Origin of the sequence: Streptomyces sp. NPDC020898 (genome assembly GCF_044333925.1) — a bacterium.
In the GTDB taxonomy this organism is placed as follows: Bacteria; Actinomycetota; Actinomycetes; order Streptomycetales; family Streptomycetaceae; genus Streptomyces.
In genome coordinates, this window is sequence record NZ_JBIRRV010000005.1 from 927 (window position 1) to 231,612 (window position 230,686).

At 70.9% G+C, this 230,686-nt stretch carries 198 protein-coding genes, 1 tRNA gene and 2 pseudogenes (1 of these 201 running past the window's edge); 114 read left to right on the top strand and 87 right to left on the bottom strand.

All coding sequences use genetic code 11. The features are described from left to right. Both ACH4TV_RS17365 and ACH4TV_RS17370 read left to right on the top strand, forming a co-directional pair. Positions 1-967 (top strand): hypothetical protein (locus ACH4TV_RS17365; RefSeq protein WP_398398861.1); only part of this gene is annotated, 967 nt, incomplete at its 5' end. Further along, positions 967-1,725, top strand: coding sequence for a hypothetical protein (locus tag ACH4TV_RS17370; protein WP_398398863.1), 759 nt, complete (start codon positions 967-969; stop codon positions 1,723-1,725). The genes ACH4TV_RS17365 and ACH4TV_RS17370, both read left to right, overlap by 1 nt. Positions 1,726-1,800: 75 nt before the next feature. On the opposite strand, the gene ACH4TV_RS17375 is transcribed toward ACH4TV_RS17370, so the two are convergent. Beyond that, complete coding sequence (locus ACH4TV_RS17375; RefSeq protein ID WP_398398864.1) at positions 1,801-3,099, bottom strand: DUF1015 domain-containing protein; 1,299 nt, start codon at positions 3,097-3,099, stop codon at positions 1,801-1,803. 73 nt (positions 3,100-3,172) lie between these two features. Between ACH4TV_RS17375 and ACH4TV_RS17380 the strand changes: the two genes are divergently transcribed. From ACH4TV_RS17380 to ACH4TV_RS17395, 4 genes are all read left to right on the top strand, one after another. Then, positions 3,173-4,207: an HAD hydrolase-like protein gene (locus ACH4TV_RS17380; RefSeq protein WP_398398866.1), complete on the top strand. Its 1,035-nt coding sequence runs from the start codon at positions 3,173-3,175 to the stop codon at positions 4,205-4,207. Between the two features lie 71 nt (positions 4,208-4,278). Next, complete coding sequence (locus ACH4TV_RS17385; RefSeq protein ID WP_398398868.1) at positions 4,279-5,322, top strand: FecCD family ABC transporter permease; 1,044 nt, start codon at positions 4,279-4,281, stop codon at positions 5,320-5,322. Further along, the gene (locus ACH4TV_RS17390) at positions 5,319-6,401 is read left to right on the top strand and encodes a FecCD family ABC transporter permease (protein ID WP_398398870.1); all 1,083 of its coding nucleotides are present in this window, start codon (positions 5,319-5,321) and stop codon (positions 6,399-6,401) included. The genes ACH4TV_RS17385 and ACH4TV_RS17390 overlap by 4 nt, the downstream gene beginning before the upstream one ends. Continuing rightward, the gene (locus ACH4TV_RS17395; RefSeq protein ID WP_398398872.1) at positions 6,398-7,297 is read left to right on the top strand and encodes an ABC transporter ATP-binding protein; all 900 of its coding nucleotides are present in this window, start codon (positions 6,398-6,400) and stop codon (positions 7,295-7,297) included. The genes ACH4TV_RS17390 and ACH4TV_RS17395 overlap by 4 nt, the downstream gene beginning before the upstream one ends. Here ACH4TV_RS17395 and ACH4TV_RS17400 read toward each other — a convergent pair. Continuing rightward, positions 7,281-7,628, bottom strand: coding sequence for an SCP2 sterol-binding domain-containing protein (locus tag ACH4TV_RS17400; RefSeq protein ID WP_398398874.1), 348 nt, complete (start codon positions 7,626-7,628; stop codon positions 7,281-7,283). The two genes, ACH4TV_RS17395 and ACH4TV_RS17400, sit on opposite strands and share 17 nt — an antisense overlap. 42 nt (positions 7,629-7,670) lie before the next feature. On the opposite strand from ACH4TV_RS17400, the gene ACH4TV_RS17405 reads away from it, so the two are divergent. From ACH4TV_RS17405 to ACH4TV_RS17425, 5 genes are all read left to right on the top strand, one after another. Continuing rightward, the gene (locus ACH4TV_RS17405; RefSeq protein WP_398398876.1) at positions 7,671-7,994 is read left to right on the top strand and encodes a hypothetical protein; all 324 of its coding nucleotides are present in this window, start codon (positions 7,671-7,673) and stop codon (positions 7,992-7,994) included. A 7-nt stretch (positions 7,995-8,001) separates the two neighbouring features. Beyond that, entirely contained in the window at positions 8,002-8,817 is an 816-nt protein-coding gene (locus ACH4TV_RS17410; protein ID WP_398398878.1) for a TlyA family RNA methyltransferase, read from the top strand. Then, on the top strand, positions 8,814-9,719 hold the full coding sequence (locus ACH4TV_RS17415) for an NAD kinase (RefSeq protein ID WP_398398880.1): 906 nt from the start codon (positions 8,814-8,816) through the stop codon (positions 9,717-9,719). The genes ACH4TV_RS17410 and ACH4TV_RS17415 overlap by 4 nt, the downstream gene beginning before the upstream one ends. A 219-nt stretch (positions 9,720-9,938) precedes the next feature. After that, entirely contained in the window at positions 9,939-11,681 is a 1,743-nt protein-coding gene (recN, locus tag ACH4TV_RS17420; RefSeq protein WP_398398882.1) for a DNA repair protein RecN, read from the top strand. Between the two features lie 212 nt (positions 11,682-11,893). Continuing rightward, positions 11,894-13,024 carry a glycosyltransferase family 4 protein gene (locus tag ACH4TV_RS17425; RefSeq protein WP_398398884.1) on the top strand — a complete coding sequence of 377 codons (1,131 nt, stop codon included), beginning with the start codon at positions 11,894-11,896 and terminating at the stop codon, positions 13,022-13,024. Positions 13,025-13,048: 24 nt separating this feature from the next. Here ACH4TV_RS17425 and ACH4TV_RS17430 read toward each other — a convergent pair whose 3' ends face one another. The 3 genes from ACH4TV_RS17430 to ACH4TV_RS17440 form a co-directional block, all read right to left on the bottom strand. Further along, the gene (locus ACH4TV_RS17430) at positions 13,049-14,692 is read right to left on the bottom strand and encodes a PucR family transcriptional regulator (RefSeq protein WP_398398886.1); all 1,644 of its coding nucleotides are present in this window, start codon (positions 14,690-14,692) and stop codon (positions 13,049-13,051) included. Between the two features lie 66 nt (positions 14,693-14,758). Next, on the bottom strand, positions 14,759-16,141 hold the full coding sequence (locus ACH4TV_RS17435; RefSeq protein WP_398398887.1) for an FAD-binding oxidoreductase: 1,383 nt from the start codon (positions 16,139-16,141) through the stop codon (positions 14,759-14,761). A gap of 69 nt (positions 16,142-16,210) precedes the next feature. Continuing rightward, the gene (locus tag ACH4TV_RS17440; protein WP_398399745.1) at positions 16,211-18,013 is read right to left on the bottom strand and encodes a glycoside hydrolase family 15 protein; all 1,803 of its coding nucleotides are present in this window, start codon (positions 18,011-18,013) and stop codon (positions 16,211-16,213) included. 524 nt (positions 18,014-18,537) lie between these two features. On the opposite strand from ACH4TV_RS17440, the gene ACH4TV_RS17445 reads away from it, so the two are divergent. From ACH4TV_RS17445 to ACH4TV_RS17500, 12 genes are all read left to right on the top strand, one after another. Next, a complete protein-coding gene (locus ACH4TV_RS17445) occupies positions 18,538-20,220 on the top strand; it encodes a CTP synthase (protein WP_398398889.1) in 1,683 nt (560 codons plus the stop codon). Between the two features lie 92 nt (positions 20,221-20,312). Then, positions 20,313-20,942 (top strand): NUDIX domain-containing protein, encoded by a 630-nt coding sequence (locus ACH4TV_RS17450; RefSeq protein WP_398398891.1) that lies wholly within the window; start codon positions 20,313-20,315, stop codon positions 20,940-20,942. Between the two features lie 170 nt (positions 20,943-21,112). Beyond that, the gene (locus ACH4TV_RS17455) at positions 21,113-23,209 is read left to right on the top strand and encodes a tetratricopeptide repeat protein (RefSeq protein WP_398398893.1); all 2,097 of its coding nucleotides are present in this window, start codon (positions 21,113-21,115) and stop codon (positions 23,207-23,209) included. 143 nt (positions 23,210-23,352) lie between these two features. After that, a complete protein-coding gene (ald, locus tag ACH4TV_RS17460) occupies positions 23,353-24,468 on the top strand; it encodes an alanine dehydrogenase (RefSeq protein ID WP_398399747.1) in 1,116 nt (371 codons plus the stop codon). A 447-nt stretch (positions 24,469-24,915) separates the two neighbouring features. Further along, on the top strand, positions 24,916-26,052 hold the full coding sequence (locus ACH4TV_RS17465) for a ParA family protein (RefSeq protein ID WP_398398894.1): 1,137 nt from the start codon (positions 24,916-24,918) through the stop codon (positions 26,050-26,052). Beyond that, positions 26,037-26,633 carry a hypothetical protein gene (locus tag ACH4TV_RS17470; protein WP_398398896.1) on the top strand — a complete coding sequence of 199 codons (597 nt, stop codon included), beginning with the start codon at positions 26,037-26,039 and terminating at the stop codon, positions 26,631-26,633. Before ACH4TV_RS17465 ends, ACH4TV_RS17470 begins: the two co-directional genes overlap by 16 nt. Positions 26,634-26,651: 18 nt before the next feature. After that, the gene (locus ACH4TV_RS17475; RefSeq protein WP_398398897.1) at positions 26,652-27,680 is read left to right on the top strand and encodes a segregation and condensation protein A; all 1,029 of its coding nucleotides are present in this window, start codon (positions 26,652-26,654) and stop codon (positions 27,678-27,680) included. Further along, positions 27,677-28,348, top strand: coding sequence for an SMC-Scp complex subunit ScpB (gene scpB, locus ACH4TV_RS17480; RefSeq protein ID WP_398398899.1), 672 nt, complete (start codon positions 27,677-27,679; stop codon positions 28,346-28,348). The genes ACH4TV_RS17475 and scpB overlap by 4 nt, the downstream gene beginning before the upstream one ends. Next, entirely contained in the window at positions 28,348-29,691 is a 1,344-nt protein-coding gene (locus ACH4TV_RS17485; RefSeq protein WP_398398901.1) for a pseudouridine synthase, read from the top strand. The genes scpB and ACH4TV_RS17485 overlap by 1 nt, the downstream gene beginning before the upstream one ends. Positions 29,692-30,008: 317 nt before the next feature. Next, complete coding sequence (locus tag ACH4TV_RS17490; protein ID WP_398398903.1) at positions 30,009-30,830, top strand: NUDIX hydrolase; 822 nt, start codon at positions 30,009-30,011, stop codon at positions 30,828-30,830. Continuing rightward, on the top strand, positions 30,827-31,849 hold the full coding sequence (locus ACH4TV_RS17495) for an ADP-ribosylglycohydrolase family protein (protein WP_398398905.1): 1,023 nt from the start codon (positions 30,827-30,829) through the stop codon (positions 31,847-31,849). Before ACH4TV_RS17490 ends, ACH4TV_RS17495 begins: the two co-directional genes overlap by 4 nt. Before the next feature lie 3 nt (positions 31,850-31,852). Further along, entirely contained in the window at positions 31,853-32,623 is a 771-nt protein-coding gene (locus ACH4TV_RS17500) for a DNA polymerase beta superfamily protein (protein WP_398398907.1), read from the top strand. Here the strand turns inward: ACH4TV_RS17500 and ACH4TV_RS17505 are convergent. From ACH4TV_RS17505 to ACH4TV_RS17520, 4 genes are all read right to left on the bottom strand, one after another. Then, positions 32,549-33,304: a DNA polymerase beta superfamily protein gene (locus tag ACH4TV_RS17505; RefSeq protein ID WP_398398909.1), complete on the bottom strand. Its 756-nt coding sequence runs from the start codon at positions 33,302-33,304 to the stop codon at positions 32,549-32,551. The two genes, ACH4TV_RS17500 and ACH4TV_RS17505, sit on opposite strands and share 75 nt — an antisense overlap. A gap of 22 nt (positions 33,305-33,326) precedes the next feature. Beyond that, the gene (locus ACH4TV_RS17510) at positions 33,327-33,734 is read right to left on the bottom strand and encodes a Rieske (2Fe-2S) protein (protein WP_398398911.1); all 408 of its coding nucleotides are present in this window, start codon (positions 33,732-33,734) and stop codon (positions 33,327-33,329) included. Then, positions 33,731-34,315 (bottom strand): DUF6529 family protein, encoded by a 585-nt coding sequence (locus tag ACH4TV_RS17515; protein ID WP_398398912.1) that lies wholly within the window; start codon positions 34,313-34,315, stop codon positions 33,731-33,733. The genes ACH4TV_RS17510 and ACH4TV_RS17515 overlap by 4 nt, the downstream gene beginning before the upstream one ends. Positions 34,316-34,386: 71 nt before the next feature. Next, entirely contained in the window at positions 34,387-35,064 is a 678-nt protein-coding gene (locus ACH4TV_RS17520; RefSeq protein ID WP_398398914.1) for a hypothetical protein, read from the bottom strand. A gap of 335 nt (positions 35,065-35,399) precedes the next feature. On the opposite strand from ACH4TV_RS17520, the gene aroH reads away from it, so the two are divergent. The 5 genes from aroH (at position 35,400) to der (ending at position 39,923) form a co-directional block, all read left to right on the top strand. After that, positions 35,400-35,762, top strand: coding sequence for a chorismate mutase (gene aroH / locus ACH4TV_RS17525; protein WP_189151717.1), 363 nt, complete (start codon positions 35,400-35,402; stop codon positions 35,760-35,762). Further along, complete coding sequence (locus ACH4TV_RS17530; protein ID WP_398398916.1) at positions 35,759-36,844, top strand: prephenate dehydrogenase; 1,086 nt, start codon at positions 35,759-35,761, stop codon at positions 36,842-36,844. Before aroH ends, ACH4TV_RS17530 begins: the two co-directional genes overlap by 4 nt. 154 nt (positions 36,845-36,998) lie before the next feature. Next, positions 36,999-37,676, top strand: a complete 678-nt coding sequence (cmk, locus tag ACH4TV_RS17535; protein WP_398398918.1) for a (d)CMP kinase — start codon at positions 36,999-37,001, stop codon at positions 37,674-37,676. After that, the gene (locus ACH4TV_RS17540) at positions 37,634-38,359 is read left to right on the top strand and encodes a lysophospholipid acyltransferase family protein (protein WP_398398920.1); all 726 of its coding nucleotides are present in this window, start codon (positions 37,634-37,636) and stop codon (positions 38,357-38,359) included. The genes cmk and ACH4TV_RS17540 overlap by 43 nt, the downstream gene beginning before the upstream one ends. A gap of 91 nt (positions 38,360-38,450) precedes the next feature. Beyond that, positions 38,451-39,923 (top strand): ribosome biogenesis GTPase Der, encoded by a 1,473-nt coding sequence (der, locus tag ACH4TV_RS17545; RefSeq protein WP_398398922.1) that lies wholly within the window; start codon positions 38,451-38,453, stop codon positions 39,921-39,923. A 62-nt stretch (positions 39,924-39,985) separates the two neighbouring features. On the opposite strand, the gene ACH4TV_RS17550 is transcribed toward der, so the two are convergent. Further along, complete coding sequence (locus ACH4TV_RS17550; protein WP_398398924.1) at positions 39,986-40,477, bottom strand: hypothetical protein; 492 nt, start codon at positions 40,475-40,477, stop codon at positions 39,986-39,988. A 155-nt stretch (positions 40,478-40,632) separates the two neighbouring features. After that, positions 40,633-41,406, bottom strand: a complete 774-nt coding sequence (locus ACH4TV_RS17555) for a hypothetical protein (protein WP_398398925.1) — start codon at positions 41,404-41,406, stop codon at positions 40,633-40,635. A gap of 509 nt (positions 41,407-41,915) precedes the next feature. On the opposite strand from ACH4TV_RS17555, the gene ACH4TV_RS17560 reads away from it, so the two are divergent. Then, complete coding sequence (locus ACH4TV_RS17560; protein ID WP_398398927.1) at positions 41,916-42,608, top strand: transglycosylase family protein; 693 nt, start codon at positions 41,916-41,918, stop codon at positions 42,606-42,608. Positions 42,609-42,696: 88 nt separating this feature from the next. On the opposite strand, the gene ACH4TV_RS17565 is transcribed toward ACH4TV_RS17560, so the two are convergent. From ACH4TV_RS17565 to ACH4TV_RS17575, 3 genes are read right to left on the bottom strand one after another with little or no spacing between them, the layout of a single operon-like run. After that, positions 42,697-43,356 carry an ATP-binding cassette domain-containing protein gene (locus ACH4TV_RS17565; protein ID WP_398398929.1) on the bottom strand — a complete coding sequence of 220 codons (660 nt, stop codon included), beginning with the start codon at positions 43,354-43,356 and terminating at the stop codon, positions 42,697-42,699. Continuing rightward, a complete protein-coding gene (locus ACH4TV_RS17570; RefSeq protein WP_398398931.1) occupies positions 43,353-46,001 on the bottom strand; it encodes an ATP-binding cassette domain-containing protein in 2,649 nt (882 codons plus the stop codon). Before ACH4TV_RS17570 ends, ACH4TV_RS17565 begins: the two co-directional genes overlap by 4 nt. A 3-nt stretch (positions 46,002-46,004) precedes the next feature. Then, on the bottom strand, positions 46,005-46,484 hold the full coding sequence (locus ACH4TV_RS17575) for a hypothetical protein (RefSeq protein WP_398398933.1): 480 nt from the start codon (positions 46,482-46,484) through the stop codon (positions 46,005-46,007). 134 nt (positions 46,485-46,618) lie between these two features. Between ACH4TV_RS17575 and ACH4TV_RS17580 the strand changes: the two genes are divergently transcribed. From ACH4TV_RS17580 to ACH4TV_RS17595, 4 genes and pseudogenes are all read left to right on the top strand, one after another. Next, on the top strand, positions 46,619-47,188 hold the full coding sequence (locus tag ACH4TV_RS17580; RefSeq protein WP_398398934.1) for a hypothetical protein: 570 nt from the start codon (positions 46,619-46,621) through the stop codon (positions 47,186-47,188). Then, a complete protein-coding gene (locus tag ACH4TV_RS17585) occupies positions 47,163-48,467 on the top strand; it encodes an ABC transporter substrate-binding protein (protein WP_398398936.1) in 1,305 nt (434 codons plus the stop codon). The genes ACH4TV_RS17580 and ACH4TV_RS17585 overlap by 26 nt, the downstream gene beginning before the upstream one ends. A 46-nt stretch (positions 48,468-48,513) precedes the next feature. Further along, positions 48,514-49,635 (top strand): annotated as a pseudogene (locus tag ACH4TV_RS17590) (helix-turn-helix transcriptional regulator). A gap of 380 nt (positions 49,636-50,015) precedes the next feature. Beyond that, positions 50,016-50,228 (top strand): I78 family peptidase inhibitor, encoded by a 213-nt coding sequence (locus ACH4TV_RS17595; protein ID WP_398398938.1) that lies wholly within the window; start codon positions 50,016-50,018, stop codon positions 50,226-50,228. Positions 50,229-50,334: 106 nt separating this feature from the next. Here ACH4TV_RS17595 and ACH4TV_RS17600 read toward each other — a convergent pair whose 3' ends face one another. Together ACH4TV_RS17600 and ACH4TV_RS17605 are read right to left on the bottom strand one after the other, a co-directional pair. Beyond that, complete coding sequence (locus ACH4TV_RS17600) at positions 50,335-51,384, bottom strand: phosphatase PAP2 family protein (protein ID WP_398398940.1); 1,050 nt, start codon at positions 51,382-51,384, stop codon at positions 50,335-50,337. Between the two features lie 216 nt (positions 51,385-51,600). Further along, a complete protein-coding gene (locus ACH4TV_RS17605) occupies positions 51,601-52,884 on the bottom strand; it encodes a glycosyltransferase family 39 protein (RefSeq protein WP_398398942.1) in 1,284 nt (427 codons plus the stop codon). Positions 52,885-53,149: 265 nt separating this feature from the next. On the opposite strand from ACH4TV_RS17605, the gene ACH4TV_RS17610 reads away from it, so the two are divergent. Together ACH4TV_RS17610 and ACH4TV_RS17615 are read left to right on the top strand one after the other, a co-directional pair. Beyond that, positions 53,150-54,754 (top strand): MFS transporter, encoded by a 1,605-nt coding sequence (locus ACH4TV_RS17610; protein ID WP_398398944.1) that lies wholly within the window; start codon positions 53,150-53,152, stop codon positions 54,752-54,754. A gap of 195 nt (positions 54,755-54,949) precedes the next feature. Then, positions 54,950-56,146, top strand: coding sequence for an acyl-CoA dehydrogenase family protein (locus tag ACH4TV_RS17615; RefSeq protein ID WP_398398946.1), 1,197 nt, complete (start codon positions 54,950-54,952; stop codon positions 56,144-56,146). Between the two features lie 38 nt (positions 56,147-56,184). Here the strand turns inward: ACH4TV_RS17615 and ACH4TV_RS17620 are convergent, their stop codons facing one another. Beyond that, a complete protein-coding gene (locus tag ACH4TV_RS17620; protein WP_398398948.1) occupies positions 56,185-56,625 on the bottom strand; it encodes a cell division protein SepF in 441 nt (146 codons plus the stop codon). 308 nt (positions 56,626-56,933) lie between these two features. Then, positions 56,934-57,890 carry an ABC transporter substrate-binding protein gene (locus ACH4TV_RS17625; protein ID WP_398399749.1) on the bottom strand — a complete coding sequence of 319 codons (957 nt, stop codon included), beginning with the start codon at positions 57,888-57,890 and terminating at the stop codon, positions 56,934-56,936. Between the two features lie 556 nt (positions 57,891-58,446). Between ACH4TV_RS17625 and ACH4TV_RS17630 the strand changes: the two genes are divergently transcribed. From ACH4TV_RS17630 to ACH4TV_RS17670, 9 genes are all read left to right on the top strand, one after another. Further along, positions 58,447-59,319, top strand: a complete 873-nt coding sequence (locus ACH4TV_RS17630) for an amino acid ABC transporter permease (RefSeq protein ID WP_398398950.1) — start codon at positions 58,447-58,449, stop codon at positions 59,317-59,319. Then, entirely contained in the window at positions 59,316-61,154 is a 1,839-nt protein-coding gene (locus tag ACH4TV_RS17635) for an FAD/NAD(P)-binding protein (RefSeq protein ID WP_398398952.1), read from the top strand. Before ACH4TV_RS17630 ends, ACH4TV_RS17635 begins: the two co-directional genes overlap by 4 nt. Before the next feature lie 93 nt (positions 61,155-61,247). Next, positions 61,248-62,357: an LLM class flavin-dependent oxidoreductase gene (locus tag ACH4TV_RS17640; protein WP_398398954.1), complete on the top strand. Its 1,110-nt coding sequence runs from the start codon at positions 61,248-61,250 to the stop codon at positions 62,355-62,357. 134 nt (positions 62,358-62,491) lie between these two features. Then, positions 62,492-63,283, top strand: coding sequence for a DUF1684 domain-containing protein (locus ACH4TV_RS17645; RefSeq protein WP_398399751.1), 792 nt, complete (start codon positions 62,492-62,494; stop codon positions 63,281-63,283). A gap of 232 nt (positions 63,284-63,515) precedes the next feature. Next, entirely contained in the window at positions 63,516-64,424 is a 909-nt protein-coding gene (locus ACH4TV_RS17650) for a S1 family peptidase (RefSeq protein ID WP_398398955.1), read from the top strand. 209 nt (positions 64,425-64,633) lie between these two features. Beyond that, a complete protein-coding gene (locus ACH4TV_RS17655) occupies positions 64,634-65,647 on the top strand; it encodes a slipin family protein (RefSeq protein WP_398398957.1) in 1,014 nt (337 codons plus the stop codon). A 246-nt stretch (positions 65,648-65,893) separates the two neighbouring features. Then, a complete protein-coding gene (locus ACH4TV_RS17660) occupies positions 65,894-66,973 on the top strand; it encodes a S1 family peptidase (protein ID WP_398398959.1) in 1,080 nt (359 codons plus the stop codon). Between the two features lie 245 nt (positions 66,974-67,218). Then, positions 67,219-70,797, top strand: a complete 3,579-nt coding sequence (locus ACH4TV_RS17665) for a DNA polymerase III subunit alpha (RefSeq protein WP_398398961.1) — start codon at positions 67,219-67,221, stop codon at positions 70,795-70,797. Continuing rightward, entirely contained in the window at positions 70,794-71,774 is a 981-nt protein-coding gene (locus tag ACH4TV_RS17670) for a DNA polymerase thumb domain-containing protein (RefSeq protein WP_398398963.1), read from the top strand. Before ACH4TV_RS17665 ends, ACH4TV_RS17670 begins: the two co-directional genes overlap by 4 nt. Before the next feature lie 12 nt (positions 71,775-71,786). On the opposite strand, the gene ACH4TV_RS17675 is transcribed toward ACH4TV_RS17670, so the two are convergent. Further along, a complete protein-coding gene (locus tag ACH4TV_RS17675) occupies positions 71,787-72,749 on the bottom strand; it encodes a helix-turn-helix transcriptional regulator (protein ID WP_398398965.1) in 963 nt (320 codons plus the stop codon). Positions 72,750-72,963: 214 nt separating this feature from the next. Between ACH4TV_RS17675 and ACH4TV_RS17680 the strand changes: the two genes are divergently transcribed. From ACH4TV_RS17680 to ACH4TV_RS17695, 4 genes are all read left to right on the top strand, one after another. Beyond that, on the top strand, positions 72,964-73,542 hold the full coding sequence (locus tag ACH4TV_RS17680) for an ester cyclase (RefSeq protein ID WP_398398967.1): 579 nt from the start codon (positions 72,964-72,966) through the stop codon (positions 73,540-73,542). 201 nt (positions 73,543-73,743) lie between these two features. Then, positions 73,744-74,589, top strand: a complete 846-nt coding sequence (locus tag ACH4TV_RS17685) for an SDR family NAD(P)-dependent oxidoreductase (protein ID WP_398398969.1) — start codon at positions 73,744-73,746, stop codon at positions 74,587-74,589. Positions 74,590-74,638: 49 nt separating this feature from the next. Further along, positions 74,639-75,619: an aldo/keto reductase gene (locus tag ACH4TV_RS17690; protein WP_398398971.1), complete on the top strand. Its 981-nt coding sequence runs from the start codon at positions 74,639-74,641 to the stop codon at positions 75,617-75,619. A gap of 127 nt (positions 75,620-75,746) precedes the next feature. Continuing rightward, positions 75,747-76,289 (top strand): NAD(P)H-dependent oxidoreductase, encoded by a 543-nt coding sequence (locus ACH4TV_RS17695; protein WP_398398972.1) that lies wholly within the window; start codon positions 75,747-75,749, stop codon positions 76,287-76,289. A 48-nt stretch (positions 76,290-76,337) separates the two neighbouring features. Here ACH4TV_RS17695 and ACH4TV_RS17700 read toward each other — a convergent pair whose 3' ends face one another. After that, a complete protein-coding gene (locus ACH4TV_RS17700) occupies positions 76,338-76,940 on the bottom strand; it encodes a WHG domain-containing protein (RefSeq protein ID WP_398399753.1) in 603 nt (200 codons plus the stop codon). 89 nt (positions 76,941-77,029) lie between these two features. Between ACH4TV_RS17700 and ACH4TV_RS17705 the strand changes: the two genes are divergently transcribed. After that, positions 77,030-77,953: an oxidoreductase gene (locus ACH4TV_RS17705; RefSeq protein ID WP_398398974.1), complete on the top strand. Its 924-nt coding sequence runs from the start codon at positions 77,030-77,032 to the stop codon at positions 77,951-77,953. Between the two features lie 24 nt (positions 77,954-77,977). Beyond that, on the top strand, positions 77,978-78,682 hold the full coding sequence (locus tag ACH4TV_RS17710; protein WP_398398976.1) for an isocitrate/isopropylmalate dehydrogenase family protein: 705 nt from the start codon (positions 77,978-77,980) through the stop codon (positions 78,680-78,682). A 191-nt stretch (positions 78,683-78,873) separates the two neighbouring features. On the opposite strand, the gene ACH4TV_RS17715 is transcribed toward ACH4TV_RS17710, so the two are convergent. Then, positions 78,874-79,953: an endonuclease/exonuclease/phosphatase family protein gene (locus ACH4TV_RS17715; RefSeq protein WP_398398978.1), complete on the bottom strand. Its 1,080-nt coding sequence runs from the start codon at positions 79,951-79,953 to the stop codon at positions 78,874-78,876. 23 nt (positions 79,954-79,976) lie between these two features. Beyond that, positions 79,977-80,657, bottom strand: coding sequence for a M15 family metallopeptidase (locus ACH4TV_RS17720; protein ID WP_398398980.1), 681 nt, complete (start codon positions 80,655-80,657; stop codon positions 79,977-79,979). An 86-nt stretch (positions 80,658-80,743) separates the two neighbouring features. Between ACH4TV_RS17720 and ACH4TV_RS17725 the strand changes: the two genes are divergently transcribed. Both ACH4TV_RS17725 and ACH4TV_RS17730 read left to right on the top strand, forming a co-directional pair. Then, complete coding sequence (locus ACH4TV_RS17725) at positions 80,744-81,463, top strand: response regulator transcription factor (protein WP_398398982.1); 720 nt, start codon at positions 80,744-80,746, stop codon at positions 81,461-81,463. Then, positions 81,456-82,589, top strand: a complete 1,134-nt coding sequence (locus ACH4TV_RS17730) for a sensor histidine kinase (protein WP_398398983.1) — start codon at positions 81,456-81,458, stop codon at positions 82,587-82,589. Before ACH4TV_RS17725 ends, ACH4TV_RS17730 begins: the two co-directional genes overlap by 8 nt. Before the next feature lie 84 nt (positions 82,590-82,673). On the opposite strand, the gene ACH4TV_RS17735 is transcribed toward ACH4TV_RS17730, so the two are convergent. Then, positions 82,674-83,513, bottom strand: a complete 840-nt coding sequence (locus ACH4TV_RS17735) for a helix-turn-helix transcriptional regulator (RefSeq protein ID WP_398399755.1) — start codon at positions 83,511-83,513, stop codon at positions 82,674-82,676. A 146-nt stretch (positions 83,514-83,659) separates the two neighbouring features. On the opposite strand from ACH4TV_RS17735, the gene ACH4TV_RS17740 reads away from it, so the two are divergent. Beyond that, positions 83,660-84,403, top strand: coding sequence for an SDR family oxidoreductase (locus ACH4TV_RS17740; RefSeq protein ID WP_398398985.1), 744 nt, complete (start codon positions 83,660-83,662; stop codon positions 84,401-84,403). A gap of 36 nt (positions 84,404-84,439) precedes the next feature. Here the strand turns inward: ACH4TV_RS17740 and ACH4TV_RS17745 are convergent, their stop codons facing one another. Beyond that, positions 84,440-85,102, bottom strand: coding sequence for a TetR/AcrR family transcriptional regulator (locus ACH4TV_RS17745; protein ID WP_398398987.1), 663 nt, complete (start codon positions 85,100-85,102; stop codon positions 84,440-84,442). 78 nt (positions 85,103-85,180) lie between these two features. Here ACH4TV_RS17745 and ACH4TV_RS17750 point away from each other — a divergent pair, with 78 nt between their 5' ends. Further along, positions 85,181-86,737: an FAD-binding oxidoreductase gene (locus tag ACH4TV_RS17750; protein ID WP_398398989.1), complete on the top strand. Its 1,557-nt coding sequence runs from the start codon at positions 85,181-85,183 to the stop codon at positions 86,735-86,737. 133 nt (positions 86,738-86,870) lie between these two features. Here ACH4TV_RS17750 and ACH4TV_RS17755 read toward each other — a convergent pair whose 3' ends face one another. The 11 genes from ACH4TV_RS17755 to ACH4TV_RS17805 form a co-directional block, all read right to left on the bottom strand. Then, positions 86,871-88,004 carry a hypothetical protein gene (locus ACH4TV_RS17755; protein WP_398398991.1) on the bottom strand — a complete coding sequence of 378 codons (1,134 nt, stop codon included), beginning with the start codon at positions 88,002-88,004 and terminating at the stop codon, positions 86,871-86,873. Then, on the bottom strand, positions 88,004-89,005 hold the full coding sequence (locus ACH4TV_RS17760) for a hypothetical protein (RefSeq protein ID WP_398398993.1): 1,002 nt from the start codon (positions 89,003-89,005) through the stop codon (positions 88,004-88,006). The genes ACH4TV_RS17755 and ACH4TV_RS17760 overlap by 1 nt, the downstream gene beginning before the upstream one ends. Positions 89,006-89,033: 28 nt before the next feature. Continuing rightward, the gene (locus tag ACH4TV_RS17765) at positions 89,034-90,125 is read right to left on the bottom strand and encodes a hypothetical protein (protein WP_398398995.1); all 1,092 of its coding nucleotides are present in this window, start codon (positions 90,123-90,125) and stop codon (positions 89,034-89,036) included. 72 nt (positions 90,126-90,197) lie between these two features. After that, positions 90,198-91,058: a phage distal tail protein gene (locus ACH4TV_RS17770; RefSeq protein ID WP_398398997.1), complete on the bottom strand. Its 861-nt coding sequence runs from the start codon at positions 91,056-91,058 to the stop codon at positions 90,198-90,200. Then, on the bottom strand, positions 91,055-92,257 hold the full coding sequence (locus ACH4TV_RS17775) for a hypothetical protein (protein WP_398398999.1): 1,203 nt from the start codon (positions 92,255-92,257) through the stop codon (positions 91,055-91,057). The genes ACH4TV_RS17770 and ACH4TV_RS17775 overlap by 4 nt, the downstream gene beginning before the upstream one ends. Continuing rightward, positions 92,254-93,084: a hypothetical protein gene (locus tag ACH4TV_RS17780; protein WP_398399001.1), complete on the bottom strand. Its 831-nt coding sequence runs from the start codon at positions 93,082-93,084 to the stop codon at positions 92,254-92,256. Before ACH4TV_RS17780 ends, ACH4TV_RS17775 begins: the two co-directional genes overlap by 4 nt. 13 nt (positions 93,085-93,097) lie before the next feature. Continuing rightward, the gene (locus ACH4TV_RS17785) at positions 93,098-93,319 is read right to left on the bottom strand and encodes a hypothetical protein (RefSeq protein ID WP_398399003.1); all 222 of its coding nucleotides are present in this window, start codon (positions 93,317-93,319) and stop codon (positions 93,098-93,100) included. 212 nt (positions 93,320-93,531) lie between these two features. Further along, positions 93,532-93,822, bottom strand: a complete 291-nt coding sequence (locus tag ACH4TV_RS17790) for a hypothetical protein (protein ID WP_398399005.1) — start codon at positions 93,820-93,822, stop codon at positions 93,532-93,534. A 65-nt stretch (positions 93,823-93,887) separates the two neighbouring features. Further along, positions 93,888-94,463: a phage tail protein gene (locus ACH4TV_RS17795; RefSeq protein WP_398399007.1), complete on the bottom strand. Its 576-nt coding sequence runs from the start codon at positions 94,461-94,463 to the stop codon at positions 93,888-93,890. Between the two features lie 130 nt (positions 94,464-94,593). After that, entirely contained in the window at positions 94,594-95,001 is a 408-nt protein-coding gene (locus tag ACH4TV_RS17800) for a hypothetical protein (RefSeq protein ID WP_398399009.1), read from the bottom strand. Next, positions 94,998-95,159: a hypothetical protein gene (locus ACH4TV_RS17805; protein WP_398399011.1), complete on the bottom strand. Its 162-nt coding sequence runs from the start codon at positions 95,157-95,159 to the stop codon at positions 94,998-95,000. The genes ACH4TV_RS17800 and ACH4TV_RS17805 overlap by 4 nt, the downstream gene beginning before the upstream one ends. Positions 95,160-95,676: 517 nt before the next feature. Here ACH4TV_RS17805 and ACH4TV_RS17810 point away from each other — a divergent pair. Continuing rightward, positions 95,677-96,564 (top strand): esterase/lipase family protein, encoded by an 888-nt coding sequence (locus ACH4TV_RS17810; RefSeq protein ID WP_398399013.1) that lies wholly within the window; start codon positions 95,677-95,679, stop codon positions 96,562-96,564. 115 nt (positions 96,565-96,679) lie between these two features. Here ACH4TV_RS17810 and ACH4TV_RS17815 read toward each other — a convergent pair whose 3' ends face one another. After that, positions 96,680-96,814, bottom strand: coding sequence for a hypothetical protein (locus tag ACH4TV_RS17815; RefSeq protein WP_398399014.1), 135 nt, complete (start codon positions 96,812-96,814; stop codon positions 96,680-96,682). A gap of 137 nt (positions 96,815-96,951) precedes the next feature. On the opposite strand from ACH4TV_RS17815, the gene ACH4TV_RS17820 reads away from it, so the two are divergent. Continuing rightward, positions 96,952-97,581, top strand: a complete 630-nt coding sequence (locus ACH4TV_RS17820) for a class I SAM-dependent methyltransferase (protein ID WP_398399016.1) — start codon at positions 96,952-96,954, stop codon at positions 97,579-97,581. A 33-nt stretch (positions 97,582-97,614) separates the two neighbouring features. On the opposite strand, the gene ACH4TV_RS17825 is transcribed toward ACH4TV_RS17820, so the two are convergent. Both ACH4TV_RS17825 and ACH4TV_RS17830 read right to left on the bottom strand, forming a co-directional pair. Continuing rightward, a complete protein-coding gene (locus ACH4TV_RS17825; RefSeq protein ID WP_398399018.1) occupies positions 97,615-98,115 on the bottom strand; it encodes a DUF402 domain-containing protein in 501 nt (166 codons plus the stop codon). A gap of 10 nt (positions 98,116-98,125) precedes the next feature. Continuing rightward, the gene (locus ACH4TV_RS17830; RefSeq protein WP_398399020.1) at positions 98,126-99,064 is read right to left on the bottom strand and encodes a GNAT family N-acetyltransferase; all 939 of its coding nucleotides are present in this window, start codon (positions 99,062-99,064) and stop codon (positions 98,126-98,128) included. 71 nt (positions 99,065-99,135) lie between these two features. Here ACH4TV_RS17830 and ACH4TV_RS17835 point away from each other — a divergent pair, with 71 nt between their 5' ends. Then, complete coding sequence (locus ACH4TV_RS17835; RefSeq protein ID WP_398399022.1) at positions 99,136-99,504, top strand: GntR family transcriptional regulator; 369 nt, start codon at positions 99,136-99,138, stop codon at positions 99,502-99,504. An 87-nt stretch (positions 99,505-99,591) separates the two neighbouring features. Here the strand turns inward: ACH4TV_RS17835 and ACH4TV_RS17840 are convergent, their stop codons facing one another. Beyond that, positions 99,592-100,686 carry a DUF5925 domain-containing protein gene (locus tag ACH4TV_RS17840; protein WP_398399024.1) on the bottom strand — a complete coding sequence of 365 codons (1,095 nt, stop codon included), beginning with the start codon at positions 100,684-100,686 and terminating at the stop codon, positions 99,592-99,594. Positions 100,687-100,783: 97 nt separating this feature from the next. Here ACH4TV_RS17840 and ACH4TV_RS17845 point away from each other — a divergent pair, with 97 nt between their 5' ends. Further along, the gene (locus tag ACH4TV_RS17845) at positions 100,784-102,211 is read left to right on the top strand and encodes a xylan 1,4-beta-xylosidase (protein WP_398399025.1); all 1,428 of its coding nucleotides are present in this window, start codon (positions 100,784-100,786) and stop codon (positions 102,209-102,211) included. Between the two features lie 161 nt (positions 102,212-102,372). After that, entirely contained in the window at positions 102,373-104,562 is a 2,190-nt protein-coding gene (helR, locus tag ACH4TV_RS17850) for an RNA polymerase recycling motor ATPase HelR (protein WP_398399027.1), read from the top strand. A gap of 69 nt (positions 104,563-104,631) precedes the next feature. Here the strand turns inward: helR and ACH4TV_RS17855 are convergent, their stop codons facing one another. From ACH4TV_RS17855 to ACH4TV_RS17885, 7 genes are all read right to left on the bottom strand, one after another. Continuing rightward, positions 104,632-108,435 (bottom strand): lipopolysaccharide biosynthesis protein, encoded by a 3,804-nt coding sequence (locus ACH4TV_RS17855; RefSeq protein WP_398399029.1) that lies wholly within the window; start codon positions 108,433-108,435, stop codon positions 104,632-104,634. Beyond that, a complete protein-coding gene (locus ACH4TV_RS17860; RefSeq protein WP_398399031.1) occupies positions 108,428-109,228 on the bottom strand; it encodes a polysaccharide deacetylase family protein in 801 nt (266 codons plus the stop codon). Before ACH4TV_RS17860 ends, ACH4TV_RS17855 begins: the two co-directional genes overlap by 8 nt. After that, a complete protein-coding gene (locus tag ACH4TV_RS17865) occupies positions 109,225-110,250 on the bottom strand; it encodes a glycosyltransferase family 2 protein (protein WP_398399033.1) in 1,026 nt (341 codons plus the stop codon). Before ACH4TV_RS17865 ends, ACH4TV_RS17860 begins: the two co-directional genes overlap by 4 nt. Next, the gene (locus ACH4TV_RS17870) at positions 110,247-111,089 is read right to left on the bottom strand and encodes a glycosyltransferase family 2 protein (RefSeq protein ID WP_398399035.1); all 843 of its coding nucleotides are present in this window, start codon (positions 111,087-111,089) and stop codon (positions 110,247-110,249) included. Before ACH4TV_RS17870 ends, ACH4TV_RS17865 begins: the two co-directional genes overlap by 4 nt. A 418-nt stretch (positions 111,090-111,507) precedes the next feature. Further along, a complete protein-coding gene (locus ACH4TV_RS17875; protein WP_398399037.1) occupies positions 111,508-112,611 on the bottom strand; it encodes a GNAT family N-acetyltransferase in 1,104 nt (367 codons plus the stop codon). Positions 112,612-112,648: 37 nt separating this feature from the next. Then, a complete protein-coding gene (locus tag ACH4TV_RS17880) occupies positions 112,649-113,086 on the bottom strand; it encodes a hypothetical protein (protein WP_398399039.1) in 438 nt (145 codons plus the stop codon). A gap of 213 nt (positions 113,087-113,299) precedes the next feature. Continuing rightward, positions 113,300-114,511, bottom strand: coding sequence for a S8 family peptidase (locus ACH4TV_RS17885; RefSeq protein ID WP_398399041.1), 1,212 nt, complete (start codon positions 114,509-114,511; stop codon positions 113,300-113,302). 312 nt (positions 114,512-114,823) lie between these two features. Here ACH4TV_RS17885 and ACH4TV_RS17890 point away from each other — a divergent pair, with 312 nt between their 5' ends. Continuing rightward, complete coding sequence (locus tag ACH4TV_RS17890; RefSeq protein ID WP_398399043.1) at positions 114,824-115,630, top strand: SGNH/GDSL hydrolase family protein; 807 nt, start codon at positions 114,824-114,826, stop codon at positions 115,628-115,630. A gap of 15 nt (positions 115,631-115,645) precedes the next feature. On the opposite strand, the gene ACH4TV_RS17895 is transcribed toward ACH4TV_RS17890, so the two are convergent. From ACH4TV_RS17895 to ACH4TV_RS17910, 4 genes are all read right to left on the bottom strand, one after another. After that, entirely contained in the window at positions 115,646-117,292 is a 1,647-nt protein-coding gene (locus ACH4TV_RS17895) for a serine/threonine-protein kinase (protein ID WP_398399045.1), read from the bottom strand. Positions 117,293-117,382: 90 nt separating this feature from the next. Next, entirely contained in the window at positions 117,383-119,122 is a 1,740-nt protein-coding gene (locus tag ACH4TV_RS17900; RefSeq protein ID WP_398399046.1) for a sulfite exporter TauE/SafE family protein, read from the bottom strand. Beyond that, complete coding sequence (locus ACH4TV_RS17905) at positions 119,119-120,657, bottom strand: tetratricopeptide repeat protein (protein WP_398399048.1); 1,539 nt, start codon at positions 120,655-120,657, stop codon at positions 119,119-119,121. The genes ACH4TV_RS17900 and ACH4TV_RS17905 overlap by 4 nt, the downstream gene beginning before the upstream one ends. 110 nt (positions 120,658-120,767) lie before the next feature. After that, on the bottom strand, positions 120,768-122,306 hold the full coding sequence (locus ACH4TV_RS17910; RefSeq protein ID WP_398399050.1) for a DUF4331 domain-containing protein: 1,539 nt from the start codon (positions 122,304-122,306) through the stop codon (positions 120,768-120,770). Between the two features lie 229 nt (positions 122,307-122,535). Between ACH4TV_RS17910 and ACH4TV_RS17915 the strand changes: the two genes are divergently transcribed. The 3 genes from ACH4TV_RS17915 to ACH4TV_RS17925 all read left to right on the top strand — a co-directional run bounded on the left by ACH4TV_RS17915 (position 122,536) and on the right by ACH4TV_RS17925 (position 124,322). Continuing rightward, positions 122,536-123,078, top strand: coding sequence for a sigma-70 family RNA polymerase sigma factor (locus ACH4TV_RS17915; protein ID WP_398399052.1), 543 nt, complete (start codon positions 122,536-122,538; stop codon positions 123,076-123,078). Further along, complete coding sequence (locus ACH4TV_RS17920; RefSeq protein WP_398399054.1) at positions 123,075-123,926, top strand: anti-sigma factor domain-containing protein; 852 nt, start codon at positions 123,075-123,077, stop codon at positions 123,924-123,926. Before ACH4TV_RS17915 ends, ACH4TV_RS17920 begins: the two co-directional genes overlap by 4 nt. A 126-nt stretch (positions 123,927-124,052) precedes the next feature. Then, entirely contained in the window at positions 124,053-124,322 is a 270-nt protein-coding gene (locus ACH4TV_RS17925; RefSeq protein ID WP_389357649.1) for a hypothetical protein, read from the top strand. A 51-nt stretch (positions 124,323-124,373) separates the two neighbouring features. Here ACH4TV_RS17925 and ACH4TV_RS17930 read toward each other — a convergent pair whose 3' ends face one another. The 3 genes from ACH4TV_RS17930 to ACH4TV_RS17940 form a co-directional block, all read right to left on the bottom strand. Next, a complete protein-coding gene (locus tag ACH4TV_RS17930; protein WP_398399056.1) occupies positions 124,374-125,564 on the bottom strand; it encodes a CaiB/BaiF CoA transferase family protein in 1,191 nt (396 codons plus the stop codon). Positions 125,565-125,806: 242 nt separating this feature from the next. Further along, on the bottom strand, positions 125,807-126,559 hold the full coding sequence (locus ACH4TV_RS17935) for an ABC transporter permease (protein WP_398399757.1): 753 nt from the start codon (positions 126,557-126,559) through the stop codon (positions 125,807-125,809). A gap of 44 nt (positions 126,560-126,603) precedes the next feature. Further along, positions 126,604-127,548: an ATP-binding cassette domain-containing protein gene (locus tag ACH4TV_RS17940; RefSeq protein ID WP_398399058.1), complete on the bottom strand. Its 945-nt coding sequence runs from the start codon at positions 127,546-127,548 to the stop codon at positions 126,604-126,606. 64 nt (positions 127,549-127,612) lie between these two features. Here ACH4TV_RS17940 and ACH4TV_RS17945 point away from each other — a divergent pair, with 64 nt between their 5' ends. Then, entirely contained in the window at positions 127,613-128,326 is a 714-nt protein-coding gene (locus ACH4TV_RS17945) for a TetR/AcrR family transcriptional regulator (protein WP_398399060.1), read from the top strand. A gap of 67 nt (positions 128,327-128,393) precedes the next feature. Here the strand turns inward: ACH4TV_RS17945 and ACH4TV_RS17950 are convergent, their stop codons facing one another. From ACH4TV_RS17950 to hmgA, 3 genes are read right to left on the bottom strand one after another with little or no spacing between them, the layout of a single operon-like run. Then, on the bottom strand, positions 128,394-129,572 hold the full coding sequence (locus ACH4TV_RS17950; protein WP_398399062.1) for a type ISP restriction/modification enzyme: 1,179 nt from the start codon (positions 129,570-129,572) through the stop codon (positions 128,394-128,396). 28 nt (positions 129,573-129,600) lie between these two features. Beyond that, a complete protein-coding gene (locus tag ACH4TV_RS17955; RefSeq protein WP_398399064.1) occupies positions 129,601-130,350 on the bottom strand; it encodes a GntR family transcriptional regulator in 750 nt (249 codons plus the stop codon). A gap of 27 nt (positions 130,351-130,377) precedes the next feature. Next, positions 130,378-131,694 (bottom strand): homogentisate 1,2-dioxygenase, encoded by a 1,317-nt coding sequence (hmgA, locus tag ACH4TV_RS17960; RefSeq protein WP_398399066.1) that lies wholly within the window; start codon positions 131,692-131,694, stop codon positions 130,378-130,380. A 175-nt stretch (positions 131,695-131,869) separates the two neighbouring features. On the opposite strand from hmgA, the gene ACH4TV_RS17965 reads away from it, so the two are divergent. From ACH4TV_RS17965 to ACH4TV_RS17990, 6 genes are all read left to right on the top strand, one after another. Further along, positions 131,870-132,487: a TetR family transcriptional regulator gene (locus tag ACH4TV_RS17965; RefSeq protein WP_398399068.1), complete on the top strand. Its 618-nt coding sequence runs from the start codon at positions 131,870-131,872 to the stop codon at positions 132,485-132,487. A gap of 156 nt (positions 132,488-132,643) precedes the next feature. After that, positions 132,644-134,911, top strand: a complete 2,268-nt coding sequence (locus ACH4TV_RS17970) for a molybdopterin oxidoreductase family protein (protein WP_398399070.1) — start codon at positions 132,644-132,646, stop codon at positions 134,909-134,911. A 122-nt stretch (positions 134,912-135,033) separates the two neighbouring features. Further along, positions 135,034-136,479: a CitMHS family transporter gene (locus tag ACH4TV_RS17975; protein WP_398399072.1), complete on the top strand. Its 1,446-nt coding sequence runs from the start codon at positions 135,034-135,036 to the stop codon at positions 136,477-136,479. 72 nt (positions 136,480-136,551) lie between these two features. After that, positions 136,552-137,799 carry an MFS transporter gene (locus ACH4TV_RS17980; RefSeq protein WP_398399074.1) on the top strand — a complete coding sequence of 416 codons (1,248 nt, stop codon included), beginning with the start codon at positions 136,552-136,554 and terminating at the stop codon, positions 137,797-137,799. Between the two features lie 114 nt (positions 137,800-137,913). Further along, the gene (locus ACH4TV_RS17985) at positions 137,914-138,570 is read left to right on the top strand and encodes a hypothetical protein (protein ID WP_398399076.1); all 657 of its coding nucleotides are present in this window, start codon (positions 137,914-137,916) and stop codon (positions 138,568-138,570) included. Beyond that, positions 138,557-139,507 (top strand): class F sortase, encoded by a 951-nt coding sequence (locus tag ACH4TV_RS17990; protein ID WP_398399078.1) that lies wholly within the window; start codon positions 138,557-138,559, stop codon positions 139,505-139,507. The genes ACH4TV_RS17985 and ACH4TV_RS17990 overlap by 14 nt, the downstream gene beginning before the upstream one ends. A gap of 18 nt (positions 139,508-139,525) precedes the next feature. On the opposite strand, the gene ACH4TV_RS17995 is transcribed toward ACH4TV_RS17990, so the two are convergent. Continuing rightward, complete coding sequence (locus tag ACH4TV_RS17995; RefSeq protein WP_398399080.1) at positions 139,526-140,257, bottom strand: ArsR/SmtB family transcription factor; 732 nt, start codon at positions 140,255-140,257, stop codon at positions 139,526-139,528. Between the two features lie 61 nt (positions 140,258-140,318). Next, on the bottom strand, positions 140,319-140,990 hold the full coding sequence (locus ACH4TV_RS18000; RefSeq protein WP_398399082.1) for a TetR/AcrR family transcriptional regulator: 672 nt from the start codon (positions 140,988-140,990) through the stop codon (positions 140,319-140,321). 77 nt (positions 140,991-141,067) lie between these two features. Here ACH4TV_RS18000 and ACH4TV_RS18005 point away from each other — a divergent pair, with 77 nt between their 5' ends. From ACH4TV_RS18005 to ACH4TV_RS18015, 3 genes are all read left to right on the top strand, one after another. After that, positions 141,068-142,219, top strand: a complete 1,152-nt coding sequence (locus ACH4TV_RS18005; RefSeq protein WP_398399084.1) for an acyl-CoA dehydrogenase family protein — start codon at positions 141,068-141,070, stop codon at positions 142,217-142,219. 81 nt (positions 142,220-142,300) lie between these two features. Next, entirely contained in the window at positions 142,301-142,588 is a 288-nt protein-coding gene (locus ACH4TV_RS18010) for a YiaA/YiaB family inner membrane protein (protein WP_398399086.1), read from the top strand. A gap of 91 nt (positions 142,589-142,679) precedes the next feature. Next, positions 142,680-143,345: a TetR/AcrR family transcriptional regulator gene (locus ACH4TV_RS18015; RefSeq protein ID WP_398399088.1), complete on the top strand. Its 666-nt coding sequence runs from the start codon at positions 142,680-142,682 to the stop codon at positions 143,343-143,345. 16 nt (positions 143,346-143,361) lie between these two features. Here ACH4TV_RS18015 and ACH4TV_RS18020 read toward each other — a convergent pair whose 3' ends face one another. The 3 genes from ACH4TV_RS18020 to ACH4TV_RS18030 all read right to left on the bottom strand — a co-directional run bounded on the left by ACH4TV_RS18020 (position 143,362) and on the right by ACH4TV_RS18030 (position 148,027). Beyond that, positions 143,362-146,376 (bottom strand): amidohydrolase family protein, encoded by a 3,015-nt coding sequence (locus ACH4TV_RS18020; RefSeq protein ID WP_398399090.1) that lies wholly within the window; start codon positions 146,374-146,376, stop codon positions 143,362-143,364. An 825-nt stretch (positions 146,377-147,201) separates the two neighbouring features. Continuing rightward, positions 147,202-147,504 (bottom strand): hypothetical protein, encoded by a 303-nt coding sequence (locus ACH4TV_RS18025; RefSeq protein WP_398399092.1) that lies wholly within the window; start codon positions 147,502-147,504, stop codon positions 147,202-147,204. Between the two features lie 61 nt (positions 147,505-147,565). Next, positions 147,566-148,027, bottom strand: coding sequence for a MaoC family dehydratase (locus tag ACH4TV_RS18030; RefSeq protein ID WP_398399094.1), 462 nt, complete (start codon positions 148,025-148,027; stop codon positions 147,566-147,568). 150 nt (positions 148,028-148,177) lie between these two features. Here ACH4TV_RS18030 and soxR point away from each other — a divergent pair, with 150 nt between their 5' ends. After that, a complete protein-coding gene (gene soxR, locus ACH4TV_RS18035; RefSeq protein ID WP_398399096.1) occupies positions 148,178-148,693 on the top strand; it encodes a redox-sensitive transcriptional activator SoxR in 516 nt (171 codons plus the stop codon). On the opposite strand, the gene ACH4TV_RS18040 is transcribed toward soxR, so the two are convergent. The 3 genes from ACH4TV_RS18040 to ACH4TV_RS18050 form a co-directional block, all read right to left on the bottom strand. Continuing rightward, complete coding sequence (locus tag ACH4TV_RS18040) at positions 148,647-149,714, bottom strand: RNA ligase (ATP) (RefSeq protein ID WP_398399098.1); 1,068 nt, start codon at positions 149,712-149,714, stop codon at positions 148,647-148,649. The two genes, soxR and ACH4TV_RS18040, sit on opposite strands and share 47 nt — an antisense overlap. A gap of 87 nt (positions 149,715-149,801) precedes the next feature. Further along, the gene (locus ACH4TV_RS18045) at positions 149,802-150,596 is read right to left on the bottom strand and encodes a 3-keto-5-aminohexanoate cleavage protein (RefSeq protein WP_398399100.1); all 795 of its coding nucleotides are present in this window, start codon (positions 150,594-150,596) and stop codon (positions 149,802-149,804) included. An 88-nt stretch (positions 150,597-150,684) separates the two neighbouring features. After that, a complete protein-coding gene (locus ACH4TV_RS18050; RefSeq protein WP_398399102.1) occupies positions 150,685-151,290 on the bottom strand; it encodes a hypothetical protein in 606 nt (201 codons plus the stop codon). A 414-nt stretch (positions 151,291-151,704) separates the two neighbouring features. On the opposite strand from ACH4TV_RS18050, the gene ACH4TV_RS18055 reads away from it, so the two are divergent. Further along, positions 151,705-154,527, top strand: coding sequence for a penicillin acylase family protein (locus ACH4TV_RS18055; protein WP_398399104.1), 2,823 nt, complete (start codon positions 151,705-151,707; stop codon positions 154,525-154,527). Between the two features lie 33 nt (positions 154,528-154,560). Here the strand turns inward: ACH4TV_RS18055 and ACH4TV_RS18060 are convergent, their stop codons facing one another. Then, on the bottom strand, positions 154,561-155,880 hold the full coding sequence (locus ACH4TV_RS18060) for a serine-threonine protein kinase (protein WP_398399106.1): 1,320 nt from the start codon (positions 155,878-155,880) through the stop codon (positions 154,561-154,563). Positions 155,881-155,970: 90 nt separating this feature from the next. Beyond that, positions 155,971-157,212, bottom strand: a complete 1,242-nt coding sequence (locus ACH4TV_RS18065) for an exo-beta-N-acetylmuramidase NamZ domain-containing protein (protein ID WP_398399108.1) — start codon at positions 157,210-157,212, stop codon at positions 155,971-155,973. A 198-nt stretch (positions 157,213-157,410) separates the two neighbouring features. Here ACH4TV_RS18065 and ACH4TV_RS18070 point away from each other — a divergent pair, with 198 nt between their 5' ends. The 3 genes from ACH4TV_RS18070 to ACH4TV_RS18080 are packed head-to-tail and all read left to right on the top strand — an operon-like array spanning position 157,411 to position 160,502. After that, positions 157,411-158,175 carry an SDR family oxidoreductase gene (locus ACH4TV_RS18070; protein WP_398399758.1) on the top strand — a complete coding sequence of 255 codons (765 nt, stop codon included), beginning with the start codon at positions 157,411-157,413 and terminating at the stop codon, positions 158,173-158,175. Beyond that, the gene (locus ACH4TV_RS18075) at positions 158,172-159,857 is read left to right on the top strand and encodes a class I adenylate-forming enzyme family protein (protein ID WP_398399110.1); all 1,686 of its coding nucleotides are present in this window, start codon (positions 158,172-158,174) and stop codon (positions 159,855-159,857) included. The genes ACH4TV_RS18070 and ACH4TV_RS18075 overlap by 4 nt, the downstream gene beginning before the upstream one ends. A gap of 51 nt (positions 159,858-159,908) precedes the next feature. Further along, positions 159,909-160,502, top strand: a complete 594-nt coding sequence (locus ACH4TV_RS18080; RefSeq protein WP_398399112.1) for a TetR/AcrR family transcriptional regulator — start codon at positions 159,909-159,911, stop codon at positions 160,500-160,502. A 219-nt stretch (positions 160,503-160,721) separates the two neighbouring features. On the opposite strand, the gene ACH4TV_RS18085 is transcribed toward ACH4TV_RS18080, so the two are convergent. The 7 genes from ACH4TV_RS18085 to ACH4TV_RS18115 form a co-directional block, all read right to left on the bottom strand. After that, complete coding sequence (locus tag ACH4TV_RS18085; RefSeq protein ID WP_398399114.1) at positions 160,722-161,936, bottom strand: acyl-CoA dehydrogenase family protein; 1,215 nt, start codon at positions 161,934-161,936, stop codon at positions 160,722-160,724. A gap of 6 nt (positions 161,937-161,942) precedes the next feature. Further along, on the bottom strand, positions 161,943-163,022 hold the full coding sequence (locus ACH4TV_RS18090; RefSeq protein WP_398399759.1) for a phosphotransferase family protein: 1,080 nt from the start codon (positions 163,020-163,022) through the stop codon (positions 161,943-161,945). Positions 163,023-163,183: 161 nt separating this feature from the next. After that, entirely contained in the window at positions 163,184-163,486 is a 303-nt protein-coding gene (locus ACH4TV_RS18095) for a hypothetical protein (protein ID WP_398399116.1), read from the bottom strand. A gap of 200 nt (positions 163,487-163,686) precedes the next feature. Continuing rightward, positions 163,687-164,040, bottom strand: a complete 354-nt coding sequence (locus ACH4TV_RS18100) for a DUF202 domain-containing protein (RefSeq protein ID WP_398399118.1) — start codon at positions 164,038-164,040, stop codon at positions 163,687-163,689. After that, positions 164,037-164,429, bottom strand: coding sequence for a YidH family protein (locus tag ACH4TV_RS18105; protein ID WP_398399120.1), 393 nt, complete (start codon positions 164,427-164,429; stop codon positions 164,037-164,039). Before ACH4TV_RS18105 ends, ACH4TV_RS18100 begins: the two co-directional genes overlap by 4 nt. A 26-nt stretch (positions 164,430-164,455) precedes the next feature. Then, on the bottom strand, positions 164,456-165,052 hold the full coding sequence (locus ACH4TV_RS18110; protein ID WP_398399122.1) for an NUDIX hydrolase: 597 nt from the start codon (positions 165,050-165,052) through the stop codon (positions 164,456-164,458). Beyond that, a complete protein-coding gene (locus tag ACH4TV_RS18115; protein WP_398399124.1) occupies positions 165,009-165,929 on the bottom strand; it encodes a DMT family transporter in 921 nt (306 codons plus the stop codon). The genes ACH4TV_RS18110 and ACH4TV_RS18115 overlap by 44 nt, the downstream gene beginning before the upstream one ends. A 370-nt stretch (positions 165,930-166,299) precedes the next feature. Here ACH4TV_RS18115 and ACH4TV_RS18120 point away from each other — a divergent pair, with 370 nt between their 5' ends. The 5 genes from ACH4TV_RS18120 to ACH4TV_RS18140 all read left to right on the top strand — a co-directional run bounded on the left by ACH4TV_RS18120 (position 166,300) and on the right by ACH4TV_RS18140 (position 171,629). Then, a complete protein-coding gene (locus ACH4TV_RS18120) occupies positions 166,300-167,250 on the top strand; it encodes a hypothetical protein (protein ID WP_398399126.1) in 951 nt (316 codons plus the stop codon). A gap of 48 nt (positions 167,251-167,298) precedes the next feature. Continuing rightward, positions 167,299-168,867, top strand: coding sequence for an APC family permease (locus ACH4TV_RS18125; protein WP_398399128.1), 1,569 nt, complete (start codon positions 167,299-167,301; stop codon positions 168,865-168,867). Between the two features lie 111 nt (positions 168,868-168,978). Next, positions 168,979-169,749 carry a molybdopterin-dependent oxidoreductase gene (locus tag ACH4TV_RS18130; protein WP_398399130.1) on the top strand — a complete coding sequence of 257 codons (771 nt, stop codon included), beginning with the start codon at positions 168,979-168,981 and terminating at the stop codon, positions 169,747-169,749. Further along, positions 169,733-170,359: a cytochrome b/b6 domain-containing protein gene (locus ACH4TV_RS18135; protein WP_398399132.1), complete on the top strand. Its 627-nt coding sequence runs from the start codon at positions 169,733-169,735 to the stop codon at positions 170,357-170,359. The genes ACH4TV_RS18130 and ACH4TV_RS18135 overlap by 17 nt, the downstream gene beginning before the upstream one ends. A gap of 811 nt (positions 170,360-171,170) precedes the next feature. Beyond that, positions 171,171-171,629 (top strand): hypothetical protein, encoded by a 459-nt coding sequence (locus ACH4TV_RS18140; RefSeq protein WP_398399134.1) that lies wholly within the window; start codon positions 171,171-171,173, stop codon positions 171,627-171,629. A gap of 414 nt (positions 171,630-172,043) precedes the next feature. Here ACH4TV_RS18140 and ACH4TV_RS18145 read toward each other — a convergent pair whose 3' ends face one another. The 4 genes from ACH4TV_RS18145 to ACH4TV_RS18160 all read right to left on the bottom strand — a co-directional run bounded on the left by ACH4TV_RS18145 (position 172,044) and on the right by ACH4TV_RS18160 (position 175,928). Then, positions 172,044-173,072 carry an L-idonate 5-dehydrogenase gene (locus ACH4TV_RS18145; protein WP_398399136.1) on the bottom strand — a complete coding sequence of 343 codons (1,029 nt, stop codon included), beginning with the start codon at positions 173,070-173,072 and terminating at the stop codon, positions 172,044-172,046. 49 nt (positions 173,073-173,121) lie between these two features. Further along, positions 173,122-173,880 carry an SDR family oxidoreductase gene (locus ACH4TV_RS18150; protein ID WP_398399138.1) on the bottom strand — a complete coding sequence of 253 codons (759 nt, stop codon included), beginning with the start codon at positions 173,878-173,880 and terminating at the stop codon, positions 173,122-173,124. A gap of 10 nt (positions 173,881-173,890) precedes the next feature. Further along, the gene (locus ACH4TV_RS18155) at positions 173,891-175,288 is read right to left on the bottom strand and encodes a gluconate:H+ symporter (protein ID WP_398399140.1); all 1,398 of its coding nucleotides are present in this window, start codon (positions 175,286-175,288) and stop codon (positions 173,891-173,893) included. 82 nt (positions 175,289-175,370) lie between these two features. Then, positions 175,371-175,928 carry a gluconokinase gene (locus ACH4TV_RS18160; protein ID WP_398399760.1) on the bottom strand — a complete coding sequence of 186 codons (558 nt, stop codon included), beginning with the start codon at positions 175,926-175,928 and terminating at the stop codon, positions 175,371-175,373. Between the two features lie 129 nt (positions 175,929-176,057). On the opposite strand from ACH4TV_RS18160, the gene ACH4TV_RS18165 reads away from it, so the two are divergent. Next, positions 176,058-176,759, top strand: a complete 702-nt coding sequence (locus tag ACH4TV_RS18165) for a FadR/GntR family transcriptional regulator (protein WP_398399142.1) — start codon at positions 176,058-176,060, stop codon at positions 176,757-176,759. 23 nt (positions 176,760-176,782) lie between these two features. Here the strand turns inward: ACH4TV_RS18165 and ACH4TV_RS18170 are convergent, their stop codons facing one another. Beyond that, positions 176,783-177,211 (bottom strand): YchJ family protein, encoded by a 429-nt coding sequence (locus tag ACH4TV_RS18170; RefSeq protein WP_398399143.1) that lies wholly within the window; start codon positions 177,209-177,211, stop codon positions 176,783-176,785. A 373-nt stretch (positions 177,212-177,584) separates the two neighbouring features. Here ACH4TV_RS18170 and ACH4TV_RS18175 point away from each other — a divergent pair, with 373 nt between their 5' ends. The 20 genes and pseudogenes from ACH4TV_RS18175 (at position 177,585) to ACH4TV_RS18270 (ending at position 208,236) form a co-directional block, all read left to right on the top strand. Then, positions 177,585-179,450 (top strand): phage tail sheath family protein, encoded by a 1,866-nt coding sequence (locus ACH4TV_RS18175; RefSeq protein ID WP_398399145.1) that lies wholly within the window; start codon positions 177,585-177,587, stop codon positions 179,448-179,450. Positions 179,451-179,502: 52 nt separating this feature from the next. Further along, the gene (locus ACH4TV_RS18180) at positions 179,503-180,027 is read left to right on the top strand and encodes a phage tail protein (RefSeq protein ID WP_398399147.1); all 525 of its coding nucleotides are present in this window, start codon (positions 179,503-179,505) and stop codon (positions 180,025-180,027) included. 839 nt (positions 180,028-180,866) lie between these two features. Beyond that, positions 180,867-181,313: pseudogene (locus ACH4TV_RS18185) on the top strand (hypothetical protein); the annotation flags it as partial. Continuing rightward, on the top strand, positions 181,306-182,058 hold the full coding sequence (locus ACH4TV_RS18190) for a hypothetical protein (RefSeq protein WP_398399149.1): 753 nt from the start codon (positions 181,306-181,308) through the stop codon (positions 182,056-182,058). The pseudogene ACH4TV_RS18185 and the gene ACH4TV_RS18190, both read left to right, overlap by 8 nt. 73 nt (positions 182,059-182,131) lie before the next feature. Beyond that, a complete protein-coding gene (locus ACH4TV_RS18195) occupies positions 182,132-183,040 on the top strand; it encodes a DUF4255 domain-containing protein (RefSeq protein ID WP_398399150.1) in 909 nt (302 codons plus the stop codon). A gap of 44 nt (positions 183,041-183,084) precedes the next feature. Beyond that, positions 183,085-185,070, top strand: coding sequence for an ATP-binding protein (locus tag ACH4TV_RS18200; protein ID WP_398399152.1), 1,986 nt, complete (start codon positions 183,085-183,087; stop codon positions 185,068-185,070). Continuing rightward, positions 185,061-185,372 carry a hypothetical protein gene (locus tag ACH4TV_RS18205; RefSeq protein WP_398399154.1) on the top strand — a complete coding sequence of 104 codons (312 nt, stop codon included), beginning with the start codon at positions 185,061-185,063 and terminating at the stop codon, positions 185,370-185,372. Before ACH4TV_RS18200 ends, ACH4TV_RS18205 begins: the two co-directional genes overlap by 10 nt. Then, on the top strand, positions 185,369-191,737 hold the full coding sequence (locus ACH4TV_RS18210; protein ID WP_398399156.1) for a DUF4157 domain-containing protein: 6,369 nt from the start codon (positions 185,369-185,371) through the stop codon (positions 191,735-191,737). The genes ACH4TV_RS18205 and ACH4TV_RS18210 overlap by 4 nt, the downstream gene beginning before the upstream one ends. Next, entirely contained in the window at positions 191,734-192,957 is a 1,224-nt protein-coding gene (locus ACH4TV_RS18215) for a hypothetical protein (protein ID WP_398399158.1), read from the top strand. The genes ACH4TV_RS18210 and ACH4TV_RS18215 overlap by 4 nt, the downstream gene beginning before the upstream one ends. A gap of 19 nt (positions 192,958-192,976) precedes the next feature. Continuing rightward, entirely contained in the window at positions 192,977-193,672 is a 696-nt protein-coding gene (locus tag ACH4TV_RS18220) for a hypothetical protein (protein ID WP_398399160.1), read from the top strand. Positions 193,673-193,682: 10 nt separating this feature from the next. Continuing rightward, the gene (locus tag ACH4TV_RS18225; RefSeq protein WP_398399162.1) at positions 193,683-194,045 is read left to right on the top strand and encodes a hypothetical protein; all 363 of its coding nucleotides are present in this window, start codon (positions 193,683-193,685) and stop codon (positions 194,043-194,045) included. Next, positions 194,038-195,177: a hypothetical protein gene (locus ACH4TV_RS18230; protein ID WP_398399164.1), complete on the top strand. Its 1,140-nt coding sequence runs from the start codon at positions 194,038-194,040 to the stop codon at positions 195,175-195,177. Before ACH4TV_RS18225 ends, ACH4TV_RS18230 begins: the two co-directional genes overlap by 8 nt. A gap of 71 nt (positions 195,178-195,248) precedes the next feature. Then, a complete protein-coding gene (locus ACH4TV_RS18235; protein WP_398399166.1) occupies positions 195,249-195,785 on the top strand; it encodes a phage baseplate assembly protein V in 537 nt (178 codons plus the stop codon). Positions 195,786-195,805: 20 nt separating this feature from the next. Beyond that, positions 195,806-196,144, top strand: a complete 339-nt coding sequence (locus ACH4TV_RS18240; protein ID WP_398399168.1) for a hypothetical protein — start codon at positions 195,806-195,808, stop codon at positions 196,142-196,144. After that, positions 196,141-196,551: a GPW/gp25 family protein gene (locus ACH4TV_RS18245; RefSeq protein WP_398399170.1), complete on the top strand. Its 411-nt coding sequence runs from the start codon at positions 196,141-196,143 to the stop codon at positions 196,549-196,551. The genes ACH4TV_RS18240 and ACH4TV_RS18245 overlap by 4 nt, the downstream gene beginning before the upstream one ends. Further along, entirely contained in the window at positions 196,548-199,724 is a 3,177-nt protein-coding gene (locus ACH4TV_RS18250) for a putative baseplate assembly protein (RefSeq protein ID WP_398399171.1), read from the top strand. Before ACH4TV_RS18245 ends, ACH4TV_RS18250 begins: the two co-directional genes overlap by 4 nt. Continuing rightward, on the top strand, positions 199,721-203,530 hold the full coding sequence (locus ACH4TV_RS18255) for a putative baseplate assembly protein (RefSeq protein WP_398399173.1): 3,810 nt from the start codon (positions 199,721-199,723) through the stop codon (positions 203,528-203,530). The genes ACH4TV_RS18250 and ACH4TV_RS18255 overlap by 4 nt, the downstream gene beginning before the upstream one ends. Beyond that, positions 203,530-205,707: a hypothetical protein gene (locus ACH4TV_RS18260; protein ID WP_398399175.1), complete on the top strand. Its 2,178-nt coding sequence runs from the start codon at positions 203,530-203,532 to the stop codon at positions 205,705-205,707. The genes ACH4TV_RS18255 and ACH4TV_RS18260 overlap by 1 nt, the downstream gene beginning before the upstream one ends. A gap of 85 nt (positions 205,708-205,792) precedes the next feature. Then, on the top strand, positions 205,793-207,352 hold the full coding sequence (locus ACH4TV_RS18265; protein WP_398399177.1) for a DUF6519 domain-containing protein: 1,560 nt from the start codon (positions 205,793-205,795) through the stop codon (positions 207,350-207,352). Next, entirely contained in the window at positions 207,352-208,236 is an 885-nt protein-coding gene (locus ACH4TV_RS18270) for a peptidoglycan-binding protein (protein WP_398399179.1), read from the top strand. Before ACH4TV_RS18265 ends, ACH4TV_RS18270 begins: the two co-directional genes overlap by 1 nt. Before the next feature lie 62 nt (positions 208,237-208,298). Here the strand turns inward: ACH4TV_RS18270 and ACH4TV_RS18275 are convergent, their stop codons facing one another. The 3 genes from ACH4TV_RS18275 to ACH4TV_RS18285 form a co-directional block, all read right to left on the bottom strand. Further along, on the bottom strand, positions 208,299-209,690 hold the full coding sequence (locus ACH4TV_RS18275) for a M1 family metallopeptidase (protein ID WP_398399181.1): 1,392 nt from the start codon (positions 209,688-209,690) through the stop codon (positions 208,299-208,301). Between the two features lie 92 nt (positions 209,691-209,782). Continuing rightward, positions 209,783-213,658 carry a Pls/PosA family non-ribosomal peptide synthetase gene (locus tag ACH4TV_RS18280; RefSeq protein WP_398399183.1) on the bottom strand — a complete coding sequence of 1,292 codons (3,876 nt, stop codon included), beginning with the start codon at positions 213,656-213,658 and terminating at the stop codon, positions 209,783-209,785. A gap of 284 nt (positions 213,659-213,942) precedes the next feature. Then, positions 213,943-214,027: transfer RNA gene (locus tag ACH4TV_RS18285), tRNA-Leu, on the bottom strand. A 147-nt stretch (positions 214,028-214,174) separates the two neighbouring features. On the opposite strand from ACH4TV_RS18285, the gene ACH4TV_RS18290 reads away from it, so the two are divergent. The 3 genes from ACH4TV_RS18290 (at position 214,175) to ACH4TV_RS18300 (ending at position 217,191) form a co-directional block, all read left to right on the top strand. Next, positions 214,175-215,551, top strand: coding sequence for a M20/M25/M40 family metallo-hydrolase (locus ACH4TV_RS18290; RefSeq protein ID WP_398399185.1), 1,377 nt, complete (start codon positions 214,175-214,177; stop codon positions 215,549-215,551). Between the two features lie 211 nt (positions 215,552-215,762). Beyond that, on the top strand, positions 215,763-215,996 hold the full coding sequence (gene chpH, locus ACH4TV_RS18295) for a chaplin ChpH (protein ID WP_398399187.1): 234 nt from the start codon (positions 215,763-215,765) through the stop codon (positions 215,994-215,996). Between the two features lie 136 nt (positions 215,997-216,132). Next, positions 216,133-217,191: a chaplin family protein gene (locus ACH4TV_RS18300; RefSeq protein WP_398399189.1), complete on the top strand. Its 1,059-nt coding sequence runs from the start codon at positions 216,133-216,135 to the stop codon at positions 217,189-217,191. Positions 217,192-217,260: 69 nt separating this feature from the next. On the opposite strand, the gene ACH4TV_RS18305 is transcribed toward ACH4TV_RS18300, so the two are convergent. After that, the gene (locus ACH4TV_RS18305) at positions 217,261-217,449 is read right to left on the bottom strand and encodes a DUF5703 family protein (protein ID WP_018549191.1); all 189 of its coding nucleotides are present in this window, start codon (positions 217,447-217,449) and stop codon (positions 217,261-217,263) included. 47 nt (positions 217,450-217,496) lie between these two features. Between ACH4TV_RS18305 and ACH4TV_RS18310 the strand changes: the two genes are divergently transcribed. Next, positions 217,497-218,225 carry a hypothetical protein gene (locus tag ACH4TV_RS18310; protein WP_398399191.1) on the top strand — a complete coding sequence of 243 codons (729 nt, stop codon included), beginning with the start codon at positions 217,497-217,499 and terminating at the stop codon, positions 218,223-218,225. 79 nt (positions 218,226-218,304) lie between these two features. Here ACH4TV_RS18310 and ACH4TV_RS18315 read toward each other — a convergent pair whose 3' ends face one another. Both ACH4TV_RS18315 and ACH4TV_RS18320 read right to left on the bottom strand, forming a co-directional pair. Further along, positions 218,305-220,557, bottom strand: coding sequence for a helix-hairpin-helix domain-containing protein (locus ACH4TV_RS18315; protein ID WP_398399193.1), 2,253 nt, complete (start codon positions 220,555-220,557; stop codon positions 218,305-218,307). Then, on the bottom strand, positions 220,554-221,537 hold the full coding sequence (locus ACH4TV_RS18320) for an aldo/keto reductase (RefSeq protein WP_398399195.1): 984 nt from the start codon (positions 221,535-221,537) through the stop codon (positions 220,554-220,556). Before ACH4TV_RS18320 ends, ACH4TV_RS18315 begins: the two co-directional genes overlap by 4 nt. A 369-nt stretch (positions 221,538-221,906) precedes the next feature. Between ACH4TV_RS18320 and ACH4TV_RS18325 the strand changes: the two genes are divergently transcribed. Continuing rightward, complete coding sequence (locus tag ACH4TV_RS18325) at positions 221,907-222,962, top strand: LLM class F420-dependent oxidoreductase (RefSeq protein ID WP_398399197.1); 1,056 nt, start codon at positions 221,907-221,909, stop codon at positions 222,960-222,962. Positions 222,963-223,216: 254 nt separating this feature from the next. Then, positions 223,217-224,005 (top strand): ferritin-like domain-containing protein, encoded by a 789-nt coding sequence (locus ACH4TV_RS18330; protein WP_398399199.1) that lies wholly within the window; start codon positions 223,217-223,219, stop codon positions 224,003-224,005. Between the two features lie 52 nt (positions 224,006-224,057). Here the strand turns inward: ACH4TV_RS18330 and ACH4TV_RS18335 are convergent, their stop codons facing one another. Continuing rightward, a complete protein-coding gene (locus tag ACH4TV_RS18335) occupies positions 224,058-225,062 on the bottom strand; it encodes a magnesium and cobalt transport protein CorA (RefSeq protein ID WP_398399201.1) in 1,005 nt (334 codons plus the stop codon). Between the two features lie 77 nt (positions 225,063-225,139). On the opposite strand from ACH4TV_RS18335, the gene ACH4TV_RS18340 reads away from it, so the two are divergent. From ACH4TV_RS18340 to mshC, 4 genes are all read left to right on the top strand, one after another. Further along, the gene (locus tag ACH4TV_RS18340; protein ID WP_398399202.1) at positions 225,140-225,826 is read left to right on the top strand and encodes a histidine phosphatase family protein; all 687 of its coding nucleotides are present in this window, start codon (positions 225,140-225,142) and stop codon (positions 225,824-225,826) included. A 111-nt stretch (positions 225,827-225,937) separates the two neighbouring features. Continuing rightward, positions 225,938-226,528: a DUF3090 domain-containing protein gene (locus ACH4TV_RS18345; RefSeq protein WP_398399203.1), complete on the top strand. Its 591-nt coding sequence runs from the start codon at positions 225,938-225,940 to the stop codon at positions 226,526-226,528. Continuing rightward, complete coding sequence (locus ACH4TV_RS18350; protein ID WP_398399204.1) at positions 226,492-227,328, top strand: SCO1664 family protein; 837 nt, start codon at positions 226,492-226,494, stop codon at positions 227,326-227,328. The genes ACH4TV_RS18345 and ACH4TV_RS18350 overlap by 37 nt, the downstream gene beginning before the upstream one ends. 127 nt (positions 227,329-227,455) lie before the next feature. Further along, positions 227,456-228,685, top strand: a complete 1,230-nt coding sequence (mshC, locus tag ACH4TV_RS18355) for a cysteine--1-D-myo-inosityl 2-amino-2-deoxy-alpha-D-glucopyranoside ligase (protein ID WP_398399205.1) — start codon at positions 227,456-227,458, stop codon at positions 228,683-228,685. A 105-nt stretch (positions 228,686-228,790) separates the two neighbouring features. On the opposite strand, the gene ACH4TV_RS18360 is transcribed toward mshC, so the two are convergent. Together ACH4TV_RS18360 and ACH4TV_RS18365 are read right to left on the bottom strand one after the other, a co-directional pair. After that, positions 228,791-229,438 carry a hypothetical protein gene (locus tag ACH4TV_RS18360; protein WP_398399206.1) on the bottom strand — a complete coding sequence of 216 codons (648 nt, stop codon included), beginning with the start codon at positions 229,436-229,438 and terminating at the stop codon, positions 228,791-228,793. A gap of 35 nt (positions 229,439-229,473) precedes the next feature. After that, positions 229,474-230,686: the 3' portion of a S8 family peptidase gene (locus tag ACH4TV_RS18365; RefSeq protein WP_398399207.1), read on the bottom strand. Its footprint extends 566 nt past the window's final position; the window shows 1,213 of its 1,779 coding nt (coding positions 567-1,779); its start codon lies beyond the right edge, outside the window — the gene reads right to left on this strand; the stop codon is at positions 229,474-229,476.

Below are 230,686 nucleotides of genomic sequence, written 5' to 3' on the forward strand. Positions count from 1 at the left end.
GACGACCGTGGTGGTCGTCCTGCGGGTGGTGGGTTTGTCCGTCGGGACGACCGTCAGGATGACCGGGGTGGTCGCCCCGCCGGTGGTGGGTTCCGGCGTGATGACGACCGTGGTGGCCGTCCCGCCGGTGGTGGCGGGTTCCGTGGTCGGAGCGACGACCGCGGTGGCCGTCCCACCAGTGGCGGAGGTGGTGGCTTCCGCGGGCGCGACGATCAGTCGGCAGCCCCCCGTCGTGACGATCGGCGCGATGACCGGCGCGATGACCGCCGGGACGGCGAGCGTTCCGGCTTCCGTCGGGATGATGATCGTGGTGGGTTCCGTGGGCGGAGTGACGACCGTGGTGGTCGTCCTGCGGGTGGTGGGTTTGTCCGTCGGGACGACCGTCAGGATGACCGGGGTGGTCGCCCCGCCGGTGGTGGGTTCCGTCGCGACGACAACCGTGGCGGTGGTGACCGCGGTGACCGTGGTGGGTTCCGGCGTGATGACGACCGTGGTGGCCGTCCCGCCGGTGGTGGCGGGTTCCGTGGCCGGAGCGACGACCGCGGTGGCCGTCCCACCAGTGGCGGCTTTCGTCGGGATGACGACCGTCGTGAAGGCGACCGGGGCGGCTTCCGTCGGGACGACAGCCGGGGCCGGGACGACAACCGTGGTGAGCGCGGCGGCTTTGTCCGTCGTGACGACGATCGTGGTGGGTTCCGTGGGTCGCCTGCCCGAAGCGACGACCGTGGTGGCCGTCCCGCCGGCGGTGGCTTCCGGGGGCGTGACGACCGTGGAGGTCGGCCCGCCGGCGGTGGCGGCGGCGGTTTCCGTGGGCGTGACGACCGACGTGGCGATGACCGGCGGGACGACCGGCGCGGTGGTGGGTTCCGTGAGGAGAGGGACCGCGACCGGGAGCCGATCAAGCGGCTGCCGATCCCCGAGGACGTCACGGGCAACGAGATCGACAAGGACGTACGCCAGGAGCTGATGAGCCTGCCCAAGGGGCTCGCGGAAGAGGTCGCCAAGAACCTGGTGATGGTCGCGCGGCTCATCGACGAGGACCCCGAGGGCGCGTACGGCTACTCGAAGGTGGCCCTGCGGCTGGCGTCGCGAGTCGCCGCCGTACGGGAGGCGTCCGGGTTCGCCGCGTACGCGACCCAGAAGTACAGCGAGGCGCTGGCCGAGTTCCGTGCGGCTCGGCGGATGACGGGGAACGTCGAGCTGTGGCCCGTCATGGCCGACTGCGAGCGTGGGCTCGGGCGGCCCGAGAAGGCGCTGGAGATGGCCGGGGCGCCCGAGGTGCACAAGCTGGACAAGGCCGGGCAGGTCGAGATGCGGCTCGTCGCGGCCGGTGCACGGCGTGACATGGATCAGCTCGACGCGGCCATCGTGACCCTCCAGAGTCCCGAACTGGCCTCCAACGCCGTACAGCCGTGGACCGCGCGACTGCGGTACGCGTACGCCGACGCGCTACTGGCCGCCGGACGTGAGGACGAGGCACGGGAGTGGTTCGCCAAGGCTGTCGAGTCCGACAAGGACGGCAGCACGAACGCCTCGGACCGGCTCGCCGAGTTGGACGGCGTGGAGTTCGTCGATGCCTTTGACGAGAGCGAGGGCGTCGACGAGGACGAGGACGGGGACGACCTTGATGACACGGATGTCGAGTCCGTGGAATCGAGTGAAACCGTCGTTTCTGCCGACGTCGACGACGATTCCGCGGACGACATCGAAGGCGACGAGCGCTGACCTTCGGTAAGCGGTAGCGAAAGGGCGGGATCCCGGTCAGGGGTCCCGCCTTTTTGGGTTTCTGGGGGTGGTGCGTCAGGGGGTGAGGGTGCGCAGGACCAGGCCCGAGGCCGGTTTGGGGCCGAAGGACGTCGACTTGCGGGGCATCGTGACGCCCTGGCGGGCCAGGTCTCGTACGACCTCCTCGCGGACCGGGTGCATCAGGACGGCCGTACCGCCGTCCTGTTCGGCCTTTTCCACGGTCGCCGCGGTGTCGTGGATGTACGCGATGTGGGCCGGCGAGTCCTCGGGGATGTGCCAGATGTGGTCGAGGAGCGTGGCGTGCAGGACCGTCGCGTCCAGGGTGCGCCAGGCCTGCGGGCGGTCGGCCGGGATCGTCCGGGTCAGGAGGGCCTGGTCCGGGCGGTCCACGAGGTGGAACGTGCCGTCGCCGGCCAGGAGGAAGGCGTTGCCCGCGGTGGCCGCCTCCGCGAGGGCGGTGAGCGCTTCGGGGAGGGATGTCGGCAGGTGACGTACGCGGAAGCGGCCTTCCAGGGCCGTCAGGGCCTCGGCGACCGGGAGACCGTGCAGGAGGCGGTGGATCGCGCGGACGCGCAGGGGGTAGCGGGCGGTGTCCACGAGGAGTACCAGACCGTGGTCCCAGGGGCTGGGGGACGGGTGCTCCGCGCGTAGACGCAGATACGTCGCCCAGCGGTGGTGGCCGTCGGCGATGAGGGCCTGGTGCTGGGCCAGGTCCGACTGGATCCCGGCCAGTTCGGCGGGGTCGGTGATCGCCCAGAGGCGGTGGCTGAAGCCGTCCTCCGTGGTCGTCGAGAGGAGCGGAGGGCGGCCGGCCGCGCGTTCGACCACCGCGCTCGTCCCGGATGCGGAGGCGGGTTCGTCGCCCCTGTACGTCAGGAGCAGGGGTTCGAGGTTCGCGGAGGTGGCGCGCATCAGGGCCGCGCGGTCCGCGACGACGTGCGGCATGACGTCCTCGTGCGGCAGGACCACGCCCTCCGACGGCTCGGACAGGCGCAGGGCGCCTATGACTCCGCGTTGGAGATGGCCGGTCGTGTCGCGCTGTTCGTAGACGTACAAGGCCGGCTCGGGGTCGGCGGACAGGATCCCCTGGGACACCCAGTCGTCGAGGGTGTCCGCGGCCTGTTCGTTGCGGATGGAGGGGGTCGCCGCCTGGGGGAGGATCAGCCGGACGATGTTGTGCGGGTCGGCCGATTCGAGGTGGATCAGGCCGTCCGGGCGCACGATGACGTCGTACGGCGGGGAGGTCACGGCGGCCAGGCCACCGACCCGGTCGGGGTCGTAGCGCAGGCCCCGGAACGGGGTCAGTTGAAGGCCCATGCGAGCCGGTACGTCCGCGGGACCTGCAGTGTTCATTGGTGCATCGTAGGGCTGTCAGTGGCATGGGGGATGATCGGGGGAAAGCCGGTCGAACGAGGAGCGATGCACAATGAGCCAGACCGTCAGGACGCGGCCCGAGGGCAGTGCGCGGGCCCTCAGCGAGGCGTACGACACGGCGCTGCTCGATCTCGACGGGGTGGTGTACGCGGGGGGCAACGCGATCGGGCACGCTGTCGAGTCGCTCAAGGTCGCGCGGGACGGCGGGATGCGGCTCGCGTATGTCACGAACAACGCGTTGCGTACGCCGGACACCGTGGCCGAGCACCTCACCGAGCTGGGCATAGCGACCGAGGGCTCGGACGTCATCACCTCGGCGCAGGCCGTGGCGAGGCTGATCGCCGACCAGGTGCCGGCGGGGGCGCGTGTGCTGGTGATCGGGGGTGAAGGGCTGCGGGTCGCGCTGCGTGAACGCGGGCTTGAGCCTGTCGACTCGGCCGAGGACGAACCCGTGGCGGTCGTCCAGGGGTACGGCGGGCCCGAGTTGCCCTGGGGACGGTTCGCGGAGGCGTGCTACGCCATCGCGCGCGGGGTGCCCTGGTTCGCGTCGAACACCGACCTGACGATCCCCGGCGCGCGCGGGATCGCGCCGGGCAACGGGGCCGCGGTGGAGGTCGTGCGCATCGCGACGGGCGCCGAGCCCCAGGTGGCGGGCAAGCCGTTGCCGCCGATGCACCGGGAGACGGTGCTGCGGACCGGCGCCGAGCGTCCCTTGGTCGTCGGGGACCGGCTGGACACGGACATCGAGGGCGCGTTCAACGGGGACGTCGACTCGCTGCTGGTGCTGACCGGGGTGACGGACGGCGCGCAGCTGCTGGCCGCGCCGCCGCAGCACCGGCCCACCTATGTCGACGCAGACCTGAGGGGGCTGCTGACCGGCCAGCCGGAGGTGACGGAGGCGCACGCGGGCAGTGGTTTCCGGTGCGGGGGGTGGACGGCGACCGCGGGGGATGAACGGCTGGAACTGGAGGGCGACGGGGAGGTGCTCGACGGGCTTCGCGCGCTGTGCGCGGCGGCCTGGACGGCGGCGGGCGACGGGGTGTGCGCGTTGGACGGCGGGAAGGCGCTGGCGCGGCTGGGGCTGTGAGGGGGCTGGGCCGGGGGCGCTCTCGTGGACACACAGCGAGGCGATTCGAGAGGGTAGGCTAACCTAACCTCGTGTTTGTCGACAGTCCTCCTGAGCAGCGTGCGGAGACCGCCTCCGCGCCCCCGAAGCGTCAGGCGATACGGGCCGTTGGACTCCTCGTCTCCCTGGGGATCCTGCTTCTCGTCGCCCTCGCGAGTATCGCGATCGGCGCGAAAGAGCTGTCGCTGGAGCAGGTCTGGCACGGGCTGTTCGAGGACTCGGGGACCTACGGCGACGTCGTCGTGGGCGAGCGCGTCTCACGCACCCTCCTCGGGCTGCTCGCCGGGGCCGCGCTCGGGCTGTCCGGCGCCGTTCTCCAGGCGCTGACCCGCAATCCGCTGGCCGATCCTGGGCTGCTCGGCATCAACGCGGGCGCGTCGGCCGCCGTCGTCACCGCCATCACCTTCTTCGGCGTCACCTCGCTGAGCGGCTATGTGTGGTTCGCCTTCCTCGGGGCCGCCGCCGTCGGAGCGCTGGTCTGGTTCCTGGGCGGCAGCCGGGGTGCCACGCCCGTGCGCCTCGCGCTCGCGGGCACCGCGATCAGCGCCGCGCTCTACGGCTATCTCCAGGCCGTGATGATCACGGACGACGCGGCGCTCAGCAGGATGCGCTTCTGGACGGTCGGTTCGCTGGCCTCGGCCACCGACGACACCATCACGCAGGTCCTGCCGTTCATCGTGGCCGGCACGGTCCTCGCGCTGCTGCTCGCCCGGCCGCTCAACGCCATGGCGATGGGCGACGACACCGCCCGCGCCCTCGGCGCCGACCTGAACCGGACCCGCGCGCTGTCCATGGCCGCCGCGACCGTGCTGTGCGGTGCCGCGACCGCCGCCTGCGGCCCGATCGTCTTCGTCGGGCTGATGGTCCCGCACGTCGTACGGTCCTTCACCGGGCCCGACCTGCGCTGGATCCTGCCGTACGCGACCGTCCTGTCGCCGGTGCTGCTGCTCGGCGCCGATGTCATCGGGCGGATGGTCGCCCGGCCCGCCGAACTCCAGGTCGGCATCGTCACCGCGGTCATCGGCGGCCCGGTCTTCATCTTTCTCGTACGACGGCGGAGGACGGCGCAGCTGTGAAGAGCAACCTTGTCCGGTCCGTGCGGTCCGTCCAGCGAGATGGTGGCCCCAACCGTGTGCTGCGGGCGCCGGGCGGGCTCTCCTTCCGGCTGGACGTGCGCGCGCTGGTCGTGGTCGGGGCGCTGCTGCTGACCGTGCTCACCGCGAGCGTGGCGCTGATCGGTACCGGTGACTTCCCGATCCCCGCGGGAGACGTCCTGAAGACGCTGCTGGGCGACGGCAACGCGGGCCAGGAGTTCATCGTCAACGAGCTGAGGCTGCCGAGGGTCCTGGTCGGGCTGCTGGTCGGGGCCTCGCTCGGGCTCGGCGGTGCGCTGTTCCAGGCCATCTCCCGTAATCCGCTGGGCAGTCCGGACGTACTGGGGCTGAGCCAGGGCTCCACGGCCGGTGCGCTGGTCATGATCGTGCTGTTCTCCGGGAGCGCGGGCGCGGTCACCGTCGGGGCGCTTGTCGGAGGGCTGGTGACCGGGATCGCCATCTATCTGCTCGCCTGGAAACAGGGTGTGCACGGGTACCGGCTGGTGCTCGTCGGCATCGGTGTCTCCGCTGTCGTCACGGCGGTCAACGGGTACCTGATCACCAAGGCCGACCTCGTCGACGCGGCCCGTGCGGTCGTGTGGATGACCGGTTCCCTCAACGGGCGTGGCTGGGACCAGGTCTGGCCGCTGCTGTGGCTGTGCGCGGTCCTCGTACCCGTGGTGGTCGCGAACGGGCGGGCGCTGCGGATGACGGAGATGGGCGACGACGTGTCGTACGCCCTCGGGGTGCGCGTCGAGCGTGTACGGCTGGTGCTGATGCTGGCCGCCGTGCTGCTCACTGCGGCTGCCACGGCCGCCGCCGGGCCCGTCGGCTTCGTCGCGCTGACCGCGCCGCAGCTCGCCCGGCGGCTGACCCGCTCGCCGGGGCCGAACCTGGTGGCGTCCATGTGCATGGGTGCCACCCTGCTGATCGTGGCGGACTGGGCCTCGCAGCGGCTCTTCGGCGCCGATCAGCTGCCCGTGGGGGTGGTGACCGGGGTGCTCGGCGGGGTGTATCTGCTGTGGCTGCTGGTCACCGAACGGAAGGCGGGCCGGATATGAGCAGGCCGGACACGAGCGGCCCGGAAGACGGGCCGGCCGTGATCGACTCAGTGAACGAGACCGTCAAGAAGGGCACCGACACCGTGAACCGCCTGTCCGCAGAGAGCGTGACCCTCGCCTACGACCAGCGTGTGATCGCCGAGCAGCTGTCGGTGGAGATACCCGACAACTCCTTCACGGTCATCGTCGGCCCGAACGCCTGCGGCAAGTCCACGCTGCTGCGGGCCCTGTCGCGGATGCTGAAGCCGAGCGAGGGCCGGGTGCTGCTCGACGGGCAGGTCATCCAGTCGATGCCCGCGAAGAAGGTCGCGCGGACCCTCGGCCTGCTGCCCCAGTCGTCGATCGCGCCCGACGGGATCACCGTCGCCGACCTGGTGGGCCGGGGCCGCTACCCGCACCAGGGCATCCTGCGCCAGTGGTCCCACGACGACGAGCGGATCGTCCGGGAGTCCATGGAGTCGACCGGCGTCGCCGAACTCGCCGATCGCTATGTCGACGAACTCTCCGGCGGCCAGCGGCAGCGCGTGTGGATCGCGATGGCGCTCGCCCAGCAGACCCCGCTGCTGCTGCTCGACGAGCCGACCACCTATCTCGACATCCAGCACCAGATCGACGTCCTCGACCTGTGCGCCGAGCTGCACGAGGAGCAGGGGCGGACCCTGGTCGCCGTACTGCACGACCTCAATCACGCGGCCCGGTACGCCACCCACCTCATCGCACTGCGTGAGGGTGCCGTCATCGCCGAGGGCGCACCGCGGGACATCGTCACGGCCGGGCTGGTCGAGGAGGTGTTCGGGCTGCGCTGCCAGGTCATCGACGATCCGGAGACGGGGACGCCCTTGGTGGTGCCGGCCGCGCGCAAGGCCCGTACCAGGGTGACTACAGAAGCTTCCTGAGGCGGAACAGGTCTCTCAGGCCCGCCTCCAGCTTCACCCGGCCCGAACCCCAGGCCTTCGCGAAGTTCAGTTCGCCGGCGACCATCGCCACCAGGTCGTCGCCGGTCATGGCGAGCCGGATCTCGGCCTTCTCGCGGGGCGGGCCCTGGAGGGTGTCCTGGACCTCGATACGGCCGCCCTGGAGGCGTCCCACGAAGGTGACGTCCAGATCGGTGATACGGCAGCTCAGCGAGCGGTCCAGGGCCGCCGCCTCGCGTACGTCCCCGTTCGCGCCCGCCATGTTGTCGGAGAGCTTCTCGAGTGCGCTGCGGCACTCCTCTGTCGTGGCCATCGCGATCGACGGTACCTCAGCGGTTCGAGGTAGCGTCGGGGCATGAACGAGTCAGTACCCCTGGCCGAGGGCGACCTGGAACCCGGACCCGGACTCGAACCGGAATCCGAGGCCGACCCCGCAGCTCCGGCCCCGCTGAACGTCCACCGTGCCCCCACCGGCAACGCCGACGTCGACGCGCTGCTCGACCGGCTCGGTGACGCCGACCACCTCGCCACGGACGGACATGTCGAGGTGTACGAGGATGTGCACCGAGGGCTGCGCGACACGCTCACCGCGCTCGACGCCCGCCCGGGAACTCCGGCGCCCCCGTCGACGTACAGCAGTAGCAGCACCATCAGCAGTAGCGACAGCAATAGGAGCTGAACCGAACGTGGCAGGAGTGGCACGCCGCCGTCTTGATGCCGAGCTGGTGCGGCGGAAGCTCGCGCGCTCGCGGGAACACGCGAGCCAGCTGATCGCCGCCGGGCGGGTCACCGTCGGCAAGGCCGTCGCGACCAAGTCCGCCACCCAGGTGGAGACGGCCGCCGCGATCGTCGTCGTGGCCGACGACAGTGATCCCGAGTACGTCTCCCGGGGCGGCCACAAGCTCGCGGGCGCCCTGGAGGTCTTCGTACCGCAGGGGCTCAAGGTCGGCGGTCGGCGGGCGCTGGACGCGGGCGCGTCCACCGGCGGATTCACCGACGTACTGCTGCGCGCCGGCGCCGCGCACGTCGTCGCCGTCGACGTGGGGTACGGACAACTTGCGTGGTCTCTCCAGAGCGATGAACGCGTCACCGTCAAGGACCGTACGAACGTACGCGAGTTGACGCTCGAAGCGATCGATGGGGAACCAGTGGATCTTGTCGTGGGGGATCTGTCCTTCATCCCGCTCGGCCTCGTGCTGCCCGCCCTTGTGCGGTGTGCGGCGCCCGATGCCGACCTGGTGATGATGGTCAAGCCACAGTTCGAGGTGGGGAAGGAACGGCTGGGGAGCGGAGGAGTCGTACGCAGTCCCGAGCTGCGTGCCGAGGCGGTGCGCGGAGTCGCCGCCCGCGCCGGGGGGTCGGGGCTCGGGGTGCAGGGTGTGACCGCCAGCCCGCTGCCCGGGCCGTCGGGGAATGTCGAGTACTTTCTGTGGCTGCGGGCCGGCGCACCTGAACTCAACCCGGCCGATGTCGACCGTGCAGTGGCGGAGGGGCCCCGTTGACTCAGAGCCGAGCTCGTACTGTTTTCCTGCTCGCCCACACCGGGCGGCCGGCCGCGATCAGAAGCGCCGAACTCGTGGTCCAGGGGCTGCTGCGCTCCGGACTCGGGGTGCGGGTGCTCGCGGCGGAGGCGGCCGAGGTGCCGCTGCCGCCGGAGGTTGAGCTGGTCGACGAGGCCACTCCGCAGTGTCTCGACGGGTGCGAACTGCTGATCGTGCTGGGCGGCGACGGCACGCTGCTGCGCGGCGCCGAGTTCGCCCGGGCCTCCGGGGTGCCGATGCTCGGCGTCAACCTCGGTAGCGTCGGCTTCCTCGCCGAGGCCGAGCGCGACGACCTCGACAAGGTTGTCGACCGGGTGGTGACGAAGGCGTACGAGGTCGAGGAACGGATGACCATCGACGTCGTCGTGCACCAGAACGGGAACATCGTGCACACCGACTGGGCGCTGAACGAGGCGGCCGTGCAGAAGGTGTCCGCGGAGAAGCTGCTTGAGGTTGTGCTGGAGATCGACGGGCGGCCTGTCACCGGGTTCGGGTGTGACGGGATCTGTCTGTCGACGCCCACCGGGTCGACCGCGTATGCGTTCTCCGCCGGTGGGCCTGTGGTGTGGCCCGAGGTGGAGGCGCTGCTGATGGTGCCGATCAGTGCGCACGCGTTGTTCGCGAAGCCGTTGGTCACTTCGCCGGATTCCGTGCTCGCGGTGGAGGTTCTGCCGCACATCCCGCCGGGTGTTCTGTGGTGTGACGGGCGGCGGACTGTGGAGTTGCCTCCGGGGGCGCGGGTGGAGGTTCGGCGGGGGGCTGTGCCGGTTCGGTTGGCTCGGCTGCACCATGCGTCGTTCACTGATCGGCTGGTGGCCAAGTTCGCGTTGCCTGTTTCTGGGTGGCGGGGGGCGCCTCACTGACGCCGGGGTGTGGGGGGTGGATCGGTCTCGTTGGCGGGTGCGGGTGCGCTGTGGTTGTTCGCGCCCACGCGGCGGAGCCGCACATCAGATACAGCCCCGCGCCCCTATCGGGGGCGCTGCCACTCCCCTGGGTGATATGTGAAGGCCGATTGTCATTCGTTACCTGCGCGTTCTCTCATTCGAGGTGGGGGGCGTCGCACATGGGTCGGCTGACCTCGTATGGTCGTGTTCGTGTTGGAGGAGATGCGGATACGGTCGCTCGGAGTCATCGACGATGCGGTTGTCGAGTTGTCGCCCGGCTTCACCGCCGTGACCGGTGAGACCGGTGCGGGCAAGACCATGGTCGTGACCAGCCTGGGGCTGCTGCTCGGTGGGCGGGCGGATCCGGCGTTGGTGCGGATCGGGGCCAAGAACGCGGTCGTGGAGGGGCGGATCACCGTGCCCCCGGGCGGGTCGGCCGTCCTGCGGGCCGAGGAGGCCGGCGCCGAGCTCGACGACGGGGCGCTGCTCATCAGCCGTACCGTTTCCGCGGAGGGGCGTTCGAGGGCGCATCTGGGCGGGCGTTCCGTGCCCGTGGGTGTGCTGGCCGAGCTGGCCGACGAACTGGTGGCCGTGCACGGCCAGACCGACCAGCAGGGGCTGCTCAAGCTGTCCCGGCAGCGGGCTGCGCTCGACCGGTACGCGGGGGACGCGGTCGCCGCGCCGCTCACCAAGTACGGAGAGGCGTACCGGCGGCTGCGGGCTGTCTCCACCGAGCTGGACGAGATCACCACGCGCGCGCGTGAACGGGCCCAGGAAGCCGACATGCTGCGGTACGGGCTCGATGAGATCGCCGCTGTGGAACCGCGGGCCGGAGAGGATGCCGAGCTCGCCGAGGAGGCGGAGCGACTCGGGCATGCCGAGGCGCTGGCCTCGGCCGCGACTGTTGCGCATGCCGCGCTCGCCGGTAATCCCGAGGATCCCGAGGGCATCGACGCCGCCACGCTCGTCGCGGGCGCCCATCGGGCCCTGGAGGCCGTACGGTCGCACGACTCGGCCCTGGCCGCGCTCGCCGACCGGATCGGCGAGGTCGGCATCCTGCTCGGGGACGTCGCCGGGGAGCTGGCGGGGTACGCCGACGATCTGGACGCCGATCCGTTGCGGCTGGCCGCCGTGGAGGAACGGCGGGCCTCGCTCACCGGGCTGACGCGGAAGTACGGCTCCGATGTGGCCGGCGTGCTCACCTGGGCCGAGGAAAGCGCCGCGCGGCTCCTCGAACTCGACGGCGACGACGAGCGCATCGGTGAGCTGACCGCCGAGCGGGACGCGCTGAGGGGCGAACTCGGGGGAATGGCACAGGCGTTGACGGACGCGCGGACGGAGGCCGCCGAGCGGTTCGCCGCCGCGGTGACCGCCGAGCTGGCCTCGCTGGCCATGCCCCACGCGCGCGTGTCGTTCGAGATCCGGCAGACGGAGGACCCGGAGGGGGTTGAGGTCGGCGGGCGTACGGTCGCGTACGGGCCGTCCGGTGCCGACGAGGTCGAACTGCTGCTCGCCCCGCATCCGGGGGCGCCCGCCCGGCCGATCGCCAAGGGGGCGTCCGGGGGTGAGCTGTCCCGCGTGATGCTGGCCGTGGAGGTCGTGTTCGCGGGGACCGACCCCGTACCCACCTATCTGTTCGACGAGGTCGACGCCGGTGTCGGCGGCAAGGCGGCCGTGGAGATCGGGCGCCGGCTGGCCAAGCTGGCGAAGAGTGCACAGGTCGTCGTCGTGACGCACCTGCCGCAGGTCGCCGCGTTCGCCGACCGGCAGCTGCTGGTGGAGAAGACCAACGACGGATCGGTCACCCGATCGGGCGTGAAGGTGCTGGAGGGGGAGGACCGGGTCCGGGAGCTGTCGCGGATGCTGGCCGGGCAGGAGGACTCGGAGACGGCGCGGGCGCACGCGGAGGAACTGCTGGCGACGGCCCGGGCCGACCGGTGACGCCCGGTCGGTTCACTCACCCGTGTGGGTGACCCGCCGCACCCCTCCGTGGTCCGGAACACCCGTACGTACTGGCATCCTTGAAGCAGCACGGAATGCCCCGTACATGGAGGAAGCAGCGCGGTACACCCCCTCCGCCCGATCCTTCTGTACGTTTCGTCCGTGCCCTTTCTTCGTGACCGCCCGACGCCGAACCAGGAGCCCCCGGCCACGTGAGCCCCGTGATCAGCCACTCGCCGCACGGCCAGTCGCCGCTGTGCACCGTGCAGGTGCTCGGCGGTGGCAACGCCGCCAGCAGCGCACATGTGCGTTCGCTGGCCGAGGGGCTCGTCGCACGGGGCGTGCGCGTCATCGTGTGCGCCCCCTCCGACGCCGATGAGGCCTACGACTTCACCGGCGCCGGTGCCGAACACGTGCCCATCCCGCGCAGCAGCGACCCCGGCTCGGTGGCGGCGCTGCGCGCGGCCTGTTCGAACGCCGACCTCGTACACGCGCACGGGCTGCACGCCTCCTTCCGGGCCGCCCTCGCGCTCAGCGGGCGCCGCACTCCGCTCGTCGTCACCTGGCACAACCGGGCGCACGCCGAAGGGCCGCGCGCCCATCTGCTGAGGGTGCTGGAGCGGCGGGCCGTGAAGGCCGCCGCCGTCGTCCTCGGGACCTCCTCCGACCTCGTGGACCGGGCCCGACGGCGCGGGGCCAGGGACGCCCGGCTGTCCGCCGTAGCCCTGGCCGCTCCGCTCGGGGCCAAGGGACGGGACGAGGCCGACCGGTGCAAGACGCGCGCCGAACTCGGGGCCACGGGCCGCCCGTTGCTCATGGCCGTCGGCTCCCTCGACCGGCACCGGGGGTACGACGTCCTGCTGGACGCCGTACCCGCGTGGCGCGGTCTGGATCCCGCGCCGCTGCTCGTGATCGCGGGGGAGGGGCCGCTGCGGGCCCAGTTGCAGGGCCGGATCGAGAACGAGGGGCTGCCGGTCCGGCTCATCGGGCGGCGCGACGACGTGAGCGAACTGCTCCCCGCCGCCGATCTCGCACTTCTGCCCAGCCGTTGGGAGTCGCGCTCCGTTCTCGCCCAAGAGGCCCTCCACGCGCGTGTGCCGCTCGTCGCGACGGCCGTGGGCGGCATTCCGGAACTGGTCGGGGACGCGGCCGAACTCGTTCCGTACGGTGACGCGGCGGCGCTCGGTGCGGCCGTCGTACGGCTCCTCGGGGATCCGGAACAGCGGGAGGCCCTCCGGGAGCGGGGCGTGAGGCAGATCGCCACCTGGCCCACCGAGGACGAGACCGTCGCCCAAGTGCTGAGCGTCTACGACGAGTTCACTCAGCCCCGGCTGCTGTCCTGACGTACTGAGACGCGTCCCCGGGGTTCAGGTCACGTGCCTGCGGGCCCGCAGCGCCAGGCTCAACGCCAGTACCGTCTGCGGGTCGTCGAGGTCCGTGCCCAGCAACTCCCCGATCCTCGCCAGGCGGTTGTAGAGGGTCTGGCGGTTGAGATGGAGTTCGCGGGCCGTCTCCGCCTTGCGGCCCGCGTGCGCCAAGTACGTCTCCAGCGTGGGCAGAAGAGGCGGTTTGGAGCGGGCGTCATGGGTGCGCAGCGGGCCGATCGCGCGGTCCACGAAGGCCGCCAGGTCCGGTTGGTCGCGCAGCCGCCACAGGAGCAGGTCGATGTCCAGGCGGCGGGCGTCGTACCAGGGGTGGTCCGGCAGGCCCTGGGCCGCCGTCGCCGTCTCCGCCGCGTGCCGCAGGCCCGCCGAGGCCGCCGCCCAGCCGCCCGCGACCCCGACCACGACGACCGGCGGCTGGGCGCCCGGGCGCTGCATCCCGGCGCGTTCCACACCCGCGCGCAGCGCCGCCGCGACCCGGTCGGCGACCGCCGCGCGCTCCGACTCCGAGCGCAGGCCCAGAAGCAGCGGTACGCGGCCCTCGACGGGCCGTACGCCCAGCAGCACCGGCACCCCCACCGAGGCCAGCTCCTCGGCGACCGCGCGGGCCAGTACCGCCCACCCGCCGCCGGAGGGCAGCGCGTCACCGAGCCGCATCACCACCGGCAGCAGCGGGCCGGTGCCGGGCTTGAAGCCGAGCACGCGGGCCTGCGCGGGCGCGGCCTCCGCGTCGATACGGCCCTCGGCGAGGTCGGTGAGGAAATCGCCGCGGCCACGCGCCGCCAGCTCCTCCTCCTGGCGGGCCTGCATCAGCACGACGGCCAGGATGCCCGCGGCCCGTTCGGCGGCGATGCGGTGCACCGGGGTCAGCGGTTCGAGGACGGGCAGCAGGACCAGCCGCGCGCGGACCGAGCCGGTGCCGTGGCCGCCCCCGGGGACGTCCACGAGAGCGGAACCGGCGGGCGGCGGCACGTCCTTGTGCTGGGTGCGCAGGCCCTCCCACACCTGGAGCGGGTCGGCGCCCTCGGGGCCCGCTCCGGCGGCGTACAGCAGCTGGCCGTCCGCCGTCTCCAGGAACACCGGGTTGCCGCTGAAGTCGGCCAGGATGCCCAGGACCTGCGGGATGCCGCCGCCGCTCAGCAGGGCCTCCGTACAGCGCCGGTGGACCTCCTCGGCCCGCTGGAGCAGCGCGTAGTGGCCGTTGACGATCTCGGTGTGGATCTCCTCGGTGACGGCCACGAACGGCACCTCGCGGTGCAGTTGGACCAGCGGGAGACCGGTCGAGCGGGCCGTTTCCACCAGGGCCGCGGGCAGCCGGGTGAAGCGGGGGCCCAGTTCCACGACGAGCGCCGCGATGCCCCGCTCGGCCAGGGTGCGGACGAACGCGCGCTGCTCGGCCGGGCGGGTGCCGAGCCCGTATCCGGTCGTCAGGAGCAGCTCGCCGCCCTTGAGCAGCGAGGCGATGTGCGGGACCTCGCCCGCGTGCACCCACCGCACGGTCCGCTGGAGCCGGTCGGCGCCCGCCATGATCTCCGGCAGCCCGCTGCGCAACCCGGGCAGCTCAAGGGCCCGCTGCACGGTGATCCCGGCGCCCCGGTTCTCGAAACGGCTGTCCGTACGGCTGTCCATGCGGCGGACGCTACCCGCACCTACGTACGGACGACGACCTGCGGACCGGCGCCATCAGCGACTCGTCTACGCCGGAACGATGTTGTGGTTGAAGCGGAATACGTTGTCCGGGTCGTACTGGCGTTTCACCGACGCCAGCCGGCGCGTGTTCTCGGCACCCAGGCCCGCGATCACGCGCTCCGCGCCCTCGTCGCCGATGAAGTTGAGGTAGACCGCCCCGGTGCTCCACGGCCGGACGTCGGTGCGGACGTTCCGGACCCACCGGACGCAGCGCTCGTCGTCCGCCGGGTCCTCCCAGATGCCGAAGGGGTGCACGACCCAGGGGGCGTCCCGGTAGGGGACCGGGTACTGGGACGGGCCGTCGGCGACGGCGCCGCCCAGCGGGAACAGCACGTGCTGGGTGCCGGTCGGTACCGGCATGGAGTTCCCGGCGGCGGCGAACACGGCCACGAAGTCGTCGGGGGCGCCGGTCAGGTACTCCGCCGACCAGTAGTTCCGCAGGCCGGGCGGATCGTCGATCATGCACTGGAAGTCGGCGTACGGGATCGCGGTGACGACCTCCGCCTCGTGCGGCAGCGCCAGGAGCGGTTCGGCGAGCTTGCGCATGTCCTGCTCCGGGCCCGCGTACGCCAGCAGGGCGCCGCACAGCAACTCCCCGACCAGGTGCGGCGGGACGAACTCCTCGGGCGGGCCGGTGAGATAGAGGATCCCGCCGCTCGCCTCGACGGGGCCCGCCTCGATCACGTCGCGGTAGGTGCGGGTCGCTTCGCGGCCGAACTCCGGCAGGTACAGGACCAGGGCCATGGAGAACGCGGGCAGCTCGTGCAGCTTCAGGATGAGCGAGGTGGCGACGCCGAAGTTTCCGCCGCCGCCGTGCAGGGCCCAGAACAGTTCGGGGTTCTGCTCGTTGCTCGTGTGCACCGCGGTGCCGTCGGCGGTGATCAGGTCGACGCCGATGAGGTTGTCGACGGCGAGGCCGCAGGAGCGTTCCAGCCAGCCGCTGCCGCCGCCCAGTACGAAGCCGCCGACCCCGGTGGTGGAGGCCCGCCCGCCGGTGGTCGCCAGCCCGTGCGGCTGGGTCGCCCGGTCCAGATGCGTCATCAGGGCCCCGCCCTGGACCCGTACCGACTGCGCCGCCCGGTAGACGGTCACCTCGTGCATCCGGCGCAGGTCGATCACCAGGCCCCCGTCGTTCAGGGCCATGCCCGCCACGCTGTGGCCGCCGCCGCGCACCGCGATCTTGAGGTCCAGGTCACGGGCGAAGCGCACGGAACGGGCCACATCGGCGTCGTCCGCGCACTGCGCGATCACCGCCGGACGCCGGTCGATCATGGCGTTGAAGACGGTCCGGGAGTCGTCGTACCCCGGGTCCCCCGGGGCGAACACATCGCCGGTCAGATCGTCGCGCAACGCGGAAAGGGCCGCGCCCGCCTTCGAGGAGGAAGCCATGGCCGCCACCTTCCGAAAAGGGGCATTTATGTGCTTCCAGCCTAGGTGGACGCGACCCGTGGGGCGCGGTCAGCCGCCGTACGCCCCCGAAGCCGTCAGGCGCAGGGCCGTGTCGATCAGTGGGACATGGCTGAATGCCTGGGGGAAGTTGCCCACCTGGCGCTTGAGGTGCGGGTCCCATTCCTCGGCCAGCAGGCCCAGGTCGTTGCGCAGGGCGAGGAGCTTCTCGAAGAGCTTGCGGGCCTCGTCGACCCGGCCGATCATCGCGAGGTCGTCCGCCATCCAGAACGAGCAGGCCAGGAACGCGCCCTCGTCACCCGGCAGACCGTCGAGGCCCTCGTCGCCGCCCGAGGTCGGGTAGCGCAGGATGAAGCCGTCCGAAGTGGACAGTTCGCGCTGGATGGCCTCGATCGTGCCGATCACACGCTTGTCGTCGGGGGGCAGGAAGCCCATCTGCGGGATCAGCAGCAGGGAGGCGTCCAGCTCCTTCGAGCCGTACGACTGTGTGAAGGTGTTGCGCTCTTTGTCGTAACCCTTCTCACACACATCCCGGTGGATGTCGTCGCGCAGCTCGCGCCACTTCTCCAGCGGGCCGTCCGCGTCGCCGGACTCGATGAGCTTGATCGTGCGGTCCACCGCGACCCAGGCCATGACCTTCGAGTGCACGAAGTGCCGGCGCGGACCGCGCACCTCCCAGATGCCCTCGTCCGGCTCGTCCCAGTGCTTCTCCAGGTAGCGGATCAGCTTCAGCTGGAGCAGGGAGGCGTAGTCGTTGCGGGCCAGACCCGTCATGTGGGCCAGGTGCAGGGCCTCGGTGACCTCGCCGTACACATCCAGCTGGAGCTGGTGCGCGGCGCCGTTGCCGACCCGTACCGGGCTCGAGTTCTCGTACCCGGGCAGCCAGTCCAACTCGGCCTCGCCCAGCTCCCGTTCGCCCGCGATGCCGTACATGATCTGGAGGTTCTCGGGGTCGCCGGCGACCGCGCGCAGCAGCCACTCGCGCCAGGCGCGGGCCTCGTCGCGGTAGCCGGTGCGCAGCAGGGAGGAGAGGGTGATGGCCGCGTCGCGCAGCCAGGTGTAGCGGTAGTCCCAGTTGCGTACGCCCCCGATCTCCTCCGGGAGGGAGGTGGTGGGCGCGGCGACGATGCCGCCGGTCGGGGCGTACGTCAGCGCCTTCAGCGTGATCAGTGAGCGGACGACGGCCTCCCGGTAGGGGCCGTGGTACGTGCACTGGTCGACCCACTCGCGCCAGAAGTCCTCGGTGGCTTCGAGGGACTGCTCCGGCTCCGGCAGCGCGGGCGGCTGCTTGTGCGAGGGCTCCCAGGAGATCGTGAACGCGATCCGGTCACCCGGCGCCACCGTGAAGTCGGCGTACGTGGTCAGAGCCTTGCCGTAGGTCTCGGCGGTGGTGTCGAACCACACAGAGTCGGGGCCCGCGACGGCCACCGTCCGGCCCTCGTGCTTGTGCACCCAGGGCACGACCCGGCCGTACGAGAAGCGCATCCGCAGGGCTGAGCGCATCGGCACCCGGCCGCTGACGCCCTCCACGATGCGGATCAGCTGGGGGGCGCCGTCACGCGGGGGCATGAAATCGGTCACTCTGACCGTGCCGCGTGGGGTGTCCCACTCCGATTCGAGGATCAGCGAGTCGCCCCGGTAGCGGCGGCGGGCCGCCATGGGGGGCGGGGCGTCCGCCGCGTGGGCGGGGCCCAGACGCCAGAAGCCGTGTTCCTCTGTGCCGAGAATTCCGGCGAAGACGGCATGGGAGTCGAAACGGGGCAGGCAAAGCCAGTCGATCGTGCCGTCCCGGCAGACCAATGAGGCGGTCTGCATGTCTCCGATGAGTGCGTAGTCTTCGATGCGCCCGGCCACGTGCAACTCCAGTCGAACGGCCACGTCACCCCCCGAAAGGGGGTGTCGCTCTGGCGGTCAAGGGTTCGTTGTGAATTCGTCGTTGAGCGGTGAAGTAAACAGCAATCTTTGCTCAACGGACTGACGAGCTCTCGTTGTTCCGGGGTTACGGGCGGGGGTGGTGCCGTGTGGCCGGCCGGGCTCGGCAGCGAGTGTCCGAGGAGCATACGACGCACTCAGATGATCCGCGTGCCGCTCCGGACAACCTGGCTCCGCTGAACGAGTGAAGCTCGGGTGAGCGGAACCTGTTTCGGGTGAGCGCCGGACAGGTCGATGGTGACTCGTGTACGGGATGGGTGGCCGCGCATGCGCGGAGCGTGGTCGGAAGCCATCTCCCCGGGTCGCTGATACCCTGGTAGCCCGTGGACCGGTGGGCACGAAACCCCCGAACCGCAGCGACGGCTCCGCCGGCAAAACCCGGAAATCTCCGGGCCGGGCGGCCGTACCGCACCCCAAACCGCGACCACGGGAGCCCCGCCTTGGCCATGACACCCGCTTCGTTTCGAAACGGCACAGCTCGAAACAGCAACGCCACGACGACCAAGCACATCTTCGTCACCGGGGGTGTCGCCTCCTCGCTCGGCAAGGGTCTGACGGCCTCCAGTCTCGGCATGCTCCTCAAGGCGCGCGGCCTGCGGGTGGTCATGCAGAAGCTCGACCCGTACCTGAATGTCGACCCGGGCACGATGAACCCCTTCCAGCACGGTGAGGTGTTCGTCACGCACGACGGCGCCGAGACGGACCTGGACATCGGCCATTACGAGCGTTTCCTCGACCGCGACCTGGACGGCTCGGCCAACGTGACCACCGGCCAGATCTACTCCACCGTGATCGCCAAGGAGCGGCGCGGCGAGTACCTGGGCGACACCGTGCAGGTCATCCCGCACATCACCAACGAGATCAAGCACCGCATCCGGCGCATGGCCACCGACGAGGTCGACGTCGTGATCACGGAGGTCGGCGGGACGGTCGGTGACATCGAGTCGCTGCCGTTCCTGGAGACCGTGCGCCAGGTCCGCCACGAGGTGGGCCGCGACAACGTGTTCGTGGTGCACATCTCGCTGCTGCCCTACATCGGCCCCTCCGGCGAGCTGAAGACGAAGCCGACCCAGCACTCGGTGGCCGCGCTGCGCAACATCGGTATCCAGCCGGACGCGATCGTGCTGCGCTGCGACCGCGAGGTCCCCACCGCGATCAAGCGGAAGATCTCCCTGATGTGCGACGTCGACGAGGCCGCCGTGGTCGCCTGCCCGGACGCCCGCTCGATCTATGACATCCCCAAGACCGTGCACCGCGAGGGCCTGGACGCCTACGTGGTGCGCAAGCTGGACCTGCCCTTCAGGGACGTGGACTGGACGACCTGGGACGACCTCCTGGACCGCGTCCACAACCCCGCCCACGAGATCAATCTGGCCCTGGTCGGCAAGTACATCGACCTGCCCGACGCCTACCTGTCGGTGACCGAGGCGCTGCGCGCGGGCGGGTTCGCGAACCATGCGCGTGTGAAGATCAAGTGGGTGACCTCGGACGACTGCAAGACCCCCGCGGGTGCGAAGAAGCAGCTGGCGGACGTGGACGCGATCTGCATCCCGGGCGGCTTCGGCGACCGCGGGGTGTCCGGGAAGGTCGGCGCGATCCAGTACGCCCGCGAGCACAAGATCCCGCTGCTGGGGCTGTGCCTGGGACTGCAGTGCATCGTCATCGAGGCGGCCCGCAACCTGGCCGGCATCACTGACGCCAACTCCACCGAGTTCGACGCGGCCACCGCCCACCCCGTCATCTCCACGATGGCCGAACAGCTCGACATCGTCGCCGGCGACGGTGACATGGGCGGCACCATGCGCCTGGGCATGTACCCGGCCAAGCTCGCCGAGGACTCCATCGTGCGCGAGGTCTATGACGGCAAGGAGTACGTCGAGGAACGCCACCGCCACCGCTACGAGGTCAACAACTCCTACCGCGCCGAACTGGAGAAGAAGGCCGGCCTCCAGTTCTCCGGCACCTCCCCGGACGGCAAGCTCGTGGAGTACGTCGAGTACCCGCGCGACGTCCACCCCTACCTGGTGGCCACCCAGGCCCACCCCGAACTCCGCTCCCGCCCGACCAGGCCCCACCCGCTCTTCGCGGGCCTCGTCAAGGCCGCCGTAGAGCGCAAGACAAGCAAGTAACCCAAGGACGGTACGGTGACCGGGGTGCGCGCCTTTTGGGGCGCGTGCCCCGGTTTCTTTGGTACGTGCGGGATGCGGGAGGACAAGTCGACATGACCACCATCAAGGACGCTCCGGAGGAGTGGGAGATCCGGGCGGCGGAGACCCCCTTCGTGGGCAACAAGACCTCCGTGCGCACCGACGAGGTGGTCATGCCCGACGGCTCGGTCGTGGGCCGCGACTACCAGGTCCACCCCGGCTCCGTGGGCATTCTCGCCCTCGACGAGGAGGGCCGGGTGCTGTTGATCCGCCAGTACCGCCATCCGGTGCGTCAGCGGCTCTGGGAGATCCCGGCCGGACTGCTCGACGTACCTGGCGAGAACCCGCTGCACGCCGCCCAGCGCGAGCTGTACGAGGAGGCGCACGTCAAGGCGGAGGACTGGCGGGTGCTGACCGACGTCTACCCCACGGCGGGCGGCTGCGACGAGGCCGTACGGATCTTCCTGGCCCGGAATCTGTCCGAGGCAGAGGGGCAGCGCTTCGAGGTCGAGGACGAGGAGGCCGACATGGAGCACGCGCGGGTGCCCGTCGGTGAACTGGTCCGGGGCATCCTCGCCGGCGAGCTGCAGAGCAACTGTCTTGTCGTGGGTGTCCTTTCACTGGTCGCGGCCGAGCAGGGCGACGGGCTCGACGCGCTGCGCCCGGCCGAGGCGCTGTGGCCGGCCCGGCCCTTCGAGGCCTGAGGCACCGGCGGAGGATGCCCGCCCTTCCGGTGTGACCATCGGCTGATCCGATCGAGCGACCTGTCCGCCGTGCTCCGCACAGATCGTCGCAGAGCGTGAACTAGGCTCTGGAAACGCCCGAACCGGAGTCCCGGCGGGCTTGCGCGTGCAGGTGGACGGGAGTGTGGCCCGTGACGGATCAGGCGGTGGACACAGACGGCACGAAGGTGTCCGGAAACGATCGGTCGCCCGTTCCTACGGAGAGTCAGTTCCTCGGCCGGACAAGAGAGTTGAAGGAACTGCGGGCCGACATCGAGCGTGCCGGACTCGACACTCTCGCGGGCCGGAAAGCGCCCCGCGCGCGCGTGCTGCTCATCGCCGGCAAGCCCGGTTCGGGCCGCAGCGCGCTCGCCGAGGAGCTGGCCCGGGAGGTCGCGGACAGTTACCCGGACGGTGTGCTGCGCGCCCGGCTCGCCGACCCTGACGGCGCGCCCGTACCGACCGAGCGCACCGTCCGCGAACTGCTGACCGCCCTGGAACTGCCCACCCCGCCCGGTGCCGCCGAGGACGACCTGACCGAGGCGCTGCGCGACGCCCTGGCCGACCGGCGGATGCTGCTCCTGCTCGACGACGCGGCCGACGCCGAGCAGGTCGACGCGCTGCTGCCCGACAACCCCGACTGCCTGGCCGTCGCCGTCTCCGGGGGCCCGCTGACCGGGATCTCCGACGTCCGCCCGTGCACCCTGGGCGGCCTCGACACCAAGTCCGCCGTGGAACTGCTGGGCCGCTTCACCGGGTCGGTGCGCATCACCGTGGACCCACGCTCCGCCGAAGTGCTCGCCGAGTCCTGCCAGGGGCAGCCCGCCGCGCTGATGCTGGCCGGCGGCTGGCTCGCGGCCCGGCCCAAGGCGGCCGTCTCCGACCTCGCCAAGCAGCTGCACGCCGAGGGCGACGAGGGCACCGCTCTGAGCCGCGTCTTCCGCCTCGTGTATGCCTCGCTGCCGGTCCCGGCCGCCCGGATACTGCGACTGCTCGCTCTGGCCCCCGGCGGCCTCGTCGACCCGCAGACGGCCTCCGCGCTGGCCGGCTGCTCGGTCGGCGGCGCCCGCGCCACCCTGGACGACTTCGTCGCCCTGAACCTCCTGACGGCCGTGGACTCGCCGCTGCCGCAGTACGAGGTCCCCGGCTGCCTGCTGCCCCTGCTGCGCCCCCTCGCCGGGTCCCAGGACCGCCCGGCCGAGCTCCAGCTGGCCCGCGCCCGGATGCTGGAGCGGACGGTGCGGCTGCTGGTGTCCTGCAGGGCGATCACCGAGACCGACAGCCCGGCGGCGCGCGAGAAGCTCCTCGGCACGCCCGACTCGCTGCGCTTCCCGAACCCGAGGGCGGCGGCGGACTGGCTGGCCATCCGCAGGCCCGCCCTGCTCGCCGCCGCCCATGTGGCCGTGGCCGACGGGGAACTGGACACCCTGGCCCGCCGTCTGATGTCCGCCCTGGTCAAGGCCATGGTCGCGCACATCGGCACCCAGGCCGCCGCACCCGACCTGTACGGCGTCCACCGCCTCGTCCTCGATGTCGCCGAGCGCCGGAACCTGCCCCGCGAGCGGGCCGCCGCCCTGCTGAACCTCGGCGACCTGGACGCGCAGACCGGCCGTACGAACGACGCGCTGGCCCGCTACCGGGCCGCCCTGGACGCCGGACGCGAGGCGAACGACCCGTATGCGACCGGGCGCGCGATGGAATCCGTAGGGGGCGCACACCAGGAGCTCGGGGACTACGACCGGGCCGCCGACTGGTACGGCCGCGCACTTGCCCAGCGCCTGGCACGCGACGAGCGCGAGGACGCCGCCCGGCTGTACGGCCGTATCGCCACCGCGCACACCTACGCGGGCCGCTACGGCGAGGCGCTGCGCAACTGGCGTGCCGCGGTGGCCGGTTACCGCAAGAACGGCGATGTGGGCGCGCACGCACGAGCGTTGAGCGAGCTGGCCCGGGTCCAGGAGTACGCGGGGCGGCCCGAGGAGTCGCTGCGCACCTGCCAGGAGGCGGTGGAGTGGGCGCGCCGGGCCGACGACGTACGGCTTCAGGCGGCCCTCCAGCTGCGGCTGGCCGACACGCTGGAGCACCTCGGCGATCCGGTGGCCGCCGGGCTGCACCGGGGCACCGCCGAGCGGCTGCTGAGCGAGGAGCCGGACCCGCAGGAGAGCGAGCCGGAGCTCCCTGAGAGTGATCCAGAACCGGAACACCGCCCTAACGCCTGCGAAATCCGCAGTACATCAGTCGAAGATTGATGCATTAGAAGGCTGGACACCGAGAACACCTTCATTAGACTGGCTCTACCGCGCCCTCTCCTGCGGTCTCCTGGTGTGCCCTCGCACGTCCGGGTATGTCTTGCTATGCCCCCACACCCTCCGAGCCAAGGACCGTGATCGACGTGAAGGTCGGCATCCCCCGCGAGGTCAAGAACAACGAGTTCCGCGTGGCCATCACCCCCGCCGGTGTGCACGAGCTGGTGCGCCACGGCCATCAGGTCGTCATCGAGCGGAACGCCGGCGTCGGCTCCTCGATCACGGACGACGAGTTCGTGGCCGCCGGTGCGCACATCCTCGCGACGGCCGACGAGGTGTGGGCCACCGCCGACCTGCTGCTGAAGGTCAAGGAGCCCATCGCCGAGGAGTACCACCGCCTCCGCAAGGACCAGACGCTCTTCACCTACCTGCACCTCGCCGCCTCCAAGGAGTGCACGGACGCGCTCGTCGAGTCCGGCACCACGGCGATTGCGTACGAGACCGTCGAGCTGCCCGGTCGCGCCCTGCCGCTGCTCGCCCCGATGTCGGAGGTCGCCGGCCGGCTGGCCCCGCAGGTCGGCGCCTACCACCTGATGCGCTCCGTCGGTGGACGTGGCGTGCTCCCCGGTGGCGTCCCCGGCACGCAGCCCGCGCGGGCCGTCGTCATCGGCGGTGGCGTGTCCGGCTGGAACGCCACGCAGATCGCCGTCGGCATGGGTTTCCACGTCACGCTGCTCGACCGCGACATCAACAAGCTGCGCGAGGCCGACAAGGTCTTCGGCACCAAGGTCCGGGCGATCATGTCCAACTCCTTCGAGCTGGAGAAGGCCGTTCTGGACGCCGACCTCGTGATCGGTGCCGTGCTGATCCCCGGCGCCAAGGCCCCGAAGCTGGTCACCAACGAGCTGGTGTCGCGCATGAAGCCGGGCAGCGTGCTCGTCGACATCGCGATCGACCAGGGCGGCTGCTTCGAGGACTCGCGTCCCACGACCCACGCCGAACCGACCTTCCCGGTCCACGGATCGGTCTTCTACTGCGTCGCCAACATGCCCGGTGCGGTGCCCAACACCTCGACCTACGCGCTCACCAACGCCACGCTGCCGTACATCGTGGAACTCGCCGACCGCGGCTGGGTGGCCGCGCTGCGTCGCGATCCCGCGCTCGCCAGGGGGCTCAACACCCATGACGGCAAGGTCGTTTACCGCGAGGTCGCCGAGGCGCACGGGCTGGAGCACACCGAGCTGGATTCGCTGCTCGGCTGAAGTCGCCGGGTTGGCGTTCCCGGCCGTCCCGCAGGGGCTCCCAGTCGACAAAAAGACCAAGTCATCAGCGGGTAAAAGCGATACGTCAACAAGGATCGTCAACGCCCCGCGCCCCGCCGGACCTTGCCCGACAAGGTCCGGCCGGATGTGTGTATGGTCACTTTGCGACACTCGTTCAACTCGCCTCGAACGTAACGCTTCAACCGATTCGCGCACCGGTGAAACCTGCCGTGCGACGGCCGTACGCCCTTGACAGTGGGATGTTTCATTGCCGACACATCGGGCCCGGTCCGGCGGATTGTGTTGCTGCGAACGGCCGACACGCCATAGAGTCGCCAACCGTCGGCATGGTGCCACGCTGACCTATCGAGAAGTTTCCTGGTCACCAAGGAGGTAAGACGACTTGTGAATGAGTCGACATTTACTCCCGGGGGTGGTCAACCAGGAATGCCGGCGCGGGGCTCGGGCCCCACGGGGCTCGCGGCTGTCGGCTCCGTCGCTGTCCGCACCTTCGCAGCCCACCAGGGTCACCAGATGCCAGGGGTGACTCGGCCAGCACACATGAGCATGGATGGTCATCACGTGAACGCCATGGCCGGCGACGGTAGTGGCGGGGTCCACAACCACTTCGCCGACTACGACGAACTGCCCGACGGGCACTTCTACGACCCCGACGCCGAGTACGAGCCCGATCCTGAGTACGCGGCCACGCTCGCGCCCGATGCGGCCCGCCAGCGCCGTGAGCGCATCGGTCCGACCGGACGCCCGCTGCCGTACTTCCCCATCCCGGGTCCGCTGACCAGTCACGGCCCCGCGACGATCGTCGCGATGTGCAACCAGAAGGGCGGCGTGGGCAAGACGACGTCGACCATCAACCTGGGTGCCGCGCTCGCGGAGTACGGACGCCGGGTCCTGCTGGTCGACTTCGACCCGCAGGGCGCCCTTTCGGTGGGCCTCGGTGTGAACCCGATGGAGCTCGACCTGACGGTCTACAACCTGCTCATGGAGCGGGGGATGTCCGCGGACGAGGTCCTGCTGAAGACAGCGGTCCCGAACATGGACCTGCTGCCGAGCAACATCGACCTGTCGGCGGCCGAGGTGCAGCTGGTGTCGGAGGTCGCGCGCGAGTCGACGCTCCAGCGCGCCCTGAAGCCGCTCATGGCCGACTACGACTACATCGTGATCGACTGTCAGCCCTCGCTCGGCCTGCTCACCGTGAACGCCCTGACTGCGGCTCACAAGGTGATAGTGCCGCTGGAGTGCGAGTTCTTCGCACTGCGGGGGGTCGCGCTGCTGACGGAGACCATCGAGAAGGTCCAGGAACGGCTCAACCCGGAACTGGAACTCGACGGCATCCTCGCCACGATGTACGACTCGCGCACGGTGCACAGCCGTGAGGTGCTCGCACGTGTCGTCGAGGCGTTCGACGACCACGTCTACCACACGGTCATCGGACGCACGGTCCGCTTCCCGGAGACCACGGTCGCCGGCGAGCCGATCACCACGTACGCCTCCAACTCCGTCGGCGCCGCCGCCTATCGCCAGCTCGCCAGGGAGGTGCTCGCCCGGTGTCACGCCGAGTGAGTCTGCCGGGGGCCGACGAGCTGTTCCGCACCACCGGGGGCATGGCGCTCCAGTCGTCCACCCCCAGGCGCCAGGCCAACGGCGAGGCCCGGGTCCCGGGTCCCGCCGGGGAGAGCGACGGGGCCGCCGCCTCGGAGGACGCGCCGCACTCGGTGCCCGTCCAGGGTGGTGACGGCGACGGCGACGAGCATGTCGCCGCCGGCGCGGCCCCGGCCGACGCCGGGGAGTCGCGCAGCCGGGGGGCCACCGCGGAGCGTCCGCTGCGGCGTCAGGGCGAGCAGGAAGGTTCTGCCTCCGGGCAGGGGCCCTCACCGCAGTCGGTGTCGGCGTCCCGCAAGCGCGGCGGACGGGCCGCCTCACGGCGGCCCAGCGGGCGCGAGCGGCACGACGAGAAGATCACCGTGTACGTCTCCGCCGAGGAACTGATGGACCTGGAGCACGCGCGTCTCGTGCTCCGGGGCGAGCACGGGCTCGCGGTCGACCGCGGGCGGATCGTGCGCGAAGCGGTCGCGGTGGTCCTCGCGGATCTCGAATCCCGTGGGGACGCGAGCATCCTCGTACGACGGTTGCGTGGGCGGTAGCGGTAGCCTGCGACGGCTATGACCTCGAACGACCTCCCTGCCCCCGCCGCCGGCTCCGCCGGCCGTCGGCGTGTGCTGGGGAGGGGGCCGGGGGAGTCGCCGCCGGTGCCGGCCGACGTCGCGGTGGCCGTGGACGTACCGGAGGTCCCGGTTCCGCCGGTGGAACCGGAACCCGCACCGGAGCCGCCCGCCGAACCTGACCCGCCCGTTGCGCCGGCCGCTGTGCCGGTCGAACCCGATGACGGGGTCTTCACGGTTCGGCTCGCCAACTTCGAGGGACCGTTCGACCTTCTCCTCCAGTTGATCTCCAGGCACAAGCTCGACGTCACCGAAGTCGCCCTCTCCAAGGTGACCGACGAGTTCATGGCACACATCAGGGCGATGGGCCCGGACTGGGATCTCGACCAGACGACCGAGTTCCTGGTCGTCGCGGCCACCCTGCTCGACCTGAAGGCCGCGCGGCTGCTGCCCGCCGCCGAGGTCGAGGACGAGGGTGACATGGCCCTGCTGGAAGCCCGGGACCTGCTGTTCGCCCGGCTGCTCCAGTACCGCGCGTACAAGCAGATCGCCGACATCTTCAGCCGCCGCCTCGATGACGAGGCCCGCCGCTACCCCCGTACCGTCGGGCTGGAACCGCACCACGCCGAACTGCTGCCCGAGGTCGTCATCAGCATCGGGGCGGAGGGGTTCGCGAAGCTCGCCGTGAAGGCGATGCAGCCGAAGCCGAGACCGCAGGTGTACGTCGACCACATCCACGCGCCGCTGGTGAGCGTGCAGGAGCAGGCCGGGATCGTGGTCGCGCGGCTGCGGGAGCTGGGCGAGGCCACCTTCCAGGACCTCGTCGAGGACGCCGACGACACCCTGACCGTCGTGGCGCGCTTCCTGGCCCTGCTGGAGCTCTACCGGGAGAAGGTCGTCGCCCTGGACCAGGAGACGGCGCTCGGGGAGCTGGTGGTGCGCTGGACGGGCGGGGAGGGCGATCAGCAGCCGACGGTCACCGACGAGTTCGACCGGCCGCCGGAGCCGGCGAAGGAGGAGAAGGCGTGAGCGAGGAGACCGGGACCGAAGAGGCGACCGAGGTGCCGACGGGACTGCGGACCGTCGCCGATCTCGATCTCAGGCCTGCCCTGGAGGCCGTCCTCATGGTCGTGGACGAACCCGCGACCGAGGAACACCTCGCGAAGATCCTGCAGCGGCCCCGGCGCCAGATCGCGGACGCGCTGCGCGCGCTGGCCGACGAGTACACCGTCCAGGGACGTGGTTTCGAGCTGCGGCTCATCGCGGGCGGCTGGCGTTTCTACTCCCGCCCCGAGTACGCGGCGGCCGTCGAGGGCTTCGTCCTGGACGGGCAGCAGGCCCGGCTCACCCAGGCGGCACTGGAGACGCTCGCGGTCGTCGCGTACCGGCAGCCGGTCAGCCGCAGCAGGGTCTCGGCGGTCCGCGGAGTCAACTGTGACGGGGTCATGCGGACCCTGTTGCAGCGCGGTCTCGTCCAGGAGGCGGGCACGGAACCCGAAACAGGTGCGATCCTGTACACGACGACGAACTACTTCCTGGAGCGAATGGGCCTGCGAGGCCTGGACGAGCTCCCGGAGCTCGCGCCCTTCCTTCCGGAGGCGGACGCGATCGAGGCAGAGACGCTGGAAGGGGTCCCGTCGTTCGATCCGGATGCACCGGATGCAGACGCAGACGACACGACGACGACGGAACTTTGATGCGAAGCAGTGGCAGTGGCAGTGGCAGTGGCAGGAACAACGGGCGCGGAAACCCCCGCGGGGCCGGTGGAGGCGGCAACTCCCGTGGTTCCGGTGGTGGCGGTAACCCGCGCGGTTCCGGTGGTGGCGGGAACTCCCGTGGCGCCGGTGGGGGCGGCGGCCCCCGTGGTGCCGGTGGGGGCGGCGGCTCCCGTGGTGCCGGTGGGGGCGGCGGCTCCCGTGGGACGGGCGGGGGCGGCAACCCCAGGGGGACCGGCGGGAGCGGCAACCCCAGGGGCGCCGGCGGGGCCGGCAACTCCAGGGGCGCCGGTGGCGGCTCCCAGCCGAGGAGCGCGGGAGGGCGCGACGATCAGCCGAAGCGCGCCGCCAATCCGCGTCCCGAGGAGCGCCGGTACGACGTAGGCCCCACCCCGTCCCACGAAGGTCCGAAGTCCGGGCGCGGTGCCTCCGCGCGCGGCGGTGCCAAGGGCGGGCCCAAGAAGGGCCACCTCGGCACCGGACGAGGGCGCTGGGTTCCGGCGACCTCTCGCGAGTACGACGCGCGGGCCGAGGAGCGCAACCGGGAGCGGTACGCCGACAAGAAGGACGTCAAGCTCCCCAAGACGTTCCCGGGCGCCGAGCAGGAGGGCGAGCGGCTCCAGAAGATCCTCGCGCGTGCGGGCTACGGTTCCCGGCGGACCTGCGAGGAGCTGATCGAGCAGTCGCGCGTCGAGGTCAACGGCGAGATCGTGGTGGAGCAGGGGCTGCGCGTCGACCCCGAGCACGACGAGATCAAGGTCGACGGGCTGACGGTGGCCACGCAGTCGTACCAGTTCTTCTCGCTGAACAAGCCCGCGGGCGTCGTCTCGACGATGGAGGACAACGAGGGCCGGCAGTGCCTCGGCGACTACGTGACGAACCGCGAGACGCGGCTCTTCCACGTAGGACGGCTCGACACCGAGACCGAGGGCGTCATCCTCCTCACCAACCACGGTGAGCTGGCGCACCGGCTGACCCACCCCAAGTACGGCGTGAAGAAGGTCTACCTCGCGCACATCGTGGGCCCGATCCCGCGCGACCTGGGCAAGCAGCTCAAGGACGGCATCCAACTGGAGGACGGGTACGCGCGTGCGGACCACTTCCGGGTCGTCGAGCAGACCGGCAAGAACTACCTCGTGGAGGTCACCCTCCACGAGGGCCGCAAGCACATCGTGCGCCGCATGCTCGCCGAGGCCGGCTTCCCGGTCGACAAGCTGGTCCGCGTCTCCTTCGGCCCGATCACCCTCGGAGACCAGAAGTCGGGCTGGCTGCGCCGCCTGTCCAACACCGAGGTCGGCATGCTGATGCAGGAAGTCGATCTGTAGGCGATCTGTGGTTGATCTGCAGGGGCACCGAGTGCTCTTGTCGACGTCGACGGCCGGTTCCGGAGTTCTCCGGAGCCGGCCGCTTCGTTTCCGGGAGGGCCGTCGACACGCCTGAAGGTGCCTGTGGGCGCCGGTGAGGCCTCGTTGGTGACCCCGGCGCCCTGAGAGTCCTCCAGGGTGCCGGAGGGGCCGCTGAGGGACTTTGGGCGTATGGGAGTCGTCAAGAAGGCTTGTGCGGGTCGCCCGCGCTCTTTATAGTCGGAATGACTATTGGTCACCATGACTCTAAAGAGCGACCGTGAAGGGGGTGGGCGGGCATGACCGCACCTATGAACGGAGCGGCGCGGGGCAGGGTCCCCGCGGGGTACGACAAGTACGCCTTCGAACCCTTCGCCGTCACCGTCGATCTGGCCGTCCTCACCCTCCGCGCGGGCACACTGCACGTGCTGCTCGTCGAGCGCGGTCACGAGCCCTACGCCGGCCGCTGGGCGCTGCCCGGAGGGTTCGTCCTGCCCGACGAGTCCGCGGAGACGGCGGCCCGGCGTGAACTCGCCGAGGAGACCGGCCTGTCGGACGTGTCCGGGCTGCACCTGGAGCAGCTGCGCACATACAGCGAGCCCGACCGGGACCCGAGGATGCGGGTGGTGTCCGTGGCCTTCGCCGCGCTGCTGCCGCATGCCCCCGAGCCGCACGGCGGCGGGGACGCGGCGCAGGCCCAGTGGCTGCGGTACAACGCGCTCGGACCGCTCGCCTTCGACCACGACCGCATCCTCGCCGACGCCCACGACCGGGTCGGCGCCAAGCTGGAGTACACCTGCCTCGCGACCGCCTTCTGCCCGCCCGAGTTCACCCTCGGAGAGCTGCGGCAGGTCTACGAGACCGTGTGGGGCACCGCGCTCGACCGGCCCAACTTCCGCCGCAAGGTGCTCGCCACGCCGGGCTTCGTCGAACCCGTACCGGGCGCCGCACGTCTCACGGGCGGCCGGGGCAAGCCCGCCGCCCTGTACCGCGCGGGCACCGCGGTCACCCTGCACCCGCCGCTGCTGCGCCCGACGACGTCCGTGTCACCCGCCTCGCCCCCGTCGTCACCCTCGCCTGCCTCACCGACCCCGTCGTCACCGGAAGGACGCCCCGCATGACCACCACGACCGTCAGGAAGCGCGCCGCGAGCGGGGCGTTGATCGGGCTCGCGCTCGGCGACGCCCTCGGCTTCCCGACCGAGTTCAGCGACATCCCGTCCATCCTCGCCAAGTGCGGTCCATGGCGGCAGATGGAGCTGCCCACGCCCGCGATCGTCACCGACGACACGCAGATGACGCTGGCGCTCGCGCACGGTCTGCGCGCGGCGATGGACCGGGGGCTGCTCGCGCCGGCGGGGATGGAACGGCCGGTGCGCGAGGAGTTCGTGAAGTGGTTCCGGTCGCCGGACAACAACCGGGCGCCGGGTCACACCTGCCTGGTGGCCTGCAACCTGCTGGCGAACGAGCGGCTGCCCTGGCAGGAGGCCAGCCAGATCGGGTCGAAGGGCTGCGGCGCGAACATGCGCGTGGCGCCTCTGGGCCTCGTCCCGGGCCTGAGCGACGAACAGCGCGCGGGCGCCGCCCAGTTGCAGGCCGCGCTCACCCATGGTCACCCGACGGCCCTGGCCGCGTCCGACCTCACCGCGCACGCCGTACGGCTGCTCGCCCAGGGCGCCCGTCCGGCCGAACTGGTGACCCTGCTCCGTACGTACGCGTACGAGAGCCGCTCCCGCTACTACCACCGCTGGCTCGGCGACCTGTGGACACGCAGCCACGACCCGAGTCCCGAGCACTTCATCACCCGCGGCTGGGACGAGTGCCTGGCGATCCTGGACCGGCTCCAGCTCGCCGTCCGTACCGTCTCGCCCGAGGACGACCCGTGCCTCGCCACCGGCGCGGGCTGGACCGCCGAAGAGGCCCTGGCCACCGGCCTGTTGTGCTTCCTGCTCTTCCCCGGCGAACCCCTCACGGCCCTGCGCCGCGCCGCCTGTACGTCCGGCGACTCGGACTCGATCGCCTGTCTCACGGGAGCCTTCGCGGGCGCCCACCACGGCACCGACGCCTGGCCGACCCGCTGGGCGGACCGCATCGAGTACGGGGGTGACCTGCAGACCCTGGGAGCGCTCTGGGACTCTTGACGGATGAACGATGCGCTGGAGTCCGTGCACCTCGCGGACCTCGACCTGACGTCGGTGGTCGCCGAGCAGCCCGACCCGGTGCTCTTCGCCACCGTCTCGGGCGCACACCTCTACGGCTTCCCGTCCCGCGACTCGGACGTGGACCTCCGGGGTGTGCATCTGCTGCCGGCGGCCGACCTGGTCGGTCTCCACGAGCCGGCGGAGACCCGGTCGCGGATGTGGGACCGGGACGGCGTCGAGATGGACCTCGTCACCCACGATCTGCGTAAGTTCGTACGGCTGATGCTGCGCCGCAACGGCTACGTGCTGGAGCAGCTGCTCTCCCCGCTGGTCGTGCACACGTCCGACGCCCACCGGGAACTCGCCGCGCTCGCCCCTGGAGTGCTGACCGGCCACCACGCCCACCACTACCGGGGCTTTGCGGTGACGCAGTGGCGGCTCTTCGAGAAGACCGGTGAACTCAAGCCGCTGCTCTACACGTTCCGGGTGCTGCTCACCGGTATCCATCTGATGCGCGCCGGTGAGGTGCAGGCCCATCTGCCCACACTCGTCGGGGAGATCGCCGAAGCCCCCGTGTACCTGCCGGAGCTGGTCGCGGCCAAGGCGGAGCAGGAGCACGGGATGGCGGATGTCGATCACGCGCGCGTGGCGGGTGATGTGGAGCGGCTGCACGGGGTGCTGGACGCGGCGCAGGCCGTTTCAAAGCTGGCGGAAGGCCCGGCCGGGTACGACGCCCTGCACGACTTCGTCGTACGGGTCCGGCTGGAGGGCTGAGGCCCGGCGGGCGCGGATGAGGAAGTCCTCGATGCGGCGCCGGTCGGGCTCCTCGGGGAGCGGGCTGTGGTGGGACGCTTCCTCGGCCTGGGTCGCGAGGTGGTTCATCCGGGACTCGACCTCCTGCCACGGCACCTCGCCCCGTTTCACCGCCAGCAAGGGCTCGCGCTCGTCGCCGACGTCGATCGTCAGGGTGCCTGAGCGCAACAGGTCGCGGCAGCTCATCAGCAGGCGCAGCAGGTGCATCGCGTGTTTCCAGCGGGGGGCGCCCTGGGTGCGGACGTCGGCCTCCAGCTTCTTGTGCTGGCCCAGCGCGTAGCGCGCGAACGTCTCGTGCGCCTGGCGGGAGAGGAACGCCCCGCGCAGGGCAAGGAGTTCGCGGCCGGTGTCGTCGGCGTACTCCACGAGAGGGGAGTGGAGGCACTCCAGGATGTTCGGGTTGGCGCGCAGGGCCAGGGTGCAGAAGCGTTCCAGCTCCCAGCTGAACTGTTCCTCCGCCGGGCCCTCCACATGCGTGGGCGGCTTCTCGAAACGCCAGAACAGGGGAGTCGGCGCGAGGAACACCCCGCGCCGGTCCGTGTCGCTGCCGTCCGTCGCCAGCCCGAAGGCGCGCGAACCCATCACGCAGGCGTAGATCGTGTGGTCGCGTACCAGGGCCTCGGGGGCGGGAAACGGGCGCATCCCGGGAGCGTACGCGCGAACGTCATGCCAGGCGGATCGAGTTTCCCGTCACCGTGATCTTCTTCTCGGCCAGTGGCTTGGTTGCCGGCGGGTTGGCCACCGAGCCGTCCGTGATGCTGAACTTGCTGCCGTGGCAGGTGCAGTTGATGGTGCCGCCGTTGACGTTGGCCACCGGGCACTGCTGGTGCGTGCAGATCGACGTGAAGGCCTTGAACTCGCCCTCCTTCGGCTGCGTCACCACGACCTGCTCGTCCTTGAAGATCGTGCCGCCGCCGACCGGGATGTCGGCCGTCGTGGCCAGCTCCTGCCCGGGGGAGCCGGCGGAGGTCTCCGGGGACGCCGATTCGTCGCCGTACTCGCCGCAGCCCGCCGTGAGCGCCGCCGCGCCCGTCGCGAGGAGGACCGTGCGTCGGGTCGGGCCTTGCGTCATGTCGTCACTCCGAAGTTGCGGAAGAACCAGAGGGCGGAAGTGAGCCAGACGATCGTGAGGACGGCGAAGACGAGTCCGCCGACGATCGGCAGCAGCCAGCCGGGCAGTCGCTCCCAGCGAAGCAGCAGCATCTTTGCACTGAAAGCACCGAAGAAGAAGCAACCCAGGAGGGAGTGCCACATCACGCGCGAATCGTAGGTTTGATATCCGAACGCGTACAGACAGTGCACCGCCACCGGAACCGACACCAGGAACGCGATCCGCCCCGACCAGCGGTGCAGCGTCGCCGACCAGCTCGGGCCCGGCAGCTTCCCGTAGACCATGAGCGCCGAGACGACCTGGACGAGCGCGAAAGCGAACGCCGTCGTCGCCAGCCACGACTTCACCGCGCCCGTGCTGCTGAACCCGGCCAGGTTGAAGGCGGTGCCCTCCGGGTCGTGGACCTTGCCGTACACCCCCAGGGCCACCGCGACGCCCGCGGCGACCAGTGCCGGGACGAGATAGCGGGCGGGGCTCGGGCCGCTCGGAGCCGGTGGGCGCGGCGGGAAGCTCTGGGTGGCGGCGCTCGGGTCCACGGTCATGGTCGGCTCCCTGTGTGGAGGCTCTGGAGTGGGCCTGAAGTTCCGGACGAGAGTGGTGCCGGGGTCGTGCGTCAGGGCGTGACGGGGCGGGCCGTGAGCTGCTGGCCGTCGATCGTCACCGCGCCGGTCTCCGGGTCGATCCGGGGTGCGGGAGAGGGCTTGCCGTCGCGCTTGAGGATGCCGACCTGGTCGCCGGTGGACAGCACGATCCAGCCGCCGTCGATCTCGGCGTCCCGCACGGTCGCTGTCGCCCGGTAGAGCCCGGACGGCTTGACCGCCTTGTCGGCGGTGAAGGCGTAGTGCCCGCCCTCGATGTCGACCGTGCCGCGGATGCTCTTGCCCTTGAGCGTGCCGTTGAGTACGGAGCCGCCCTTGCCGGTGAGCTTCATGGAGCCGTCGGCCTCGACATCGCCCTTGAGCCACGACTCCTTGTCGCGGCCGTCGCAGAAGTAGGCGATCGCCCTGCCGTCGCGCAGCGAGACCGACACCGCGGAGGAGTCGTCGTCCGTACGGCCCGCGTAGTCGGCGTTCGGCACGGGCGCCTTGGTCGGTGACGGTGACGGGGTCGCGGGTGGGGAAGGCGATGGCGACGCCTTCGTCGGAGCCGGCGACGGTGACACCTTGTCGGCGGGTGAGTCGGCCTGGGACGTGGACGCCGGCTTTGTCCCTGTCGTCGCGTTGAGCGACAGCATGAACAGGCCGAGCAGTAGTCCGGCGAGAAGGGTGAAAAGTGGTCCGGTGCGCTTCATCGGGCCTCCCCCGAGGCGAGCTTCCTGCTATTCGAGCGGACCCGCGCCCCCGCGTCCAGAGGCGCACAGGCGTGTTCGCACCCCAAGTCGCGGATTGGGGCGAATCGGGTGACATTGACAGAGCCCGACGCCGGGGCCTCTGACCTGCGCCCGGCCGTTCGTTCCGGAGAGGCGTGACCATGGCGGGTAACGATTCGAGCAGGCGGTGCGAGCCGCGCGGCGTGTCTCAGGGGGCGGGCGCCGCGTACCGGCCCGACGCGGGCTGACTAGGCTGGACGTACAAAAGTGTCTGCATCACCAGTGCGTCTGCACGTACATCAGCGAGGAGCATCACCGTGGCGGTACGAGCGGTCCGGGGCGCCGTCCAACTGGATCGGGACGAGGCCGGGCACATGGACGAGCGGGTCAGTGAGCTGCTCACCGCGGTCCTGGAGCGCAACAGTCTCACCGCGGACGACCTGATCAGCGTCTGGTTCACGGCCACCCCCGACCTGCACAGCGACTTCCCGGCGGCCGCGGCCCGCAAGCTCGGCATCGTCGACGTACCGCTGATCTGTGCCCAGGAGCTGGACATCGAGGGCGCGATGCCGCGGGTGGTCCGGATCCTCGCGCACATCGAGTCGGACCTGCCCCGCGCCGACATAGCGCACGTCTACCTCGGTGCCGCGGGAGCCCTGCGCAAGGACATCGCCCAGTGAGAACCGCACTGGTCATCGGCACCGGCCTCATCGGTACGTCCGCCGCGCTCGCCCTCGCCGCGCGTGGCGTCGTCGTCCACCTCACCGACCACGACCCCGAGCAGGCCCGTACCGCGTCCGCCCTGGGCGCCGGCACGGACGAGCCGCCGGAGGGGCCGGTCGACCTCGCGATCGTGGCCGCGCCGCCCGCGCACGTCGCCGGTGCCCTCGCCGACGCGATGCGCCGGGGTGTCGCGCGCGGCTACCTCGACGTGGCCAGCGTCAAGGGCGGCCCGCGCCGCGAGCTGGAGGCGCTGGGCCTCGACCTGTCGTCGTACATCGGTTCGCACCCCATGTCGGGCCGCGAGAAGTCCGGCCCGCTGGCCGCGACCGGTGACCTCTTCGAGGGCCGCCCCTGGGTGCTGACACCGACCCGGGACACGGACACCGAGGTCCTGAACCTCGCCCTGGAACTGGTCTCGCACTGCCGTGCGGTCCCCGTCGTCATGGACGCGGACGCCCACGACCGGGCCGTGGCCCTCGTCTCGCACATGCCCCACCTGGTCTCCAGCATGGTCGCCGCGCGGCTGGAGAACGCCGAGGAGGCCGCCGTACGGCTGTGCGGGCAGGGCATCCGGGACGTGACCCGGATCGCCGCGTCCGACCCCGGCATGTGGATCGACATCCTCTCCGCGAACCCCGGGCCGGTCGCCGACCTCCTCACGGATGTCGCCGCTGACCTGGAGGAGACGGTCCAGGCACTGCGCTCCCTCCAGTCCTCCGACGAGGAGAAGCGCCGCGCGGGCGTCACCGGCGTCGAGGACGTTCTGCGGCGCGGCAACGCGGGCCAGGTCCGCGTCCCTGGCAAGCACGGGTCCGCTCCGCGGGCGTACGAGATCGTGGCCGTTCTCATCGACGACCAGCCGGGGCAGCTGGCCCGCATCTTCGCCGATGCGGGGCGGGCGGGCGTCAACATCGAGGACGTACGGATCGAGCATGCGACGGGGCAGCAGGCGGGGCTCGTGCAGTTGATGGTGGAGCCGAAGGCCGCACCCGTTCTTTCGGCTTCGCTGCGGGAGAGAGGGTGGGCGATTCGACAGTAGGGGGAGTTTCCCGGTGTGAGATTGCCTGAACCGGCGTCGAAGAGGCACCGGCTGAAGACACACGCGGCCAGACGGGCTACCCGCACCCAGTAACCTTGTCCGGGGCACCAACCGCCCTCACCCCGACACCCCGGACCAGGAAAGGTGCCCCACAGTGGAACGCGCCGCAGTGATTGTTGCCATCGACGGCCCCTCCGGCACGGGCAAGTCGAGCACGTCCAAGGCCGTTGCCGCGCAGCTCGGGCTGAGCTACCTGGACACCGGGGCCCAGTACCGGGCGATCACCTGGTGGATGGTGAGCAACGGGATCGACATCACGGACCCCTCCGCGATCGCCGCCGTGGCCGGCAAGCCCGAGATCGTCTCCGGTACGGACCCGGAGCACCCGACGATCACCGTGGACGGCACCGATGTCGGCGGCCCGATCCGCACCCAGGAGGTCACCTCCAAGGTCAGCGCGGTGAGCGCCGTACCCGAGGTGCGGGCCCTGATCACCGAGTTGCAGCGGTCCATCGCCGGGTCCGCCGAGAAGGGGATCGTCGTCGAGGGGCGGGACATCGGGACCACCGTGCTGCCCGGCGCCGACCTGAAGATCTTCCTCACCGCGTCGCCGGAGGCGCGTGCCGCCCGGCGCAGCGGTGAGCTGAAGGGTGCCGACGTCAATGTCACCCGTGAGGCGCTGCTGAAGCGGGACGCGGCCGACTCCAGCCGCAAGACCTCGCCGCTCGCCAAGGCGGACGACGCGGTGGAGGTCGACACCTCCGAGCTGACCCTCCAGCAGGTCATCGAGTGCGTCGTCACCCTCGTCGAGGAGAAGCGGGCCGGGAAGTGAGCGTTGCGCCGAAGGCTCCGTCGAAGCGGGGCGCCGAGGTCGGGCGGCGCATCGGCGTCGGCCTGATGTACGGGCTGTGGAAGCCGCGCGTCCTGGGCGCCTGGAAGGTGCCCGTGAGCGGGCCGGTCATCCTCGCCGTCAACCATTCCCACAACATCGACGGGCCGATGGTCATCGGCGTCGCGCCCCGGGCGTCACACTTCCTGGTCAAGAAGGAGGCGTTCATCGGCCCGCTCGGCCCTGCCATGCACGCCCTCGGCCAGGTCGAGGTGGACCGCTCGACCGCCGACCGCACGGCGATCACCCGGGCACTGGACGTGCTGTCGAGCGGCGGGGTGCTCGGGATCTTTCCCGAGGGCAGCCGCGGCGAGGGCGACTTCGCCTCGCTGCGCTCCGGGCTCGCCTATTTCGCGGTGCGCAGTGGAGCCCCCGTCGTTCCGGTGGCCGTCCTGGGAAGTACCGACCGGCCCGGACGGTTGATAAAGGGGCTGCCTCCGCTGCGCAGCCGCGTCGACGTGGTCTTCGGTGACCCGTTCGAGGCGGGTGACGGCAGCGGGCGGCGTACGCGCTCGGCGCTGGACGAGGCGACCGTACGCATCCAGAAGCAGCTCACCGCGCACCTGGAGAACGCCAGGCGCCTCACCGGCCGCCCGGAAAACGCCGGGCGTCCCGCTGAGCGCTGAGAGACACTTGAGTACTTGAGCAGTTTGAGTAGTGGATCACCCGATAACGGGGGGTTGCACCGATCACCACGATGAACGAGGTACGGACTTCATGAACGACCACATTCCCTCCGGCGGCTCGGAAGAGCACGAGCACGGAGAGCTTGGCGATGCCGAGTACGCGGAGTTCATGGAGCTCGCCGCGGTAGAAGGCTTCGACGTCGAGGACGTCGAGGGCGCGCTCGACGAGGCGGGGCACGGGCCGCTGCCCGTCCTCGCCGTCGTGGGGCGGCCGAACGTCGGCAAGTCGACGCTCGTCAACCGCATCATCGGGCGCCGCGAGGCAGTCGTCGAGGACAAGCCCGGCGTCACCCGCGACCGCGTCACCTACGAGGCGGAGTGGGCCGGACGGCGCTTCAAGCTCGTCGACACCGGCGGCTGGGAGCAGGACGTCCTCGGCATCGACGCCTCCGTGGCCGCGCAGGCCGAGTACGCGATCGAGGCGGCCGACGCGGTCGTCTTCGTCGTCGACGCGAAGGTCGGCGCGACCGACACCGACGAGGCGGTCGTCCGGCTGCTGCGCAAGGCCGGCAAACCCGTCGTGCTGTGCGCCAACAAGGTCGACGGGCCGAGCGGCGAGGCCGACGCCACGTCCCTGTGGTCCCTCGGGCTCGGCGAACCGCACCCCGTCTCCTCCCTGCACGGCCGCGGCACCGGCGACATGCTGGACGCCGTCCTGGAGGCGCTGCCCGACGCACCCGCGCAGACCTTCGGCGTCGGGGTCGGCGGCCCGCGCCGTATCGCCCTGATCGGCCGCCCGAACGTCGGCAAGTCCTCGCTGCTGAACAAGGTGGCGGGCCAGGAACGCGTCGTCGTCAACGAGGTCGCGGGCACCACCCGTGACCCGGTCGACGAGCTCATCGAACTCGGCGGCGTCACCTGGAAGTTCATCGACACCGCGGGCATCCGCAAGCGCGTCCACCTCCAGCAGGGAGCCGACTACTACGCCTCGCTGCGTACGGCCGCCGCCGTGGAGAAGGCCGAGGTCGCGGTCATCCTGATCGACGGCTCCGAGAACATCTCCATCCAGGACCAGCGGATCGTCACCATGGCCGTCGACGCGGGCCGTGCGATCGTCCTCGCCTACAACAAGTGGGACACCCTCGACGAGGAGCGCCGCTACTACCTGGAGCGGGAGATCGAGACCGAGCTCGCCCAGGTGGCGTGGGCGCCGCGCGTCAACGTCTCGGCGCGCACCGGCCGTCACATGGAGAAGCTGGTCCCCGCGATCGAGGCCGCCCTCGCGGGCTGGGAGACCCGGGTGCCGACCGGTCGGCTCAACGCCTTCCTCGGCGAACTGGTCGCCGCCCACCCGCACCCGATCCGGGGCGGCAAGCAGCCGCGCATCCTGTTCGGCACCCAGGCGGGCGTCAAGCCGCCGCGGTTCGTGCTCTTCGCCTCCGGCTTCATCGAGGCGGGCTACCGCCGCTTCATCGAGCGCCGCCTGCGCGAGGAGTTCGGCTTCGACGGCACGCCGATCCACATCTCGGTGCGGGTGCGCGAGAAGCGCGGCCGTAAGAAGTAGAAGTGGGACATGACTGAGGGCGGCCCCTTACGGAGCCGCCCTCAGTCATGTGCAGGTGGTGTTCACACGCCCCGGCGCGAACCCGGTGGCAGGGCCGCCGGGATGTGGGTCATTCCGGTGTAGTGCTGCTGGCGTCCACCCGTCTGCCAGACGGCGGTCGCGGTCGCCGTCTGCCCTTGCTGCGCGTCGAGTTGGCCGACCCGCTGCCACACGGACTGCTGCCCGCCGCCCTGGCTGGCCTGGGCGCCGCTGCGCGCGCTCAGCGCCCCCGCGCTGTAGGCGCTGTAGGAGCCCGAGGGGTGCGAGCCGAACGTGTTCGAGCCGTGCGAGCCGCCGTACGGGGCGAGGTTGTGCGGGCTGGGCCCGAAGGCCGTGAAGCCCAGCTCGTCCTCGCCGTTGCGGTCGCCCGGCCGTGAGCGGAAGGACTTGCCGTACTCGGCATAGAGCGCGTCGTAGATCGGCGTGGCCGAAGGGCCGCTCGAGTAGTCCTGGGCCGACCGCGTGGACGGGATCGCCTGGTAGGGCTGGCGGCGGGGGACGTCATAGGTGTGCACGTACCTCCAAACGACCCCACCGCCCAACAGATGCGGCCACCACCCGGACTTTGCAGGGCGCGCGAAGCGCCCCTGCAGGGGCGCGGGGAACTGCGCGACCAGCCACACTCAACCGGTAGTCGCCAACCCGCTGAAGCACCCCCGGTCTATAGCGCTCACGTGCCCGCCAGAGGCAGAGCGCTGGCGACCAGCTTCCCGTTGCCCGCCGCCTTGTCCAGCGCGTCGCGCAGCAGGTCCTCGCGGGGCTGGCGGCCGATCGAGCCGACCGGCGCCGCGAACATCAGCACCTGCTGGTGCTTGTTGGCGGCGGCGCGCCAGCTCTCGGTGACCTGGAGCGGCTGGTGCGCCTGCCACCAGGCCACCGCGGAGCCGCCGTTCGGGCCCGGCTGGAGTACGGCGTGCAGCTGGCCCGCGGCGAGCAGTACCGACCAGCCGTGCAGCACGGGCGGCACCTCCGTCAGCTGGGTCAGCGGCATGAAGCCCTGCTCGATGAGCAGCGGCAGGAAGTCGTCGCCGGCGCCACCGGCGCCGGGGCGGACGATCGGGGCGGTCGGTTCGACGACCAGGGCGGGGTGCAACTCGCCCTCGATCAGGACGAGTCCGCTGGTGACTCCCAGCACGGCCTGCTCGGGTGCGGCCATCGGGGCCTCCTCATCGGCGTTGATGGAGCGGACCGCGCCCTGCAGCTGCTCCTCGGTGACCTGGACGACCTGCGAAGGCAGGCAGCCGGCGTGGGCGAAGGCGAGGACTGCGGTCTCGTCCCCGATGAAGAGGACGGTGCTGGTGCGCTCCTGGGCGGAGTCGCCCGGCGTGCGGCAGGACGTGCAGTCGTAACTGCCCGGGGCGTTGTCTCCGGCGAGCAGCCGGTCGGCTTCTTCGTCGCCGATCTCGGCGCGGACCTCGTCGCTGACATCGAGCATGCGCGGCACGGGTGGCTCCCTCAAGATGCGGTGAACCCGGAGGGTCCAGGCTCATGAAGATGACAACGGGCGATCTGTGGTGGGGGTCACGCTGCACGGCGAACGGAATACAACCATCCTGCGCGCACTGTCACCCTGGGTGCGGAATTGGCCACTCCATGTCAAGTAACGGACAGGTTACGGAAGTTGATTTGGTGAACTGGCTCACAGTTTGTCCGAGTAGCTGGTCGACAAATACGGATATGCGCGAATGAAGTGGGTGTCCGGAATTCGTCGCTACCTGCGGTAACCGTGAACTGGCCTGGGACAACGGGGAGTTGGTTGATAACGGGTCGTCAGGGTCCATAGATTCCTCCGCCGTGTGCAGAGAGCACCGCTCGGGTACGTCCAACGGCAGCGCAGAACCAGACATCGCGCAGCACCACCGCCGACGGACGGGGCGGAGCGCGCCGACCGCGTCATCACGCGGCCGACGCGCCCCGGTCAGGGGGAGCCCGGGTCTGTGGAGAGGGATCTTCATGTCCGAATGTGCCGATAGTTACACCCGCAAGTCGCGTACGACGGCCGTCCTCGCCGGGGCGGCACTGCTCGCCCCCCTCGGACTGCTGGCCGCGACCGGCAACGCCGCGGCAGCGGACAGCGGGGTGTGGGACCGCATCGCCCAGTGCGAGAGCGGCGGCAACTGGCACATCAACACCGGCAACGGCTACTACGGAGGACTCCAGTTCTCCGGCAGCACCTGGCGCGCCTACGGCGGTACGGCCTACGCGGCCACGGCCGACGGAGCCAGCAAGTCCCAGCAGATCTCCGTCGCCACCAAGGTCCAGCGCGCCCAGGGTTGGGGCGCGTGGCCGACCTGTTCGGCGCGCGCCGGAGCCTCCGGCAGCGCCCCGGCCGCATCGGGCACCGACTCGGGCTCCGGTTCGGGCACCTCCAAGTCGACGAAGAAGTCGACCCAGCAGTCCACGAAGAAGGCCACCGGCTCCGGCGGGTCGGCCGCGTCCAAGGCTCCGTCGCAGGCGCCGGAGCGTTCGTCGGCCCACACCGGCCGCAGCTCGTCCCGCGGCGACTACACGGTCCGCGCGGGCGACACCCTGAGCGGCATCGCCTCCCGGTACACGACCACCTGGCAGCACGTGTACGCCGCCAACAAGGCCGTCATCGGCGGCAACCCCAACATGATCGTGCCCGGACAGCGGCTCGACATCTGAGCCGCCCCCCTGCCCCGGGCACGGTGCCCCACCCGGCCCTCGACCCGGGTGGGGCACCGGCGTCCGGCCCCGGGCGCGCCGCCACAGGTCACCGGGAACGACGGGCCAGTTCGGCAGCCTCCCCGCTGAACACGACGGCGCCCCGGCGGAGTTCGTGCACGAGAGCCCGGCGGCCGTGCAGGACGGGCGGCAACCGCTGTTCGGCGACGATCACACAGGCGTCCAGCGCGCTCAGCAGTTCGTACGTGTGGGCCGCGACCGCCGGTGACATGCCCTGCGCCGGTTCGTCGACGAGCACCACGCGCGCGCGTGTCAGCAGGGCGCGGGAGAGCGCGAGCATGCGCTGCTCGCCGCCGGAGAGGGTGCCGGCGCGGCGCGACAGCAGGGGCCTCAGCTGCGGGTAGGCGTCCAGCGCGGGGGAGTGGTCGTCGGCCGCCGCCAGTTCCAGGTTCTCCCGGACGGTCAGCGACCCGAACACGGCCTGCCGCTCCGGCACCAGGCACAGACCGCGCCGGGCCCGCTCGTACGCGGGCATCCGGGTCACGTCGGCGCCGTCCCACACCACCGCGCCGTCCGACAGCGGTACGACCCCGGCGAGGGCGCGCAGGACGGTCGTACGGCCGGAGCCGTTGCGGCCCAGCAGGACGGTGAGGCCGGGGCCGGGCGCGGTGAGGGAGACGCCGTGCAGCGCCTCCAGCGGGCCGTAGCGCACGCGCGCGTGCAGGAGGGAAACGGTGGAGGGGGTCATCGGCCCGCCGTCGCTTCCAGGGTGTCGAGGATGTGACCGGGCGGGCCCGAGGCGACGATCCGGCCGGCCGTCAGCACATGGACCTCGTCGGCGAGGTCGGCCACCAGATCGAGGTCGTGCTCGACGACGAGCAGGGCGGTGCCGTCGGCGGCGAGGGCCCGCAACACGCCGGTCAGCGCGTTGACTTCGGCGGTGTCGAGACCGGCGGCGGGTTCGTCGAGGAGCAGGACACGCGGGTTTCCGGCGAGTGCGCGGGCCAGCTCGACGCGGCGCAGGGTACCGGTCGGCAGGCCGGCCGCGGGCAGCGAACGTACCGGTCCGTCGAGCCTGAGCAGCCGGAGCGCCCGCTCCACGGCGCCCGGATCGGTGGCGCGGCCCTGCTCGGCGCCCACACGGACGTTGTCGGCCACGGTCAACGACGGGAAGACGGCCAGTTGCTGGAAGGTCCGCGCGACACCGAGCCGGGTACGGGCATGGGCGGCAAGGCGGGTGATGTCCCGTGCCTCGAAAAGCACCTCCCCGCGCGTGGGACGCACGGTTCCGGCGAGACAGTGGAACAGGGTGCTCTTCCCGGCCCCGTTGGGCCCGACGACCGCGGTGACCCGCCCCGGCCGGACATCGAGATCCACCCCGTCGAGCGCGGCGAAGCCGCCGTACCGGACGTGGAGGTCACGGGCGCGGAGCAGCGGGGCGGGGGCGGGAGAAGGGGAGCGCCTGGGAGGGACAGGGGCCCGAGGGCGCGATGGGGCAGCCGGGGGAGTCGGGCCGCCGGACGGGCCCCGGCCGTGGTCCACGCCCCGCAGCCGCCCCCGCACAGCGACCCCCAGCGGTGTCAACCGCGCCCCGCGCCCCGGTCGCAGACGTCCGGTCGCCGTGCGCAGGGCGTCGTACGGGCCGCCAGGGAAGCGCCCCACCAGGACCGCCAGAACGCCGATCAGCGCAGCCGCGACACCGCCCCGCGCCCCCGCGTCCAGCCCCACCAGCAGGGCCGCGGCCAGTAGTGCGCCCAAGGTGCTGTCGGCGCCCAGGACCACCACCGCGGCGAACCACAGCAGCCCGCGTACGGGGTCGAACGCGCCGGGGTCGAAGGCGCGCACGCCCATCGAGAGCAGGGCGCCGCCGAGGGCGGCCAGGGCGGCGCCCGCGACGAACGCGAGCAGCTTCAGGGACGGGACCCGCACTCCCGCCGCCGACGCCCCCGACTCGTGGTCCCGCATCGCGGCCAGGGCCCGGCCCGTACGGCCCGTACGCAGGGACCGTGTCGCCAGCAACGCGCCCGCCAGCAGGGCGAGTTCCAGGACGTAGAACGCGCGGTCGCTCTCGAAGCCCGCCGGGCGGTGCACGGACAGGCCCGAGGTGGCGTAGGGCTGGGCGAAGACGAAGCGGCTCACGCCGACGCCCACCGCGAACGTGGCCAGCGCCAGCGCCAGGCCGTGGCGGCGGATCGCCGGCCAGCCCGTCAGCAGGCCCAGGGGAGCCACCAGGAGCACCGCCACCGCCAGCGCGGCCAGTTCGGGCAGCCGGGGCAGGCCAGGGAAGCGGCCGGCCGCCAGCAGTGCCGTGAAGAGGGCACCCAGGCCCGCGTACGCCGCCTGGCCCAGCGAGATCTGGCCGCCGCGGCCGGTCACCACCACCAGCGACAGCAGCACCACGCCCAGCGCCGGCACCTGGACCGACGTATGCAGGTCCGAGCCCGCGAAGCCCAGGGGGAGCAGGAACAGCACCGCGGCCACGATCCACGCGCCCGGCGGGGTCGGTACCCGGGCCGTCGCCGTGCGCGGCAGCGCGTCGCGGGTACCGATGCCGGGCAGGACGAGCGCCGCGACCAGCAGCGCCACGACGAAGAGGTTGGTGCTGACGGCCTGGAGCAGCGGCTGCGCCCAGCCCGACGGGTGCAACCGCGTCAACTGGCTCTGGGCGACCCCGATGCCCAGCGCGACCAGCACGGCCACCGGGAGGCTGCGCATCCGGGCCGCCACCGCGACCGCCACCACCTCCATCACCAGCAGCGGCATGCCGTACGGGTCCAGGCGCACGTACGGAGCCAGCAGTACGCCCGTCAGGCCCGCGGTGAACGAGCCGAACGCCCAGCCCGCCGCGGCCACCCGGTCCGCGTCGATGCCGCCCAGCACGGCCAGTTGCCGGTCGTCGACCACCGCGCGCAGCTGCCGCCCGAACCGGGTCCACCGCGTGACCGCGCCCACGGCGGCGGCCAGGACCAGCGCGACCGCCAACTGCCCCCGCGGTTCCGCCGGGACCACCTCGGGCGCGTCCGCGCGTGCCCCCGGGCCCCACATCAGTACGGCCCCGCCCACCAGCAGCACGAACACGCCGATCGACGCGACCAGCGTCTGCGCCGGATCGCCGCCCAGCACCGCGAGCGGCCGGAACACGAACCGTTCCAGGGCCATCCCGATGGCCGGGGCGAGCAGGAGAAGCGTCACCAGTGCGCCGAGCCACAGGGGCCAGCCCCACTCGACCGTGCACTGCCGCAGGGCGTACGCGCAGACCATCGCGATCGCGCCGTGCGCGAAGTTCAGCACGCCGGTCGCGCGGTGGGTGACGATCAGGCCGATGCCGGTGAGCGCCGCCGCACTGCCGACGGACAGGCCCGCGAGCGTGAGGTCGTACGTCAGGGACGACATGGGTCAGTCGTCCGCCGAGTCCGGCTCGCAGATCGGGCAGGGGTCCAGTTCGCCGGTCGCCAGGAGTCTGCCGTCCACCGGAACCGCCTCCGGCTTGCCGGCGACGAGTGGGCAGTCCGCGCGGTGCCACAGGGTGCCGTCCGGCACCATCAGCAGTCGGCCGCTCACGGCCACCGGAGCGATGACGGGCTCTCCGGGAGCCTCGGCGGGCTCGGTGGCCACCAGGAGGCCGTACAGCTCCTCCACGCGGGCCGCCGCGAGCGCGCTGCGGCCGTGGGTGAGGAGGACGGCGCCCGCGACGATCAGGGCCGCGCCGGGGACCGTGCAGGACGCGAGGTACGGCAGCTGGCGTTCGGCGAAGCGCTCGCCCGAGACGCCGTACCAGCCGAGCACGCACAGCGCCGCGCCCGCCGTGAGCGCGGCCCAGCCCGTCCAGAGGACGGGACGCACGGCCCGCAGTCGAACTGATCGAGCTGTCGGCATCCTTGGCTCCCACACGTCGTGTGTCCTGGCTGTGTCTGTCCAAGCCGGCCAATGGCTTGCACTATGCCTTCTGTCAGCTGACCCTGAAAGCACCGGGCACGCATGGCCCGGACCGACACCCGGTGGTGAGCCAGATGGTTCTCGGGAGCGACCTCAGGCGGGGTAACACACGGCGGGGCACGGCGATCGCGGCCGCCCTGCTGCTCTTCCTCGGCCCGGCCCTCGCGGCGTGCAGCGACGACAACGGCGGTGGCGGCGACGCGACGAGACTGCCCACCCCCTCCGCCGCCACGGGGACGACGGCACCGACGGAGACGTCCGCGGAGCCGAGTGGTGACGGCCCGGCCGATCCGGTCGCGGCCGAGAAGGAGATCAGGCAGAACTGGGTGAAGTTCTTCGACCCGGCCGTCTCCATCGAGGACAAACGGGCCGTCCTGGAGAACGGCGACCAACTGGGCATGCTGCTCGATGCCTTCAGCGGCGACCAGCGGGGCGGAAAGGTCGAGGCGAAGGTCGACGAGGTCGAGTTCACCTCACCGACCGCGGCGAACGTGAGTTACGCGCTCCTCCTCGACGGCGCCACGGCCCTGCCCGACGCCTCGGGCACCGCCGTCGAACAGGAGGGCACCTGGAAGGTCACCGTCAACACGCTCTGCGCGCTCGTCGGGCTGAGCGGCAATGCGCCGACGGCTCCGGGTTGTTGAATCGGCCGTCGCGGGGCTGCTCCTCCTGCTGAGCGCGGCCTGCGGCAGCCGCCTCCCGGAGAGCGACTTCGAGCACCGCGGTACCTCGACACCGTCGGCCGGTACGACGCCCGTCCGCGTCGGCATCATCACCAGCGCCACCAGCCCGGTCGGCGGCGCCGCCTTCACCGGCCCCCGCGACGGCGCCAAGGCCTGGTTCGAGCGGCTCAACGCGCGCGGGGGCATCGACGGCCGCCCGGTCGAGGTCCGGCTCTGTGACGACGGCGGCAGCGGCGTCGGCAACAACGAGTGCGTGCACCGGCTGATCGGCCAGGACAAAGTCGTCGCCCTGGTCGCCACCACCGCCCTCGACTACGCGGGCGCCGACCGCGTCTCACGCGCGCGCGTGCCCGACATCGGCGGACAGCCCATCGGCGCCGCCTACGACACCTATCCGCACCTGTACGGCATCTACGGCAGCCTCGCGCCCCGCGACGGCACCCCGGGCTGGGGCGGGCAGCTGTACGGCGGTACGGAGGTCTACCGCTACTTCGCGCGCGAGCACGGCGCCCGCACGGCCGCGGTCGTCTCGTACAACCAGGCCGCCTCGGCCGCGTACGCCCGGCTGGTCGCCCGGGGGCTGAAGGCCGAGGGCTATCGCGTGGTCACCGAGGAGGTCGACTTCGCGCTGCCCAACTTCCGCGCGGTGGCGGCCGACCTGAAGGAACAGGGCGCCGACCTCGTCTTCGACGCCCTCGACACCCACGGCAACGCACAGCTGTGCGAGGCGATGGACAAGGTCGGCGCCGAGGTCACCGCCAAGGTGACGAACGTACAGAACTGGACGTCCACGGTCCCCGAGGACTACAAGGACTCCCCGCGATGCCGCAACGCCCTGTGGGCGACGGGATCGAGCCGCAACTACGAGGACGCGGATCACGCGGCCGTACGGGAGTTCCGGGAGGCCACCGAGAAGCTCGGTGCGCACTCTCAGTGGCAGCTGGAGGGGTGGGCGGCGGCGATGTGGTTCACGGAGGCCGCCGAGGCGTGCGCGGAAGCGGGAACGGGCGTCACGCGCGCGTGTGTCGACGGCTTCATGAACCGCAGGGAGGGACAGGACGAGGGATACACCGCCGACGGGCTGCTGATCCCGGTGCGGTTCGAGCGGCTCGCCGAACCGCCGAAGACGCGTCGCGCGTGTCTGTCGGTGGCCCGGTGGCAGGACGGCGAGGGCTGGGTCTCGCAGGGGGACATGAACGCCGACTGCTTCGACGTACCGCAGCTGGCGTACCGGCCATGACAGTTGAGGACAGTAGTTGTCCGCGACCGCTGGCAGACTCGGGCCCATGTTGGAGACCACGGCACGGCTGCTGCGACTGCTCTCGCTGCTCCAGGCCCACCGCTGGGGGCACCGCCCACGCCCTTCAGGCAGTGGGGGAGGTCCGGCGCCGACCTGGCCGGCCGCCTCGGGGTGACCCCGCGTACCGTCCGCCGGGATGTGGACCGGCTGCGTGAGCTGGGCTATCCCGTGGACGCCAGTCCGGGCACCGGCGGCGGCTACCGGCTCGGCGCCGGGGCCGAGTTGCCGCCCCTGCTGCTGGACGACGACGTGGGGGTCCCCCCGCCCGAGCAGGTTCGAGGGTGGGGGAGGTCGCCGTGCCGTCGGGCTGCGCACCGCGTCCGGGCAGGGCATCGAGGGCATCGGCGAGACCTCCGTACGGGCGCTGGCCAAACTTGAGCAGGTGCTGCCCGACCGGCTCCGCCGCCGGGTCGGGGCCCTGAACGCCTTCACGGTGCCGATGCTGCACGGACCGCAGTCCTCCGCCGTCGACCCGGCCGTCCTCACCGAACTCGCCAACCTCTGCCGGGACACGGAACGGCTGCGCTTCGAGTACCAGGGACGCGACGGGGCCGCGTCGATGTCCCGCCGTACCGTCGAACCGCACCGCCTGGTGTGCACCGAGCGCCGCTGGTACCTGGTCGCCTGGGACGTCGACCGGGCCGACTGGCGGACGTTCCGCGTGGACCGCATCACGCCGAAGCCGCCGCACGGACCACGCTTCGTCCCTCGTACGCCCCCTGCCGAGGATCTCGCCGCCTATGTCTCCGAAGGGGTCTCCACGCGCGCGTACGCCTCGCATGCCGTCGTGCGGCTGCTGGTGCCCCTCGCGGAGGCCGCCGCACGGGTCTCGCCGTCCGCCGGGACACTGGAGGCCGACGGAGAGGGAGCCTGCCTGCTGCGCACCGGGGCCGCCAATCTCGACGTGATGGTCATCCACGTCATGCTGATGGGCCTCGAGTTCGAGGTGCTGGAGCCGGACGGGCTCACGGAGGCCATCAGGACGGCCCGGGACCGGCTGTCCCGCGCTCTGGAGCGGTCGCCCGGTCAACCGGCGCCGCATATTCCGGATGGCGCGGGTCGAACGCCGGACGGCAGGTCGTGCGGGGGTTCTGTGCGGAAGGCGTGAGTGTTTTACGCGCCCTGGCGGCAGGGTGGGCCGGCCGGGACGCGTGGCATCAGCACGTAAGACGCCACAGAGCGGACGGCTCGGTGCAATTCGCCTTCTGCGGACTGCCCTTCCGAAGGCCCCGAACCGTCTCCAGCGGGCTCTCGCGCCGCGATTTCCCGGGGTTTATCAGGGGCTCACGGAGAGGTGGCGAATTACGTTCGAATGGCGGTGGAAGACGGGCGTGACCACCCTTACGCATGGTGATTATCGTTCGAAGTGGCCTGTCGGCGTTCTGTCGTGATCTTGTGACAGAAGCGTGACCGGAGTGGCGCCGGGAGGCGTTCGGTACCGCGGTCCGGGCTTCCCCCGGCCGCCGGTGGGCGCCTACGGTGACGGACATGGCATCGATTCCCAGGCCCGAAGAACCCCAGGACCATCCGGACGCGTACGTCGGCCTCGACTCGGCGCGGGCCGAGCGGCTCGCCCGGGAGCGCGGCTGGTCCGCGGTCCGGTCGTTGCCGCCCGGGGCGATCATCACCATGGAGTACCGCTCGGGGCGGCTCAACTTCGAGGTCGCCGACGGCAGGGTGACACGCTGCTGGAAGGGCTGAAGCCCGGTCGGTGATGTGCGTGAACAACGAAGGCCCCGGCCCCTGGAATCCACGTCCAGGGGCCGGGGCCTTCGGCGTCGGTGGTGTCGCCGGTCTCGCCGGTGGCTCAGCTGTTGCCGGGCAGGGGGCGGGCCGAGGGGGTGCCGGTGCTGGAGCCGGCGCCGCGCGGGACGCGGTCCGCGTGCGGCGGGCGTCGGCTGCCGGCCGGGGTGACCGGGGTGCGCTCCGCCCGGCTCGTGTGCGGGCCCGGGGCCAGGACGGCGGGGTGGATGGGTGCGTGGGAGGAGCGGGCCGCCGGGGCGGTGTCCTCGCGGGTCGTGGCCTCTTCGTCGGCGACCGCGCGCGGCTTGAACATCGCGGGGGTGCCGACCCGGGCCGGTGCGGGCGCGGCGCCGGGGCCAGGGGCGCGCCGGCGGTCGCGCAGCGACAGGATCCAGGTCTCGGCACGGGTGATCAGCGGCTCGAACCACGGCAGCGCGAGCAGGATCAGCAGACCCGCCACCCAGCCGAGGACGACATCGCTCAGCCAGTGCGTGCCCAGGTAGACGGTGGTGAGACCGACGCCGAGCGACATCAGCGCCGAACCGGCGGACAGCCAGCGCCTGGTCCACGGGGTCGAGGCCAGATAGGCCAGGATGCCCCAGGTCACCACGGCGTTGGCGGTGTGGCCGCTGGGGAATATATCGCCGCCCAGGCCCATCTCGTTCGAGCCGATCGTGGTCGCGTAGTGCGGTCCGAGGCGGCCCATCCCGATCTTGGCGGCACCGACGGTGATGTTGAGCAGCAGCAGCGCGACGGCGAACACGAGCAGCGGACGCAGGGTGCGCTGCCGCCAGGCGCGCCAGCCCAGCCAGGCCGAGATCATCACGGCGGTGGGGCCGCGCTGACCGAGTACCACGTAGTAGTCGAGGAACGCGTGGATCTCCGGCCACTGCTGGTAGGGCCGGAAGAACATGACCTGCCAGTCGAGCCGGACCAGCCATGAGGTGATCACGACGGCCCACACGATGGCGAAGTAGATGGCCAGGGCCGCGACCAGCAGCACGATCCTGTGCCGGCTCATCTTCGGTTCATCGATGTGGGTCGGCCGTTCCGCTTCGCGGTCCAGCCTCGCGAACACCCGGTCCAGACGGGCGAGTTTTCGTTCGGTACTCACCCAATCGACGTTACAGCGAGTGAGCTCAGTTCTCCGCCCAATCAGCGGCTTTGTAATGACGATGTGATGTGGGATTCCTCTCAAGATGATGTTTAATTCCGCAGAATCCCTATTCCGAGGCCCGCGTTCCCTTCCTTTCCATTGATCATGCAGAGGTACTGTTTTATAGCCCTTTCGAATTAGTTCACCGGGCTGTGGTCTGGAATTCGCCAGGGGTCAGGGCGGACCGGAGCCGTTCAGCCAGAACGCCCCGTAGACCGCCGAGGCCACCGCGACGACACCCGTCACCAGCGCCGACCTGCTCGTCCGCAGCCGGGCCAGGGCCAGGGCGAGGGGCAGCAGAAGCGGGAAGGCGGGCAGCAACAGGCGCGGTTTCGAGCCGAAGTAGCTCGACGCGCACAGGGCGAGCAGGGTGACGACACCCGCGTACACCAGCAGCGGCAGGGGCTGGCGCTGCTGTACGCAGACGACGTACAGCCGGATCAGCAGGCCCACGCCGACGATCAGCGCGACCCCGGCGAGCGCTGACGGGAACGACGTGAACTTGTCGGCGACGAAGCGGGCGAAGGCGGCGCCGCCGTCGAAACCGTTGCGCCAGCCGGCCTGGACGTCGAGATAGCCCAGAGGGCCCTTGCCGGTGCGGTGGCCGACCCACAGGACGTATCCGGCAGCGCCGAGCGGCGCGATCAGCATGCCGAGGGCGCGCCGCCAGACGGGTGCGCCGTCGGATGCGGGAGAGCGCGGGGCGCTGGTGCCGGGGGGCTGGTCGACGGCGTGCGAGGGCTCCGGGGCGCCGTGTGGCCCAGGCGTGCTTCGCTCTCGTACGAACGAGGGAATCAGCCGGGTCCGTACCGCCGACGTGTCCTCTCGCTCCCGTGCGAAGGAGGCGATGGCGGCCACCCACACGGCGGCCACCACCGCGAGACCCACCGGGCGGGTCAGGCCGGCCAGCAGGGCCAGGGTGCCGGCCGTCAGCCAGCGGCCGGTGAGGACCGCGTACAGGGACCAGGCCGCCAGGGCGGTGAACAGGGACTCGCTGTACGCCATCGACTGGACGATCCCGACCGGCAGCACCGCCCACAGCAGTACGGCGTACACCCCCGCCCGTCGGCCGTACACATGGTCCGCGACCGCGAAAACGCCCCAGGCCGCGGCGAGCGAGGCGAGGGCGCTCACCGCGAAGCCCGCGTCGGCGTACGACATCGGGGTGATCGAAGCCAGGAGCCGCTCCAGCCAGGGGAGGAGCGGGAAGAAGGCGAGGTTCGAGTGCACGTCACCGTTCGGGAGGCGCACCTCGTAGCCGTAGCCGAGTTCGGCGACCCGCGTGTACCACAGCGAGTCCCAGCGGGCGGTCAGCAGCTTGTACGCGCTCTTGTCCCGCGCCGCGCTCCACAGGGCCAGCGCGACCAGGCCCAGGACGCGGACGGCCACGTACCCGAGGAGGGCGGGCGCCGCCCGGCGGAGGGCGGGAGGCGGCGGGCGGGTCGCAGAATCGGTCACCGATCGATTATCGGTCGTGTGCAAAGGGGGGTGTGAGCCGCGGGGTACGGGCCGGGCAGCCCGTCGACCGGGGCGTGGCGTACGCCACACAGGTTCGGTGGACGCGTGAGAGGTCTGCCACTTTTCGCCGCTGCGAACTCGCGTACGCTGACCCACCACTCGCCTTTCGCCGCGCGGCTGAGGACACCGCTCCTCCTCAGCCGGAGCCCCGGGGACTCCCCACCCCGCGGACCGCCGAACGCGAGGGAATCTTGGAGGTACGTACATGTCCGGGACGACCACGGCTGCCGCGCTGCGCCGTTGGGCGGCCGGGGCCGGTGCCAACCGCTGGGTCGTCCTGGTCGTCCTCTGCACCAGCCTGCTGCTCGTCGCGGTCGACGCGACCGTGCTGCATGTGGCGGTGCCCGCGGTCAGCGAGGACCTCCGGCCCGGCGCGATAGAGCTGCTCTGGATCGTCGACATCTACCCGCTCGTCTGCGCCTCGCTGCTGATCCTGTTCGGCACGCTGGGCGACCGCGTCGGCCGTCGGCGGATTCTCCTGCTCGGGTACGGGCTGTTCGGCGTCGCCTCCGCCATGGCCGCCCTCGCGGACAGCGCCCAGACACTGATCGTGGCGCGGGCGCTGCTGGGTGTCGGCGGCGCGATGATCATGCCCGCGACGCTCTCGATCCTGCGCCAGGTCTTTCCCGACCGGCGTGAACGGGCGCTGGCGATCGGTATCTGGAGTGCGGTGGCCGCGGTGGGCGCCGCGGTCGGGCCGCTGCTCGGCGGCTTCCTGCTGGAGCACTTCTGGTGGGGCTCGGTCTTTCTTGTCAACATTCCGCTGATGCTGGTCAGCCTTCCGGTCGGCCGGCTGCTGCTGCCCGAGTCGCGGGGCGAGCGGACCGAGGGTCCGTGGGACGTGGTCGGCGCGCTGACGGCGGCGGGCGGTCTGTTCGGCGTCGTGCTCGGCGTCAAGCGGCTGGGCGGCGGCGAGGGGGCCGGGCACGTCCTGACGGTCGTGCCGCTGGTGGTGGGTGCGGCGCTGCTGGTCGTCTTCGTACGGCGGCAGCGGCGGCGCAAGCATCCGCTGGTGGACCTGCGGATGTTCGCCCGGCCCGCGTTCAGTACGTCGGTGGGGTGCATCGTGCTGGCGATGCTGGCGCTGGTCGGACTTGAGCTGATCGCGGCGCAGTATCTCCAACTGGTGCTGGAGCTTTCGCCGCTGGAGACGGGGCTACGGCTGCTGCCGCTGACGGTGGCGGCGATGGCGGCCGGGCTGGCGGGGGCGCGGCTGCTGCGGAGGTTCGGGCCGCGGGTGATGGTGTGCTCGGGGTTCTGCGTCACGGCGCTGGCGGTCGTGATGCTCACGGCGATGGGCGGGGAGGACAACGCGGGGTTGATGCTGTCCGGGTTCGTCCTGCTGGGCTTCGGGCTGGAGACGACGCTCTTCGGGGCGTACGAGTCGATGCTGAGCGAGGCTCCGGCGGCGCAGGCGGGTGGGGCGGCGGCGATCGGCGAGACGTCGTACCAGCTGGGCGCGGGGATCGGTATCGCGCTCCTGGGGAGCGTGATGAACGCGGCGTACGCGCCGGGGGTGGGGTCGGTGCCGGGCGTTCCGGCGTCGGCGTCGGCTGCGGCGGGGCATTCGCTGGGCGAGGCGTACGAGGTTGCCGGGCGGCTCGGGGGGACGCCGGGTGAGGCCCTTCGTTCGGCGGCTCGGGACGCGTTTGTGCACGGGCTGCATGTGACGTTGCTGGTGAGCGCGGGGTTGTTGGTGCTCGGGGCGGTGATGGCGTTGCGGTTGCCGCGGGTTATGCAGTGCGGGGACGGTTCGCTCGCCGCGGTGCCTGGTCCTCGGGAGGTCGCGTCGTCCCGTGTCTCGGTGTGAACGCCGGGTCTCCCACCCACCCACGCACCGCCTGTGGCGGTCACTTGGAGGGTGGGCCTCGCCTGTGGGGGTGCGGGTCGCGTCGGCGGGTGCGGGCAGGTGCAGTGCGAAATGGTTGTACCGGTGGGCCCGTGGGCGTACCGTCGGCGGCGTTGTGACTAGCGGTGCTAGTTTTAAGTTATCGGAGGCTTCCTCATGGCCGCGTTCGCGAAGCTGCCCCCTTTCGACCCCGCCGATCCGCTCGGCCTCGACGACACGCTCGACGCGGAGGACCTGGCGATCAGGGACACCGTGCGGACCTGGGCGGCGGACCGCGTGCTGCCGTATGTCGCCGGGTGGTTCGAGGAGGGTGAGCTGCCGGACATCAGGGAGCTCGCCCGTGAACTGGGCGGCATCGGGGCCCTCGGGATGTCCCTCAGCGGATACGGGTGCGCCGGTGCCTCCGCTGTGCAGTACGGGCTCGCCTGCCTGGAGTTGGAGGCCGCCGACTCCGGGATCCGTTCCCTTGTCTCCGTACAGGGGTCCCTCGCCATGTACGCCATTCACGCCTTCGGGAGTGAGGAGCAGAAGCAGCGCTGGCTGCCGGACATGGCCTCCGGCGACGTCATCGGCTGCTTCGGGCTCACCGAGCCCGACCACGGGTCCGACCCCGCCGGCATGCGTACGTACGCCAAGCGCGACAGCGCGGGCGGCGACTGGGTGCTCAACGGGCGGAAGATGTGGATCACCAACGGGTCCGTCGCCGGCGTCGCCGTCGTGTGGGCGCAGACCGACGACGGGATCCGCGGGTTCGTCGTGCCCACCGACACCGCCGGGTTCTCCGCGCCCGAGATCAAGCACAAGTGGTCCCTGCGCGCCTCCGTCACCAGTGAGCTCGTGCTGGATGACGTGAGGCTGCCCGCCGACGCCGTACTGCCCGAGGTCACCGGGCTCCGCGGGCCCCTCAGCTGTCTCTCCCATGCCCGTTACGGGATCGTCTGGGGCGCCATGGGCGCGGCCCGGTCCTGTTTCGAGGCCGCCGTCGAGTACGCGAAGACGCGTGAGCAGTTCGGGCGGCCCATCGGGGGGTTCCAGCTCACCCAGGCCAAGCTCGCCGACATGGCGGTCGAGCTGCACAAGGGGATTCTGCTCGCCCATCATCTGGGGCGGCGCATGGATGCCGGCCGCCTGCGTCCCGAGCAGGTCAGCTTCGGCAAGTTGAACAACGTACGCGAGGCCATCGACATCTGCCGTACGGCCCGGACGATCCTCGGCGCCAACGGGATCTCGCTCGAATACCCCGTGATGCGGCACGCCACGAACCTGGAGTCGGTGCTCACGTACGAAGGCACCGTCGAGATGCACCAGCTGGTGCTGGGCAAGGCACTCACCGGACTTGACGCCTTCCGCTGACCTGAACACCGGAAGGCGGGGCCGGTGAGCTGCCTTGCTCAGCTCTGGTTGAAGAAACCGTCCGCCCGGTGCGGCTGGGCCTCTCCGCTGACGATCTCCGTGTCGGCGGGGGTCAGCAGGAACACGCGGTTGGACACCCGCTCGATCGAACCGCGCAGGCCGAAGATGAGACCGGCCGCGAAGTCGACGACGCGCTTGGCGTCGGCGGCCTCCATGGCCGTGAGGTTCATGATGACAGGGATTCCGTCCCGGAAGAGCTCGCCGATGGCACGGGCGTCCCGGAAGCTGTCCGGGGTGACCGTGCCGATCCGGCGGCCCTTCTCCTGGGCCACCTCGCCCGCGACCTTGACCCGGGGGTCCGTGACCCAGGCCTCCCCGGGCTGCTCGGTTCCCTCGGAGTAGTCGTCGTCGTAGTAACGCTCGTCATCGTTGTCGTCGACGAGGCCAAGCCAGGCACTTGCTTTGCGTACCGATCCCATGGACGCCTCCTCTCACAGCGGTCCTTCTTGCTTTCCGCATCCCTATGGTCATCCATGATGCGGATGGCGCGCCAAGTGAATAGACGCCGCGCGGGGGTTTCGTGACGGTACTGGTGCACAACCATTTCGTCGAGAGCCCCGGTCCCGCAAGGGTCTTGCTGTGTGCGGCTGCTGACTGAGAGTGAAATATGATTCTTCGTGGCGTATGGGTGAGCGTTGGGACGTATGGGTGAATGGGCGCCCTGCCCCGCTTTCCTGACGGATGCTCAGGAGCGGTCGGCGGACGCCCGGTCACATCTGACGTCGGGTCAGTCCTTGATCTCCGGGGGCGAGATCTGCGACTTCTCGATCGCCGAGCCCGCCGTGCCCCACTTCCGGAGAATCCTGTCGTACGTCCCGTCGGCTATGAGTTTGTTCACTGCGGCCTGGAAGGCGGGGGCCAGTTCTGTGCCCTTCTTGAAGGCGAAACCGACGTCGAGGCGGTGGAACTCGTTCAGAAACTTCACATCTTCCTGCCGGGCGACCGCGTATCGCAGGCCGTTGATCGTCGACATCACGATGTCGCTGCGGCCCTGCTGGAGCGATGACCAGATGGCGCCCTGTTCGCTGTAGGTCTGCACCTTGTACGTCTTCTCGCCCGCGTCGGAGCAGACGTGCTTGTTCCCCTCCAGCGTCGCCTCGAAGGTGGTCCCCGCGCCGGTCGCCACATTCAGGCCGCACAGCTGGGAGAGATCCGTGATCTTCGTCAGCTTGCTGTCCTTGCGCGTGGCGAAGCCCTGGCCGTCGTTGATGTAGGTGACGAAGTCGATCGTTTTCCGGCGCTCGTCCGTGACGCCGAAGTTGCTCGCGCCGAAGTCGTACTTGCCGCTGTCGAGCGCGGGCAGGATCGCCTCGAAACCGGCCGACTCCCGCTTCAGCCCGATGCCGAGCACCTTGGCAACGGCCTCCGCGAAGTCGACGTCCTGGCCGGCCAGTGTTCTGCCGTCCTCCAGGTACGAGGTGCCCGGCGGTGAGCCGCCGACGCTGATCGCGACGGTGAGCGAGGTCGTGCCGGCCGGGAGCAGCGCGGCCGCGGCCGGGTCCTTTCCGATGGCCGTGACGACGTCCGCGGTGGGGATCGCGCCGACCTTCGCGGCGGCCCGGGCGGTACCCCCGCCGTTCGCGGCGTCCGAACCCGAGCCGCACGCGGTGAGCAGCAGCGCCGCCGAGGTGATCAGGGCGAAGGGGATGAACAGCCGATTACGGGCGCGCGTGGGGGTGGACATGGTCGTGCGCATGCTGTCGCTCATGCTGTGCGGTCTCCTGGGCAGGCAGGGCGAAAGGAGCTCAGCGTGAAAAGAGCTCAGAGGGAAGGGAGTTCAGGGAGAAGGGAGTTCAGGGAGAAGAAAGGGGTACGCGTGAGGGGAGGGGTGTGCGCGGGTGTGAAGGCGCGGATGAGCGTGAAAAGTGCGGGAGAACGCGAAAAGGCGCCCGGTCAGGCGGGCGCGCAGGGGGTCAGCTCAACAGGAGGAGGACCACACTCGACCGAGGTCGATGTGGGAGCGTTTGACCAGCCACTGCTGTGGATGCATGGGGCAAGTGGAACAGGCATCCGGTTTGGCGTCAACTGACGTGAGACGAACCGCCCACAGTTCGGACACCCTTGACAGTGGGGGGAAACGTCGCCGTACAGTCGGTGGACGGCCCTGCTGAGGGGCTCGGCCGTATCGCGCGGAGCTCGCCCGTGATCACTGTCACCCGCAAGCCGCGCCGTGCGACATTCCGTGTGCATCCGTGTGAAGGCACCACCGTGTTCGACCAATCGCGTCACGGAGCCTTCGCATGTCCTCAGACACCCTGGCCAAGGTGGTCCCACCGGCAGATCCGGAAGACCCGGGAAGTGCGCGGCACTCCGCGCTCCCGACCGTCGTCCGGCGCCGCCGGCACGGCCAGTGGACCGCCGCCGTTCTCGTTCTCGTGCTGCTCGGGCTCGCCGTCAACTCCGTTGTCCGCAACCGGGCGTTCCAGTGGGACGTCGTCGGCGACTACTTCACCTCGACCGCCGTACTGCGCGGCCTGTGGCTCACCCTCTGGCTCACCGCCGTCGTCATGGTGCTCGGCTTCGCGCTCGGCGCCCTGCTCGCCGCGGGCCGGCTGTCCGCCAACCCGGTGCTGAGAAGCGTCAGTTGGGGATACGTGTGGCTGTTCCGGTCGATCCCGATCCTGGTGCAGCTGCTGCTCTGGTTCAACATCGGCGCGCTGTACCCGCAGATCCTCGGAGTCCGGACGGTCGATCTGCTCGGTCCGGTCACCGTCGCGATCATCGGGCTGACACTGCACGAGGCCGCGTACGCCGCCGAGGTCGTCCGCGGCGGCATCCTCTCCGTCGACCGGGGGCAGATCGAGGCCGCGCAGGCGCTCGGGCTGAGCCGGTGGCGGCGCTGGTGGCGGATCGTGCTGCCGCAGGCGATGCGCTCCATCGTGCCGCCCGCCGGGAACATGCTGATCGGCACCCTCAAGGGCACCTCCATCGTCAGCGTCATCGCCGTACAGGACCTGCTCTACTCGGTGCAGCTCGTGTACCACCGCACCTACCAGGTCATCCCGCTGCTGATGGTGGCCACCGTCTGGTACGTCGTCGTCACCTCGGTGCTCAGCGTCGGCCAGTACTACATGGAGCGCCACTACGCGCGCGGTTCGGAGCTCGCGCGATGAGCCGGCCGTCGCTGGTGATCGTGGGGGCCGGTCCGCGGGGGACCGGTCTCCTGGAGCGGATCGCCGCCAACGCGCCCGAGCTGTACGGGGATTCGGGCCTCGACATCCATCTCGTCGACCCCTATCCGCCGGGCGCCGGCCGGATCTGGCGGCAGGAGCAGTCCCCGCTGCTGTGGATGAACTCGCAGGCCCAGGACGCCACCATGTTCACCGACGAGACGGTGGCCATGGCGGGACCGGTGCGCCCGGGGCCCACGCTGCACGAGTGGGCGGGCATCGACGGGCGCGTCTTCTCGGACCGGCAGCGCCTCGGCGCCTATCTGAACTGGGTGTACGAGGAGGCGGTGGCCGCCCTGCCGCCCGGCATCCGCGTCCAGTACCACGTCGGGCGCGCGCTGCGGGTCGGCGGGCCGCGCGAGGGGCGCCAGCAGGTGTGGCTGGAGGGACGCGCCCGCCCGCTGCTCGCCGACCTCGTCGTGCTGACACTCGGCCATCTCGACGCCGAACTCGACGACGAACAGAGCGAGTTGGCCGCGCACGCGCGGGCGAACGGGCTGGTGCATCTGCCGCCGGACTTCACCGCCGACAGCGACCTGTCCGCGCTGCGGCCCGGTGAACCCGTCCTCGTGCGCGGCTTCGGGCTCGCCTTCGTCGACCTGATGGTGCTGCTCACGGAGGGGCGCGGCGGGCACTACGAGAGTGATCCCGCCGGCGGCGAGGGGGAGTTGGTCTACCGGCCGTCCGGGCGGGAGCCCGTGCTGCACGTCGGCTCGCGGCGCGGGGTGCCGTACCACTCGAAGATCGGCTACGACTGGACCGGTGAACGGCCGCCGCTGCCACGGTTCTTCGGTCCCGGCGAGGTGGACGCCCTGCTCGCGCGACCGGACGGGTTCGACTTCCGGCGGGACGTGTGGCCGCTGGTGGAGAAGGAGTTGGGGTTCGCGCACTATCACCGGCTGTTCACCGTGCACCCGGAGCGCACCAGCGGCGCCTGGGCGGACTTCGAGGAGAAGTACGCCGCCGCGGACGCCGAGGAACGGGCGGTGCTGGTCGGCTCCGCCGTACCCGACCCTGCCGACCGGCTCGACCTCGGGGCCCTCGACCGTCCGCTGGAGGGGGTCCGGTATCCGTCGTACGAGGCGCTCCAGGAGGGGCTGCGGGGTTATATACGGGCGGATCTGACTCGGCGTCATGATCCCTCGTACAGCCCGGATCTGGCTGTCTTTCTCGGGCTGCTCTCCGTCTACGGGCAACTCGTGCGGCTCGGGGACATCGGGTCCTGGTGGCACGGGTTCTTCAGTTATCTGGCCTCCGGGCCGCCCGGGCCCCGGCTGCGGCAGATGCTCGCGCTGTCCCGGGCCGGGATCCTCAACTTCCTTGGCGCCGACGCGACCGTCACCGCCGAGGACGGGGTCTTCCGGGCGAGCGGTGCCAGTGTGCCCGGTGCCGCGGTGGACGCCCGCGCGCTCGTCGAGGCGCGGCTGCCGGAACCCACCCTGGAGCGCGCCCGCGACCCGCTGCTGCGCGACCTGTATGCCGACGGGGCCGCCGCGACCGCCGAGGGGCTGCTCGCCGTGGACCCCGGCGACGGGCGGCTCCTGGACCGGGCCGGCCGGCCGCATCCACGGCGCTTCGCGCTCGGGCCGCACACCGAGGCGCGGGGCGCCGGGGCGTTCACCCGGCCGCGTACCGGCGGGCCGGCGTTCCGGCAGAACGACGCGACCGCACGGGCCGCGCTGTCCTTTCTGCGGGCACTGGACTGTCGCGATGACGGTGCCGGACAAGGGATCGAACAAAGGGCTGGACAAGGTGCCGAACGCGACACCGCTGCGTGACGCCTTGTTCGCCTGACGCTCGCCCGACGGGGTCCGCCCATCCGCCCAACGCGCCTTGAGGTGCTGTGACGCACCGACGAAAGGTTCCTCCTCATGACCTCAACGCACGGCCGGGGGCTGCCGCACCTGGCCGCCGCCGTCGACCAACACGCTCTGCCGGACGCCGACCTGTACGTCGAGGCGGCGCGGCTCGCCGAGCGCGGCGGGCTCGACTTCGTGACGCTCGGCGACTCCTTCGCCCGGCCCGGACCGGACGCGCTCGGCGTGCTCGCCCGGGTCGCGCCCGCCACCGCCCGGATCGGTCTGGTGCCCACCGTGACCAGCACGCACACCGAGCCCTTCCAGATCCGGGCGGCGGTGGCGACCTTCGATCGGATCAGCGGCGGCCGGGCCGGCTGGCAGCTCGACGTGTCAGCCACCGGGGCCGAGGCCGAGGCCAGGCTTTCCGGCCGTCGCCGCCGCGCCGCACCCGGCGACGCGCTGTGGCGGGAAGCCGGTGAAGTCGCCGACGCGGCGGCCCGGTTGTGGGACGGCGGGGAGGGCGACGCCGGGACACGGGACGTGGCCACCGGCCGCTTCACCGGCCGCTTCACCGACCGGGACGAGCCGCACGACGGCGACTTTCCGGGTGCCGCCTTCTCCGTAAGGGGTTCCTCGACCGGGCCGCGGCCACCGCAGGGTCACCCCGTCTGTGTTGTCGACGCCACCGAGGGACAGGCCCGGCCGACCGCGGCCCGGTACGCCGACGTGGCGCTCGTGCGGGCGGTGAGCGCCGCGCAGGCGGGTGCCGTACGGGACGAACTGCGGGTGGCGGCGAAGGACTTGGGGCGTGATCCGGACGGGCTGCGGGTCCTGGCGAGCCTGGTCGTCGACCTCGGCGGCGGTGAGTACGCGGCCGAGCCGGGGCACGGGGGCGGTGGTCCCCGGCCGAGTGCGCACGGCCCGCTGTACCTGGGCGGGCCCGTCGACCTCGCCGAACTGATCACCACCTGGCACACGTCCGGCATCGTCGACGGCTTCCATCTCGTCCCCGCCGAGCCGCGCCGCGACCTGGAGCGGCTCGTCAACGGAACAGTGGCGCTGCTCCAGCACCGGGGCCTGTTCCGCACCTTCTACCCGGGCCGCACCCTCAGGGAGCACCTGGGGCTGGCCCGGCCCGCCGGCCAGTACGCCGGGCCGGGCGAACCCGTATGGACGGGCTGAACGAGCACGGTGCTCATAAAGGTGACAGACAGGTTGCGTACGGTCCGCGCACAGAACGCGTGGTCCGGGGCGTGTGCCGGAGGCGGCCCACGAGTGTTCCACGGAGTGTTCCAGGAGTGAGCTGGAGTGAGTTCATGACGGCGGACGAGGCCGAGGCGTGGCAGGCGTGGCAGGAGTGGCGCGAACGGCGCGTCGGGACGGTGTCGGCGCCCTACGGGCCGCTCTCACTCGTCGGTACGCACTGGATCGAGGACTTTCCGGACGGTCGACTTCCGGCCATCCCCGGGCAGTGGACGGCCGAAGACGACGGGGTCGCCCTGGCGGCCGGGGCCGCGGACGGGCTGACGCTCGACGGCGCGCCCTTCGCCGGGGAGGTCCGGCTGGCCGCCGACCAGGGTCCGGCGGCCGGGGCCCGGGTCGGCCTCGGTGAGCGGCGCCTGGTCGTACTGGTGCGCGAGGGCGGCTGGGGCGTACGGGACTTCGACCCCGGCGCGAAGACGCGCACGGCGTTCAAGGGCGTCGAGGCCACCGCGTACGACCCGCGCTGGTCGGTACCCGGCCGGTTCACGCCGTACGACGGGCGGCAGACCGTGCGGGTCGCGAACGCGGACGGGCGGAAGCGGGGGCTCGGGCTGGGTGGTGAACTGGCGTTCTCGCTCGGCGGGCAGGAGCTGACGCTACGGGTGACGGTCGAGGAGGACGGCACACTGTGGGCCGTGTTCGCCGACTCGACCAGCGGCGACGGCAGTTACCGCTTCCGGTTCCTGCGGTCCGCCGCGCCGGACGCCGAGGGGCGCACGACGGTGGACTTCAACCGGTCCCTGCTCCCACCGTGTGCGTTCGCCGATCATTTCGTCTGCCCCTTTCCCCCGCCGGGGAATACGCTGGGCGTCGCGATCGCCGCAGGGGAGCGCAACCTTCTGTAGGGCATCTCTCCAGGAATCGAGTTCGTTGATCAACTCCTGCGGATCGTACGGGGGTTGAACAATGTGCGGCCGAAAGGCGCCCTTGCGTCGGTCGGTCGTACCGCCGAATACTCCGACCCAGCGCTTGTCAGGGGCACAGCATGTTCGGAATCCGGACAGAAGCGTCCCTGACTGCGCCTCACGGGCCCCGACCCCACGCGGGCCCCCGACTTCCCATGTGGAGGAACGACAAGTGAGGATCAAGCGCACCACCCCCCGCAGTGGCATCACGAGACGGACCCGGCTGATCGCCGTCAGTACCGGACTCGTGGCCGCGGCCGCCTTCGCGATTCCCAACGCGACCGCCGCCGACGTCACCACCTTCAGCGCGAGCCAGCTCAGCAAGGCGAACAGCTCGGTGCTCAAGGCCGATATCCCGGGCACCGCCTGGGCGACCGACGCCAAGACGAACCGCGTTGTCGTCACCGTCGACAGCACGGTCTCCAAGGCGGAGATCGCGAAGATCAAGCGACAGGCGGGTACCACCGCCGGCGCCATCACCATCAAGAAGACCCCGGGCACGTTCAGCAAACTGATCTCCGGCGGCGATGCTATCTATGCGAGTAGCTGGCGCTGCTCCCAGGGCTTCAACGTCCGCAGCGGCTCCACCTACTACTTCCTGACCGCCGGTCACTGCACCGACGGCGCGGGCAACTGGTGGTCCAACTCCGGTCGTACGACGCTGCTCGGCGCGACCTCGGGCTCCAGCTTCCCGACCAACGACTACGGGATCGTCAGGTACGCCACCAGCTATCCCGTGAGTTCGATCTCGGGCACCGTCGGCAGCGTCAACATCACCAGCGCCGCCACCCCGTCCGTGGGCACCACGGTCACCCGCCGCGGCTCCACCACCGGCACGCACAGCGGCCGGGTCACCGCCCTCAACGCGACCGTCAACTACGGCGGCGGCGACGTCGTCTACGGCATGATCCAGACCACGGTCTGCGCCGAGCCCGGCGACTCCGGCGGCCCGCTCTACTCCACCAGCGGCATCGCCTACGGTCTGACCTCGGGCGGCAGTGGCAACTGCTCCTCCGGTGGCACGACCTTCTTCCAGCCCGTCACGGAAGCCCTGAACGCCTACGGCGTCAGCGTCTTCTAGGGCAACGCCCCACGGCACCATCGGATTTCGCACGGCACGACCTGCAGTCGGCAGCAGCAGGAGAGCCCCCGTACGCAACTCGCGTGCGGGGGCTCGCCCTTGTCCGCCTGACGGAGTTACCTTCGGAGTACAGGAAGAAGTACGGGAAGTATCGGCAGTACGGGAAGTCTCCCCCTGCATACGCCCACTTCGGACCCTGGAGGACCGGCATGGTCGAGGAGCTGGTGACGGCGGGAGTCGCTCTCGCGTCCGTCGGAACGGTGTACGCGATGTCGGCGGCGAGAGTCGTCAAACAGTACGAGCGGGGCGTGGTGCTCCGGCTCGGCCGGCTCAGGCCGAGGGTGCGCGGGCCCGGGTTCACCATGATCGTGCCCTTCGTGGACACGATCCGCAAAGTCAACATGCAGATCGTGACGATGCCCGTGCCGGCCCAGGAGGGCATCACGCGGGACAACGTGACGGTCCGGGTCGACGCGGTCGTCTACTTCAAGGTGATCGACGCGGCCGACGCGGTCGTCCAGGTCGAGGACTACCGGTTCGCCGTCTCGCAGATGGCGCAGACCTCGCTGCGCTCGATCATCGGCAAGAGCGATCTGGACGATCTCCTGTCCAACCGGGAGAAGCTCAACCAGGGCCTGGAGCTGATGATCGACAGTCCGGCGATCGGCTGGGGTGTGCAGATCGACCGGGTCGAGATCAAGGACGTGTCGCTGCCGGAGACCATGAAGCGGTCGATGGCCCGTCAGGCCGAGGCCGACCGTGAACGCCGGGCCCGGATCATCAACGCGGACGCCGAGCTGCAGGCCTCCAAGAAGCTCGCGGAGGCCGCCGAGGTGATGTCCGAGCAGCCCGCCGCACTCCAACTCCGGCTGCTCCAGACCGTGGTGGCGGTCGCCGCCGAGAAGAACTCGACCCTCGTCCTGCCCTTCCCGGTGGAGCTGCTCCGCTTCCTGGAACGGGCGCAGCAACCGGCCGGCCCGCCGCCCGCACCGGCCGCCGCCGAGGCGGGGCGGTCACGGACGGCGCAGGTGCCACAGGTGTCAGAGCCACCGCAGGCGTCAGGGGCACTGCAGGCGTCAGAGGCACTGCGGGCGTCAGAGGCGCCACAGGTGAAACGGGTGTCGCAGCGGGAAATCGTCGAGCAATCGATGCAGGAGCAACTGCCGTCCGCCGAGTCCCTGTTGGATTCGGACCCCGAAGGGGCGAATTCAAGACAGGACTAGACCTCACGATCCGCACACCGGTTACTCACGCGTAGTGTTTGCAGTGCGAATTCCTGTGGAGCAACCGTGAGATGACCGTGGACAGTCAAGGTGGGTTGAGCGCAGGGGGCGCGCGGCCGTTTATCTACGCGCGTCCTGAAGTCGACCTTGTGCGCCCCCTGGGCGTCTCGGAATAGTGGTCGCCGTTCAACCGGTACGGGAGGTCCCCACAACCTCCGGGCCGAACCCCCCACAGGAGGACCCAAGTTGAAGCACCGACGCATACCCAGGCGCCGTGCTGTCGTGGTTGGTGCGGGCATCGCCGCACTGGTCGCCGCGGGAGTGACTTTCCAGAGTGCGAACGCGAGTGAGGTCACCAAGGCCGCCGAGCCCAAGGTTCTTTCGGTCCTCGCGGCCGGAAAGATCGCCTCGACGCTCGGCAAGGACCTCGGCACCGACGTCGCGGGAACGTACTACGACGCGAAGGCGAAGAACCTCGTCGTCAACGTGCTCGATGAAGCGGCGGCCCAGGCCGTCGAGTCGGCCGGCGCCAAGGCCAGGATCGTCGAGAACTCCGTCGCCGAGCTCGACAGCGCCCGTACGACCCTGAAGCAGGACGCGACCATCCCCGGCACCTCGTGGGCGGTCGACCCGACGGCCAACAAGGTCGTCGTCACCGCGGACCGCACGGTCTCCGCCGCCGAGTGGGCCACGCTCACCAAGGTCGTCGACGGCCTCGGCGGAACCACTGAACTCCAGCGTACGAAGGGGGAGTTCAAGCCCCTCATCGCCGGCGGCGACGCGATCACCGGCGGCGGTGGCCGCTGCTCGCTCGGCTTCAACGTGGTCAAGGGCGGCGAGCCGTACTTCCTGACCGCCGGGCACTGCACCGAGTCGATCTCGACGTGGTCGGACTCGTCCGGCGTGATCGGCGAGAACGATTCGTCCAGCTTCCCCGGCAACGACTACGGCCTGGTCAAGTACACGGCCGACGTCGCCCACCCGAGTCAGGTCAACCTCTACAACGGCAGCTCCCAGCGGATCACCGGCGCGGCCTCGGCCACCGTCGGTCAGTCGGTGACCCGCAGCGGCTCCACGACCCAGGTGCACTCCGGCACGGTCACCGGTCTGAACGCCACCGTGAACTACGGCAACGGCGACATCGTCAACGGGCTCATCCAGACCGACGTCTGCGCCGAGCCCGGTGACAGCGGCGGCTCGCTCTTCTCGGGCAGCAGTGCGATCGGCCTCACCTCCGGCGGCAGCGGCGACTGCGACTCGGGCGGGGAGACCTTCTTCCAGCCGGTCACGGAGGCGCTGTCGGCGACGGGTACGCAGATCGGCTGACGCTTCTTCTCGCACCATTTTTTTCCCCGGGTCGATCGGTCCGGGACGGTCCCGCCCCTGGTTCCAGGGGCGGGATTTCGTCGTTCCACGGAGGCGGTGGAGGGGCCGGCCGTGTCCTTGATCGAGTCGCTGACCGGGGCCGATGGGGTTAGAGTGAATGAATCAATCGAACGACAGTACGAATAGCGCATCGAACTGATGGTCGAGCGAGTGGCCGAAAAGGGGTGGAGTGATGGAGGTGCGGCATGACGGGCTTCGCTCATCTGCACGTCGCGTCCGGTTACTCCGCCCGCTACGGCGCGGCACACCCGGAGCAGCTCGTCCGGCGGGCTGCCGAGCGTGGCATGGGGACGCTGGCCCTCACTGACCGGGACACGGTCACCGGCGCCGTACGGTTCGCCCGGGCCTGTGCGAAGGAAGGGGTCCGGCCGGTCTTCGGCGTCGACCTGGCGGTGGCGGCCCTCGCGCCGCCGCCCCCGGACCGGCGGCGCCGTACCCCGGTGCGCGGCGGGGCCCATGTGGCCGAGCCGCCGCTGCGGTTCACGCTGCTCGCGCAGGACCGGGCCGGGTGGGCGCGGCTGTGCAGGATCACGTCGGCCGCGCATGCCGGTACGGCGTCCGGTGCGGCGCCGGTGATGGTGCCGTGGGAGGCGCTGCGCGAGTACGGCGGCCCCGGTCTGAGCGTGCTGCTAGGGCCGCTCTCGGAGCCGGTGCGGGCGCTGGCGGTGGGCCGGGAGGATGTCGCGGCGCGGCTGCTGGCGCCGTGGCTGGAGGTTTTCGGGGGCGGGGTGCGGCTGGAAGCGATCATGAATAAACGTTTCGGCACCGGCGGCGGGGCAGGTGCCGACGCCGGTATCGGTGCTGGGGCTGGTGTCAGTAACGGCGTCACAGGCACAGGCACAGCCACAGGCACCGGTCCCGGCTCTCTCCGCCTCGCCGCCCGCACCCTCGCCCTGGCCGACCGCACCCGTACCCCCGCCGTCCTCACCAACGCCGTCCGCTACGCCGACCCCGGTCAGCACCGCCTCGCCGACGTCCTGGACGCCGCCCGGTTGCTGCGGCCGATCGACCGGCGACGCCTCGACAGCGGGGAGCGCTGGCTGAAGGACGAGGGAAGGATGACGGAGATCGCGTACGCCGTCGCCGAGTGCGCCGGGGCCGACGCCCGCCGGGCCCGCCGTCTGCTCGCGGACACCGTCGACACGGCGGACGCCTGCGCCCTCGACCCCGTGGCCGACCTGGGCCTGGGCATCGCCCACTTCCCGGAACCGGCCGTGCTCGGCGCCGGCCCCGGTGCGGGCGGCGCGGCCCGGCTGCTGCGCGAGCGGTGCGAGGCCGGCCTGGTCCGGCGCGGCCTGGACGGCGACGGCGGCGGGGCCGGCGGCGGCGACGGGAACCGTTACCGGGCCGCCCATGACCGGCTGGACGACGAACTGGCCGTGATCTCCAGGCTGAAGTACGACTCGTACTTCCTCGCCGTCGGCCAGGTCGTCGCCGACATCCGGGAGCTGGGCATCCGGGTCGCCGCCCGTGGCTCGGGCGCCGGTTCGATGGTCTGCCACGCCCTCGGCATCGCCACCGCCAACCCCCTCGACCACCGACTGCTGTTCGAACGCTTCCTCAGCGAGCGGCGCCGGAGTCTGCCCGACATCGACATCGACGTGGAGTCCGCCCGGCGCCTGGAGTGCTACGACGCGATCTTCGAGCGGTTCGGCAAGGAACGGGTCGCGGTCACCGCGATGCCCGAGACCTACCGGGCGCGCAGGGCTCTGCGGGACACCGGTCTTGCTCTGGGGATCGCGCCCGCGGACGTCGACCGGATCGCCAAGAGCTTCCCGCACCTGCGGGCCTCGGACATCTCCGGTGCGCTCGCCGAACTGCCCGAGTTGCGTCAACTGGCAGCCGAGGCAGGCCGGTTCGGGCCGTTGTGGGAGCTGGCGGAAGGCCTCGACTCGCTGATCCACGGCATGGCCATGCATCCCTGCGGTGTGGTCATCAGCGATGCCACCCTCCTGGACCGGCTGCCGGTGCAGCCCACGCCGCAGGGCGACTACCCCATGGTCATGGCCGCGAAGGAGGAGATCGAGGCGCTGGGCAACATCAAACTCGACGTCCTGGGCGTGCGGATGCAGTCCGCGATGGCCCACGCCGTCACCGAGATCGAACGCACCACCGGCAACCACATCGACCTGGACGACCCACGGCAGGTGCCGCTCGACGACGTCTTCGCGTTCAAGCTCATCCAGGAGAGCCAGACCCTGGGCCTGTTCCAGCTCGAGTCACCCGGCCAGCAGGACTTGCTCTCCCGGCTCCAGCCCCGCGATCCGCAGGACGTGATCGCGGACATCAGCCTCTTCCGCCCCGGTCCGGTCGCCGGCGGCATGCCCGAGCGGTACATCGCCGCCCGGCACGGCGGCACACCGTCGTACGCCCACCCGGACCTGGAACCGGTGCTCGCCGACACCTACGGCGTGACCATCTGGCACGAGCAGATCATCGAGACGCTGCATGTGATGACCGGCTGCGACCTGGCCCTCGCGGAGATCGCCCGGCGGGCGCTCGGCGACAAGAACCGGCTGCCCGCGATCAGGGACTGGTTCCACGGCCTGGCACGCGCGCGTGGCTACAGCGAGGCTGTCCGGGACGAGGTCTGGAAGACCGTCGAGGCCTTCGGCGCGTACGGCTTCTGCCGGGCCCACGCGGTCGCCTTCGCCGTACCGGCCCTGCAGAGCGCCTGGCTCAAGGCGCACTATCCGGCGTTCCTGCTGGCCGGGCTGCTCGAACACGACCCCGGGATGTGGCCCAAGCGGGTCCTGGTCTCCGACGCCCGTCGGCGTGGTGTGCCGCTCCTGTCCGTCGACGTCAACCGCTCCCGGGTGAGGCACACCGTGGAGAAGGCCGGCGGGGAGCAGTGGGGGGTGCGGCTCGCGCTGTCCGCGGTGCACGGCATCAGCGAGGACGAGTGCGCCCGGATCGAGGAGGGGCAGCCGTACGGATCGCTGTCGGACTTCTGGCAGCGGGCCCACCCCAGCAGACCGGTCGCCGAACGCCTCGCGGAGATCGGCGCCCTGGACTCCCTCCACGACGGCCGCCTCACGCGCCGCGACCTGCTGCTGCAGATCGCCGAACTCCACCGGGCCTCCCGTACCCGGTCCGCGGGCAAGGGCCAGCTGCCCATCGACGCGAACCCCGTCGGCGGAGCGGAGCCGAGCGGCCTGCCGGAGCTGACCGGACGCGAAACCCTGAGCGCCGAGCTGAGCACCCTCGGCATCGACGTCTCCCGGCATCTGATGGAGCACCACCACCGGCTGCTGCGGGAGATCGGCGCGACCGACGCGGCTCACCTGGCCGGACTGCGCGCCGGTCAGCAGGTCCTGGTCGCCGGCGTACGGGCCTCCACGCAGACCCCGCCCATCGCCAGCGGCCGGCGGATCATCTTCGTCACCCTGGAGGACGGCTCCGGCCTGGTCGACCTGGCCTTCTTCGAGGACTCCCACCCGGCCTGCGCGCACACCGTCTTCCACAGCGGACTGCTGCTGGTCCGCGGCGCGGTCCAGGTGCGCGGCACCCGCCGAACCGTCGTCGGCACCATGGCCTGGGACCTGGACGAGATCGCCGCCGCCCGCCGCGACCACGGCCCCGAGGCCGCACTCGCCCGCATCGGAGCCAGCCACCCGCACCCGACCCCCGCCCAGCCGCAACGGACCCTGGCCAACGGCACCACAGGCGCCCGCCTCCACCCGTACGCAGACCTGCAGCCCGCCGGCACCCGCTCGGCCGACCTCAAGAAGTTCGGTCACCGCAGCCAGGGGAGCGCGGGATGACCACACGTCAGCGGCACATCGCCCACCTCCACCTGCACGCCGCACTCAGTGAGGATCAGTACGACGACGTGATCAAACTGATGTCCGGTGTCACTCCTCACGTCCAGGCCGTCCCGCCCGACGCGGTCCAGCTGGACCTGACGTCAGCGCTCAGGTACTTCGACCTGTCTCCCTACGACGTGGTCCAGTTGGCGAAGATGAGGCTGAAGCTCTTCTACGACATCGACAGCAGCGCCGGGCTCGCGAACAACCGCATGCTGGCTGCCATGGCGGCCGACGCGTCCGCGCCGGGCGACACCACCTGGGTCCCCGACGGGCAGGCCGCCGATTGGCTGTACCCCCGCCCGGTCACCGCACTGCCGGGGATCGGCCGAGCCACAGCGGACACACTCAACAGATACGGGCTGCACGCCATCGGGCAAATCGTCGAGATACCTTCGGCCACCCTGCAGCGACTTCTCGGAGCCGGCACTGCACGGCTGCTGGCCGAACGCGCCCGCGGCCACGATCCCCGGCCGGTCACCCGATCGGAACCGGCAGTGCATCTGCTCGCCGACCTCGTACTCGAGCGGGACTGCCTCGACCCGGCACAGCATCACCGAGCCGTCCTCGGGCTTGCCGAGCAGATCGGCCAACGCCTGCGTGGTGAAAGCCGGCTCGCCGGCCGACTCACCCTCACAGTGCGGTACGCCGACGGCAGCTCCAGCACACGTACGCGCACGCTGCCGGGACCGACCGGCCATTCACCCGCACTCGCCACCGCTGCCCTGGGGCTACTGGCCGCCCTGGGGCTGCAGCGAGCACGAGTTCGCGCCTTCGCGATCCGTGCCGACGGCCTGGTGCCGACCGACAGCGCCTACCACCAGCTCTCTCTGGATCCAGGCGATGCCCGTGCCCGCGCGGTCGAAGCCGCCGCGGACCGTGCTCGTCGACGCTTCGGGTCGGAAGCTGTGCGTCCAGCCGCTCTGGCTGACTGACTCATGGGTCGGTCAGTCGGGTGTCTCGGTCGAGTCGGCGGGCTCGGAGTGGTCGGCCGGCGTGGACCGTTCGATGTGGTCGTTGGTCGCGGCCCAACTGGCCAGCAGGTTCAGGGCGTCCTGGGTGGGGGAGGCGGGTTCGGCGGTGTAGGTGAGGAGGACCTGGCTGGGGTCGCCGCCCACGGGGAAGGTTTCGAACGGCAGGTCGAGGTCGCCGACGACCGGGTGGTGCAGAAGCTTCACGCCGGTGGCGTGCATCCGGACGTTGTGGGCGGCCCAGCGGTGCCGGAACTCCTCGCTGCGGGTGGACAGTTCGCCGATCAGGTCGGTCAGCCGCCGGTCGTAGAGATCGCGGCCGGCCTCGGCGCGCAGCATGGCGACACAGTCGTTTGCGACCTGGTCCCAGTCGCGGAAGAACTCGGTCGCGTGCGGGCTGAGGAAGACGAACCGGGCGTTGTTGGGCGGCCGTGCGGGGTCGGTGGCGTAGACCGGGGAGAACAAAGCGCGCCCGAGGGGGTTGGTGGCCAGGATGTCTCCGCGGCCGTTGAGGACGAACGCGGGTGTGCCGGCCATCGAGTCGAGGACACGCTGCACGGTGGGCCGCACACGCTGCTGGACGGGCCTGCGGCGTGGTGGGCGGGTGGTGCCGGCGCCGCGCAGGAGGTCGAGGAGGTGGATGCGTTCGGCCTCGTCGAGCTGGAGGGCCTGGGCGATGCCTTCGATGATGCTCTCGGAGACGCCGGTGGCGTTGCCACGCTCCAGGCGGGTGTAGTACTCGCTGGAGATGCCCGCGAGGAGGGCGACCTCCTCGCGGCGCAGCCCGGTGACCCGTCGGCGCTCTCCGCCGTAGACGGGCAGCCCGGCCTGCTCGGGGGTGACCCTGGACCGTCGCGTGCCCAGGAATTCCCGGATCTGGGCGCGGACGTCATCGCGAATGTCGCGGTTGCTGCCTTGTGGGTCGTTTCTGCCTGCCATGCGTTTCACTCTACGAACCCTTCCGCCGGGCTGGGGGTCCCTGTCAGTGACCCTCTCATCAGGGACTCCCACGCCCCCGTGACAACCGGTTCTGTTGGTGGTGCACCGCTCACGGCGGTGTGAACGGCCCGGATACGGCGGTGCTCGTGCCGCCCGTCTCCAGCCCCTTCGCGGCGCCGTCGGCGCTGTGACCACCGCAGTCAGAAGGACGATCATGCGTCGATTCGCCAAGCCGGCCGCCGTCGTGACGGCGCTGGGAGCGCTCAGCCTCGCGGCCTTCGGATCGGGAGCCGTGGACGCGGCCGGTGCGGCCGGCCGCGACACGGGTTCCGGGTCGCCGTCCCGGGTCACGGCGGAGTCCGTCTCCTGGAGCCACGGGAGCACTCAGGTGAACAAGCGCATCATCGAGCGCTACACCAGCGAGTACCTGCCCGGTCGCAATCCCGCTCTGGCGAGCAGGTTCGGCAGCCCGGACATCGTCGTGCACTCCGGCGGCCAGACGTGGCAGGGCCGGGACACCTATCTCGGCATCGTCGCGGCGAACCTGAAGGCGTTCCCCGACCTCAAGTGGACGGTGCGGGACATGCGGGCCGAGGGCGACACCGTGGCCGTCCGCTACGCCATGACGGGCACCCACGAAGGACCCTTCGCCGGGGTCGAGGCCACGGGCAGGGCGATCCGCTCGGAGAGCATGGCGTTCTACCGCCTGTCCCACGGCAGGATCGTCGAGGAACGCGGCCAGCTCGACATGCTCGGCATCCTCCGGCAGATGGGCGCCCTCCCCGCCGCATAACAGCGGAGCGCGGTACCTCACCCGCATCCCCTCCTCTCCTCCCGCGCGGATGTGATGACCGCGCTCGCCGCGCCCTCGGCACGCTGACGCAGTCCGGCCCGCCCGGCCCTTTGCCGCCTGGTCGGCCGCCGAAAGGGCGCGACACATCACCACCAGACCCCCCCGGGTGCCGGATCACGGCGCCTGAAAGGAACCCCCCCCATGAGCAAGGTCATTCTCGTCACCGGTGCCGGACGCGGTCTGGGTACGGACATCGCCCGCGAGGCCCTGGCCGCCGGTCACCGGGTCGTCGCCACCGGTCGCCGCCCCGAGGAGGTCGAAAAGGTCCTCGGCGGGCCGCAGGACAACCTGCTGGTCACCAAGCTGGACGTCACCAGCCTGGACGACGCCGAGGCCGCCGCGCAGGCCGCCGTCGACCGATTCGGCCGTATCGACGTCCTGATCAACAACGCCGGGAACCTCTTCACCGGCTACTTCGAGGAGATCTCGCCCGCGCAGATGCGCCGGCAGTTCGAGACGAACCTCTTCGGCCCGATGAACGTCACCCGCGCCGTACTGCCGGTCATGCGGAAGCAGCGCGCCGGCCACATCATCACCATCACCTCGACCGCCGGTCTGGTCGGCATGGAGTTCACCTCCGCCTATGCCGCCTCCAAGTTCGCGGAAGAGGGCTGGATGGAGTCCCTGCGCTACGACGTCGAGCCGTACAACATCCACACCACGGTCGTGGAGCCCGGCTACTTCCGTACCGAACTCCTCGTGGACGGCTCCACCGTCTGGCCCGAGCTGTCCATCGACGACTACGCCCCGCGCACCGCCCCGAGGATCGCGGGCATGAAGAGCATGAACGGCAAGCAGCCCGGCGACCCCGCCAAGCTCGCCCGCGCCCTGCTCACCATCACCGGCCAGGGAAAGCCGCTGCAGCGCTTCGTCGCCGGTGCGGACGCCATCGAGGCCGTCGAGGCCAAGGCGAAGGAACTCCTCGCCCAGGCCGAAGCCTCCCGCGAACTGGGCGACAACCTCGCTCACGACGACACCCACGCCTGAGAGGGCAGCACTGACCGGGCCTGACGGCCGTCACGACAAGGAGTACCTGATGAAGCACATATCCCTGGGCGGGCTCGATGTCTCGCGCATCGGTCTGGGTGCCATGACCATGGCCGGCACCTACACCACCGGCGGCGGGCTCGACGACGCCGAGTCGATCCGTACCATCCACCGGGCGCTGGACCTCGGGGTCACCCACATCGACACCGCCGAGATCTACGGCCCCTTCCACAGCGAGGAACTCGTCGGCAAAGCCATCAAGGGCCGCCGTGACGACGTCGTCGTGGCGACCAAGTTCGGCCTCGTCTCCCACGCCGGTGACGACCCCGGCGTCATCGACAGCAGCCCCGGCAACGTGAAGACGGCGGTCGAGGGCTCACTCCTGCGGCTCGGCACCGACCACATCGACCTGTACTACCAGCACCGCGTCGACCCGAACACGCCCATCGAGGAAACGGTCGGTGCGCTGGCCGAACTGGTCGCCGAGGGCAAGGTGCGCCACATCGGACTCTCCGAGGCCGGCCCTGCCACGATCCGCCGGGCCCACGCCGTGCATCCGGTGGCCGCGCTGCAGACCGAATACTCCCTGTGGACCCGCGACGTCGAAGCCGAGATCCTCCCGCTGCTGCGCGAGCTCGGCATCGGATTCGTGCCCTACTCCCCGCTCGGCCACGGCCTGCTGACCGGGCAGATCCGCACCGTCGACGACTTCACCGACGACGACTGGCGCAAGACCAACCCGCGCTTCACCGGCGAGAACTTCCAGCGCAACCTGCGCATCGTCGACGAAGTCCAGGCCATCGGCGCCGAGATCGGAGCCACCCCCGCCCAGACCGCCCTGGCGTGGCTGCTGACCCGCGGCGACGACATCGCCCCCATCCCCGGAACCCGCCGCGTCACCCGCGTCGAGGAGAACACCGCCGCCGACGGTGTGGAACTCAGCGCCGCTCAGCAGGACCGCCTCAACAACCTCACACCCGCCGCCGGCGAACGCCACAACGAGGCCAACATGGCCAGCATCGACCGCTGACCGCTGACCGCTGACCGCTGACCGCTGACTGCTGACCGCTGTTCCCGGATCAACCAGCGCTCCACCCGTCACACCGACCACCCACGTCCATTCACCTCTCCCTGATCACTGAAAAGGTCTTCTCACCATGTCCAAGGTTCTCCTTGTCGTAGGCCACCCCGACCTGTCCCAGTCGAAGGCCAACGCGGCGCTCGTGGACGCCGTCCGCGACCTGGCCCATGTCACCGTGCACGACCTCTACGCCACCTACCCCGACTTCCGGATCGACGTCGCCGCGGAACAGGCGCTGCTGGCCGAGCACGATGTGATCGTCTTCCAGCACCCGGTGTTCTGGTACAACACCACCCCGCTGTTCAAGCACTGGCAGGACACGGTCCTCACCCTCGGCTGGGCCTTCACCATCGACGGATCCGCCTCGCAGCTGGCCGGCAAGAAGGCCGTCATCGCCGTCACCACCGGCGTACCCGCCGACCACTACACCCCCGAAGGCTCGAACCAGGCCACCATCGAGACCCTCCTCAACAGCTGGCACGCCACCCTGCGGCTGTGCCAGTTCGACATCCAGCAGCCGATGGTCAAGGTGCACGGCACCGCCTTCGGCCTCTCCGACGAAGACCTGGCCACCACCGCCAAGCAGTACAACGAACTGCTTGCCTCCTACGCCGCCTGACGCGGTGGCGCTGGGGGTTCTTCCGTCGTCAGCCGGCCGAAAGAAGCGTCAGCGGGGCTTCAGGCCGTGGAGCAGGTGGTGGACCAGGGTGTCCACACCTGCCAGGGCTGCCTCCGGGGTCAGCATGCCGCCGGCGATGAAGGCGGCCATGCCGTGGAGGGTGGCGCCTGTGACCAGGTTCAGGTCCGCGGGGTCGCCCGCGATGATCTCGCCGCGTTTCTGGGCGTCCGAGATGACCTGGACGAGGCCGCCCACCGTCCGTTCGACGGCTGCGGCCATCTGTTCCGAGGCGTCGGGGTCGTGCTTGCGGGCGTACATCAGTTCCAGCAGCTCGGCGTTGTCGACGGCGAAGCGGAGATAGGCCCGGGCGAGGGCGGTGAGCCGGGGTTCGATGGGGAGTGCCGGGGCGTCGGCGGCGTCCAGGGCCTGGCTCAGCCGCTCGTACCCGGCCAGCGCCAGTGCGTTGAGCAGGGCCTGCTTGTCCTTGAAGTGCCGGCCGGGCGCGGCGTGGCTCACGCCGACCTCGCGGGCGAGCTCGCGGAGCGACAGGGAACCGACACCCTTCTCACGCAGGGTGCGTTCTGCGGCTGCGAGCAGGGCGGCGCGCAGATCTCCGTGGTGGTAGGGGCGGCTCTCGGGCATGGGGGACATCATAACTCGATGTAGGCAGCGCCAGCATAGTTGTCGATGCCATCATTGTTGTCATTGACATCATTGTTGGCGACGCCTACATTCGAAGCATGGCTGAGAAGACGAAGAACAACGCATGGGACGCGACCCGCATCCCCGACCTCACCGGCCGCACGGCGGTCATCACCGGCGCCAACAGCGGCATCGGCCTCACCGCGGCGGACGCGCTGGCGCGTGCGGGCGCCCACGTGGTCTTCGCCGTACGGGACCTGGAGCGCGGGCGGGCAGCGGCGGCGACGGTGAGCGGCAGCACGGAGGTACGGCGTCTGGACCTGGCGGACCTGTCCTCGGTACGGGAGTTCGCGGACGCCTGGGACGCCCGACCGCTGGACCTGCTGATCAACAACGCCGGCGTGATGATGCTGCCGAAGCAGCAGACGGCGGACGGCTTCGAAATGCAGTTCGGCACCAACCATCTGGGCCACTTCGCGCTGACCAACCTGCTCCTGCCGCACATCACCGACCGGGTGGTGACGGTGGCCTCCGGCGCCCACCGCTGGGCCGACGGGCGGATCCGCTTCGAGGACCTGAACTGGAGCTCCGACTACGACCCGCGGCGCGCGTACGCCCAGTCGAAGCTGGCCAACCTCCTCTTCACGCTGGAACTCCAGCGCCGCCTGACGGCCTCCGGCTCCCCGGTCCGCGCCCTCGCCGCCCACCCCGGCTATGCGGCGACCAACCTGCAGAGCCATGCCGCGAGTCCGGTGATGAAGGCGTTCATGCAGGTCGGCAACAGGTTCTTCGCCCAGGACGACAAGGCGGGCACCCTGCCGACGCTGTACGCCGCGACACAGGACCTGCCCGGCGCGAGCTACGTCGGTCCTGACGGGCGGGGCGAGATGCGGGGCGCCCCGACGCTGGTCGGACGGTCTGCGGCGGCGAGCGATACGGCGGTGGCGCGGCGGTTGTGGACGGTGTCCGAGGAGCTGACGGGCGTGAGCTGGCCGGTGGAGCACCCGGCCACCGGACGCTAGTACCAACGCCCTGCAGGCCGTGCAGTGGGAAGCCACTGGGTCGTCGTCCGCGAGAACAGCGAGGGCGAGTACGCGGGCCTCGGCGGCCGCAACTTCTCCGGACGCGGACCCGGCGGTGAAGTCGCCGTCCAGTCGGCCCTGTTCACCGAGGTCGGCTGCGAACGCATCATGCGGTTCGCCTTCGACCTGGCCCGGACCCGGGTCCACAAGAAGGTCTCCTCCGTCACCAAGAGCAACGCCCAGCAGTACGGCATGGTCCTGTGGGACGACGTCTTCAAGCGCGTCGCCGCCGACTACCCGGACGTCGAGACCGAGAGCGTGCTCGTGGACGCGATGTCGGCGAAGTTCGTACTCAAGCCGGAGGACCTCTCGGTCGTCGTGGCCTCCAACCTCAACGCCGACATCCTCTCCGACCTCGGCAGCGCCCTGGCGGGCAGCCTGGGCCTGGCGGCCAGCGCCAACCTCAACCCCGAGCGCCGCTTCCCCGGCATGTTCGAGCCGGTCCACGGCTCCGCCCCGGACATCGCCGGCCAGGGCCTGGCCAATCCGATCGGGGCGGTCGGCAGCGCCGCGCTGATGCTGGAGCACTTCGGCCTGCCCGACCAGGCCGCCCGCCTGGACAAGGCGATCGAGGCCACGACCGCCGCGGGCATCCTCACCCGCGACGTCGGCGGAACGGCCACGACGGAGGATGTCGTCAAGGCCCTGATCGACGCGCTCAACGCCTGACTGACGGTCCGCAAGTGAGCCCCTCTCCGCCGCGCGGCCAGGGCTGTTGGGGGCGGCGGGGCCGAGATCGCCGCTGCCCGCCGGGACAACGGTCCCGAGGCGGCCCTCGCCCTCATCGGCGCCGAACCCCGTACGCCGATCTGCAACCCGCCGACAGCCGTTCGGCCGACGTCAAGGAGTGGGAGCGTGCGTCACCAGCTGATTCCGGCCGCCACCGGCAGGTGGTCGCTGCCGGTGGCCGGCAGTACCCACGCGCTCTCCGGCCGCACACCGCGGACCAGGATCTGGTCGATCCGCGCCACCGGGAACTCCGCCGGCCAGCTGAAGCCGAAGCCGTCCCCGGCCGCGTCCTGGACCGGGTGCAGCTGCGAGGTGAGGCCGGTGAACGCGCGGTCGTCCATGGTGCCGTTCAGGTCGCCGAGCAGCACCACCCGCTTGTTCTGTTCGGCGGCGACGGCTTTTCCGAGCGCCTGCGCGTTCCTGTCCCGCGAGTCCGTCCAGAAGCCCGCCCTGGGATTCACACGTACGGATCCCAGGTGGGCCACATACACCGCCAGCGGGCCGTGGTCCGTGGCCACCGTGGTGCGCAGCGCCCTGTTGTAGGCCAACTTGACCTCGGCCGGCTTGGTGTCCCCCAGCGGCCCGGCGTCCTGCGCGATGTCGACCGGCCGGGTGTCCGACAGCGGCAGCTTGCTCCACAGCCCGACCGTGCCCTGGACCGTGTGGTGCGGGTACGCCTTCGCCAACTCCTTCTCGTACGTGCCCCGGGCCTGCGGGGTCAGCTCCTCCAGTGCCAGCACGTCCGCACCGGAGGCGGCCAGTTCGCGGGCGGTGCCGGCCGGGTCGGGGTTGTCGGCGCCGACGTTGTGGCTGACCACGGTGAGGCCGCCGCCCGGGTGGGACTTGTCGCTGAGCAGCCCGCCGAAGAGGTTCAGCCACACGGTCACCGGCAACAGGAGCGCGGCCACCGCGGAGGCGGAGCGGCGCCACAGCGCCCCGGCCAGCAGCACCGGAACGAACAGGCCGAACCATGGCAGGAGCGTCTCCACCAGGCTGCCGAGGTTCCCGATCCGGTTCGGGATCTTCGCGTGCAGCAGCATGAGCAGGCCGAGCAGCAGCGCCAGGGTCGCGAGCAGCGGGCCGCGCTTCCAGGGTTCCGGCCGGGAGACGACGCGGATCGCCCGGCGGATGCCCGCGCGCCAGATACCGGAACCGGCGTCCCGGCGGTCCGTATCGCCCTGTCCGGTCGCCGCCGTGTCCACCTGGGTCATCGCCGGTCCTCGCTCGCTGCCGATCACTGCTGCATCCTCGGGTCCTGGGTGGGGTCGGCGTACAAACGCGGGCAGCCATGGTCGATCGCATGGGTGCGCAGTTCGTAGTGCCAGGGTTCGTTCCGGTAGATCCGGCACAGCCCGTACTCGGCACCGTGCTCGGACAGCCACGCCGTCGCATCGGAGCGCCCGATGTCGACCGCGTCCCCTGACACGTGCGGGGACGTCTCCGCGGTCGTCACCCAGCGGGCGGCCTCGTCTTCGGAGCCGTACTTGGCAACGGCCTCGCGCAGAAGTTGATTCTGGTATTCCGGGGAACGCCAGCCGCTGTTGACCAAGAACTCGACTCCGTTGTCCGCGGCGGCAGTTGCCGCCTGACGGAGGGCATCGAGCAGACCTGGATCGAGGTTGGCCACCGCCGGAATCGCGTCGTCGAAGACCGTCACGCCGTCGGGGACGACACCGTCGGCCTCGCCGAGCGCGCCAGGGTGCTCCAGGTGAAAGGAGTTCAGGGGTGAGGCGGCCGAGGGGGATGAGCCGGACGAGGACTTCGCCACCTGGTGGCCGAGGGCTGCGGCGATCACTGCCAGGACGGCCAACAGGGCGGCTACCAGGACGACCGGGAGGGCAACTGGCAGGCCGACGACACGGAGCCGGCGAATCCGGCGGGTCGGTGTTCGTGCTGATGGTGGAGTTCGAGCCATACCGCCAGTCAAGGCAGCGCGGTGTTGCCGGCACGTATCCGGTTTTCGATATGCCGGCGATACGCGGCGGCTCGTAGCCTCGGAGCATGCGTGTGCTGATCGTCGAGGACGAGCCCTATCTGGCGGAAGCCATCCGCGACGGACTGCGCCTGGAAGCGATCGCGGCCGACATCGCGGGCGACGGTGACACCGCTCTGGCAGCACTGAGCGTCAACGCCTACGACATCGCCGTCCTCGACCGCGACATCCCCGGACCGTCCGGTGACGAGATCGCCGAACACATCGTCGCCTCCGGCAGCGGCATGCCGATCCTGATGCTCACCGCGGCCGACCGTCTCGACGACAAGGCCACCGGGTTCGGACTCGGCGCCGACGACTACCTCACGAAGCCGTTCGACCTGCAGGAGCTCGTACTCAGACTCAGAGCACTCGACCGCAGGCGCGCCCACCACAGGCCGCCCGTGCAGGAGACCGCGGGCCTGCGGCTGGATCCGTTCCGCCGCGAGGTCTACCGGGACGGCCGCTATGTCGCGCTGACCCGGAAGCAGTTCGCCGTGCTGGAAGTCCTCGTCGCCGCCGGAGGCGGTGTCGTCAGCGCCGAAGAGCTCCTGGAGCGGGCGTGGGACGAGAACGCCGACCCGTTCACCAACGCCGTACGCATCACTGTCTCGGCACTGCGTAAACGCCTCGGCGAACCCTGGATCATCGCCACCGTGTCAGGCGTCGGCTACCGCATCGACACGCAACCAGAGGCCGGACACGAGGCCGGCCACGGGGCCGGATACGAGGGCGGAGACCGTGGATAGGGCACCCGGGTTGAGCGTTCGCCTCAAACTCACCCTCAGCTATGCCGGATTCCTCATGCTTGCCGGCGGCCTGCTGCTCGCCGCGGTGTGGGTGTTCCTCCTCCGCTATGTCCCCGACCGCGCGATGCTCATCAACCCCGACGACAGACCCGGGAACGGTGTCTTTCCCGTCCGGTCCGCACTCCTGGACGTCTTCGCTCCGAGGGCGGCCGCAGTACTGGCGTTCCTGCTGGTCTTCGGCCTCGTGGGAGGGTGGATCCTCGCCGGCCGGATGCTCGCCCCGCTGACCCGCATCGCCGACGCGAGCCGCCTGGCCTCGACCGGATCGCTCTCGCACCGGATCCGGCTGCCGGGCCGCAACGACGAGTTCCGTGAGCTCGCCGACGTCTTCGACGGCATGCTGGAGCGGCTCGAAGCGCACGTCGCCGAACAGCGGAGATTCGCCGCCGACGCCTCCCACGAGTTGCGCACCCCGTTGGCGATCTCGCAGGCACTTCTCGACGTGGCCCGCACCGATCCGAACCGCGACACCGGTGAAATCATCGACCGCCTCCACGCCGTCAACGCCCGGGCGATCGACCTCACCGAAGCACTGCTCCTGCTCAGCCGCGCCAACCAGCGGTCCTTCACCCGAGAACACGTCGACCTGTCTCTCCTGGCGGAAGAAGCCACCGAAACACTCCTCCCCCTCGCGGAAAAGCGCGGCATCACCATCGAGACGTCCGGCGACATCACCCCCACCGCGGGATCGCCGGCGCTTCTGCTGCAACTGACCACGAACCTCGTGCACAACGCGATCGTCCACAACCTGCCCGAACAGGGCACCGTGTGGGTGAGTACCGACGTCGGCACCGGCGTCCGCCCCGACACCGTGGTACTCACTGTCGAAAACACCGGCGAGAAGCTCACCCCCCAGCTCACCTCGAAACTCACCGAACCGTTCCGCCGCGGCACCGAACGCGTACACACCGACCACACCGGCGTCGGCCTCGGCCTGGCCATCGTCAAAACCATCACTCACGCCCACGACGGAACCCTCACCCTCACCCCGCGCCCTGCCGGCGGGCTCCGCATCACCGTGGAACTGCCCGCGATGTCGCGTACGACCGGGGCCGCGGCGCTTTGAGGCGCCTGGCAGGAGTCCGTCGGGCGTTCGTGGACATGGCCTCCGGCCGCTCGGGCGAAGTGGCGCTGAATGGGGCTCCTGCGGTCAGGGGGTGAGCTGCTGGTTCCCTATGACGGAGAGCAGTTCGAGCTTGCTGTGGCTTTCCGTGCCGGGGCGGGTGGTCAGTACCACCAGGGTCTGGGCGCGGTTCTCGGTGAACAGGACCTGGCCGTCGACCTCGATACGGCCGAGCTCGGGATGGAGAACGGTCTTGCTCTCGTCGTAGTGCTGGGCGACTTCCTGCAATTCCCACAGACTGGCGAACTCGGGGCTGTTTTTCTGGAGTTCGGCGAGGATCCGGGTGGCTCGGGGGGTGTCGCTGCCGGTTGTCAGCGCGGCCCGCAGGCGGGCCGCCTGGGCGCGGCCGTGGCGTTCGTGGTCCTCCTCGGGGTAGATCAGGCGTTCGGCGGGGTCCATGAACCAGCGGTAGTAGGCGCTGCGGACCAGGCCGGAGTGACGGGTCTGGTCGCCGAGCAGCGCGATGGCGAGCGGGTTCATGGCCAGGGTGTCGGCCATGTCGGTCAGCACCAGGGCCGGGGAGTCGTCCAGGCGGTCCAGGACCCGCAACAGGGTCGGACCGACATGCTCGGCGCGGTGGAAGCGGGCCGGGGCGTTGTGGCCGACGAGGGCGAAGAGGTGGTCGCGTTCGTCCAGCGTCAGCCGCAGCGCGCGGGCGAGGGCGGCGGCGATCTGGACGGAGGGCTGGGGGCCGCGCTGCTGTTCCAGGCGGGCGTAGTAGTCGGTGGACATGCCGGCGAGCTGCGCGACCTCCTCGCGGCGCAGCCCCTGCGTACGCCTGCGAGGCCCCTCGACCATCCCGACGTCGTGGGGGCGCAGGCTGTCGCGCCGCCGACGCAGGAATTCAGCCAGCTCCTTCTTGTCCATGCCCTCCATCATGACCACTCCCCGTTTGCCCAGCCAGGGACCGCCGATCCCTGGACAAGCCGTCCTCTCCCGCCCCCGCGAAGGCGCTCCTACGGTCGAGGCTGCGGGCGCTCACCGGCCCGCCGTACCGAAGGAACAAGACCCCCATGAAGATGACTGGCAACACGATCCTGATCACCGGCGGGACCTCGGGCATCGGCCTCGGTCTGGCCCTGCGTCTGCACGAGGCCGGCAACAAGGTGATCGTCGCCGGCCGGCGCAAGGAACTCCTCGACGAGATCACGGCCGGGCACCCGGGCATCGACGCCCTCGTCCTCGATGTCGCGGACCCCGACTCGATCGCCCGGGCCCGCGAGACCGTGGCGGCGAGCCACCCGGGGCTGAACGTCCTGGTCAACAACGCCGGCATCATGCAGCGGGAGAACCTCCTCGACCCGGCCGAACTCGCGGTCGCCGAGGATCACATCACGGTCAACCTGCTCGGCACGATCCGGATGACGTACGCCTTCCTGCCGCTACTGCTGGGCAAGGACGACGCGGTGGTCATGAACGTCTCCTCCGCGCTGGCGTTCGTCCCGCTGCCGATCACCCCGACCTACAGCGCGACCAAGGCCGCGCTGCACTCCTTCAGCGAGAGCCTGCGCGTGCAGCTCGCAGACAGGGGCGTCCAGGTGATCGAGGTGGCCCCGCCGGCCGTACGGACGACCCTGCTGGGCCAGCAGGACGACGAGAACTCCATGCCCCTGGAGGACTTCCTCGACGAGACCCTGACCCTGCTGAGCAACCGGCCCGACGCCAGGGAAATCGTCGTGGAGCGCGCCAGGTTCACGCGCGAGGCGGAGGCGAAGGGCACGTACGACGACGTCCTGGCCATGCTCGCAGCGATCTGAGCCTGTCGGCGACGTACAGAGACGTCATGGATTCCGTCACAGGCCGTACGAGGTGCCGAAGAACTGGTCGATCTCCCGGCGGCCCGGGGCCGGTCGGGACAGGGTCTCGGAGCCGGGGGCGCGCAGCCCGTCGAGGAGTACGCCGAGGTGCCGGTCGGCCAGGTCCGCCGCGGCGCTGCCGTCCTCCCCGTCGGGCAGGCGCGGCGGGATCGAGTTGAGCATCAGGACGATGTCGAAGGCGTTCACGTCGTCGCGCAGGGCTCCCGCACGCTGGGTCCGTGTCACCAGATCCTCCAGAGCGGCCAGCAGCTGTGTGCGGACACCGGCGAGCTCGGGGCCCGGTTCTGTGGCGCGGCCCCGGGACACGGGGAAGAGCTGGCTGCTGCGCAGGCGTGTCGTGTGGCGCATCACCCGGGTGAAGGCGGCCCACGTGGCCGGTTCCTCGGCCAGGGCGCGCAGTACCTCGGCCAGGCTCTCCCGCATCACCTTGATCGCGATGCGTTCCACCAGGACGGTCTTGTTCGGGAAGTGCCGGTAGATGGTGCCCATGCCCAGGCCGGAGCGCCGGGCGACCTCCGCGATCGACGCCTGGTAGCCGAGGTCGGCGAAGACGTCCTGGGCGACCTGGAGGATCTGCTCGACGTTCTGGCGGGCGTCGGCGCGCAGCGGACGTTCGTCAGGGGCTGTTGATCGGCTCATGTGCTCCCGATGTTAGCCTCTGTACACGTAACCGGAAATTGGTTTTCCGGTTACGTGTACAGCCCTGAGGAGGCCTCCATGACCCTGTCGGCAGACGCCCACCCCCACACCGACTTCCCCTCCGACGTCCGCGGCGCCGTACTGCGGCCCGGCGACGACCGGTACGACGCGGCCCGAGCCCTGTATCAGGGGCGCGCCGCCGACGAAGGCCCCGCGCTGATCGCGCAGTGCGCCGACGAGGACGACGTCGCGGCCGTCCTGCGCTACGCCTCCGCCCACGGCATCCCGGTGGCTGTTCGCGGCGGAGGGCACGGGTCCGACGGTTACGCGATGCCAGGCGGCGCCCTGGTCGTCGACCTCTCGGCGCTGAAGGCGGTCACCGTCGACCCCGAGACCCGCGTGGTGCGGGCCCAACCAGGCGTACTGCTCGGCGAGTTGGACGCCGCCGCCCAGCAGTACGGCCTCGCCGTGCCCGCCGGGACGGTCAGCAGCACCGGCGTCGCCGGACTGACCCTGGGCGGCGGCATCGGCCACCTGATGCGCCGCTTCGGCGCCACCGTCGACAACCTGCTGGCCTGCGAGATGGTCACCGTGGACGGCCGTAGGGTCCGCGCCGACAAGACCGAGAACCCCGAGCTGTTCTGGGCGCTGCGTGGCGGCGGCGGCAACTTCGGGGTCGTCACCGCGTTCGAGTACCGCGCGCACCCGGTGGGCCCCGACGTTGTCGCCGGGCAGCTGATCTTCCCGTTCGACCAGGCCGCCGACGTACTGGCCGGGCTCCCCGCGCTCATGGCCACCGCGCCCCGCGAGCTGGGCCTGCTGGCCGCGATCGCCCCCGCCCCTGCCCTGCCGACGCTGCCGCCGGAGGCGCACGGGAAGCCGGTGCTGGTCCTCGTCCCCGTCTACAGTGGGGATCCCGCGACCGCCGGCGAGGTCATCGGGCCGCTCGCCGCGCTCGGCAGGCCGGTGGCCGACCTGGTCGCGACGGTGCCGTGGCTGACGGCGAACAGCATGCTCGACGCCGTCGCCCCCTACGGCAAGCGCATGAACCTGCGCGGCGGATATCTGCCGGCCCTGTCCGCCGACGCCGTCGGCACCCTGCTGCGCCATGCCGCCACGGCGCCGTCGAACCCCGGCGCGACCACCGTCATCAACCTGTGGTGCATGGGCGGCGCGATCTCCGAGGATGTCGCGGAGGACGCCACGGCCTTCTCCCGTGAGGGAGCCGCCTGGCTGTGGGAAGCCGTCAGCATGTGGGACGCCCCCGAGCACGACCCGGCGTACGAACAGTCGGCGAAGCACATCACCGAGGCGATGCGGTCCCACGCACTGGACACCGGCTACACCAACCTCACCGACGACCTGGGCGAGGCGTGGCGGCGCGGAGTCCACGGCAGCGAGGCCAAGTACCGGCGGCTGCGCGAGGTCAAGACAGCCTGGGACCCGCGCAACCTCCTGCGTCACAACAAGAACATCAGCCCCGAGAACACCGAGAACATTGAGAACGCCTGGAACACCGGGAGCTATGCGGAGTCGGCGTCGGGGCCGGGATCCGGATCCGGGGCCGTGGTCTCGGGGGCGGGGGACTCCTCGGCCGTCGATGCCGTCGATGCCGTCGCTGCCGACGTCGTCTGAACGGGCGTCGTTCGCGCGGCAGTTGACTGTGCTGTCGGTGTCGCGGTGCGTTGTGCGGTCTCCAGGGCGTGCAGGCGGCGTTTGATGTCCCGCAGCTCGGTGAGGAGGGTGTCGGGGCGATTGATCCTGGTCATCAGGTGCTCCTGTTTCCTGGTGTGACGGTCAGCTGGACCTGTTCCTCACCCGCGTCGTTGCCCGGGGTGACCTCGATGCCCGTGATCCGTACGTCGAACTGGGTGCCCTCAGGGAAGAACGCGTCCTTGATGACGACCGTGGCGTCGTCGCCGACCTGGTAGGAGCCGAGTACGGGTTCGAGGTCGGCGCGCACCGTCAGTTCGGGCAGGACGACGGGGGCCGAGACGGCGGCGAGGGCCGAGCGGGCCTGGGACAGCAGCAGGGCCGGGTCGGTGAGGTGGACGTAGGAGACCTCGGTCTCGGTCAGGGGGCGTCCGGTGGTGCGGTCCTCGGCGATGGCGACGAGTTGGCCGCTCTCGCCCTCGCCCTGCTCACCGAGGGCGAAGACCCGGCTCGCGGTGGAGGCGCCGTCGACCGGCCAGGTGTAGCCGATCAGGTTGGCCCCGTACTCCCACACGTGAGGCGTGCCCTGCTGGCCGAGGCGGGGTGTGCCGACGCGCAGCCTGCGCACGGGGCGGCCGTCCGAGCCGTACGTCATGTCCAGGAGGAAGTCCGGGCCGTGTTCGAGGCTGGCCAGCTCGCGCAGCGCCTCGCCGGTGCTCTTGAGGCCACTGCCGGAGTAGACGACGGTGCGGGGGATACCGGAGACGGTGGTGGCTTCCGGACGTACCCGGATGTCGCCGCCCGGGTGGGCCTGCGCGATGGCGACGAGTTCGCGGGCGATGTCCGACTGGTCGCGGTCGGTGAAGGGGACGTCGGCGGAGGCGAGGTCGGCGGTGGCCGGGTCGAAGTCGGCGGGCAGGACGCGGCGGTGGTCGAAGTAGGAGAGGAAGCCCGCCGCCGCGATCTCCAAGTGCTGGTCCGCGGACGTGTACTTGACGGTCCAGACGACTCCGCCCCAGACGAGTACGCCGTCCCGCTCGACGTACAGGGCGGCGCGTCCGGGTTCGGTGATCTCCCGGGGGTGATGGACCGTCACCCGCGGGTCACCCAGGGGGAGTCGGCCGCGGAACTCGCCGGCCTCGTTGAGCTCGGTGCTGAACGTGACGTCGTACAACGGGAGTTCGTCGGTGATGGCGCCGGTGGTGAGGTCGGCGGTGTAGTAGGTGTAGCGGGTCGCCGTGCGGGTCACTATCCCACCAGCCAGGTGGTGTTGAGGTAGACCAACTGGGTGGCCGGGAGCGGGGATTCCTGCGGATACAACGCCACGCTGCCGTCGGGGCGGAGCATGAGTTCGAGGCCCCGCGTCGTGCCGCCGATCGCCGTGTACCAGTGGTGTCGTACCGCTGGGCGGAAGCCGGCCGGGAGGTTGATGAGGGCGGTGCCGTTGGCCGTCAGGGCGAGGGTGGACTGGAGGGCGCCGCGCAGGTGGACGGTGGCGCCGACCCGGCGTACGGCCGGTGTCTCGGCGTTGTACACGGTCCAGTTGGGGAGAAGGGGGAGGTTGGTCCAGCCGGTGTCGTCGTTGACCGCACGCCAGCCCGCCGTGCTGTCGTACCGCTCCAGATGGTTGGTGTCCGAGCGGTGGATGTACATGCCGGTGTACGGGTACGTGGGCCGGCCGCCCTCGCCCCAGACCCGGAGGATGCCGCCCGCGGCCGTGGTCCAGGGGCGCAGGTCCTCGATGTTGGCGTTGGCGATGGACGTGGCGCTCTTCGGGACCTTGACGCGTGCGAGCGGGATGCAGTCGCCGGTCAGCGCGGGGTCGATCGGGACGGCGGCCTCGTCCCCCTTGACGAGTTCGACGGTCATGGCGGTGGTGGCGTCGCCGTACTGCGTGTCGCGCTGCCGGGCGACGATCAGGTCCTGGCGGGGGTTGAGCGTACTGGCGGGGTGGGTGCCGAGTACGTCGATGGTCTTCTGCTGGTCGAGCGTGACGAGGTAGGCGCCCGTCGCGGTGGCCCTCGTCCCCTGGATCACGCCCTGGAAGGGGCTGACGGTGACCTTTCCGGAGACGGTGGCCGTGGCCTGCACCTTGCCGGGGTCGCCGGTGGCGGGCTTGATACCGCTGCGGGCCTGGATCTGCCCGGCGCCGGGGGCGGCGAACACGCCCGTGGCGAGGCGGGCGTCCTCGGCGTCGAGGACGCCGCCGGATATCCAGGCGGAGTCGCGTTCCGGTGTGGGCGTGCTCATGGTGATGCTGCCTCTCCTCGATGGGGTGTCACGGGACGGGGAACGCCACCACACGCAGGCCGGTGTAGACAGGGGAGACGGTGGGCACGGTCGCAGTGCCGGTCGTGACGCCGCCGCCCCGGCCGAGGTACTGCGCCAGCAGCAGCGGCGCCGCTGTCGCGGGGATCACCATGTGGCCGGTCGCGACGGTGCTGATGAGCCTCGTGGGACCGCCGTGGAAGGTGGCGACGGAGATCAGGCCGTCCGGTCCGCGTAGCACGTGGTCCCACCGCTCGTCGGTGCCCGAGCAGGACACCATCACCTGCCCGGTGATGAAGATCAGCCGGGGGTAGGGCGCCGCCGGGACGGTCACCTGGTTGAAGGTGAAATTGGCCGCGCCCGCCGAACCGGTCTGCGGCCAGCCCGTGTCCGCCGGGCCGAAGAACTGCACCGAGCCGGTGACCGCGGGACGCCAGGCGCTGCCGACGCGTACGAGGTCGAGCCCCGTTTCGAGGTCGTACACGCGTTGCCCCGAGAAGCCGTCGGCCGGGAGGTTCTCGTGGGTCTGGAGCGGGAGCACACCGCCGGCGGCGACGGTGGACACGCGCAGGTCCTTGATGTCGGACTGGGTGATCGCCCCCGCGTTCGCCCGGACGGTGACCGAGGCGAGCGGGATGAGGTCGCCGGTCACCGTGGGCGCGACCGGGGTCACCGCCGGCGCCCCGGCGACCACCCGTACGAGCATGCCGTCGCTCTCGTCCCCGTACTGCCGGTCGGTCTGCTGGGCCACGATCAGCGCGATGCGCGGATTGGACGAGTTGGCCGGGGCCGCGGTCAGGACGTCGAGGGTCTTCTGCTGGGCCAGCGTGATGAGATACGCGCCCGCCGATGTCTTCCGGGTGCCCTGGATGACGCCCTGGAACGGACGTACGGTCACGTAGCGGGACGGCGTCTCGGCCGCTTCCACGGCACCGGGGCTGCCGGGGCCGGGCTTGATTCCGGTGCGGGCGGCGATCGGGTTGCCGGGGTCCGCGGAGGCCGCGGCGAGCACGCCGGTGGCGAGGCGGGCGTCCTCGGCGTCGACGACGCCGCCGGAAAGCCATCCGGAGTCGCGTTCGAAGTCCGGTTCGATGTCAGCCATGCGGGTGCGTTCCTTCTGTTGCTGGTGTCAGTAACTGCCCCTGCCGGGGCCCGAGTCGGACGGGGCGGAGCCTCAGAGCCAGGCGTCACGCCATTCGGCGGTCAGCCGGGCGAGCGGTTGGTGGTCGCGGGCGCGGAACAGGACGGGCGTCGCGCCCGGGCGCAGCGCGAACCAGTCCGATCCGGGCAGCAGAGCGGAGCGGCGGGAGGCGGTGCCCTGGAGCAGGACCGAGCGGGCGTCGGTGTCGATGACCAGGAACTCGCCTTCCTGGAGGGTGAGTTCGAAGGCGAGCTCCTCGCCGGTGGCGGTGTTGGTGATCACCGGCTGGACACAGGGCCCGCCGATCCGCCACACCGGCCAGGTGGGTGCGGTGCCCTTGTTCTCCAGGAGCAGCCGGCCGCCGGCGGACCCGCTGCCGAAGTTCAGCGGGAAGGAGAGCGGGAAGGCGACCCCGCCGCTGGAGGAGGGCAACGGGCAGGTGCTCGCGTTCAGGCCGTACGAGTAACGCAGCGGATCCGGCGCGGTCATGGTCAGGGAGAACTCGAAGGCACCGGCCTTGCGGTCGGCGATCTTCGACTCGGCGGTGAGCCGGACCAGGGCCCGGCGGGTGCGGTGCGGTTCGGTGACGACGAGCGGCGACAGTGCGCTGCCGTCGGCGAGTACGGCGGCGAGCCGGTCCTTCGCGGCCTCCTTCGCCGCCCGGTCGGGGGCGATGGCGGTGCCTTCGAGGGTGATGACCCGGGGGCCCCGGTAGGAGGGGGCGTCGAACGCGCCGTGCCGCTCGGGCCGGTCGGTGAGGGTGAGCCGGACGGGCGGGGTGGAGGCCCAGCCCTGTTCGGTGACGACCCACCACTCGACCCCGGAGTCGTCGACGGTGTTCCCGGCCCAGCCGTCGACCTCGAACACCGGCTGCTGGAGCTGCCGCCCGCTCATCGCTTGGCCGCCCAGGCGAGTTCGCGGGCGGTGATCCGGCCGATCTCGTACTCGGACTGGCCGGGCCGGGGATGGACGTTGACGGTGACGGCTCCGGCCGCGGTGCCGACGCCGCTCCGGCTCACCGACCGGGCGCCGGCCGCTCCGGCCAGGCCGTAACCGGGGCCGATCACCCCACGCGCGGTCGCGGTGGCGAGCCGCCCGGCGGCACCGGCCACGCGGTTGCCGGCGCCTTCCATACCGATGGCGAGGCCTTCACCGACGTCGCCGCCGAAGCCCATCATCACCTTGGAGGGGGAGGAGATGCCGAGGATGCTGCGGATGGGGCCGGGAATGGTGTTGACGATGAAGTTCTTGACGGTTTCGAGAAGGGCAGAGGCCTTGTTCTTGATGCCGTTGATGAGACCCATGATGAGGTCGCCGCCCATGCTTTTGAGCTTGTCGGGAAGATCACTGAAGAAGCCCGCGATCTTTCCCGGAACGCCCTTGAGGAAATCGACGACGGAGTTCCACTTGTCGACGATCCAGTCCCGTACCGCGCCGACGGCTTCTTTGATCTTGTCCCAGTTCCGCACGATCGCGAGTACGGCGATACCGACGGGCCCGGTGAGAATGGCGACCAGCAGCGGCCAGTTGGCCTTCAGCCAGTTGACGACACTCTTGGCCGCGTCGACCAGCCAGTTGATGGCGGCGGACGCGCCTTTCATGACCGTACCCACCACCTGCCCGATGATTTTGAACGCGGCCTGCACGACGGCCTGCACGGTTTTGGACTGCATGGCCATCTCGATGAGCTTGGTGATGAGCGGCATGACGAGCGCGAGGATCGCGCCCAGGATGTTGGCCTTCATCGCGGTGTTCAGGCCGCGTTGGGCGGTGGTCGCGGTGCGCAGACCCTGACTGAACCGGCTGAAGAGGCCTCCGCTGGTCGCCGCGCTCCGGCCTGCCCGCTGGACATCGGCGGAAGCCCGGGTGGCGGCGGTCCGCACCTGATTGAGGCCGCTGCTCGCCTGGGTGGCCGAGGTACGGAGCCGACCGGTGGCGGTGCTCGCCTGGGTCGCCGAGTTCCTGAACCGGTCGACCGAACCACTGGCGCCGCTCGCCGCGCTCCGCAGCCGGGTTCCGGCCGTGCTGGTCTGGGTCATAGCGGTCCGGAAGCGGGTGAGCGCGCCGGTTGCCTGGACCAGTGCGGTTCTCATCGCTGCAACTCCCGCTCGATCTTGTTGATCTGGCTGGAGAACGACTTCATCTCCGGGGCCGCAGATTCCACCAGACGCACGAACTTCAGGATGGCCTTCCTGAGTTGTTCTTCCTGCCGCTCCAACTGATGCACGCTCGGCATCGACGGGGCGCGTCTGCTCATCTTGTGATCTTTTGCCGGATCCTTCGAACCGCCGAGTGCGTTGATGCGGTTCTTGGCCCAGGCCGCGTGCTTTTCAAGTTTGGCGAGATCTTTGCGCATCTCGGGCAGATCTGGCTTGATGCCGAGATTCTTGCTTATGCCATTGGCTTTCGTGTGTGCGCCGTCGACCTGAGTCTGCATCGCGGAAACATCCTTCGACAGCTTCGGGATCGTGTCGTCTTCGAGGGCTTCGATCTTCTCCAGCAGCTTCTCCGGATCAAGATCCTTCGACCTGACGGTCTTCCCCCGCGCCGCGAGGAGACGGTCTTTCCAGAACGCGTCGATTCTGTCCTGGATGCCAAGCAGCTTGATGGGGTCGAAAAGGTTGACTTCGGCCTTGATTCCGTTGACCGCGGCATTCAGGCCCGCGACTTCCCCTTTGAGTCCGCTGATCGGCACCTGCGCGACCATGTCACGGTTGACGGCCGCCTCGGCATCGGCCTTGAGCTTGTCCACCGTGCTCCGCAGATCTTTGACCTGGGTGTCGACCACGTCCTTGACCTGTTTGTCCACGCCGGCCCTGAAACTCTGGACCTGTGTGTCGACAGCGGACTTGAAACGCGGCGATCCAAGAAAGTCCTGGACCCAGTCGGGGATCTTGTGGGGATCGGGAGGCGATGTCACGTTCATTGTCCTGTCATCCGGGGGAGCTCAGAAACGCCACGATCTCGGCCGGGCTCGCGGAACGCTCCTCCCCGGTGGCCGCCAGGTCGGCCACCGGTTCCCCGGTTGCCGCAGGAGAGGGACCCGCGCCGCCATCCGGCCGCGGCAGCGGTTCCGGATACGGCGCCGGGTCGGTGTCCTCGTCGCGGTTGACCGTGGCGAACATCCAGTTGGCGACCGCCAGTTGGTCGACCACCGCGGCCAGCAGGTGGTCGGTGACCGTCCAGTCCGCCTGTTCGCCGTGGACCGCCCGGGCGAAGGAGGAGTCCGCGGGGAGGTGTTCGGTCAGGACGCGCAGGCGGCGGGAGGACAGGGAGCCCCGGTGCCAGTCGAGGAGGTCGACGCCGTAGTGGCGGAGCAGGTCCGCCTCCAGGGCCTCGGCGTGCTCGTCGACCAGCGCGCCGAGGCTCAGCCTTCCCCCAGCGTCATGCCCGTCTCGTTGCCGTACGCCTCCAGGATCGCGGAGACGTCCTGGACACTGATGTCGTACTTGGTGAACCGCTCGAACTGCTCGGCGCCGAGCAGCAGCGCGAGCAGCCCGTCGATGTCGTTGTCCTCCAGCGTGGCGATCTGCTTGGCGATGCTGCGCGGGAACTCGGTGGGCAGCCGGAAGACATCCGTGTCCACCTCGAACTCCCAGTCCGTTCCGAGGGTTTCGAGGCGCTGGGCGCGGGCGGCGTTGACGTTGAAGCGGGCCATGGTGGCGTTCGGGCTCCTTGTACGGGCGGTACGGGTGATACGGGCGGACGGGGAGAATCAGCGGCTCAGGCCGCGCTGAAGCTGGGGTCCTTCATGAGGAACATGGCCAGCGGGGCCTCGTCCGCCGCCGCGAGTGCCGTGAACGTGACGCCCAGCTTGACGGGGGCCGTGCGGACGAGGGAGATCTCCTCCGTCTCGGTCACCTGACCTCGGGCGACGATCATCCGGTACTTGACCTCGGTCCCGTCGGTGAACTCCAGGCCGAGCATCCGCTCGTCGAACTTGGGCTCGGCCGCCAGCTCGTACTTGTAGAGGCCGGACCCGGTCGCCGTCTCCTTCACCTGGCCGCCCCCGAAGAAGAACGGCAGCGTGGCCTCGTTCAGCTGGAGGAGCTGGAACTTGAAGCTGAGGTCGCGGTCGGAGTAGACGAACCGGGCCGCGCTGACGCTCTGCCAGGTGTCCACGGCGTCGAGCTTGTCCTTCTTGGAGATCTTGACCCCGTCGGTGGTGGTGTAGCCGAGGTCGCTCCAGCCGGTGCCCCACGCGGCGCTGGTGTCGGCGGGCGGTGCGGTGGCGAGCGGGGCGATGAGGACGCGGCCGCTGCCCGCGACCCGGATCTCCTTGGCGTTCGTTCCGGCCATCACTGCTCCTTGGTGGGAGATGAACACGACGTGCTAGGGACGTGCGAAAGGCGTACCGGGGGGTGAGGAGTGGTGCGGTGTGGTGTGGCGTGCTGCGGATCCGCGCTGTGAGCACGGCGATTGCGGCAGTTCAGGCCGGTCGGACGACCAGCCGGGTCGTCGAGACGTAACGGCTGGCGGTGGCGTGCCGGTAGTCGGGCAGCCAGCGTGGGCCGTCCTCCTCGACGACGTCGAGGACGGTTGCCGCGCCGTACACCGTTCCCCGGAGCTGGAGCATCAGGGCTCGGGCGACGAGGGAGACGGTGTGGGCCGCGGCCTTGTCCGGCCCGTACACCTCAAGGTCGACCAGTGGATTGTCGAGCCGGGGATCCTCCGCCCACGCTCCGCCGACCCGGGAGACGAACACGGCACGCTGGGTACCGTCGAATCCGGCGGGCGGCTGGACGTCGACGACGACGCCCGCCAGTTCGGTGCGGTCCTTGAGTTGGTCGACGACCAGCCGTTCCACATCAGGGAAGTTGATGTACGGCTCGCTCATCGCCCAGACTCCGGCTGGAGCTCGACGTCCGCTGTGTCCTGGTCCTTCGCGGGCCGCGCGATGACGCCGAGGACTTCGCGTGCGGTCTCGTCGTCGACCTCCACGATGTCGCCGGGCTCGTGCCCGCTCCACCAGTAGGTCAGCTGGATTCTCGGCACAGCACTTTCCCCCCGATAGTTCGGCTGTACGGCGGTACGGCTGCGGGGACGGGCGTGGTGACGGAGTCGCAAGAGCCCCCCGGCGTCCTGCCCTTGTTTCCCACTACAGCTAACGGAACCTCAACTTCCCCTGCACTTATGGGAGTTGGAGCCCCCGGAACCCCAAATGTAACGGGAGCCCCAAGAGTGGTGTGAGCCAAGTTACGTTTCGAACCGATAACGATGCGTCGGGTGCGCTGGGGGGTGAATCGGCCGTGCCGTCGGCCAGTTCGACCTCCAGTCCGGTGCCCGGGCGGCGGAGGAAGCGGCTGCCGAGGTGGTGGGGGCGTGGCCCGCCTGGTGACGTTTCAGTAGCCCAATATCACAGTCAACGGCCATCACTCGAAGTTTTTACTGACGCGTAACTTCCCACGTCGCGCTACTCGCTCGTAACTTGACGAGTGAACAGCATCCTCGTGATCCGGATCACAGGGCGTAGAGCCGTCGCAACTCCCTTGAGCCGCAAGGAGATCACTCGATGCTGCCCTGGAAACGAGTACTCAGACCCCTCGCCGCACTGCTGCTGGCCGCCGCGGCCGCCCTCGTGCCCGCCACCACCGCCCAAGCCGAAGCGCAGGCTGATGCGCAGGCCGGATCCGCGTCAAGCAGCAGTGGCTGGAACGACTACTCCTGCAAGCCGTCCGCCGCCCACCCCCGCCCCGTCGTCCTCGTGCACGGCACCTTCGCGAACGGGGTCGACAACTGGCTCACCCTCGCGCCGTATCTGAAGAACCGCGGCTACTGCGTCTTCTCGCTCGACTACGGCCAACTGCCCGGCGTCCCCCTCTTCTACGGCCTCGGCCCCATCGACAAGTCGGCCGAGCAGCTCGCCGCCTTCGTCGACAAGGTGCTCGCCGCGACCGGGGCCGCCGAGACCGATCTCGTCGGCCACTCGCAGGGCGGCATGATGCCCCGCTACTACCTCAAGTTTCTCGGTGGGGCCGCCGAGGTGAACACCCTCGTCGGTATCGCGCCCAGCAACCACGGCACGACCCTGAACGGCCTCACCAACCTGCTGAAGTACTTCCCCGGCGCCGAGGACCTGCTCTCCACGTCCACACCCGCCCTCGCCGACCAGGCCGCCGGATCGGCTTTCCTCGCCAAGCTCAACGCGGGCGGCGACACCGTCCCGGGCGTCCACTACACGGTCATCGCCACCCGGTACGACGAGGTGGTCACGCCGTACCGCAGCCAGTTCCTGAGTGGATCCGACGTACGCAATGTCCTGATCCAGGACCTGTGCCCGCTCGACCTCTCGGAGCACGCCGCTCTCGGGCTGCTCGACCGGATCGCGTTCCATGAGGTGACGAACGCTCTCGATCCGGCGCACGCCACCGCCACCACCTGCCTGTCGGCGATCGGCTGAACCCGGTCGGGGAGACCGTCTGTCGGTGCCTGGCCGGCCTGAGCCGGGCCCCGGCGGCCCGGACGACCGCGTCCGCTATCGGTACCGGCACGGCAGAACGCTTGCCCGGCAGCTCTCAGCCGTCCGGCCACCAGGTGCGTGCGATGTCCTTGCGGACCTCGGAACGCTCGGTGGTGCGTTCGTCGGCCTCTTCCCGCACCCGGCGGGAGTCCGACTTCTTCAGGGGCTTCTGCACGGTTACGCGGCGCATGGCTGCCTCCTTCGGTCCACCGGGTTCCGCGTTTTCACGGAGGTAGACCATTTCCGGGAGGGTGACTCATCGGCGCCGGTCTGTCAGTGGCGGCCGTCACGATTCGATTGTCAGTGGTGGGTGTCACTCTTGGGCGCATGACGGACAACGATCACAGCGGCGACGCCGCGACCTCGGCACTCCCCGTCACCGACTGGGACGCGGAGGCGGCCGGCTTCGACGACGAGCCCGACCACGGCCTGCGTGACCCGGTCGTGCGCGAGGCCTGGGCGGCCCGGCTGAGGTCCTGGCTGCCGGACCACCCGGCCGATGTCCTCGACCTGGGCTGCGGCACCGGCAGCCTGTCGCTCCTCGCGTCCGAACAAGGACACCGGGTCACCGGCGTCGACCTGTCCCGGGCCATGGTCGACCGGGCCCGGGGCAAGCTGGCCGGCCGTGACGCGGTGTTCCTCGTCGGCGACGCGGCGGCACCTCCGGTGGGGGAGGAGCGCTTCGACGTCGTGCTCGTACGGCACGTCCTGTGGACCCTGCCCGATCCCGCGCGCGTGCTGCGCCACTGGCAGGGGCTGCTCAGGGCCGGCGGGCGGCTGGTGCTGATCGAGGGGGTGTGGGGGACGGTCAGCCCGGCCGGCATAGCCGCCGACACTCTCACCGGGCTGCTCGCGCCCCTCGCCGCCGATGTGCGCGTGGAGCGGCTGTCCGGCGACGCGCGGCTGTGGGGGCGCGAGGTCGAGGACGAGCGGTACGCGGTGGTGGCGACGGTGTGACCGGACTGGAGTCGCTCCCAGGCCAGGCCAGACCTACGCCAGGAGCGACTCCAGGCCACCGTCGACGGTCGCGACGACCTCCAGCTCGTCGAGGGCGGTCATCGCGGCGGCCGCGGCTTCGGGATCCTGCTCCGCCAGCCCGCTCTCCGCGAATTCGTCCTCGTCCAGCCGTCGTACGTCTGTGCCGTCGGCGGAGCGCCACAGGTCCAGGTCGAGATCCTCGACGACCAGGTCCGTGCCGGCGAGCGTGGCCGGGCGGGCGATGTCGCAGTACCAGCCCTTCAGCGTGCCCTGCCCATCACGGACCTCCTTCACCGAGTACCAGCGGTCCCGCCAGTAGTACTCCGTGAACACGTCACCGGGCTCGAAGCGGACGAAGCCGAAGTCGCGGACTCCGTCGCCTGCCCAGGGGGCGCGTACGGCGATACGGGTGCCGTCGTCGTGGAGCAGCTCGGCAGGGTAACTGATCTTCGTACGGCCGCCCTTGACCAGGACCACGTTCACCATGGGAGCCATCTCAGCCATCTCAGTCATCTCGTTCACCTCAGTCGTCTCGGTTGAGTTCGCGGACATACCTCGCCTCCGTCGCGCAGATCTCGTACCCGAACCAGTTGTTGATAGCGATCATCGGCCCGTTCCCGGCGTCGTTGCCCGTCAGCGCCTCCGTGCAGCCGGCGGCGCGGGCCCGGTGCAGGGAGTCGTTCTTGGCGAGCTTCGCGAGGCCCCGGCCACGGAAGTCGCGGGCGGTGCCGGTCATCACGGTGCCGTAGCGGGTGGCGCCGTCGGTGCGGGCCGCGCTGAAGGCGGCGGGGCGGCCGTCGACGACGGCGACCGAGGTCAGCTCGGGGCTGAACAGGGGGTGCTGCCAGGTCTCGCGGAGCCAGGCCTCGTAGTCCGTGAACGAGTAGACGACGTCGCTCGGTTCGTCCGACATCGTCTCCGCGTCCAGGGTGAACAGGGCGCGCGGGTCGGCGGCGAAGTCGGAGCCCCTGCGCAGCTCGACGCCCGGCGGGGGGTCCTGGAGCGGGGGCAGGGTGCCGTTCGCCAGGTCCAGGCGGAGGAAGTGCGCGGTGCGGCTGGAGTGGTAGCCGTGACGTTCGGCGAAGGCGCGGTTGCCCGGCGCGTCCAGCACCCAGGCGAAGGCCTTGGTCACCCCCGCGGCCGCCAGGTGCCGCTCGGCGGTGCGGACGAGGAGCGCACCGGCACCGCGCCGCGTCCGCTCCGGGTGCACGTACACGTTGACGTAGCCCTGGCCGGGCTTTGGGCTGTCGTGGACGACCCCGGTCTGGGCCGTGCCGAGGACCTCGCCGTCCTCCTCGGCGACGAGAGCCCGGAAGTGGGCGTCCGGATGGGCGTGCGCGATGTCGTACGCGACGGCCTCGGGGGTGAACAGGAGGAAGGGGAGAGCTGCACGCCGGACGCCGGCGAAGGCCTCGATGTCGGCACGGTCTTCGGTACGGAGGGAACGCACGGTCAGTGTCATGAGCTCGGACGTTACGTGGGGAGATACGGCGGGTGCCTCTCATTTTCCGGCCGGTACGGGACAATCGCAGCGTGACCTTGAAGATCCGCATCGACGACAGCGCGCCGCCCTACGAGCAGGTGCGTGCCCAGATCTCCGAGCAGGCCCGGGCCGGGACGCTGCCGGTGGGGTACCGGTTGCCGACCGTGCGTGGGCTTGCCGAGTCGCTCGGTCTTGCCGCGAACACGGTGGCGAAGGCGTACCGGGCGCTGGAGGGGGACGGGGTGATCGAGACGAGGGGGCGTAACGGGACGTTTGTCGCTGCGGCGGGGTCGGCGGCGGAGCGGGAGGCGGCGTCTGCCGCGCAGGTTTATGCGGAGCGGGTTCTGCGGCTCGGGTTGGGGGAGGGGGCGGCGTTGGATGCGGTTAAAGATGCCCTGCGGGCGGCTTATAAGGGGTAGTTGGGGTGGTTCTTTTGCTGCGGGGCGGTGGGGGCTTGTCGCGCAGTTCCCCGCGCCCCTATCGGGCGCGTCCTCCGCAACCCCCTCCTACAAGTACAACCCCGCGTCCGCGCCCTCCCTCTGGTCCGGGACCGAGGTGGGGGTGGTGCCCCGGCGGAGGGCGTAGAGCTCGGCCAGGGTTGCGCCCTCGCGGGGTACTCCGTCCTCTGTGCCGAGCCAGGTTGTCGCCTCGCGGCGGGTCAGGGGGCCCACCTCGATGCGGGCCAGGCAGCGACCGGGGCGGACGACGGCCGGGTGGAGGCGTTCCAGGTCCTCGTTGGTCGTGACGGCGACCAGGACGTTGCGACCCTGGCCCAGGAGGCCGTCCGTCAGGTTCAGCAACCGTGACAGTGCCTGGCCGGCCGTGTGCTTGGCCTCGCCCCTGATCAGCTCGTCGCAGTCCTCCAGGAGGAGCAGGCGCCAGCGGCCCTTGCCCGCGCCGTCCTCCTCGCCGATCGCGATGTCCATCAGATAGCCGACGTCGGAGAACAGCCGCTCCGGATCCAGGACGCAGTCCACCTGGCACCAGTCCCGCCAGGAACGGGCCAGCGTGCGCAGCGCGGACGTCTTGCCGGTGCCCGGCGGGCCGTGCAGCAGCAACAGCCGGCCCGCGATGTCCTCCGGGGTCGTCTTCATCAGGCCGTCCATCGCGTCCGCCACCGGCGCCGTGTAGTTGGCGCGGACGTCGTCCCACGTACCCGCCGAGATCTGGCGGGTCGTGCGGTGCGGGCCCCGGCGCGGGGACACGTACCAGAAGCCCATCGTCACGTTCTCCGGCTGGGGTTCGGGCTCGTCCGTCGCGCCGTCCGTCGCCTGGTCGAGGACCTTCGCGGCCAGCTCGGGGGTGGTCGCCGTCACGGTGACGTCGGCGCCCCTGTTCCAGCGGGACACCAGGAGGGTCCAGCCGTCGCCCTCCGCCAGCGTGGCGCTGCGGTCGTCGTCGCGGGCGGCGCGCAGGACGCGGGCGCCCGGCGGGAGGAGGGTCGCTCCGGACCGTACGCGGTCGATGTTCGCCGCATGCGAGTACGGCTGCTCACCCGTCGCGAAGCGGCCGAGGAACAGCGCGTCGACGACATCGGACGGTGAGTCGCTGTCGTCGACGTTGAGCCGGATCGGCAGCGCGTCGTGTGGGTTCGCAGACATGCCGCCATGATCCGGCACCCGGGCGCCGAGTGCACCCGGTTTCCGCCTGGTACGTACTCTCCCCTCAGGCCCTGCCCCGCCGTTACTGTTGCCCTTGATGGGACGTCATGGGTGGAATTCGGGGGCTCGGCGGTGGCAGCTCACCGCTCTGCTCGGTGTGGGGGCCGCCGCGTTGGCCCTGGTCCTGACCCTGCTCAACACGCTGCCGTCGAACGGCGGCAGCACCGCGGGCACCTCCCGCGACGGCGACAAGGTGCACGGCACGCCGCCCGCCTCCTCGCCCGCGTCGTCGGAGCCGGACGTCGGGTGGGGCTTCACGCACACCCAGTTCAGCGCCGACGAGGGGAGCGCGGCGGCCGTCGGCCGGGTCGAGGGGCTGCTGTCGAAGGACCCCGGGCTGCCGCAGAACCAGCACATCATGGGCTGGGGCGCGGGCAACCCCGAGCCGGTCAAGGGGCGTTACGACTTCGCGGAGATGGACCGCCGCATCGACTTCATGCGCGCGACCGGCGCCACCCCTGTCGTCACCCTGTGCTGCGCCCCGGACTGGATGAAGGGTGGCAAGTCCGGCTCCGACAAGACCGACTGGAGCCAGGCAGCCTTGGAGACCGCGCCAACTCGCGCGCACTACAAGGACTTTGCCGCGCTCGCCGCGACCGTGGCCAAGCGCTATCCCGACGTACGCCACTTCATCGTGTGGAACGAGTTCAAGGGCTTCTGGAACAACGGCGAGGCGCGCTGGGACTACGAGGGCTACACCGAGCTCTACAACCTGGTCCACAAGGCGCTGAAGAAGGTCGACGAGGACATCATGGTGGGCGGGCCGTATCTCGTCATGGACAGCCTCGACCCGCGGCAGAAGCCGGACGCCTCCACGACTTTCAAGGGGCCCTGGGGCGCGATGGACCAGCGGGTCCTCGACGCCTTCGACTACTGGAACACGCACAAGGCGGGCGCCGACTTCGTCGTCGTGGACGGTTCCAGCTACACCAAGGACGACGAGCTGCTGCCCGACGAGTTCGCGGCGACCGACAAGTTCACCGCCGTCGGCGAGTGGGTGCGCGCACGGACACGCGGACTGCCGCTGTGGTGGGCCGAGTACTACGTCGAGCCCGCCGAGGGCAACGACGACCGCACCGGCTGGTCCGAGACCCGCCGCGAGGCCGTCCAGGCCGCCGGCCTGATCGCGATGGCCAAGGGCGGCGCCTCCTCCGGCTTCTACTGGAACCCCGAGGAGGAGAAGGGCGGCGCGTGCGCCGGCTGCCTGTGGACCCCCACGTCAAGTGGCAGTGGGGGAGCGGCACTTCCGATGTTCGATCTCGTCTCCCGGTTTGGTGCCGCTTTTGGGCCGGGGACCGAGTACGAGACCGTCCCGGTGGCTCCGGACGACGCGCCCAACGTGCGCGTCCTCGCCGACGACAAGGCCGTCCTCGTCGTCAACGTCCTGGACCGGCCGATCGACGCGCAGATCGACGGGAAGCGGTTCGAGATGGGTGCCTACGAGGTGAAGTGGCTCAGCCGGTAGGACCGGCAGGGCGGGCGACGAACGCACAGGGGGAGTACCCACCCCTTTCCACTCTCAACGTATAGCGCACCGGGGGGCTTGCGGCAAGGCCCCGGTGGTGCCGCAGAATCGCTGGCCGAGGCCAGTACCTGCGGAAACGGGAGATTCGCGAAGTGCGTGACATGACCCCCCTGACCACCAGTGCGTTCGACCTTCCCGACCGTCTTTCCCTCAAGGCCGACCCGGCGCTGATCGCGGGCGACGAGCAGCACTTCGCGGCCATCGCGGAGAGCCTCGACCAGGCGATCGCCGAACTGTCCGACCGCCTCGACGCGGAGCGCAGGGCGCCCGGCGGCATCGGCCGGGAGGCGATGGAGCGGGACCTGGAGATCCACCGGCTGACCGGCCGACTGCGCGCCCTGCGCCGATTCGGCCTGGACCTGTGCCTGGGACACATCGTCGGCGCGGACGACTCCGAGCCCGTCTACGTCGGACGGCTCGGCCTCACCGACAGCACGGGCCGCCGGCTGCTGCTCGACTGGCGCTCCCCGGCGGCCGAGCCGTTCTTCGCGGCGACCCACGCCAACCCCATGGGACTGGCGAGCCGCCGCCGGTACCGCTGGACCGGCGGCCGGATCAGCGACTACTGGGACGAGGTGTTCACCGCCGACGGGCTCCAGCGGCGCGCCGCGCTCGACGACCAGTCCGCCTTCATCGCCAGCCTGGGCAGCAACCGCTCGCCCCGGATGCGGGACGTGCTCGCCACCATCCAGTCCGACCAGGACGCCGTCATCCGGGCGGGATCCCGAGGCGCTCTCGTCGTCGACGGCGGTCCGGGTACGGGCAAGACCGTCGTCGCCCTGCACCGTTCCGCCTACCTCCTCTACGCCGACCCCCGTCTCGGTCACCGTCGCGGCGGCGTGCTGTTCGTCGGCCCGAGCCGGCCCTACCTGTCCTACGTCGCCGATGTCCTCCCCAGTCTCGGCGAGGAGGGCGTACAGACCTGCACCCTGCGGGACCTCGTCGCCGAGGGCGCCGGAGCGGCGACCGAGACGGACCCGGAGGTGGCCCGCCTGAAGTCGTCCGCGGACATGGTGAAGGCGGTCGAGAAGGCCGTCCGGTTCTACGAGGAGCCGCCCACCCACGGGATGACCGTCACGACCCCCTGGGCCGACGTCCGGCTCAGCGCCGCCGACTGGACCGAGGCGTTCGAAGCGGCCGGACCCGGTACCCCGCACAACGAGGCACGCGAGCTGATCCGGGAGGAGCTGTTCACGATCCTGCTGGACCGGCACGACGACGACGTCCCGCCCGACCAGTTCCGCCGGGCGATGCTGCACGACGAGGAGCTGACCGGGACCCTCGACCGCGCCTGGCCGCTGCTCGAAGCGGCCGACCTCGTCTCGGACCTGTGGTCGGTCCCCGCCTACCTGCGGATGTGCGCGCCCTGGCTCGGTCCCGACGAGGTGCGAAAGCTCCAGCGCACGGCGGACCCCAAGGCCTGGACGGTGTCCGACCTGCCGCTCCTCGACGCGGCGCGGCAGCGGCTCGGCGACCCGGAGACGGCACGGCGCAGGCGCCGGCACGATGCCGTCCTCGCCGCCCAGCGCGAGCGCATGACGCAGGTCGTCGACAACCTGATCGACGCCGCGACCGACTCCGGCGCCGACGGTGACGACGGCGTGGGCCTGGTACGGATGCTGCGCGGCCAGGACGCCAAGGTCAGCCTGGTCGACGAGTCCGAACTGCCGCCCGTCGAACCGGACCTGCTCGCCGGCCCGTTCGCGCACGTCGTCGTCGACGAGGCCCAGGAACTGACCGACGCCGAGTGGCAGATGCTGCTGCTCCGCTGCCCGTCCCGGAGCTTCACCATCGTCGGGGACCGCGCCCAGGCCCGGCACGGGTTCACGGAGTCGTGGCGGGAACGGCTGGAGCGGGTCGGCCTCGACCGGATCGACGTGGCCTCGCTGAGCGTCAACTACCGGACGCCCGAGGAGGTCATGGCGGAGGCCGAGCCGGTCATCCGGGCCGCGCTCCCGGACGCCAACGTGCCGACCTCCGTCCGCAGCAGCGGCATCCCCGTCCGCCACGGATCCGTCACGGAGCTGGACGCGGTCCTCGGCACCTGGCTCGCCGAGCACGACGAGGGGATCGCCTGTGTCATCGGCACCGGTGGCAGCGAGGGCGGCACGTTCCGGGCGACGTCGTCCCGTGTGCGGTCGCTGACCCCGGAACTGTCGAAGGGACTGGAGTTCGACCTGGTCGTCCTCGTCGACCCGGAGACGTTCGGTGAGGGCGTCGAAGGAGCGGTCGACCGCTATGTCGCGATGACCCGGGCGACCCAGCGACTCGTCGTCCTCACGAGCTCCTGACGCCGGAGGTCCTCCTGATCGCCGCCCGCCGCTCGGCGGTCGCCGACCGGGAGGACCACCCACTCGGCATCACTTCATCGTCAGGAACCGCTGCACCAGCGAGGCCAGCAGCACCGCCAGCAGCGGCAGCGAGAACCAGAAGCTGCTCTGGAGCCACCGCAGTTGCCGCACACTCGGCGGCATCGCGACCCGTACGGCTTCCCGGGCCGTGAGCAGCAGGATCAGGGCGACGGCCGCCAGGCCGCCCACCACCGACCACGGTGTCCACGTCACCTGGGGGCCGATCGGGCCGGGCTCGGCCTTCGGGACCTTGCCCTCCGGCTGCTGCCGCATCGTATACATCGTCACGTCGGAGTTGACGAACACCTTCTTCAACTCGTCCCGCCCGTCCAGGTTCTGGAGCAGCCGGTTCTCCCAGGCCGCCGAGTAGCCCACGTCCATCTGGAGGTAGACGACCTGGCTGCGGTTGACCATCAGATACGAGTTCGGGCCCGCGTCCTTCAGCGACTTCACCAGCCCCGACACCAGCACCGGGTCGACCGGTGCGAGCGTCGGCACGTACTGCACCTTCTCCATGTCCCGCGCGCCCCACGGCATCGCCGGCGTCACGTTGTCGACGAGGTCGTTGCTCAGCCACAGCAGCCGCACGGTCGGATCGTCGTGGGCGTACACGTAGTTCATCGCGGCGACCTCGCCGGGGCGGGTCCGCTCGAAGGGCTCGTTGCCCCAACGGGCCACCAGGAAACCGCCCATGAGGACGAGCCCCGCCATCAGTGCCGCCAGCGGAGCGAGACTGATCCGGTCCCTGTCCCGTTCCTTCGCCGTGACCCCGGTGCGCGGGAAGAGCGCGAGCCCGGCGAGCAGGGCCGCGCCGGGCAGGGCGAACATGAAGACGCGCAGGGCCATTTCGCCGCCGTACGACTGCATGCCGAAGCCGAAGAACGGGACGAAGGCGAGGACGAGCAGGGAGCGTTCGCGGTACTTGTGGTCGCGGCGGCGCCACCAGCCGTAACAGGCGAGCGCCATGACCCCGCCGGCCAGCAGCACACGGGCGTAGAGGACGAGCTTGTGGGTCGAACTGCCGCCCTCGATACGGCCGGAGACGCTCGACGACACATTGCCGCCGACTCCGCCCATCCCGCCGAACATGTCGTCGAAGTGTCCCGACCAGTACGGCTCGGCCATGAAGCCGACCCAGGCCGCGACGACGACACCGAACAGGATGGGCAGGCCCCGCAGTTCGGACCGGCCGATCAGGACCAGGACCGTCAGCACGCCCAGCATCACGAACGGCGTCAGCTGGTGGGCCGGGACCGTCGCCGCGAACAGGGCGATCAACAGGCCCAGCAGTACGGCCTGTTGGCGACGGTTCGTCGGCTCGACCTCCGCCTCGCCCGGCCGCATCTTCGCCCACAGCACGCGCGGCGCCCGGAACCACACCAGCAGGACGGCCACGAACACCAGGTACAGCAGATACGTGAAGCCCTGAGGAGAGAAGTAGTCCTGCCCCACCCAGCCGCTCAGCACGAAGATCCACACGCCGGTCCACTTGGCGCGCCAGCTCGCCCGCAGCGAGCGCGTCAGCAGGAACAGCGGTGCCAGATAGAGGAGTTGCATGGTCAGCGGCCACCAGCGGATGACCTCGGTGAGGTCACTGATCCCGCAGGCCTTCGCCACGAACGCGGCCCCGGCGAAGAAGCCCGGCCAGCTCCAGCGCGCGTCCAGGTCGGGTACGGCGGACCCGGTCCGGTCGATGTAGTCGATGAACCCGAGGTGCTGCCAGGCCGTAGCGAACCGCGGCTCGGTCTCGATCACCGCGGGCAGCGCGTGCAGCGACACGACCGTCGCGAGCAGCGTGAGCGCCAGCAGCGCCCGGTGCTCCCGCTTGCCCCACAGCAGCGACGAGAACACCAGGACCAGCAGCCCGGCCCCGACCAGCGTCGGCAGCGGCAGTACGGAGATCAGCCCGAGCCCGCCCATCCGGTCCAGGTCGGCCTCGCCGAGGCGCAGCGCGGGCACCCAGTAGAGAAGGAGCGCGGCGATGAGCAGACAGCCGAGGACGACTCCGGAGCGGGTGGGCAGCAGACGCGCGCGCACGGACAGCGGCGGCGTCGGCGGCGGCTCGGCCAGGGCGTGCGACGACCGCAACTCCCGTACGAGGGACGCCTTGGCAGCTCGTACGAGTTCGGGGTCCGCGCCCATCGGGACATCAGGCTCCCCGGACGTGCCCTCCGCCGACCGCCGTTCCTCGACGGGCAGCCCCACCTGCTTCAGGGCCCAGGCCGGCCGGTGCACCTCGCGCGGCGCCGGTGTCCCCGTGGGCGGGGTCCCCGGCCCTGGGCGGACGTCCGGGCGCCGTTCCTGGTGGTCGAAGTCGAGGTGGACGCCGAGCGCGAGCGTGTCCGAGTCCAGGGGCCGCGCCCAGCCGGCGCCCTGCTTGCGGGACCCGGCGGCCTCGCGGGCCCCCAGGTCGGCGAGGTCCCCGTCCGGTGCCGAGCCCTCGGGGACGGAGTCGGCCGGCGCCGCCATGACCGTCCGGTACAGCTTGGGCGCGGCGATCGCGACGATCACCGCGAGGGCCGAGATCTCCGCGACGCCCGCTCCGGTCAGACCCGTCCGGGGGAGCAGCAGCAGCGTCAGACCGAGCACCAGGGCGCACAACAGGCCCTGCAGCCAGGCGAGTCCGGCGGTCCGGCTCTGGGCGCGCAGCACCGCGAAGTACGTCTCCATGACGACCCGCAGCACCGCGCCGACCGCGAACCAGCGCAGCAGCGGCGTCGCCGCGTCCGCGTAGCCCGAGCCGAAGACGCCCAGGATCCAGGGCGCGCCGAAGAACAGCACACCGGCGACCGGCAGCATGATCCGCGCCATGCGCTTCAGCGCGGCCCGGGTGTTGGCGGCCAGCCGGGCCGGGTCGTGCGAGCCCTCGACGGTCAGGGAGGCGCCCATGTTGATGGCGAGCAGGTTGACCGTGCCGCCGATGGTCGTGGTGATGTAGAAGTACGCGTTGTCGGCGGAGCTGACCTGCGAGGCGACGATCACCGGCACCAGGTAGACCACCGCGAGGGAGAACAGTGAACCCGTGTAGTCGCCCGCCAGGAACCGGCCGACCTCCCTCAGCGTCGGCGCTTTCGCGTGCTCCTCGGTCGCCTTGACGTGCCGGGGCACCAGCCGCCGGAACACCAGCCAGCCGAGCGGCAGCACCGACACGGCGATCGCGGCGACCCACGACACGAAGACACCGCTCGTCGGGATCGCCGCCGCGAAGGCGACCAGCAGCGCCAGCTTGACCGCCGAGAACACCGTGTTGCCGACCGGCACCCACAGCGCGTTGCGCAGCCCGGTCAGTACCCCGTCCTGGAGCGTGAGCAGGTTCCACAGGACGACGGCACCGACGAACCCGAGGGCGGGCACAGGCCCGTGCAGGAAGCTGTACGACGGCCCCCATATGTCCAGCGTGAGCAGGAAGACACCGCCTGCCAGCGCCACGATCACCGAACTGCCCGCGTACGTACGGAAGATGAGCCGTCCGGTGGCGCGGCCCGCGACCGGGATGAACCGGGCCAGGGCGCCCGTCAGCGTCAGCGCCGTGAGACCGGCGAGGAGCTTCATGGCGGCGATCGCGGCGGAGCTCTGGCCGACCGCGGACTCGGAGTAGTAGCGGGCGGCGGCCAGCCAGAATCCGAGCCCGAGCACGGCGGAGATGCCGGTGTTGAGCATCAGCGCGTAGGCGTTGCGGAACAGCTGGCTGCCGCCGCCCCGGCCCTTGCCCAGGCCGGGCAGCCGCAGCCGGCGCCCAGGACGCTGCTCGGATGTCTCGGCCTCGGGCGTCCCGGTGGCCTCGGTCGCGGGTGTGGTCGTCGTGTCAGACACGGGAACGGATGGCCTTCCGGCGGACCTGTCGGGCTCTGCGGACCATGGCGTACCCCTTGGTGAGGGCACGGTCCCGGGCGAACTCGCGGGCGATCGACCGGCCTTCGGCCAGCCGCGCGAACTCCTCGATGCCGGTGGAGCGGCGCACGGTGACGCGCCGCAGGGCGTACGGCCCCTGCTCCCGGCGTGCCAGAGAGTTGCCGACGGCGAGCGCCTGGGCGAACCCGGCCGCCCGCACCGCTTGCCTCACCCGGCGGCTGGAGTAGCCGTAGGGGTAGGCGAACGACACGGGCACGGCGGCCAGTTCACCGGCGACGACCTCCCGGCAGCGGGTCAGCTCGAAGCGCAGCGCGTCGTCGTCGAGCTGGTCCAGCTGCGGGTGCGTATGACTGTGGCCGCCGATCTCGACGCCGTTGCCCGCGAGTTCGCGCACCTGGTCCCAGTCGAGCATGGTGTCGAGGCCGCCCCCGGTGTCGTACGGGCCCCTGAGCCAGCCCGTCGACACGAACAGCGTGGAGGGGAAGCCGTGCTTGGCGAGCACGGGCAGCGCGTGCCGGTGCACGCCCTCGTAGCCGTCGTCGAAGGTGATCAGCAGCGGGCGGGCGGGGAGCGGGCGACCGGATCGCCAACTCGCTGCCAGATCCGCCGTGTTGACCGGCGTGAAGCCCTGATCCGCCAGCACCGCCAGCTGTTCGGCGAACGCCTCCGGTGCCACCGACAGGGCCCGGGTCGCGTCGTTGGGCGCGGTGGCGACCGAGTGGTACATGAGGATCGGTACGCGTGCGTCGGTCATCGGGGGCCCCCTCCCTCGGTCTCCACCGCGCTCTCCGTCTTCACGGTGCTCTCGATCTCCACCACCGTGAACGTGGCCCCGCCCCGGCGCGCCCGTACGCTCCCGAGCACGTAACCACCCGCCGCCGTCAGCACCCCGGCGACGATCGCGCCCGCGCGGCCCGCGCCGCCCGGACGGGCCAGCAGGGCGTCGCGCAGACCGCGCGCGACCCCGGCGGGCAGCACCCGGGTGGTGTACCGGCGTTCGGACTCAAGTCCCTTGTCCGCGCCCACACTTCGGGCGACCAGCGCCTTCGACAGGCCCTCGGCGTAGGTGCGGGTGCGGAAGTACCCGAAGTGTTCGCGGACCTCGGGCACCCGATGGTGGATCACCGCACGGTCGTCGATCAGCAGGACCGCCTCGGGTCTGGCCCTGGTGAGCCGGATACACAGTTCCGTCTCCTCGCAGCCCAGCGGGCGCTTGTCGCCGTCCCGTCCGATGCCGGTGGCGAAACCACCGGCCGCGTCGAAGGCCGTACGCCGGAACGAGGCGTTCCCGCCGAGCACGTTGCGGACCTCGACGAGCCCCTCGGGCAGCCCCTTGTAGGTGCAGCCCACCACCCAGTCGAACTCCTCCGGGAACCACGCGGGCCGGCGGCCCGACGCCCAGATCGGCATCGTACGGCCGCCGACCGCCATCACCCGGGGGTCCGCGTACCCCTCGGCGAAGTGGCGCAGCCAGTCGCGTTCGGCCACGGCGTCGTCGTCGAGGAAGGCGATGATCTCCCCGCGCGATGCCGCGATCCCGGTGTTGCGGCCGGCCGACAGGCCGCGCGGGCCCGCGTTGGCGAGCACCCGTACCCCGTCGGTCTCCTTGTACTCCTTGGCCAGCCGCTCCAGGAGAGCCTGGTTGTGGTCGACGACCAGGAGTGTCTCCAGGGCCGGCCGGGACTGCGTCCGCACCGAGGCGACCGCCGCGAGGATGTCCTCCCAGCGGTCCTCGGTGTAGACGCAGACGACGACCGAGACGTCCAGCTCGCTCAAGACGCCTCTCCCCGGTTCGTGCCGAGGTGGAGGGAGCGGTGCGAACGGCTGCGCAGGGCACGCCGGTTGGAGCGCTCCCGCAGGATCACCCGCAGCACGCGCAGCCCGTCGCGCACGGCCCGCAGATTGCTTGCGCCGTGGATGCGGAGGTACTCGTGGCTCGGTATCTCCTGCACCTTGAGCCCGGCCTTGACCACCCTGATGTTGATCAGGGTCTCGATCTCGAAGCCGGTGCAGTCGAGGTCGATCTTGTCGAGGCAGTGCCGCCAGAACGCGTTGTAGCCGTAGCAGAGGTCGGTGTAGCGGGCGCCGAACTTGCGGTTGACGATCGTGCACAGCGCCCAGTTGCCGAGCTTGCGGATGAACGTCATGTCGTCGGTGCCGCCGCCGTTGGCGAAGCGGGAGCCCTTGGCGAAGTCGGCGCCCGAGACGAGCGCGGAGACGTACGACACGATCTCGTTGCCGTCCGCCGACCCGTCCGCGTCGACCATCACGATGATGTCGCCGGTGCAGGCCTCGAACCCGGTGATCAGGGCATCCCCCTTGCCCTTGCCCTGCTGTCCGACGACCTTGACGCCGGGCCACAGGTCGCGGGCGACCTGGACCGTGTCGTCGGTGGAGTTGCCGTCGACCAGGACCACCTCGTGGATCCAGTCGGGCAGTGTCTTGAAGACGTACGGCAGGTTCTCCGCCTCGTTCATGGCGGGGATCACCACACTCACCGGTGGCGTGATCGCCAGGTGGGAGGAGATGGGCCGGTACGCGCCGGCTGTGGTCGGTTGCTGGTTCGCGATCGCGGGCTCCTGGCCCGAGATCGCCGGTCGCAGAACGGAACTCATGAGTCTGGTCCCTCTCGTCCGGTGGACCGCCCGCCCCTGGGCGGCCCGGCTCTTTGTCCGGTTCGAAAGGGGGGTTCTCACTTACGGCATGACGAATGGTTTCTCCGTACCTGTCCTGGTACCTGTCCTGGTACCTGTCCTGCTGTCTTCGTGCATACCGGGTGAGCTGGCAAAGCTGGCCGAACGCCGTGACTCGGCGGTCGACCTCGCGGCACGGCTCGGCAAGACGTACGTTCACCGAGCACGGCACCCCCCTACCGCGTACCGCACCGACGGTCGTCGTGGACCCTGAGCCCTCCCCTGAGTCACAGGACGACGTACCGATGCGGGTGAGATGTATGACGGTATTGACGATTGCGCCCTTATGGCAAGACCTGGAACGAGGCCTCACGTTTTTGTTGGTTTGACCGTTACACAACTACTTTGATCGATTTCTGGAACGGAGTTGTCCCATCCGTTTCAGTATCCTGTCGGCCGGCTCGAACAGCTCCGGCCGTGACAGCACCACGTTGCGCAGCGCCCGGACCGGGGCGCGCCGCGCCCGGTGTCCGACCGCCACCGGGTGACGACGTGTCACCCACCCTTCGGACACGAGGAGTTCACGTGTCTTCAGGGAGTCCTTGTAGTCCTTCTGCCCCCGGCCGAGATCCAGGTACGCGATCCCGTCGGCGGCGGCCGCCTCGGCCATCCGCAGATGCAGGATCAGCCCCGGCGAGTACTTCGAGTACGCCGGGTCGTACGCCGGGAACCAGCAGGCCAGCACGCGTTCGGAGCGCAGCCCGAAGTGGGCGGCGATCGGCTTGTCGTCGGCGTACAGCACCGAGAGGATGCCCGCGAACGGCTCGGAACGGGTGTGGAAGAGCTGGTGCACCAGCTGCGTGATCCAGGGGTGCGCGAAGCGGTCGCTGCGGCCGGTCCTGCGGTACTGGGCGGACTTCCAGGCCATCAGCGCGCGCAGCGCCTCGGGATCGCGCTCGTCGTGGACGTAGCGGACCTCGCCGGCGTCCCGGCCGAGCTTGCGCTCCTTGGCGAGCGTGGTGCGCGTGAACTTCGGTGAGCGCTCCCGGAGTCCGGCCAGATAGGCCTCGTACCCCTGGTCGACGTCCATCACCGGGGACGGGAAGGTGCCGGAGGCCTCGGCCTCGAACGGCGCCTGGCCCTGGGCCAGATGGTCGAACTCCCACACCGCGAGCCCGCAGGACCGCAGCAACTCCTGTGCGTCCCAGGTGAATCCGGGACGGTGCACCACTCCCTGGCAGTCGGAGACGCCGAGCCCGACGGCCCGGCCGACCCCGGCAGCGGATCTCTGGAACGGGAAGAACGCGGCCGGTTCCCCGCCCTCGCGGACCACCGCGATGCGTACACCGCGTCTGCAGCGGCCGATCGCGAGGGCGAACTCCGGGGACAGGAAGGGGTTCGCCAGTCCGGGCGAGCCGTGCAGATGGGCCTTGGACTGCATCGCCGTCCAGGCGGCCCGGTCCGCGGCCGTCAGTTCGCCGGGCCGGTGCACGGTGAGGGTCACGTCTGAGGTCTGATTGCGGGTCACGTCACCAGCCACGTCAGGAAGTCCGTCTTCTCGCCGTACGGCCGCGCTGCCGCCGTACCAGAACCAGCAGGAGGATGAGCGAGCTGATCACGGTCACGGCGACGACTCCGCCGCGGACCGACCACTGGTGCGTCGCGATCATGCCCTGGGCGACCAGGAGGTCGAGTGCGACCGCTGCTGCCACCGACGTCACGATCCGGCCGAACGGTTCCAGTCCGCGCAGCGCGGCTGAGACGGCGACCGCCGGTGCGGCGAGGAGGAAGAACAGGGTGAACGGGCCGCGCAGCGGTGAGGCGGTGTCGGTCAGCGCGAGGACCGCGCCGACGGCCGCGACGGCCACCGCGACGCCCGCGAGCAGCGGGAACAGGTCTTTCCCCAGGCCCTGTTCCGGTGTCTCACCGCTCCCCGATCCGCTACCGGATGAAGGTGGCTTGATACGTATGGTCTGCATTGGCGACTTTGCCCCCCGACGCGCCGGATGCCGGGCTTCAATGTCGCGCAGTGGGACGGGCGAGTCAAGATGTGGAACTCGGACAACACGTTCCCCGGAGGGGAGGGAACGGGTGGACAGACAGGTTCCCCGGAGGCGCCGGCTGCCTCCGGGGAACTGCCGTTCGGGTCAAGCGAGTTGCTGATTCGCCTCAGATGTCACGAGCTTCAGGTGTTACGGGACGAGCTTCAGCAGACGGTTCGGCGAACCGGTACCCGGGCTGGTGACCACGCCGGTGGTGGCGCCGCCCGTCAGTGCCGTGGCGACCTGGGCCGGGGTGGCCGAGGTGTGGCCCGCGAGGTAGACGGCTGCCGCGCCCGCGACGTGCGGCGTGGCCATCGACGTACCGGAGATCGTGTTCGTCGCGGTGTCGCTGGTGTGCCAGCCCGCGATGATCGAGGAGCCCGGGGCGAAGATGTCCAGGACCGCGCCGAAGTTCGAGTAGCTCGCCCTGGCGTCCGTGCTGGTGGTGGCGCCGACCGTGATCGCCGAGGCGACCCGGGCGGGGGAGTACCCGGAGGCGTTGGCGCTGCTGTTGCCCGCCGCGACCGCGTAGGTGACGCCGCTGGCTATGGAGTTGGCGACAGCTGTGTCCAGGGCGGTGGAGGCGCCGCCGCCGAGCGACATGTTGGCGACGGAGGGGCCGCTGTGGTTCGCGGTCACCCAGTCGATGCCCGCGACGACGCCGGCCGTGGTGCCGGAACCGGCGTTGTTGAGCACCCGGACCGCCACGATCTTCGCGGCCTTGGCGACACCGTAGGTCGAGCCCGCGATGGTGGTGGCCACGTGTGTGCCGTGGCCGTTGCCGTCCTGCGCGACGGTGTCGCCGTCCACGGCGTCGTAGCCGTTGGCGGCCCGGCCGCTGATCTGCGCGTGCGTGATGCGTACGCCGGTGTCGATGACGTAGGCGGTCACGCCGGCGCCCGCCGTGTCGGGGTAGGTGTACGTGCCGGACAGCGGCCGGGCCGTCTGGTCGATGCGGTCCAGGCCCCACGGGGCGCTGGTCTGTGTGGCATCGAGGTGCACCGTCTGGTTCTGCTCGACCGAGGCCACCGCCGGGTCGGCGGCGAGTCTGCGGGCCTCCGTCGCCGAGAGGGTCGCCGAGTAGCCGTTGAGCGCGGTGCTGAAGGTCTTCTTCACCGTGCCGCCGTACTCGCCGATCAGACTCTTGCCGGCGCTCGACGCGGCCTTGAGGCCCGTCGTCTTCTTGAGCGTGACGATGTAGCTGTCCTTGACGGCCGTGGGGGAGCCGGCGGCCAGCACCGTGCCCTCGGCGGGTGCCGGGGCGGCCTGGGCGGGAAGCGCGGTGAATCCGCCGACGAGAGCGGCGGCGGCCACGACGGTGGTCGCGGCGGTCCTGATCTTCTTGCTACGCAGTTGTGCCATTACGAGGGAGTCCTCCTCTTAGGCAGCACACGCCTGGGTGCGGGCGCGTCTGTGGGGGGTGCCCGCGAGCGCGGGGCACAGCCCGGAGCGTCGCGTTCCGCCCGGGCTGAAGTAAAGACTCGGTCATGCACGGGAGTTGCTCAAGAGGCTGGGCAGCTTGTCACGCATCTGTCATGCACACGCAATAGAACGTAATGTGAACGGGGGTGATCCGTTCGGGTAGGGACGGAAAAGTCTTGGCATGAACACTTCCATTCAACACGCGTAGTTGCTACGAACGTTGAGGCAGAGATCCTGCTAAAGGGAGGTTCCATGAGACGTTCCCGAATTACGGCATACGTGACCTCGCTCCTCCTCGCCATCGGCGTCGCCCTCACCGGCGCGACATCGGCGCACGCGTCCCAACTCGCCGCGGCCACCGGCTATGTGGCCCTCGGAGACTCCTACTCCTCCGGTGTCGGCGCCGGTGGCTACATCGCCTCCAGCGGCAACTGCAAGCGCAGCACGAAGGCGTACCCGTACCTCTGGGCCGCCGCCCACTCACCCTCGACGTTCAACTTCACGGCTTGCTCGGGCGCCCGAACGGGTGATGTTCTGGCGAGTCAACTGACCCCGCTCGGCTCCTCCACCGGCCTCGTCTCGATCAGCGTCGGCGGCAACGACGCGGGCTTCGCCGACGTCATGACGACCTGCGTACTCCAGTCCGACAGCAACTGCCTCAGCCGCATCAACACCGCGAAGGCGTACGTCGACTCGACCCTCCCCGGTCAGCTCGACACCGTGTACGACGCCATCAGCTCCAGGGCCCCCGCCGCCCATGTGGTCGTCCTGGGCTACCCCCACTTCTACAAGCTCGGCCAGGCCTGCCTCGGCCTCTCCGAGGCCAAGCGGTCCGCGATCAACGGCGCGGCCGACCACCTGAACGGCGCGCTCGCCAAGAGGGCCGCCGACCACGGCTTCACCTTCGGTGACGTCAGGAATGCCTTCACCGGTCACGAGCTCTGCTCGGGCAGCCCCTGGCTGCACAGCCTCAACCTGCTCAGCATCGGCGATTCCTACCACCCGACGGCCGCCGGCCAGTCGGGCGGCTATCTGCCGGTGTTCACCAGCGCCGCCTGACCGACCGACGGCACGTCACGGCGAAGCAGTGGGGGAGGAGGCCCCGTCCGACGGGGTCTCCGCCTCACACGTCACCGAGAACGGCACGGTGTTCGACTTCACGCTCACCGGGTTGCGCACCTCCACCCCGATCGCGTTGTTGATCGTCCCGCTCTCGTCGTACGTCGTCACATAGACCTTGTTCTGCTTGGTCGTGCCGCCGCCCTCAGGGAAGGACAGTGTCCGCCAGCCCTGCTCCGGGGCCTCACCCGTCTCCGTGACCCAGCGGTAGGAGACCTCCGCGGGCACGTTGCCCACCGTGAACGTCGCCGTGAAGCCGGGCGCCTCCGAGTTGGGCGGCGGACAGGGACCCGAGTACTCCGTCTCCGAGCCGACGACGTTCACCTTCACGGACTGGGCCGGCTGCGAGGTCGTACCGTCGCCGCTGTTGCTCGGCGTCGCGCTCGTCTCCTCGGGGTCGGACTCGCTCGGGCTGTCCTTCGGTGAACTCGCCTCGCCCGTCTCCCTGTTGCTCTGCTGCGCGCTGCTCTCGACACCGGCGCCGTTGTCCTTCTCGCCGTCGCCTCCGTTGCCGTTCAGCAGGGCGTACGTCAGTCCGGCCACCGCCAGTGCGACGGCGGCGAGGCCGGCCACCAGGACGACGGCGGCGCGCCGGTTGGGGTCCCGTCCCGACACGGGACGATCCGTCGAGGGAGAGGGCGGGGGAGGAGGAACCGGCCCGGTCGCCGCCGTGGGAACGGGAGTCGGTCGCGGAGGCGTCGCCGACGGCTGCGGGAAGGCTGCCGCGATCGTCGGTGTGTACGGGGGAGTCTGGACGGTGTCCGCGCTCAGAGTGCCGCCCGCGCCGATGATCCGCAGGTCGTGCTCGGCCTGGTCGGCGGCCAGGCGTTCGGCCGGATCCTTGCGCAGCAGCCCCTCGATGACGGGCGTGAGCGGCCCGGCCCGGTGCGGGGTCGGCAACTCCTCGTCCACGATGGCGCGCAGGGTGCTGAGCGGGGTGTCCTGGCGGAACGGGGAGTTGCCCTCGACCGCCGCGTACAGCAGCACGCCCAGCGACCACAGGTCGGACTCGGGGCCGGGGGTGCGCCCCAACGCCCGCTCAGGCGCGAGGAATTCGGGCGAGCCGATGACCTCGCCGGTCATGGTGAGGGCCGAACTGCCCTCGACCATCGCGATCCCGAAGTCGGTGAGCACCACCCGACCGTCGTTGGACAGCAGGACGTTGCCCGGCTTCACATCCCGGTGCAGCACACCGGCCTCGTGCGCGGCCCGCAGCGCGGCGAGCACCTCGGCGCCGATGTGCGCGGCCTGCTGCGGGGACAGTGACCCCTCGGCATCCAGCTGGTCGGCGAGCGAGACCCCGCGGATCAGCTCCATGACGATCCACGGCCGGCCCCCGTCGGTCGCCACGTCGTACACGGTCACGACGTTCCGGCTGGAGACGCGGGCCGCGGCCCAGGCCTCACGCTCCAGTCGGGCGTACATCCGTTCGATATCGGAGTTCAGTAGTCCGGAGGGCGCGCGTACCTCCTTGACAGCGACCTCTCGGTGCAGCACCTCGTCGCGGGCCCGCCACACCGTCCCCATGCCGCCCTCGCCGAGCGGTGAGAGCAGCCGGTAGCGTCCCGCGATCACACGGTCATTGCCCGATTCTTCGGACACGGACGTCCCCCCATCGCAGCCACGCGTTCAATGGACTCCGTTTTTCTGCACTGTTTTCTGCACTCCGAGCGATTTCTCCCCAAAAGTAGCTCAGCCAAGAGCGGATGCCGCCCCTTTGAGCACCAATCCGGCCCCCAGGGCGACAACAAGGAACGCGGAGCCCAGTGGGGCGGTACGCCGCAACAGCGCGACCACCGGACCACCGGCCAGCCCCGGACGCCGGTCCAGCAGCCGGTTGGCCCCGCTTCCCAGCCTCACGACGAGGAACCCGGCCCCGGTGAGCGTGAGCGCGAGCCCGACCCCGTACGCCAGCACGAGCAGGAACCCGAACCACGCCTTCCCCAATGCGGCGGCCCCAACCAGCACGACCACGGCCGAGGGACTCGGCACCAGCCCACCGGCGAACCCGAGCAGGATCGTGCCGCGCAGGGTGGGGGCGACGGCGTGGGTGTGCGTGAAGCCGCCGTGAGTGTGTTCGAGGGTGGTGGAGGCGTGCGCGTGCTTGTGGTCGTGGTGCTCGTGGGTGTGGTCGTGCTTGTGGTCGTGGTCGTGGTCGTGGTCATGCACGTGCGTGGGGGCTGCGGCAGGTGCTGTGGGAGCGGTGTCCGTGTGGCTGTGCGCGTGCGCCGCGTGTGCGAGGACCAGTTCGCGTTCCGGTGCCTTGTCGGCGGCGTGAGTGTGGAGGTGATCGTGATCGTGGTCGTGCGTGTGGCCGTGGTCACCGGAGCTGTCGTGCGGGTGCGGGTGGGGATGGGGGTCGGCGTGCAGATGCGTCCGCTCGTGGACGCGGTGGCGCCAGGCCCGGCGTACGAGGGTCAGGCCCGCCCCCGTCACGAGGAGACCGCTCGCCACGCCCAGCCAGGCGATCACCGAGGGCGCCGCCGCCGAACCGGCCGTCACCAGCAGGCCCAGGGCGACCACGCCCAGGGTGTGGGTGACCGTCACGGAGGCGGCCAGCGGCATGACGTCGCGCAGGCGGGCCCTGCCGCCCCGGGCGGCTGCCGTGGCCGCCATCAGGGTCTTGCCGTGGCCCGGGGCGAGCGCGTGCATCGCGCCGAGGCCGATCGCGATGACCAGGGCCAGCGCGGCGAAGCCGACCGTGAGGTCGTGCCGGGCCACCAGGGAGTCCAGCGCGCGGGTCCAGCGGTCGGCGCCCCGCGGCAGCACGGAGGAGGCCGGGGCGTCGTCCTCGCCGCCCTCGGCGAGGGCCGGGCCGCCCGGCCGCACCTGGACAGCCGCGGTCGCGGTGTCGGCCGGTGAGGAGAGCAACTCCTGCGGATAGCTGGTCAGTTCACCGGAGACCGACTTCTCCGGTACGTCGGACCCGGTGAGCGTCATCCGGTCGCCGCGCGCGGTGATCTCCCGCCACCCCGGCCCCGACTCGCTGCCCGCGCTGCGGAAACCGACGGAGAGGGTGTCCCCTTCGGCGACCTCGGGAAGGGCGGCCGTGAGGTCGCACTCCACCCGCAGGGTGTCGAGGCCGGCCTGACCGGGCCGCACACTCGCCTCGGCGCTGCCGACGGAGAGCGTGACCGCCCGCCCGGCGACGGTGACCTCGCTGCCCTGCGCGGCGGTCGCACACCGCTGCTCGGCCCAGCCGGTCAGCCCCAGCTTCTCGAGGTCGGGCTTGGCCTGGGTCGCCGGGATCTCCGCGAGGTCCTCGACATGGGCGACGCGGAGCTCACCGGGGGCGACGACGAGACCGTCGTACCGGTTGACGGTGAAGTTGCCGAGCGGATGCGCGCTCGCGGCCCCGGCGGGGACGAGCACGAGCGCACAGGCGGCCGTGAGCACGGCGCCGCCGGAGGCGAACAGTCGACGGGACTTCACTTCGCCGCCTCCAAGGACTTGAGGGCCGTGCGCGCCTTCTGGGCGCCCAAGGGGGAGAAACCCGGGTTGAGTTCGAGGGCGGCGGAGAGCGAGGTGCGGGCTTCCCTGTCGGCGCCCGTGGCCTGCTCGATCATGCCGCGGTGGTAGAGGAAGGAGGCGTTGCGGTAGCCGGTCGCGGTGGCGCGGCGCGCGTACGGCAGCGCTTCCTCGTCCTGGCCGTTGACGTGCAGCGCCCAGGCGAGGGCGTCGGCCGTGTGCACGGTCTCCCGGCGGTCCCACTCGGCGCGGGCCGCGCGCAGCGCCGACTTCTTGTCGCCGTGGTCGGCGGCGGCGAGCGCGGTGTCCAGGTCGGCGTTGACGCCGTTGGCGCGGGCGATGGCCGTCCAGGCGTTGACGAGCGCGTACTGGTCGCGGGCCCTGTCCAAGTCGCCGTCGTCGCCGCGGACTTCGTACAGCTCGCCGAGCTCGACGAGCGGACCGGGCAGCGGAAAGCGGGAGACGACGTCCTCCATGCCCTTGACGGCACCGGCCCGGTCGCCGTTCGCGTACTGGGCGCGGGCGCGGCCTTCGAGCGCCGGAAGGTAGGCGTCGTCGGCGGCGAGGGCGCGGGCGTAGTACTCCAGGGCGCTCTTGTACTCGCCCTGGTTCCAGTCGAGTTGACCGAGCGCGGTGGCCACGTACGCGATGTCCCCGCGAGAGCTTGCGGAGCCCAGCGCCTGCTCCAGCACGCGCCGGGCGGTACCGACGTCCCCGCGCAGCTCGCGTACGTACGCGTACCGGGTGAAGACCGGCACCCCGGGCCGTTTGGCGTCGGCCTCGTCGGTGGCCTTCAACGCCTCCTCGTAGCGCCCGAGTTCGACCAGAGCGTCGATACGGGTGGACAGGGCGCGCTCGCTGTACGGGTTCTGGGCGAGGGCCTGGTCCGCGTACGTGAGGGCATCGGGAAAGTCATGGCGGGCGGCGGCGAGGGCGGCGCGCCCGGCGAGGGCGGAGTCGTTGTCGGGCCTCAGCTCCAGGGACCGCTTCAGGGCCTCCTGCGCCTGCGGATACCGGGACGGGTCACCCTTGGTGCGGGCCTGCTCGACGTACGCGAGCCCGAGAGTGGCCCAGCTGCCGAAGTCCTTGGGCTGGCTGCGGAGATGGCCCTGAAGAGAGGCGATGCTCGCGTCGAGGTCCCCACTGGCGAGCAGCGCGGGAGACATCACGGCCGGCGCGGAGGCGACGGCGGCCGTCCCGCCCCCGTCGCGAAGGGCCCCCAGCACGACGGCTCCGGCGGTGAACGCCACCGCCAACGCCACGGCGCAGGCCCCGAGTTGCAGCGACCGCCACCGCCGGGACGACTCCCCGAGCCGCCGGACAGCGGCGACACGCTCGTCGGGGCCGGAGGCGGTGTCGGCCGTGCCGGTGACGGGCGTACCGGGTGCTGCCCCCGCCGTGTCGGCCGGCTGCTCGCCGGGCTCACGGCCCGGGTGCGCGGCCGGCGGCTGTGGCGCCTGCTCGCGTTCCGGTGCGTTGTCGTTCGTACGCGGGGGCATGCCCTCTCCTCAGGTGCCTAGGCGAGTCGTCGGTGGACGGTGAACGGCGCGGCCCGCGCCGTGGGGGATGGATACGAGCGGGCCGCGCCAGTCGGGTGGGAGCGTGAGCGTCAGTACGCCCGGTGCCGCATGTTCCGGCGCCACCAGACCAGGCCGGAGGCGATCAGCAGGAACCCGGCCGCACCGGCCGCCGCCGAACCGGCGATCAGCATGGTGTCGGTGCCACCCTCGGTGCCGGCGGGCTGGAGCGCGTCGCCGAGCTGGCTGCGGACGTCGTTGCTGCCGTCGGTGCCCTTGGCGAGCGGACCGCGCGAACCCTCGGTCGGCAGCGCGACGTACGGGAAGTAGGTCTCGAACTTCTTGTCGTTCTCGTCGACCGCGTCGCCCAGGTCGTTCTTCGCGCCGAGCAGTTCACCCTCGACCACCTGGAGCGCGGCGTCGAGCACGTCGTCCGTCAGACGGCGGCCGTTCGGGAAGCCGGCGGTGTCGCCGTCCAGCACACCGAGGCGCTTGGGCTCCTTGGCCGGCGCGATCGAGGTGTTGAGGCGCAGTTCCTCGGCCGGAGTGACGTGCGGCGGCTGGTTGAGGCCCTCGACACCCTTGAGGAAGACGTCCACCAGGTCGTTGCGCGGCTCGTCGGGCGCCGGGATCTTGTAGATCGCCTCGATGAGCTTCGGCAGCTCGGGGTTGGTGACGTTCTTCAGGAACTGGGCGTCCTCCCACGGCGAGGACGCGTTGAACTTGTCCTTGTCGCCGATCGGGTTGACGACCTCGTTGACGAGCGGCATGCCCAGACGCGAGACCTGCGCGAAGTGGCCACTGGCGTTCTTGCGCTGGGTCGTCGACCAGAGACCGACGATCGGCTGCTTCTCCGACTCCACGATCATGTGCGTCGGCACCTGGAGCGCGATCGAGTTGACGTTGTAGCCCTTGAGCGTGTCGTTGCCGACCTCGGAGAGGTTCCCGCCGTACAGCAGGTCGAAGACGCGCAGGTCGAGGAAGAACGGGTCGTCGGCCTGGCCCGCGAACGTCGTCGAACCGTTCGTCAGCTTGTGGATGGCCTGGTCGCGCAGCTTCTTGTAGTCCGGCATCGACGCCTTGCCGACGTTGGACGGGGCGACCGGCACATCGTCGGCGATCTTCGTCTTCGACTCGACGTACTGGTTCTTGAGCTTGATCATCTCGATGTCGTATGTCTGCGTGATGTTGAGGTCCGGGTCGTCCAGACTCTCCACCGCGCCGGTGTTGTACAGGAACGTCCTGTCGTTCTTCACATGCGTCTTGAAGGTGTAGCGGAACAGGATCTCGCCCTGCGCGTCACCGTTGTTGTCGATGTGGATGTCGTACTGGGCGTCCTCGGCGAACTGGAAGAAGTTCGGGCCGCCGGCCGGCTCCTCGAACGGGATCCAGTTCGCGATGATCGTGGTCGTGTCGGGCTTGTCCGGGCTCACGAACGCGTACACGTCCGTGTTGTCGTACTGCGGTGTCCCCGAGATGAGCGGCGCTTCCCGGTGACTGGAGGCGGCGGCCGCCCCCGGCAGAAGCGCGGTGACGCCGGCGGCTGCGAGCCCCCCGGCGGCCAGCGCACCACAAATGAGGGTCGCGAGGCTCCTGCGCCCCGCGCCGCCCTTGGAGATAGGTGTCGTCATGCCGTCCGTCCTCAACGTGCCAACTTGCCTGACGAACGGGGATTCGGAGCCGCCGGGGATGCGGATTGGTCGAATCTCAAAACTTTTTTCGGAAGCCGGACCACCCGCGTTTCAACGTCCGTTGATCCGTACCCATCCGGAGTCGTGTCGGCTTCGAATGCCTAAGGTGACGGTGACAAGCGTGATGGAGCGGGGAGGGGCCGTGTGCGGCCATAGAGAGGGGACGCGGGTGGGAGCGGACGAGCTTCTGGTACTCGTGGCAGGGGGCGACCAGAAGGCTTTCGAGGAGCTGTACGGGATCGTGTCCGGGCCGGTGTTCGGATTGGTGCGGCGCGTGGTGCGGGACCCGGCGCAGTCGGAGGAGGTGTCCCAGGAGGTCCTCCTCGAACTCTGGCGTTCCTCACCCCGGTTCGACCCCAGGAAGGGCAGCGCCCTGGCCTGGATACTCACGCTCGCGCACCGCCGGGCCGTCGACCGGGTGCGCAGCGCCCGCGCGGCCGGTGAGCGCGAGCAGCGTGAGGCCCAGCGCTCCCACCGCCCCGCCTTCGACCACGTCGCCGAGGAGGTCGAGGCCGGCATGGAGCGCGAGTGGGTGCGCCGCTGCCTGGACCGGCTCACCACCCTCCAGCGCCAGTCCGTCACCCTCGCCTACTACGAGGGCTACACGTACCGTGAAGTGGCGGAGCGGCTCTCGCTCCCACTGGGCACGGTGAAGACAAGGATGCGCGACGGACTGACCCGGCTGCGCGAATGCCTGGGAGGTGTCGCATGAGCGTGCTCGGCAGACTGTTCCGCCGCGAGGATCTCCACTCCCTCGCCGCCCCCTACGCCCTCGACGCCCTCGATCCCGACGAGCGGCGCCGCTTCGAGAAGCACCTGGACCGCTGCGACTCCTGCACCGCCGAGGTGCGGCTGCTGTCCCAGGACACGGTCCGACTGGCCTGGTCCACGGCCGCGCCGCCGCCGTTCGCCATGCGCGACCGCGTCCTGTCCGCCGTACGCGCCACCCCGCAGGAGTCCCCGGGACACTCCCCGGCGCACGCTCCCGGGCGCTCCGCCGACGTGCCCCGCAAGCGGAGCCATCAGTTGCCGGCGCATGTGTGGGGCACCGAGCCGCCACCGCCGGTGCGCCGTGCGCCCCGGCTGCGCCCCCTGTTCGCCCCGTTCGCCACGGTCACGGCGGCAGCCGCCCTGGTCGTCGCCGCGCTGTTCGCCGTACAGAACACGCAGACCCAGGACAAGCTGGACACCGCGCAGGCCCAGGCACGTGAGATTGCCGACGTTCTGTCAGCCCCCGACGCGCGGGCGACCGCCGGCCGGGACGCGCAGGGGCAGGGCATCACCGCCATCGCCTCCGCGTCCGAGGGGCGGGCGGTAGTGACCCTCAGTGGGTACGAGGAGCTGCCGAGCGACCGCGTGCGCCAACTGTGGCTCATGCGCCCTGATGTGCAACCGCGCTCCCTGGGACTCTTCAAGGGCGACACGCCCTTGGTCGCGACCGGTCTCGACAAGTCGGCCACATCACTCGCAGTGACCGTCGAACCCGACGGAGGATCAGAGCAGCCCACCAGTGCGCCAGTTGTCCAACTCGCCCTGGAATCGGTTGGATTCGGAGAGTAATCATCGAGGAGTCGTCAACACCCTTGTGGGGAAGGTGAATCCTGTGACCGCGATACACGCGTGCCCCGAGGGGGCGATAGGGTTAACCTGCCCGGGCCGGGTGGACTCGTACGGGTGGGGAGTGACATGGAACAGATAACGATGCACAGCAGGGCACGTGTCCCTGCGATCACGTGCGGGAGCAGTGCGACCAAGGCGCGCCTCGACCGCCATCTCTCAGTGCTGTCGGGACCCGCGGTCCCACAGCGTGAGACGGCGGAGGCGACCTCGCTGATGCGTGAGCTCACCTCACGGGACACCGTGAAGCAGCGCAGCGACCTGGGCACCCGCGTGAGCCGTCTCTCGCTCTTCGCCCCGCTGCGCCGACTGAGCCGGACCCTGTTCGGCGGGCGCTGAGCGACCGTACGGCGTTCTCGCGCCGTTCGGTCCCAGGTTCCACGCCCGCGCTCAGGCGGCCACACCGTCCCGGCGCAGTGCTGCGATCTCCTCGCCCGTCATCCCCACGGCACGCAGCAGCGCCTCGGTGTGCTCCCCGAGCGCGGGCACAGCACCCATCGGCGCCTCGTTCCCGCCCGGCAGCGTGATCGGGGGCAACAGCGCACGCAACGGCCCCACCGGTGACCCCACTTCCCGCCACCGGTCCCGGGCCGCCAGCTGTGGATGCTCCGCCACCTCCTGTACGTCCCTCAGCCGCGCGCAGGCGATCCCGGCGGCCTCCAGCCGCGCCACGGCCTCGTCGGCCTCCAGGGCGCCGAGTGCCGCGCCCACATGCGCATCGGTCCGCTCCCGGTTGGCGACCCGCGCCGCGTTCGTCGCATACGCCGGATCGACCCCCAACTCCGGCCGCCCCAGCACCTGTTCGGCCAGCCGCCGCCACTCACGGTCGTTCTGCACCGACAGCAGCACCCGCCCGCCGTCCGCCGTCGCGTAGGCGTCGTACGGGGCGATGACGGCGTGCGCGAGCCCTGTACGGGCCGGGGGCGTGCCGTCGTGCATCGCGTGATGGAGCGGGTGCCCCATCCACTCGGCGAGCGCGTCCAGCATCGACACCTCCACCGGCCCGCCCCGCCCGGTCACGCCCCGCCGGACCAGCGCCGCCAGCACCCCCGAGAACGCGTACATGCCGGCCGCGATGTCCGCGGCCGGAATCCCCGCCTTCACCGGCTGCTCCGGGGTCCCGGTCACCGACACCAGCCCCGCCTCGCACTGCACGAGCATGTCGTACGCCCGCTTGCCGGCGTACGGTCCCGTCGCCCCGTACCCCGAGATGTCCACGGCGACCAGTCGCGGGTGCGCGGCGCACAGGGTGGCCGCGTCGAGGCCGAGCCGGGCGGCGGCGCCCTGGGCGAGGTTCTGCACGAACACGTCCGCGTCGGCGAGGAGCCGCCGTACGACGGCGAGCCCGCGAGGATCCTTCACATCGAGCGCGAGGGACTCCTTCCCCCGGTTGCACCACACGAAGTGCGAGGCGAGACCGTGCGCGGCGGTGTCGTACCCGCGCGCGAAGTCGCCGCCGTCGACCCGCTCGACCTTGATGACCCGGGCGCCGAGATCCGCGAGCTGACGGGTCGCGAAGGGCGCGGCGACGGCTTGTTCGAGGGCGACGACGGTGAGGCCGTCGAGGGGGAGCGGATCCATGCGAGCGATCATGCCGGGTTTTCGCCCCCGCCGCCCCTACCCGTCCCATCCCTGGGGGCTGCCGCCCCCAGACCCCGCTACGGCCCTGAACGGGCCTTGTCCTCAAACGCCGGACGGGCTGACATACCCAGCCCGTCCGGCGTTTGAGGACGAGCGCGTTCAGCGCGATACGGGGGTTCGGGGGCAGCGCCCCCGAGGATGGGACGGGTAGGGGCGGCGGGGGCGAAGAACTCGACGGCGCCTCACCCCTCGCCCTCCGCGTACCGCCGGACGGCCAGCGGCAGGAACACAGCCAGCAGTACCGCGCACCACGCCAGCGACCCGGCGACGGGATGGGTGACCGGCCACGCGCCCTCCACCGGCACCGGCGCGTTGCCGAACAGGTCCCGCAGAGCCGTCGTCACCGCGCTGATCGGGTTCCACTCGGCCAGCGCCCGCAGCCACCCCGGCAGATTGTCCGTCGGGATGTACGCGTTCGACAGCAGCGGCAGGATGAACGTCGCGCCGCCCAACTGCCCGGCCGCCTCCTCGCTCCGGGACAGCAGCCCGAGGTAGATCCCGATCCACGTCATGGCGAACCGGAACAGCAGCAACAGCCCCACCGCGCCCACTGCTTGAAGCGCGGACCCCTCGATCCGCCATCCGACGGCGAGTCCCACCAGGAGCAGGGGCACGGCCCCGGCGGCGGTGACCACGAGGTCCGCGAAGGCCTGCCCCAGCGGTACGGCCGCCCGGCTGACCGGCAGCGTACGGAAGCGGTCGGTCACGCCCCGATGGGTGTCCTGGGCCGCCTGGAACATCCCCGTCATGATCCCGTTGGCGGCGGTCGCCACCAGCAACCCCGGTACGAGGAAGGCGCGGTAGTCGTCGCCCGGCATCGCGAGGGCGCTGCCGAAGACGTAGCCGAAGAACAGCAGCATCGTGATCGGCATCGACTGGGTGAGGATCAGCAGCCCCGGGTTGTGCCGCAGCCGCCGCAGATGCCGGCCCAGCATGGCCGTGCCGTCGTACGCCAGAGAGGTACCGGAGGTCAACGTGCTCACGCGGCAAGCTCCTTACGCTCCGTCAGCCGGAGGAAGACGTCGTCGAGGGTCGGCGGGCGCAGGCTCGCGTCGAGCAACGCCACGCCTGCGGCGTCGAGTTCGCGCACCAGACGGGGGAGGGTGACCGTCGGGTCGGTGGTGACCGCGCCGACGGTGAGCCGGTCCCGGTCCAACGCCGGTTCCGAGCCCGTGAGTTGGTCGAGGACCCCGGCCGCGCCGACGAGCGCGTCGGCATCGGCGACCACGACCTCGGCGTAGGAGCCGATGAGCGCCTTGAGTTGGGCGGGGCTGCCGGTGTGGGCGACCCGGCCGCGCTCCACGAGGGCGATCTCGTCGGCGAGTTGGTCGGCCTCCTCCAGGTACTGCGTGGTCAGCAGCACGGTCGTCCCCTCGTCCCGCAGCCCGCGTACGGCCGCCCAGATCTGGTTGCGGGCCGCAGGGTCGAGCCCCGTCGTGGGCTCGTCCAGGAAGAGCACCTCGGGCCGCTCGACCAGGCTCGCCGCGAGGTCGAGGCGGCGGCGCATCCCGCCCGAGTAGGTGGACGCGGGCCGGTCGGCGGCCTCGGCCAGCCCGAACCGGCCGAGCAGCTCGTCCGCGCGCGCCGCGGGTCCCCTGACCCGGTGCAGCCGGGCGAACAGGCGCAGGTTCTCGCGGCCGGTGAGGTCCCCGTCGACCGACGCGTACTGCCCGGTGACCCCGATCCGCCGCCGTACGGCAGCCGCCTCGCGCACGAGGTCGTGCCCCGCGATCCGTGCCGAGCCCGCGTCCGGTCGCAGCAGCGTGGTGAGCAGCCGCACGGCCGTGGTCTTGCCGGCCCCGTTCGGCCCCAGCAGCCCGCACACGGACCCCTCGGCCACGGCGAGGTCCAGCCCGCGCACGGCATGGACCTTCCCGAAGGACTTCTCCAGCCCTTCACTAAGTACAGCGTACGTAGTAGTCATGGGGTGACCATAGCGCACTACGTACGCCGTACGTAACTACGATGGGTGGTCGAGGTGATGATCAATGGCCGGCCGAGCCGCCGTACCCGAAGTGATCTGGGCGCGTCCCGAACGTGCGGGCCGTGGCCCGAAGGCCGCGTACAGCCGCGCCGACATCGCGGCTGCCGCGGTGCGGATCGCGGACGCGGAGGGGCTCGACGGGGCCTCGATGCGTCGCGTCGCAGCGGAACTGGGCTGCGGGACGATGTCGCTGTACAACTACGTCCCCCGCAAGGAGGACCTGTACGAGCTGATGGTTGACGCCATCGGCGGCGAGCACGAGCTGTGGGAGCCGACGGGGGACTGGCGGGGCGACATGCTGCGGGTCGCGCACCAGACGCGTGCGCTGATGCTTCGGCACCCCTGGCTGCCGAAGCTGATGTCGCCGGTCTACGGCTTCAGCCCGAACGCCCTGCGCTATCTCGAACACTGCCTGACCTGCCTCGACCCGTTCGAGGGGACGTACGGCACGAAGTTCGAGCTGATCGCGATGCTGAACGGGTTGGTGACGACGTACGTCGGCAATGAGTTGGCGACGGCTGAGAGGGTGCGGTCGTTGCCGTGGTCGGAGGAGCAGGAGGGTGCGGTTCGGATTGCCTATCTCGGGGGGCAGGTGGCTACCGGGGCGTATCCGAGGATGGCGGCGGCGTTCATGGAGGACTCGGGGCCGATTGATCTGGAGGCGGTGTTCGAGCGGATGCTTTTGCGGGTGTTGGACGGGTTTTCGCCGCGGGGGTGAGCTGTTCGTTGCCGGGTGCGGGTTCGTTGTGGCTGAGCGCGCAGTTCCCCGCGCCCCTTCAGGGCGCTCATAGCAGCGTGAACTGGCCTTCTGGGCCCTCCTCTTGGTGGTCCAACACTGATGCGGGGCGGCGTGCTGTGTCCGGCACCGGGAGTACGCCCGCCCTTCGTAGCTCGGTTGCCGTGATCGGGGTCTTCACCGTCAACTCGTCGCGCTGTGGGCGCAGTTCCGCCAGTAGTGCCAGTACGGTGATCAGTTCCAGCAGCTCGGAGGTCCACGTCTGCGGCCAGGTGGTCGGCCGGATCGCCTCCAGGGTCCCGGGGTCGACCGCACCTCCCACCCGCACCGCGAACCACTGCTCAAGAACCCGCACTCCGCCCACCTCGAAGTCCCAGGCCTCGGGCGGTACCGGGGAGATGCGGCCGTCGTCGACCTGGAGGGTCTCCTCGTCGCGGTCGTAGTGGACGGTGACCGGGCGGGAGGGCAACGGGGACCGTACGTACGGGCGTCGGCCGCCGGGGAGCTTGGGGCGGTCCCCGTCCCGGCGCATCAGCCACAGCACCCGGCGGCCCAACTCGACGCCCCGGGACCAGAGTTCGGGGTCGGCGGTGAGCGGGACGGTGAGTCCCGGGCGTACGGCGACCAGGGCCCAGGCGAGGACGTCGGCCGCGTCGGGGCGGTGCCCGAGACGGTCGGTGAGGTGGTCCAGCAGGCCCGGGGCCAGGTTGGGTTCGGTGGCGCCGGGGCGTCGGTACAGGGGGCGGATGCGGCCCGGCCGGATCAGCGGCAGCACGGAGGAGGCGAGCAGCAGCGGACCGGCGGACGAGTTCGCGGGCACGGCCGGCGCCTCGACGACGAACACCTGCCGCTCGTCCGCCACCCGCCACAGCTCCGGGCGGGCCGCGTCGATCAGCCGGTGGTCCGGGATCAGCCACTGCTCGTCGAAGGGGGCCTGGAGGACCCGTACGGGCTCCGCGCAGGGGCCCGTGGTGCGCGCGAGCTTCTCCGTGCCGGTGTGTCGGCCCGGCAGCTGCCCGACCGCCGAGTGCGGGGTGCGGGAGCGCGTCGGCTCGAACAGGGCCTCGCGGTCCGGGCCCTCGGCCTTCATCAGGGCGTCCCAGCGCGCCCTCAGGGAAGCCTCGTCGGGGGCCGTCGGCCACCCCCGGCCCAGCCGCGGCGGTGCGACGGACCACGGCATGAGGTCCGCGAGCAGCGGCGCATCGTCGTCGTACGGCACGCTGGGCATCGTACGACGACCCCCGCCGCCCCCTGCCCTACGTCGCATCGAGGGTCACCGTGAAGGAGAAGCGGTCGCCCCGGTAGTGGATGACGGCGACGTCCAGGACCCGGCCGGCCTCGTCGTACGCGATGCCCGTGTAGTGGAGGATCGGGCTGAGCAGCGGGACGCGGAGCAGCCGGGACGTCTCCGGGTCCGCGAGGCGGGCCTGGACGGTGTCCGTGATCCGGCTGATGTCCGCGCCCACGATGTCCCGCAGCACCTTCGTCATCGGCCAGCGGACCAGATCCCGCAGGTCGATGCGCTCGGCCAGTTCCGGACGGACGTAGTTGCGGGCGTGGTTGGTCGGTTCGCCGGTCTCCTCGTCGCCGCGCAGCCGGTGGTACGTGGCCACCTCCACGAGATCCGGGAAGTACTCGGTGACTTCGGCCGGTACCGGCGCGCTGCCGTGGTCCAGGAGCTCGGTCGTCATGCCGGACTGCTGGGCCACGATCGCGTCGACCGAGCCCAACAGCCGTACCGGAGCGCCTCGTTGGGCGTCCGGTTCGATGAAGGTGCCGCGCCTGCGGTGGCGGCTGATCAGCCCCTCGTCCTCCAGCTCCTTCAGTGCCTGCCGCATGGTCAGCACGCTCACGCCGTAGTGCCCCGCCAACTGCTCCTCGGTGGGCAGTCGGAGCGGGTCCCGCGAGGAGCGGCCGAGGATCGAGGCGCGCAGGGACTGCGAAACCTGGTACCAGAGCGGCAGTTTGCGGTTCAGGACGATCGAGTCCGGCGCGAAGGAGGTCACGGAGGTATCCGTACCGGTCGTGAACGCTCAGTGCAACGGGCGGAAGTGCCGCTGGAGGCCCGACCACACGTCGTCGTACCCGTGTTGCAGATGCTCCGCCCGCGCCGCCTGTGCCGTCAGGGTCACCGGCCAGCGTGTCTCGAACATGAACGCCAGCCCGTCGTCGATCCGCTGCGGACGCAACTCCGCGGCGCTCGCCCGGTCGAAGGTGTCCCGGTCGGGCCCGTGCGCGGACATCATGTTGTGCAGCGAGCCGCCCCCGGGCACAAAGCCTTCCGCTTTCGCGTCGTACGCGCCCTCGATCAGACCCATGTACTCGCTCATCACGTTCCGGTGGAAGTACGGCGGCCGGAACGTGTCCTCGCCCACCAGCCAGCGCGGCGCGAAGACGACGAAGTCGATGCCCGCGAGCCCGGGGGTGTCCGACGGGGACGTCAGCACGGTGAAGATCGACGGGTCCGGGTGGTCGTACGAGATGCTGCCGAGGACGTTGAACCGGCGCAGGTCATAGGCGTATGGGACATGGTTGCCGTGCCAGGCGACGACGTCGAGCGGGGAGTGGTCGTACACCGCCCTCCAGAGGTTGCCGCAGAACTTGTTGACGACCTCCACCGGCCCCTCGACGTCCTCGTACGCCGCGACCGGCGCCCGGAAGTCCCGTGCGTTCGCCAGCCCGTTGGCGCCGATCGGCCCGAGGTCGGGGAGCTGGAAGGGGGCGCCGTAGTTCTCGCACACGTATCCGCGCGCGGAGGCGTCGAGCAGCTCCACCCGGAAGCGGACCCCCCGCGGGACGAGGGCGACATGGCCGGGCTCGACGTACAGCAGCCCGAACTCGGTGCGCAGCAGCAGCCCGCCGGCCTCCGGGACGATCAGCAGCTCCCCGTCGGCGTCGCTGAACACCCGTTCCATCGAGGAGTTGGCGTGGTAGAGGTGCACGGCCACGCCGGTGCGCTGCGTGGCGTCTCCGTTGCCGCCGAGGGTCCACAGGCTCGCCAGGAAGTCCGTGCCGATCGGCGGCTCGGGCAGGGGGTTCCAGCGCAGCCGGTTGGGATCGGGCACGGATTCCGTGAAGGGGGCGGTGTCGACCGTGCCGTTGTCGGTGCGTGTGAACGGGGGATGGGCTGCCGAGGGGCGGATGCGGTACAGCCAGGAGCGGCGGTTGTGGGCGCGGGGCTCGGTGAACGCCGTACCGCTGAGCTGCTCGGCGTAGAGACCGAGGGGGGCGCGCTGCGGCGAGTTGCGGCCCTCGGGCAGGGCTCCCGGCACGGCCTCCGAGCTGTGCTCGTTGCCGAAGCCGGTGAGATGGGCCAGGCCCTCGGCGATCTTCCGCGCGTCCCCGCTCATGTTCGCTCCCTCGTTCCCTCGCTCTCATTCCTATGCTTCACCGTAGGATTCGGTCTTCGCAGGCGCAAGAGGGGGAGGGTGGGAGAGGGGCGGGGGAGCGGTGGGGAATGAGTGTGAGGGGCATCCACATCCGTAACCGGGGGCAAGGTTCACCGGATCGCCGTGGAAAGGCATCATGAAGACCGTGCCCCCAGCGACCTCGCTACGTCGTGCGCCCGTACAGCGGCGCAGTGCCGAACGGCTGACCAGAATTCTCGACGCCTCCGCCGACCTCCTCGACGAGGTCGGCTACGACGCCCTGAGCACCCGGGCGGTGGCCATTCGCGCCGGCGTCCCCATAGGCTCCGTATACCGGTTCTTCGGCAACAAGCGCGCCATGGTGGACGCGCTGGCCCAGCGCAACCTGGAGCGTTACATCGCGCGTGTCACCGAGCGCCTGCGGCAGGAGAGCGGAGGCGGCTGGCGCCAGGCCATGGACGCGGTGCTCGACGAGTACATGTCCATGAAACGGACCGCGCCGGGGTTCTCGCTCGTCGACTTCGGCAACCAGATCCCGGTCGGCAAGCGCGACGCCGAACCCAACCACCGGGTCGCCGACACCCTCACCACCCTCCTCGCCGACGTCATCGGCCGCGAACCGGACGACGACCTGCGCCGCACGTTCCTGGTCGCCGTGGAGACCGCCGACACCCTGATCCACCTGGCCTTCCGGGTCGCGCCGGAGGGGGACGAGCGGATCATCGCGGAGATGCGGGAGTTGTTGCGGGCGTATCTGGCGCGGGTTCTGGACTGACGCGCCCGCCCGGCCCGTCCGGCTCGCCCGGCCCGGCGGTGGGCGTGCGCAACCCGTCGAGGTGGGTGTGCGCAACCCCTCCCCGCCATCCGTACCGGTCGGTATGCTCGACAGCGATCGTGCGTCGCCGTCGCCGCCACCCACCCGGGAGGACCCGTGTCCAGCCCCACCGACTCCCGTACCGACTCGCATACCGCCCTGCGGATCTGCCCCCTGTGCGAGGCAACCTGCGGGCTGACCCTCACGATCCAGGGCAGCCGGGTCACCGGCGCCCGAGGTGACCGTGACGACGTGTTCAGCCAGGGGTTCATCTGCCCCAAGGGCGCCTCCTTCGGGGCCGTCGACAGTGACCCCGACCGGCTGCGCACCCCCCTCGTGCGCCGGGACGGCGAGTTGCGCGAGGCCACGTGGGCGGAAGCCTTCGACGCCGTCGCCGCGGGCATCCGGGGCGTCGTCGAGCGGTACGGGCCGAACTCCGTCGGCGTGGTCCTCGGGAATCCGAACGTGCACACCATGGCCGGCGGCCTCTACCCGCCGGTCCTGCTCGCCGGCCTCGGTACGCGCAGCATCTTCACCGCCTCCACGGTCGACCAGATGCCCAAGCACGTCTCCAGCGGGCTGCTGTACGGCGACGCCAACGCGATCCCCGTGCCCGACCTCGACCACACCGACCACCTGCTGCTCATCGGCGCCAACCCCCTTGAGTCCAACGGGAGTCTGTGCACCGCACCCGACTTCCCCGGCAAGCTCAGGGCGCTGAAGGCGCGCGGCGGCACGCTCACCGTCATCGACCCGCGCCGCACCCGCACCGCCAAGCTCGCCGACCGGCACATTGCGATCCGCCCCGGTACCGATGCGCTCCTGCTCGCCGCGATGACCCACGTCCTGTTCGACGAACACCTCGTGGACCTGGGTGAGTTGGCGCCACATGTCGTAGGGGTCGACGAACTGGCGGCCTCCGTACGGGACTTCACCCCCGAGGCCGTCGCCGAAGCCTGCGACGTCGACGCGGACACCATCCGCACCCTCGCCCGTGAACTCGCCGCCGCGCCCACCGCTGCCGTCTACGGCCGCATCGGCAGCTGCACCGTCCCGCACGGCACCCTCGCCAGCTGGCTCGTCGACATCCTCGACATCCTCACCGGCAACCTCGACCGGCCCGGCGGCGCCCTCTTCCCCCAGGCGGCGACCGACAGGACACCCCGGCCGGCCGGGCCCGGTCATGGGTTCGCCCTGGGCCGCTGGCACTCGCGGGTCAGTCAACACCCGGAGGCGAAGGGTGAGTTGCCGCTCTCCGCACTCGCCGAGGAGATCGACACCGCCACCACCGAGGGCGAGCCGGTCCGCGCCCTCATCGCCGTCGCCGCCAACCCGGTCCTCTCCGCGCCCGACGGCAACCGGCTCGACAAGGCGCTGGACTCGCTCGACTTCATGGTCAGTGTCGACCCGTATCTCAACGAGACCTCGCGCCACGCCCACGTCGTCCTGCCGCCGCCCCCGCCCTCGCAGAGCCCGCACCACGACTTCGCCTTCAACACCCTCGCCGTACGCAACCAGGTCCGCTACACCCGCCCCGCCGTCCCCCTGGAGGCGGGCAGGATGGCCGAGACCGAGATCCTCGCCCGACTGGTCCTGGCCGCGACCGGCATGCACGGCGCCGACCCCGCCGCCGTGGACGCCCTGGTCATCGACCAGACCCTCGGCAAGGCCGTCAAGGAACCCCACTCCCCGGTCCACAGCCGCGACCCCCAGCAGCTCGCCAAGGAACTCACCGGCGACACCGGCCCCGAGCGCCGCCTCGACCTGATGCTGCGCCTCGGCCCGTACGGCGACGGCTTCGGCGTACGACCGGACGGCCTGACCCTGGCGAAACTGCTCGCCCACCCGCACGGCATCGACCTCGGGCCGCTCCGGTCGCGCCTGCCGCAGCCGCTGAAGACGCGCAGCGGGAAGATCGAGCTGCTGCCGCAGCCCATCGCCGACGACCTTCCCCGCCTCCGCCAGGCCCTCCGTGAGCGTCCCGCCGGGATCGTGCTCATCGGCCGGCGTCATCTGCGCTCCAACAACAGCTGGATGCACAACGTGCCCGCCCTCACCGGCGGCACCAACCGCTGCACCCTGCACATCCACCCCGAGGACGCCGCCCGCCTCGGGGTCGCGGACGGCGCCCCCGTACGGATCAAGGGCGCCGGGGGAGAGGTGGTGGCCCCCGCGGAGATCACCGACGTCGTACGGCGCGGGGTCGTGAGCCTGCCGCACGGGTGGGGACACGACCGGCCCGGCACCCGGCTCGGGCACGCCTCCGCGAACCCCGGAGTCAACGTCAACCAGGTCCTCGACGGCAGTCTGCTGGACCCGCTGTCGGGCAATGCCGTACTGAATGGTGTACCCATCGATCTCGCGCCAGCAGGGACAACGCTGTGACCTGGAGTTTTGCGCTTATTGCTCGCACGTCAACATCTTGTTAAGACTTGCGTGGGCGACCTAACGTCATCGCACTGCCGACTCCGGTGGGAGTTCAAGGGCGAACGTTAGGTAACCCACTCATGTTGACCATCCTGGGCTTCACGATGATCGCGACCTTCCTGGTCCTGATCATGATGAAGAAGATGTCGCCGATCGCGGCGCTCGTACTGATCCCGGCACTCTTCTGCGTCTTCGTCGGGAAGGGCGCCAAGCTCGGTGACTACGTCATCGACGGCGTCACCAGCCTCGCCCCCACCGCGGCGATGCTCATGTTCGCGATCGTCTACTTCGGTGTGATGATCGACGTCGGCCTCTTCGACCCGATCGTCCGGGGCATCCTGAAGTTCGCCAAGGCCGACCCGCTGCGCATCGTCGTCGGTACGGCGCTCCTCGCGGCGATCGTGTCCCTCGACGGCGACGGCTCGACCACCTTCATGATCACCGTCTCGGCGATGTACCCCCTGTACAAGCGCCTGAAGATGAGCCTCGTCGTGATGACCGGCGTCGCCGCGATGGCCAACGGTGTGATGAACACCCTGCCCTGGGGCGGCCCGACGGCCCGTGCGGCCACCGCCCTCAAGCTGGACGCGAGCGACATCTTCGTCCCGATGATCCCGGCGCTCGCCGTCGGCCTGCTCTTCGTCATCGCCCTCTCGTACGTCCTCGGCCTCCGCGAGCGCAAGCGGCTCGGCGTGCTCACGCTGAACGAGGTCCTGGTGGAGGAGCCGGAGCAGGAGCAGGAGTCGGAGACCGTGCTCGTCGGCGCCGGTTCGGGCGTGAAGTCGGCCGGGGGATCCGGTGCGGGCAACTCGGCCGCACCCACCGGCGGTTCGGGTGCCGAGAGCATCCGTGACGACGGCATGGACGATGACGACGACCGGATGCTGAAGGTCCTCGACCCGAACCGCACCACCCTGCGCCCCAAGCTCTACTGGTTCAACGCGCTGCTCACGGTCACGCTTCTCACCTCCATGATCATGGAGTGGCTGCCGATCCCGGTGCTGTTCCTGCTCGGCGCCGCGCTGGCCCTGACGGTCAACTTCCCGCACATGCCCGACCAGAAGGCCCGCCTCGGCGCCCACGCCGAGAACGTCCTCAACGTCTCCGGCATGGTCTTCGCCGCCGCCGTCTTCACGGGCGTCCTCACGGGCACCGGCATGGTCGACAGCATGGCCCGCTGGCTCGTCGACAACATCCCCGACGGCATGGGCCCGCACATGGCCTTCGTGACCGGCCTGTTGAGCATCCCGCTGACCTACTTCATGTCGAACGACGGCTTCTACTTCGGCGTCCTGCCGGTCCTCGCCGAAGCCGGCGCGGCCCACGGTGTCTCCCCCCTGGAGATCGCCCGCGCCTCCCTCATCGCCCAGCCCCTGCACATGTCCAGCCCGCTCGTCCCGGCCGTGTACGTCCTCGTCGGCATGGCGAAGGTCGAGTTCGGCGACCACACGAAGTTCGTCGTCAAGTGGGCGATCCTGACATCGCTGGCGATCCTCGGGGCAGGAATCCTCTTCGGCATCATCTAAGCCGGTGATCCACTGATCCGCCGATCCACTGATCCGCACCCGAACCGTGTGCTTGTCCGGAAGGACCCGACCATGAGGCCCGGTGGGAACCGCGGCTGGCTGCTCCGCCTCGTCATCGCCTTCAGCTTCACGCAGGGGGCGGTGTCGATGGCCCGGCCGGCCGTCTCCTACCGGGCCCTCGCGCTGGGCGCGGACGAGCGGGCGATCGGCGTCATCGCCGCCGCCTACGCCCTGCTGCCGCTCTTCGCCGCCGTACCGCTGGGCCGCCGCACCGACCACGGCCGCTGTGCGCCCCTGCTGACCGTCGGCGCCGTCCTCATCTCCGGCGGCTGCGCCCTCGGCGCCACGGCCAACTCCCTTGCGGCGATGGCCGCGTGGAGCGGAGTGATGGGCCTCGGCCACCTCTCCTTCGTCATCGGCGGCCAGTCGCTGGTCGCCCGGCGGTCCGCCCCGCACGAACAGGACCGCAACTTCGGCCACTTCACCATCGGCGTCTCGCTCGGCCAGTTCATCGGCCCGATCGCGGCCGGCGCGCTGATCGGCGGCCACGACATGGCGGGCACCAGCGCCCGCGCCCTGCTGGTCGCGGGCGCGGTGGCCGCCTTCTCGTTCACGTCGTTGTGGCGCATCGAGGACCGTACGGCCGTCAAGTCCCGTACGGAGCAAGGCGATCGCGTCCCCGTGCACCGCATCCTGCGCACCCGGGGCGTACCCGCGGGCATCTTCGTCAGCCTCGCCGTGCTGTCCGCGACCGACATCCTCACCGCCTACCTTCCCGTGGTCGGCGAGCACCGGGGCATCGCGCCGGCCGTGATCGGCGTGCTGCTCGGGCTGCGCGCGGCGGCCACCATCGCGTGCCGTCTGGTGCTGACGCCCTTGCTGCGACTGCTCGGCCGGCGCCTGCTGCTCACCGTCACCTGTCTGCTGGCGGCGCTGCTGTGCGCGGGGATCGCGCTGCCGGTGCCGGTGTGGGGGCTGGCCCTGATGCTCGCGGCGCTGGGCTTCTGCCTGGGCGTCGGACAGCCGCTGTCCATGACGACGGTCGTCCAGGCAGCCCCGGCCGGCGCCCGCTCCACCGCCCTCGCACTGCGGCTGACCGGCAACCGCCTCGGCCAGGTCGCGGCACCGGCCACGGCGGGCCTGGTCGCCGGGGTCACGGGCGTGGCGGCGCCCTTCGTGATGCTCGGGGTGCTGCTGTTGCTGTCGGCGGGGGTCGCGGCGCGTTCGGCGGCGCGGGCGCCGGTGGAGACGCCGGAGCCGTCCGCTCCTGAGGACCGCGGATCCCGGGCGCCCTCGGGCCGGAAAGGGCCGGACGGGTGATATCCGACGGGGCGTAGGGCGATGCTCCCGCCCTTGAGGACGCAGATGTGAAAGGGAGTCAGGAGAAGCGTGATTTGTATGTAAATCACCTGACTCTGACTCGGAGGAACTCGCATGACCACCTCGCTCCGTCCACGCCGGGCCGGCGCCCGCACCGCCGCCCTCGCGGCCCTCACCCTCGCGGGCACCACCCTCATCGGGGCCCCCGCCGTCGCCGCCCCGGGCGACAACGGAGACGTCAAGATCCACAACGTGGGTACGCCCTACGACGATCAGCGCAACGAGCCGAAGGTCTGCGACTTCTACCTCGCCGCGTTCAACTTCGACGACCTCCCGGACGGCCAGGACATCGAGTGGTCCATCGCGACCCAGCCCCTGGATCCGAACGGCGCCACGCTCGAGGACACCATCCAGCTGGAGTCCGACGGCACCGGTCACACCATGGACCTCACGCTGCCGGACGACCAGTACAAGCTGACGTGGAAGATCGTCGGCGGCCAGGGCGCCGCCAAGCAGAAGGTGTTCAGGGTTGACTGCTCCGACAGTCCGACCGCGACGCCGACCCCGACCCCGACCCCGACCCCGACCGGCGGTCCTGGCGGGCCCGGTGGCGGTCCGGGCGGGCCGCACGGCGGGGTTCCCGCGGGCGGCGGCGGTGTCGCCCGGGCGGAGGCCTTCTCGCCGGTCGCCGGCGCGGCCGCCGTGGGCCTGATCGTGGTCGGCGGAGTGGTCTATCTCCGGACGCGCCGACGTGCCGATGGCGAGGCGTAGCCACGCACGTCGGCCCACGCCCTGGCGCCGGACGCGCGCCTACCGCCTGACCCGCACGGTCGTCGTGACCGTCGCGCTGGCGGTGGGCGGCGTCTGGTGGACCCAGGCCGACGAGTCCGCGCCCGCGCCCGCGGCAGCGCCCGTCCCCGCCGCCGACGGTGCGGAGGCCACGGCGTCCACCAGGAGCGGCGAGGGCGCCGGCGCGGGCGCGGCGCAGCGGCGGCGGGCAACGGCGCCGCCCACCGGGCGGGCCGAGCCGGCCGCGCCGACCCGGCCCGCCAAGCCGGCGAGGAAGCAGCCGGAGCCGTCCAAGCCAACGGCGCCGCCCAGGCCGACGAAGGCCACCGAGCCGGCGAAAGGGCAGCTGAAGCCAGGCCAGCCAGGGAAACCAGGGCGGCCAGGGCCCGGCCGACCGCAGGCGCCGCCCGCCCACCGGAACGCGTCGGCCACGCCGCGGGTGCCGGGAGCGCCGGCCACCCTCCCGCGCTCCCGCCCCACCACCCTGACCATCCCGTACCTCGACATCGAGGCCCCGGTCATGGATCTGCGGCTCGACCGCCGAAGGCAGCTCCCCGCGCCCCCGGACGACGACAACAACCTCGCCGGCTGGTATGCGGGCGGACCGTCCCCGGGGGAGAACGGCACGGTGATCGTCGTAGGGCATCGCGACACCCGTTCAGGGCCCGCCGTCTTCGCCGGCCTCGACGAGATCGAGCCCGGGCGGCTGGTCGAACTGCGTCGCGCGGACGGGCGTATCGCCGTCTACACCGTCGACGCCGTGAAGACGTACGACAAGGCGCACTTCCCCAGCCGGGAGGTGTACGGCGCCCGCGCGCGCCCCGAGTTGCGGCTCATCACCTGCGGTGGCGACTACGACCGGCGGACCGGCTACACCGGCAACATCGTCGTGTACGCCCATCTGACGGCGACGCGATAGGCGAGCCCGTCCGGCGGCTCAGCGCAAGGCCGTTGCCTCGATGCCGAGGAGCTCGGCGAGACGGCGTTCCCCTTCGGGGGTCACCTTGACCGCGCGTTCCGAGCCGATGCGTACGCACCAGTGCGCGTCCAGCACGTGCCGGCACAGGGCCGCGCCGGCGGTGCCCGCGAGGTGGGTGCGGCGTTCCGTCCAGTCGAGGCAGGCACGGGCGAGGGGGCGGCGACCGGTGCGGTCGAGGTCGATACCCGCGGCGGCGAACCAGTGCAGCCCCGCGTCCGTGAGCGCGAACCCGGTGTCCTGGCGGAGCAGCCCGCGCACGGTCAGGGCGTCGGTGAGAGCGATACCGAGCCGTCCGGCGAGGTGGTCGTAGCAGGTTCGGCCCCGTGCCATCGCGGATCCGGCACTCGACTCCCGCAACGTACGCGGGAGTTCGGCCGTGGCGGGTCCGGCCCGGGCGGTCAGGTCCTCGACGAGCTGGGCCACGCGGGCGTCGGCCAGCCGTACGTATCGGTGCCGTCCCTGCCGCTCCTCGGTGAGCAGCCCACCGGCCACGAGCTTGCCCAGGTGTTCGCTGGCCGTCGACGCGACGACCCCGGCGTGCCGCGCCAACTCCCCGGCGGTCCACGCTCGCCCGTCCAGCAGCGCCAGCAGAAAACCGGCCCGGGTCTCGTCCGCCATCAGTGCGGCCAGCGCCGCGAGCCCGGACGCCCGGCCCGGCTTCCCCGTACTCCCCGCACCCGTCGTGGTCATGGACTCAGCATGGGGTACGGACACTTCGGCGCTCGCCGAAGTGTGCCCATCAGGTGCCGTCCTACGCGGTGGTCGGCTTCAGCTGCTCGTACTGCTGTGCCAGCCCGTCCAGCAGCGCCCTGAGGCCGGTCTCGAAAGCCCGCTCGTCGATCTTCTCCTGCTGCTCGGCGAGGAGGTGGGCCTGTCCGAGGTGGGGATAGTCGGCGGGGTCGTACGCGCTCTCGTCGTCCACGAAGCCCCCGGCGAACGAGCCGAGCGCGGAGCCCATGACGAAGTACCGCATCAGCGCGCCGATCGACGTGGCCTGGGCGGGCGGCCAGCCCGCGTCGACCATCCCGCCGTACACGGCGTCGGCGAGGCGCAGGCCCGCCGGGCGGCGGCCGGGGCCGCGGACCATCACCGGGAGGATGTTCGGGTGGTCGCGCAGGGCGGCCCGGTAGGAGACGGCCCAGTCGTGCAGCGCGGTCCGCCAGTCCAGGCCCTCGTCGTGCCCCTCGCCCGCCTCGCCCCCCTCGAACATCGACAGGTCGACCAGCGCGCTCACCGAGTCCGCGACCGCCTCCAGGATCTGGTCCTTCGTCCGGAAGTGGTTGTAGAGGGACGGTCCGCTGACCCCCAGCTCGGCGGCGAGCCGACGCGTCGACAGGGCGGACAGCCCCTCCGCGTCCACCAGGGCCCGTGCCGTCTCGATGATCAGGTCGGTGCTGAGGAGGGGCTTGCGCGGTCGGGCCATGGCGCACATAGTAGGGCTGCATCAGTAAACTAGCACTGCTAATTTAAGCGTCCGTTCGCATCCATAGGGGGCTCGTCATGAACCTGGAACTGAGCGAGGAGCAGACCGCCGTCCAGCGGCTCGCCCGGGACTTCGTCGACCGCGAGATCACCCCGAACGTCGTCGCCTGGGACCGTGCCGAGGACGTCGACCGCGCCATCGTGAAGAAGCTGGGCGAGGTCGGCTTCCTGGGTATGACCATCGAAGAGGAGTACGGCGGCTCGGGCGGCGACCATCTCGCGTACTGCCTGATGACCGAGGAACTCGGCCGCGGGGACTCCTCCGTGCGCGGAATCGTCTCCGTGTCCCTGGGGCTGGTCGCCAAGACCGTCGCGCACTGGGGGAGCGAGGAGCAGAAGCGCCGCTGGCTGCCCGGACTCACCTCGGGCGCGTACGTCGGCTGCTTCGGCCTGACCGAGCCGGGCACCGGGTCCGACGCGGGCAACCTCACCACGCGGGCGGTGCGCGAGGGCGACGAGTACGTGGTCAGCGGCACCAAGATGTTCATCACCAACGGCACCTGGGCCGACGTGGTGCTTCTTTTCGCCCGGTCGACCGACGCTCCTGGCCACAAGGGTGTCTCCGCCTTCCTCGTACCGGCCGACAGCCCCGGACTGACCCGCCGGACCCTTCACGGCAAGCTCGGTCTGCGCGGTCAGGCCACCGCCGAACTGGTCTTCGCGGATGTGCGCGTGCCGGCCTCCGCGATGCTGGGTCCCGAGGGCAAGGGCTTCTCCGTGGCCATGTCGGCGCTCGCGAAGGGCCGGATGTCGGTCGCCGCGGGCTGTGTCGGGATAGCCCAGGCGGCCCTGGACGCGGCCGTCCGGTACGCGGGTGAGCGCGAGCAGTTCGGCGGGCCCATCGCCCGGCACCAGCTGGTGCAGGAGCTGATCAGCGACATCGCCGTGGACGTCGACGCCGCCCGGCTGCTGACCTGGCGGGTCGCCGACCTGATCGACCGCGGCCTGCCCTTCGCGACCGAGTCCTCCAAGGCCAAGCTCTTCGCCTCCGAGGCCGCCGTCCGCGCCGCGAACAACGCCCTCCAGGTCTTCGGCGGCTACGGCTACATCGACGAGTACCCGGCCGGCAAGCTCCTGCGCGACGCCCGCGTGATGACCCTCTACGAGGGCACGAGTCAGATCCAGAAGCTGCTGATCGGCCGCGCGCTGACGGGCGTATCGGCCTTCTGAGTACCTGCCGGTGCATGTCTGGTGATTGTCTGAGTACTTCGACGGATGTGGCGCGGGCCACGGCCGCCGATTCTTGTCCCCATGAGTGAGACAGCGGTCAAGCAGCAGAGCACCTCGGCCTTCTACGGCCAGGCCGTAGCGTCCTTCGCCGTCGCCATGGCGGCGACGGCCATCGGCATCTTCCGGCTGGACGCCAACGCCTGGGTGCGTGGCTTCCTCGCCATCGCCGTCCTCTATCTGGTGACCTCCGCCTTCACCCTGGCCAAGGTCATCCGCGACCGCCAGGAGGCCGGACAGATCGTCAGCCGGGTCGACCAGGCCCGGCTGGAGAAGCTGCTCGCCGAGTACGACCCCTTTGAGAAGCACTGACCTCGGCATGCGCCGAGCGGGCGCGCTAAGCGCCCGCTCACCCGCGGCGGTACAGTGGGGGGTCACTGTCGGTGGAAGGGGCGAACGGGCGATGAGTACGGCGGAGGAGACGGTCGGCGGCGAGGCGGCGCCGTGGGGCGAGGTGACCCCCGACGCGGCCCGGCGGCTGCTCGTCGCAGCCGTGGAGGCCTTCGCCGAGCGCGGCTACCACGCGACGACGACCCGGGACATCGCGGGCCGCGCGGGCATGAGCCCGGCAGCGCTCTACATCCACTACAAGACCAAGGAAGAGCTGCTCCACCGGATCAGCAGGATCGGCCACGAGAAGGCCGTCGACATCCTGCGTACGGCGGCCCAGACCGAGGGCACCGCGGCCGAGCGGCTGGCCGAGGCCGTCAGCTCCTTCGTCCGCTGGCACGCCGGGGGGCGCACCACCGCACGGGTCGTGCAGTACGAACTGGACTCGCTCGGCCCCGACGCCCGCGCCGAGATCCTCGCGCTGCGCCGCCAGTGCGACGCCGAACTGCGCGGGATCCTCGAGGACGGCGTGGAGGCGGACGAGTTCGACGTGCCCGACCTGCCGGGCACGACGGTCGCCGTGCTGTCGCTGTGCGTCGACGTGGCCCGCTGGTTCAACGTCAACGGCTCGCGTACGCCGGACGAGGTCGGCGCGCTCTACGCCGACCTCGTGCTGCGGATGGTGGGGGCCGAGCAGGTCCCGCAGGGAAGCGGGTCCCGGACCCGGACGATCGGGTGACCTGCGACGTACGGGTCTAGAACTCGAGGGCGTGCTGCGAACAACAGGGTTCGCGGCGCAGCTCCCGGCTGACGGTGAGCCAGTCGGTGTGGTCGGTGGTGCGGTCCTCCGCCGGCCTCGTGGCGAACTGGCCGACCAGGTCCTCCTGGCGGTGGACAACGCCGTCGCGCATGACCCATGAGGTGCGGATCAGGTCGTCGAAGTTCTCGAAGGGGTTTCCGTCGACCGCCACGAGATCGGCGAGCTTTCCTGGTTCCAGGGTGCCGAGGTCGTCACCGACTCCGAACAGTTCCGCGGGCACGGCAGTGACTGTGCGCAGCGCCTGTGCGGCGGACAGGCCCGCCGAGTGGTGCAGGAGGCGGAGGCCGAGGTGGAGCTGGAGGCCGTTGGGAGTCAGGGGAGCGTCGGTGCCCAGGGCGAGTGTTCCGCCGTCGGCGACGATCTTCCGGAAGACGGCCGCGTCCTGTTCGACGGCCTGGGTGGCGGCGTCGTTGCGTGGGGCCGCCGCGATTCCTTGGACGAAGGCGGTGTCCCAAGGGGGCATGAGCGTGGTGACGCGTGGGTCCTTCGCCGGCGAGGGGTCCGTCATGAGCATCGCCAGAGCGATGAACGGCGTGACAATGATCTTGAAGTCGCCGCCCCCGTACATCTCGTGGACATCCTGGTAGGCGTGCCCGGTCGCGGAGAGGCTGTGTCCGTATTCGGAACGCTCGGTGGCCTGCAGATGCGTGCTGAGGTCCTGGCCGACGGCTGCGCCCGGTGACAGGAAGTGGCTTCCGGTGAGGACCCCGAGTTCCTGGTGGGCGGTTCGGGCGGCCTCCCGCATGATCCACGTGGGTGCGCGTACGTAGGTCTTGACGAAGTCGTAGTCGAGCGCGACCGCCCGTTCCAGGGATCGCCTGACGCCGTCCTGGGTCCGGTGGGCCCTGCCCATGCTGTAGGCGACCCGGCTGCCGTCGATCAGCTCCCCGGTGGCGAACAGGCGCGGTCCGGTCATGCAGCCCGCGGCCACGGACTCCCGGATGCGCACCGCCTCGTGGGCGAAACCGCCGAGCGAGACGCTGCTGGTGATGCCGTACGCGAGCATGAGGCTGTTCTGCCGGCCTCCGTACGTGTACTGCCACGGGTGCATGTGGGAGTCCCACAGGCCAGGGATGACGGTGGAGGAGGACGCGTCGATCAGCTTCTCGCCCGCCACCGCCCGGGCGCGGTGTGGTTCCACGGCGGCGATGCGGTTGCCGTGGATGACGATGTCGACGTCCTCGCGGACCGTCTCACCGGTCCCGTCCCACAGGCGTCCGACGTGCACCCGGGAGACGTCGGAACGGGACGGCAGGTGGCGGCGGTACCGCAGCGGCACGGGGACGGCGCGTCGGCCGGAGCCGTCGCGGTTGATGAGCCGGAGCCGACCGCTCGACTCGTAGAGCAGACTGCCGGAGTCGCCCGACCATGAGGGGTGGTCGGCCGCCTCGTCGGTGAGGCACACAGGATCACCGGCAGGTACGCCGTCGGGGTGCACCGGCATCACCCACAGTGCCGACTCCATGATGAACGCCATGGCCGAGCCGTCCGGCGACCACACCGGGCCGCCGGCACCGCGGTCGGACAGGGAGGCGTGCGGGGCGGGAAGATGGGCGGTCCACTGTCCGGTACCCGTGTCGACGACGCGGATGACGTTGTATCCCTCGCGGAACCGGTCGTTGAGCTTGTTGCGGTCGCAGAACGCGATGTACTTCCCGTCGGGCGACCAACTCGGAGGGCCGGGCAGGCCGTTGGCGCCGAGCGGCGCGACCAGGGTCTTCTCGGTTCCCGTGGCCAGGTCGCGGATGAGGAGGTTGCCCGTGGAGTCGTGGCAGGCGAGTCTGGAGCCGTCGGGGGAGAGCACGGGGTGCAGGCGTCCTCCGGTGGCCAGCACCTCGGTGCGGTCACCGGTGAGCCATTGACGGTGGACAGCTATCAGGCTGCTGCCGTCCGCGCCTCCCTCGCAGGAGAACAGGATGCTCTCCCCGTCCGGCGCCCAGGACGGCATCTGCACGTAGGCGGACGCGTGCGCCTGCACCAGCTTGCGGGGACGGCCGCCGATCGGCATCACCCACAGCGCGTTGAGCGCGGCGAAGGCAACCGACCTGCCGTCGGGAGAGAGCACCGGAAGGTGGATTCCCTGCACCTCGCGGTCGGCCGACGAGTCGAAGTCGTAGCGTTTTTGGCGGTACTCCGGCCGCGGGACGTCCAGCGACGCGGTGAAGGGGATCAGTTCCGGCGCGGGCTGCGCGGACTGTGCCGTGCCCGGTCGCCGGACCTTCAGCTGTCCGTCGGCGACGTAGAAGAGCTCGCCCTTCGGGGTCCAGCAGGGCGGGAACGGAGAGACGTCCTCATCGCCGGTCACGGGCTCGCCGTCCAGCATGAGGACGGAACTCGCGGCATTGAAGGGCTGTACGGCATCGCCCACATGGACATAGGCCACCCGGCCGTCCGCGGCGACCGCCGGACCCACCAACGTGCCCTTGTCCACCGTCCGTTCCACCGAGACCTTCCCGCCCCTGGCCGGGACAGAGGCCAGAGTCCGTCCGCCCTTGGCTCCGGCTCTGACGAACACCAGCCGGGTGCCGTCCGGGTGCCAGGCGGGGTCGTAGTCCTCGACATCCGGGTCGTCGGTGAGCTGCGCCAGCTCACCGGACCGCACATCCACGGTCCAGATACTGTAGGAGCTTCCCGCCACCGGATGCCCACCGCGCTCGGACGCGAACGCGATCCGTGAACCGTCCGGTGACCATGCCACGCCCCGGTCGTCCCACGGACCGGACGTCAGCCGGCGCAGACGGGAACCGTCCGGTGCCATCGTCCACACATGGAACCCGCCCCCCTGGTACGCGCAGACGGCGATCCGTGAACCGTCCGGCGACCAGGCCGCGCGGGCCGGTTCCAGGTCCGCGGAGGTCAGCGCCGTCGCCTGACCGCCCCCACGCGGAATCGACCACAACACGCCCTGCACCTGGGCGATCAACTGGCCGTCGACGGGCGAAGCGGTCACAAAGGCATTGGTACCGGCCGTGAACTCAAAAGTCGTGGCCGGTGCGGAAAGCGCGGCCGCGCTGTCGGCAGAGGTGGCAACAGAAGAAGCAAAGGCTTGTTCTGAAGACAGTGAGAGGGCTCCGCCGGCCAGCCCGCCCAACCCGGTCTTCAAAGCGCGCCGACGAGACAATTCATCGTGGTGATCCATCAGGCCTCGAAAGTCAGTGCGTCGGCGAGCGGCCCGGCGGACGGGACCGGGCGTGGCTGACCGCCCCGCCCACGCCGTCCGGACCACCTGCCGACACGTTCCATGAAAATGACGTGCTTCTGCAGGGCCCGGCGGTCGCTTTCGTGATGAGGGAGCGACCGCCGGGCCCCGTCTCACGCACCAATCCCCGTCCCCACGGGTCGGCACGTGGCGGGGCCGTCATCCTCCGCTTCGGATACGGCCCAGCTGGGGGGAGTTACGTGTGTCCTGCGGGCTGACGTCAGGGCCGGCCTGCGCACGCCGGGGACATGGCCCGTGTGCGCGCGGAGAGCGGAGAGCTGACTGTCCGTGAGCGTCGTAAGCCTCAAGCGAGACTGTCGCCCCAGGTCAGAGGCGCTCCGAGGCCCGCTCATGACCCGGATCAGTGTCCTCGGGCCTGGACTGGCCGCCCGATCAGGACAGGTCGCTGCTCGGCTGATCCATTCCCGAACAGGTCTGAATCTCGTGTGGGGGGCGCGAGTGCAATGATCACGCTCCGACGCTACGCACGAAGGCAGGGAAGCGGATCCGTCACGGGATCCGTCACCGTATCCGTCAGGGAGCTGCCCACGCGGGTGTGCACCGGCGTCGCACCCTTCAAGCCCACGTTCCCTGCCCCATGCCCGGAGAGGTCACGGGCGGCGAGGGGACGGCCGGAGTGCCTTCCGAGAGGCCGGTGGCCGGGCCGTCGGCCTTGCGCTGCCGGAGCATCAGGAGCGCGAGGGGTACGGCAAGGGCGACCGTACCGGCGCCGGCCCAGAGGGCCGGGATCAGTCCGTCCATGAACGTGGAAGCGGATTCGTAGCCGCCCTGGGCGGAGAAGACGGCGGTGAGGTCGGCGCGGCCGACCTCACGGATGGCGTTGTCGGCGCCGGAGGCGATGCCCTTCGACGCCGACATCGGGCAGACCCGCCGGCCACAGACCTGAAACGGTGGCCTGCGAAGTCCTGGCCTAGAGGGCCTAGAGGTAGTAGCGCGACACGGACTCCGCCACGCACACCGGCTTGTCGCCGCCCTCGCGTTCCACGCTGAAGCCGACGGTGACCTGGACGCCCCCGGCGACGTCGTCGACGCCGTTGATCGTGGCGGTGGCGCGCAGTCGGGAGCCGACGGGGACGGGCGCGGGGAAACGCACCTTGTTCGTCCCGTAGTTGACGCCCATCTTCACGTTCTCGACCTTGATCAGCTGCGGCCCGAAGAGCGGCAGCAGCGAGAGGGTCAGATAGCCGTGCGCGATGGTGGTCCCGAAGGGGCCGGCGGCGGCCTTCTCCGGATCGACGTGGATCCACTGGTGGTCGCCGGTGGCGTCCGCGAAGAGGTCGATGCGCTTCTGGTCGACCTCCAGCCAGTCGGTGTACCCCAGCTGCTCACCGACCGCCGCCTTCAGGTCGTCCGCACCCGTGAAGATCCTCGGCTCTGCCATGTCCCGGCCTCCTCGCCACTGTGTCCAAGTGTCCAAAGCAACTGCACTGTATCTACCTGAGCAATCTACCTAAGCAACTGCTTAGCATGATGGGCCGCGGCCCTCATGTCAACGGACTGCGGTCCGCATTGGGTGGGTAGGGTTCGAGGGGTGCCCCAGCTTCCCGAGAAGATCCACGAACTCACGGTCGGCCAGCTCGCCGCCCGCAGCGGCGCCGCCGTCTCCGCCCTGCACTTCTACGAGTCCAAGGGCCTCATCACCAGCCGCCGCACCTCGGGCAACCAGCGCCGCTACAGCCGCGACGCGCTGCGCCGGGTCGCCTTCGTGCGAGCCGCGCAGCGCGTCGGGATCCCGCTGGCCACGATCCGTGAGGCGCTCGCCGAACTCCCCGAGGAACGCACCCCGACCAGGGAGGACTGGGCCCACCTCTCCGAGGCGTGGCGCTCCGAACTGGACGAGCGCATCAAGCAGTTGAACCGACTCCGCGACCACCTCACGGACTGCATCGGCTGCGGCTGCCTGTCCCTGGAGGGCTGTGTGCTGTCCAACCCGGACGACGTCTTCGGCGAACGCCAGGCGGGATCCCGGCTGATGGTGGAGAAGCGCGGCGCCGGTCCGGCTACTCGTACTCCGTCCCGCCCTTCCGCGTCAGATACGCCGGACTGACCGCCTTCGCGATCGCCCTCCCGCCGGTCACCGCGCTGTACCGCTCGACGGCCGGCCGGATCACCACGCCCTCCCGCAGATGCAGCCCACGCCCGGACACCGTCTCGCGCCCGCTCGCGACCTCCAGGACCCGGTCGATGTCGTACGGACCCTCGAAGAGCCTTGGTACGAGCGGCAGTTCCCCCTCCAGCAGCGCCGCCGCGTCCAGCCAGCGCACCGCCCCGTCGACCTCCACCGAGACGTCGAACACGGAGTAACCGAGCGTCTCGCGCCGCCCGTCCGCGCCGTACGCCAGGTCCTGCACGCCCGCGCCGAACACCTCGCCGAAGATCCCGACCCGGCGCGCCCCGAGCCGTTCGGCGAGCCGGGCGGCTGCCTCGGCGACCCCGTGCCCGCGCACCGCCCGCCAGTACAGGTTGCGCGGGTCCTCCTTCAGGGCGAGCTTCTTGGCGCCGAATCCCTTCGACGAGACCTGGACGCGTCCCTCGTCCGCGAGATACGTCAGCAGGCAGGCCGAGCCGTGCAGTTTCTCCGTGAGGACGACGGGCTCGCCCGGCGTGAAGATGCCGGGGTAGCGCTGGATGTTCTCGATGTCGACCCAGGACATGAGGTCGGGCGCGGACTCGACGTCGCCGTTCATCGTGGGCGGGATCGGCGGCACCCACTTCACGATGCCCAGCCGCTCCGCGAAGTCGGTGCCCTCCGTCGCGGCCCGCGCCAGGTCGACGCCCGTGAGCGCGCTCGGCCGGCACACGATGCCCTGCGACAGCTCGCCGCGCAGCCGCACCGCCTTGACCCGGTCCGACCTGCTCCCCGCCAGCCGCCCGGTCAGCCCCAGCTCCTCGACCAGCTCACCCGGCAGCACGGACTGCTCGGGGATGTAGAGAGCCGCGTCTCCGGTTCGGTACGCCCCCTTGGCGACGACGGCGCGATACAGGCCCACCTGGGCCAGTTCGAGCGCGTCGGCGTTCGGATGCGAGTGGATGGTCAGGACTTCGGCGGTGACGCGCAGCGTCGACATCAGGGCTCCTCAAGTGTCGCTCAGGTGGGTTTCATTGCCGCCAACTCTCCTTGTGGGAAAGGGGTGGAGCTACGGGATTTTTCGCTGCTATGGGCTCCGCCGGGGTTGCTGGTTGTTCACTGCGGGTCCGGTGGGGGCTGGGCGCGCAGTTCCCCGCGCCCCTATCGGGGCCGCGTACTCCGCCAGGCCCGCCCTCACCAACTCGGCGTTGGACGACGCCCGTTCCCCATCCGGCAGGTACAGGGTGTCCTCCAGGCCGATGCGGGTCGCGAGGCCGAGGCGGGCCGCGAGGCGCAGGACGGGCCAGGTGCCGCCGTTCTCGCCGTGCAGGAGGACCGGGCGGCCGTGGGGTGACATGCCGAGGTCGGAGAGGAGGGTGCGGGCGGTGTGCTCGGCCGTGTCGGGGTCGGTGTCCGTCACCTCTGCGAGGACGCACAGCACCTTGGGGGCGACGGGTGAGGCCGCGAACCGGGCCGCGCCGTCCGTCCCGGACCAGATGCCCGCCTCGACGCCCACGCCGAGGTCGATGAGAAGGGCCGCCAGTTCCTCGGCGCCCGGCTCGTGCCAGTTGACGGACGCGTGGTCGGGCAGGACGGTCCACGCACGGACATGCTCAAGCCGCCGCGCCGGATCCGGCTCGGCCCAGGCGCCCGTGGTCACGCCGAGCGGCACGGTGACCCGCGACCGTATCTCCGTCAGCGTCGCCGCGACCGCGCGCGGGGACAGGGTGTCCTGGCCGCAGGGGGACTTGGGATGGACGTGGACGTCGGTGGCCCCGGCCGCCACAGCGGCTGCCGCCGCGTCGGCCATCGCACCCGGCGACAGCGGTACGACCGCACCGTGGGCGGCTCCCCGGGAGCCGTTGAGACACACCTGCACCATGCCTCGATGATGCCGGTCGCCACTGACAATCGGGCCGTCGGGACGCTCGATTGGGGGGTGCGGCATCCCCGGCGCACCCCCGTCGTGCTCAGGCCGACATGAGAAGCAGCCGTCCGCGCCTGGACTCCGCCAGGGCCTCGGGGGTCAGTACGGGCCGCGGCACCACGATGCCGCACTCCGTGCAGACGGGACCCGACGACGGTTCATGGGCCAGGTCGTACTTCCAGGTGAGGTGCTCCCCGACGCACACCGGGCAGACCGAGCCCGGTTCGCGCTCCAGGGCGGCGATCAGCCGTCGCAGCACCTCGGCCAGTGACTCGTGGGGGTGCACCCCCGGGTCGTCGCACCAGGCCACCCCGAACCCACCCCAGGTCAGCCGATGCCAGTCGTCCACGCTTCCGGGCCGGCGCAGCCCGTCGTACTTCTCCTTCTTGCGCCGCTTCGCGAACTCCACCTCGTAGGCCAGCCAGACCGAGCGCGCTTCCTCGAGTTCGTCCAGTGCGGCCACGAGCCGCGCTGGGTCGGGGGAACGGTCCTCCGGGCCGAACCCGGCCCGGGAGCTCAGATGGTCCCAGGTCGCCCTGTGCCCGTAAGGGGCGAACCTCTCAAGGCACTTGCGCAGTGAGTACCGCCGCAGCGCCAGATCGCTCCGCGGATCCCGCACCTGTCTCGCCAGACTCCGGAAACCGGCCATCGCCTTGCACCTCCGTCACACCTGCACCTGTACTTCGGTCACTTCGGCGTCGTCGAACGGACGTCGCCGAATAGACGTATCGACAAGCGATTCGGCTCCATCCGATTTCCGATGACGGCCATAAGCCGTTCGTCGGCCCCCTTCGGACCGCCGTCAACGGCCCTGAGCCGTCCGCCGGACCACCCTTCACGGCTACCTCCTGAAACTGTCGGCCGCCTGTGCAACACCTGTTGGACACGGCACCGGACCGAATGCGCGCCCGGCGCCCCGAAGTGCCCCCGCACCTCTCCAACGCATTCGCAGTACCACGTTGTTCAAACGTGACGCATGTTCATCTTCAATACCGGGGATACCGGCGGTAACGTCTGGCCCACCCCGTTCGGAGTGGTCCACCCCCCGTCCGGAGGAGTCGCCATGTCACGGCGCACCCCAGGCACCACCGTCGATCGGACCTTCAGGCCCGTCAGGACCCTCGACAGACTGAGAACTCCCCGCGGACTCTTCGGGTTCCTGAAGACCGCGACCGTATGCACGCTCATTGCCGGCTTTTTGTCCCCGCTTTCCCCTCTCTCCCCGGCGACCGAGGCCCACGCAGCCGCGGCCAACGACTACTGCGGAGCCCAGTGCTCCGACATCCTGCCGCCCGGTCAGAACGGCAACGCGACCCTCTCCCAGATCCTGCTCAACCAGGCCTTCGGCTCCCAGCCCGAGCACGCGGAAGACCAGCTCGGGCCCTATGCCAACCTGGCCACGGGCTACTCCGGACTCACCAACGCCACCATCAACAACTTCTTCAACGACGCCTCGTTCGGGGTCGCCGCCGACCAGGTCGCCTCCACCCTGAAGCCGGCCGGCCGCACCGACGTGACGATCGTCCGCGACAAGAAGACGGGTGTGCCGCACATCACAGGCACCACTCGTTACGGCACCGAGTTCGGCGCCGGATACGCCGCCGCCCAGGACCGCCTCTGGCTGATGGACGTCTTCCGGCACGTCGGACGCGGCCAGCTGACGCCCTTCGCGGGCGGCGACCCCTCCAACCAGGGCCTTGAACAGGAGTTCTGGCGTCACGCGCCGTACACCGAGGCCGACCTCCAGGCCCAGATAGACAACGCGGTCGCCACCAACGGAGCCCGCGGCCAGCAGGCCCTCGCCGACGTCAACGCCTATGTCGCGGGCATCAACGCGTACATCGACGCCTCCGACAGCGGGCGCTACTTCCCCGGCGAGTACGTCCTCACCGGCTGGAAGGACTCCGTCACCAACGCGGGCACCATCCAGAAGTTCAAGTCCACCGACCTGGTCGCGCTGGCCTCCGTCATCGGCGCGCTCTTCGGCTCCGGCGGCGGCGGTGAGGTCAACAACGCGATCTCACTCATGGCCGCCCAGTCCAAGTACGGCGTCGTCGAGGGCACCAAGGTCTGGGAGTCCTTCCGCGAGCGCAACGACCCCGAGGCCGTCCTCACCCTCCACAACGGCCAGAGCTTCCCGTACGCGACCCCGCCCGCCGACCCGCAGGGTGAGGCCCTGCCCGACGCCGGCACGGTCGCCACGGAACCGCTGGTGTACGACCGTACGGGCAGCGCCGCCACCGCGACCGCGACCAGTACCTCCCGTACGGCGACGGCCACCGCCCTCACCTCCGCCAAGCGCGGAATGTCCAACGCCCTGGTGGTCAGCGGCGCGAAGACCGCCAGCGGCCACCCGATCGCCGTCTTCGGCCCGCAGACCGGCTACTTCGCACCCCAGTTGCTGATGCTCCAGGAGATCCAGGGGCCGGGCCTCAGCGCGCGCGGCGCCTCCTTCGCGGGGCTGAGCATGTACGTCGAACTCGGCCGCGGCCAGGACTACGCGTGGAGCGCGACGACCTCCGGGCAGGACATCATCGACTCGTACGCGGTCGAGCTGTGCCAGGACGACGTCCACTACCTCTACCACGGCACCTGCACCGCGATGGAGAAGATCGAGCAGACCAACGCCTGGAAGCCGACCACGGCCGACGGCACGGCTGCCGGCTCCTACCGGATGCAGGTCTACCGGACGAAATACGGCCCGGTGAGCCATCGGGCGACGGTCGGCGGAAAGAAGGTCGCCTACTCAACCCTGCGCTCCTCCTACATGCACGAGGCCGACTCGATCATCGGCTTCCAGATGCTCAACGACCCCGATTATGTGAAGGGTCCCGCGACCTTCCAGGCGGCGGTGCAGCACATCAACTTCACCTTCAACTGGTTCTACGCCGACTCCACGCACACCGCGTACTACAACAGCGGCGACAACCCGGTGCGCGCGAGCGGCGTCGACGCCGAGTTCCCGGTCTGGGCGCAGTCCGCGTACGAGTGGCGGAACTGGAACCCGACGACCAACACCGCCGACTACACGCCGCCCTCCGCCCACCCCAACTCGGTCGACCAGGACTACTACATCTCCTGGAACAACAAACAGGCCAAGGACTACACCAGCGCCTCCTGGGGCGAGGGCTCCGTCCACCGCGGCAACCTCCTGGAGGACCGGGTCAGGAAACTCGTCACGGCGGGCGGAGTGACACGGGCGCAACTGGTGAAGGCGATGGCCGACGCCGCGCTCGCCGATCTGCGGGCCGAGGACGTGCTGCCGAAGCTGCTGCGGGTCGTCAACAGTTCGACGGTCACCGACTCCGCGGCTGCGGCGGCCGTCAGCAAGCTGTCCGCGTGGGTGACGGCGGGCGCCAGACGCACGGAGACGTCGGCGGGTTCGAAGGCGTACGCCAACGCCGACGCGATCCGCATCCTCGACGCCTGGTGGCCACTGCTGGTGAAGGCCGAGTTCGAACCGGGCCTCGGCACCGACCTCTACACCGCCATCACCACCAACCTCCCCGTCGACGAAGCGCCCTCGGCCGCACACGGTCCGACCGGGGCACACGCCGGAAGCTCCTTCCAGTACGGCTGGTGGAGCTATGTCGACAAGGACCTCCGGGCGATCCTCGGTGACCCGGTACAGGGCGGGCTGGCGCAGAAGTACTGCGGCGGCGGCACGCTCAGCGGCTGCCGGGACATCCTCATCAGCACCCTGAAGACCGCGGCGGCCAAGACGGCCGCCCAGGTCTACCCCGGCGACGACCTCTGCGCGGCGGGCAACCAGTGGTGCGCCGACTCGATCGTCCAGCGCACCCTGGGAGGCATCAAGCACTACAACATCAGCTGGCAGAACCGGCCGACCTACCAGCAGGTCGTCGAGTTCACGTCACACCGGTAGCAGTTGAGGCACCGGTAGTGGTGCGGCGGCGGGTCAGCGGATACGGCCCGCCGTCAGCACCACCTGTGCCAGCTCCCGGTGACAGATGTCGCTGTGGGCGCCCGCCGGGGTCCCGCCGCGCCTGACCACCGCCGCCGCGTCGACGTTCACGCACCCGCTCACCGGCAGCTTCGCCGGTTTGACGGCGTCGGTGATCGTCAGCTTGACGGTGCCCGGCACAGCCTGGACGCCGTCGTGGCCCATCGCACCCCACTTGGGGCCCAGCACGGCCGCGAGGACCCCCTGGCTGTCGCCCGCCATCCGCGAGGCCAGCGGATAGAACCTGCTGAGCGCTCCGTCGTGCCGGGAGTAGCAGCACACCAGAGGACCGTCGATACGGCTCTGCCGGCCCCGCAACGCGCCCCCGGCCCGCGCGTCGTGCGGCAGCTCGGCCGCGAACGCGTAGTGCGAGAAGGCCCCTTGGAGCAGCGTCACGGACTTGACCGTGCGCACCTCCTTCGGCAGCCCGCGCAACGCGAACGACACCAGCCGCGCGCCGAAACTGTGCCCGACGAGATGCACCCGCACCCCGGGCGCCGCCTCGGCGAGCCGCCCGAGCACCGCCCCGAGCCCGCGCTCACCGACGGTTCCGGCCCGCCGCTTCATCGCGTAGTACGTCGCCTGCCGCAGCAACTCCTGCGCACCGTCCCACGGATTGGGCAGCGCGAACCGGGCGCCACCGCCCGGGGACGCGCAGTCGGCCAGCTCCTCGGCGAACTCGTCGCACACCGACGCCGCCGACCGGGAGAACATCTCGGGCTCGCTCTCCGGCTCGCCGTCCGTGAGGAGGTCCGCCGCGAACCCCGACTGCGGCTCCTCGGGCCCTACCTCGACGAGCAGTCGCACCAGCCGACCGAACTCCTCCAACGCCGCGTCGACGTCCGGCCGTTGATCCAGCAACCCGGCGATCTGCTCGACGACCGTGGCCCGCCCCGGGAAGGCGTTGAGGAGCGCGTGCCGGGTGCCCTTGTCGAGCCCCGGCCGGCCGGCCGGCACCGGTGCGGCGGCGGTCAGGGAGTGCTCGAAGTCGGGGATCGGCTCGTCCGTGAAGCGCATCGACGGCCACACCACGCCCACATAGCCGATCCGGGCCGTCGCGGGCGCGAGCGCGGGGATCGGTGCGAAGAACCGGCTGTAGAGCCGGGTCGCGAGGGAACGGTCGTTGTTCCAGCCGTGGGCGAAGACGATGAGGTCACGCACCTGGAGGGGGTTCACCTCCGCGAGCAGCCGGTCCCGTCGCCGGCCGTCGGCGTCACCGTCGGCGTCGAAGGTCAGCTCCCAGTAGGGAGAAACACTCATTTCCGGATCAGCCATGACGATCCCCGTCCCCCGGAGCGGCTCGATGTGGGGCGTATCGTCCTGCCAACAGCGGGAGTTGGCCAGACGTCACGGCGCCCCTGTGGCTCACCGGTAGACGAGGTACTCCTTACGTACGCGCCGGAACGCCGCCAACTCCTCCTGCCAGCCCGCCACGACCTCGTCGGTATCGGCGCCCGCGTCGATCATCGTGCGCACCAGCGTGGAACCGGTCAGCTTGTCGATCCAGTTGTCGGAGCGCCAAGTGAAGCCGCTCCAGGCCTTCTTGGCGGTCACCAGCAACGCGACCCCGGTGCGCACCGGGTCGTACGCCGCCCGGTCGTGCACATGGATCTGTACGCCCCCGATGGTCTTCCCCTGGAACTTGGAGAACGTCGGCGCGAAGTACGCCTCCCTGAAGTGCACACCGGGCAGCCCGAGTTGCTCCGCCGCGACAGCCCACCGCCGGTCGATCCCCTCGGCGCCGAGCAGCTCGAACGGCCGCGTCGTACCGCGCCCCTCCGACAGGTTCGTCCCCTCGAAGAGACACGTCCCCGAGTACACCAGCGCGGTGTCGGGCGTCGGCATGTTCGGGCTCGGCGGCACCCAGGGCAGCCCCGACGCGTCGTAGAACTCCGACCGCTTCCACCCCGACATCAGCACGGCGTCCAGCTCCACCGGCGCCGCCAGGAACTCCTTGTTGAACAGCCGCGCCAGCTCCGCCACCGTCATCCCGTGCGCCTGCGCGATCGGCTGCCGCCCGACGAACGTCGCGAACTCCTTGTGCAGTACGGGCCCTTGGGCGGCGCGCCCGGTCACCGGGTTCGGCCGGTCCAGCACGAGGAAGGGCTTGCCCGCGAGCTGGGCGGCCTCCATGCAGTCGTACAGCGTCCAGATGTACGTGTAGAAGCGCGCGCCCACGTCCTGGATGTCGAAGACGACGGTGTCGACGCCGGAGGCGGTGAAGATGTCGGCGAGCGGCCGGCCGCTCTTGAGATACGTGTCGTAGACGGGCAACCCGGTCGCCGGGTCGTCGTAACGGCCCTCGGAGCCGCCGGCCTGCGCGGTGCCACGGAAGCCGTGCTCGGGGCCGAAGACGGCGGTCAGATTCACCCGGTCGTCCGCGTGCATGACGTCGACGATGTGCCGTACGTCCCTGGTGATGCCGGTGGGGTTGGTGACGAGGCCGACTTTCTTGCCGGTGAGGGGGGCGTAGTTTTTGGCGGCGAGGTTTTCGAAGCCGGTGCGGAGTTGTTTTGGGCGGGGTTTTGAGGGGGCTGCGGCTGTGCAGGCGGGGAGGGATGCGGCTGCTGCGGTTGTGGTGAGGAGGCCGCGTCTGGACAGGGGCATGGGGGTTCCCTCCGGTAGGCGGTACCGCTGGCATTGGCACCGTAGGGGGTGGTGTGGGTCGTTTGGAAGCTGCGGGCCGGTGGGGGCTTGTCGCGCAGTTCCCCGCGCCCCTAGGTATCTCCAGTCGCCCTTCCTTTGCTACATACCGACTGGTTAGTCTGTCCAGGTGTCGGAGCCGTGTCGTGTCAAAGGAGACCGATCGTGGGTGTCGTGCAGGGTGCCGGAGTGGTCGTCACTGGGGCGGGGGGCGGGATCGGGGCTGCCCTGGCCCGTCGGTTCGCGGCCGAAGGGGCCCGGGTCGTCGTCAATGATCTGGATGCCGGGCGAGCCGAAGCCGTCGCTTCCGAGATCGGTGGGACAGCGGTTCCGGGTGACGCCTCCGGAATCGTCGCCGAGGCCCGTGCCGCCCTCGGGGGGACCGTGGACATCTACTGTGCGAACGCCGGGCTTCCCTCGGGTGGGTCCGAGGCGGCCGAGGAGAAGGTCTGGGCGCTTGCCTGGGACGTGAACGTGATGGCGCACGTCCGGGCGAGCCAAGAGCTGCTTCCGGAGTGGCTGGAGCGCGGTAGCGGGCGTTTCGTGTCCACCGTGTCCGCTGCCGGGCTGCTCACCATGATCGGCGCGGCCCCCTACAGCGTCACCAAGCACGGTGCGTACGCCTTCGCGGAGTGGCTGTCACTGACGTACCGCCACCGTGGGCTCAAGGTGCACGCCATCTGCCCGCAGGGGGTGCGCACGGACATGCTGGCCGGGACCGGCAGTGCGGGTGACCTGGTGCTCGCGCCGACCGCGATCGAGCCCGAGGCGGTCGTGGAGGCGCTGTTCGAGGGGATCGCGGAGGACCGGTTCCTGATCCTGCCCCACCCCGAGGTCGCCGACTACTACCGGGCGCGGGCCGCCGACCCCGAACGCTGGCTGACGAACATGAACCACATCCAGCAGAAGTGGGAGGCCACCCGATGAGCGACTCCGGCTCCGGCTCCGGCTCCCAGTACGCCGCGCAGCCCTGGCTCGCCCTGCTCGACGACGCCCAGCGCGGGCCCATCAGCCCCGACGACTCCCTGGTCCACGCGATGCGCCGGACCGCCGCAGAGGCCCCGGACCGTACCCTCCTCGCCTACTTCGACGGGCGGCTCAGCCACCGTGAGGTCGACGAGCTGAGCGACTCCGTCGCCGGGTATCTCGTCACCCGGGGGCTGGAGCGCGGTGACCGGGTCGCCGTCCTGCTGCAGAACTCGCCGCACTTCGTGCTCGCCGTGCTGGGGGCCTGGAAGGCGGGCGCGACCGTCGTGCCCGTCAACCCGATGTACAAGTCGGGGGAGGTCACCCACGTCCTGCGGGACAGCGAGGTGACCGCGCTGATCTGCTCCGACCGGGCCTGGGCGTCGTACCTGAGGGAGACGGCCGCGGACTCTTCGGTGCGGATCGTGCTCACGGGATGCGAACTGGACTTCCAGACCCGCGGTGACGCGCGCGTGCTCGGGTTCGAGCGGCTGCCGCAGGCCCCGGACGCCGAGGACCTGACGGCCGTCGCCCGGTACGGACACAAGGCCCCCGCCGGCCGTGACCCCGGGCCCGCCGACATCGCGCTGATCAGCTACACCTCGGGCACCAGCGGCGCCCCCAAGGGGGCCACCAACACCCACGGCAACATCATGTACAACGCGGAACGGCAGCGGACGGGCCTCGGGCTGCCCGAGGCACCGGTCTACTTCGCGATGGCGCCGCTGTTCCACATCACCGGCCTGGTCTGTGAGCTCGGCGCGTGTCTGAACAGTGCGGGCACACTCGTGCTCGCCTACCGCTTCGAGCCGGGCGTCGTCCTGGACGCGTTCGCCGAGCACCGCCCCCACTACACGGTCGGCCCCTCGACGGCCTTCATGGCGCTGGCCGCGCACCCGGACGTCACCCCGGACCACTTCTCCTCCTTCCGGCACATCTCCTCCGGCGGCGCCCCGCTGCCGCCCGCCCTCGTGGAGAAGTTCCGGGCCGGCTTCGGTCCGTACATCCGCAACGGCTACGGCCTCACCGAGTGCACCGCCCCCTGTGCCTCCGTACCGCCCGCTCTGGAGGCCCCCGTCGACCCGGTCTCCGGGACCCTCGCCGTGGGCGTGCCGGGCCCCCAGACCGTCGTACGGATCGTCGACGACGCGGGCGCGGAGGTGCCCTTCGGGGAGCCGGGCGAGATCCTCGTACGGGGTCCGCAGGTCGTTCCCGGCTACTGGCGGCTCCCGGAGGCCACCGCGGAGACCTTCCCGGACGGGGAACTGCGTACCGGCGACATCGGGTTCATGGACGCCGAGGGCTGGCTGTACGTCGTCGACCGCAAGAAGGACATGATCAACGCGTCCGGCTTCAAGGTGTGGCCGCGTGAGGTCGAGGACGTGCTGTACACCCATCCGGCGGTGCGCGAGGCCGCCGTCGTCGGGGTGCCGGACGGGTACCGCGGGGAGACGGTGAAGGCGTACATCAGCCTGCGTCCGGGCGCCGACGAGGACCCGGACGCGCTGGCCGCGTACTGCAAGGAGAGACTGGCCGCCTACAAATACCCGCGGCAGGTGGAGATCCTGCCCGACCTGCCGAAGACGGCGACTGGAAAGATCCTCCGTCGGGAACTGCGTACCCGGCCCGGGGATTCTCAGTAGACAGCTGTTCGGCAGTTACTCGATGGAACGCTTGGAAGGCAGGTGGCGGCAGTGCCCAGGACGACGGACGGTGACGGTACGCCCGTCCCGCAGCGGCTGCTGGCCGCCGCCACCCGGCTCTTCGCGGAACAGGGGTACGACCGTACCTCCGTGCAGGAGATCGTCGAGTCGGCCGGCGTCACCAAGGGGGCGCTGTACCACTACTTCGGGTCCAAGGACGATCTGCTGCATGAGGTGTACGCGCGTGTGCTGCGTGTTCAGCAGGAGCGGCTGGACGCGTTCGCGAACGCGGACGCGCCGGTCGAGGAGCGGCTGAGACGGGCGGCGGCCGATGTCGTCGTCACGACCATCGAGAACCTCGACGACGCGATGATCTTCTTCCGTTCGATGCACCATCTGAGCCCCGAGAAGAACAAGCAGGTACGTGCGGAACGGCGCCGGTACCACGAGCGTTTCCGGGCGCTGATCGAGGAGGGCCAGGAGGCGGGCGTCTTCTCCCGGGCGACCCCGGCGGACCTGGTGGTCGACTACCACTTCGGCTCCGTCCACCACCTGTCGACCTGGTACAGCCCGGAGGGCCCGATGACCCCGAAGGAGGTCGCGGAGCAGCTGGCGGACCTGCTGCTGCGCGCGCTGCGGCCGTAAGGGGTTTCCTCGCCCCCGCCGCCCCTACCCGTCCCATCCTCGGGGGCGCTGCCCCCGAACCCCCGCTCCTCAAACTCCCCCAGAGGGGGGACCCCCAAGGGGCTGGTTGTTCAGCCCGTCCGGCGTTTGAGGACGAGGCCCGTTCAGGGCCGACAGCGGGGGTCTGGGGGCGGCAGCCCCCAGGGATGGGAACGGGTAGGGGCGGCGGGGGCGAAACCCTTACGCGTACTTCTTCAGCTCGCGTCGGGCCAGGGACCGCTGGTGGACCTCGTCCGGCCCGTCCGCCAGCTTCAGCGTCCGCGCGCTCGCCCACAGCTCCGCCAGGGGGAAGTCCTGGCTCACCCCACCCGCCCCGTGCAGCTGAATCGCCTTGTCGATGATGTCGACCACCGCACGCGGCGTGGCGATCTTGATCGCCTGGATCTCCGCGTGGGCCCCCTTGTTGCCCACGGTGTCCATCATCCAGGCCGTCTTCAGCACCAGCAGCCGCAGCTGCTCCACCGTTACCCGCGCGTCCGCGATCCAGTTGTGGACCACACCCTGCTGGGCCAGCGCCTTGCCGAAGGCCTCCCGGGAGACGGCCCGGCGGCACATCAGCTCGATCGCTCGTTCCGCCATGCCGATCAGCCGCATGCAGTGGTGGATGCGGCCGGGGCCCAGCCGGGCCTGCGCGATGGCGAAGCCGCTGCCCTCCTCGCCGATCAGGTTCGCCGCGGGCACCCGTGCCTCGTCGAAGAGCACTTCGGCGTGGCCGCCGTGGGAGTGGTCCTCGTAACCGAAGACCTGCATCGCCCGCTTGACCGTGACGCCGGGGGTGTCCCGGGGGACGAGGATCATCGACTGCTGGCGGCGGATGTCGGCGCCGTCGGGGTCGGTCTTGCCCATCACGATGAAGATCCGGCAGTCGGGGTTCATCGCCCCGGAGATGTACCACTTGCGGCCCGTGATGACGTAGTCGTCGCCGTCCCGCCGGATCCGCGTCTCGATGTTCGTCGCGTCGGACGAGGCCACGTCCGGCTCGGTCATCGCGAACGCCGAGCGGATCTCGCCCGCGAGGAGCGGCTCCAGCCACTGCTTCTTCTGCTGCTCGTCGCCGAACTGCGCCAGCACCTCCATGTTGCCGGTGTCCGGCGCCGCGCAGTTCAGTGCCGTGGGCGCCAACTGCGGGGAACGGCCGGTGATTTCGGCGAGGGGGGCGTACTGGAGGTTCGTCAGGCCGGCGCCGTGCCGGGTGTCGGGGAGGAAGAGGTTCCACAGGCCCTGGCTGCGCGCCTCGGCCTTCAACTCCTCGACCACGGCCGGGGTGTCCCACGGCGAGGCCAGCCGCTCGCGCTGCTCGTGGGCGGTCTGCTCGGCCGGATAGACGTACTCGTCCATGAAGGCGAGGAGCTTGGCGCGCAGCTCCTCGGTGCGCGCGTCGAACGCGAAGTCCATGACGGATCAGCCTTCCTGGAGACCTGGGAGACCTGAGTGAAGTGTGGTCAGGCCGTGTTCGATGAATACGGGGACCAGGTCGCCGATGCGGTCGAAACCCGCGCCGACCGTCTGGCCCAGCGTGTAGCGGTAGTGGATGCCCTCCAGGATCACGGCGAGCTTGAACCAGGCGAACGCCGTGTACCAGGCGACGTCCGAGACGTCCCGCCCCGAGCGCGCCGCGTACCGCTCGATCAGCTCGGCCGGGGCCGGGTGTCCGGGGGCGCCGGCGGTCGTGGAGACGGGGGAGTCGGGCATGCCCAGCGGCATGCTGTACATCACCAGCAGGCCCAGGTCGGTGAGCGGGTCGCCGAGCGTCGACATCTCCCAGTCGAGGATCGCCGTGATCCTGTCCGCGCCGCCCTCGCCCCCTTCGCTCTCCTCGCGCTTGATCAGGACGTTGTCCAAGCGGTAGTCACCGTGGACGATCGACGGGGCCGGGGAGTGGGGCAGGGATCGACCGAGTGCCGCGTGCAGCTCGTCGATGCCCGCCAGGTCGCGGTTGCGGGAGGCGTCCAACTGCTTGCCCCAGCGCCGCAGTTGCCGGTCGAGGAAGCCCTCGGGCCGGCCGAAGTCCGCGAGGCCCACCTCGGCCGGGTCCACCGCGTGCAGTTCGACCAGTGTGTCCACCAGCGACAGGACGATGTCGCGGGTGCGCGCCGGGCCGAGCGGGGCGAGCTGGTCGGCTGTACGGTACGGCGTGCCCGGCACGAACTCCATGACGTAGAACGGCGCCCCGGGCGCCGCCCCGTTCTCCGGGTCCTCGCACAGCAGCACGGGACGCGGTACCGGCACGGCGGTCGGATGCAGGGCGCTGATGACCCGGTGCTCGCGCCGCATGTCGTGCGCGGTGGCCAGGACGTGGCCCAGCGGGGGCCGCCGTACGACCCATCGGGTGGTGCCGTCCGTGACCGCGTAGGTGAGGTTCGACCGTCCGCCCTCGATCAGCCGGCCGGTGAGGGGGCCGTGCACGAGTCCGGGGCGTTCGCTGTCGAGCAGGGCGCGCAGCCGGTCGAGATCGAGACCTGGCAGGTCGTCCGGGGGCATCATTGCTCCTACGCGTGGGAAACAGGACGTGCTTCATGATGCCGACCGGTCGGTATGTCGTCCAGTGGGTGGACGAAAAGTGACCGGCGTCTCGCTTCCCGTGTGCGGGAGGAGACGCCGGCAGGGTAGGGCGGGGGAGAGATGCGCGTGGCCGGAAACCGTCAGTGATCGTCCCAGTGGTCCTGGTGCGCCGCGTGACGGTGGCCGTCGTGGAGGTAGTCGATGTGGTCGCCGTGCTGGACCGTGGGGTGCCCGCAGCCGTCTCCGTGCGCGTGGTGGTGGGCGTCGTGCGCGACGTGTCCGCCGGGCTCGCACTCGTCCCAGTGGCCGCTGTGCGCGCGGTGCAGATGACCGTCGTGCGCGTAGTCGACGTGGTCGCCGTGCGGCACCTCGGTGTGGCCGCAGTCGGGGCCGTGGACGTGCTCGTGGGTCGGGTGTTCGCGGTGCAGGGTGGGGGTGGTCATGGTGCTCACCTTCGGACGTTCGACGGTACGGAAGTGCGGAAGCGCGGGGGTGGTGACGCCGGACAGGCTGTCACGCAATCCATATATATCCGGCCATTCGCCTTGCGTGGCGTCCGGGTAGCCCGGAGGGCCGAACTTTGGGAAACCCGAGGGCCGGGCGTGTGGAAGCCATTACCTCCGCCAGGCCCCCGGCCGGGGGGTCAGAGGACGAGCGCGGCTCCGCACGCCGCCAGGGCGACCGCGCACAGGGTCGCGGCGGCGGCGTGCCGGGCGGCGAGCGCCGGTGGACCGTCGTCGCCCGCTGTGCTGAGCGTCCGGATACGCCGGTGGGCCACGGCGAGAAAGCACAGCCACAGCAGGCAGCACACCGCGCAGACCACGATCCCGCCCGCCGAGGGCCCGCCGTGCAGCGCGGTCTTCCCGGCGAGCACGGCGGCGACGGTGCTCGACAGCGTCGTACGCCGCCAGGCCAGCCGTGTCCGCTCCGGTTGCAGCCCGGGGTCCCGTACTCCGGCCTCGCCCGTCCTTCCCTCGCTCGCCGTTCCCTCGTTCACCCTTCGCCCCGGACGAGGACGACGACCACCATGGCGACCGCGACCACGGCGACGCCGAGACTCAGCAGCGCCGGGAATCGGGACACCGGCAGGTCCTCGCCCCGGCGCATCGCCCGCTCGCACCGCACCCAGTGGTTGACGGCCCGCAGCGAGCACAGCACGCCCGCCGCGAGGAGTCCGAGCGCCAGCCCCACGCGCCACGCCCACTGCAGGTCGGGCAGGAACTGGTCCACGGCGAATCCGCCGCCGATCAGCGCGAGCGCGGTACGCAGCCAGGCCAGGAAGGTGCGTTCGTTGGCCAGGGAGAAGCGGTAGTCCGGGGTGTGGCCCTCCTGCTCAATCTCCTGGGGGACGAACCACAGGCGGACGTTCCGCATGAAATCGATCACGTGGACGACCTTACGGGCTGCGGGTCCTACAGGCTGTCAGGGGACAGGTGGGCCTTGAGACGCTCGTACGCGGCCAGGCCGTCCGGGACCCACTCCCACTCGCCCAGCCGCCGTTCCACCTCGTCCTCCGTGAGGAAGCTGTGCCAGGCGACCTCCTCCACCTGGGGGTGGACGGGCAGCTCGCAGCGGACCTCGTACACCGCCGACCACCAGCTCTGGCCGGCTCCGTTGTCGTAGAGGAACGTGAAGAGGGGCTCGGGGCGGGGCAGGCCCGTGACGCCGAGTTCCTCCTCGGCCTCCCTCAGGGCCGCGCTGTCGTACGACTCGCCGGCGCCCACGACTCCGCCGACGAACATGTCGTACAGGGAGGGGAAGACCAGCTTGGTGGGGGTGCGGCGGTGGACGAAGATCCGGCCCTCGGCGTCCCTGGCCCGGATGAAGACGCAGCGGTGGCGCAGACCGCGGGCGTACGCCTCACCTCGCGGGGCCTGGCCGACGACCTCGTCGTTCTCGTCGACGATGTCGAGGATCTCGTCAGCGGGATCAGCGGGATCAGCGGGATCAGCGGGATCAGCGGGATCAGCGGGAGTGCTCTGGCCGGAGTGAGTGCTCATGCCTGCCATCCAAGACCATCGCCGCCTTCGCGCCGCCGCTCGGCATCGCCGGGTGCAGGCCCAGGAGGACGATGCCCACGACCACCGCCGCGAGGCCCGCCGCCTCCCACGCGAGCGCCCCGGTGTCGGTGCGCAGCCGGTCCCCGAGGAAGCCGACGCCGCAGATGATGCCGGCCATGGGCTGGGCCGCGGTGAGGGCGGGCAGGGACATGCGCAGGGGAGCCGTTTCGAAGGCGCTCTGGACCAGGATCAGGCCGGTGAGGCCGAGCAGGAGCACGCCGTACGGCTGCCAGCCGGTGAGCAGATGGGTCAGGCCGCCCTCCGAGAAGCGCTGGCCGCTGACTCTGGTCAGGGCGTCCTGGACGCCGTAGAGGAGGCCCGCGGCCAGGGCCAGCAGGACCGGGCCCGAGCTGAGGCGGGAGCGCTTGGCGTACGTCGTGAGGAGCAGGGCGAGGCCCAGCATGACGCCGATGATCAGCCAGTGGCGGAAGGGGTCCGTGGGGGCCGTGCCGCCGCGCGGTTCGCCGGCCACGATGAACGCCGTCACCCCGCCGGCGAGGAGCAGGAGGCCGGCCCAGCCCTGGCGGCCCAGCGGCTGCCGTGTCTGTCTGCGGGAGAGGGCGAGCGCGAAGAGCAGGTTCGTCGCGAGCAGGGGTTCCACGAGGGACACCTCGCCCTGGCTCAGCGCCATCGCGCCCAGCGCCATGCCCACGACCATCAGGGCGATGCCGCCGAGCCAGCGCGGCACCCGCACCAGGTCCAGGAGCAGCCGCGGGGAGAGAAAGTCGCTCAGGGGCGCCTGCCGGGCCACGTTCTGCTGGAGCACGAATCCGAAGCCCAGGCAGCACGCGGCGCTCACGGCGAGAGTCAGAACCAGAACGGACACGCTGCGTACCTCGGTACCTCGGGGTGTGGTATAGGGCGACTGTAACGTCCCCCGCCCGGTCCTGCCCCGGGGATGTGACGGAACCGTGGAGTCGGGTGGGTCACGTCCGTGCCGTACCGTCGCCGGGTCGCGACGTAACGTCATCTTCGGGGCATGGCGGGGCGTACCGGTGCGTGTCGGTCGACAGGTCAACTGTCCTATACATGTGAGTAGTTGACACGTGTCGCACGGACGATCGGCCTTGACGTGAAGCGTTCGTGGGGGGTTTGCTGTCCGCGATCAACCGATGACAATCAAGCGGTGGCAATCGGTCGGTGGCAGTCCGTCGATGGCCATGAGCAGACCGCGTCGTGTGAGGAAGTTCCCCGCGGTGTCTCCACCTCCACCACCCCTGGGCCGGGGCCGAAGACGCGCCGCCCAGGCATTCGACGCCGCACTCGACGACGCGGAGCTCGTCGCCGCACGCGCCGCGCTGGCCCAGGGACGCTGGCAGGCGGTCCGCACACTGCTCACCACCACCGCCGACGACTGGGACCGCCGGGGGCACCGGGTCACCGTCCTCGCCCTGGAGTCCGGCACCGCCGCGTGGGCCCGCGACTGGCTCCTGGCCGAACCGGAGTCCGCCGACGCCTCCGTCCTGCTCGCCGCCGCCACCGTCCAGCGGGCCCTCGCCGGCAAGGACAAGCCGGCCCGGGCCCGCGAGGCCTGTCAGGTGGCGGCGACACGTGCTCCCGCCGACCCCACGCCCTGGCTCGGACAGCTCCTGCTGGAGCGGCACACGGGCGCCGAGGAGACCGTCGTACGGCTCTTCGACGAGGTCCGCCACCGCTATCCGGACCACCACCACGCCCACCATCTGATGGTCGCCCGGCTCGCCGAGCGGCACAGTGCCGCCGGGCAGGATCCGCTGCACGAGGTGTACGACTTCGCCAACTGGGCCGTCGAACAGGCCCCGGCCGACTCGCCGTTGGCGATGCTGCCGGTCGTCGCGCACGCCGAGCGCTACCGCGTCCTCGCGGCCGCCGGGCTGGAGTCGGCCGACCCGGCCTCCTCCGGACACTGGGTCGGGCGCCGGGCCCGCCAGGTGATGAAGGCCGCCTTCGACTGGTGGCTGGAGTGGGAGCGCGACGACCATCCGCGCCGCCTGGTCGACCTCAACTTCCTTGCCCACGCCAAGTTCTGCGAGGGCCGGGGCGCGGAGGCAGCCGCCCTGTTCCACCGGATCGGCCGGCATCCGACCCCCGACCCGTGGTCCTACCCGGACCGCGACCCGCACACCGCCTTCCGTGCCGCCCGCGACAGCGCGCTCGGCACGGTGTAACACCGGACCACCGAAATTCTCCGTACGCCCCGAAAGGACAACCCCGCGATGACGACGGGCAGTTCGAGCACGAGCAGACCCAGCGCCGACAGCAGCAGCGGCATCAGTACGTTCAAGGGGCAGGACCGCGCACTGCGCGCCGACCGCCTCGGCACCGGAGGGCTGCTGCTCTCCGTGCTCGCCGCGACAGCGCCTCTCATGGTGGTCGCGGGTGTCATGCCCACTACATTCGCGGTGATGGGCATCGTCGGCCAGCCACTCCTCTTCGTCGCCCTCGGCGTCGTCCTCGTCCTGTTCAGCGTCGGGTACGCCGAGATGAGCCGCCACGTCCACAACGCGGGCGCCTTCTACGCGTACATCTCGCGCGGCCTCGGCGGCACCGCCGGAGCGAGCGCCGCGCTGGTCGCGCTCGTCGCCTACAACGCGCTCCAGGTCGGCATCTACGGCATCTTCGGATTCGAGGTGTCCGGGCTGTTCGCCACCTACCTGGAGACCGAGATCGCCTGGTGGATACCGGCGTTGCTGGCCGCGCTGGCCGTCGGCGCGCTCGGCTGGCTGAAGATCGACGTCAACGCGCGCGTGCTCGGCGTGCTCCTCGTCATCGAGGTCGTGCTCGTCGTCATCTTCGACATCGCCGCCGTCGCCGACCCGGCGAAAGAGGGCCTGTCGCTGCACGCCTTCAACCCGGACACCCTGACCGGCGCGGGCGTCGGCACCGCCCTGTGCTTCTGCATCGCCGCCTTCCTCGGCTTCGAACAGGCCCCCGTGTACGCCGAGGAGACCAGCAAGCCGCACATCCTCGTGCCGCGCGTGATGTTCCTCGCGGTCGGCGGCGTCGCCGTCTTCTTCGCCCTCAGCAGCTGGGCGATCACCGTCGCCACCGGCCCCACCGCGGTCGTCGGGGTCGCCCAGAAGCAGAGCGCCGGACTGCTGTTCTTCCTCACCGAGGAACGGCTCGGCGGCACCTTCACCGACGTCCTGCACATCCTCTTCGTGACCGGCATGTTCGCCGCGATGCTCAGCTTCCACAACGTCGTCGCGCGGTACGCCTTCGCCATGGGCCGCGAAGGGCTGCTCCCGAGCGCCTTCGGCCGGACCACCGGTGCCAGCGGCGCCCCCGGCACCGGCTCGCTGCTCCAGACCGTGGTGTCCGTCGTGATCGTGGCCGGCTTCGCCCTGGCCGACGAGGGCCCGGTCGGCGACCCGACCACGCCCGTGCTGAAGCTGTTCACCTGGGCGGGCAACATCGGCGCCCTCGGCGTGATCCTGCTGATGGCCGCCGCCTCCCTCTCCGTCATCGTCTTCTTCGCCCGCCGCGGCGCCGCCGGCGCCCAGGCCTGGCGGCTGGCCACGGCCGCGGTCTCCGGCGTCGCGCTGCTCGGCATCGCCTTCTACACGGTCAGGGACTTCGACGTCCTGGTCGGCACGGGCCCGGACTCCTCCCTCCCCTGGCTGCTGCCCGGCATCGTCGGTGCCGCCGCGGTCCTCGGCCTGGTCCAGGGCCTGGTCCTGCGCGCCCGCAAGCCCGAGGTGCACGCGCGGATCGGGCTCGGCAACGAGGCGTTCCAGCTGGAGAAGGCGGCGGAGTCGGAATCGGAGTCGGAGCCGGTTTCCTGACCCTCGAATCCGGGGCCGCCCACTGAGAAACAGGTGAGAAGCGGTTACGGAAGTCTGACGTGCACCCGCGATCCCTGGCTCGACAGGGGTCGCGGGTGTTCGAATGGACACGTGAACTCCGAACGACCCGAACGACCAGAAGAACCCGCAGGACCCGAAGAGCTTGACCAACCGCAGGACCGGGGCACGCCCATCGGCCGCCGGGTCCTCCTCGGCACCCTCGGTCTGGGCGCCCTCGGTGTGGTCGCCGCGCCCACCCTCCAGCGCGGCATGGAGTCCTTCCTGGCCGGCGCGGCGGAGAAGGACCCCACCGGTCTGACCGGCCTCCTGCCGAACGGCGGCGGCTTCCGCTACTACTCGGTGACATCCTCCGTGCCCCGCAAGAACGCGGAGAACTATCAGCTGAAGATCGACGGTCTGGTCGACAAGCCCGCCACCTACACCCTCGCCGACCTGCGTGCGATGCCCCAGACCCGGATGGTCAAGGACGTCCAGTGCGTCACGGGCTGGCGCGTGCCCGGCACACCCTTCGAGGGAGTGCGGCTGTCCCGGCTCCTGGACGAGGCGGGAGTGCGTTCCTCGGCCGGGGCGGTGCGCTTCACCTGCTTCGACGGCGCCTACTCCGAGAGCCTCACCCTCGACCAGGCCCGCCGCGCCGACGTCCTGGTCGCCCTGCGCATGCAGGACAAGAACCTGAGCCACAGCCACGGCGGCCCCGTCCGCCTCTATGTGGCCCCCATGTACTTCTACAAGTCCGCCAAGTGGCTCTCCGGCATCGAGGTCACCGAGGACGTGCGGCCCGGCTACTGGGAGAACCGCGGCTACGACATCGACGCCTGGGTCGGCAAATCGAACGGACGCGACGATGAGCCTACGAGCTGACGCCCCGGCGCCTTCCACCACCGATGTACGCCGCTTCGGCCGCTCCCAGAAGTGGGTGCACCGCGCGACGGCCGCGCTGATGGGCGTGTGCGTGGTGACGGCGGCCTGTCTGTACGTCCCCCAGCTCGCCGAACTGGTCGGCCGCCGCGAACTGGTCGTCCGCGTCCACGAATGGGCGGGCCTCGCCCTGCCGGTACCCGTCCTCGCCGGGCTCGTCTCCCGCCACTTCCGCGCCGACCTCGGCTTCCTCAACCGCTTCGGCCCGCACGACAAGGTCTGGCTGCGCGCGGCCCTACGACGCGACAAGCGCCGTACCTCACGCCCGGCGGCCAAGTTCAACGCGGGCCAGAAGATCTACGCGGCCTGGATCGCGGGCGCGACCCTGGTCATGCTCGGCACGGGCCTGCTCATGTGGTTCACCCACCTCACCCCGCTGGTGTGGCGCACCAGCGCGACCTTCGTCCACGACTGGCTGGCGCTCACCCTCGGCATCGTCCTGGCCGGCCACATCGGCATGGCCCTGGGCGACCCGGAGGCCCGCCGGGGCCTCAGAACGGGCTCGGTGAGCAAGGAGTGGGCGGACAGCGAGCATCCACTCTGGCGCCCTTGACGTGATGCCGGTGCCGGCGCTGGTTCCGATGCCGGGCGAGGGCTCCGGCGACTTCGCGGGCTCCGGGGATACGAGGAGAAAGGCGTCCTTCTTGGCCGCCTCGGCGCTCCCGTACCGGACGAGGACGTCGACGGGGCCCGCGCCCGCAGCAGCCCCAACACCCGCTCGGGTACCCGCACTTGGGCCCGCACCCGGCCCTGGACCCGGATGCGGGCCGGGGACCACGACTCCGAGGACGAGCCGGTCGCCCGACTCCGAGACGAGCACCGGCGGTCCGGCGACCGGCCGTCCGCCGATGAGCACGCTCCCGTCCCGCAGTAGTCCGGCGTGGTCGAAGTAGGTGCCGCGCAGCTCGATCGAGACCGTGTCGCCCGGTGCCGCCTCGCCGTCGCCGCCCACGTCCACCGAGCCGATCCCGTACCCGCAGGCGGCCCGGACGGCGGACGGTGTCTCCAGCCGGACGGTGGCGGCAGGGTGCCGCCGGTGGAAGTCCAGGATTCCGCCCAGGATCTGCCGGGCGGCGCGCCCCTTGCAGGTGAGCGCCTTGTCGGCGGGTTCGTCGTGGCCCGCGACGGCCACTGCCCAGTCGCCGCCCTGCCCCTGGACGGCGAGACAGGCGGCGGCGAGCCCGCGCAGCACCCGCCAGTCGTCGCTCGCCGGGGAGTCCGACGTGCCCGCCGGGATCACCTTCAGGGCGGCTGCGCACCGGTCGGGGGCGCGGAGCCGGTCGTAGACGGCGGCGGGGTCGGGGGCGCCGTCGGTGTCGGGGGAGACCGGGCCGGGCGGCAGCCAGTCGGGCACGGTCAGTACCTTGGTGCCGCCGCCCGGACGCGTACCGCCGGGGGTGGGCGAGGCGACCGGGGTCCGGGACGCGGCCGGGCTCTCGCTCGCGCCGGGAACCTCGCTCCCGCCGGAGCTCTCGGGGGCGCCGGAGTCGGTGTGGCCGGGAGTGCGCGGGGGAGCGGTGGAGGTGGCCGTGCCGATCTCCCCGTCGTCGCCGGCGCCGCTCGACGACGGCACGGGCGAGACGCTCGTCGATCTGCTGCCACCCCCGCGCGCCGCGTCGTCCCCGTCGGTGCCGAAGGCGGCAGCCGCGACCGCCACCGCCCCGATCACGAACAGCCCCGATACCCGCACCCCGAGCGAAACCGCCATACCGCCGCCCCCCGACGTGATCGCCCCGACCGCTGTGGATGGCGGCCGGGGTCCTCATATCATCGGCCCGCTCGCGGCCCCGCGGAAGGTGCTCCGTCCGATCGCTCACCTGTGACGATGCCCCAGATACAAACGGGAACGAAGAGACACCGGAGGCACCCTCGGAGGCCGCGGGATCCGCCTAGGACGAGGGGCGCAGGGTCCGGCCCAGGACGAGAGACGCAGGGTCCAGCCCAGAGCGAGTGCTGCGAGGCCCCACCCAGGGGCGCGGGGAACTGCGCATTCAGCCCCCACGCACCCGCAGACATCGAACTGCCTGCACGCTCCCGATCAGGGGCGCGGGGAACTGCGCATTCAGCCCCCACGCACCCGCAGACATCGAACTGCCTGCACGCTCCCGATCAGGGGCGCGGGGAACTGCGCAATCATCCCCCACGCACCCGCAGACATCGAACTGCCTGCACGCCCCCGATCAGGGGCGCGGGGAACTGCGCAATCAACCCCCACGCACCCGCAGACAACGACCCACCTACACGCCCCCGAAATCGAGCAACACCTTGCACGACCTCCCACGGTCCGCCGCCAGCACGAACGCCGACTCCGCCTCCTCGACCGGCACCACCGCACTGACCAGACCGTCAAGCGCCGGCTCCGCCGCCAGCAGGGCCAACGCGTCGTCGAACTCCGTGTCGAAGCGGAACGCCCCCCGCAGTTCGATCTCGCGCGTGACGACGAGGTTGCCGGCGAAGGGGCTGGGCCCCGGCGGCAGCAGCCCGAGCTGGACGACGACCCCACCGCGCCGCACCAGCCGCAGGCACGTGTCCAGCCCGGCGGCCACCCCCGACGCCTCGACGGCCACGTCCACCTCCGCCGGCCACCCGGGATCGCCGGGATCGTCCGCCCGTACGACCGCGTCGGCGCCCGCGACAGCCGCGTACCGCAGGGCCTGTGGGAGCAGGTCCGTGACCGTCACGCGGGCCGCGCCGGCCGCCTTCGCCGCCGCGACGACCAGGCACCCGATGGGTCCCGCGCCGGTGACGAGGACGTGCCTGCCGGCGACGTCCCCGGCCCGGCGGACGGCGTGCAGGGCGACAGAGAGGGGCTCGGCGAGTGCTGCCAGGCGCAGCGGCAGGCTCGTCGGTACGGCCCTCAACTGGTCGGCAGGGACGATGAGTTGAGCAGCGAAGCCACCCTGGACGTGGGGTGTGCGGGCGGCGCTGCCGAGGTAGCGCGTGTCCCGGCAGACGTTGCGCCGGCCGGACGCGCACTCCGGACACACCCCGCACGGGCTCGCCGGGTGCACGGCAACCGCCGTACCGACCACCGAGCCTGACGCCCCGTCACCGTAGGACACGACCGTGCCCACGACCTCGTGGCCCAGCACCATCGGTTCCTTGAGGCGGAAGTCGCCCACCCCGCCGTGCCTCCAGTAGTGCAGGTCCGAGCCGCAGACCCCGCCGTACCGGACGGCCACGAGCGCCTGACCGGGACCGGGAGACGGCACCGGCAACTCGTCGACCCGCAGATCGCCCTCGCCGTGGATCACGCAACCGAGCATCGGGAGAACCCCTTTCGTGTCCGCTTCTGTGCCCGCTTCGGAGTCCGGGTCACAGGACGCTGGTCATGCCGCCGTCGACGTACAGCACCTGTCCGCCGACGAAGTCCGCCGCCGGGGAGGCGAGGAACAGCACTCCGCCCACCAGATCCTCCGTACGGCCCCAGCGGCCGGCCGGAGTGCGGCGGCGCACCCAGGCGCTGAACTCCGGGTCGTCGACCAGGGGTTGGGTCAGTTCCGTCTCGATGTAGCCGGGGCCGAGGCCGTTGACCTGGACTCCGTGCGGGCCCCAGTCCGCGCACATGCCCTTGGTGAGCATCTTCAGCGCGCCCTTGGTGGCCGCGTAGGGCGCGATGCCGGGGCGGGCCACCTCGCTCTGTACCGAGCAGATGTTGATGATCTTGCCGTGGCCGCGTCGCGTCATGTGCCGGGCCGCCTCCCGGCCCACCAGGAACGCGCTGGTGAGGTTGGTATCGAGGATGCGGTGCCAGTCGGAGTCGGTGAACTCCAGGAGCGGGGCCCGCAGTTGCATGCCCGCGTTGTTGACCAGGACGTCCAGCGGGCCGACGCGTTCTTCGACGTCCGCGATGCCGGCGGCGACCGAGGGGCCGTCGGTGACGTCGAAGGAGGCCGTGTGGATGTCTCCGGGGAGTTCGGCCGCGGCCTTGGTGAGGCGGTCGCCGTCGCGCCCGTTGAGGACGACCGTGCAGCCTGCCTCGGCCAGTCCCCGCGCGAGGGCGAAGCCGATGCCCCGGCTGGAGCCGGTGACCAGGGCCGTACGCCCACTGATGTCGAACAGAGGGTGACTCATTCCCGTACCCCTAGATCACGAGTGAGAGCAGCAGGACCAGGCCGCCCGCGACCACGGAGATGATCGTCTCCATGACCGACCAGGTCTTGAGGGTCTGGCCGACGGTCAGGCCGAAGTACTCCTTGACCAGCCAGAATCCGGCGTCGTTGACATGGCTGAAGAAGAGCGAGCCGGCGCCGATGGCCAGGACGAGCAGGGCCGCGTGGGTGGTCGACATGTCGGCCGCCAGCGGGGCCACGAGACCGGCCGCCGAGATGGTCGCGACGGTCGCCGAGCCGGTGGCGAGGCGGATGGCCACCGCGATCAGCCAGGCGAGCAGCAGTGCGGGTATGGACCAGTCCTCGGAGATGTCCAGGATCATCTGGCCCACCCCGGAGTCGATCAGCGTCTGCTTGAAACCGCCGCCCGCGCCGACGATCAGCAGGATGCCGGCGATGGGCGCGAGGCCCGTCTCGACGATCCGGGAGATCCGCTCCTTGGAGAAGTCCGCCGGACGGCCCAGCGTGAAGATGCCGACGAGCACGGCGGCGAGCAGGGCGATCAGCGGCGAGCCGACGACGTCGAAGACGCGCTGCACCATGTGCGTCGGGTCGTCGACGATGATGTCGACCAGCGCCTTGGAGAGCATCAGGACGACGGGGAGAAGGATGGTGGCGAGCGTGGCGCCGAAGCCCGGGCGCTTCTCCAGTTCCTCCGACGGGCGCTGCGGGATCATGCGGTCGGGTGCCGGGACGTCGACCCAGCGGGACGCGTACCGCGAGAACAGCGGGCCCGCGATGACGACGGTCGGGATGGCGATCAGGACACCGAGCGCCAGGGTCACGCCGAGGTTGGCGCCCACCGCGTCGATCGCGACCAGCGGACCGGGGTGCGGCGGGACCAGGCCGTGCATCACGGAGAGGCCCGCGAGCGCCGGGATGCCGATGCGCATCAAGGAGTAGTTGCCGCGCTTGGCGACCATCAGGACGACCGGGATCAGCAGCACGACGCCGACCTCGAAGAACAGGGGCAGGCCGATCACCGAGGCGATCAGGACCATCGCCCACGGCATCGTCCGGCCCGACGCCTTCGCCAGGATCGTGTCGACGATCTGGTCGGCGCCACCGGAGTCGGCGAGCAGCTTGCCGAGGATCGCACCGAGGGCGATCAGGACGCCCACGCCGGCCACCGTCGAGCCGAGCCCGGTGGTGAAGCTGGAGATGGCCTTGTCGAGCGGCGCGCCCGCGAAGGCGCCCAGCGCGAGCGAGCCGATGGTCAGGGCCAGGAAGGCGTGCAGCTTGAACTTGGTGATCAGCAGGACGATGACGGCGATGCCCGCCAGTACCGCGATGCCGAGTTGAGCGTGGCCCGCCGAGGTGATCGGCTCGACGGGGTCCGCCGCCAGTATCTCGACGCTGAGTCTGGTCACGGGGGTTCCCTTTGCTTCTGAAGTGGGGGAGAGGGGCAGGGGAGGGGAGGGGAGCGGAGGAGCTACGGGGGGTTACGGGGCATTACTGGGCGGCAGAGGAGGCCGGCGGGGCCGCCTCGCCGGGGCCGTCGAGGTCGTCGAGTGCCGCCGTGGCGCGGGTGCTGATCTCCTCGGGGGTGCCCGAGACGTTCACGGCGACGCCCCCCTCGTCCGCTGCGAGCGGCTGGAGGGTGGCGAACTGGGAGTCGAGCAGCGCCGTCGGCATGAAGTGGCCCTGCCGGTGCGCCATCCGGTCCTCGATGAGCGCGCGGTCGCCGGTGAGGTGCACGAAGACCACGCCGGGCGCGGCGGCCCGCAGCCGGTCACGGTACGACCGCTTCAGCGCCGAACAGCTCACCACCCCACCGAGCCCGGCCCGGCCGTGCGCCCACTCGCCGATGGCGTCGAGCCACGGCCAGCGGTCGTCGTCGGTCAGCGGGGTCCCGGCGGTCATCTTGTGGATGTTGGCCGGGGGGTGGAAGTCGTCGCCCTCGGCGTACGGAACGCCGAGCCGGGCCGCGAGCAGGGGACCGATGGTGGTCTTCCCTGTGCCCGCGACGCCCATGACCACGATGACGTGGGGGGTACGCGTCTGCTGCATCATGCTCTCGCTGTCCTCGTCGACACGTGATGTGAACGCTATGAAACGCATTAGGTCCGACAAATTCAAGACCCTGAGACGAATAAGTCTGACTATTTAGAAGTGTGACGCGCCCCGTACTCTGAGTGCATGAGCACACCGGGTCGAGGGCTGCACGGCCATGTACTGGAATCCCTCGGGCCCGCGATCACCGCGGGCGAGTACCCGCCGGGCAGCGTTCTGCGTACGGACGAACTGGCACAGCGCTTCGATGTGTCACGCTCGGTGATGCGCGAGGCGGTCCGGGTCCTCGAATCGATGCACCTGGTCGAGTCCCGCCGTCGGGTCGGCGTCACGGTCCGTCCCAAGGCCGAGTGGAACGTGTACGACCCGCAGGTCATCCGCTGGCGCCTGGCCGGCGCCGACCGCCCGCAGCAACTGCGCTCCCTGACCGTGCTGCGCTCCGCGATCGAACCGGTCGCCGCGGGCCTGGCCGCCAAGTTCGCCACCGCCGAGCAGTGCGCGCGGCTCACGGAGTGCGCGGTGGGCATGGTGGCGAACTCGCGCGGCCATCGTCTGGAGGGCTATCTCATCCACGACGTGGCCTTCCATCGGGTGATCCTGGAGGCCTCCGGCAACGAGATGTTCGCCCGCCTCGGCGACGTCGTCGCGGAGGTCCTGGCCGGCCGCACCCATCACGAGGTCATGTTCGAGGACCCCGACCCGGCCGCCGTCACCCTCCACGTCCAGGTCGCGGAAGCGGTCCGTGAGGGCGACGGCGAACGCGCCGAACGCCTCACCCGGGAGATCGCGGTCGGGGCCCTTCAGGAACTGGACATCCTCGCGCCCTAGACGGGCTGGACGCCCTGGTCGTCCTAGTCGTCCTGGCTGATGTCTCCGTCCACGTACACCCACGCCCCGTCGACCCGCTCGAACCGGCTCCGCTCCTCCAGCGAACCGCCCCGGTAGGAGGCCCGGAAGGTCACGGTTCCGGTGGTGTGGAACGCCGTGCCGTCGCCCGTCCCGAGGATCTCCAGGCCCGTCCATCGCATCCCGGGGTCGAATGCGACCCCGGCGGGGCGGGTACGCGGGTGCCAGGTGCGCAGCAGGTAGGGCTCGTCCCGCTTCACGAAAGCGCTGTAGCGCGAACGCATCAGGGTCTCGGCGGTCGGTGCCGACGCCTCACCCCGGTGGAATCGGCCACAGCACTTCTCGTACGTCTCCGCAAGACCGCACGGGCATGTGGAGCTCTGAGCAGGGGCGGAAGGGCGTTGCCGCCGGGATTGCGAGGTACGTCGGGACATGGGCCCCATTCTCCTGCACCACGGGCTGTGTGAAATCTGTGAAGCAGCTGCCCCGACACGAGTACATCGCGTGCGGGTCGTGCGCGGTGGCCTTCATCGAACCTTCCCCAGGGGTGGCGCAAACACGTCTTGCTGGCTCAACTCCCTTCCCCCAAGGCTGGGTTACGCACTTGAGCATCAGGAGTCACAAGCGTGTTGCTTGGCCCGGACGGCCGTCCGTCCGGGGCACTGACGGGGGAAAACTGATGCGGTGTCATGGGCTGTCGGCGTGCTCTCGCGCGCCCGGCACTTTCGTGCGCACCGGATCCGGAACGTCTCTCCCTCTGCCGCCTCTTGGTGCCTGCCCGGTGCCCGAGAAGGGATTGGAGGGGGAATGCCGACGACAGCAGTGGGTGCGGCCAGGCCGACATATCCCGGCGTCTACGTCGAAGAGCTTCCCAGTAGCACTCGTACCATCTCCGCCGTGACCACGTCGGTGACCGCGTTCGTGGGGCACACCCGGCGCGGTCCGCTGAACGAGCCCGTGCGTGTCACCGGATTCACCGAGTTCGAGCGGCGGTTCGGCGGGCTGAGTTCACAGAGCGCCGTCGCCTACGCCGTGCACCAGTTCTTCGGCAACGGCGGCACCGTCGCCGTGATCGTCCGGGTCGCGAAGGCCGGCAGCGGCAAGGCCGCGTGTGTCGTCCTGGAGTCCACCGAGGGCCACAGCGAGTCCCGCGTCCTCGAAGTGCACGCCAAGGAACCCGGCGTGTGGGGCAACGGCCTGCGCGTCGCCGTCGACTACGACACCCCCCACCCCGACGAGACCTTCAACCTGCGGGTGTACGACGCCAAGGGCGACGCCCGCGAGTCCTTCACCGGGCTGTCGATGGACACCGGCCACGGGCGGTACGCGCCGACCGTCGTCAACGCCGGGTCGCGGCTCGTCCGCGTCGAGGCCGTCGGCGAGGGGCGGCCCGATCCGTCCGGGACCGTGTCCAAGCCCTTCGGCAACGAACTCCCCGACCTGGCCGTCGACTTGACGGTCAAGATCGGTGACGTCGAGCGCGAGTTCACTCTCTACGACCCCGACTGCGACGGCGAAGCCCCGTGCTCCGTCGCCGAGTTGGCGCTGCTCCTGGAGCGCAAGCTGCGGGCGCTGCCCGACGCGCCGGGCAAGCACGCCTTCGCGGGCGTCGAAGTCACCGCGTTCGGGAGGCGGTTGCAGGTCGTCGCCGGGTCCACCGACCCCGAGGACGTCGTCCGGTTCCTCGGAGAGTGCGCCAACGACCTGGGCCTCGAAGCCTCCGTCAACCCGCCCGTCTTCCCCCTGGAGGGCGGCGAGGACGGCGAGGCCCCCGGTCCGCGCGACCTCATCGGCTCCGAGGCCGACAAGACCGGCATCCAGGCCCTGCGCGGCGTCGCCGACGTCAACCTGCTGGCCCTGCCCGAGCTGGCGGCGTACGAGAAGACCGAGGACATGCTCACCGTCGTCTCGGCGGCCCAGCGGCTGTGCGAGGAGCGGCGGATCTTCCTGCTCGTCGACGCGCCCAGCACCTGGGTGAGCGTCGACACGGCCCGTGCCGGGCTCGCCGCCTTCGACGCGGTCCGGGGCAACCACGCCGGCCTGTACTTCCCGCACCTCCAGCTCACCGACCCGCTCACCGGGCGGCTGCGCGCCTTCCCGCCGTCCGGCGCGGTCGCCGGCGTCGTCGCGCGCACCGACTCCGAGCGCGGGGTGTGGAAGGCGCCGGCCGGGACGGAGGCCCGTCTCGCGGGCGTCCACTCGCTCACCGTCGACCTGACCGACCGCGAGACCGGGCTGCTCAACCCGCTCGGCGTGAACTGCCTGCGCACGTTCCCGATGGCGGGTCCGCTGGTGTGGGGGGCGCGCACGCTGGAGGGCTCCGACGCGCTCGACAGCGAGTGGAAGTACGTACCCGTGCGGCGGCTCGCGCTGCATGTCGAGGAGAGCCTCCAACGGGGCCTCCAGTGGGTCGTGTTCGAGCCCAACGACGAGAGCCTCTGGCAGCAGATCAGGCTGGGCGCCTCCTCGTACCTGCACACGCTGTTCCGTCAGGGCGCCTTCAAGGGCAGCACGCCGCGCGAGGCCTACTTCGTCAAGTGCGACCACGAGACCACGACCGACGAGGACGTCGCGAACGGCGTCGTCAACGTCCTGGTGGGCATCGCGCCCGTGCGCCCGGCGGAGTTCGTGATCGTCAGGATCCAGCAGACGTCCGGACAGTTCGCCCTCTAGGGCCCCGAAGGACCCCAAGGCCCCGAGCAACGTGGAGAGTTGAAGGAATCCGATGGCTGAGTTCACGGTCAACGCGCAGCGCTTCGACCCGTACAAGAACTTCAAGTTCCTGGTCCTGTGGGACGGTCGTACGGTCGCCGGCATCAGCAAGGTCAGTCCGCTCAAGCGGACCACGGAGGTTGTCAAGCACCGCCACGGCGGCGACCCCTCGTCCCCGCGCAAATCCCCGGGACGCTCCGAGTTCGAGGGCGTCACTCTGGAGCGCGGGGTCACCCACGACCCCGAGTTCGACCGCTGGGCCAACAAGGTCTGGCAGGTCGGCGCGGGCCTGGGATCGGAGGTGTCCCTGGCCGACTTCCGCAAGGACATCGTCATCCAGGTCCTCAACGAGGCCGGCCAGGTCGCCGTCTCGCACAAGCTCTACCGGACCTGGCCCAGCGAGTACCAGGTCCTCGGCGAACTCGACGCCAACGCCAACGCGGTGGCCATCCAGTCGCTGAAGTTGGAGTGCGAGGGCTGGGAGCGGGACTACGAGGTGCCCGAGCCCGAGGAGCCGTCCTTCCTCAACCCGGCGTGAACGGACGGTAGTTGAAGGAAGCGGGGGACGGTATGGCGATCACCTCGGCCACCTCGGCGGCCGGACTGCTGGCCGCCTGGGAGGCGGGCCTTGCCGAGGCGCCGGTCGGGCGTGCGCTGCTGCTGCATCGCACGGCACGTCCGGACGTCGACACGGGGAGGCTGCCGCAGCTTCCGGTCGGCGAACGCGAGGCGGACCTGTTCGCGCTGCGCCGGGCACTGTTCGGCGAGCGGATGCAGGTACGTCTCGCCTGCCGGGCGTGCGGCGAGGACATGGAGTTCGAGCTGGACGCCGGGGAGCTGGCACGGTCGCTGGGCGGGCGCGAGGGGTCGGTGGACGGGCTGGGTGGTTCGCCGGGCGGGCGCGAGGGTTCGGTGGACGGGCTGGGTGGTTCGCCGACTGGGCGCGAGGGCTTGGCGGACGGGTTGGGTGGTTCGTCGGGCGTGCCGACTGGACCGTCGGGCGGGTGTGACGGTTCGGCGTACGGGCTGGGTGGTTCGCCAGGCGGGTGTGACGGTTCGGTGTACGGGCTGGGTGGTTCGCCAGGCGGGTGTGACGGTTCGGTGTACGGGCTGGGTGGTTCGTCGGGCGGGCGTGAGAGCTCGGCGGGCGGGCCTGGCGGTGTGTCGGCTGGGCGTGAGGGCTTGGCGGACGGGCTGGGTGGTTCGTCGGGCGTGCCAGCTGGACGGTCGAGAGGGCGTGACGGTTCGGCGTACGGGCCGGACGGTTCGCCGGCCGGGCGGGACTGGGTGGCTGCTGCTGGGCACGGCGAAGTAGCTGCGGCCGGGCGGGATGAGGTGGCCGTGGCCGGGCGCGGCGAGGTGGCCGTGGCCGGGGCGGGCGGTTCGCTGGTCCGGGTTCGACAGGACGGGTGGGACGTCGAGTTCCGGCTGCCCGGGGTCGCCGACCTGACGGCGGCGGCCCGGGCCGCGGACCCGCGCGGGGCGCTGCTCGCGCGGTGCCTCGTCTCGGCGGTGCACGACGGGGTCGCCAAGGCCGCGACGGACCTGCCCGTACCCGTGCAGCGCCGGATCGCCGAGGCGGTGGAGGCCGCCGACCCGGGCGCCGACCTGGTGATCGACGTGGCCTGCCCCGAGTGCGGCCGGGCCACCCCGGCCGAGCTCGACATCGCCTCCTACCTGTGGACCGAACTGGACGCCTGGGCACGGGACATGCTGCTCGACGTCCATCTGCTGGCCACCGCGTACGGCTGGAGCGAACCGGACATCCTGGCGCTCAGCCCGCTGCGGCGCCGCTACTACCTGGAGCTGTGTGCGGATGTCTGACGCCGACGGGACGCCGGTTCCCGACTTCTTCGACCGGCTGATCGCCCGGCACGCCGCTCCGGTGGCGGGCCCGCGCCCGGATGTGGCGCGGGTGCGACCCCGGCTGCCCGGACCGTTCGAACGGGTCGAGGCGGTACGGGCCGCGGCGAACGACCCGGACGGTACGTACGGCGCGGACCCGCTGTGGCCCGCCGCCACCCCGGCCGCCGTACCGCACCCCGACCGGCCGCGCCCGGCGGAGACCGGGGCCCGCCCGGCCCCGGAACGGGAGCGGACCGTCGTCCACACAGAACGGGTGCACGACGGCCGGCCCACCCCGACCGCTCCACGCGCCGCCGGCCCCGAGGGGCCGCTGCTGCGCCCGGTCACGCCCCTGACGCCAGGGCCGCGACCGGCCGCCGGACCCGCGCGCCGCACGGCGGGCGGGCAGCGTCCCGAGCTCGACACGTCCCGGACCGCGGTGCCCGTGCCCATCCCCCCGGGCCCGGACACCGCTTCCCGCCCCGCCGTGTCCGCGGCTCCGCATCCCAGCGCCGCGGACACGGCGGCGGCCCGCGAGGCCGTACGGCAGGCCGCTGCACGGCGACCCGGACGGGCGCCCGAGCAGGTGGTCGAGGTACGGGTCGGGCGGCTCGAAGTGACGGCGGCGGCGCCCGCCGGGGGCGCCCGGCGGCGTACGACGGCCCCGGAGCGGCCGGGGGCGACCGTGAGCCTCGCCGACTATCTGGCCCGGGGGCGCGAGTGAACCGCGTAACGGGACCGACGAAGGAAGCAGTCGGCGCAAGCAGCCGGCCGAGAGGGACCGAGGAACCGACGTCATGAGCAACGCACTTGCCATCGCCCACGTCACCCAGGCCCTCGCCGCGTTGATCGAGAACAACGTGGGGCCCGAGTTCGACGAGGCCGTCACGGTCGAGACGCGCAAGCCGCCGACCGAACCGTCCGGCGAACCGGTCATCCACGTGTTCCTGTACCAGGTCACGCCCAACACCTCGCAGCGCAACAACGACCTGCCGACCCGCGCCGCCGACGGCACGCTGGTCAAACGGCCCGCCACCGCACTCGACCTGCACTTCCTGATCAGCGCGTACGGAGACGAGAACGAGCTGGTCGGGCAGCGGCTGATCGGGGCGGTCGTCCGCACCCTGCACGAGATACCGATCCTGCCGAAGGACGTCATCGAACAGGCGGGTGAGAAGCCCTACTTGGCGGGCAGCGACCTCCTGGAATCGGCGCAGCGCGTCCGGTTCACCCCGACGGTGATGGACGTCGACGAGACCTCGAAGCTCTGGGGAATGCTCTACCAGACGCCGTACGCCCTGTCGGTGGTCTACCAGGCCGCCCTCGTCCTCATCGACGGCCGCGGCACCCCGGTCCCGGCGAAGCCGGTCCAACGGTCCGATGTACGGGTCCTGCCGTTCGGGGCGCCCGGGGCGCCGACACCGGGTGGGCGCAAGCCGGACGTGACCGAGGGTGCCGAGGACGGGAGTTCGGAAGCTCCGACGCCGACAGCCGAGCCCAGCACGGTCGTTGCCAAGGCCCCCGCCAAGAAGGCCGCCGCCAAGGCGCCGGCCCGCACCCGCAGGGCCGCACAGCCGGCGGCCAAGGCGACGGAGCCGGGTTCGGGCGGCAGGTCCGCGCGTGGCACTGCCAAGCGCCCGGCTGCCCCGCCCGACAAGCCCGACAAGCCCGACAAGCCCGACGAGCCCGAGAACACCGAGAACTGAGCACCGGGTGCGGACAACGAACGGGGGCAGGTAAGGACATGGGGATGCGCGAGGGTACGGGTACGACGGGTGCGTACGCCACGGGTGGCCCGGCGACGCTGACGGCGGAGATCCGGCGTGTGCTGGCCCGTGTCGACGCCCACGCGGCCCACGCCGGACAGGAGGAGCAGGCCGGCTCCTCCGGCAGCCCGCAGCCGCCCGACAGCACGCCGGTGCCCGCCGGTCCCGCCGCCGCGCCCCTCGACGCCCTGGTCACCTGCTTCGGGCTCACCTCCTTCGAGCGGGACCTCGTACTCCTCGCCGCCGCCCAGGAGTTGGAGCCGACGACCGCCGCCCGGTGCGCCTCGGCGGCAGGCGACCCGGAGCGGACGTACCCGACCTTCTCGCTCGCCCTGGCCGCGCTCGCCGAGCCGCACTGGAGTGCGCTCACCCCGGTGGCCCCGCTGCGCCGCTGGCGGATCGTCGAACCGTCCGACGACTCACAGCTGACGACCTCCCGGCTCCGCCTCGACGAACGCATCCTGCACTTCCTGCTCGGCTCGCCCTATCTCGACGCCCGTCTGCACGGCCAGTTGCGCCGCACCCCGGTGCCCGACCGGCTGCCGCCCTCGTACGACCTGGCCGCGAACCGGGTCGCCGCCGGCTGGGCGACCGGGGCGAGCCCCGACGCGCCGCTGCTCGTCGAGGTGACCGGCGGCGATCTGCGCAGCCGGGCCGACATCGGCGCCGCCGCGGCGGCCCGCGCCGGGCTCGGGCTCTACTCGGTGAGCGCCGAGGACATCCCCGGCGACCCCGCCGAACGGGACCGGTTCGCCCGGCTCTGGCAGCGCGAGGCGATCCTGCTGCCCGCCGCGCTCCTCGTCGACGTGGGCGAAGTGGACCGCGACCAGCGGGCGGCGACGGAGGCGTTCCTGGCCGGGGCCGCCGTACCCGTCGTCGTGTCCAGTGAGGACCCGCTGCGCACGGACCGCCCGCACGGCACCCGGGTGAGCGTCCCCCGGCTCGACGACGAGGAGCAACTCGCCCTCTGGGCCGACGCGTTGGCGGACGTCGCCGACCTCGAAGAGGGCGAACTGCGGTCACTGGTCGCGCAGTTCCAGCTGCCCCCGCATGTCGTGCGCTCCGCCGCCGCGGCCGTACGGCGTGATCTGCCGGACGAGGACGAGCTGGACGCCGCCCAACTTGCCTGGCGGGCCGGGCTCGACGAGGCCCGGATCGGCATGGACGAGCTGGGGCGACGGATCGAACCGGAGGCGGGCTGGACCGACCTCGTCCTGCACGAGCGGCAGACGAGCGTGCTGCGCGAGATCGTCGCGCATGTGCGGCAGCGGCCGACCGTCCACCAGGAATGGGGATTCGCGGGCACCCTGCGCCGGGGCCTCGGTGTCACGGCGCTCTTCGCGGGCGGTTCCGGCACCGGCAAGACGCTGGCCGCCGAGGTCATGGCGAAGGAACTGGGCCTCGACCTGTTCATCGTCGACCTCTCGCAGGTGGTCAGCAAGTACATCGGTGAGACCGAGAAGAACCTGCGCCGGGTCTTCGACGCCGCCGAACGCGGCGGTGCGCTCCTCCTGTTCGACGAGGCCGACGCCCTCTTCGGCAAGCGCAGCGAGGTCAAGGACAGCCACGACCGGTACGCCAACCTCGAAGTCAGCTACCTGCTGATGCGCATGGAGGCCTACCGGGGCCTCGCCATCCTCACCACCAACATGAAGAAGGCCCTGGACACGGCCTTCCTGCGGCGCATCCGCTTCGTCGTCGACTTTCCCTTCCCCGCCGAGCACGAACGCGCCGAGATCTGGCGCCGGGTCCTGCCGGCGCAGGCCCCGGTCAAGGACATCGACTCCGCCCTTCTCGCCCAACTCACCGTCGCCGGCGGCTCGATCCGCAATATCGCCCTGTCCGGCGCGTTCCTCGCCGCCGAGGAGGGCGACCGGCTCCAGATGCGGCACATGCTCGCGGCGGCCCGCACCGAGTACCTCAAGCTGGAGCGCTCCCTGACGCCGACGGAGGTCCGCGGATGGGTGTGAAGCGGATGGGTGGGAGCAAGGACGAGAGCAGCAAGCCCTCGGCGATACGCGTGGACATCGCGGAACTCGTCCTCGACGGCTTCCGGGCCGACCCCGAGCGGGTGTCCGCCGCCTTCGAGGACGAGCTGACCCGCCTGGTACGCGAGCACGGTGTGCCCCTCGCGGCGGACGGCGCGGTGAGCGTCGACGCGCTGACCGGGCTGCCGCCGCTGCCCGCGGGCCTGTCCGCGCGCCGCCTCGGCCAGGAGCTGGCGCGCGCGGTGCACGAGGGGCTGAGCGGACGCGGGGAGGTGACCCGATGAGCGGCAACGCGCAGTCCCAGGACGCCCGTTCGGAGCAGTCGGCCGCCGAACAGCGCCGCCGCAAGCGCAAGGAACGGGGCGCCAAGTCCCGTACCCCCTCCGCGAAGGACGTCGTCAGCGGCGCCGGACAACCGCTCGACCCCGGCGTACGACGGGAGTTGGAGGAGCGCCTCGGTCACGACCTGAGCCGCGTACGGCTGCACACCGGCCGGGACGCCGCACAGCTGACCGAACTGCTCGGCGCGGACGCGGTCGCCGTCGGCCAGGACATCCTCTTCCGCGAGGGCGCCTACCGCCCCGGCACGGCGGACGGGCAGCGCCTGCTCGCCCACGAGCTGCTGCACACCGTCCAGAACCCGCACGGGCTGGGTGCGCTGCGGGCCGGACGGGACATGGGCGCGGTGAGCATGCCGCAGCAGGCGATCGAGCGGGAGGCGGAGTCGGCGGCCCAGGAGCTGGCCAGGGGCGGGGAGACGGCGGTCGCCGCCGCGCAGGGCGAGGGCGTGGTCGAGGAGGGGCAGGCCACACCGGGCTGGCTGCGCTATGCCACCGTCGACGCCGACCGGATGCGCGCCGAGGCCGTCGATCCCGCGACCCTCGTGGACCGGCTCGCGGGCGGTGTGCTGCGCTCGCTGCGCGGCGACCCCACCGACGCCTCCGGTCGCGTCCGGCTCCAACTGGCCCGGATGTCCGAGCAGTTGGAGGACTCGGTCATCGAGCGGCTCGAAACGCGGCTGCTCACACCGGAGTACGAACGCCTCCTGGACCTCGCGGAAGCGGCCCAGCCAGGACCGGTCGAGTTGCAGCCCGCCGATGTACCGCTGCCCGAGATCGATCTCTTCGACGAACTCGGCGTCGAACGCGTCCAGTGGCAGAAGAAGAAGGAATCCGACCGCGGTTCCAAGGACAGCCGCGACGCCGACGCCCGCGAGGAACGGCAGGACGTCAGGGCGCGCGACGAGAAGAGCGGCAGCGACCGCAGCCGGGCCCGGGCCGACGCGGCCACCGAGGACCAGGAGTCCGCGCAGCGCACGGAGCAGGAGGACGAGCGCAACGCCTCCCGGCAGCGGGCCGAGCAGGAGCAGCAGCAGGAGGACGAGAAGGCCGCCACCGACCGTGAGCGCACCGACGAGGCCGCTGACGAACGCGCCCAGGGCCGGCAGCAGGGCACCGAGCAGGCCAAGGAGGAGCGCAAGGAACAGCGCGAGCGCGAGGAGGCGGACCCCGAGCAGGCCAATGCCCCCGGCGCGGACAAGCGGGGGCGCAAGGACCAGCAGACCCAGCCGGCCGCCGGGGCCAGACGCGAGGAGCTCGACCCGAAGCAGAAGGGCCAGCCGGGCCCCGTACGGCCGGAGAAGGTGGACGAACGGGCCGAACAGCCCGACTCCGCCCTGTCGGAGCACGGGTTGAACGAGAAGGCTGAGGACGGGGGCGCCGATGGCGATCCGCGGGAGGAGGAGCAGCCTCTCGGCCTCGAAGCGGGCGCCGATCAGGAGGTGGAGGGCGGCGAGGACGGCCAGGCGCCGGGCGCTGAGCCCGAACCCGCGATCAAGCCCGAGGACCACCTTCCCGAGACCGACCTCGACCTGTCCGCCGTACCGACCGCGGACCGGCTCCAGCCGGGCGCCGCCGAGCCGTCGCTGCCCGCCTTCCCGACCCCGCCGCCGACGAAGGCGGAGAAGATCGAGCAGGAGCGGGAGAAGAGGGACCAGGAGGCGGCCGACGAGGACACTGCCGCCGCCGGGCCCGAGCCGAAGGCGCCCGGTCAGGACGAGGGGCCCGTGGAGGGCGAGGCGCCGCAGCCCGAGAACGGGCCCGCCGCGCAGGCCCAGGACCGGGGCGCCAAGGACCTTCAGGAGACCGGGAAACCGCTCGATCAGGAGGTCGGCCCGGACCCCGCGACCGAGGACAAGGAACGCCCCGAACCCGAGGCCGAGAAGCCCGACTCCGAGCAGCAGCACGAGAGTGAGCAGGCCAAGGACGCCGATGACGCCGGCGAGGCCGGTGCGGACGGTTCCGACGAGCGGCCCGACGCCAAGGACGCGCAGGACGAGAAGAGCGAACGGCAGGAGCGTACGAGGGCGGGCTCGCGGATCGCTTCGGGCGCGGCGCCGGCCACGGCGAGCCCGGCCGCCGCCACCACGAGCACGTTGGCGTCCGCCGTGTCCCGGCCCGCCGGAGCGCAGACCCCTCGGACCCCCGTAGAGGACCGCAACCCCTCGCCGTCCGCCCGGCGCGAGGCCGAACCGCCCAGGTCGGAGCGTGAGGCACCGGCGGCCAAGAGCCGGATCCCCAAGGAGACCGGTCCCGGAGCGGCGCCGCGTGGAGCGGTCGGCGGCGCGGAGAAGGGCGGGCCGACGACCGCCGTCGGCCCCGGTGCCGCACCGTCCGTCTCGCAGGCCGCGGTGAGCCCGGCCGCCGAGCAGACGGCCGCGCCCGGGCAGAGCGCCGAGAGCGCGGCGCCCAAGCCTGAGGCGTCCCTGGAGAAGGACGGCGGTGGCTGTGCGCCGCCCGAGCCCGCCGCCGAGAAGGACGACGGCGGTGCGGGCAGCTGCGGGGGCGGCGGCGGTGCCGCGCCCGAGGAGAAGGAGCAGGAGCCGCCGGACGTCTCGGGGCAGGATCCCAAGGCCGCCGTACGGACCGTGGGCAAGCTGGCGCCCGACCAGGCGGCCGCCGCCATGCCCGGCGTCGACGCGGCCGCGGACAAGAAGGTCGGCGAGGAACAGCAGCGGCTGGACGCCAACCCGCCCACCAGGGAACGGCCTTCGGGCGCCCCGCAGACACGTTCGGCGCCCCCGGAGGCGGCCCCCGCGGCTGCCCAGGTCACCGGCAAGGTGGAGAAGCTCGGCCCGGAGGAGCAGGGCGAGAAGCAGAAGGCCAAGGGCAGCGAGAAGGCCGAGGGCCAGAAGCCCACGGACAACACTCCGCCACCGCCTCCGCCCGCCGTGCCGGACAAGGGGCTGACCGAGGCCGAGGCGGCGAACGTCGAGGCCGCGGTGGACGCCGTCCCGACTACCGACCCCGAACTCCAGAACAAGACCGTCGGTCCGGCCCCCAAGATCCGGCTCGAAGGTGCCAGCGACCCCAAGCGGACCGACGACCAGGCCAAGGCCCTCAAGGACAAGCAGTCCGACCTGCAGACGACGGGCCGCGCCGACGCGGCCAAGCCCATGGGCGAGGACCAGATCTTCCCCAACGCGCCCCAGGAACAGCTTTCCGGCAAGGCGTCCGGCGGCGGCGCCGGAGGCGGCAAGGGCGGCCGGCTCAGGGCCATGTCCAAGCCGAAGGCCGGCGTGGGAGCCGTCGCCAAACAGGAGAAGGGCTCCGAGGTCCAGGGCGCCGCCGGCCAGGCGGAGGGCGACCTAGGCACGAAGGAGCAGGAGAACAGGCAGGGCGAGCAACAGGCCAAGCAGGAGAAGCAGGCCGAGATCGACCGCGAGGTCACCCAGAACACGGAGAAGCAGACCTCCGAACGGGGCCGGGTCGCCCGCGAGACCCAGCTGCAGCGCGAGGAGTGGCGGGCCGAACAGGACAAGAAGGTCGGGGACGCGGACAAGCAGTCCGAGGACGAGCACGGCACCAAGAACAAGGAGATCGTCAAGGCACGCGACGACAAGGACAAGGAGGTCGGCGAGCGCAAGGACAAGGACAACGCGCAGATCGACACCGAGCGCGAGAACGCGGAGAAGGAGGCCGAGAAGAAGAAGGAGGAGGAGAAGCCCTCCGGAGGCCTGTTCGGCTGGATCGCCGACAAGGTCGCCGACTTCTTCGAGGGCCTGCTCGCAGTGGTCACCGCGGTCTTCGACGCCGCCCGCAAGGCGGTCAACGGGATCATCGACACGTTCAAGGAGTGGGCCAACAAGGCCATCGACTTCGTACGTGATCTGGCGATCAGCGCGATCAACGCGCTGGCCGACGCCCTGATCGCGATCGGGGACGTACTCCTGGCCGCCTTCCCGGAACTGCGGGACAAGTTCCGCAACGCGATCGAGGGCTTGCGGGACGCGGCCGTCGCCAAGGTCAACGAGCTGGCGGACGGCCTGAAGAAGGCGGTCAACGCGCTGCTGGACGTGCTCGCCGCGGGCCTGAACAAACTCCTCGATGTCCTGGAAGCGGGTATCAAGGGCGTCATCAAGGCCTACCAGGCCGTCATCGAGGGCGTCATCAAGTTCGCGCAGGCGGCGATCGAGGCACTCGGCAAGTTCGCGGCGCTGGTCGCCGACATCGCACCCGACCCGGGCGGCTGGATAGGCAAGGCCGGCAGTTCTGCCAAGTCAGGGATCACCGACCACCTCTGGGGCGCCATCAAGGTGGGCGTGAAGCGGTGGTTCGACACCAAGGTCGAGGGCATCCTGGGCCTCGGCAAGGCCGTGATCAACGTCCTGGTCAAGGGCTGCGTCTCGCTCAAGCAGATCGGCAAGATGGCGTGGGACGCGATCATCGCGTCCCTGCCGATGATGATCGCGTCGCTGGTCATCGAGAAGGTCGTCTCGATGATCGTCCCGGCGGCGGGGGCGATCCTCACGATCGTCCAGGGCCTGATGGCGGCCTGGCAGTCCATCAGTTCGATCCTGGCCGCCTTCTCGAAGTTCTGGGCCTACCTGAAGGCGGTGAAGGCCGGCCCGGCAGCCTGCCTCTTCGCAGAAGCGGTCGCGGCGGGCGTGGTCGCCCTCCTCGACTTCATCGCCAACTTCCTGATGATCAGGCTCTCTTCGGCGACAAAGGGCGTGGGTAAGCGCCTCCAGGCCATGTCCCAGAAGATCATGGACGGCCTGAAACGGACCGGCAAGGGAGCGCGGTCGGCGGCGGGCTCTGCGGTCAACTCCGCACGGGGGGCGATGCGCAACGCCAAGCAGAAGGTCGCGGAGCCGGCGACCCCCCGCTGGCCCAGGGGCGAGCCGTCCCCGGACCTGAAGACACCGGTGAAGCCGAAGGACACGGCTACGCCGAAGGGGCCGGCGAAGGCGGATACGGCGGCGACGAAGCCGAAGGACAGCGCGAAGGACCGGCCGGGCCAGGACAGGACACCCGACAGGGACCAGGCTCCGACCAAGAAGGACCAGGCGCCCGCGAAGGACAAGAGCCCCGAGGCCACCCCCAAGAAGAAGAAAGAGATCGAGGGCCCCAAGCCGGCCAAGCCCAAGAAGCCCAAGTCCCCGGTGGGCAAGGCCCTCGCGAAGGCCAAGGGCGCGGTCAAGTCCGCCCTGAAGAAGGTCGGCAACGCGGCGAAGACCCTCGGCAAGAAGCTGAAGAAGACCAAGGTCGGCAAGGCGCTGAAGAACAGCGCGTCGAAGCTGCGAAACGTCTTCAAGAAGAAGAAGGACCGGCTGCGCGACGACAAGAGGCGGCAGCAGGAGCAGAAGAGGCGGGATCAGGACCGACGGAAGAAGGATGAGAAGTCCAAGGAGTCCAAATCGGTACGGCTGCACAAGATAGTTCTCCGTATACGTCCCCGACTGGATGGCCTCTTGGAGAAGGGCGTTCCTCGTCCGGTCATGATCGCGACCTTGGCCGGCGTGCGACTCTGGTATCGGCTCACTGGGCTCACCCTCAGGGGCAATGAAACCGGGGACATTCTTGCGAGGCTCAACCCTGAGGAAGTCTCCAACGAGTTCACAGAGGTGGAGCCCCCGACCACGCCTCCGCCCTCTCTCACTCCCGAGGAGCGAGAGCAGAGGCAAGGTGACCCGCGCCGCGAGCAGCAGGAACAGCAAGAGCAGCCGAAGAAGATGACCGGGCTGTCGGATCCACTGAAGGCTGTCCTTCGAGGTGCAACAAAACCGTCAGAGGAAGGGGTGCCGGAGCCAGGGGAGTCACTCTCTTTCAAGAAGGCCGTCGAGCGAAAATATCAAAAAGACAATAGGGGAAAGAAGGATGAGGAGAAATATACGCCGGACCACATACCATCAGGTGCATCACTCATACAGGCAGAGAAGGACCGGGTAAAGGCTGCAGAGGAAGCGAAGCTGGGCGGCCGGAGGCTCACCTCTCAGGAAGAGATGGAGCTGTATCAGAAAGAGAAGCTCCTCACCAAGAAGAGGGGTAAGCGCAATATTCGGGATGAGAGGGCCGAGGAGATCTATCAGGAAGGGCTCACTCTCTACTTGAGGAAGCAACTTCACGAACAGGGGCGAACCTTCTTCGGTGAAAACACGCGTGAAAAGGTGCAACACGATGCCAAGTTTCCGACCAGGGCCGTCGAGCTTGATTACCGCCGCTATCTAGAGGTCCTCGATGACGAGCTCACCCAAGACGAAGTGATAGGTTTCATCCGCCATTACGAGCACCTGGCGCGCACTAAGGTGATCGAGTGGTCCCCTGAGATCGACAAGCTTCTACGGGAAGTCTGGGAGAGAGTCAAGTGAGGCCGACAGAAGAAGTAGAGAAAATCGCAGCCGACTCCAAGCTCTCCGTGTCGGAGAAGGAGGTGCGCATCATTGAACTGCTTTCCGGGCAGCCGGACCGAGGCGTAGCGGCCGCGACCATGTGTCTGATGGAGACCGGCGACGACCGGGCAGCGGACTTCGCCGCACTGTACCTCGCACTTCTTCCTGGGGCGCATGAGGAGAAGGCCCGGGCAGCGGAACGTCTCCGGGGTTCCGGACAGCTCGTTCGTTCCGCGTCCCGATTGGTCCCCTGGCTTCCAGGGCAACTCCTGGATTCCTTCGTGACCGACTATGTCTCGGATCCGAAGGGTGGATCCCCGCTGTCCGACGTCATCTTCGAAATTGGCGTGAACACTCCTGATCGGCTGCGTCCATTCGCTGACCGAATTGAGAGTCATTTCATCCATAGAAGCCTGCTGTCCGGCTCTCCTGATGAACTGGTCGACGCCTTTCTGGAGCGATGGCGCGAGGGAGATGACGATTATGATGCGATTGAAGCGCTGGCACTCATTCGAACGCGGCACGCTGCTCGTACGGTGCTAGCGGTTCGCGAAGAATTTGAGGATCCCGAAGAATGGGAGATTCTACTGGAGTTGGCGGGAATTCTTCCTGACGCTGAAAGGGAAGCGGGTTACCGGCCGCCGTACATGGGTCTTGTCACCGATGACGGGGAAAGCCCTCATGTCATGGGCGGCCACGTGGACGGGCCCGTTCCAGTCTGTCCAGCCTGCTCCGCCCCGGCTCAACGGGTATTGACCTTGGCCGCCGACGCAGTGCCATACGGGCTGGCGCAGGATCCGTCGTTCTTCTGGTACACGTGCTCCTGCGGTGCTTTGGAGACCACCACGGTGAGGGTCGGACCCGGCGAACGGTATGTGTTCTACGGCCCGCACGGTATCTCGGACCCCGACCGGAGCATCGTGCCGGGTAAAAGGTCCATGACTTTGGAGTCTCATCCGAATCGAGTGGGTGTGAGCCTGGAGGCGATTGCCGGGTGGTCCAGACATCAGGTCGGAGGTCTCCCGCGGTGGGTGGAAGTGGATGCCCATCCGCATTGTCCGGAATGCCGCAAGGTGATGCCATTCCTGGCTTCCATCGACAGCGGACCGACCCCGTTTGGGGCCATGGGATTTCGAGGAACGCTCTTCTGCTTCTGGTGCAATAACTGCCGCGTATCAGTCACACAGCACCAGTCATGAAAATCCAGGATGGTGAGCGATGACCCGTTACGCAGACATACCTAAGCCCATCCGCTCCGGAATAGTAGTAGTCAACCCCGACACCGGCACCCCCCAACGCATCATCGTCCTCCAGTTCAACCCGGACACCCTGGAGCGAAGCGTCGCCCCCCAAACAGCCGGTGACAGTTCCGACTCCGGGGGCGGCGGCGGAGCCGGCAGTGGTGATCGCAACGAGGCCCTACGCCTCAAGGGTCCCGCCGAGGAGACCTGGAAGTTCACCGCCGAGATCGACGCGACCGACCAGCTGGAGATCGCCGCGCCCGACGGTATCCACCCCCAACTCGCCACCCTCGAAATGCTCGTGCAGCCGACCACCGCCCAACTGCGCGCCGCAAGCCGTCTCGCGCAGAACGGGACCATCGAGATCAGCCCGATCGAGATGCCGTTGACCCTGTTCACCTGGGGCAGCAAGCGGGTCATGCCCGTCAGGCTCACCGAACTCTCCATCAATGAGTCCGCCTTCGACGTGAACCTCAACCCGATCCGGGCCTCCCTCGGCATCGGCATGAAAATCCTCACCGTCAGCGACCTGCCCGCCGGACACCGAGGCGCCGACCTCTACATGGCGCACCTCGCGCAGAAGGAACGGCTCGCCGCAGCCGCCCGGGGCGGGAGCCTCGGGTCGCTCGGGCTCAATGGAATCGGCGCCAGTGCGCTGAGCGGAAGGGGCTGAGGGCACCGCCATGGCCGACATCGAACCGTACGAGAACGCCCTGGACGCCATCCCGGGCGCCCACCCCTACCCGCGCACCAGCCGCTACCACGACGCCGAGATCGGGATCCACCGCCAGGCCGACGGCACCGAAGTCCGGTATGCCAAACGGCGGTTGCTGCCCCCGCTGGACGGTGCCCCGCACCCCCACACCGTCGGCGCCGGCGAACGCCCCGACCTCCTCGCCCAGCACTACTTCGGCGACCCCGCCCAGTGGTGGCAGATCGCCGACGCCAACCCCGTCCTCGACCCGAACGAGCTGACCGACGAGGCCGGCCGCGTCATCGGCATACCGACCTTCGGCGGGCTCCCGCGAGGAGACCGGCGTGTTTGATCTGCCCGTGGGGCAGGGCCCCGTTCACATCACGCTCCACATGGGGCCGAAGCTCACCCGCCCCGTCCCCGCCGAGGTCACCGAAGCCCTGCTGTCCGCCCAGATCACCGCCACCGCGGGCGAACGCAGCGGATTCCAGCTCGCCTTCGACCTCACCAAGAACGGGATCATCAACCGGCAGCTGCTCCCCGAGGGCTTCTTCGATCCCAAGACCCGCATCATCGTGACCGTCACCGTCAAGGGCACCCCCGACGTGCTCTTCGACGGCCTGATCGTCCGGCACGAGGTCGGCGCCAGCAACCAGCCCGGCCACTCCACCCTCACCCTCACCGGCGAGGACCTCACCCTCCTCCTCGACCTGGAGGAACGCACCGCCCGCTACCCGAACCTCCCGCCCTCCGAGCGCGTCCTCGCGATCCTGCGGCGCTACTCCGACTACGGCATCCGGCCCGACGTCTACACCGAGAAGATCGCCCAGCCCCCGCACCAGGATCTCCGCGTCCACTACCAGACCGGCACCGACCTCCAGTACGTCACGGAGCTGGCCCGCGCCAACGGCTACACCTTCTACCTCGAACCCGGGCCCAACCCCGGTCAGTCCTCCGCCCGTTGGGGCCCGGAGGTACGCCTCGGCATTCGCCAGCACGCCCTCAACGTCAACATGGACGCCAACTCCACCGTGGACCAACTGACGTTCGCGTACGACGGCACAGCACGCGAGGAACCGCAGGCCCGCTGGCAGGATCCCGGGACCCGGCAGTCCACCCTGCTGCCCCAGCCGCCGATCAGCCCACTGCGCCCGCCCCTCGGCAAGCGGCCCACCCCGGCCCTCAAGCGCCGCACGCTTTCCGGCACCGCCAAGCAGCAACGAGCGGAAGCCGAGGCCGAGTTGCTCGCCCGCGCCGCCGTCTCCGCCGACGTCGTCTCCGGCTCGGGCTCGCTCGACGTCAACCGGCACGGCTACATCCTCCAGCCCCGCCAGCTCGTCGGCGTACGCGGCTCGGGACGGGCGTACGACGGTGACTACTTCGTCAAGTCCGTGACGCACAACCTGCGCCCGGGCTCGTACCAGCAGAACTTCACCCTCTCCAGGGAGGGGCTGGAAGCGCAGAGCGACTACGTCCGCCCATGACGCGCCAGGCGTGATGGGACCCGCAGTACCCGCAGTACCCGCAACAGACCACACACCAGGAGCAGTTCAGCATGGCGGCACCCAGCAATCGCTACCTCGGCAAGTTCCGCGGCCGGGTCGTCGACAACAACGACCCGCTGCGTATCGGACGCCTCACCGTCGAGGTCCCGGACGTCCTCGGCGACGAGCCGTCGACGTGGGCGCTGCCCTGCCTGCCCTTCACCGGGCCCCAGTCCGGCCAGTTCGTCGTGCCGCAGAAGGACACCGGCGTGTGGGTCGAGTTCGAGCAGGGGGACCCCAGTTTCCCCATCTGGACCGGGTGTTGGTGGGGGACCGCCGACGAACTGCCGCCCGACGCGCGCCGCGAACTGCAAGCCAACGCCGCCAGTAAGCCGGTCGTCGTGCAGACACCACTCGCGCACAAGCTCGTCATGAACGACACGCCCGGCGCCGAACAGGGGATCCTCCTCCAGGCCCAGGGCGGCGCGTACATCCGCATCACCCAGGGCGCCATCGTCATCGCGAACGGGGCGGGTGCCGAGATTCTGCTGCGCGGCGATCAAGTGACCATCAACGAGGGCCAGTTGACCGTGCTCTCGAAGCGATAGAAGACGGGGGACGAAGAGAAGTGTCCGGGAGTCTGCTCGATGCGAGCGCCGTGATCGGCTGCCCGCACGGCGGTCGTGTCAGCGCCGCCACCACATCCACCGGCGGCGTACGGGTCGCGGGCGCCGCCGTCGTCACAGCCGCGCACGCCCACACCGTCGTCACCGGCTGCCCGCACACCGTCGACGGTGTGCCCGCGCCCTGCGTCTCGGTCCGCTGGACCGCCGACAGCACCGGCGTCACCGTCGACGGCGCACCCGTGCTGCTCGACACCTCCGCGGCCCAGTGCTTCACGTCGGCCTTCGTCCCGCAGGGACCGCCCGTCGTCCAGGCCGCGCAGCGAAAGGTCACCGTCCGATGAGCCGCCCGACCCATCCCGGCGCCCCGAGCCCGGCCACCCGCCCCCGCAGCGACATCGCCTTCCCCTTCCGTGCCGACCGCCGGGGCCGCACCGCGCACGCCGGTCACGCCGACCACGTACACGACCTGATCGAGCAGCTCCTCTTCACCAGCCCCGGCGAGCGCGTGATGCGCCCCGACTTCGGCTGCGGCCTCCTCGATCTCGTCTTCGCGCCCAGCAGCCCCGAGCTGATCAGCACCCTCGAACTCTCCGTGCAGGCCTCGCTCCAGCGCTGGCTCGGCGACCTCATCGACGTGCTGGCCCTCGATGTGTTCGGCGAGGACAACGTCGTACGCGTGCATCTCTCGTACGTCGTACGCGCCACCGGCGGCCGACGCGACGACGTCTTCGAAGGGCGGCCCGTATGAGCACCCACACGACCGACAGCCTCGCCGTCCCCCGGCGCGCCAAGGTAAGAGCCGCTCAGCTCAACGGAGTTGACGCCGTCGAGGTCAGTGACGACGGGCTCCTGCTCACCGTCACCTTCCTCGGCAAGGCCCCGCACGGCCTGTGCCCCGAGAACGTCCGCATCGACGGCGGCCGACGCGTCACCGGGATCACGGCCGTCGACGTGAGCGTCGAGCGCGAGGAGGACCCGGAGCTCGACGACCGGCTGTACGTCACCCTCGACAAGGCCGGCGACACCTCCCGCTACCGGCTCGCCCTCGTCGAGACCGACCCGTACGACCGCCCGGGCACCCAGCCCTACCGGGGCTTCGACCAGCGCTACCACAGCGCCACCTTCTCCTTCCGGCCCGACTGCCCAACTCCCTTCGGCTGCAAGGAAGATGAGCAGCCAGGGAGCGCTGAAAGCGGCTTCCCGGACGCGCCCGTCGTCGACTACACCGCCCGTGACTACGACACGATCCGCAAGCTCCTCCTCGACCGGCTCGCGCTCACCACGCCCGACTGGGTCGAGCGCAACCCCGCCGACCTGGGCATCGCCCTCGTCGAACTCCTCGCGTACACCGGCGACCAGATCAGCTACCAGCAGGACGCGGTCGCCACGGAGGCCTACCTCGACACCGCCCGCCGCCGCGTCTCCGTCCGTCGGCACGTCCGGCTCATCGACTACGCGATGCACGACGGGTGCACGGCCCGGGCGTACGTCACCGTCGAGACCGCCGGTGACCACACGCTCGCCCCGGGCACGTTCCGCTTCGCCTCCGTCGACGTCCGCACCCTCGACCCGCACGACCGGCCCGAACCCGGCACCGTCGTCGACGACCACGACCTCGCCGACCTCGACGAGCGCGGCTCGGTGGAGGTCTTCGAACCGGTCCTCGCCGCAGACCAGTTGGAGCTGCGCGTCGCCCACAACGCGATCCGGCTGTGGACCTGGGGCGGCGAGGCGTGCGCCCTCCCGAAGGGCGCCACCGCGGCCACCCTGCGCGACGAGTGGCAGGACCCCGAGACCTGTCGGGACCGCCGGCTCGACCTCAAGCCCGGCGACCTGCTCGTCCTGGAGGAGGTGAAGGGCCCGCGCACCGGCACCCCCGGCGACGCCGACCCCACCCACCGCCAGGCCGTCCGCCTCGCCTCCGTCACCCCCGCCCTCGACCGCATCGAGGACCAGCCGGTCCTGGAGGTCACCTGGGCCGCCGAGGACGCCCTGCGTTTCCCGCTCTGCCTCACCACCCGCGGCGGCCGGAACTGTCTGCCCGTCGAGAACGTCAGCCTGGCGCGCGGAAACGTCGTCCTCGTCGACCACGGCCGCTCCCTGCCCGGCGAGGGACTCCCCGAGACGTTCACCGTGCCGCCCGTCCCCGCCGTCGTCGCCCCCTGCGACCCTCCCGCCTTCGGCTGCGCCGACCGGACCGAGGGCAACGCGCCCGCCCGACTCGTCAACTCCCTTGCGGACAAGGCGGAGAGCGGCGAGTCGCTGATCCCCGAGGACGTCCGCGAACTGTTCGACGTACTGGGCGAAGCCGCCGCCAACCGGGCCGGACTCGGCCTCGAACGCGCCGGACAACGGCACGAACGCGTCGTGCCCGGCACGGCGTACGCTCAGGCCGCCGCCCTGCGCACGCTGCTCGCGCAGTCCGTCTACCCCGGCATCGCACCCCGCTTCCGGCCGGTCCTCGGACGCGCCCCGATCACCCAGGCCGTGCCGTTCCCCGACCCGGCGACCGTCTCCGCCGGGCAGGCCGAACGGATCGCCGCCATCCCGGGGCGGGTACGGCAGCGACTCGTCGAACTGTGGCGCAGCGCCCGCGACCGCGACGGGCTCGGCGAGGACGAGATCGCCGAACTCACCGTCGTCTACGGCCTGCGGGTGCTGGAGCGGCTCGAACTCCGCCTCCACCCCGTCCGCGCGCTGCGTGAACTCCTGCACCGCAACGACGAGTTGCTCGACGGCAAGCTGCGCCGCATCGAGATCCTCGTGGCCCGGGCCCGCGCCGGTACCGTCCTCGACGGCCACATCGCCTGGGAGATCGCCCACAGTTGGGGCCCGGCATACGCGGCCGGACTTCACCCCGACGAGCCGGTACTGCGCGGCTCCGCGACCGCCGCCCTCACCCAGGACCCGCGCCGCGCGCTGCCCGCCGTACGCCTCCAAGAAGACTCCAGCGACAGCGACAACACCTGGTATCCGCGCCGCGACCTGCTCGCCAGTGGCTCCCGCGACCGGCACTTCGTCGGCGAACTGGAGGACGACGGACGGCTCGCACTCCGCTTCGGCGACGGCCGGCGCGGCGCCCGCCCGGCCCCCGGCACACGCCTGGCTGCCCGCTACCGCCTCGGCGGCGGCACCGCGGGCAACGTGGGCGCCGAGGCCATCAACCACCTGGTCGTCAACTACCAGGAGACCCCGGGAGACTGCGAACCGCCGCCCGTCGCCGTCGTCCGCAACCCGCTGCCCGCCACCGGCGGCACGGAACCTGAACCCGTCGAGCAGGTACGCCAGTTGGCCCCCCTGGACCTGCGCCGCACCCGCCTGCGTGCCGTCACCGCCGACGACTACGCGTCCCTCGCCACCGCCCTCCCCGGCGTACAGCGCGCAGCCGCCGAGATCCGCTGGACCGGCAGCACTCAGGAAGCCCACATCGCACTCGACGCGTACGGCACCGGCGCACCCTCGCCCGAGCTGCTCACCTCCGTCGCCCAGGCCCTGGAGGCGTACCGGCGCATCGGCCACGATCTCGTCGTCGGCCCCGCCCGGCACGTGCCGCTGGACCTCGCGCTGACCGTGTGCGCCGCTCCCGGTCGCCAACACGGGCAGATCCTGGCCGAGTTGTACCGCGTACTCGGCACCGGACGGCTGCCGGACGGGCGGCTCGGCTTCTTCCACATGGACGCGCTGACGTTCGGCGAACCGGTCCGGCTCAGTCGGCTGGTCGCCGTCGCCGCCGCCGTACCGGGGGTGGAGAGCGTCCACGTCACCCGACTGCGGCGGCTGTTCGAGCAGGACCGAGGAGAGAGGGAGGACGGCGTGCTGCGGCTCGGCCCGTTGGAGATCGCCACCTGCGACAACGACCCGGACCGGCCGGAGAACGGCCTCCTGGCGATATCCCTGACGCCTCTTGGAGGTGCCCGATGACCACCGAAACGCCCCTCCAGGCAGCCGACTTCGCCGACGACTGCACCTGCGGCGGCACCTGCCGCACCGGCCACGACGAACGCCTCGCCCCGGCCCCGCTGCACAACCCGCCCGGCCGCACCGCCCTCGACTACCGCGTCGGCGAGTACGGCAGCTTCCGGGCCGCTCTCCTCGACCGGCTCGCCTCACCCGCGTACCCGGCGCTCGGCGGGCTCACCGTCCGTACCCCGGACGACCCGGCGATCGGCCTGCTCGACGCCACCGCCGTCCTGGGCGACCTGCTCACCTTCCACTCCGAGCGCATCGCCGACGAGGCCTACGTCCGTACGGCCAACGAGCACCGTTCGCTCGTGCTGCTCGGGCGGCTCGTCGGGCACCGGCCGCGCCCCGGAGTCGCCGCCGCCACCCATCTCGCGTACACCCTCGAACGTGACCCGCGCGCCGAGACGCTGCCCGTGCTGATCCCGCGCGGGGCGCGCAGCAACAGCGTGCCGGCGTCCGCCGACGAGCAGTCGCAGACCTTCGAGACCAGCCGCGACCTCACGGCCCGCTGGGACTGGAACGAGCTGAAGGTCCGCCGTCGGCGCCCCTCCCTCCTCACCCCGCAGGACCTTCAGACCCGCTCGGAACTCTTCGTCGAGGGCACCGCGAACTCTCTCCGCACCGGCGACCAGTTGCTCTTCGTCTTCGGCGAACAGGCGGGCGGAGAACGTAAGTTGCTGCCGGTCGCGGGTACGCGCGTCGACCGGGACGACGACATCACGGCGATCTCCCTCCCCAAGTCGGCCCCGCCCACGCTGAAGGAGCTCGTCGACGAGGTCCGCCGCTGGACCGCCGAGCCCGCGACCCCGGGCGAACCGGGCGACGAGCCACCGACCCCGGAGGTCCCCAACCCCCGCCCGGTGAGCCGCCTGATCGAGGACTTCGACGACCAGGTCCTCGCCCCGCTCCGCACCGACCTGGACACCGTCACCACCCCCGAACGCCTCGCGGCCCGCCTCACGGAACCGGTCGCCCGCCTCGGCGAGGCCCAGGTCCTCGCGACGCCGTACGACGATGTCGCCGCGTGGTTCGAGCAGTTGGAGGCGGTGCTGGCCGAACTCGCCGAACGGGCACTGGAGTTGGCGCCCGCACAGGACGCCGACCCCGCCGCCGCGACAACGTCCCGCACCACAGCGGGAACCGCCCCGGTAGAGCCCCGCCAAGCCGCACTCCAGGCCCTGGCCACGGTCCTCCCCGCCCTGCGCAGCGCCACCCCCACCCCCCGACCGGGCGCCCGCGCCCAGAGCCCCGGCACGGACACCGCCCGTCTCCTCTCCGCCCTCAACCCCGCCCTCGGCACCCTCTACCCGGCCTGGCGCAGGGCAGCGGCCGCCGCCCCCGGCACCCCCCAGCTCCTCCGCGAGCTGCTCGCGCTGCGCGTCACCACGGCCCCCTTCGGTGCCGCCGCCCCGCTGAAGCCGGTCCAGGACGACCGGGGCCGGGTCATCCGCACCGCCGACTGGCCGCTCACGGGCGCCGCCCTCACCAGCATGCGCGTTGTCTACGACACGTCGGGCAAGGTCCCGGTCAGGGCGGAGTTCCAGTACGTCGAGGGCAGCAGTTCCGACCAGCGGGCCGAGAACCTGCCCGTTCCGCAGTTCGTCACGTTCCCGCTGGGCACGGGCCAGGTCGACCTGTCCGTACGCGCCGGCCAGGACCGCGACCTGAGCTGGCTCACCCGACGCCCCGCCGACTCCCAGGAACCCGGGGTCACCGCCCGCCTGCACTCGGGGCTGCCGGAGCGCACCCTGTTCGTGTCGCGGCCCGACGACGACGGACTCGTGCACGTCGGCATCCACAACGGCACCACCCAGGAGATCTCCCTGCGGCCGGGCGTCAGCGAGCAGTTCACCCACGGGGAGTACGAGGTGAGCCTGCGCTACACGACGGGCTCCGCCGAGCCCAACGTGGAGGTGGTCATCGCGAGCAAGCCGCAGCCCGTCAACCGCCGCATCCTCCAGCTCGACACCGTGCACACCGGCATCACGGTCGGCAGCTGGGTGGCGATTCTGCGCCCCGCCAAGGGAGTTGAGGACGGCATCCCGGGCGACGCCAAACTCGCCTTCGTCACCACGCAGGTGGTCGCCGCCCGTACGGCCGCGTACTCCAACTACGGCATCACCGGCCGAGGCACCGAACTCACCCTCGCCGAACCCTGGTTGGACGAGTTCGACGTCCTCCTCTCGCACATCCGCGACACCACCGTGTACGCGGCGGGCGAGCCCCTTCGCCTCGCGGACGAACCGCTCGGCGAGGACGTGCACGGCAACGAGGTCGAACTCGCCGAGCTGTACGACGGGTTGCGGCCCGGCCGCACCCTGATCGTCACCGGCGAGCGCACCGACATCCCCGGCGCGACCGGAGTGCAGGCCACCGAGGTCGTCACCCTCGCCGCCGCCGACCCGGCCGTCGATCCCGGGCTCCCGGGCGACCACGTCCACACCCGGCTCACGCTGACGACCGACCTCACCCACCGCTACCGCCGCGACAGCGTCCGCATCCTCGGCAACGTCGTCGAGGCGACGCACGGCGAGGGCCGCGACGAGGCCATCGGCAGCGGCGACTCCGACCGGGTCAACCAGACGTTCGCGCTCTGGCAGTCTCCGCTCACCTGGCTCGCCGACGACAACCCCCTCGGCGCGACACCGGTGTTGGAGCTCCGCGTCGACGGTCTGCGCTGGCACGAGGTCGACAGCCTCGCCGGACGCGGCCCCCGCGACCGCGTCTACATCACCGGCACCACCTCCGACGGCCGTACGACGGTGACCTTCGGCGACGGCGTCAACGGCGCCCGGCTGCCCACCGGCCACGAGAACATCCGCGCCCGCTACCGCTTCGGCACCGGCAAGGCCGCCAACACGGCCGCCGACCGGATCACTCAGCCCCTCACCCGCCCCCTCGGCGTCAGTCAGGTCACCAACCCCCGTCCGGCGACCGGCGGTTCGGACGCGGACGGCCCCGGCCTGACCCGCCGTACGATCCCGCTCGCCGTGTCGGCCCTGGACCGCCTGGTGTCCGACACCGACTACGAGGACTTCGCCCGCTCCCGCGCCGGCATCGGCCGCGCCACCGCACGCGAACTCTTCGACGGACGGCGGCGGTTGCTGCACGTCACGGTCGCGGGCACGGACGACGTACCGATCGCCGACGACTCGGACATCCTGCGCGCCCTGCGTGGCGCCCTCACCGAGTACGGCGACCCGAACCTCCCCGTCCGCGTCGACGTCCGCGAACTCGTCCTCCTGCTCGTCGCGGCCAAGGTCAAGGTCGCCCCCGACCACGCCTGGGAGCTCGTCGAGCCCCGACTGCGCCAGGCCCTCCTGCGCCGACTCGGTTTCGAGGGAAGGGAGTTGGGCCGCCCGGCCCGTCTCTCCGACGTCCTCGCCACGGCCCACACCGTGCCCGGCGTCGACTACATCGACGTCGACATTTTCACCGGCGTCCCCGCCTCCGCCACCCCGGACCAGCTCACCGAGCTGCTCACCCACCCCGGCACGCCGAGGCCCTCGGTCCCGGCGCACCCGGCGACGTACGACGAGCGGACCCACACGGTGCGGAACGCGAACGGCGAGACGCTGTCGTCGGTCTGCGCCCGGTACGGCGTTCCGCTCGCCGAACTCCTGCGCCTCAACCCCGACATCACCGACACCCGGCGCCTCGCCAAGGGCCGGACGGTGTACGTCTTCCGCGGCATCCGCCCAGCCCAGCTCGCGCTGCTGTCCCCGCGCGCCGCGGACACCCTGATACTCACGGAGGTCCAGTGATGGCCGCGCATTCGACGGATGTCCAGTTCGAGACGGCAGCCCGGTCGGCGGCTCGGGAGCCCGACGGTCTCGCCGCCCTCCTGCCCCGCTGGCACCTCCTGCGCGACGCCGAGGAAGGCGAACCGCTGCGCGCCCTGCTCGCCGTGATCGCCGAGCAACTCGACCGTGTACGCGACGGGGTCGAGCAGGGCTACGAGGACCTGTTCGTCGAGACGGCGGCCCCCTGGGTGCTGCCCTACCTGGGCGACCTGGTCGGCTACCGCACCCTCCCCGGCTACGAACGCGTCCTCACCGACGGCCTGCACGAGGGCGGCCGGGCCGCCCTCGCCGAGGCCATCGCCCCACGCGCCGACGTGGCGGCCACCGTCGCCAACCGCCGCCGCAAGGGCACCCTGCATCTCCTGGAGGAGATCTCCGAGCAGGTCGCCGGCTATCCCGCCCGCGCCGTCGAACTGTCGCGCCTGGTCGCCCACACCCAGCCGGTGAAGCTCCACCGGGACACGGGGAGAGGCCGACTCCTCGACCTCCGGAACGGCTCCGCGCTCGCCCTCGCCGGCGGCCCCTTCGACACGGCGGCCCGCACGGTCGACATCCGCAGCGCCAACTCCCGCCACAGCCAAGGCGGTTGGACCCCCGCCGGAGTCGGCCTGTTCGTCTGGCGGCTCAAGGCGTACTCGCTGACCCGCTCCCCGGCGTACTGCATAGACCGCGCCCGCCACCTCTACACCTTCTCGATCCTCGGCAACGACAGCCCCCTGGTCACCAAGCCGGTCCCGGAGCCATCCCCGACCCATCTCGCCGCCGTCGACAACGTGCCCGCTTTCATCACCCGCCGTCTGCTCCACGACCGCCTCGCCGACTACTACGGCCCCGGCAAGAGCTTCGTGATCCGGCGCGACGGCGAGGACAAGCCCGTACCCCCGTCCGACATCGTGGTCACCGACCTGTCCGACTGGCGCTACCGCCCCAAGCGTGGCCAGGTCGCCGTGGACCCGGAGCTGGGCCGGATCGCGTTCGGCGCCCGCTCCGCGCCCCGGCAGGGCGTCTGGGTCGACCACCACTACGCGTTCGGTGCCGACATGGGCGGCGGCGAGTACGAGCGGCAGGACCGCGAAGCCCGTCCCGACGCCGTGTTCTACCGGGTCGGCCCCGGACAGCCGTACCGGCAGATCATGGACGCGTACCGCGCCTGGCAGCACGACCGCCGGGCGGACCGGACGGGCCCCGAGGGCATCATCGAGATCACTCACAGCGGCGCCTACCAGGAGCAGTTGGACTTCGACCTCGACCCCGGCGACCGGCTCGAACTCCGCGCCGCCGAAGGCACCCGCCCGGTGATCCGCCTGCTCGACTGGTACAGCAACCGCCCGGACGCCCTCAACATCCGTGCCGTGGAAGGTGATTGCGCCCCGCACGAGCGCCCGAGGATCACCCTCGACGGACTCCTCGTCGCCGGCCGGGGCATCAACGTCACCGGCCCGATGGGCGCGGTCGTCCTGCGGCACTCCACACTCGTCCCCGGCTGGTCCCTGGAGCCGGAGTGCGACCCGCACTCGCCCGAGGAACCGAGCATCGTCCTCGAACGCACCACCGCCTGCCTCCAGATCGAGCACAGCATCCTCGGCACGATCGAGGTCATCGGCGACGAGGTCAGCGAGGACCCCCTCGACATCCACCTCCGCGACAGCGTCCTCGACGCCACCGCCGACGACCGCGAGGCCCTCTCCGCCCCCGACTGCCGACACGCCCACGCGGTACTGCACCTCCACCGCACGACCGTCATCGGCGAGATCCACACCCACGCGGTACGCATCGCCGAGAACTCGATCTTCACCGGCCGGCTGCACGTGGCCCGGCGAGGCATCGGCTGCCTGCGCTACTCGTACGTCCCCACCGGATCCCGTACGCCCCGCCGCCACCGCTGCCAACCGGACCTGGCCGGTCCCGAACAGGTCTCCCGCGTACGCCCGTTGTTCACGTCGGAACGCTACGGGACGCCCTGGTACGGCCAGTTGGCGGACGGTTCGGCCGCGGAGATCCGGCGAGGCGCGGACGACGGCGCCGAACTGGGCGCTTTCCACGACCTGTACCGCCCACAGCGCGAGGACGGGCTACGGGCACGGCTCGCGGAGTACACCCCGGCCGGCACGGACGCGGGGATCTTCTTCGTGACCTGAGCCGCAGCCCATGCCGCCGGCCGCATCCGCCAACGACCTCGCGAACCCGCACACTTCAGCATCTGAACCCTGGGGGACCCCCTTCATGCACGCCGATCTCTCCCGACTCACCTTCCGCCCCGACCGCCACTACTCCGCGGTCATCACCCAGCAGGGCCGCGTCCAGCTCGACGCCGACGCCAACGAACAGGCCGCGATCCAGCTCCACCAGGCCCGCACCCTCGCCGCCGACCTGATCGGACCGCACGGCGGCCCACGCGGCTCGGCAGGCTTCCGCGTCGAGTACGTGGGCGGCAGGCACGACATCGACACGCTGTACATCCACGGCGGCCGGTACTACGTCGACGGCATCCTCCTCGACGCGAACCGCCCGGCCCCGGGCACTCCCGTACCGGACGACGAGGACGCCCAGGACCAGGAGCCGGAGGCCACTCGGCCGCCGACGTACTGGACCTACTGGGACCAGCCCGACGGCTTCCGCGACCCGGAGAAGCCCGGCGACCGGCTGCCCTCGCCCGCCCAGTCGCCGTTCCTCGTCTACCTGAAGGTGTGGGAGCGCTCGGTCACCGCCGCCGAGGACCCGGCGCTGCGCGAGGTCGCCCTCGGCGCGGCCCTGCCCGACACGGCCGCCCGCGTCAAGGTGGTCTGGCAGGTGCTGCCGCTCTCGCTGGCCGCGCTGGAGATCGACGAGCCCGAGCCGTCCAAGGAAGTGGTCAGCGCCGCCTTCGACCGCTGGGCGCTGAAGCAGTCCACCCCCACGGCCCGCCTCGCCGCCCGCAGCGAACGCCCCGACCACGCCGACGAGGACCCCTGCCTGGTCAAGCCCGACGCCCGCTACCGGGGCCCCGAGAACCAGCTGTACCGCGTCGAGATCCACGACGCCGGCGCGGCCAAGGACGCCACCTTCAAGTGGTCCCGCGAGAACGGTTCCGTCGTCTTCCCGGTCGACGAACTCGACGGTACGTGGGTGCAGTTGGCGTCCCTCGGCCACGACGACAAGCTCGACCTGGACGTCGGCGACCGCGTCGAGTTCACCGACACGGCGTACGCCTCCCGCCTGGAGCCCCTGCCGTTGCTCCGAGTCGAGGAACTGGACCTCCCCGGCCGCCGCGTCCGCCTCTCCGCCGAACCGGAGCCGGGCGTAGGCCGCCTGCCCCACCTGAACCCCTTCCTCCGCCGCTGGGACCACCACGAGGGCCCGCGCCGCAAGGGCCGTACGACGACACTCCGCAACGGAGCCGTACCGGTCACGGAGGGGGAGTGGCTGCCCCTGGAGGACGGCGTCGAGGTCTACTTCGCCAAGGGCGCCGCCTACACGGCGGGCGACCACTGGCTCGTCCCCGCCCGCACCGCCACCGGCAGCGTCGAATGGCCGGTCGACCAGGCCCGCCGCCCGCTCCTCCAGGCACCCGCCGGCATCGCCCGCTCCTTCGCCCCCCTCGCCCTGGTCAAGGGCGAGGGCAGCACCGTGGACCTCCGCCGCGCCTTCGGGTGGGCGGCGAGCAGCGTCCCGGCGGCCGACGAGTCGGCCCTCGCGACGGAGGCCCAGGCCCGCCGGGAGGAGCAGACGGCGGATGCCGACCCGTCCCACGGACGGTCCCAGACCACCGCGGAAGCGGAGGCAGCAGTGGACGGAGACAAGTAATGGCGAAGCCGCTCAGCGCGTCCAAGCTGCTGGAAATCCTGCGCGCGGAGGGCCTGACGGTCCACGAGGTCCGCAACTGGCGCACCCACAACCGCAATTCAAAGGGCCCGTGGGGACCGGTCAACGGCGTGATGATCCACCACACCGTCACCTCCGGCACGAACTCCTCCGTAGACCTCTGCTACGACGGCTACGCCAACCTGCCCGGCCCCCTCTGCCACGGCGTCATCGACAAGAAGGGCCACATCCACCTCGTCGGCAACGGCCGCGCCAACCACGCGGGGCTCGGTGACAACGACGTCCTGCGGGCCGTGATCAACGAGTCCAAGCTGCCCGTCGACAACGAGGCGGACACGGACGGCAACCGCCACTTCTACGGCTTCGAGTGCATCAACCTGGGCAACGGCACGGACCCCTGGCCCGAGGCACAGAAGGAGGCCATCGAAAAGGTGTCCGCCGCGATCTGCCGCCACCACGGCTGGAGCGAGCGTTCCGTCATCGGCCACAAGGAATGGCAGCCGGGCAAGGTGGACCCCCGCGGCTTCACCATGGACAGCATGCGCGCCCGCATCCGCGAACGCCTGGCCGGGGGCGGAGGCGGCGGCAAGGACACCACCCCCGCACCTCCCAAGCCCTCCTATGTGCCGTTCCCCGGCGGCGGCTTCTTCCACCTGGGCCAGAAGTCCCCGGTGATCACGGCAATGGGCCACCGCCTGGTAGCGGAGGGCTGCGGCCGCTACCAGGACGGCCCCAGCCCAGAATGGACAGAGTCCGACCGCAAGTCCTACGCGGCCTGGCAACAGAAACTGAACTTCAAGGGCAAGGACGCAGACGGCATCCCCGGCAAGACAAGCTGGGACAAACTAAAAGTCCCGGGTAACTGAGACGCGCCCCATAGGGGCGCGGGGAACTGCGCGACCAGCCACAACGCACCCGCAGGTACCCACTACGCACTGGACGGCGGATAAGAGGGCCGCGCAGGCACCCGCGGCCCTCCCGTTGCCGGCGGCACCTCCGCCGAGGGCAACTTGGGCAACGCCCCCTCATAAAGCCACGCAGTGAACAACTCGTCCAACGGCTCCGCAGCAAACCGCCCCACATACGCCGTGAACGTAGCCGTACTCACCGACCCACCCCGATGCAGCCCCGCCCACCCCCGCAGCATCCGGAAAAACGCATCCTCACCCAACGCACACCGCACGGCGTGCAGAGCAAGCCCACCCCGCTGATACAACCGGTCGTCGAACATCAACTTGCGCCCAGGGTCCGCAAGCCGCAGATCCTGCGGCCGTCCGGACAGCAACCGATGGGCAACAGCGGCGAGTTGTTGCGCACTACGCCCGCCCGACCGCTCCGACCACAACCACTCCGCGTACTTGGCGAACCCCTCGTTCAGCCAGATGTGCCGCCAGTCCGCGATGGACACGCTGTTGCCGAACCACTGATGGGCCAGCTCGTGCGCGACCAGCCGCTCCGAACTCCGCGCCCCGTCCACATGGTTGGCACCGAACAGCGACAACCCCTGTGCCTCGACGGGCACATCCAGTTCCTCCTCGGTCACCACGACCGCGTACTCACCGAACGGATACGGCCCGAACAGCTCCTGGAACAGCTCCATCATCGCGGGCTGGCGCGCGAAGTCCCGGGAGAACTCGGGCAGCAACTCGGCGGGAATATGCCCGTGTTGGGGCACCCCGCCCAGCCCGGGGTCACCGAGCAGCACGGTCTGGTACTTCCCGATCGAAAGCCCCACCAGATAACTCGACGTCGGCGCGGACTGCTCGTACACCCACGTGGTCGTACTGGCCTTGGTGGTTCGCGTCAACAGCCGCCCGCCGGCGACGACCGAGTAGGCAGAGGGCGTAGTGATCGAGATCTGGTACGACGCCTTGTCGGCGGGCCGGTCGTTGCACGGGTACCAGGACGGCGCCCCGATCGGCTGGCTCGCCACCAGCGCCCCGTCCTCCAGTTCCTCCCAGCCGAGCCCGCCCCAGGGGCTGCTCACCGGCTTGGGATTGCCCGCCCAGTGCACCTCGACCGTGAACGCGGCCCCGGCCCGCAACGGCTTCGCGGGACGGATACGCAGCCGCCCGCCCCGGTGCGTGTAGTGCGTCGCCTTGCCGTCGACGCGCACCCGGCCGATCTTGAAGTCGCCCAGGTTCAGCTGGAACTCGGCGAGCGGCGACCGGCCCGCGATGGCGTTGATCCGGGCGGTGCCGGAGAGCCGGTTCGGGCCGGGGCGGTAGTCCAGCGCGAGTTCGTACCGGTGCACCCGGTAACGGGCGTCACCGTTTGCCGGAAAGTAAGGGTCCGAACCCGCTGTCTGCTGAACGCTCACTGCTGAGTCTGCTCCCTGCGCTGTGCTCGTACGTGGTGCCGGAGATGAACCCACTCCCGCCCCGGTACCCGGACGAGCCGCGTTCAGCGCTTTCAGGAACGCCATGACTCGATCGGGTTGCCCAGCCAGCGGGTGTCGTCGGGAACGGACTCCGCCGCCATGACCAGCGACGCGGGACCCAGAGTGGACCGGGCCCCGACCGTGGAGCCGGGCAGGACGATCCCGCCAGGACCCAGCGTCGCGCCCTCACGGAGGACCACAGTATCCGTCCGCAAGATCCGGTCGTGGAAGAGGTGCGTCTGGAGCACGCACCCCCGGTTCACCGTCGCCCCGTCGCCCAGGGTCACCAGGTCGGTCTCGGGCAGCCAGTAGCTCTCCACCCAGACCCCCTTGCCGATGTGCGCGCCGAGCCCCCGCAGCCACGCCGACATCACCGGCGTACCCGGCACGGACCCCGCCAGCCAGGGCACGGCGACGACCTCGACAAAGGTGTCCGCCAGCTCGTTCCGCCACACGAAACTGCTCCACAGCGGATGCTCACCGGCCCGGTGGCGCCCCACGAGCACCCACTTGGCGACGATGGACAGAACACAGGCAAGCGCGCCGACACCGAGCAGCACCAGCCCACCCACCAGCCAGAACCATCCACCCAGCACACTGAACGCGGCCACCGTCAGCACGGCAAGACCCGCCGAACAGAACACCGGCACGATCCGGCACAGCTCCACCAGCGCCCGCGCCCACAGCAGCCGGGCAGGCGGATCGTACGTACGACTCTGATCGCCGGCCGACGCGGACCGAGGCAGCTTCACGGGCGGCAGCCCCAGATAGGAGCTGCCCTTCTTCGCCTTCTTCGGCGTCGCCGAGAGCACCCCGACCAGCCCGCCGTCGGGCACCGACCGCCCCGGCGCGGTCATCCCGGAGTTGCCCAGGAAGGCCCGCCGTCCGATCTCGGCCCGCCCGATCCGCAGCCAGCCACCCCCGAGCTCGTACGGCGCGGTCAGTGTGTCGTCGGCCAGGAACGCGCCCTCGCCGACGGTCGTCAGACTCGGCAGCGCCAGTACGGTCGACACCTCGGCGCCGCGCCCGATCCGCATCCCCAGCAGCCGCAGCCACACCGGCGTGATCAGCCCGGCGTACAGCGGGAACAGCGTCTCGCGCGAGCGGTCCATGAGCTGCGTGACCGTCCAGGCCTGCCACCCGATCCGGCTGTGCGTGGGATGCGTACCCTCGCGCAGCCCCAGACTCAGCAGCCGTACGGCGATCAGCAGCACCAGCGCGTACGCGAGACCGAACGCCAGCGTGGCCGGCACCAGCGCGAGCGCGACGCCCCGCAGAGCGGCCCCGAGCCCGGCCTCCGGGTCGACGAACACACTCACGACCAGCAGCGCGATTACACCCGCCAGCACCGGCAGCGCACTCAGCGCGAAACCGGTGACGCCGTACACGGCACGCCAGATCCGCCCGCGCGCCGGACGCTCCTTCGGCCAGTTCCGCTTGGCCTTGCCGAGCTTGACGGCCGGCGCCCCCGCCCACCGCTGCCCGGTCGGCACGGTCCCGGCGACTGCCGAACCGGGAGCCACCTCGGCCCGCTTACCGACCCGCGCACCCGGGAACAGCATGCTGCGCGTCCCGACGACAGCGCCGGCACCCACCTTGACCTGCCCGATCTCCAGCCGGTCCCCGTCCAGCCAGTGCCCCGACAGATCCACCTCGGACTCGACGGCAGCACCGCGCCCCAGCTTGAGCATCCCGGTGACCGGCGGCAGCGAGTGCAGATCGACGTCCGCCCCGACCTTGCCGCCCAGCGCCCGCGCGTACCGCTCCAGCCACGCCCCGGTCAGCGAGGTCGCCCCGCTGAACTCGGCGAGCCGCTCGGCGGTCCACAACCGCAGGTGCACACTGCCACCGCGCGGATACCGCCCCGGCTTCACGCCCCGCAGCAGCAGCCGAGCCCCACCGGCCGCGAGAGCGAGCCGCCCGGGCGGGGAGAAGAGCACCGCCGCCCCGGCGGCCACCGCCCACCACGACGTGGCCGGCGCCCACGGGTAGGCCCCGAACCAGTGCAGTACGTTCCCCGCGGCGGCCAGCGCGACCGCCCACCGCAGCCCGAGCAGAGTGAACAGCGGTACCAGCAACAGCAGTTGGACCGCCTTGGCGCGCAGGGGCACCGGCGCGATGACCCGTCCGCCGGTGTCGACCTGCGCGGACTCCTCCAGGTGCCGGGCGAGCTTGCGCAGCACGGGCTGCTGATAGATGTCAAGGACGGCGGCGCTCGGATAGCGCGTCCGTAGCTTCGTGGTCAGCAGGGCGGCGGCGAGACTGCTGCCGCCGATCGAGAAGAAGTCGTCGTCCGCGCTGCCGACGGGGATGCCGAGCACCTCGCTCCACTGCTCGGCGAGCCAGGCCTCGGTGCCGTACAGCTGGGCGGCGGGCCCGGTCTCGAACCCCTCCAGCGGCCACGGCAGGGCGTTCCGGTCGACCTTCCCGGACGTACGCGTCGGCAGTTCCGCGACCGGCGCGAGCAGCGGCACCAGGGCGGCGGGCAGCTCGGCGCGCAGCCGCTCGACGGCGGCGGCGTGATCCCACCCGTCCTGCGTGACGACGTACCCCACGAGCAGCTGATTGCCGCTGCGCGCCGTCCGTACGGCAGCGGCGGCGCCGGCGACGCCGGGCAGCCCCTGGAGCGCCGAGTCGACCTCACCCAGCTCGATGCGGCGCCCGCCGAGCTTGATCTGCTCGTCGGCCCGCCCGAGGAAGATCAGCCCCTCGGGCTCCGCCTTGACGAGGTCACCGCTGCGATAGGCCCGCTCCCACCCGAGGGATTCGAGCGGCGCGTACTTCTCGGCGTCCTTCGCGGGATCGAGATACCGGGCGAGCCCGACGCCCCCGATCACGAGTTGCCCACTGGCCCCCATGGCGACGGGCTCCCCGGCCTCGTCGACGACGGCCAGCTCCCAGCCGTTCAGCGGCAGCCCGATCCGGATCGGCTCCTCGCCGGTCATGAGGGAGGCGCAGGCGACGACGGTGGCCTCGGTGGGCCCGTAGGTGTTCCACACCTCGCGCCCCTCCGTCACCAGCCGCTGCACCAGCTCGGGCGGGCAGGCCTCACCGCCGAAGATCAGCAGCCGTACGTCGTTGAGGGTCTCGGGCTCCCACAGCGCGGCCAGCGTGGGCACGGTGGAGACCACGGAGATCTCCTGCTCGACCAGCCAGGGCCCCAGATCGGCGCCGCTGCGCACCTGGGAGCGCGGTACGGGCACCAGGCAGGCCCCGTAGCGCCAGGCCAGCCACATCTCCTCGCAGGAGGCGTCGAAGGCCACGGAGAGGCCCGCCATGACCCGGTCGCCGGGCCCCGCGGGATCGTCGGTGAGGAACAGCGCGGCCTCGGCGTCCACGAAGGCGGCGGCGCTGCGGTGGCTGACGGCGACGCCCTTGGGCTTGCCGGTGGAGCCGGAGGTGAAGATGATCCACGCGTCGTGCTCGACCCCGGGGCGGGCGGCGGGACGGTCGCTCCGGCCGCCGGGAACGGTGATCTCGTACCCGGCCCCGACGACGGCACGTACGTCGGCCTCGCCGAACACCAGCTCGGCCCGCTCGTCCGGGTCCTCGGCGTCCACGGGAACGTAGGCGGCACCGGCGGCGAGCACGGCCAGGATCGCGACGTACAGCTCGTTGGTCCCGGACGGCACCCGGACCCCGACGCGGTCCCCGAGCCCGACGCCCGCGGCGCCCAGCCGACGCCGCACGGTCTCGACCTCGACGGCCAGCGCGCGGTAGGTGAGTGAGGTGGTGCCGTCGTCGAGGGCGGGCTCGTTCGGGTAGGACCGGACGGCGGCGTCGAAGATGTCGACGAGGGTGCGGGGCGAGGCGGCGGGCCCCGCGGAGAATCGTGCCCGGTCGCCGAACCGCTCGCGGATCTCCTCGTCGAGCAGACCGAGAGCACTGCTCTCGTGTATGGCTGCCATCAGGTCCTCGCGTCTCGTTCCCGGAGACCTCCGGGGCGCTGGCGGGGGCCCGCAGGTATGCCTGGGGTTGTCCTGCTCCAGCTCCGTTCCGTAACAAGCCGGAAATTTTAGTACGAGGCTAGGCGCACGCCGGTCCGTCAGCCACGTGGGCGGGGCTGTCCGGGGGTGCCGACGGACTCGGCCACCGGCTCTGACCTGGTGATCTTCGGCCCGAAGAGATCTTGCACACACAATGAGTGAGGGTCCCTACCTCACGGTAGGGACCCTCACTCATCCATCTGATGTGTCCGAGGGGGGACTTGAACCCCCACGCCCGATAAAGGGCACTAGCACCTCAAGCTAGCGCGTCTGCCATTCCGCCACCCGGACAAGGTGTCTGTCGCGCGGGGTTCCCCCCGTGACGACGAGGGAAACATTACCAGGCTTTCGAGAGCCACCGATCACCCCCTGTCGCCGCGTGAACGGCGTGTGACGGACGGACGCCCGTCTTGGGCTGCGGCGGCCGGGAGAGGGAGGATGAGGGGTGGACCACCAGGAGTGACAGCGGGAGGTAGCAGCGTGAGCGGGACGGGCAGGACGGATACGGCCAGGGGTGTCACCGGCGAGGACGAGGTCGTGGACCTCTGCCGCGAGCTCATCCAGATCGACACCAGCAACTTCGGCGACCACTCGGGACCGGGCGAACGCAAGGCCGCCGAGTACATCGCGGAGAAGCTCGCCGAGGTGGGCCTGGAGCCGCAGATCTTCGAGTCGCACAGGGGGCGGGCCTCCACGGTGGCGCGCATCGAGGGTGAGGACCGGTCCCGGCCGGCGCTGCTCATCCACGGCCACACCGACGTCGTACCGGCCAACGCGGCGGACTGGACGCACCACCCGTTCTCCGGGGAGATCGCGGACGGGTGTGTGTGGGGCCGGGGTGCCGTCGACATGAAGGACATGGACGCGATGACCCTCGCGGTCGTCCGCGACCGGCTGCGCGGCGGACGCAAGCCCCCGCGCGACATCGTGCTCGCCTTCCTCGCCGACGAGGAGGCCGGCGGCACGTGGGGCGCCCGTCACCTGGTCGACAAGCACCCGGACCTTTTCGAGGGCGTCACGGAGGCGATCGGCGAGGTCGGGGGTTTCTCGTTCACCGTCAACGAGAAGCTGCGCCTGTATCTCGTCGAGACGGCCCAGAAGGGCATGCACTGGATGAAGCTGACCGTCGACGGCACCGCCGGACACGGCTCGATGATTCACAAGGACAACGCGATCACCGAACTGTCCGAGGCCGTCGGGCGCCTCGGCCGGCACAAGTTCCCGGTCCGGGTCACCAAGACGCTCCGCCACTTCCTCGACGAACTCGGCGACGCGCTGGGCACCGAACTGGACCCCGAGGACATGGACGCGACGCTCGCCAGGCTCGGCGGCATCGCCAAGCTCATCGGCGCCTCGCTGCAGAACACCGCCAACCCGACCCAGCTGGGCGCCGGTTACAAGGTCAACGTCATCCCGGGCCAGGCCACCGCGCACATCGACGCCCGCTATCTGCCGGGGTACGAGGAGGAGTTCCTCGCCGACCTCGACCGGATCCTCGGCCCGAAGGTGAAGCGCGAGGACGTGCACGCCGACAAGGCGCTGGAGACCTCCTTCGACGGGGCGCTCGTGGACGCCATGCAGACCGCGCTGGTCGCCGAGGACCCGATCGCCCGGGCCGTGCCCTACATGCTGTCGGCCGGTACCGACGCCAAGTCCTTCGCGGACCTCGGCATCCGCTGCTTCGGCTTCGCGCCGCTGAAGCTGCCGCCGGAGCTGGACTTCGCGGGCATGTTCCACGGTGTTGACGAACGGGTGCCGGTCGACGCGCTGAAGTTCGGGGTGCGTGTGCTCGACCGCTTCATCGAGGCATCCTGATTTCCGGGCCATCTCCGGGCCATTGGGGCCCTCGAACCTCCTTGAATGCGCCCGGAATTACCCGATTGAACGATACTCCAATAATCGTCCGCATGTGCGTGACTGACTGAGAAGAGTGAATGCGCTCATAAGGTCGTAGCCCTAATCCCGCCTCCTCGTTACTGGTGATGCGATCCGCTACTGGGAATCGCATTGCCAACAAGGAGGAATAATGATCAAGAAGATCGTCGCCGCTGCGGCTGCCACTGGTGGTCTGGTTCTCGCGGGTGCGGGCCTGGCTGTCGCCGACGCGGGTGCCCAGGGTGCCGCTGTGCACTCCCCGGGTGTCCTGTCCGGCAACGTCGTTCAGGTTCCCGTTCACGTCCCGGTGAACGTCTGCGGCAACACGATCTCCGTGATCGGGCTGCTGAACCCCGCCTTCGGCAACACCTGCGTCAACCACTGATGCTGCGCCTCACTTCGTGAGGCTCTGACTCCGAGCGAGTCTGAGCCTGTCGGCCTCGGAACGCGTCATGCGTTCCGGGGCCGACAGGTCGTTTCAGAAGGTTCACGACACATCACTGGAAGGCAGGGATGCAGAAATGCGAGAGGTCACCCGCAAGGGGCTGATGACCATGGCGGCCGCGACAGGTGTGATGGCCGCCGCCGGCGGCCAGGCGCATGCCGACTCGGGTGCGAACGGCGCCGCCTCCAACTCACCCGGTGTGCTGTCCGGCAACACGGTGAGCGCACCGGTGAGCGTGCCGGTCAACGCCTGCGGCAACACCGTGAGCGTCGTCGGTCTGCTCAACCCGGCGATGGGCAACAAGTGCGCCAACGGCGGAGGCGGCGGCAAGGGCGGCGGCGGCAACGGTTCGCCCGGCGGTCACGGCAACCAGGGCAACCACGGCGGTCACGGCAACCAGGGCAACCACGGCGGTCACGGCGGCCAGGGAGATCACGGCTCGTCCGGTGGGTACGGCGGCTACGACGGTTACGGCTCGTCGGGCGGTTACGGCGGGCACGGCGGATCCGGTGGGTACGGCGACTCGGGCGGCCCCGGCGGCCCCGGCGGCTTCGGCGGCTTCGGGTATCCGGGCAGCCCGGGCGGCTCCGGTGACTGGGCCGACTGGAGCGGCTGGGACGGTTCCGGCTCGTACGCCGGCGGGTACGCCACCGACTCGCCGGGCGTCGGCTCCGGCAACCACGTGGAAGCGCCGGTCGACGCCCCGGTCAATGTCTGCGGCAACAGCGTCGACGTCATCGGCATCGGCAACGCCGTGGCGGGCAACGACTGCTCGAACGCGGGGTACGGATCGGACGGAGGACACCACACGCCGCCGCCGGACAGCGGTCCTCCGGTCACCCCGCCGGGAAACGAGCACGAGACTCCGCCGCCCACGTCCGAACCCGGCAGCCCCGAGCAGCCGGCCACTCCCGGTTCGCCGGTCACGCCCCCGGTCTCCCCGACCGGTGTGACGCCGCCGGCCGGCTCCCCGTACGCCGACCAGAGCGACGTACAGACCGTTCCGCAGCCCCGGGCTGCCGCGCAGCTCGCGCACACCGGCGGTGACCTGCCGCTGGGCATCGCCCTGCCGATGGGCGCGGGCATGCTGCTCGCGGGCTCCGTCCTCTACCGCAAGGCACGCCCGTCGGCGTAGACCTGTGCGGCGTACTGAACGGAGCGGGCCCCGCGGACGCGGGGCCCGCTCCGTTTCGACCGTGTCACCTCACCACGTGGCGCGCACCTGGCGGATGATCCGCCGGCGCAACCGCACCCTGCGGCTGCCGTCGCGCAGCAGGCTCAGACGGTCCAACTCCCAGTGTCCGTACTCGGCATGGTCGGTCAGCAGACGTGTGGCTTCCTTGCGGGTGACCCCGCGTGGTACGTACACGTCGACAAATTCGTATTCCGGCATCGCATCTATTGTGCGGGCAGAGGCCCGGTACGGATAGCGTCTGCACTATGTCTGATGCTGCGCAGCCCACCGCTGCCGAGGTACGAGCCGCCGCCGAGGCGGTAAAGACGGCGCTCGACCGCCACCTGGCGGCGGTCGAACACCGGTCTGGGGAGGACGACCCCGACGTCTATGAGGCGTTCAACCAGCTGGCCGCTGCCGCCGAGGTGTACGACGAGCTGCTCTACGACCGTTATGACGAGGTCACCCCCTTCGAGATCCCCGGCACGGAGGACGCGCTGCCGCCGTACACGGGGCCCGAGGAGCCGAACGCGTTGAGTGTGCTCATCCGCCGCGACTACGTCGTGGTGGAGCCGCAGCGGCTGCTGGCGCAGGCACAGCGGGTGGAGGCTGTGGACGACGACGGCACGGGCGCCGATGTCTCCGGCACGGTGCACGGGGCGCTGGGCCTGCTGTTCGGCGAGTTCGAGCCGGACGAGATCGCCTCCCGGCACAAGGAGTTCGGCCTGGAGGAAGCCGACTCCACCCTGTGGGTGACGGCCGCCGACGAACCGGCCGACGCCGGCGAGTGGCTGGAGGCCCCCTTCGACCAGGTCGACGCACAGCGGGTGGTCTGCCGCTTCGACGTCAGCGCGGTCTTCGACGACGAGGCGGACGACCTCGTCGAGGACGACGACCTGCTGGAGGACGAACTCGACCCGGAGCTCGTCGTGACCGGCCTGGACGAGGACGAGGACCTGGAACCACTGGACGTGGATCGATCACGCGGCCGTTAGGGCGGCACGGTTGCCACGTCGCGATCGACGGCGGCGGTCAGGGGGCACCCCCTGACCGCCGCCGTCGACGTTCGTCCGCTCAGCCGGACGCCGGTACCTGGGCCCTGAACAGACCCGGCAGCCGTGTCGTGCGGGCCTTCGCCGGGACCTCCGCGACCGCGCGGGCCAGGGCCTGGTCCACGCCGTGCACCACGGAGAGGTGACGCTCCGCGCGGCCGAAGGCCGTGTAGACCCACGGCCGGGTCAGCGACGGGGCCGCGTCCCCGGGCAGCACCACGACGGCGGCGGGCCAGTGCAGCCCGACCGCCTGGTGCGCGGTGAGCGCCCACCCGTGCCGCACGGTCTGCTCGACCCGCTCCTTCGGTACGACGACGGAGGCGCCGCCGCACTCCAGGTGCAGCCCCTCCGCGTCGGCCTTGACGACCTGCCCGGGCACCGTCCGCCCCGGCGCGGGGGAGTACGCGATCCGGTCACCCGGGTCGAAGCCGCCGAAGCGGCCCGGGCCGGGGTTCAGCCGCTCCTTGAGGGCGGTGTTGAGCGCCCGGGTGCCGGCCGCGCCGCCGTGCCCCGGCGTGATCACCTGGGTCTGCTCGGTCGGCACGCCCAGTGCCCTGGGCACCGAGTCCGCGACGAGCTGCACGGTCCGGTGCACCGCCTCGCCCGCGTCCCGCACGGGGACGATCACGACCTCCTTGCCGGGCGCCTCGACCTGGGTCAGCTCGCCGACGGAGACGCCCGAGACGAGTTCGCCGATCGGGCCGGGATCGGGCGTGCCCGAGACGACCTGCGGGCACGCGCGCGCGGCGAGCAGATCGGCGAAGACCCGCCCCGGTCCCGCCGACCACAGCACTGCCGGATCCCCGCTCAGCACCAGCCGGGCCCCGTCGGGCAGCGACTCCACGAGCATCGCCGCGTTCTCCACATCGAGCTGCGGGGCGTCCAGCACGACCAGCAGATCGAGCCCGAACGCCCCGTCGGCGTCCCGCCCGGGCCCTTCGGCCCCGGCCAGCAGCCCGGCGACAGTCACGACTGAGTCGGTGTCGGTCTCGGTGTCGGATGCCGGGTCCGACTTCAGCAGGGCCGCGAAACGCCGGCGGCCGTCGGGCGTGTGGGCCGCCGCGCAGACGCGCAGGCCCAGGGAACGGGCCGCGGCGACGAGGGCGGCCGGTTCGACGCGAGCCGTGTCACCGCCGGTGTGCAGCACGAGTCCGTGCGCGCCGACGGTACGGATCAGCTCGGCCGCGGAACCGGACCCCGAAGCCCCGGCCGCCGACTCCCAGTCCTCGGCGGCCTCCTTGGGCAGCGAGTTGACGATCCGGGCCAGCCCGTCGGCGAGGCTGTCCTCGGCGAGCGCGTACCGCTCCAGCCCGACGAGCACGCGAACAGGCCGCTCCTCGGCCTCGTCCTCGGCCTCTTCTCCGTCAGGGGTGTCCTGCTGGCGCGCGGCCCCGCCGGGTTCCTCGATCGCGTCCTGGAACTCCAGGGCCTCGCCCTCCGCGATCGTGCTCTGTACGGCCGTGTCCGGGTCGGGTACGCCCCGTTGGGCCAGCGCGGCGGTGAGCGCGGAGACGTCCAGGACGGTGTGTCCGGCCAGGGCCGCCTGCTCCAGCAGCCACACCGTGACCGCCCGGCCCCGGCGCTCGTCCTGAGGATCGCACTCCGCGCCGAGCAGCGCCCGCGCGAACCCGTCGGCCTGCTCGGTCCGTACCCCGGCGACCCGGAGCAACTGCCAGGGATCCGCGCGCAGTTGTCCGTCCGCTCCCTCGCCCAGAGCGGCGACGACCTGCGGCGCGAGCGTGTCCGGCGCGCCGCCCTCGGTCAGTACGCCCCGCACGGCCTCGACGGCTTCCGGCGCGAGGACGGGCGAGGTGTCGCCGCTGACGGGCATGGGCTGGGGCCGCGGTACGGCAGTGGGGGAGGAGGGTGCGGCTGAGGGTTCGCGCGAGGGAGAGGGCGACGGCGAGGGCCGTGAAGAGGGCGTCTGCGTGCGGGCGATGACGGGCGGTGGCTTCTCGCCGCTCTCCACGGCCCGTACGGCCGCGAGCAGATCGGCGGCCGTTCCGCTGAGCTTGGTGCCGGCTGCGATCGGACCTTGCTTCTCGGCCTTGCGCCGCTCGATCCGCTCCCGGAGCTCCCGCTGCGCGGCCAGCTCGGCCTCGGCCTCGGACAACTGCGTGGCCTGAGTACTCTCCGCGCTCTCGGCGTTCTCCGTGGTTTCTGCGGTCTCTGCGGGGTCGGTCGACGAACCGTCAGCCGCGTCCTGGGCAGCCTCTTCGGGGGCGACCGGGGTCTCCGGCTCGGCCTCCTCCGTGGTGTCGGGCTCCGTGGTCACAGCGTGCTCCAGTCGTGATCGGGATAGCGGTGCACAGGCACAGACACGTCGTCGAGCGCCCGGCAGATCTCGTCAGGAAGACTAAGGGTCTCCACTGACAATGCGGCCGTGAGCTGCTGCGCGTTGCGCGCGCCGACGATGGGGGCGGCCACGCCGGGCCGGTCGCGGATCCAGGCGAGCGCCACCTGCAACGGCGTCACCGCCAGTCCGTCCGCCGCGGTCTGTACCGCGTCCACGATGCGGCTCGCCGTGTCGTCGAGGTACGGCGCGACGAAGGGAGCCATGTGCTCGGACGCGCCTCTTGAGTCCGCCGGGGTCGCGTGCCGGTACTTGCCCGTGAGGACACCGCGTCCGAGGGGCGAGGAGGGCAGGAGCCCGATCCCCAGGTCCAGTGCGGCCGGCAGCACCTCGCGTTCGACACCGCGCTGGAGCAGCGAGTACTCCACCTGCGTGCTGGACAGCCGGGTGCGTACGCCCGGTGCGGCGAGCTGCCAGGTCGCTGCCTTGGCGAGCTGCCAGCCGCAGAAGTTGGAGACGCCGGCGTACCGGGCGCGTCCGCTGCTGACGGCGAGGTCGAGGGCCTGGAGGGTCTCCTCCAGCGGGGTGTCGGGATCGTAGGCGTGGATGTGCCAGACGTCGACGTAGTCCGTGCCGAGGCGGGCGAGGGAGGCGTCGAGGGCGGCGAGCAGATGCCCGCGTGAGCCGTCGACGCGGCGGTCGGGGTCGGGCACGCTCCCCGCCTTGGTCGAGATGACCAGGTCGCGGCGCGGCACGAGCCCTTCTATGAGCTGTCCGAGCAGATACTCGGCCTCTCCGTCGCCGTACACGTCCGCGGTGTCGACGAGGGTCCCGCCCGCTTCCCAGAACGCCTTCAACAGGCCCGCGGCGTCATGCTCGTCGGTGTCGCGTCCCCATGTCAGGGTGCCGAGTCCGATCCGGGACACGCGCAGGCCGGTACGGCCGAGATGCCTCTGCTCCATGAACGCCGAGATTACTGGCCAGAACTGGCGGAGTGGGTTGCCTGTGGACAACGGTTTCCCGCCCCCGCCCCCGCCGCCCCTACCTGTCCCATCCCCGGGGGCTACGCCCCCGAACCCCCGCTCCGGCCCTGAACGAGCCTCGTCCTCAAACGCCGGACGGGCTGGGGGCGCGGGCCGGCATCGAGAGGTTCAAGGGCGCCCGGCAATCGTGCCGAGACGGGCGGGTGGGTGGGAAACACGGCCTGGGCGGCACCGGCCTCGCTCCTCAAACGCCGGACCAGGGAGACCAACGCCCCACCGCCGGAGGCCCCCGTACACGCTACTGTCGGTCGTACAAGGGACGTTACTGATCGGTAAGGGGAATCGGCCATGCAGCTCGGGATCAACCTCGGCTACTGGGGTGCCGGAATGGACGCGGACAATCTGGCCGTCGCGCAGGAGGCCGACCGGCTCGGATACGCCGTCTGCTGGGCCGCCGAGGCCTACGGGTCCGACGCCGCCACCGTGCTCACCTGGGTCGCCGCCCAGACCGAACGCATCGACGTCGGCTCGGCCATCTTCCAGATTCCGGCCCGCCAGCCCGCGATGACCGCGATGACCGCCGCCACCCTCGACTCGCTGTCCGGCGGCCGGTTCCGGCTCGGCCTCGGGGTTTCGGGGCCCCAGGTCTCCGAGGGCTGGTACGGCGTCAAGTTCGACAAGCCGCTCGCCCGGACCCGCGAGTACGTGGAGATCGTACGCAAGGCGATGAGCCGTGAGCGGCTCTCCCACGACGGTGAGCACTGGACGCTGCCGCTGCCCGGCGGGCCGGGCAAGCCGCTCAAGCTGACCGTGCACCCGGAGCGCGAGCACATCCCGCTCTACATCGCCGCGATCGGCCCGAAGAACCTGGAACAGACTGGCGAGATCGCCGACGGGGCGCTGCTCATCTTCCCGTCCGCCGCGCACATCGAGGACACCGCCATCCAGTACCTGCGTGCGGGGCGCGAGAAGGCCGGCAAGACTCTGGAAGGGTTCGACGTGTGTCCCACCCTGCCGCTCGCCGTCGGCGACGACAAGGACGTGGCGACGCTCGCGGACACCTTCCGGCCGTACACGGCCCTGTATGTGGGCGGCATGGGCAGCCGTAAGCAGAACTTCTACAACCAGCTCGCCCAGCGCATGGGGTACGAGAAGGAAGCCGCCGAGATCCAGGACAAGTACCTGTCCGGTGACAAGGACGGCGCCGCCGCCGCCATTCCGCACGACCTGATCGACCAGACGACGCTGCTCGGCTCGGTGGAGCGGATCGCCGACCGGATGCAGGCCTACGCGGCGGCCGGCGTCACCACGCTCACCCTCGCCCCGGCCGGCTTCACGCTCGACGAGCGGATCGCCTCGCTGCGGGCCGGCTCGGACGCCCTGGAGCGGTCCGGCGTCGCGTAGCGGCGGTAATAAAGTTCCGCGGCCGTGGTGGGGGCTCGGGGGTCTTCCCCGCCACGGCCGTCACGGAGCACAACGCGCCCAGGCCCTTGGCGGTTACGCCTTCCACGGCCTCCACACCTTCGTACTTACGTCCCCGCGCGCCTCTCCTGCTCCTCCTTTTGGCGGAGTTGTCCGACACAGCTGTTGCAGCGTCCCTGCCACCGCATTTGACTCGTTCTTTGCGGAACCCTGCAGATCTGCGAGAGGTGCCTCTGATGCTTTCGGCCAAGAGCCTGTTCCAGGAGATCCTCGACAACGACGATTCTTTCCGTCTCTTCTGCTCCATCGCGGCCAGCGGTGAGTCCCAGGGCGGCTGGGAGAACGCGCGTATCGCCGCGCTCGTCCCGGCGAGCGAACGCGGACTCGCCCCCAAGATCACCCGTCACGGCGCGGACGAGGACAAGCACGGGCGGATCTTCAACGCCCTCATGAAGAAGCGCGGCCTGCGCCCCGTCGACGTCCCGCCCGACACCGACTACACGATGCTGCTGGAGAAGCAGGGCATCGGTCTCGCGCACGACAAGCTCAAGAGCGACGAGCCGCTGACCGTGCAGGACATCGTCACGTACCTCGCCCACAGCCGTGTCACCGAGCAGCGCGCCTCCGAGGAGATGGACCTGCTGCGCAGGCACTTCGCCGACCACCCCGATCTCGGCCGCGCGGTGCGGATGATCTCGAACGACGAGGACAACCACCTCGCCTACTGCCACGAGGAGCTCCTGCGCTTCGCGAACGCCGGTCACGGCCGCGCCATCCAGCGGACGCTGCGCGAGTGCGCGCTCGCCGAGATCCGCGTCTACCGGAACGTCAGCCTCGCGGTCATGTCCCACATGGGGCGCGTGCTCGGCTGGCCGAGGCCCAAGGCCGCGGTCCTCGCCGCGGGTATCCACGCGGTGTACGCCTACGAGCGTGCCGTCGGCTGGCGCCGCATGGTCTCCCTGCGGATGCCCGAGCGGCGCGACGCGCTGGGCGGCCCGGCGACCGCGTCGGCCGAGTTCGCCTGACGATGAGATCCGGAACCGCCGCTCGGAGAACTGCCGTTCGGAGAACTGCCGTTCAGAGCCAGCCGCGACGCTTGAACATCCGGTAGAGCAGGACCTCCACGACGGCCATCGCCACGATCAGTGCCGGATACGACCCCTCCCAGCGCAGCTCCGGCATGTGGTCGAAGTTCATGCCGTAGATCCCCGCGACCATCGTGGGGATCGCGGCCATGGCCGCGAACGCGGAGATCTTCCGCATGTCGTCGTTCTGCCGGACGCTCATCTGCGCGAGGTGCGCGGAGAGGATGTCGGAGACGAGCCGGTCCAGGCCCTCGACGGACTCGTTCACGCGCGTGAGGTGGTCGCTCACGTCCCGGAAGAAGGGCTCGGCCTTCTCCTGGACGAAGGGCAGCCGCGCGCCGAAGAGGCCCGTGCCCGCGAGCCGTCCCAGCGGTGCCGCCAGCGGGCCCGAGGCACGGCGGAACTCCAGGATCTGCCGCTTGAAGGTGTAGATGCGGGACGCCGTGTGGCGCGAGCCCCCGCCGGCCGGCGAGAACACCTCCGTCTCCAGTTCCTCCAGGTCGGTGCCCAGCTCGTCCGCCACCTCCACGTAGTGGTCGACGACGGCGTCGGCGATCGTGTACAGCACCGCCGTAGGACCGTGCCGCAGCATCTCGGGATCTTCTTCAAGGCGGTGCCGTACGTCCGCGAGAGGGGCCTCCTCGCCGTGCCGGACGGTCACCACGAAGGAGTCGCCGATGAAGACCATGATCTCGCCGGAGGAGACGATGTCGGCCTTCGGTTCGTATCCCACCGGCTTGAGCACCATGAACAGCGAGTCGTCGTACGTCTCCAGCTTCGGCCGCTGGTGCGCCTTGAGGGCGTCCTCGACGGCCAGGGGATGCAGCCCGAACTCCTCGGTGACCAGGTCGAACTCCTTCTCCGTGGGTTCGTACAGCCCGATCCAGACGAACGCGTCCCCGGCCCCGCCCGAGCGGCACTCGGCGAGGGCGTCGGAGAGGTCCGCGGGCCCCTGGGTCCGGCGTCCGTCGCGGTAGATGGCGCAGTCGACGATCACGGGGCGTATTCTCCCGCCGCCCGGCCCCGGACGCACCCCCGCGTACCGCACCGGGCCGTACGCCTACCCTGGGCCGCATGCCCACGCTGATCCTCGTCCGGCACGGACGTTCCACCGCCAACACCTCCGGGGTGCTCGCCGGCCGCACGCCCGGTGTCGCCCTCGACGAGCGAGGCGCCGCGCAGGCAGCCGCGCTGCCCGGGCGGCTCGCTGAGCTGCCGATCTCCGAGGTGGTCACCAGCCCGCTGCAGCGCTGCCAGGAGACGGTCCGGCCGCTCCTCGACGCCCGCCCGGGGCTGCGCGCGCACACCGAGGAGGGGATCACGGAGTGCGACTACGGCGACTGGTCCGGGCGCAAGCTCGTCGAGCTGATGGACGAGCCCCTGATGCAGGTCGTCCAGGCGCACCCGTCCGCCGCCGCCTTCCCCGGCGGTGAGTCCATGCGGGCCATGCAGACGCGTGCCGCCGAGGCCGTACGCGAGTGGAACGCGCGCGTGGAGGCCGAGCACGGCGCCGACGCCGTCTACCTCATGTGTTCGCACGGCGACATCATCAAGTCCCTTGTCGCTGACGCCCTCGGGCTTCATCTCGACCTCTTCCAGCGAGTCTCCGTCGACCCGTGTTCCATCACCGCGATCCGTTACACCCGCCTGAGGCCGTTTCTTGTCCGCCTCGGGGACACCGGGGATTTCGCCTCGCTGGCGCCGCGCGAGGAGTCTCCGGGCGAGGAGGCCGCGGTCGGGGGTGGTGCGGGCGCACCGTGATCGTCGGCAGCAGTAGGGTGAAGCGGTCGCGGTAGCGCCGCCGACACCGGTTCCAGCCGATCACACGACTTTTCAGTAGCCCCCAGCAGCCGATTTCAATGGAGACAGGACGTGTCCCGTCAGGTGTTCCTCTACGACCCACCGGACCGCTTCGTGGCCGGTACGGTCGGACTGCCCGGGCGCCGTACGTTCTTCCTCCAGGCGACCGCCGGCCCTCGGGTGACCAGCGTGGCCCTGGAGAAGACCCAGGTCGCCGCGCTCGCCGAACGTATGGACGAACTGCTCGACGAGGTCGTACGCCGTAGCGGGGGCAACGCCTCCGTCCCGGCCGTGGCCCCCACCGAGGTGCACGACACCGGCCCCCTCGACTCCCCTGTCGAGGAGGAGTTCCGGGTCGGCACCATGGCGCTCGCCTGGGACGGCGAGGAGCAGCGCATGATCGTCGAGGCGCAGGCCCTGGTGGAACTGGACGCCGAAACCGACGAGGACCTCGCCGAGGCCGAGGAGCGGCTCCTCCAGGACGAGGAGAACGGCCCGCCGATGCTGCGGGTCCGGCTCACCGGGGCGCAGGCCCGTGCCTTCACCAAGCGTGCCCTCGACGTCGTCAACGCCGGCCGGCCGCCCTGCCCGCTGTGCAGCCTCCCGCTCGACCCGGAAGGACACGTATGTCCGCGCCAGAACGGATACCGCCGGGGAGCGTGACGGCCACCCGCACGCCCGCCGAACTGCTCGCCAAGGGCGAGCTGACCGTGCGCGGACGCATCCGCGAGGCGTCGAACGCGGTGCTGTACTGCACGGTCTCGTACGAGGGGCAGGAAGCCGCCTGCGTCTACAAGCCCGTGGCCGGTGAGCGGCCCCTGTGGGACTTCCCCGACGGGACGCTGGCGGAGCGCGAGGTGGCGGCGTACGAGGTCTCCGAAGCGACCGGCTGGGGGCTCGTACCGCCGACCGTGCTGCGTGAGGGGCCGTACGGCGAGGGGATGTGCCAGCTGTGGATCGAGGCCGAGACCGACAAGGGCGGTGAGCTGCTCGCCCTGGTCGAGGGCGAGGAGCCCGGGCCCGGGTGGAAGGCGATCACCTTCGCCGAGGTGGCGGAGGGGAAGACGGCGCTGCTCGTGCACGCCGACGACGTGCGGCTGCGGCGGCTCGCCGTACTCGACGCGGTGATCAACAACGCCGACCGCAAGGGCGGACACCTGCTGCCGGGAGGCGCGGGGCGGCTGTACGGGATCGACCACGGGGTCACCTTCAACGCCGAGAACAAGTTGCGGACACTGTTGTGGGGGTGGGCGGGGGAGCCCCTGACGCCGGAGGCGGTCGAGGTGCTGTCCGGGCTGAAGGGCGCGCTGGAGGACGGCGGGGCGCTGGCCGTGCGGCTGGCGGAGCTGGTCACCGGGGACGAGGTCGAGGCCACGCGGGTACGGGTGGACGCGTTGCTGGAGTCGGGAAGGCATCCGGAGCCGAGCGGGGAGTGGCCGGCGATTCCGTGGCCGCCGGTCTGAGGGCGGACGGACGGGATCGTTGCCGGGACCGTCAGCACACCGGGACGTACCTCGCAAGACCCCCTTCCCGGCCATCGGGGGCCGGTCCGGTTCGTATACGGAACATCCGTCCGGTTAGGCTCATGACATGCATGCCTGGCCCGCTTCCGAGGTCCCCGCCCTGACTGGTCAGGGCCGCGACCTGAGGATCCACGACACCGCGACCGGCGGTCTGGTTTCCCTCGACCCCGGTCCCGTCGCCCGTATCTATGTCTGCGGCATCACGCCGTACGACGCCACCCATATGGGTCACGCGGCGACCTACAACGCGTTCGACCTCGTCCAACGCGTGTGGCTCGACACCAAGCGGCAGGTTCACTACGTCCAGAACGTCACCGACGTCGACGATCCGCTCCTCGAGCGGGCGCAGCGCGACGGGATCGACTGGGTGGGGCTCGCCGAGAAGGAGACCGCGCTCTTCCGGGAGGACATGACCGCCCTGCGGATGCTCCCCCCGAAGCACTACATCGGCGCCGTCGAGGCGATACCCGGCATCGTCCCGCTGGTCGAGCGGCTGCGGGACGCGGGCGCCGCCTACGAGCTCGAAGGGGACGTCTACTTCTCCGTCGAGTCCGACCCCGACTTCGGCAGGGTGTCCAACCTGGACGCCGCCGCGATGCGTTTGCTGTCCGCCGAACGCGGGGGCGACCCGGACCGGGCGGGCAAGAAGAACCCGCTCGACCCGATGCTGTGGATGGCCGCGCGGGAGGGCGAGCCGAGCTGGGACGGCGGTTCGCTGGGCCGCGGCAGGCCCGGCTGGCACATCGAGTGTGTCGCCATCGCCCTCGACCACCTCGGCATGGGCTTCGACGTCCAGGGCGGCGGCTCCGACCTCGCCTTCCCGCACCACGAGATGGGCGCCTCGCATGCCCAGGCGCTGACCGGCGAGTTCCCCATGGCCAAGGCGTACGTCCACGCCGGCATGGTCGGGCTCGACGGCGAGAAGATGTCCAAGTCCAGGGGCAATCTCGTCTTCGTGTCCGCGCTGCGCCGCGACGGCGTCGACCCCGCCGCCATACGGCTCGCCCTGCTCGCCCACCACTACCGGGCCGACTGGGAGTGGACCGACCAGGTGCTCGAAGATGCCGTCGCGCGGCTCGGGCGCTGGCGTGCCGCCGTGTCCCGGCCCGACGGGCCGTCCGCCGACGCGCTCGTCGAGGACATGCGCGCCGCCCTCGCCAACGACCTGGACGCCCCGGCCGCGTTGGCCGCCGTCGACCGCTGGGCGGCCCTCCAGGCGGAGCGGGGCGGTACGGACGAGGGCGCTCCCGGCGTCGCGTCCCGTGCCGTGGACGCCCTGCTGGGCGTGGCGCTGTAGCGAACGCGGAGTACGACGGGGCGCCGGGCGGCTGATCCGCTCGGCGCCCCTCTGCGTGGGCTTCCCCCGGCCCCCTACGTGCCTGCCGTCCTTACTCCGTCATCGTCACTTCGTCACGATGACGGACTGGAGGACGTTGTTGCCGGTGTCGTAGATGCCGTACACCGGCTGGCCGAAGGCGAAGGCCTCCTGGACCATGTCCTGCGTCACCTGGTTCGGGTTGACCAGGCGGCGCCAGCCGTTGTTGATGTACAGGTAGAGCACCTGCGGCTGGCCCGGGAGCGGTGTCACGACGTCCTGGAAGTGGTCGGCCGCGCCGATGGCGAGCGAGGTGGCCGCCGCCGCGCTCGGCAGCACCAGGGTCTCGCCGTGCTGGATGTCCTGCTGCTGTTGCGGGCTCTGCTGTTGTTGCCGGCCGAGCTGCTGGCCGAGTTGCTGGAGCAGCTGCTGGAACGGCGGCTGCTGGCCCAGTTGCTGGAGCTGCTGCTGCACGTGCTGCGGGATCTGCTGCTGTTGCTGGCCGACGCCCTGCTGGCCGTACGGCTGCTGCATCTGCTGCCCGAACGGCTGCTGTCCGCCGCCCTGCTGACCGAAGTGCTGCTGCCCGTAAGGCTGTTGCTGGCCGAACGGCTGCTGTTGCCCGATGCCCTGCTGCTGGCCGAACTGAGGCGGTGCCGTGCTCGGGCCCTGCTGGCCCTGCTGCTGGTGCTGGCCCTGCTGTGCCATGGAGCTCAGTTGCGGGATCGTGCTCATTGCGGGTGCCACCTTCCATCAACTCGTCGGGTGTGTCAGCCCGTGATCACCAGGCCGACGATCTCGTCGTCCGAGAACCAGACGCGTACGTCCGGACTGCCGCCGGCGAACGCGGTGTGCACCGCCTGGCGGATCTCGGCGGACGGGCGGTTCAGGTTGCGCCAGCCGCCGGCCACGAACAGCCGGAGCCTGGGCGGGAGTTCGCGCGGGTAGGGCAGCAGCTCGTCCCAGTAGCGTTCGGCGCGGCCCGAGCCGACCGCCTCCGGCAGGAGGTGCGTGACCGCCGCCTTGATGTCCGGCCGGTGGCCGATCCGCTGGGACGCGGGCCGGCCCGGCGCGTCCTGTTGCGGAGAGCCGGTGGCCCGCAGCACCCCGCGGGCGGCCTCGGGGGACATCGGGGGCTGGGCCGCCGCCTTGAGCATGCCCTGGAGCGCCGCCAGGGCGCCGCCCACCAGCGGGGTGGCCGCCGAGGTCCCGGAGAACGTGTCCGTGTACCAGGCGATCTCCTCGGGGCCGCCCTGGAGGTCGCCGGGCCGGTCCCAGAAGCCGCCGGTGGTCGTGACCTCGCGGCCCCAGCCCTGGGCGTCCACCCGGGCGCCGTAGTTGGAGAACGCCAGCCGGGACCGGTCGGGGCCGTGGTCGCGGCCGTGGGTGCCGGGCGGCGGGGCGCCCGCGCCGACCAGGACCGCGCCGGAGGACTGGCTGGACGGGTTGAACGGGTTGCGCCACCACTGGGGGAACTCGTCCGGACGGCGCTCGTACACACCGTCGTCGAGGGACTCGGCGCCGTTGCCCGCGGCGGCCACCACGAGGATGCCCCGGGCGGTGGCGTGGCGGACGGCCGCGTAGTCGTCCGGCCACCATTCGAGGGCGATGCAGCCCCGCTGGTCGTCGCGCTCCTCGAAGTCGAACCGCGGTCCGGGCCGGTGCAGTTCGACCAGCACGAGGTCGCCGGGGCCGAGCCGGTCGGCGGCCGCGTGGATAGCGGCGGCCGTGCCGAGGCCCTGGAAGGACGCGGCGGCGGTCACGGCGTCCGGGACGATCCCCGTGATGCCGTGCGCATTGCGGTCGCCGCCGATCACACCGATCACGGCGGTGCCGTGGTTGCGCCAGGCGAGGTCGGTCAGCGGGGTTCCGGCCACCACGCCCGCGAGCTTGGCGGCCAGGTCCTCGTGGCCGAGCTGCCAGGAGCCCTCCACGTCGATCACCGTGATGCCCTGGCCCGAGCCGCCGGGCCGCTGCCAGGCC

Coding starts and splice junctions, on each gene's coding strand:
- ACH4TV_RS17370 (WP_398398863.1), top strand. CDS start 967: ATGAGCCTGCCCAAGGGGCTCGCGGAAGAGGTCGCCAAGAACCTGGTG.
- ACH4TV_RS17375 (WP_398398864.1), bottom strand. CDS start 3,099: ATGAACACTGCAGGTCCCGCGGACGTACCGGCTCGCATGGGCCTTCAA.
- ACH4TV_RS17380 (WP_398398866.1), top strand. CDS start 3,173: ATGAGCCAGACCGTCAGGACGCGGCCCGAGGGCAGTGCGCGGGCCCTC.
- ACH4TV_RS17395 (WP_398398872.1), top strand. CDS start 6,398: ATGAGCAGGCCGGACACGAGCGGCCCGGAAGACGGGCCGGCCGTGATC.
- ACH4TV_RS17400 (WP_398398874.1), bottom strand. CDS start 7,628: ATGGCCACGACAGAGGAGTGCCGCAGCGCACTCGAGAAGCTCTCCGAC.
- ACH4TV_RS17405 (WP_398398876.1), top strand. CDS start 7,671: ATGAACGAGTCAGTACCCCTGGCCGAGGGCGACCTGGAACCCGGACCC.
- recN (WP_398398882.1), top strand. CDS start 9,939: ATGGTCGTGTTCGTGTTGGAGGAGATGCGGATACGGTCGCTCGGAGTC.
- ACH4TV_RS17430 (WP_398398886.1), bottom strand. CDS start 14,692: ATGGACAGCCGTACGGACAGCCGTTTCGAGAACCGGGGCGCCGGGATC.
- ACH4TV_RS17435 (WP_398398887.1), bottom strand. CDS start 16,141: ATGGCTTCCTCCTCGAAGGCGGGCGCGGCCCTTTCCGCGTTGCGCGAC.
- ACH4TV_RS17445 (WP_398398889.1), top strand. CDS start 18,538: ATGACACCCGCTTCGTTTCGAAACGGCACAGCTCGAAACAGCAACGCC.
- ACH4TV_RS17450 (WP_398398891.1), top strand. CDS start 20,313: ATGACCACCATCAAGGACGCTCCGGAGGAGTGGGAGATCCGGGCGGCG.
- ACH4TV_RS17465 (WP_398398894.1), top strand. CDS start 24,916: ATGCCGGCGCGGGGCTCGGGCCCCACGGGGCTCGCGGCTGTCGGCTCC.
- ACH4TV_RS17475 (WP_398398897.1), top strand. CDS start 26,652: ATGACCTCGAACGACCTCCCTGCCCCCGCCGCCGGCTCCGCCGGCCGT.
- ACH4TV_RS17485 (WP_398398901.1), top strand. CDS start 28,348: ATGCGAAGCAGTGGCAGTGGCAGTGGCAGTGGCAGGAACAACGGGCGC.
- ACH4TV_RS17490 (WP_398398903.1), top strand. CDS start 30,009: ATGACCGCACCTATGAACGGAGCGGCGCGGGGCAGGGTCCCCGCGGGG.
- ACH4TV_RS17495 (WP_398398905.1), top strand. CDS start 30,827: ATGACCACCACGACCGTCAGGAAGCGCGCCGCGAGCGGGGCGTTGATC.
- ACH4TV_RS17500 (WP_398398907.1), top strand. CDS start 31,853: ATGAACGATGCGCTGGAGTCCGTGCACCTCGCGGACCTCGACCTGACG.
- ACH4TV_RS17505 (WP_398398909.1), bottom strand. CDS start 33,304: ATGCGCCCGTTTCCCGCCCCCGAGGCCCTGGTACGCGACCACACGATC.
- ACH4TV_RS17510 (WP_398398911.1), bottom strand. CDS start 33,734: ATGACGCAAGGCCCGACCCGACGCACGGTCCTCCTCGCGACGGGCGCG.
- ACH4TV_RS17515 (WP_398398912.1), bottom strand. CDS start 34,315: ATGACCGTGGACCCGAGCGCCGCCACCCAGAGCTTCCCGCCGCGCCCA.
- ACH4TV_RS17520 (WP_398398914.1), bottom strand. CDS start 35,064: ATGAAGCGCACCGGACCACTTTTCACCCTTCTCGCCGGACTACTGCTC.
- der (WP_398398922.1), top strand. CDS start 38,451: ATGAACGACCACATTCCCTCCGGCGGCTCGGAAGAGCACGAGCACGGA.
- ACH4TV_RS17560 (WP_398398927.1), top strand. CDS start 41,916: ATGTCCGAATGTGCCGATAGTTACACCCGCAAGTCGCGTACGACGGCC.
- ACH4TV_RS17565 (WP_398398929.1), bottom strand. CDS start 43,356: ATGACCCCCTCCACCGTTTCCCTCCTGCACGCGCGCGTGCGCTACGGC.
- ACH4TV_RS17570 (WP_398398931.1), bottom strand. CDS start 46,001: ATGTCGTCCCTGACGTACGACCTCACGCTCGCGGGCCTGTCCGTCGGC.
- ACH4TV_RS17575 (WP_398398933.1), bottom strand. CDS start 46,484: ATGCCGACAGCTCGATCAGTTCGACTGCGGGCCGTGCGTCCCGTCCTC.
- ACH4TV_RS17580 (WP_398398934.1), top strand. CDS start 46,619: ATGGTTCTCGGGAGCGACCTCAGGCGGGGTAACACACGGCGGGGCACG.
- ACH4TV_RS17585 (WP_398398936.1), top strand. CDS start 47,163: ATGCGCCGACGGCTCCGGGTTGTTGAATCGGCCGTCGCGGGGCTGCTC.
- ACH4TV_RS17595 (WP_398398938.1), top strand. CDS start 50,016: ATGGCATCGATTCCCAGGCCCGAAGAACCCCAGGACCATCCGGACGCG.
- ACH4TV_RS17610 (WP_398398944.1), top strand. CDS start 53,150: ATGTCCGGGACGACCACGGCTGCCGCGCTGCGCCGTTGGGCGGCCGGG.
- ACH4TV_RS17615 (WP_398398946.1), top strand. CDS start 54,950: ATGGCCGCGTTCGCGAAGCTGCCCCCTTTCGACCCCGCCGATCCGCTC.
- ACH4TV_RS17620 (WP_398398948.1), bottom strand. CDS start 56,625: ATGGGATCGGTACGCAAAGCAAGTGCCTGGCTTGGCCTCGTCGACGAC.
- ACH4TV_RS17625 (WP_398399749.1), bottom strand. CDS start 57,890: ATGTCCACCCCCACGCGCGCCCGTAATCGGCTGTTCATCCCCTTCGCC.
- ACH4TV_RS17630 (WP_398398950.1), top strand. CDS start 58,447: ATGTCCTCAGACACCCTGGCCAAGGTGGTCCCACCGGCAGATCCGGAA.
- ACH4TV_RS17635 (WP_398398952.1), top strand. CDS start 59,316: ATGAGCCGGCCGTCGCTGGTGATCGTGGGGGCCGGTCCGCGGGGGACC.
- ACH4TV_RS17640 (WP_398398954.1), top strand. CDS start 61,248: ATGACCTCAACGCACGGCCGGGGGCTGCCGCACCTGGCCGCCGCCGTC.
- ACH4TV_RS17645 (WP_398399751.1), top strand. CDS start 62,492: ATGACGGCGGACGAGGCCGAGGCGTGGCAGGCGTGGCAGGAGTGGCGC.
- ACH4TV_RS17655 (WP_398398957.1), top strand. CDS start 64,634: ATGGTCGAGGAGCTGGTGACGGCGGGAGTCGCTCTCGCGTCCGTCGGA.
- ACH4TV_RS17665 (WP_398398961.1), top strand. CDS start 67,219: ATGACGGGCTTCGCTCATCTGCACGTCGCGTCCGGTTACTCCGCCCGC.
- ACH4TV_RS17670 (WP_398398963.1), top strand. CDS start 70,794: ATGACCACACGTCAGCGGCACATCGCCCACCTCCACCTGCACGCCGCA.
- ACH4TV_RS17675 (WP_398398965.1), bottom strand. CDS start 72,749: ATGGCAGGCAGAAACGACCCACAAGGCAGCAACCGCGACATTCGCGAT.
- ACH4TV_RS17680 (WP_398398967.1), top strand. CDS start 72,964: ATGCGTCGATTCGCCAAGCCGGCCGCCGTCGTGACGGCGCTGGGAGCG.
- ACH4TV_RS17685 (WP_398398969.1), top strand. CDS start 73,744: ATGAGCAAGGTCATTCTCGTCACCGGTGCCGGACGCGGTCTGGGTACG.
- ACH4TV_RS17690 (WP_398398971.1), top strand. CDS start 74,639: ATGAAGCACATATCCCTGGGCGGGCTCGATGTCTCGCGCATCGGTCTG.
- ACH4TV_RS17695 (WP_398398972.1), top strand. CDS start 75,747: ATGTCCAAGGTTCTCCTTGTCGTAGGCCACCCCGACCTGTCCCAGTCG.
- ACH4TV_RS17700 (WP_398399753.1), bottom strand. CDS start 76,940: ATGTCCCCCATGCCCGAGAGCCGCCCCTACCACCACGGAGATCTGCGC.
- ACH4TV_RS17705 (WP_398398974.1), top strand. CDS start 77,030: ATGGCTGAGAAGACGAAGAACAACGCATGGGACGCGACCCGCATCCCC.
- ACH4TV_RS17715 (WP_398398978.1), bottom strand. CDS start 79,953: ATGACCCAGGTGGACACGGCGGCGACCGGACAGGGCGATACGGACCGC.
- ACH4TV_RS17720 (WP_398398980.1), bottom strand. CDS start 80,657: ATGGCTCGAACTCCACCATCAGCACGAACACCGACCCGCCGGATTCGC.
- ACH4TV_RS17725 (WP_398398982.1), top strand. CDS start 80,744: ATGCGTGTGCTGATCGTCGAGGACGAGCCCTATCTGGCGGAAGCCATC.
- ACH4TV_RS17735 (WP_398399755.1), bottom strand. CDS start 83,513: ATGGACAAGAAGGAGCTGGCTGAATTCCTGCGTCGGCGGCGCGACAGC.
- ACH4TV_RS17740 (WP_398398985.1), top strand. CDS start 83,660: ATGAAGATGACTGGCAACACGATCCTGATCACCGGCGGGACCTCGGGC.
- ACH4TV_RS17745 (WP_398398987.1), bottom strand. CDS start 85,102: ATGAGCCGATCAACAGCCCCTGACGAACGTCCGCTGCGCGCCGACGCC.
- ACH4TV_RS17750 (WP_398398989.1), top strand. CDS start 85,181: ATGACCCTGTCGGCAGACGCCCACCCCCACACCGACTTCCCCTCCGAC.
- ACH4TV_RS17760 (WP_398398993.1), bottom strand. CDS start 89,005: ATGAGCACGCCCACACCGGAACGCGACTCCGCCTGGATATCCGGCGGC.
- ACH4TV_RS17765 (WP_398398995.1), bottom strand. CDS start 90,125: ATGGCTGACATCGAACCGGACTTCGAACGCGACTCCGGATGGCTTTCC.
- ACH4TV_RS17770 (WP_398398997.1), bottom strand. CDS start 91,058: ATGAGCGGGCGGCAGCTCCAGCAGCCGGTGTTCGAGGTCGACGGCTGG.
- ACH4TV_RS17775 (WP_398398999.1), bottom strand. CDS start 92,257: ATGAGAACCGCACTGGTCCAGGCAACCGGCGCGCTCACCCGCTTCCGG.
- ACH4TV_RS17790 (WP_398399005.1), bottom strand. CDS start 93,822: ATGGCCCGCTTCAACGTCAACGCCGCCCGCGCCCAGCGCCTCGAAACC.
- ACH4TV_RS17795 (WP_398399007.1), bottom strand. CDS start 94,463: ATGGCCGGAACGAACGCCAAGGAGATCCGGGTCGCGGGCAGCGGCCGC.
- ACH4TV_RS17800 (WP_398399009.1), bottom strand. CDS start 95,001: ATGAGCGAGCCGTACATCAACTTCCCTGATGTGGAACGGCTGGTCGTC.
- ACH4TV_RS17810 (WP_398399013.1), top strand. CDS start 95,677: ATGCTGCCCTGGAAACGAGTACTCAGACCCCTCGCCGCACTGCTGCTG.
- ACH4TV_RS17815 (WP_398399014.1), bottom strand. CDS start 96,814: ATGCGCCGCGTAACCGTGCAGAAGCCCCTGAAGAAGTCGGACTCCCGC.
- ACH4TV_RS17820 (WP_398399016.1), top strand. CDS start 96,952: ATGACGGACAACGATCACAGCGGCGACGCCGCGACCTCGGCACTCCCC.
- ACH4TV_RS17825 (WP_398399018.1), bottom strand. CDS start 98,115: ATGACTGAGATGGCTGAGATGGCTCCCATGGTGAACGTGGTCCTGGTC.
- ACH4TV_RS17830 (WP_398399020.1), bottom strand. CDS start 99,064: ATGACACTGACCGTGCGTTCCCTCCGTACCGAAGACCGTGCCGACATC.
- ACH4TV_RS17840 (WP_398399024.1), bottom strand. CDS start 100,686: ATGTCTGCGAACCCACACGACGCGCTGCCGATCCGGCTCAACGTCGAC.
- ACH4TV_RS17845 (WP_398399025.1), top strand. CDS start 100,784: ATGGGACGTCATGGGTGGAATTCGGGGGCTCGGCGGTGGCAGCTCACC.
- helR (WP_398399027.1), top strand. CDS start 102,373: ATGACCCCCCTGACCACCAGTGCGTTCGACCTTCCCGACCGTCTTTCC.
- ACH4TV_RS17860 (WP_398399031.1), bottom strand. CDS start 109,228: ATGACCGACGCACGCGTACCGATCCTCATGTACCACTCGGTCGCCACC.
- ACH4TV_RS17870 (WP_398399035.1), bottom strand. CDS start 111,089: ATGAGTTCCGTTCTGCGACCGGCGATCTCGGGCCAGGAGCCCGCGATC.
- ACH4TV_RS17880 (WP_398399039.1), bottom strand. CDS start 113,086: ATGCAGACCATACGTATCAAGCCACCTTCATCCGGTAGCGGATCGGGG.
- ACH4TV_RS17885 (WP_398399041.1), bottom strand. CDS start 114,511: ATGGCACAACTGCGTAGCAAGAAGATCAGGACCGCCGCGACCACCGTC.
- ACH4TV_RS17890 (WP_398399043.1), top strand. CDS start 114,824: ATGAGACGTTCCCGAATTACGGCATACGTGACCTCGCTCCTCCTCGCC.
- ACH4TV_RS17905 (WP_398399048.1), bottom strand. CDS start 120,657: ATGCCCCCGCGTACGAACGACAACGCACCGGAACGCGAGCAGGCGCCA.
- ACH4TV_RS17910 (WP_398399050.1), bottom strand. CDS start 122,306: ATGACGACACCTATCTCCAAGGGCGGCGCGGGGCGCAGGAGCCTCGCG.
- ACH4TV_RS17920 (WP_398399054.1), top strand. CDS start 123,075: ATGAGCGTGCTCGGCAGACTGTTCCGCCGCGAGGATCTCCACTCCCTC.
- ACH4TV_RS17925 (WP_389357649.1), top strand. CDS start 124,053: ATGGAACAGATAACGATGCACAGCAGGGCACGTGTCCCTGCGATCACG.
- ACH4TV_RS17930 (WP_398399056.1), bottom strand. CDS start 125,564: ATGGATCCGCTCCCCCTCGACGGCCTCACCGTCGTCGCCCTCGAACAA.
- ACH4TV_RS17935 (WP_398399757.1), bottom strand. CDS start 126,559: ATGCTGGGCCGGCATCTGCGGCGGCTGCGGCACAACCCGGGGCTGCTG.
- ACH4TV_RS17940 (WP_398399058.1), bottom strand. CDS start 127,548: ATGACTACTACGTACGCTGTACTTAGTGAAGGGCTGGAGAAGTCCTTC.
- ACH4TV_RS17945 (WP_398399060.1), top strand. CDS start 127,613: ATGGCCGGCCGAGCCGCCGTACCCGAAGTGATCTGGGCGCGTCCCGAA.
- ACH4TV_RS17950 (WP_398399062.1), bottom strand. CDS start 129,572: ATGCCCAGCGTGCCGTACGACGACGATGCGCCGCTGCTCGCGGACCTC.
- hmgA (WP_398399066.1), bottom strand. CDS start 131,694: ATGAGCGGGGACGCGCGGAAGATCGCCGAGGGCCTGGCCCATCTCACC.
- ACH4TV_RS17965 (WP_398399068.1), top strand. CDS start 131,870: ATGAAGACCGTGCCCCCAGCGACCTCGCTACGTCGTGCGCCCGTACAG.
- ACH4TV_RS17975 (WP_398399072.1), top strand. CDS start 135,034: ATGTTGACCATCCTGGGCTTCACGATGATCGCGACCTTCCTGGTCCTG.
- ACH4TV_RS17980 (WP_398399074.1), top strand. CDS start 136,552: ATGAGGCCCGGTGGGAACCGCGGCTGGCTGCTCCGCCTCGTCATCGCC.
- ACH4TV_RS17985 (WP_398399076.1), top strand. CDS start 137,914: ATGACCACCTCGCTCCGTCCACGCCGGGCCGGCGCCCGCACCGCCGCC.
- ACH4TV_RS17990 (WP_398399078.1), top strand. CDS start 138,557: ATGGCGAGGCGTAGCCACGCACGTCGGCCCACGCCCTGGCGCCGGACG.
- ACH4TV_RS17995 (WP_398399080.1), bottom strand. CDS start 140,257: ATGACCACGACGGGTGCGGGGAGTACGGGGAAGCCGGGCCGGGCGTCC.
- ACH4TV_RS18000 (WP_398399082.1), bottom strand. CDS start 140,990: ATGGCCCGACCGCGCAAGCCCCTCCTCAGCACCGACCTGATCATCGAG.
- ACH4TV_RS18005 (WP_398399084.1), top strand. CDS start 141,068: ATGAACCTGGAACTGAGCGAGGAGCAGACCGCCGTCCAGCGGCTCGCC.
- ACH4TV_RS18010 (WP_398399086.1), top strand. CDS start 142,301: ATGAGTGAGACAGCGGTCAAGCAGCAGAGCACCTCGGCCTTCTACGGC.
- ACH4TV_RS18015 (WP_398399088.1), top strand. CDS start 142,680: ATGAGTACGGCGGAGGAGACGGTCGGCGGCGAGGCGGCGCCGTGGGGC.
- ACH4TV_RS18025 (WP_398399092.1), bottom strand. CDS start 147,504: ATGTCGGCGTCGAAGGGCATCGCCTCCGGCGCCGACAACGCCATCCGT.
- ACH4TV_RS18030 (WP_398399094.1), bottom strand. CDS start 148,027: ATGGCAGAGCCGAGGATCTTCACGGGTGCGGACGACCTGAAGGCGGCG.
- ACH4TV_RS18040 (WP_398399098.1), bottom strand. CDS start 149,714: ATGTCGACGCTGCGCGTCACCGCCGAAGTCCTGACCATCCACTCGCAT.
- ACH4TV_RS18045 (WP_398399100.1), bottom strand. CDS start 150,596: ATGGTGCAGGTGTGTCTCAACGGCTCCCGGGGAGCCGCCCACGGTGCG.
- ACH4TV_RS18050 (WP_398399102.1), bottom strand. CDS start 151,290: ATGGCCGGTTTCCGGAGTCTGGCGAGACAGGTGCGGGATCCGCGGAGC.
- ACH4TV_RS18055 (WP_398399104.1), top strand. CDS start 151,705: ATGTCACGGCGCACCCCAGGCACCACCGTCGATCGGACCTTCAGGCCC.
- ACH4TV_RS18060 (WP_398399106.1), bottom strand. CDS start 155,880: ATGGCTGATCCGGAAATGAGTGTTTCTCCCTACTGGGAGCTGACCTTC.
- ACH4TV_RS18065 (WP_398399108.1), bottom strand. CDS start 157,212: ATGCCCCTGTCCAGACGCGGCCTCCTCACCACAACCGCAGCAGCCGCA.
- ACH4TV_RS18075 (WP_398399110.1), top strand. CDS start 158,172: ATGAGCGACTCCGGCTCCGGCTCCGGCTCCCAGTACGCCGCGCAGCCC.
- ACH4TV_RS18085 (WP_398399114.1), bottom strand. CDS start 161,936: ATGGACTTCGCGTTCGACGCGCGCACCGAGGAGCTGCGCGCCAAGCTC.
- ACH4TV_RS18090 (WP_398399759.1), bottom strand. CDS start 163,022: ATGCCCCCGGACGACCTGCCAGGTCTCGATCTCGACCGGCTGCGCGCC.
- ACH4TV_RS18095 (WP_398399116.1), bottom strand. CDS start 163,486: ATGACCACCCCCACCCTGCACCGCGAACACCCGACCCACGAGCACGTC.
- ACH4TV_RS18110 (WP_398399122.1), bottom strand. CDS start 165,052: ATGGCAGGCATGAGCACTCACTCCGGCCAGAGCACTCCCGCTGATCCC.
- ACH4TV_RS18125 (WP_398399128.1), top strand. CDS start 167,299: ATGACGACGGGCAGTTCGAGCACGAGCAGACCCAGCGCCGACAGCAGC.
- ACH4TV_RS18135 (WP_398399132.1), top strand. CDS start 169,733: ATGAGCCTACGAGCTGACGCCCCGGCGCCTTCCACCACCGATGTACGC.
- ACH4TV_RS18145 (WP_398399136.1), bottom strand. CDS start 173,072: ATGCTCGGTTGCGTGATCCACGGCGAGGGCGATCTGCGGGTCGACGAG.
- ACH4TV_RS18150 (WP_398399138.1), bottom strand. CDS start 173,880: ATGAGTCACCCTCTGTTCGACATCAGTGGGCGTACGGCCCTGGTCACC.
- ACH4TV_RS18160 (WP_398399760.1), bottom strand. CDS start 175,928: ATGCAGCAGACGCGTACCCCCCACGTCATCGTGGTCATGGGCGTCGCG.
- ACH4TV_RS18165 (WP_398399142.1), top strand. CDS start 176,058: ATGAGCACACCGGGTCGAGGGCTGCACGGCCATGTACTGGAATCCCTC.
- ACH4TV_RS18170 (WP_398399143.1), bottom strand. CDS start 177,211: ATGTCCCGACGTACCTCGCAATCCCGGCGGCAACGCCCTTCCGCCCCT.
- ACH4TV_RS18175 (WP_398399145.1), top strand. CDS start 177,585: ATGCCGACGACAGCAGTGGGTGCGGCCAGGCCGACATATCCCGGCGTC.
- ACH4TV_RS18180 (WP_398399147.1), top strand. CDS start 179,503: ATGGCTGAGTTCACGGTCAACGCGCAGCGCTTCGACCCGTACAAGAAC.
- ACH4TV_RS18190 (WP_398399149.1), top strand. CDS start 181,306: ATGTCTGACGCCGACGGGACGCCGGTTCCCGACTTCTTCGACCGGCTG.
- ACH4TV_RS18195 (WP_398399150.1), top strand. CDS start 182,132: ATGAGCAACGCACTTGCCATCGCCCACGTCACCCAGGCCCTCGCCGCG.
- ACH4TV_RS18200 (WP_398399152.1), top strand. CDS start 183,085: ATGCGCGAGGGTACGGGTACGACGGGTGCGTACGCCACGGGTGGCCCG.
- ACH4TV_RS18205 (WP_398399154.1), top strand. CDS start 185,061: ATGGGTGTGAAGCGGATGGGTGGGAGCAAGGACGAGAGCAGCAAGCCC.
- ACH4TV_RS18210 (WP_398399156.1), top strand. CDS start 185,369: ATGAGCGGCAACGCGCAGTCCCAGGACGCCCGTTCGGAGCAGTCGGCC.
- ACH4TV_RS18220 (WP_398399160.1), top strand. CDS start 192,977: ATGACCCGTTACGCAGACATACCTAAGCCCATCCGCTCCGGAATAGTA.
- ACH4TV_RS18225 (WP_398399162.1), top strand. CDS start 193,683: ATGGCCGACATCGAACCGTACGAGAACGCCCTGGACGCCATCCCGGGC.
- ACH4TV_RS18235 (WP_398399166.1), top strand. CDS start 195,249: ATGGCGGCACCCAGCAATCGCTACCTCGGCAAGTTCCGCGGCCGGGTC.
- ACH4TV_RS18245 (WP_398399170.1), top strand. CDS start 196,141: ATGAGCCGCCCGACCCATCCCGGCGCCCCGAGCCCGGCCACCCGCCCC.
- ACH4TV_RS18250 (WP_398399171.1), top strand. CDS start 196,548: ATGAGCACCCACACGACCGACAGCCTCGCCGTCCCCCGGCGCGCCAAG.
- ACH4TV_RS18255 (WP_398399173.1), top strand. CDS start 199,721: ATGACCACCGAAACGCCCCTCCAGGCAGCCGACTTCGCCGACGACTGC.
- ACH4TV_RS18260 (WP_398399175.1), top strand. CDS start 203,530: ATGGCCGCGCATTCGACGGATGTCCAGTTCGAGACGGCAGCCCGGTCG.
- ACH4TV_RS18265 (WP_398399177.1), top strand. CDS start 205,793: ATGCACGCCGATCTCTCCCGACTCACCTTCCGCCCCGACCGCCACTAC.
- ACH4TV_RS18270 (WP_398399179.1), top strand. CDS start 207,352: ATGGCGAAGCCGCTCAGCGCGTCCAAGCTGCTGGAAATCCTGCGCGCG.
- ACH4TV_RS18280 (WP_398399183.1), bottom strand. CDS start 213,658: ATGGCAGCCATACACGAGAGCAGTGCTCTCGGTCTGCTCGACGAGGAG.
- ACH4TV_RS18290 (WP_398399185.1), top strand. CDS start 214,175: ATGAGGGGTGGACCACCAGGAGTGACAGCGGGAGGTAGCAGCGTGAGC.
- chpH (WP_398399187.1), top strand. CDS start 215,763: ATGATCAAGAAGATCGTCGCCGCTGCGGCTGCCACTGGTGGTCTGGTT.
- ACH4TV_RS18300 (WP_398399189.1), top strand. CDS start 216,133: ATGCGAGAGGTCACCCGCAAGGGGCTGATGACCATGGCGGCCGCGACA.
- ACH4TV_RS18305 (WP_018549191.1), bottom strand. CDS start 217,449: ATGCCGGAATACGAATTTGTCGACGTGTACGTACCACGCGGGGTCACC.
- ACH4TV_RS18310 (WP_398399191.1), top strand. CDS start 217,497: ATGTCTGATGCTGCGCAGCCCACCGCTGCCGAGGTACGAGCCGCCGCC.
- ACH4TV_RS18320 (WP_398399195.1), bottom strand. CDS start 221,537: ATGGAGCAGAGGCATCTCGGCCGTACCGGCCTGCGCGTGTCCCGGATC.
- ACH4TV_RS18325 (WP_398399197.1), top strand. CDS start 221,907: ATGCAGCTCGGGATCAACCTCGGCTACTGGGGTGCCGGAATGGACGCG.
- ACH4TV_RS18330 (WP_398399199.1), top strand. CDS start 223,217: ATGCTTTCGGCCAAGAGCCTGTTCCAGGAGATCCTCGACAACGACGAT.
- ACH4TV_RS18340 (WP_398399202.1), top strand. CDS start 225,140: ATGCCCACGCTGATCCTCGTCCGGCACGGACGTTCCACCGCCAACACC.
- ACH4TV_RS18350 (WP_398399204.1), top strand. CDS start 226,492: ATGTCCGCGCCAGAACGGATACCGCCGGGGAGCGTGACGGCCACCCGC.
- mshC (WP_398399205.1), top strand. CDS start 227,456: ATGCATGCCTGGCCCGCTTCCGAGGTCCCCGCCCTGACTGGTCAGGGC.
- ACH4TV_RS18360 (WP_398399206.1), bottom strand. CDS start 229,438: ATGAGCACGATCCCGCAACTGAGCTCCATGGCACAGCAGGGCCAGCAC.